Source organism: Pandoraea apista (genome assembly GCF_001465595.2).
Classification (GTDB): domain Bacteria; phylum Pseudomonadota; class Gammaproteobacteria; order Burkholderiales; family Burkholderiaceae; genus Pandoraea; species Pandoraea apista.
Genome location: NZ_CP013481.2, coordinates 2,520,543 through 2,751,228 on the forward strand (window position 1 = coordinate 2,520,543; position 230,686 = coordinate 2,751,228).

The window sequence follows — 230,686 nt, forward strand, 5'->3', positions numbered from 1 at the left end:
ATTGCTGTGTCGCAAGAGGGGAGTCCCGGCAGAGATTCGGACTCCGACCTATCTGCACGGGTTTGCCGCCGCTTAGCTTGGTATCGACGGGCATCTGGAAATGCGCCCGGGGTTCCGGGGCAGGGGCATGAAAAAAGCCGATGATCCAGGAGATCATCGGCTTTTTGTATTTTGTTGGTGCCCAGAAGAGGACTCGAACCTCCACGGTGTTACCCGCTAGTACCTGAAACTAGTGCGTCTACCAATTCCGCCATCTGGGCCCCGTCAGCTCGCTACTGCTTGCTCGCTGCGAAGAAGTGAGATTATGCGGATATCATGCGGGAGTGTCAACACTTGTGCGGAAAAAATTTTCTTTTCCTTCACACTCTCCCAACCCCGCGCTCAAATTCCGCACAGGTGGAAGTTTTCGCGAGGTTTGCCGTATGATTGTCCCTAACTGTGCGATGCCGCTATCCGCGCTACGCACACCCCCCACGGACCGTCGGGCGCATGGTGCGCCACTCGGCCGGACTCAACCGGCACAGTAACGCTACCGACCTTTGAGCAAATATCCCTATCCGATTCCGAGCCGCGAAGAAATCCTCGGTGTCCTGCGCACCGCCGATTCCGCGCTGTCCGCCAACGATATCGCCGAAGCCCTGGCCATCAAAAAGCAGGAACGCGAAGGCTTCTTCAAACGCCTCGCCGCGATGGAACGCGATGACCAGATTCGGCTCGACCGCCGCGGCTACTATCAACTGACCCACCCCTCGAACTTCATCGCCGGCCGTGTTATCGGCCACCGCGACGGCTATGGCTTCGCCGTGCGGGAGGACGATGGCGACGACCTCTTCCTCCCCAACGAGGAAATGAAGAAGGTCATGCATAACGATCGAGTCCTTTTGCGCATCGCCGGCTATGATCGCCGCGGTCGCCCGGAAGGGCACATCGTCGAAGTGGTCAGCCGTGCCAATACCCACGTTATCGGTCGCCTCCTCAATGAGAACGGCGTGATGGTCGTCGCCCCGGAAGACAAGCGCATCGGCCACGACATCCTCATCCCGCCCCGCGCCCAAGGCAAGGCCAAGGTGGGACAAGTCGTCTCCGTCGAACTCACCGATTACCCCAGTCGCTACAGCCAGCCGATCGGCCGCGTCTCGGAAGTTCTCGGCGATATCGACGACCCCGGCATGGAAATCGAAATCGCCGTGCGCAAGTATGGCGTCCCTCACCAGTTTTCCGCCGAAGCTCTCGCCGCCGCTGGCGCACTCCCCGACGAGGTTCGCGCCCCCGACCTGCGACATCGCATCGATCTGCGCGATGTCCCGCTCGTCACTATCGATGGGGAAGACGCCCGCGACTTCGACGATGCAGTCTATTGCGAGCCCGCCAAAATCGGCCGCACCAACGGCTTCCGCCTTATCGTCGCCATTGCCGATGTGTCGCATTACGTCACCCCCGGTGGCCCGCTCGACGCCGACGCACTGACACGCAGCACCTCTGTCTACTTCCCGCGACGCGTCATTCCGATGCTCCCGGAAAAGCTCTCGAACGGTCTGTGCTCGCTCAACCCCGACGTGGATCGCTGTGTACTCGTGTGCGACGCCCTCGTTGCGCCGAACGGCGAGGTGAAGGCATATCAGTTCTATCAGGCCGTCATCCATTCGGCCGCACGCCTGACGTACACGGAAGTTGCCGCAGTCCTCGGTAATACCAAGGGGGCCGAAGCGCAGCGACGCGCCGCATTGCTGCCGCACCTGCAAAACCTGTACGACCTTTACAAGGTGCTGGCCAAGGCCCGCAAGTCGCGCGGTGCCATCGAGTTCGATTCGACCGAGACCTACATCGTCTGCAACGCGCAAGGCAAGATCGAACAGATTCTGCCGCGCACGCGCAACGACGCTCACCGCCTCATCGAAGAATGCATGCTCACGGCCAACGTGTGCGCTGCCGACTTCCTCAAGCGTCACAAACAGGCCGGTCTGTACCGTATTCACGCCGGCCCGTCGGGCGAGCGCCTCCAGGTGCTGCGCACGTTTCTCAAAACCCTCGGGCTTTCGCTCGGCGGGGGAGACGAACCTGCGACGTCCGATTACTCGGAACTGATGACGCAGATCGAGTCGCGTCCCGACGCCCCCATGCTCCAGACCATGCTTCTGCGCTCCATGCAGCAGGCGGTCTACAGCCCGGACAACATCGGTCACTTCGGTCTCGCCTATCCGGCTTATACGCACTTCACCAGCCCGATTCGCCGCTACCCGGACTTACTCACCCACCGTGCCATCAGGGCGATCCTTGCCGGCAAGAAGTACGAGCCGGAGATTCCGGCGGGTGTCGAGCTGACGACCGGTCTGTCGCCTCACGCGCGCAAGCTGCAAAAAGACGACGACGCGGCCAAGGCCAGGAAATCCGCCAGTGCGAAGAAACGCGATGCCATCTGGGACGAACTTGGCCTGCATTGCTCGGCGAACGAGCGCCGCGCCGACGAAGCCTCGCGCGACGTGGAAGCGTGGCTCAAGTGCTACTTCATGCGCGACAAGCTGGGCGAAGAATATGGCGGCACGGTCAGCGCCGTGACCTCGTTCGGTATCTTCGTGCAACTCGACGATCTCTTCATCGAGGGCTTGGTGCACGTTACAGAACTGGGCAGCGATTACTTCCAGTTCGACGAAGCGCGTCACGAACTGCGCGGCGAACGGACCGGTATTCGGTATCGCCTTACCGACCGCGTTCGTGTGCAGGTGAGCCGTGTAGATCTTGACGCCCGCAAAATCGACTTCCGCCTCGTGCGCGAGCCGAACGCCCGCACGCTCGCCAAGACCTCAGGTCGTGTGGAGCGCGGTGGTGCGCCGGTGCCGGCACCGGCTGCCGGTACGCCCGGTCTGGCGGGATCGGCAAGCGCCGGCCCGACCATCCGTCAACTGCCCAAGGGCGGTGCATTGCTCAATGGGGTGCAGCCAGCCCCGATCGGTAAGCGGCCTGCCAAGCCGAAGCCTGCGAAGGCGAAAGACGCGCGTGCCGAGCGTGGCGCGGCGCCGCCGATCAAGCGCACGGGCGGCGGCGGGAAAGCGCCTGCGAAGCGTCCGGGCGGTCCGGCGAAAAAGCAGCGCCGTTGATGGGCGCCTCGCGTTGCGGCCGGTATCCTGCGATATCGATACGCGGCGCATGGGCGGCCCAATGGGCGGTTTGCAGTAAGATGGGCGCCTTGTGCCGGTAGCGACCGGCATCTGATGCCCGCGATGGATTGCGGCGGCGGTGGCCCATGCGGGCTCCGCCGCCGTCGTGCTTTGTACGGCGACAGTTGCGAGCGGCCGTACGGGCACACGCTATTTTGAGGATGTGAAATGAGTCAATTGAAAATGCTGTTCGGCTTTCACGCCGTGACTGCGCGTCTGCGCCACGACGCGGGCAGCGTCGAAGAAATCTACTACGACCCGAGCCGTCGCGACCGTCGCATGACCGACTTCCTGAAACACGTCGAGTCGGTCAAGGGCGCGCCGGGCGTTAAGATCAAGGTCATTCAGGCCGACGGCAAGCGTCTCGACGGCATGGCCGGTTCGTCGCGTCACCAGGGGGTTGTCGCTCGGGCTCAGGAAGTGTCGCTGGCGCTCAATCTTGACGAACTGCTCGACGGCATTTCGGGGCCGCCGCTGCTGTTGGTACTCGACGGTGTGACCGATCCGCATAACCTCGGTGCGTGTCTGCGCGTTGCAGACGGGGCGGGGGCGCACGCTGTGATTGCACCAAAGGACCGCGCCGTCGGCCTGAACGCGACCGCTGCCAAAGTCGCCAGCGGGGCTGCCGAAACCGTGCCGTACATCATGGTGACGAACCTCTCGCGCACCTTGCGCGAATTGCAGGAGCGCGGCATCTGGGTCGTTGGCACGTCCGACGATGCGCCTGCCGACATTTACGGCACCAAGCTCACCGGCCCGATGGCAATTGTCATGGGGGCGGAAGGCGAAGGCATGCGTCGACTCGTGCGCGAGACCTGCGACGAGTTGATGAGCATTCCGATGGCTGGCGGCTGCGAAAGCCTGAACGTCTCGGTGGCGAGCGCGGTTTGCCTGTATGAAGCGGTGCGCCAGCGTGCCGTGGCAGCCAAGGGCGCCAAATAACGTCTGAGAAAGCGCCGGGAAAGGCCAAGTGAAAGCCACTGCCCGGCGTGCGATCGCCGGGCGTCTTGCGTGACTGGTTTGCGGACCTTTGCGCGATACTCGCCGCCGGTTGCTTATCGGGCGGCTTCGATCAGCCCTTCAAGTTTGACGGCGTCGGCGGCGAAGGCGCGAATGCCTTCGGCGAGTTTTTCCGTGGCCATTGCATCGTCGTTGAGTGCGAAGCGGAACGACGGTTCATCCGTTCTCACGCGATCGATGGTTGCGGCGCGGGCATCTTTCGGGTCGAGTTTGCGCGGCACGTCGCCCTGCGTCGTGCGGAGTTGTTCGAGTAGCGCGGGGCTGATCGTCAGCAGATCGCAGCCTGCGAGTGCCAGAATTTGTCCAGTCGAGCGGAAGCTCGCGCCCATGACTTCCGTGTCGTAGCCAAAATGCTTGTAGTAGCGGTAAATGGTGGCGACCGAGCGCACGCCCGGGTCATTTACGCCGGCATTGTCCGCTTCGACCCAGTTCGTGCCTGCCGACTTCTTGTACCAGTCGTAGATCCGGCCGACGAACGGTGAAATCAGCCGCGCGCCTGCTTCGGCACAAGCAGCCGCTTGTACCAGCGAGAAGAGCAGCGTCATATTGCAGCGAATCTTGTCGCGCTCGAGAATCTCGGCGGCGCGAATCCCTTCCCACGTCGATGCAATCTTGATCAGCACGCGATCGCGCTCGATGCCTTGCGCCTCGTACATTGCGATGAGCTTGCGTGCACGGGCGACGGTGCCTGCCGTATCGAACGACAGTCGGGCGTCGACTTCCGTGGACACACGGCCCGGGACGATATCGAGAATCTCGCGGCCAAAAGCAATCAACAGGCGGTCGATGATTTCGTCGGTGGATTCGGCGCGGTGTTCGCTGACCACGCGCGTAAGAATTGGACGATAGGCGTCCTTCTGAACGGCGCCGAGGATCAGCGACGGATTGGTCGTGGCGTCTTGTGGCTTATAGGCATCCATCGCCTGAAAGTCGCCGGTGTCGGCTACGACGATGGTATGGCGTTTGAGCTGATCAAGCTGATTCATGAGAGCGCCCCTGCGAAAAATGCATTGCGTGACGTGAAGTCCGGGATGCGTCCCGGCGATGAAAAACGGCGCGGCACGCCCGACTCCGGTAAACTTCCGACTTTACCAAACTTTGCTGGAAATCCCCATGACCCAAGACGAACTCAAGCGCCTGGTCGGCCAGGCAGCCGCCGACTATGTGAACCAACACGTGCCCGAAGGCAGCGTGATCGGCGTGGGCACGGGGTCCACGGCAAACTGCTTTATCGATGCGCTCGCAGCCCACAAGGACCGCTACCGCGGCGCCGTTTCCAGTTCCGAAGCCAGCACCGAGCGTCTGCGCAAGCATGGCATTGAAGTCTTCGACCTCAATCAGATCGAAAGCCTGCCGGTCTACGTTGACGGTGCCGACGAGATCAACGCCCTTGGTCACATGATCAAGGGGGGCGGTGGGGCGCTTACGCGCGAGAAGATCGTTGCATCGGTGGCAAAGGAATTTGTCTGCGTTGTCGACGCCTCGAAAGAGGTCGCGGTGCTTGGCGTATTTCCGCTGCCGGTTGAAGTCATTCCGATGGCGCAGGCGAGTGTGGCTCGCGCGCTGGCGGCACTTGGCGGCAAGCCGCAGGCGCGCGTGCGTGCCGATGGCAGTCCGTACGTGACCGATAACGGCTGTGCGATTCTCGACGTTCATGGCTTGCAGATACTGGACCCGGTGGCCTTCGAAGCACAAGTCAACCAGATTCCCGGCGTTGTGACCGTGGGGCTTTTCGCACAACGCGGCGCGGATATCACGCTGATGGGTACGCCGGAAGGTGTGCGTACCATCGACTACAAAAACTGATTCCGGGAGGGCAGGATGGCTGGATCGCGTCGTCTTCCCGAAACCTGGTTCCGCCGAGGCTTGTGGCTGATCGCCGTGTTATTCGCGGTGTTTCTGATTGGTCTTGGCGGGCTTGTCGTTGACAAACTGCCGGGGGTTGCCCCGGCGCCCACACTCGATTCGTTCGTTGACCGTGTGCAGGCCGAGCGTGCCGACGCGTCCATCAAGCAGGCGCAGACGCAGTTGGAAGACATCGATGGGCAGATAGAGACGGCGCGTTTGCAGCTCAAGGCGCGCAGCACTGCATATCGCAATGCTCGGGAGTCGTTCAACGATTGGGTGGCGACACGAACGGCGACGGCGCAGGCCAGTCAGGATGCGGAGCTTATTTCGCGCACCCGTGCGCTGGACACGCTGAAGTCCGCAGAGCGCGATGCCCAGACGCAAGTTGACACGCTAGAGGCGAAGCAGTTGGAGGCCCAGCGTGCGGTACAGACGGCGCGCAACGCGCGTGACGCGTTGAATACAGCGGCGGGTGAGCAGTTGGCTGCGATTCAGCGTTCGCAGGACCTGAAGGTTTTCGGCATTCGATTGGCGTTAACGTTGCCGTTGTTGGCGGTAGCGGGCTGGCTCTTTGTGCGGCAACGCAAGAGTACGTGGTGGCCGTTCGTGTGGGGTTTCGTATTCTTTGCGTTGTTTGCGTTCTTCGTGGAGTTAGTGCCGTATCTGCCGGACTATGGTGGCTATGTCCGGTATCTGGTTGGCATTGTGTTAACGGTGCTGATTGGTCGTTATGCGATCGTATCGTTGCAGAAGTACTTGGCGAGGCAGAAGGCGGAAGAGCAGTTGCCGGACGAGGAGCGTCGCAAGACGTTGTCGTACGATCTGGCGCAGGCGAGGCTGGCGAAGTCGGTGTGTCCGGGGTGTGAGCGTCCGGTGAAGCTGGACGACCCTGAGCGCGACTTCTGCGTACACTGCGGCATCTGTTTGTTTGATCGATGCGGTACGTGTACGACGCGAAAGAATGCGTTTGCGCATTTCTGTCATCGCTGCGGTGCGCGTTCGATGGGAACTGGTACAGAGGGCCCTGCGATCAAAGCGACCTGAAAACAGCATCAGTAAAAAGAAAAGAAAAAAGCACACGGGGCGATCCGTGTGCTTTTTTTTGCGTCTGGCCAAAATGTGGAGACGGTTCGGCGCTCCTTTCTGCAGCGAGTTGGGGTTATGTCTGAGAGGCGGAAAGGGGCGCTGGACCGTCTGGAGGGCGGTGTCAGGCGGTGAAGAAAATCACTCGGAAGGCGGAGGCACGTAGCCTTGAGCGACATCGGCCCCGTCACCGAAGAAATACTTTTCGGTTTGTTTCACGAGATATTGACGGGCACGAGGATCGGCCATATTGAGGCGATTTTCGTTGATCAGCATCGTTTGTTGCTTGAGCCATCCGGCCCAGGCTTCTTTCGAGACGCTTTCCCAGAGGCGTTTGCCGAGTTCGCCGGGCATGGGGGGGAAATCGAGACCTTCGGCTTCTTTACCGAGCTTGATGCATTGAACCATGCGTGCCATGGGGGAACTCCTTCGTAATCGTCGTGTGGCGTGAGAGGGGGGCCGTGCGCTGGCGGACGTCTACCGGGGTAAGACGGGCGCATCGGGTGGATGCGCAGCGGCCGATGTTTGGATATGGGGGCAGGGGAGCCAGACACAAGGGAGGAAATCCTTGGGGAGGCCCACAGCCTGCCGGTCCGTGGTTAAAGTTTTTTGATGAGTACCAGCGAGCGGCGTTGCCAGTTGTAGAGGCGGCGGCGATCGGCGGGAAGGTCATCGACCCCGGCTTTGACGAAGCCGCGCTTGAGGAACCAGTGTTCGGTGCGGGTGGTGAGCACGAACAGGCGTTCCAGGCCGCGGGCGCGGGCGCGTTGCTCGATGTGTTTGAGCAGGCGTTCGCCGTCTCCCGAACCTTGGGCTTCCGGATCGACTGTCAGGCAGGCCATCTCGCCGATGCGCTCGGTGGGATAGGGGTAGAGTGCTGCACAGCCGAAGAGGCGTCCATCGTGCTCGATGACCGAGAAGTGGTCGATGTCACGTTCCAGTTGGTGGCGTCCGCGTCGTACCAGCGTGCCATCCGATTCCAGAGGTTCGATGAGTTGCAGAATACCGCCGACGTCGTCGATCGTGGCTTCGCGCAGGCTTTCCAGGTTCTCGTACGAGATCATGGTGCCCACGCCATCGTGTGAGAACAGTTCGAGCAGCATGCTGCCGTCGAGTGCGAAGGGCACGATGTGCGCGCGGCCCACGCCTGCGCGGCAGGCGCGCGTGGCGTATTTCAGGTAAAAGGCCGAGTCGCGGTCGAGCGAGCCTTGCGACTGTAGGCGCTGGGCATCTTCGAGCGTCAGTTCACGCTGCAACTCGTTGTATTCGTTGAGAACGCCGGGTGTCTCGGTGATGAAGATCAGCTTATCGGCACGCAACGCGATGGCGGCCGACGAGGCCACATCTTCCATCGTCAGGTTGAACGACTGGCCCGTGGGCGAGAAGCCCAGCGGCGAGAGCAGTACGATCTTGCCGTTCGCGAGCGACAGGCGGATCGATTCGGCGTCCACCTTGCGCACCACGCCCGTGTGCTGGAAGTCCACGCCGTCGACGATGCCGACCGGACGACCGGTGACGAAGTTGCCCGACACCACGCTGATGCGCGCGTTGCCCATTGGCGTGTTCGGCAGCCCCTGGCTGATCGACGCTTCGATGTCCAGACGCAGCTCGCCCGCCGCTTCCTTCACTGCTTCGAGTGCGGCCGCGTCGGTAATGCGCATCTGCTGGGCGAAATGCGATTCGATATGTCGCAGGCGCATCTGCTCTTCGACCTGGGGTCGTGAGCCGTGCACCAGCACAATGTGCATGCCCATGGCACACAGCAGCGCAACGTCCTGAATCAGCGAGTCGAGCCCGCCGGCGGCGACAAGCTCGCCACCGAAAGCGACCACAAAGGTCTTGTCGCGAAACGCGTGGATATAAGGGGCGACCGATCGCAGCCAGTCCACGAACTGGGCTTGGTGGGCGGTCTCTTCGTCTTGTAGGGCGGGGTCGGGTTCGGTCAGCATGAGTGTACGTGCGCAAACATGCGCAGATTATATAATGCGCGCCCATGGCAAGTGATGAACGAAATCGACAATCTCCGCCCCCGAAGCCGAAAGTGATGGCGCCGGGGCACACGCGTGCCCAATCCACGGCCACTGCGTCAACCCAGAAGGCTGCCAAAGGCGCCTCCCAACCGTCGGGCGCAGGCAATGCCCGTGGCCGGACCCCTGCGGGCGCACGTCGCCTAACGGCTGCCGAGCGCGATGCACGCGACGCCGAACGCCTGGCCGCCCGGCAGGCCACCGCCAATCGCGTTCCTGAAATCCAATTCCCTGAAGCGCTGCCCGTCTCCGGCCGGCGCGAGGAGATTGCGCGCGCCATTGCCGGCCACCAGGTCGTGATCGTGAGTGGCGAGACCGGGTCGGGCAAGACCACCCAGCTTCCCAAAATATGTCTGGCCCTCGGGCGCGGACTCGGTGCCGGCGGCACCGGCCTCATCGGCCATACCCAACCGCGCCGGATTGCGGCGTCGGCCACCGCGCGCCGCATTGCCGACGAACTGAATACGCCGCTGGGCGAGATCGTCGGCTTCAAAGTGCGGTTCAACGACACCCTGTCGAATGGCGCGTCTGTCAAATTGATGACCGACGGGATTCTGCTTGCCGAGACGCAGACCGATCCGCTGTTGCGCGCGTACGACACCATCATCATCGACGAGGCGCACGAGCGCAGTCTGAACATCGACTTCCTGCTTGGCTACCTCAAGCAACTGCTGCCGCGCCGCCCGGACCTGAAGGTCATCATCACTTCGGCCACCATCGATGCAGACCGCTTCGCCCGCCATTTCGGCACTGGCGAGGGCGACGATCTGCGCCCGGCGCCCGTTATCGAGGTGAGCGGCCGCCTGTACCCGGTGGAGGTGCGTTACCGGCCGATTCAGGACGACGCGCGCATCGCCAACGCCGAAGGGCGCGACGGCAGCCGCGCAAGCGCCCGGGATCGCGAGCGCGACCTGATGGACGGCATTGTCGACGCGGTGGACGAACTCTGCCGCGAAGGCTCGGGCGACGTGCTCGTGTTCCTGCCCGGCGAGCGCGAAATTCGCGAAGCCGCCGAGGCGTTGCGTAAGCATCACCCGCCGCACACCGAAATCCTGCCGCTCTTCGCGCGACTCTCGGCGACCGATCAGGAGCGCGTGTTCAAGCCGTCCAACGCGCGGCGTATCGTGCTGGCGACGAACGTGGCGGAAACCTCGCTCACCGTGCCGGGTATCCGCTATGTGGTCGACGCCGGCACGGCGCGCGTCAAACGGTACTCGTACCGCAACAAAGTCGAGCAACTGCAAATCGAATCGATCTCGCAAGCGGCCGCCAATCAGCGGGCAGGGCGTTGCGGCCGTGTGGCCGACGGCGTGTGTATTCGTCTGTATGACGAGACCGACTTTCAGTCGCGAGCGCGTTTCACCGACCCGGAAATCCTGCGCTCGTCGCTCGCGGCCGTCATTCTGCGCATGCAGTCGCTTCGCCTCGCGAAGGTCGAGGAATTCCCGTTTATCGAACCGCCGCCCGGGCGCGCCATTGCCGACGGCTACCAACTGCTCAACGAGCTGGGCGCCGTCGACGACACCAATCAGCTCACGCCGCTCGGGCGTGAACTGGCGCGTCTGCCGCTCGACCCTCGCGTGGGGCGCATGATTCTCGCCGCGCGCGACCACCAGTCGCTGCGGGAAGTCCTCATCATCGCAAGCGCGCTCGCCGTGCAAGACCCGCGCGACCGGCCCATCGAGGCGCAGGACGCCGCCGACAACGCGCATCGCAAGTTCGCCGACGAGAAATCCGAATTCCTCTCGTGGCTCAAGATATGGCAGTGGTTCGAAGAGGCGATTGCCCACAAGAAGTCGAACCGACTGCTGGCGCAGGCATGCCGCGAGAACTTCCTCTCGCAGTTGCGCCTGCGTGAGTGGCGCGACGTTCACAGCCAACTGCTCACCGTTGTGAGAGAGCAGGGCTGGCGTCTCAACGAATCCGAAGCGACCTACGAGCAACTGCATCTGGCGCTCCTCGCCGGCCTGCTGGGCAATATCGGCTGCAAGGCCGAGGACGATCCGCATTTCCTCGGTGCACACGGTATCAAGTTCCATATCTGGCCGGGGTCCTCGCTTGTGAAGAAAGCCGGCCGATGGGTGATGGCTGGCGAACTCGTCGAAACAAGCCGCCTCTATGCGCGGTGCATCGCACGTATCGAGCCCGAGTGGATCGAACGCGTCGGCAAGCACCTCGTGAAGACTTCGCTTTCCGACGCGCATTGGGAGAAAAAGGCCGCGCAAGTCACCGCCTACGAACGCGGCACGCTCTACGGTCTGACGATCTACGCGCGTCGGCGCATGAATTTCGGCCCGCGCGATCCGCGCCGCGCCCGTGAAATCTTCCTGCGCAGCGCGCTCGTGGAAGGCGAATGGGAAACGAAGCTGCCGTTCTTCGCGCACAACCGCAAGCTGATTGCCGATATCGAGCAACTTGAGCACAAATCGCGACGTCAGGACGTACTCGTCGACGACGAACTGATCTACGCGTTCTACGACGCCAACGTGCCCGAAGACCTCTACGACGGCACGAGCTTCGAGCATTGGTATCGAGAGACGGCCAAGGGCACGCCGAAGCTGCTCTACCTCGTGCGCGACGACCTGATGCGCCACGAAGCGGCCGGCGTCACGACGGATCTGTTCCCGAAGAAGACGACCATCGCCGGCATAGAAATGGCGCTCACGTACCACTTCGAGCCGGGTTCGCCGCGCGACGGGGTAACGCTCGCCGTGCCGCTCTACGCGCTCAATCAGGTCGATGCCCGCCGCTGCGAGTGGCTGGTGCCGGGCATGCTCAAGGAAAAAGCGCATCTGCTCATGAAGTCACTGCCACAGAAGCTGCGGCGTCACTTCGTGCCGTTGCCGGAATATGCGGCAGGCTTCCTCGACCGGGCGACATTCGGACAGGGTGCGCTGCTCGATGCCCTCATGGCCGATGCCCGGGAGTTGACCGGCGTCATGCTCAAGTCGAGCGACTTCAAGCTCGAAATGCTCCCGGCGCACTTGTCGATGAACTTCAAGGTGATCGACGAGCACGGGCGGCAACTTGGCATGGGGCGCAATCTTGCGCAACTGCGCGCCGAACTCGGCCAGCAAGCGCAGCGCACATTCCAGCAGATCGCGGCGAAGAGCGGCGCGACGCCCACCGGCGGCACCACCGTGGATTCGCAGGCGCGAGGGGACGTGGCACCGTCGTCGCAGGCGGTAGCAACCTCAGGTCGTGGTGAGGGCAAAGCCGGGGTCAAAGGCGCGGGCAAGGTGGCGCCAGCCTCGGGGGCTGCCGTCGAGCCAGGCCGTTATGACAACCTCACGACGTGGAGCTTCGGCGAACTGCCCGAAATGCTCGAAATCCGGCGCGGCGGTCAGACACTGTTCGGTTACCCGGCGCTGGTGGACCGCGGCGATCATTGCGATCTGGAGGTGTTCGACGATCCGGATGAGGCGCAACGTCAGCATCGCGCGGGCCTGCGGCGGCTCTTCGCGATCCAGTTGCGCGAGCAGGTGAAGTATCTGGAGAAGAACATTCCCGGCTTGCAGCAGATGGCGATGCAGTACATGAATCTGGGCACGCAGGAGGAACTGCGTGAGCAGATCGTGGATCTGGCGCTTGAGCGTGCGTGCCTCCAGTTACCGTGGCCTAGTGACAATGCGTCGTTCGTCGCGCGTAAGGACGAGGGGCGCGGACGTCTCACCCTGCTCGCACAGGAGATCGCGCGTCTGGCCGGGCAGATACTCACCGAGTACGCCGCGTTACAAAAAAAGCTGGCACAAGCCAAGCCGTTTGCACAAGCGTATGCCGATCTGACGGCGCAATTGCAGCGCTTGGTCGGCAAGCGATTCCTGATCGACACGCCGTATGCGCAATTGGCGCACTTCCCGCGCTATCTGAAGGCCATGACCGGGCGCATCGACAAGCTCAAGGCCGACCCGGCGCGTGACGCACGCGCCATGAGCGAACTCGGACCGCTGCTGCAGAACTGGCAGCGTGCCACGTCGCAACGCCGCGATCATGGCGACGCGCGCCTCGAAGAGTTCCGCTGGTTGCTCGAAGAACTGCGCGTCTCGCTGTTCGCGCAGGAGTTGCGCACGCCCATGCCGGTGTCGGTCAAGCGTTTGCACAAGGTCTGGGAAGCGTTGCAGCGCTGATACGACCGGAACCGGCAGCTCGCCGGGCGAGTGTCGCGTGGGAAGCCTCTGCCCGATATGACGTCCGGCGTCTGCTTCGGGCGCCACTTTTTGCAGGCAATCGCGCCGGCGGTTTGCGTTACATCAGGAAGTGTCCGAATAGCGTTTCGCCAGATCAAAAAAGGTGCGCTGCGGGCGCGCTGGCGGGGTGTTCCCGGCCTACAATAGCGAGGCTTTTTCGAGGCGTCGTGTCCGCGTGCTTCGCGACGGCTTCAGTCATCTGATTCAGTCACTTTTCTGCCCATTTTTCTCCCGAGAGACTCTGTAATGCGCAAACTTCTGATCGCTGCCGGTCTGGCGGCTTCCTTGGGGCTGGCAGCGCTCGCCGGGCCGGCCGGAGCGGCTGCGCCGGTACCCGAGAATGTCGTGGTTGTGCTTAATTCGGCCGACGCCAGCGTCAGCCTGATCGACAAGGCGACGCAGAAGGTCATTCAGACGTTCCCGGTCGGCAAGGAGCCGCACCACCTGATGGCCACGCCCGACAATCAGTCGCTCATTGTGGCGAATTCGGTCGGCAATAATCTCGTCTTCCTCGATCCGAAGTCGGGGCAGATTCAGCGCAAGATCGAGAACATCGAAGACCCGTACCAGATCGGCTTCTCGCCGGACAAGAAGTGGTTCGTGGCCAACGCGCTGCGTCTGGATCGGGTGGACGTGTACCGTTTCGACGGCAAGAACCTGAGCGTGGCGCAGCGTATTCCGCTCAAAAAAATGCCGAGCCATCTGGTGTTCACGCAGGACAGCAAACTCGTGTTCGTCTCGTTGCAGGAGTCGAACGAGATCGCCGCCATCGATCTGGCGACCCAGAAGGTGCTCTGGAAGCTGAAGGTGGGCGACAGCCCGGCCGGCGTGTGGCTTACGCCGGGCGATAAGTACCTGCTCGTGGGCATGACGGGGGCGGACTACGCCGCCGTGGTCGATTGGCGCAATCAGAAGGTCATCAAGACAATTCCGACCGGCAAGGGCGCGCACAACTTCCGCTCGCTCGCCGACGGCAAACATGTGCTGATTTCGAACCGCGTGTCGAGCACGATCAGTATCATCGATCAGGATGCCCTCACGAATGTGGGCAACATTACCGGATTGCTCCCGGGACCGGACGACATGGAGCTTTCGGCCGACCGAAAGACGCTGTGGGTGACGTTCCGTTGGGCGCGGAAGGTGGGCATCATCGACATGACGCAGCGCAAGCTGATCAATACCATTCCGGTCGGGCGTTCGCCGCACGGGATCTATTTCTACGACCGCGCACCGGTGCTGTAACATCGAACTATCGCCATCCAGGCCCTATTGACCGGGCGTCTTCCGGACGCCCGGCCCCGCTACATGTTCGATTCGCTGGTCGACGGTTTCTCTACCGCCTTTCCGGCGGTGCAGACCGAGATCTACACCCGCATCACGCAGCCGGTGTTTTTTGCCACCGGACTGATATCGTTTGCCGCCAACGGCATTCGCGACCCACTCCCGCCACAGGCGGGCCGTCTGGCCGACGATGGCGAGGGCTTCCGGGCCCGGCAATGGTTCGGCTTGCGGCGTCTGTGGGCGAGCGTGCCGGCACGCCGCCCCGGCGCTTCTGACTCCGCCTCTCGTACCGACGGCACCGGCCGTACCAAATCTGCATGAACGATATTCTTCGCGCGCTTGGCCGCGCGCTCGTGAGCCTGTTGCATCCGCGCATGCTGTGGCTTACCGCAATGCCCTTCATCGTCTCCGGCCTGATCTGGGGCGCTGTGATCTGGTTTGGCTGGGAGCCATTTACCGATTTCCTGCGCGTCTGGCTCGAACAGTGGCAGTTCACTCAGTGGATCTATCGCTTTTTCGGCTTTTTCGGCGTGGACAGCGTTCGCATGGCGCTAGCTCCCTTCATTCTGGTGGCGCTCCTTGTGCCGCTGATCGTCGTCACCGCGCTGTTGCTGATTGCGGGGTGGTCGATGCCGGCGGTGCTGCGGCACCTCTCACGCCGCCACTTCATTCATCTGGAAGCGCGGCAGGGCGGCTCGTTCTGGGGCAGTCTGGGGCAGTCGCTCGGCGCCACCGTGGTCTTTCTCGTTGCGGCACTCGTGACGCTGCCGCTGTGGCTCGTGCCGCCGTTCTTCGCCATCGTGCCGCCGTTGTTGTGGGGCTGGCTGACGTATCGCGTGATGACCTACGATGCGCTCGCGTTTCACGCGAGCCCCGAGGAACGCCGCCGGATCATACGAGAGCGTCGCTTGCCGCTGCTGGTGATCGGCGTGGCCACTGGGTTGCTCGGTTCGCTGCCCACGCTGCTGTGGGTCTCGTCCGTCATCATGATCGTGCTGTTCCCGGTGATTGCGTTGCTGGCGATCTGGCTCTATGTCGTGATCTTCGTCTTTTCGGCGTTGTGGTTCGCGCACTACTGTCTGCGCGCGTTGTCGCGCTTGCGCCTGGAAGAGGCCACACGGCATGAGCCGACGCTCGGCGCAACAGTGCTGCCCGACACGGGCACGCTGTCGCCCGAGAGCGAAGACTTGCCGCCAGCCTTGTCGCCGCCGTCACCTCCCGCGCCGCCGCCGGGGCAGGGGCCGTCAAACGGTTCGCCGTGAAAGTGGCACAATCGCTCCACAGCGCGGCTGCCGCCGGGCGGTGCTGCGCGTTCCCCCAAGGCTCTGACGACATAACAAAGGAAGCATCATGGCGGTAGGCATCATCATCATTGGCGACGAGATCCTCTCGGGACGTCGTCAGGACAAGCATCTCCCCAAGATCATCGAGTTGCTCACCGAGCGCGGCATGCAGTTGGATTGGGCCGAATATGTGGGCGACGATCCGGCGCGCATCACGGCAACGCTGCGCCGCACGTTCGCCAGCGACGATATCGTTTTCGTGACCGGCGGCATTGGTGCGACCCCCGACGATCACACGCGACAGTGCGCGGCAGCGGCGCTGAATGTGCCACTCGTGCTGACACCGGAAGCCGAGGCGCTCATCATGGAGCGTATTGCGGATACCAGTCCCGACGGCCGCGCCGACATGAGCCAGCCGGACAACCGGCATCGTCTCAAGATGGGGGAGTTTCCGGTCGGCGCACGCGTACTGCCGAATCCGTACAACAAGATTCCCGGCTTCTCTGTCGAACAGCATCACTTTATGCCCGGTTTCCCGGTCATGGCCTGGCCGATGATGGCGTGGGTGCTCGACACGGACTACGCGGCGTTGCACCACATGACGAAACACGCCGAGCGATCGGTGCTCGTCTTCGGGCTTGCCGAGTCGACGCTGACACCGCTCATGGAAGCCATCGAGGCGGAGTACCACGGCGTGAAGGTGTTCAGTCTGCCAAGCGTGGGCGACCCGCAGCGCGGGGAGGTCTATGCGCGCCGTCACATCGATCTGGGTGTGAAGGGCGACGACCCTTCGCTGGTCGGCGCAGCATTCGAGCGCCTGGTCGCCGGCGTGAACGCGCTGGGCGGCGAGATCATTCATCCGGCGGAAGCCGTTGCGCTGCCGGAGGGCGTGCGGCCGTCGGTGAAGTAGGACATGTCGGGGCGGTTGAGAGGCGCTCCGATGCAATAGAAAACGGCGCTTGCCCTGTTACCGGGCAAGCGCCGTTTTTCTTTGGCGGAATTCGGCGGCAGCGGGTGAGGCGGGGGCCTCGTGCCGGTCAGAATCCGGCGAGCACGAGCTTGCCGATGGTGCGTCCGCCTTCAAGCTGCGCGTGGGCGCGGCGCAAGTTCACCGCGTTGATCGGGCCGATGACCTCGCCGAGCGTCGTGCGCAGCGTGCCTGCGTCAACGAGCCGTGCAACTTCGGTGAGCAGCTTGTGCTGCGCAATCATGTCGGGTGTCTCGTACATGGCGCGCGTGAACATGAATTCCCAGACGAAGGTAGCGCTCTTGCTTTTGAGCAGGCCGACTTCGAGCGGTTTTGCATTCTCGACTATCGAGCAGATCTTGCCTTGCGGTGCAACTGCTTCGGCCATGGCCGGGAAGTGGGCGTCGGTGTCGTTCAGGCACAGCACGAAATCCACCTGTGGTATGCCAACTGCCTTCAGTTGCGCGGGAATGTCCTGATAGTGATCGATGACGTGTTGGGCGCCGAGCTGACGGCACCAATCCGCCGATTCCGGACGCGACGCGCTTGCCACGATGGTCAGCTTTGCAAGACGTCGTGCGAGCTGAATGGCGATGGAGCCCACACCGCCGGCACCGCCGACGATCAGGATCGATTTGCCTTCGTCGCCGCCGTCGGGCGCGATGCCGAGCCGGTCGAAGAGAGCTTCCCAGGCGGTGATGGTGGTGAGCGGCAGGGCGGCGGCACTCACGAAATCGAGCGATGCGGGCATGTGGCCGACAATGCGTTCGTCAACGAGATGGAACTCGCTGTTCGCGCCCGGACGGGTGATGCTGCCCGCGTAGTAGACCGGATCGCCGACCTTGAACAGCGTGACGTCCGGGCCGACAGCGGCGACAGTGCCTGCGGCATCCCAGCCGAGTACGCGCGGCGTGTCTTCAACTTTGTCTTTCGGCGCGCGGACTTTGGTGTCGACGGGGTTCACCGAAATCGCTTCGACCTTGACCAGCAGGTCGCGTCCGGCCGGGCTCGGCGTGGGCAGCTCGATGTCTTCGAGCGATTTCGGGTCGTCAATGGGCAGGTAACGGGTCAATCCGATGGCTTTCATCTGCTTTCTCCTGGAGTTGCGGTGCGCCGTCTGTGGCGATTCCACGACGCACACTGTGCGATGTCGAGAGACTACGCCTGGTCGATTGCTTTGATAATCCGCATAATGCGGAAAAGATTTTTTGGAAAATCCGTTAAATGGCATTGGACCTCGATACGGTGGCGTTGTTCGTACGTGTGGCGGCGCTTGAGAATGTTTCGGCGGCGGGGCGCGAGCGAGGCTTGTCACCCGCGACCGCGAGCTCGCGGCTGGTGCAGTTGGAGGCGGCGCTCGGCACGCGTCTTCTGCACCGCACGACCCGGCGTGTCGCACTAACGCAGGAGGGCGAAGTCTTCCTGGTTCAGGCGCATGCGTTGCTCGCCGCGGAGGCTCAGGCGCTGGCGAGCGTCGGACAGGGACAAGCGGCGCCGCAAGGGCGTTTGCGGGTGTCGTGCTCGTCGTCGTTCGGCCGCCAGCACATCTCGCCCGCGTTACCCGAGTTCCTTGAGCGTTATCGGGGTATTTCGCTCGATTTCCGGCTGACGGATCGCGTCGTCGACCTGATCGAGGAGGGCGTGGATCTGGCGATTCGTGTGGGGGCGTTGCGTGATTCGACACTCGTGGCCCGCAAGCTCGCAACAAATCGGCGTACGTTATGCGCGTCGCCGGCGTATCTCGCGGCGCGGGGTACTCCCAGGCATCCGGGCGATCTTGCGCAGCACGATTGCCTGATTCTCGGCGAGCAGCGTGATTGGCGGTTCGTCACGCCGGGCGGCACGTTGAATGTGCGCGTGGGCGGCCGTCTCGCGTCGGATAACGGCGAGGTGCTGCGCGACGCCGTGCTCGCAGGGCTCGGTATTGCGCTCAAGTCGACGTGGGACGTTGGCGCGCACTTGCGGCGCGGCGAACTGGTGCCGGTGTTGTCGGCGTATCCGTTGGCAGATGAGGTGGCGATCTGGGCCGTGTACCCGAGCCGGGTGTTCGTGCCGCCGAAGACCCATGCGCTGATCGAGTTTCTGCAAACGCGCTTCGGGCCGACACCGTATTGGGATGTGCCCGAGGCGATCGACGAGCCGTCGGCGCCTGCCGCGTCACCGTGAAGTGACGTGACCGCGCATTAGTGCAGGCGATGGCTGCGGGGCTGCTGGGTGCTGGGTTCCTCGTGGCCAATAGCCGGGCTGGCGTGATGCAGCACGAGCCGCCAGCCGTCGGCTTCCTTCAGGTACACGTTGGTCGCGAGCACGAAGGCGTAGCGCGCCTCGGGGTGCGCTTCGACCCGAATCTGTTCCAGCACGTTATGAACGGCGCACAGGGGATTGCGCGCGACTTGAAGATGGCTCACGGTCAACTGTACGCCGCCGTTCGCGAGTATCTGGCGCCAACTCGTGCGAACGGCCGCCGGGCCGACATGCCTCGGTCCGGAGGGGTGAATGCAGACGATCTCCTCGTCTTCCGACCAGACATCCATCAGCGCATCGGTGTCGCCGGCGCGCAGCGCTTCGTAATAAGCGTGCTCGGCGTCTTCCGGACTCAGGAAAATGGCAGCGGGCATACGGCAGCCTCCGTCGGGTGGATGCGCCGGGTAGCGGGTGTGCTACCCGGCGAACGCGCCGATTATGGAGGGTTTGCCCGGGCTTGTCGAACGTGTGGGCGCCGGGGTATCTCCGGCGAGCCGTCGCCCCGACGGCGGCAGCGACGATGCGCGATTCTTGATCTGGCGCAAGGCAATGCCGGCACGGTGCCGGTAGCTTATCGGTAACGCGGGAAAGCGTAAGCGAGAGAAGGGAGTTTGAGCGCGCAGGGGCGCGGGGACGCTCAGGCGTCCCCGGTAGCAGGGCTCAGCAGGGGGCGCCAGCGAGTTCGCGCAGCGCGATGCCGTCGACGATCTTGACGTGACGCTGCCGAATTTCGATCAGGCCATTCTGGGCGAAGCGCGAGAACAGCCGGCTGACGGTTTCGAGCTTGAGACCGAGGAAACTGCCGATTTCTTCGCGGCTCATGCGCAGCACGAACTCGTTGGCTGCATAGCCGCGTGCGGCCAGTCGCTCGGAAAGGTTGATCAGGAAGACGGCCAGACGCTCTTCGGCGCGCATTGTGCCAAGCGCGAGCAGTTGCTGGTGCTCGTTACGGATTTCCTGGCTCATCAGCCGGTGAAGCTGGCGTTGCAGCGAAGGCACCTGACGCGACAGCGTCTCGAGTTCGCCGAAGCGGGCAATGCACAACTCGCTGTCTTCGAGGGCGATGGCGGTGCTGGGGTGATGGTTGTCGGCCACGGCGTCCAGGCCGATCAACTCGCCCTGAAGGTGGAAGCCAACGACCTGTTCGCGGCCGTCGGGCGCGGTGACGCAGCTCTTGAGAGAGCCGAAACGAATGCCGTAGACGGCGTTCAGATCATCGTTGGCGTGATAAAGCACTTCGCCTTTCTTGAGGCGACGGCGCTCGCTCACGAGTGCGTCCAGTCGTTCCAGCTCGGGTTCCGGAATGCCGACGGGCAGACAGAACTGCCCCAGCGAACACGTGGAACAACGGGGCTGAGCGATGGGAATGCGACCGATCTCGGTGGTCATGTAGGCCCCTGAAGTTATTGCGAGAGTTTATCATGGGGCGTCGACCTATCGTTTTCCCTGCCGAGACGTCCGGATTTAGACGGCGCTTTACGGGCGTCGGTGTTTCAGTAATAATTGCGCACATACCGGACGTCCGTCTTGCCGTAGCATCGGCCTGGGCGTTTCCCGGCAGGTCGTTCGAAGCATCCAGGTCGCGCCGCCGTCACTACGACCGAACACAAACGGGCGCGCGCTTATGCGAAGCGGGTTACGACCGCTTCTCGTGTTCCAAGCATCCATTTATTCCTGATACCGGGTCGCCATGCCCCCGGTTTGCTTAGTCGCACATGAATACCCAAGAGGCGAAACTCGTCCTCGAGACCGCGTTGATTTGCGCGCAGGAGCCGCTCAAGGTCGGCGATCTGCGCAAGCTCTTCAATGACGCCGTGTCTGGTGACACGGTGCGCGCGCTGCTCGAGGAAATCCGCGTGCAATGGGATGGCCGAGGTGTGGAATTGGTGGCTTTGGCCACCGGCTGGCGTTTCCAGAGCCGTCCGCGCATGCGTGAATACCTTGATCGCCTCAATCCGGAGAAGCCGCCGAAGTATTCGCGCGCCGTGATGGAGACGCTGGCGATCATTGCATACCGTCAACCGGTTACACGGGGCGACATCGAAGAGATTCGCGGCGTGACGGTCAACACGCAGATCATTAAGCAGCTCGAAGATCGTGGCTGGATTGAGGTGATCGGTCATCGCGACGTGCCGGGACGCCCCGGCCTGTATGCCACGACCAAGGAATTCCTCGACGATCTGGGGTTGCGTGCGCTCGACGCGTTGCCGCCGCTGGAAGATCCGGCGGCGCAGGCGCAGATCGATCTGCTCGCACAGCAGAACATCGAATTTGGCGAGCGTGCCGAGGGTGAGTCGAGCGACGAGGTAACGTCGGGCGACGCGCCGGTGGCCGATGCCGACGCGTTAGCACGTCTTGCGCAAACCCGTGCCGACGACTTGCCGCTGGCGCAAGGATTGCCGGAAGATCAACGTCCGCTGACAGCGTCAGAGGATGGGTTGACGGAAGACGCGTTGCTCGACGCTGTGATCGCGGAAGGCGAAGGTTTGCCGGAGGTGTCACACGAGGCGGTGGCGCAGCAGGCGTCGGGCGAAAATACGTCGGACGTCGCGGAACTCGCAGACATTGCACACGTCAGTGAGCAGGGCGATGCGGCGCATGGCGGCGAAGTGCTCGATGACGCGAAGGCGGTATTCGACGCCGAATTGTTGGAAAACGACATTTCCGGTTTGTCGGGTGCGATCGCGCAGGACGAGGAATATTCTGAAGAATCAGAGTCTGCGATGTTGGTCGGTGACGATCGGCCGCAAGATGCGCAGGACGTAGCGACGCAGGCGGCAGATCCCGCCGCGTCGGGCGCGCAGGAGGTTTCCCCGCACGCTGTCGACTCGGCAGCGAACGAAGCCGCTGCCGGGCAGCCCATGCCCGGTGCGATGGATGACGACGAGAACGACGGGGACGACAAGAATCTCGTCACTGGTACCTGAAGGCACCGGCGCCTGGCGCCGGGAACGCCCGTAGGGCCGTTAGCGATAAGAACGAAGTCGCGGCAAACCTTTGTCGCGCATTCATGGTGCGAACACGGATCAGGGCAGCCATTTACGCCCGCCCACGACGATCCCGTTTTCCAATGAGGTTGTGTTGAAACAAAACGAAGAATCCCAGGACCTGCACGCACGCGATGCCGGTGCCGAAGCACGCGCGCCGGAAGGCGAGGGCGGCGATGACAAGGCGTCGCGCCGCGGTTTGCGCCGTGGCCCGCGTAGTCTGATTGCCCGCCGTCGTGCGGCTCAGCAAGCCAAGCGCGAAGGCGAGGACGGCGGCGCAGGCGAGTCCGCCTCGCCGGAAGCCGCGTATGGCGCACCGTCCGACGACGCACCGCAAGGCGCTGCATCGGGCGCCGAGGGCGCACCATCGGCCGCTCAGGGGCGCGCACGCAATGGCGCCCGCAAGCCGCGTGGCGGCAAGCGTGACGGTGCCTCGCAGGCGTCGCAGCCGACTCAGGCTGGCGGCGGTGGCGCCAACGGCGCTGCCCCGGGCGGCAGGGCGCCGCAAGGGGCCAAGGGCCGTGGTCGCAAGGGGGCGCCCGGTGCAGGCGGTGCCCGAGGCAATGCTGGCGGCAAGGGCGACGACGATCTGTTCTCGTTCGTGACGTCGGGTGGCTTCGACAGCGAAGAGTCCGATGGCGACGCCAAGGCTGCGGCCAAGCGCGGTCGCCGTCCGGCTGACCGCCGCGTGCTTTCTCCTGACGATGAAGCGCCGAAGCTGCACAAGGTGCTCGCCGAAGCCGGCATGGGTTCGCGTCGCGAGATGGAAGAACTGATTCTCGCCGGGCGCGTGTCTGTTAACGCAGAGCCTGCCCACATCGGCCAGCGCATTCTGCCGACCGATCAGGTTCGTATCAACGGCAAGCTCGTCAAGCGTCGTATCACGAGCAAGCCGCCCCGCGTGCTCCTGTATCACAAGCCGTCGGGCGAAATCGTCAGCCATGCCGATCCGGAAGGCCGCGCGTCGGTGTTCGACCGTCTGCCGCCGATGAAGACCGCCAAGTGGCTCGCCGTGGGGCGTTTGGACTTCAATACGGAAGGCCTGCTGATCCTCACGACATCGGGCGACCTGGCAAACCGGTTCATGCATCCGCGTTACGAAATCGAGCGTGAATACGCTGTGCGTACCGTGGGGCAACTGAGCGAAGCGTCTCGCCAGCAACTGCTGCACGGCATCAAGCTCGATGACGGCGAGGCCAATTTCCTGCGCCTGAAAGATGGTGGAGGCGAGGGCTCGAATCATTGGTATCACGTGGCTCTGGCCGAAGGCCGGAACCGCGAAGTGCGTCGTATGTTCGATGCTGCGGGCCTGATGGTGAGCCGTCTGATTCGTACGCGTTACGGCCCGTTGACGCTCCCGCGCGGGCTCAAGCGCGGTCGTTACGAAGAGCTGGATGACGCTCAGGTGCGTTCGCTGTTCGCGGCCGTCGGCATGAAGATGCCGGGCGCGAGTTCGGAAGACAAGCCCAGAGGAGCGCGTGGTGGCAAGGCCGGCGCACCGAAAGAGCCGCGTCGCCAGCCTGATCCGATGCAGACCGCTCTGGGCGTGTTTAGCCGTGAGCCGGGGCAGTCGCGTCGTCCCCCTCGTGCCAATCCGCTGACGGCATTTGTCGGTCCGAGCGGTGGCTATCCGGGGCAAACGCCTTCGCCGCGTGGCGAAGGGCGCCGTTTCGGTGGCGGTAACGCCGGGGGTGGCGGAGGTTTCGGTGGTCAGCCACGCGGCGGTAACGGTAATGGCAACGGAAACGGCAATCGCAGCCGGGGCGGCAACCGGGCAGGTGGCGGCGGTGGTGGCGGTAACAGCGCTGGTGGTAACCACGGCAACCGTGGCAATCGTGGCGGAAACCGTTCGCGCTAAGGTTGGGGCGGACGTCTGGAATGGGCGGCGGCGAGCGATCGCCGCTTCCCCCGTTTTGCGGTGCAGCAACGTTGCATTGATGCCCGTCAGGCGGGCTTTGAGGGCGTCAAGCGTTGCAAATCGGCCCAAAACCATATAAAATCAGGGAATAAGCTGGTTTGCGTGCCACGCGATCTGTTGCGGCGCGCACCTCATGCGCAATGAGGCTGTAAGAAATGGGCGTTTCGCCCATTTTTTTTTGCCGCGAGCGTTTTACGCGCGGCCGATGCCGCCGCGTCGGGGAGTGGGTGTGCCAACACAGGTACACCGGCCCGGACGGTCGAGGCAGGTATCGTGCGACGCTCCATGCGGGGCGCGCAGACATGTCGGGCGCTGCTAATGCGCGCGAGTTTTTCTAGGGTGAGCAAAGTTGCAATTGCCAGAACTGATCGAGACCACGGTCGAAGGCCTGGGTTACGAGCTGGTCGATCTTGAACGCGCCGGCGGTGGTTTGCTGCGCGTCTACATCGATAAGCCGGACGGCATCACGATCGATGACTGCGAGACGGTAAGCCGTCAGCTCTCGCACGTCCTGATGGTCGAGAACGTCAATTACGACCGACTCGAAATATCGTCGCCGGGGCTGGATCGTCCGCTGCGCAAGCTGCGTGACTTCGAGCGTTTTGCCGGTGCGGAAGTGAGTCTTACGTTGCGTGTGCCGCTTGAAGGCCGCAAGCAGTTCCGCGGCATCCTGCAGGCGCCGCAAGGCGAAAATTTGAGCCTGGAGTTCGAAGGCAAGGGCGGCCCGGCGCTGCTCGATTTCACCCTCGCGGATATTGACCGTGCGCGCCTTGTGCCGCAGATTGATTTTAGGAGTCGCAAACGATGAGTCGCGAAGTATTGCTGTTGGTCGATGCGCTCGCGCGCGAAAAGAACGTCGACAAGGATGTCGTGTTCGGCGCGCTGGAAGCAGCATTGGCTTCGGCCACAAAGAAGCGCTACACCGAAGACGTCGACATTCGCGTGCACATCGACCGCGAGTCGGGCGAGCACGAGAGCTTTCGCCGTTGGCTGGTAGTCCCGGACGAAGCGGGTCTGCAGGAGCCGGACAAGCAGATTTTGCTGTTCGAGGCCAAAGAGGAAAACCCGTCGATCGAAATCAACGAGTTCATCGAAGAGCCGGTGGAATCGCTGGAATTCGGTCGCATCGGCGCGCAAGCGGCCAAGCAAGTCATTCTGCAGCGCATTCGCGATGCCGAGCGCGAGCAAATCCTGTCGGACTTCCTCGAGCGCGGCGAAAAGATCATGACCGGCACGGTCAAGCGTCTCGACAAGGGCAACCTGATCGTCGAGTCGGGCCGTGTCGAAGCCCTGTTGCGTCGTGATCAACTGATCCCGAAAGAAAATCTGCGTATCGGCGATCGCGTTCGCGCTTACATCGTGAAGGTCGACCGTACGGCGCGCGGCCCGCAAATCGAACTCTCGCGCACGGCGCCGGAATTCCTGATCGAGCTGTTCGGCATGGAAGTGCCGGAAATCGAGCAGGGTCTGCTGGAGATCAAGTCGGCCGCCCGCGATCCGGGTGTGCGCGCCAAGATCGCCGTGGTGGCATATGACAAGCGCATCGATCCGATCGGCACCTGCGTGGGTATTCGCGGTACGCGCGTGCAAGCTGTGCGTAACGAACTGGGCGGTGAGAACGTCGATATCGTGCTGTGGTCGGAAGACCCCGCGCAATTCGTGATTGGCGCGCTGGCGCCGGCGGCGGTGCAGTCGATCGTCGTTGACGAAGAAAAGCACAGCATGGATGTCGTCGTCGACGAGAACGAACTGGCAGTGGCGATTGGTCGCAGCGGTCAGAATGTGCGTCTCGCGTCGGAACTGACCGGCTGGCAAATCAACATCATGACGCCGGATGAATCGGCCGAGAAGCAGAACGAAGAACGCGGTGCGCTGCGTACGTTGTTCATGCAGCGTCTCGATGTGGATGAGGAAGTGGCGGACATCCTGATCGAGGAAGGTTTCTCGAGCCTGGAAGAGATCGCCTACGTGCCCCTGAACGAAATGCTCGAGATCGAAGCATTCGACGAGGACACGGTGCATGAGCTGCGCAATCGTTCACGCGACGCACTGCTGACGCAGGCGATTGCCACCGAGGAAAAGGTCGAAGGTGTTGCACTCGATCTCAAGAGCCTCGACGGCATGACGCCCGAGTTGCTGGCCAAGCTGGCCGAGCATGAAATTCAGACGCGCGATGATCTGGCCGAGCTGGCTGTCGACGAACTGACCGAGATGACCGGCGTCGACGAAGAAGCTGCGAAGGCACTGATCATGAAAGCGCGAGAGCACTGGTTCCAATGATGACCTGCCCCGGCATGCATATGGAACAGTGAACTTTGAAGTTAACCGCAAGGCGCCTGGCCTTGCTTGAAGAGGTTTGAATGGCGAGCATCAACGTAGCCCAATTTGCTGCAGAACTGAAAATGCCGGCCGGCGTGTTGCTGGAGCAACTCAAAGCCGCCGGCGTAGACAAACTCAGCGCCGACGATTCGCTGACGGAAGCCGACAAGGCCCGTCTGTTGGAGCACCTGCGCCGGTCCCACGGCGCGGGTGACGGCGACAAAAAGAAGATCACTCTGACGCGTCGCCAGACCTCGGAAATCAAGCAAGCCGACGCGACCGGAAAGGCGCGCACGATTCAAGTCGAAGTGCGCAAGAAGCGCACCTTCGTCAAGCGCGACGACGTTGCGGAAGGCGCGGACAACGCGGCAGCCGCCGCCGCCGAAGACGAAGTGCTTCGTCAGCGTGAGGAAGACGCACGCCGCGAAGCGGAGCGTCTGGCGGCGGAAGCGGCCGAGCTCAAGCGTCGCCAGGAACAACTGGAGCGCGAAGAAGCCGAGCGTCGCGAGCGCGAAGAGAAGGAAGCTGCCGAGCGCCGTGCGCGCGAGGAAGCGGAGCGCGCAGCTGTCGCAGCCAAAGCGGCCGAAGAGCAGAAGGCGAAGGCCGAAGCCAAGGCTGGCGTGGAAGCCGAAAAGGTGTCGAGCGTTGACCCCGAAGCGGCCTCCAAGGCAGATGCCGAGAACGCTGAAAAGGCGGAAAAGGCCGAGCAAGCCGAGAAGGCGGCAGCGGCCAAGGCCGACGCCGAGCGCGAGCAGGCTCGCAAGGCCAGCGAGGAAGCGCGTGCGGCCGCCGAGAAGGCGAGCGCGGCTGCCGACAAGGCGCGTGCCGAGGAAGAAGCCATTCGCAAGCGTCGTGCCGCGGCGGAAGCCGAAGCGCGTGCGATTCGCGAAATGATGAATGCACCGCGTCGCGTGCTGAAGGCACCGGAGCCGGCACCTGCTGCCGCTGCTGCGCCCAAGGCCGAAGCGAAGGGCACGCTGCACAAGCCGGCCAAGCCGGAAGGTGCCGCGAGCGCCAAGCCGGCGGACAAGAAGCCGGCCGCAGCAGCGCCGGCATCGACCACGGCCGGTGCCGCAGACAAGAAGGACAAGAAGGGCGGCGCCTGGCAGAAAGATGCCGATAACCGCAACAAGCGTGGCGGCATGAAGACGCGCGGCGACGCCAGCGGTGGTTCGGACGGTTGGCGTGGCGGTGGCCGCGGCGGTCGTCGTGGCGACCGTCATTCGCAGGATGGCCAGGCATTCCAGGCACCGACCGAACCGGTCGTGCGCGACGTTCATGTGCCGGAAACCATCAGCGTTGCCGATCTCGCACACAAGATGTCGGTCAAGGCCGCGGAAGTCATCAAGTTGATGATGAAGATGGGCCAGATGGTGACCATCAATCAGGTGCTGGATCAGGAAACGGCAATGATCGTGGTGGAGGAACTTGGCCACCGCGCGATCGCTGCAAAGCTCGACGATCCGGAAACGCTGCTGGATCTGGGCAACGAAGCGAAGGAAGTCGAATCGCTCCCGCGTCCGCCGGTGGTGACCGTGATGGGTCACGTCGACCACGGCAAGACCTCGCTGCTGGATTACATCCGTCGTGCCAAGGTGGCGGCGGGCGAAGCTGGCGGTATTACGCAGCACATCGGCGCGTATCACGTCGATACGCCGCGTGGCACGGTGACGTTCCTCGATACGCCGGGTCACGAGGCCTTTACGGCCATGCGTGCTCGCGGTGCACAGGCAACGGACATCGTGATTCTGGTGGTCGCAGCAGACGACGGCGTGATGCCGCAGACGAAGGAAGCCATCGCTCACGCGAAGTCGGCCGGCGTGCCGATCGTGGTGGCGATCAACAAGATCGACAAGCCGGAAGCCAACCCGGACCGCGTGAAGCAGGAACTCGTGGCCGAAGGGGTGGTGCCGGAAGAATACGGTGGCGATTCGCCGTTCGTGCCGGTGTCGGCCAAGACGGGTACGGGTATCGACGATCTGCTCGAGAACGTGCTGTTGCAGGCCGAAGTGCTGGAACTGAAGGCGCCGGTTGACGCCCCGGCCAAGGGTATCGTGATTGAAGCCAAGCTGGACAAGGGTAAGGGTCCGGTGGCAACGATTCTGGTGCAGTCGGGTACGCTTAATCGCGGCGACATGGTGCTGGCCGGTCAGGCTTACGGGCGTGTGCGCGCCATGCTGGACGAAACCGGCAAGAGCGCGAAGGAAGCCGGCCCGTCGATCCCTGTGGAAATTCAGGGTCTGTCGGAAGTGCCGGGCGCCGGTGAAGAAGTGCTGGTGGTTCAGGACGAGCGCAAGGCGCGTGAAATCGCCTTGTTCCGTCAAGGCAAGTTCCGCGATGTGAAGCTGGCCAAGCAACAGGCCGCAAAGCTCGAGAACCTGTTGGAACAGATGACCGAAGGCGAAGTGAAGACGCTGCCGCTGATCATCAAGGCCGACGTGCAGGGTTCGCAGGAAGCGCTGGCGCAATCGCTCAACAAGCTCTCGACGCCGGAAGTGCGTGTGCAGATCGTGCACGCTGCGGTGGGCGGCATCAGCGAAAGCGACGTCAACCTGGCCACGGCTTCGAAGGCGGTCATTATCGGCTTCAACACGCGTGCGGATGCACTGGCGCGCAAGCTCGCCGAGTCGAACGGTATCGACATTCGTTACTACAACATCATCTATGACGCAGTGGATGAGGTGAAGGCGGCGATGTCGGGCATGCTGGCGCCGGAGAAGAAGGAAGTGATCACGGGTCTCATCGACGTGCGCCAGACGTTCAGCGTGCCGAAGATCGGGAAGGTCGCTGGCTGTATGGTCCTCGACGGCTTCGTCAAGCGTTCGTCGCACGTGCGTGTGTTGCGCGACAACGTGGTCATCTATACGGGCGAGCTGGATTCGCTCAAGCGTTTCAAGGATGACGTGAAGGAAGTCAAGTCCGGCTTCGAGTGTGGTCTGTCGGTGAAGAACTTCAACGACATCACGGAAGGCGACCAACTGGAAGCGTTCGAAATCACGGAAGTTGCGCGCTCGCTGTAACGCGATTTGCACAACGGATGTGGAATGGCCCACCGAACCGGGAAACCGGTGGCGTGGGCCATTGCATTATTAGCGAGTAAGTTATGGCAAAGAAACGTGGCGTTCCGGGTCGGAATCTTCGTATCAACGACCAGATCCAGCGCGATCTGTCGGAGTTGATTCAACGCGAAGTGAAGGACCCGCGTATTGGTCTGGTCACGCTGCAAAGCGTGGAGGTTACGCCGGACTATGCGCATGCGAAGGTGTTTTACACAACGCTGACCGGCGATCCGAAGGCAACCGGTGAGGCGCTCAACGAGGCAGCCGGTTATCTGCGCAATCTGCTGTTCAAGCGGCTGCACATCCACACGGTGCCGACGTTGCACTTCCACTTCGATCAGTCGATCGAGCGTGCTATCGAGATGTCGCGACTGATCGATACGGCCAACGCCACGCGCGCAAAGGAAGAGGCGGGTGAAGGCGACGCGCAGGACAGCGACAAGGAAGACGACGGCAAGTAAGCTGTCAATTGACGACGCAGTCTGCCGGGTTGGCCGATGGCGAGCCCGGTGGTCTTGCGATGTCTGAGCGCTCTTCACGCGCGCCAGGCTTCGACTCCCACAAGAATCTCTCAAGCAATCCCCGCATCATGACGGACCCGCGTTCGCAGGCACCCCGCCAAAAACTTCCCCGTTTCGCCCTCGATGGCGTGCTGCTGCTCGACAAACCGCTCGGCCTGTCGTCCAACGACGCGTTGATCAAGGCCAAGCGTCTGTTGCAGGCGTTGAAGGCCGGGCATACGGGCACGCTCGACCCGTTGGCAACCGGATTGCTGCCGCTATGCTTCGGCGAAGCAACGAAGTTCTCGCAGGATTTGCTGGAAGCCGACAAGACTTACGAGGCGCGCGTGCGTCTCGGTGAAACCACCACGACCGGCGACGCGGAAGGGGAAGTGTTGCGCTCGCGCCCTGTGACGGTGGACGAAGCGGCGATTCGCGCGGTGCTGCCACGCTTCACGGGGCCGATCTCGCAAGTGCCGCCGATGTACTCGGCGCTCAAGCGCGATGGCAAACCGTTGTACGAGTATGCGCGCGCGGGGCAGACGCTCGAGCGCGAGGCGCGAGACATCACGATCCATCGCCTTGAGATGATGGCTTGCTCGTTACCCGACACCGCGGAGTTCACCTTTCGGGTGACGTGCAGCAAAGGCACGTATGTGCGCACGCTGGCGGAAGACATTGGCGAAGCGCTGGGCTGCGGTGCGCATTTGCGGGCGTTGCGACGCACCGGCGTTGGTCCGCTCACGCTCGAAGGTGCGGTCACGTTGGAAGATCTGGCAGCGTTGGATCACGCGCAACGGGTGGCGACGCTGGCACCGGTCGATGCCTTGCTGAAAACGCTGCCAGCGGTCTGGCTCGACGAAACGCTCGCGAAGCGTTTTGCTCACGGGCAGCGCCTGCGTCTGGACGAAACACGCTGTCCTCAGCCGCTGCGCGCATGCGCCGCAGCGCACGATGCCATCGAGGTGAAGGTCTACGCCGAAGCCATTGGCGAGGCGCCGATTCGTTTGCTGGGCGTCGCGCGGCTCGACAGCGAAGCGCTGCTCACACCGCAGCGCCTGTTGAAGACGCAATGAGCGGTGATGCGGGCTGTCATGCGGGCGGTGACGCGTAGGTGCACGGGACGTGCCTGACTGCGGCCTTGCCGTCCCCCCTCTGCAATCCCCGGATCGACGCCGTCAGTTGGCGACGTTCTCGGGTTTGAGTTCGACGATGGCGTCCAGCGCTGCCTTGACGTCCATCGCGTATTTCGCCAACGCCTTTTGCTCTTCCGTCTTGGGTTCGAACGACGGCACGCTGACCGGGTGATTGCTTTCGTCCACGGCGACGAACACCATCAGGCAGTCGGTCGTTTGACGCAGTTCGCCCCACTTCGGATCGCCCGCGTGTACCGATACATGAATGTGCATGCTGGTGCGCCCCGTCGCCACGATTCGTGCGCGCAGTTCTACGAGATTACCCACCAGAATCGGACGGCGGAAGCGGATGTTGCCAACGCTGACCGTCACGCAATAGCGGCCCGACCACGTCGCTGCGCAAGCGTACGCCACTTCGTCGATCCACTTCATGAGTGACCCCCCGTGCACCTTGCCACCGAAATTGACGGCGGCCGGCTCGGCCAGAAAGCGGAAAGTGACTTCGGAGCGTTCGCTCTGATTCTGCGGGGTATTCATGATGTTTGTTTTTGCGGGCTGATGGTTCTTTCCCGGCCGCCACAGGGCCTTCTGGCTGCGGGTCGGGGGATGCGCAATGATACTGCGATTGGGCAATTTCCGCCGGAGCCCGCCTCGCCGCACGTCGGGCCTCCATCGTCAACACGTCAACACGTCAACACGTCAACACGTCAACACGTCAACACGTCAACGCAGGAAACGACCATTTTCGGTTGCCGCGGCCCGTGCGGGAAGACATCGAACAATACGGCTTCGACATTGGCCTTGCACAGCGTTATCTCCTCGGGTGACGTGCGAAGACTGGCGACCCCTTCCGCAATAAAAAAACCCCGCCAACATCAGCGGGGTTCAAGAAGTGCCCGGTAGTACAGAGCAGGGCCGGGCACTCGGGGGGAAGACTTGGTTTCAGTGAGCGCCGGCCGCAGCGTCGCCGCCACCGCCGCCCTTCATCGGGCGAGTAATCCACACCATCGCGATCATCAGCACGAAGAGCAGCGCCGAGATCCAGAAGATGTCATTGGCGCCGAGCATGGCCGACTGCTGCGTGACCAGACGGTCGATGTAACCGTTGGCCTGCGGCGTCGTCATGCCCAGTTGGTTGAGGGTCTGTACCGAGGCGTTGAACGTCGAATCGTACGGCGTCAGATGCTCCGTCAACTGCGCATGGTGCAGCGTGATCCGGTTGTCCCACATGGTGGTCGCGATCGATGTGCCCACCGCGCCGCACGTGATCCGCACGAAGTTCGACAGACCTGCTGCGGCCGGAATGCGATGTGCCGGCAACCCCGACAGAATGATGGCCGTGAGCGGGATGAAGAACATCGACATCGGCACGCCTTGCAGGAACGTCGGAATCATCAGTGTGCGCGTATCGACCAGTGTGTTGAAGTGCGAGCGCATCACGAACACCAGCGCGAACAGCAGGAACGAGACCGTTACGACCCAGCGGGCGTCGAGTTTTGGCAGCGTCTTGCCGATGATCGGCGAGAGAATGATGGCGAACAGCCCCACCGGCGCCATCACCAGACCCGCCTCCGTGGCCGTGTAACCGAGGTAGATCTGCAACCACTGAGGCAAGATCACCAGATTCCCGAAGAACAGGCCGTAGCCCACCGAAATGGCGACCACGCCGCCGGTGAAGTTGACCCGCTTGAACAGCGTCAGGTCGACCACCGGATGCTTCTCGGTGATCTCCCAGATGACGAAGAAGCAGAACGACACCAGGGCCACGAGCGCCAGCACGACAATGGTGGTCGAATTGAACCAGTCGAGTTCCTTGCCCTTATCGAGCATCACCTGTAGCGAGCCGACCCACAGCACGAGCAAGGCCAGCCCAATGGTATCGATCGGTTTGCGTTGTGTCGGTGTCTCGCGCTTTGCGTAGATCAGCCACGTGACGTAGGCGGCCGCAATGCCGACCGGAATGTTGATGTAGAAGATCCACGGCCAATGGTAGTTATCCGAGATCCAGCCGCCGAGAATCGGGCCCATCACCGGCGCAACGAGCGTTGTCATGCCCCATAGCGCGAGGGCCATCGAACTCTTCGCGGGTGGATAGCTCGAGAGCAGCAGCGATTGCGAGAGCGGGATCATCGGCCCGGCCACGGCGCCTTGCAACACGCGGGCGGCGAGCAGAATCTCGAGCGTCGGCGCCATGCCGCACAGCCACGAGGCCAGCACGAACAGCAGAATCGACGTGATGAACAGCCGTACCGCGCCGAAGCGCTCGGTGAGCCAGCCCGTGAGCGGCACCGAAATGGCGTTGGCGACGGCAAACGACGTAATCACCCATGTGCCCTGGCTCGACGAGACACCAAGGTCGCCGGAGATGGCGGGAATCGATACGTTGGCAATCGATGTGTCGAGCACGTTCATGAACGTGGCGAGCGACAACGCGATGGTGCCGAGTACCAACTGGCCCCCCGACAGGGGGCCAGGAGCGTTTTGAGTTGCCATGAGATGTCAAAGGGGGTGGGGGGCACCCCCCTCCGCTTTACAGGGGACGTGCGCGAGCCGGTTGGTTGCGCGTGTCGCTGGCGCCACCGTTGCCAGAGGCAGCCGCAGCACCCGCGTTTTCGGTAATGATCTTGGCGACGATGTCGTCGGCGTCGTGACCGACCTTGTCGTACACGTCGGTCGAGTACACCGGCAGCGCCGGCGCTTCACCCAGCTCCTTGCCATCCGTATTGCGTACGTTGACCTTGACTTGCATCGACAGACCGACACGCAGCGGGTGCTCTTGCAACTGCTTTGCGTCCAGCGCGATACGCACCGGCAGACGTTGCACGACCTTGATCCAGTTACCCGTGGCGTTCTGCGCCGGCAGCAACGAGAAAGCGCTGCCCGTGCCTGCGGAGAAGCCCGCGACCGTGCCCTTGTACTCGACGGACGACCCGTACACGTCGGCCGTGAGCGTCACCGGCTGGCCCACACGCATATGCGCGATCTGCACTTCCTTGAAGTTGGCGTCGACCCAGACTTCGTTGAGCGGCACCAGCGCCATGAGCGGGGCGCCCGTCGCCACACGTTGGCCGACCTGTACCGAGCGCTTGGCCACGTAACCATCGACCGGGGCCGGGATCGACGTGCGGGCGTAGTCCAGGTATGCGGCACGCACCTGGGCGGCGGCCTGCTGCACGTTCGGATGCGTGGTCACCGAGGTCTTGTCGGTGAGCGCCTTGTTCGACACCAACTGCGCACGCGCCTGTTCGAGAGCGGCCTGTGCGGACTTCACGGCGTCCTGGGCGTGGGCCAGTTCTTCACGCGATACGGCGCCCGTCGCAATCGCCATTTCGCGACGCTTCACGTCGGCCTGTGCCTTGGCCAGTTCCGATTCGCGCATGGCCACGGTGGCGGCATAGGCGTCGTTGTTCACGAAATAGGTGCGCACCTGACGCACGGTCTGCGCCAGATTCGCTTCCGACTTGAGCAACGCCACGCGGGCATCGGTCTGGTCCAGCGTGACCAGCGGCTGGCCCGCTTTCACCATCTGCGTGTCGTCGACCTTCACGCCGGTGACAGTGCCCGCCACCTGCGGTGTGATCTGCACCACGTTGCCCGCCACGTATGCGTCGTCCGTGTCTTCGTAGTAACGCGCGTAAAGCGCGTAGTAGGCGCCGTAGCCGATCGCCGCAATGGCAATCACGGCCGTCAGCGTCAGCATCATGCGGCGGCGTTTGCCATTGCCTTGGGCCGGCTGGGCAGGCGCTTGTTGTTGGTTCTCGCTCATCATTCGCTCCGTACTAATCTCTCAATATGCTTTGACGTTGTGTTGTCTGTCTTGTGTGACGTGTGGCTGCCGGTCAGTGCGTCTGTGCGGCATTGCCTTCGGCATTTGCCGGGCGTTCCTGACCCACGACGAGGCCTGCTGCCTGCGCATCGAACCCACCGCCCAGTGCCTTGATCAGACCGATCTGCTGGTCGCGTCGTGCGCTGTCGATATTCACGCGAGCCTGTTCCTGCGCGAGCAGCGACGATTCGGCGGTGAGCACGGTCAACTGCGGCGTAAGGCCAGCCTTGTAGCGGTCGACGGCCAGGTCGTACGCGCGCTGTGCGGCGTCTTGTGCCACACGCTGCGACACCATCTGCTTGTCGGCCGAGCGGATCGACGACATCCGATCGGCAATGTCGCCGAGCGCCTTGTTGAGGGTCGAGTCGTAGTTCGCCACGGCGCTTTCATACGCGGCGTATTGGCCCTTGAGGTTGGCGCGCAGTCGGCCGCCGTCGAAGATCGGCAACGAAATCACCGGGCCCGCCTGAATGGTCTGGCTGGTCGGATCGATCAGCTTGCCCAGCCCGAAGGTGGAGAAGCCGAATGCGGCGTTCAGGTTCACGTCCGGATAGAAGCGGGCCTTCGCGACATCCACGCCCTTGAGCTGCGCTTCCACGCCCCAGCGTGCCGAGACGATATCGGGGCGACGGCCGAGCAGAGCGAGCGGCAGGTTGTCGGGCAGGGCGGGAGTGGGCAACTGAGCCAGTTTCGGCGGCGCAATTTGCAGACCGCGATCCGGCCCCTTGCCGAGCAGCACGCCGAGTTGATGGCGTGTAAGCAGGATCTGCCCGTCGAGTTGCGCGATTTGCGTTTGAATGTCGGCGGTGTTGCTGTCGGCCTGCTTCTGCTCGACTTGCGTGTCGAGACCGGCGCGCACGCGGTCCGCAGTGAGCTTGCTGAGGTTCTGACGCTGTTTGCTGACGCGATCGAGCACGTCGTGCAGCGCATATTGCTGAGCGAGCTGGTTGTACGAGCGCGCAACGGCCGTGGCCAGTGCAAGCCGTACTTCCTGATCTTCCGCCTCCTCGGCGCGTTCGGCCGACGTGGCTTGAGCGCGTGCCGAGCGGTTCTTGCCCCACAGGTCGAGTTCCCAGGACAACGAGGCCGTCAGATCGCCCTGCGTGAACCACGTACCGCCGTAGCCCGGCGGGTAGATGGTGTTTTCCGTGAATTTCTCGCGGTAGATGTCGCCCGAGAAACCCACCGACGGCAGCAATGCTGCGGCAGCGCCTTCGGTCTGCGCCTGCGCTGCCTTCAACCGGGCGGCGGCCATGGCCAGATCGGGATTGCCGGCGAGGGCTTCGTCAATGAGAGAGACGAGTTGCGGATCGCCAAAACGCTGCGCCCAGTCGGTGCCAGGCCATTGGCCGCCCTCAGAGGGCAGGCTGCGCTGGGTCTGGTACTGATCGGGCGTGCTGATCTGCTTGTCGCTGTGGATGCCGGCGAAGTTCGCACAACCGGCAAAGCCCAGCGTCACAGCCGCCAGACAGAGGGCGGAAATCGCTGAGCGGGCCCGCAGATGCGGGAGGAACGGTGAGGCCGCTTTCATCGCAAAACCTTTACGAGTGAAGTCTTGTACTGACAATAATCGGGAATCGGGCACTGACGAGGGCGTGAAATAGTGGACTCGTCATGCTTTTTCTGGAGGCAAATCGGAACGGATTTCGCCGTCACCCCGATTCGCCGTTGGCGATCACTCGCCGTAACAGGCTCTTCAGAAAGCCCACTTCTTCCACGGTGAAACCACGCATCAGGTGGTCGGCGGCACGCAGAAAAATGTCGGGCATTCGGTCGGCCATTGCATATCCGGCTTCTGTCGCGCTCAGGTTCACCGTGCGGCGGTCCATCTTGCTGCGCTCACGTACGAGCAACCCATGCGCCTCGAGCCGATCGAGCAGGCGGGTAACCGCGCTCGCGTCAATGCAGTAATCACGCGCCAGATCGGCCGCAGTCTTGCTTTTGCCTGTCGCTACCTTATAGAGCATGGTTGCCTGTGTACTCGTCAGACCGTACTGCGACGTTTCCTTCGTCAACTCGGCCATGATCAGCTGACGCACCCGGGCAACGAGATACCCGAGGGAGTCGTCGATGTCGTACGCGTTGCGGGGAGGATCGCTCTGAGGGGCATCCGGCTGCGACGTGGGCGTCGTAGCGGAGAGGGTGACGGGCGGTTCGCTCATTTTCGTGTTGCTGCAATGGTTGACTAGTCACGATTATAGCGGCCGCTTAATAAATTTCAAGGTCATGCAATAGTTGACTAGGCAAATATTTCAATAAAAATTAGATCGATTGCTCTAAATTGGTGCGTGACGGTAAGAGAATGGACGAGGCGGGGCGGCGAGGATTTCGTGACGAAGAGGGGGCAGAGCGTCACGCCGTTGTTGCATTGCAGAAATGCCATGACGTGAGACACGCGCAAGTGGTAGAATCGCTGATTCTCCAAAGGCTTTTTCGAGCACCTCTTTCATGACCCGCGCTCTCCGTAATATCGCCATCATCGCGCACGTCGACCACGGCAAAACCACGCTCGTCGACCAATTGCTGCGCCAGTCGGGCACTTTCCGCGAAAACCAGCAAGTTGCTGAACGCGTGATGGACTCGAACGACATTGAAAAAGAGCGCGGCATCACGATCCTCGCCAAAAACTGCGCCGTCGAATACGAAGGCACGCACATCAACATCGTCGATACGCCGGGACACGCGGACTTCGGCGGTGAAGTGGAGCGCGTGCTTTCGATGGTTGACAGCGTGTTGTTGCTGGTCGACGCCGTCGAAGGCCCGATGCCGCAAACGCGTTTCGTGACCCGCAAGGCCCTCGGCCTGGGTCTGAAGCCGATCGTCGTGGTCAACAAGATCGACCGTCCGGGCGCACGTCCGGACTGGGTGATCAACCAGACGTTCGATCTGATGGACAAGCTCGGCGCGACCGATGAGCAGCTCGACTTCCCGATCGTCTACGCATCGGCGCTGAATGGTTTTGCCAGCCTCGATTCGGAAGTGCGCGAAGGCACGATGAAGCCGCTGTTCGACGCGATTCTCGAGCACGTTCCGGTTCGCAAAGCCGATCCGGACGCGCCGCTGCAATTGCAGATCAGCTCGCTCGATTACTCGACGTTCGTTGGCCGTATCGGTGTCGGCCGTATTACGCGTGGCCGCATCAAGCCGGGCCAGCAAGTGGTGATGCGCTTCGGTCCGGATGGCGAAGTCCTCAAGCGCAAGATCAACCAGGTGCTGACGTTCCGTGGTCTGGAGCGCGTGATGTCGCCGGAAGGTGCGGAAGCGGGCGACATCGTGCTGATCAACGGGATTGAAGATGTGGGTATCGGCGCAACGATTTGCGACGTCGACACGCCGGAAGCCCTGCCGTTGCTGACGGTGGACGAGCCGACCCTGACCATGAACTTCTGCGTGAACACGTCGCCGCTGGCAGGCCGTGAAGGCAAGTTCGTGACGAGCCGTCAGATCCGCGATCGTCTGCACAAGGAACTGAATCACAACGTGGCGCTGCGCGTGAAAGACACGGATGAAGACTCCGTCTTCGAAGTGTCGGGCCGTGGCGAACTGCACCTGACGATTCTCATCGAGAACATGCGTCGTGAGGGCTACGAACTGGCCGTTTCGCGTCCGCGCGTGGTGCTCAAGGAAATCGACGGCGTGAAGCACGAGCCGTACGAAATGCTGACCATCGACCTGGAAGACGAACACCAGGGCGCGGTCATGGAAGAGATTGGCCGCCGCAAGGGCGAAATGCTGGACATGGTGTCGGACGGCCGCGGCCGTACGCGCCTCGAATACCGCATTCCGGCTCGCGGGCTGATCGGCTTCCAGGGGGAATTCCTGTCGATGACCCGTGGCACGGGCTTGATGAGCCACATTTTCGACGCTTACGCTCCGCTCAAGGATGGTACGTTGGGCGAGCGCCGCAATGGCGTGCTGATCTCGCAAGACGACGGCGCTGCCGTGGCCTACGCACTGTGGAAGCTGCAGGATCGCGGCCGCATGTTCGTATCGCCGGGCGACGCGCTGTACGAAGGCATGATCATCGGTATCCACAGCCGTGATAACGACCTCGTGGTCAACCCGATCAAGGGCAAGCAGCTCACGAACGTGCGTGCGTCGGGTACCGACGAAGCCGTGCGTCTGGTGCCGCCGATCGCCATGAGCCTCGAATACGCGGTCGAGTTCATCGACGACGACGAACTGGTTGAAGTCACGCCGCAAACGATTCGTCTGCGCAAGCGCTACCTCGTGGAACACGAGCGCAAGCGTGCATCGCGTGAACAGAAGTAAAGCCGGCGATGGTGTCGCGGCGTAGCGGGCAACTGCTGCGTGACGCACGCTAATCTGTTGGAAAAGAGCCGGTGCCTTTCGCACCGGCTTTTTTGTTTTCGCTGTGGTGTATGACATGCGGCGCCCGCGTGCCTGCATGCTGTCGATAGCCCCCGAGAGGACCGCGTTGCGCGCGCGTCCGTTCCGTTGACATTTCTGAAGCACTCGCCAGATATGACCGAATTTGTTCGAAGCGAAATCCGCGGCCGCATCGGCTTCATTACCCTGACACGCCCAAAGGCGCTCAATGCGCTCTCGCACGACATGATTCGCGCGATGGCGTCGGCACTCGACGCCTGGCGCAGCGATCCCAAGGTGTTGGGCGTTGTATTGCAAGGCGAAGGCGAGAAGGGCTTGTGTGCGGGGGGTGACATTCGCTATTTCCATGAGGCCGTGCGCGTGGGGCGCACCGACATCATGGATTTCTTCACTGACGAGTACACGCTGAACTACACGATCGCTACGTATCCGAAGCCTTACATTGCGCTGATGGATGGCGTGGTGATGGGCGGCGGCATGGGAATCTCGCAAGGCGCCGCATTGCGCATCGTTACCGAAGCAACGCGCATGGCCATGCCGGAGACGGCAATCGGTTTGTTCCCCGACGTTGGCGGTGGATACTTCCTTGCGAATCTCGCAGGGCATCTCGGTGAGTATCTCGGCACCACAGGCATCGTGTTCGGCGCGGTCGACGCGTGCGAAATCGGTCTGGCCGACGTCGTTGTTCCGCGTGCGTCGTTGCCCGCGCTGTGTGAATTGCTGGCCAATGGCGACTGGCAGGACAGCGACGCGGTGCTTAACGCGGCGCGTGAATTTGCCAGGGAAAGTCTGCCGCCTGCCGGTCTGGCGTCAGGCAAGCTCGCCCCGCTGCGCGATGTGATCGACAGTCACTTCGGTCTGTCGGACATGCCCGCGATTCTGAAGGCGCTCCAGCGTGAAGCACGCTGCGAGTACTCGGGCTGGGCCGAAGAGACGGAGCATCTGCTGCGCAGCAAGCGCTCGCCGCTGATGGTGTGCGTCACCTTGGAGCAGGTGCGGCGTGCACGTCAACTTTCGTTGGCTGACGAACTGCGTGAAGAGTGGTTAATGATGCGCAGCGTTTTCAATCTCGATGGCCGCACGGGCGCAGAGAGTGTCGAGGGCATTCGCGCATTGGTTGTTGACAAGGATCACGCGCCGCGCTGGCAACATGCCGACATCGAATCGGTAAAACCTGCCGATGTGGCGCGCTTCTTCGACGGCGAGCGTGCGGGCGCGGACAATCCGCTGCGCGAACTGGGTCGGTAGGTTCCCGGTAGCAGCCGTTGCGAAAGGCGGCACCGGGGCGCCTGAAGATTTATACCGCTGCCAGACAGAATTGCTCGCCGACGGCCTGATCCAGTTTGCGGCAGATATCGGCAATGCTGCCGACCATTACGATGTGCGACACATCGCGATATACGCGCACGTCGTGACCCGCGCGACCTGCTTCAGGCTCCCGCATGTCGCGACGCGCAAGTTCGCGCACGTTACGCGATGCCTTGATGGCTTTCCCGGACGGACACGTGCGACGCGTTGCAGATGCGACGGCGGCCGTGAGCGCACGGGGCAGGGCTGCGGTGCGCGAGCGTGCGGGCACGGTATAGGAGCGGGCGACGACGGGAGCCGATGCAAACGGGCCGGACAGGGCTGAGAGTCCATACACGGCCGACATCAGAGCCTGTGACGACACACGCACTTGCGATTGACCGAAAGACGTACGCAGCAAACCAAAGAGTCGAGCCATGATGCGATCCTTGTTCATGTGGGTCTGAGAGGCGTGTCCTGCCGCAGGTTTCGCAAATCGCGGGCGCAGCAGGGCACGGGCGCCGGACCCAGCCCGGCGCAGTCGGAGAAACAATGCTTCAGGGAGTGGGGTGCTGCGCTACAGCGCGCAGTCCCCGCATTCGCGCTTAGAGGTCGTTGTTGCGGATCAGACCGACCGCAATTCCTTCCAGCGCAAAGTCGCCGCTACCTTCATTGACGTTGATGTTCTCAAAGTCAGGATTCTCGGCAATCAGTTCTACACCGCCCGGCACACGGTGAAACCGTTTAACGGTCACGTCGTCGCCAAGACGCGCCACGACGATCTGACCTTCGCGGGCATCGGCGGCCTTCTGTACCGCCAGCAAATCGCCGTCGAGAATGCCTGCGTCGCGCATCGACATTCCGCGTACCTTCAGCAGGTAGTCGGGTTGGCGCGCGAACATGTTCGGGTCGCACTGGAAGTTGCGTTCAATATGTTCCTGCGCAAGGATCGGGCTGCCGGCAGCCACGCGGCCGACGAGAGGCAGAGACAACTGCATCAGGCCCATGTGCGGCAGCGTGAACTGGTGCGCTCCACCGGCTTCGTCCAGACGCTTGAGACGGATGCCTCGCGACTGCCCTGCAGCCAGTTCGATCACCCCTTTGCGCGCTAGCGCCCGCAGGTGTTCCTCCGCGGCATTGGCAGAAGAGAAGCCCAGTTCGGCGGCGATTTCAGCGCGTGTCGGCGGAAAGCCGGTGCGCTCGATCGCTTGTCGGACCAGTTCGTAGACCTGCTGTTGTCGGGCGGTAAGTTTGATCATGGCATCACTGTATGGAAGCACAGGTGGCTGTATTTTTGTACAGTGTTTGCAAAAAGGCAAGGGAAAACTTCAAGTTGTGCATGAAGTTCTTGCTGCGCCCCGCATGCTTTTGGTCTCGTGCTGCGCGCGCAATAAATGCGATTCCAAAATGTTTCCCGTTACGAACGGCCGAACCGGGGTTGCACACCGGTCTTTCTCACGGTCATCGGCAAGAGAAGGGGGCTAGAGGGCGGCAATGAGCCGCAATGGCCGTCAGAGGCCGCCGGCAATGGCTCGGCGGGCGTTTGACCGGTCGGAATTCACGGTTCAGCACGATTTCTCTAATCCTTATTCCGGCATAAACAAAAGAAAAAATATTATTTTTAATTATTTAGCCGCCCTCATAGACTGGCCTCCTACACACGAGAAGCAAACAAGGAGCGCAAGTCATGAGCAAAGCAGCACGGGGATGGAAAGCTAAAAAGCTGGCGGTCGCACTGGGCGGCCTGGCGCTGGCCGCTGGCATGACGATTCAGGCGCAGGCTGCGAGCCTGTCGCTGCTCAACGTGTCGTATGACCCGACGCGTGAGCTATATGCGGACTACAACAAGGCGTTCGAAGCCCACTACAAGCAGACCAGCGGCGACACGGTGACGGTGAAGGCTTCGCACGGTGGCTCGGGCAAGCAAGCCCGCACCGTGCTCGACGGTGCGCCCGCCGACGTTGTCACGCTCGGTATCTCTGCCGACATCGACGAACTGGCGCAAGCCGGTCTCGTGAACAAGGACTGGCAGAAACGCCTGCCGGATAACGCCACCCCGTACACCTCCACGATCGTGCTGCTGGTGCGCAAGGGCAACCCGAAGGGCATCAAGGACTGGGGCGACCTCGTCAAGCCGGGTATCAGCGTGGTGACGCCGAACCCGAAGACGTCGGCCGGCGCCCGCTGGAATTACCTTGCCGCGTGGCTCTACGCCCTTAAGCAACCGGGTGGCAACGAGCAAAAGGCGCAGGATTTCGTCAAGGCACTCTATAAGAACGTGGGCGTGCTCGATTCGGGCGCGCGCGGCGCGACCACGACTTTCGTGGAGCGCGGCATCGGCGACGTGCTGATCGCCTGGGAAAACGAAGCGCTGCTCTCGGTAAAGGATCTCGGTCCGGACAAGTTCGACATTGTGGTGCCGTCGTCTTCGATTCTGACGGAGCCGCCGGTGGCCGTAGTCGACAAGAATGTCGACAAGCACGGTACCCGCAAGGCTGCCGAGGCCTATCTGCAATGGCTGTATTCGCCGCAAGGCCAGGAAATCGCCGCGAAGCACTTCTATCGTCCGCGCTCGCCGGAAATCGCGAAGAAGTACGAGTCGCAATATCCGAAGCTCAAGCTCTACACCGTTGACGCCGATCTGGGCGGCTGGACCAAGACGCAGGCCAAGCATTTCGCCGACGGCGGCATCTTCGACCAGATCTACACCAAGAAGTAACGTCACGACGAAAGGGACCATCGCATGAGTACCGCATTGTTTCCCCTCTGGCGCAAGCCGAGTGCCTTGCCGGGCTTCGGCCTGACGATGGGCTACACCGTCGCCTACCTGAGCCTCGTGGTGCTGGTGCCGTTGCTGATGGTCTTCATCAAGGCAAGCTCGCTCGACTGGGCGAGTTTCGTTGCCGCAGTGAGTTCGCCGCGCGTGTTGGCGTCGTACCGCCTCACGTTCGGCATCTCGCTCGCGGCCGCCATTCTCAATGCCGTTTTCGGTTTCATTCTGGCGTGGGTGCTGGTGCGCTACACGTTCCCGGGCAAGCGTTTCGTCGACGCGCTGATCGACTTGCCGTTCGCGTTGCCTACCTCCGTGGCGGGCATCGTGCTCGCGGCGATCTACGCACCGAATGGCTGGGTCGGACGCTGGTTCGAACCGCTTGGCATCAAGATCGCGTTCACGCCGTTGGGCATTTTCGTGGCGCTGACGTTCATCGGGTTGCCGTTCGTGGTGCGCACGCTCCAGCCGGTGCTCGAAGAGTTCGAGCGCGAACAGGAGGAGGCCGCGGCGTGCCTGGGCGCTACGCGCTGGCAGACGCTGCGTCACGTCATTCTCCCTGCCGTGCTGCCCGCGCTGCTGACCGGTTTTGCGCTGGCCTTCGCACGCGCGGTAGGCGAATACGGTTCGGTCATCTTTATCGCCGGCAACATTCCGATGGTCTCGGAGATCACGTCGTTGCTGATCGTGACCAAGCTCGAACAGTTCGACTATGCGGGCGCTGCGGCACTGGCCGTCGTCATGCTGTTGATCTCGTTCGTGTTGCTGCTGCTGATCAACACCCTGCAATGGTGGCTGCAACGCCGTCATTCGGGCCGACGCGCCAGTGGCGTGTGATTCCGGAATACGAAAGAGAACGTTTCGACCATGTCAGATTCACTCGCACTGTCGCGCACCTTGCCGCAAGCCGCCAAGGCCCGAAAGGCCGATCCGACCGATGAGCCCGCGCTCGTCAAGGCCGTGCTCATCGGTATCGCGCTGCTGTTCTTCGCATTGTTTCTGGTGCTGCCGCTCGCGTCGGTCTTCGTCACCGCGCTGGGCAAGGGCTTCGCCGCTTACTGGGATGGCCTGACGAACGACGACGCACTCTCCGCCATTCGCCTCACCGTGCTGATCGCGGTGATTGCCGTGCCGCTGAATCTGGTGTTCGGCGTGGCGGCGTCGTGGGCGATCGCGCGCTTCGACTTCAAGGGCAAGAGCGTGCTGACCACGCTCATCGATCTGCCGTTTTCGGTCTCGCCGGTGATCGCCGGTCTTACGTTCCTGCTGATCTTCGGCCGGCAGGGGCCGATCTGGGACTTTCTCGACGCGCACAACCTGAAGATCGTGTTCGCGCTGCCGGGGCTGGTGCTGGCGACCGTGTTCGTCACGTTTCCCTTCGTGGCGCGAGAACTGATTCCGCTCATGCAGGCACAGGGCAGCGAGGAAGAGGAGGCTGCACGTGTGCTGGGCGCCAGCGGCTGGCAGGTGTTCACGCGCGTGACGCTGCCAAAAATCAAATGGGGCCTGTTGTACGGCGTGATTCTGTGTAATGCGCGCGCCATGGGCGAGTTCGGTGCCGTGTCGGTGGTCTCCGGACACATTCGCGGCGAGACGAACACGCTGCCGCTGCATGTGGAAATTGAATATAACGACTACCACACGGTGGGCGCGTTCGCGGCAGCGTCGATTCTCGCGTTGCTCGCACTCGCCACACTGGCCCTGAAGCTCTGGGCCGAACGCAAGCTGGCGCAGGACAAAGCCGCGCGTCGCGAAGACGCCGTGGCAGCCTGAGCGAACATCGCATCGAGGAGCAAGACAATGAGTATTCAGGTACAGCAGGTTTCGAAGCATTTCGGCGATTTCGCGGCGCTCGACGATGTCAGTCTCGAATTCCCCACGGGCGAACTGGTCGCGCTGCTCGGGCCGTCCGGCTGCGGCAAGACTACGCTGCTGCGCATTGTTGCCGGGCTGGAGTTTGCAGACGCCGGCCGCGTCGTGCTCAATGGCGAGGACGTGGCGTCCGTTGGCACGCGTGAGCGTCAGGTGGGCTTCGTGTTCCAGCATTACGCGTTGTTCCGTCACATGACGGTGTTCGAGAACGTGGCGTTCGGCTTGCGTGTGAAGTCGCGCCGCGAACGCCTCTCGGACGCGCAAATTCGCACCAAGGTGCACGAATTGCTCGGTCTAGTGCAACTCGACTGGCTGGCAGATCACTACCCGGCGGAACTGTCGGGCGGCCAGCGTCAGCGTATTGCACTGGCACGCGCGCTGGCGGTCGAGCCGAAGGTGTTGCTGCTCGACGAACCATTCGGCGCGCTTGACGCCAAGGTGCGCAAGGAGTTGCGTAGCTGGCTGCGACGCCTGCACGACGAACTCCACATCACCACGATTTTCGTCACGCACGATCAGGAAGAAGCGCTGGAAGTGGCCGACCGTATCGTGCTGATGAATCGCGGCAAGGTTGAGCAGATCGGCGCGCCGCAGGACGTCTACGACACGCCGGAAAGCGCTTTCGTCTACGAATTTCTCGGTGCTGCGAACCGGCTCTCGGGGGAACTGCGTACGCACGACTTCATTGCAGACGCGGGGGCTTACCGCGTTACGGTGCACAAGGACGATCTGCCGGCGATACCGCAGGATGGCCGCGCAATTGCGTATGTGCGGCCGCACGATCTCGCGCTGCTGCCGGCCCACGATAGCGGCCCGGGGATCAATGTGGCCGTGCGCCGCGCGATTCCGCTGGGCGGTACCGTGCGCGTGGAACTCGCGGCACCCGGCGACGCGGTGTGGGAGGCGGAACTCACGCGGTCGGGCTGGCAAGCGCTGGGTGCCGACGCCGGGGCCACGTTGCGGGCGGTGCCGCGTCAGTTGCGGGTGTTTTCCGCACAGGCGTGAGCGCACGCCGCATCGATTGACGGCACCGGGCGAAGGCGCCGAACGACACAACAACAAGCTAACGCCATTTGGCACAGGTAATTGACGTCGCAAGACGTCGCGGACAGACAAAGCAACAGGGCGGAGTCACATCATGAATTTCCAGCAATTGCGCTACGTGCGCGAAGCCGTTCGGCAGAACCTCAACCTGACGGAAGCGGCGAGTGCGCTGTACACGTCGCAGTCGGGCGTGAGCAAGCAGATCAAGGATCTCGAAGACGAACTCGGCGTCGACGTGTTCGTGCGTCGCGGCAAGCGTCTCACGGGACTGACCGAACCCGGCAAGGCAGTGCTGCAACTGATCGAGCGCATGCTGCTCGACGCCGAGAACCTGCGCCGGGTGGCGCGCCAGTTTGCGGATCAGGATAGCGGTCATCTCGTGGTGGCCACGACCCACACGCAGGCGCGCTATGCGCTGCCGCAGGTCATCAAGCAGTTCACGAGCGTGTACCCGAAGGTGCATTTGGCGCTGCGTCAGGGCAGCCCGCGCCAGATCGCGCAGATGGTCATCGACGGCGAAGCCGACATCGGTATCACGACCGAGGCGCTTGACCGCTTTCCCGATATCGTCACGTTCCCGTGCTATTCCTGGCATCACGTTGCCGTCGTGCCGAAGGACCACCCGTTGGTCGGGCGCGAGAGTGTGACCCTTGCGGACATTGCCGAATATCCGATCATTACCTATGACGGCGATTTCACGGGGCGCTCGCATGTGGACAAGGCCTTTGCCGATCAGGGGCTGGTGCCGGATATCGTGCTGACGGCGTTGGATACGGACGTGATCAAGACGTACGTAGAGCTTGGCCTAGGCGTAGGCATCGTGGCGGCGATGGCGGTCGACCCGCGTAAGGATCAGGATCTGGCGGTGCTGGAACTCGACAATGCGTTTGAGCCGAGCACTACGCGGATCGGCTTGCGTCGCGGCGCGTTTCTGCGCTCGTATGCCTACCGTTTCATTGAAATGCTTGCCCCGGCGCTCAAGGAGCAGGAAATCTCGACGCAACTGCGCGAAGCGCTGGAGTTTGCCGCCTGACGCGCGGCCAAAGCGCGACAGCCCGAGGCTGACCGGAACAGGTTTTCGAAGCGTTGTCCGGGTGGTCCGTGTCGCTCAGTCGTGTTCCGGATCATCGATCCCGCCCACCGGGCGGGATCGATATTTTCAGCGATTGGGAAGCCGGGCAGTATTGGATACAATCGTTGACATGACTTTGACCTCATTCAACCCGATCCCTCATTACACCGTGTCCTCGGGCGATCTGCCGCGCATTGCGCTGCTCGCCACAGGCGGCACGATCGCGGGCAGCGCAGCCGATGCCACACGCACCGCCGGCTATCAGGCCGGGGCGCTCGGTGTTCAGGACCTGCTCGCGGCGGTTCCGGCGCTGGGCAGCGTCGCGCACATCCACGCGGAGCAAGTCGCGCAGATCGATAGCAAGGACATGAGCGTGGCGCTTTGGCAGAAACTCGCTGCACGCGTGAACGCCTTGCTCTCGCAGCCGGATGTGGCCGGTGCGGTGATTACGCACGGTACCGATACGCTCGAAGAGACTGCGTACTATCTGCACCTGACCGTCAATAGTCGCAAGCCGGTGGTGCTGACAGCCGCGATGCGTCCTGCAACAGCACTCTCGGCAGACGGGCCGCTCAATCTGCTCAATGCTGTGCGGGTCGCGACCGATCCGATTTCGGCGGGGCGGGGCGTGATGGTCGCCATTAACAACCAGATTCACTGCGCGCGCGACGTCATCAAGACGAGCACCTACAAGGTCGACGCCTTCCATTCGCCGGAAATCGGCGTGCTTGGCTGGGTACAGGACGAGCGCGTGGCATTCCAACGTGCGGCGCTGCAATATCACACCGTCGAGAGCGAGTTCGTCGGCCTCTCGGGCGAGTTGCCGGCAGTCGAGGTGGTGTCGAGCTATGCGGGGGTATCGCGGATTGCCGTCGATGCGCTCGTGGAAGCCGGCGTGCAGGGCATCGTGGTCGCGGGCACGGGCAACGGCTCGCTGCACTCGCTGTTGCAACAGGCGTTGGCCGAGGCGGTGCAGCGGGGTGTAACGGTCGTGCGGGCCGCCCGCGTGGGGAGCGGACATGTGATGCACAACGGCGCCGCCCCCGACGATCAGTACGGCTTTGTGAGCGCGGGCAATCTGCACCCGTACAAGGCGCGTGTTCTGCTGATGCTGGCATTGCAGGCAGGCGTGCCGCGCGAGCGCATGCAGAGCCTGTTCGTCGAGTATTGAGCCGCGATCGGCCGGCAACGTGCCTTCGGCCGGGACAAAAAAATACGGCGCCAGCCGCTCATTCGAACCACTTGCGCCGTGATGCTCGGCGAGGTGCCATGGACACTTCCGTCCTGGCGGCCAGTATCGGTAGTGCGGTCGGTACTGCCGGTACTGCCGGTACTGCCGATACCGTCAATACTGCGGCCGATTTGCTGCGATACCTCACTTCTCCCTGCTGACGGCTTTGACAGCCGTTTTCTTCGTCTTCTCGCGAACTACCCTGTAAGCCGGTCGCGTCTCAGCGTCGCAGCGCGATCCGGCCGTGTGTCCGGATGTGACGTCGGCTGGCGGGCAGCGGACTTTCCAGCCCGGCGCCCGCCAACGTTCGTCGAATCTCCCTGATTGCCTGACGCTGCCGATACGCTAGGTCAGTTACGCCACGGTATGGTTGGACAGCATTTCCAGCGCGCGCACCATGCCCGAGTGATCCCATGCGGCGCCACCGTTGGCGGCACACGCGTTGAACAGTTCCTGGCACGTGGCCGTGTTCGGCAGCGACACGCCGAGGGCCTTGGCGCTCTGGAGTGCCAGATTCAGATCCTTCTGGTGCAGCGCGATGCGGAAGCCCGGCTCGAAGTTGCGCTTGACCATGCGCTCGCCATGCACTTCGAGAATGCGCGACGAAGCGAAGCCGCCCATCAGCGCCTCACGCACCTTGGCAGGATCGGCCCCCGCCTTCGAGGCGAACAGCAGGGCTTCGCCCACCGCTTCGATCGTCAGCGCGACCACGATCTGGTTGGCGACCTTGCAGGTCTGGCCAGCACCGCTCTCACCCACGAGCGTGATGTTCTTGCCCATCAGTTCGAAGAACGGCTTCACGTCGTCGAACGCCGCTTGCGACCCGCCGACCATGATCGACAGCGAGGCAGCCTTCGCACCGACCTCGCCGCCCGAGACCGGGGCATCGAGGTATTCGGCGCCCAGCGCCTTGATCTTCTTGGCGTATTCCTTCGTTTCGATCGGCGAGATGGAGCTCATGTCGACGACGATTTTGCCGGCAGAGAGACCTTCGGCCAGACCGTCCTGACCGAACAGCACGGCGCCCACGTCCGGGGTGTCAGGCACCATCACGAAGACGATGTCGGCGCGCTTGGCGACTTCCTTGGCCGATGTGCAGACGGTGGCCTGACCGTCGATCAGGTCTTGCGGGGGCGTGCGGCGCTCGTACAGGAACAGCTTGTGACCGGCGTTTTGCAGATGCTTCGCCATCGGCGCGCCCATGATGCCCAGACCAATGAAACCGAGTTGTGCCATTTTGAGACTCCTTGTTGCCAAAGTTTGATGTGGGGTTCGCTGACGCCCGGACGAGCAGGGCGGTGGCGCGCAAGCGCATCCCCCGTGCTCCGGCCGCATGCCCCCTGCATGCGGCCGGCGGGGCCCTTCCTCGTCGAAACCCGGTCAGCCGGCGTGTTGCGTCTGTCGCTGCTGTCGCGATTTGCCGCTACGCCGTCGTATCGTCTGCACGCCGCCCGGGGGGGGCGTCGTGCGGGAAGTGGGGGCGAGTGACCGGTCAGGCCGCTTCGCGCAAGCCCGCTGCCTTGAACCAGCCGAGGCCGTCGGTCGTGGTAGTGGCGGGTTTGTACTCGCAGCCGATCCAGCCGTTGTAGCCAATGCGATCGAGGAACGCGAACAGGTAGGCGTAGTTGATCTCGCCCGTGCCCGGCTCGTTGCGGCCGGGGTTGTCGGCCAACTGCACGTGAGCAATGCGCGCCAAATTCGTCTCGATGGTTTTGGCGAGTTCGCCTTCCATGCGCTGCATGTGATAGATGTCGTATTGCAGGAACAGGTTGTCCGAGCCGACCGCGTCGAAAATCTCGAGCGCCTGCTTCGTGCGATTCACAAAGAAGCCGGGAATGTCGTACGTGTTGATCGGTTCGACCAGCAGGCGAATCCCTTCGGCTTTGAGCGCATCGGCCGCAAAGTGCAGGTTTTCCACCAGCGTTTTCTGAGCGACGTCCGTCGACAGATCGGCGCCTTGCTTGCCCACGAGGCAGTTCAGTTGTTTCACGCCCAGCGCCTTGGCGTAGGTGATGGCTTCGCCCACGCCGTCGCGGAATTCGGTCACACGATCCGGGAAGATCGCAATGCCGCGCTCGCCGGCGTCCCAATTGCCGGCGGGCAGGTTGTGCAGCACGAGATCAAGCTGATACTGGTTCAGCTTGTCGGCGATCTGGTCGCGGTGAAACGCGTAGGGGAACAGAAACTCCACGCCGCGAAAGCCCGCTGCGGCGGCCGCCTTGAAGCGGTCGAGGAACGGCACCTCGTTGAACAGCATGGTCAGGTTGGCGGCAAATTTCGGCATTGCGCTGACTCCTCTCTTTTTTTCAGGGGGTGGTTTCGACGATTTCGATGCAAGGGTGTTGCCGGGTTGCGGGGCGCGCACTTTGGCCGTTCACGGGGTCTAGCCGAAAGCGGAGGGGACGCACGCGCCCCGCAATCCTGTTGCAGTTCCGACGGGGTCTGTCTTACGCCGTCACTGCTTTGTCTTCTTCCACGATGTCGATGATTTCTTCGAACTCGTTGACGTTATTGATCTCGGTACCCATCGCGATGTTGGTCACGCGCTCGAGAATCACTTCCACGATCACCGGCACGGAGAATTCGGCCATCAGCTTGCGGGCTTGTGCAAACGCGGGCTGGATGTCGCTCGGCTGGAACACGCGGATGGCCTTCACGCCGAGGCCTTCGGCGACCTTCACGTGATCCACGCCGTAACCGTTCAATTCCGGCGAGTTCACGTTCTCGAACGCGAGCTGCACGCAGTAGTCCATGTCGAAGTTGCGCTGCGCCTGACGGATCAGACCCAGGTACGAGTTGTTCACGACCAGGTGGATGTAGGGCACCTTGAACTGTGCGGCCACGGCCAGTTCTTCGATCATGAACTGGAAGTCGTAGTCGCCCGAGATTGCCACCACGTCCGAGGAGGGCGAGGCCACTTTGGCGCCGATAGCGGCCGGCACCGTCCAGCCCAGCGGGCCGGCCTGACCGCAGTTGATCCAGTGACGCGGCTTGTTCACGTGCAGGAACTGGGCGGCCGCGATCTGCGACAGTCCGATGGTCGAGACGTAGCGCACGTCGCGGCCGAAGAACGCGTTCATTTCCTGATACACGCGCTGCGGCTTGATCGGCACCTGATCGAAGTCCGTACGGCGCAGCATGGTGCGCTTGCGTTTCTGGCAGTCGGCCACCCACTGCGAGCGATCCGGCAGACGGCCGGCAGCCTTCAGTTCCTTGGCGACTTCCACGAACAGCTTGAGCGCGGCCTTGGCGTCGGAGACGATGCCGTAGTCCGGGCCGAATACGCGACCGATTTGCGTCGGCTCGATGTCGACGTGGACGAACTTGCGCCCCTTGGTGAAGACCTCGACGCTACCGGTGTGGCGGTTGGCCCAGCGGTTGCCGATACCCATCACGAAGTCGGAGGCCAGCATCGTGGCGTTGCCGAAGCGGTGCGAGGTCTGCAGGCCGACCATGCCGGCCATGAGCGGATGGTCGTCGGCAATGGTGCCCCAGCCCATGAGCGTGGGCACGACCGGCACGTTCACCGTCTCGGCGAATTCGACGAGCAGGTCGGCAGCGTCGGCGTTGATCACACCGCCACCCGAGACGATCAGCGGGCGCTCGGAGGCGACCAGCATCTGAATCGCCTTTTCGATCTGTGCACGCGATGCCGCAGGCTTGTACACCGGCAGCGGTTCATACGTTTCCGGATCGAAGTCGATCTCGGCGACTTGCACATCGAACGGCAGGTCGATGAGCACCGGACCCGGACGGCCCGAGCGCATCAGATGGAAAGCCTGCTGGAACACGCGCGGCACGAGCGCGGGCTCGCGCACGGTCACGGCCCACTTGGTGACCGGCTTGGCGATCGACTCGATGTCGACGGCCTGGAAATCTTCCTTGTACAGACGGGCACGCGGTGCCTGACCCGTGATGCACAGAATGGGGATCGAATCGGCCCAGGCAGAGTACAGACCGGTGATCATGTCGGTGCCTGCCGGGCCCGATGTACCGATACACACACCGATGTTGCCGGCTTCGGCGCGCGTGTAGCCCTCGGCCATATGCGACGCGCCTTCAACGTGGCGAGCGAGCACATGCTCGACGCTGCCTGCCTTGCGCAGTGCCGAATAGAACGGGTTGATGGCGGCGCCGGGCACGCCGAATGCAGTGGTGATGCCTTCCTTCTCCAGCACTCGGACGGCGGCCTCTACGGCGGTCATCTTAGCCATGTGACTCCTCCAATGGGTAATGAGTAATGATCTTGGAGGTGACTTTAAGCCGGTACGATTTGTTTGATAAGATCACAAAAGATCGTTTTTTTAAGAACAAAAAGTATTGAATGGAGGCGCGATGGACCGTTACAAACAGATCGAAACCTTCGTGCAGGTCGCCGAATCGGGCAGTTTGGCGGCCGCGGCACTGAAGGAAGGGGTCTCGCCGGTAATTCTGGGGCGGCGAATCGATGCGCTCGAGAAGCGGCTCGGTATCAAGCTGATGTACCGCTCGACACGCCGGCTGGCCCTCTCGGAAGAGGGCGGCGCTTTTCTCGAGCGCTGCAAACAGTTGCTCGGCGACTGGGAGATGGCGGAGAACGAGATCAGCGCGGGGCGTCACGCGGTCTCGGGGCACTTGATCGTGTCGGCCCCGGCGGCGTTTGGCCGCAAGCACGTGGCGCCGCACGCGCCCGCGTTTCTCCGTCTGCATCCGGAGGTTCAGATTTCGTTCAATCTGACCGACCGGGTGGTCGACATTGTGCGCGAGGGGTACGACATGGGCATTCGCATCGGCGGCTCCGTCGACCCGAATTTCGTGGCCGTCAAACTCGCCCAGAACCGGCGCGTGGTGTGCGGCACGCCGGCGTATTTCGCACGACACGGCCGCCCCAAGACGCTGGAAGATCTGGCCCGGCACAATTGCCTTGCATTCAATCTGCAAGGCGGGCAGCAGCGCGGCTGGTACTTCAAGCGGCAGGGCAAGCTCGTGACGATACGGGTGGCGGGCAATCTGGACTGCAACGACGGCGAATTGCTGCATCGCTGGGCGCTGGAGGGGTTGGGACTCGGCTGGCGCTCGACCTGGGAGATTCAGCGCGAACTGCTCTCGGGAGAGCTTGAAACGGTGCTCGACGAGTACGCGCTACCCGATTACGACATTCTTGCCGTGTACCCACAGCAGCGTTTCCAGCCGGCGCGGGTGCGGCTTTTCATTGAGCAGTTGCGGCAGATTTACGCCCGTCCGAACTATTGGCTGGAAAACGGCTGAGTCAAGGGCTGGCGCTATGCCGGGGCGGGCGGTGGGGAAGGGCTGGATGGGCCGCCGCGCGGCACCGATAGGGCGGGAGTTGATGATCGACACGAATTCCGCTAGAATCGCGGGTTCTGCAACCTTGCTGCACTGGTTCTGACGCCCAGGCGGCTTTGTCCATAAGGAGCTCTATATGCGTCATTATGAAATCGTATTTATCGTTCACCCCGATCAGAGCGAGCAAGTGCCTGCGATGATCGAGCGCTACAAGGGCATGGTGACGGCCAAGGCTGGTCAGATCCATCGCGTCGAAGACTGGGGCCGCCGTCAACTGGCCTACATGATCGAGAAGCTGGCGAAGGCTCACTACGTCTGCATGAACATCGAGTGCGACCAGGAAACGCTGGACGAGCTGGAACACGCATTCAAGTTCAACGACGCCGTTCTGCGCCACCTCGTGGTTCGCATGAAGAAGGCTGAGACGGCGCCGTCGCCGATGATGAAGGAAGTGGCCCGCGAAGAAGCCAAGAAGGCTGCCGCCGTGCCCACGACCGAAGCCGCCGCTTCGTAATAGCGCACCGGAACGCATCAGGGTGCTCACGGAAACATCGAACGCGTGAATCGTCTACGGCTCGAGGCCAGCATTGTCGAAATCGGCTCGCTGCGCTATACCCCAGCCGGACTTCCTGTGATCGATGTCACGCTGGCCCATGCGGGAACTGTCGAAGAGTCGGGCGTTGCCCGGCAGATTGAGTTCTCGATGCCAGCCGTTGCGATAGGTCCCATCAGTGCCAAAGTCATGGCGTTGGGACTCGAGAAGCCGGCCCAGTGGGCGGGTTTCCTGGCCAAGAAGCATCGCAATAGCCGTACCCTGGTGTTTCACATCACAGCATTGCAAGAATTTGAAAAGGATTGTTGAACATGCCGCGTCCTAACGGTAAAAACAAGAAGTTTGATCGTCGTCGCCAACAGCAAAACCCGCTGTTCAAGCGCAAGAAGTTCTGCCGCTTCACCGTCGCTGGTGTCGAGCAGATCGATTACAAAGATGTCGAAACGCTGAAGGACTTCATCGGCGACAACGGCAAGATCACCCCGGCTCGCCTGACGGGCACCAAGGCGCACTATCAGCGCCAGCTCGACACGGCCATCAAGCGTGCGCGTTTCCTCGCGCTGATGCCGTACACCGATCTGCACGGTGCTTAATCGCCAGTCGACGAAGGAGAATAGATAATGCAAGTGATTCTGCTGGAAAAGGTCGTCAACCTGGGCAACCTGGGCGACATCGTGAAGGTCAAGGATGGTTTCGCACGTAACTTCCTGATCCCGACCAAGAAGGCCCGTCGCGCCACCAAGGACGCGATCGCCGAATTCGAAGTTCGCCGCGCCGAACTGGAAAAGGCTGCTGCCGAGAAGCTGGCTGCTGCACAAGCCGAAGGCGAAAAGCTGAGCGGTCTGACCGTGCAAATCTCGCAGAAGGCCGGCGTTGACGGCCGTCTGTTCGGTTCGGTCACCAACTTCGACATCGCTGAAGCCCTGGGCACCCAAGGCTTCAAGGTCGAGAAGATGCAAGTGCGTATGCCGAATGGCCCGCTCAAGACCGTGGGTGATTTCCCGGTCCAGGTGGCGCTGCACACGGACGTCGTTATCGACGTGAACGTGTCGGTGCTGGGCGAGCACGCCTAAGCCGTATCCGCGTCAGCTTCCCGACGCGAATAAAAGACGGAAGCCGGTCCGCCGGCTTCCGTTTTTTTATGCCTGTCTGTTCTGATTTGCTGGTTGCCGGGACCGCCCGCTGCCGGTCATGCGCTGATCTATGCCGACCGCCTTCCGGTTGCGCTCCCTTCCACGTTCGTTACGTTCGATAGCTCCACCTTATGCTGCCTCCAGGGAAACTGCTGAACAAACCGCGCTCGGAAAAATCGTCGCGCAAGCGGGATTTTGCCGGGGGAGACCGAGATCGCGGGGACGGTATAATGCCCGGCATGAACGCGCCCGATCCCCAGCTCGATTCGCTCAAAGTGCCGCCGCACTCTATCGAGGCGGAGCAATCCGTGCTCGGTGGGTTGCTGCTCGATAACAGCGCGTGGGATCGTATCGGCGATTTTTTGGCCGATTCGGATTTTTACCGCTACGACCACCGGATCATCTATCAGCATATCGGCCGCCTGATCGCGGGCGACCGTCCTGCCGACGTCATCACGGTCTTCGAATCGCTCACCTCCGCCGGCAAAGCCGAGGACGTGGGCGGGCTCGCCTATCTGAATGCCCTCGCCCAGAACACGCCAAGCGCCGCGAATATCCGCCGTTATGCGGAAATCGTGCGCGACCGGGCTGTATTGCGCAAGCTGGTGACGGTGGCCGACGAGATCGCATCGGACGCCTTCAATCCGCAAGGCAAGGAAGTGCGTCAGATGCTCGACGAGGCGGAGGCGAAGGTCTTCGCCATCGCGGAAGAGGGCTCGCGCAGCACGAGTGGCTTCCTTGAGTTGCAGCCGCTGCTTACGCAAGTGGTCGAGCGAATCGACGAGTTGTATCACCGTGAAGGTGGTAGCGACATCACCGGAATTCCGACCGGGTTCGTCGATCTGGACCGTATGACGTCGGGTTTCAACGGCGGCGATCTGATCATCGTGGCCGGCCGTCCGTCGATGGGTAAAACGACTTTCTCGATGAACATCGGCGAGCACATTGCCGTGGAAGAGGGGTTGCCTGTCGCCGTGTTCTCGATGGAAATGCCGGGCACGCAGTTGGCCATGCGTATGCTGGGCTCGGTGGGGCGCCTCGATCAGCATCGTCTGCGTACCGGTAAGCTGGTCGACGAAGACTGGCCGAAGCTCACGCATGCCATGCAGAAGATGAACGAGACGCAGCTTTTCGTCGACGAGACACCTGCGCTCAATCCGATGGAACTGCGTGCGCGTGCGCGTCGTCTGGCGCGTCAGTGCGGCAAGCTCGGCCTGATCATCATCGACTACCTTCAGTTGATGAGCGGCTCGGGCGGCGGTGAAAACCGCGCAACCGAAATTTCCGAAATTTCGCGTTCGCTCAAGGGCCTGGCCAAAGAGCTGAACGTGCCGGTGATTGCGCTCTCGCAGCTCAACCGTAGTCTCGAACAACGCCCGAACAAGCGTCCGGTCATGTCGGATTTGCGCGAATCGGGCGCTATCGAACAGGATGCCGACATCATTCTGTTCATCTATCGCGACGAAGTGTACAACCCCGATACGCCCGACAAGGGCACTGCCGAGATCATTATCGCGAAGCAGCGTAACGGTCCTATCGGCCACGTGCGTCTGGCGTTTATCGGTGCTTACACCAAGTTCGACAATCTGGCAGGTCCCCAGTACTGACGCATTGATTTCCGCCTATTCACACGGGAGTGCGGTGACGCACGCCCGCAACAAGGTAGAATGTGACGTTTTTGTGTCGACCCGTCCCCTATTAATACCCGGAGTTTTCCAATAATGTTCGGTCGCTTCATGCCCACCGAGGGCAAGTTCTTTGAGCTGTTCAACCAGCACGCGGCGTGCATGGTTGCCGGCAGTCGCGAACTGTCTGCCATGCTCAACGACCTGCCCAATGCCGAGGCACGTACCGTTGCAGTGCAGAACAACGAGAAGAAAGCGGATCGCATCACGCACGAGACCATCGATCTGATGCACAAGACGTTCATCACGCCTTTCGATCGCGATGAGATCCATAAGTTGATCAGCACGATGGACGACATCCTGGATCTGATGGAAGACGTGGCGACGGCCGTGTGGATGTACGACGTCAAGAGCGTGCCGAGCGAAGCACGTACGCTCGGCGAGATTTGCGTGAAGTGTTGCGAGCGCGTGCAAAGCACCGTGGCGTTGCTCAACGACATGGATCGCGCCCGCGAAATTCTGAAGCTGTGCGAAGAAATCGATGGCCTCGAATCGGAGGCCGATCGCCTGTTGCGCGCGTCGCTGTCGAAGTTGTTCCGCGAAGAATCCGACGTGAAGGAGCTGATCAAGCAGAAGGCCGTGTCCGAATTGCTCGAATCGGTGACCGATAAGTGCGAGGACGTTGCCAACATCATCGAAGGCATTGTGCTGGAAAACGCCTGAGCGGAGACTTTCGATGGCAACGCTGCACATCAGCCTCTGGCTGATCGGACTATTGATCGCTCTGGCGCTCTTGTTCGACTTCATGAACGGCTTTCACGACGCCGCCAACTCCATCGCTACGGTGGTTTCGACGGGCGTGCTCAAGCCGCATCAGGCGGTGGCATTCGCCGCCATGTTCAACGTCATCGCATTGTTCGTCTTTCACCTGAAAGTCGCGGCGACGGTGGGCAAGGGGACGGTTCACCCCGAGATCGTCGATCACTACGTGATCTTTGGCGCCCTCGTGGGCGCTATCGCGTGGAACATCATCACCTGGTACTACGGCATTCCGTCGAGTTCGTCGCATGCCCTGATCGGTGGTCTGGTCGGCGCTGCGGTGGCCAAGGCGGGCACGGGGTCGCTCGTCGCGAGCGGTCTGCTGCAAACCGTGGCGTTCATTTTCATCTCGCCGCTGCTGGGATTCGTGCTGGGCTCGTTCTTCATGCTGCTGGTGTCGTGGCTGTTCTTTCGCACGCCACCCGCTCGCGTGGATCGCTGGTTCCGTCGCCTGCAACTGGTCTCGGCCGGTATGTACAGCCTGGGGCACGGCGGTAACGACGCACAGAAGACCATCGGTATTATCTGGATGCTGCTGATTGCCGCCGGCATGTGGCCGCAGGAAGCGGCTGAGCCGCCGCTGTGGGTGATCGTGGGCTGCTATCTGGCGATCGGTCTGGGCACCATGTTCGGTGGCTGGCGTATCGTGCGCACGATGGGGCAAAAGATCACCAAGCTCAAGCCGGTGGGTGGCTTTTGCGCCGAAACGGGTGGGGCGTTCACCCTGTTCTTCGCCTCATGGCTCGGCGTGCCGGTCTCGACCACGCATACGATTACCGGAGCCATTGTGGGGGTCGGCGCCACGCGTAAGCTCTCGGCAGTACGCTGGGGGGTGGCCGGCAATATCGTCTGGGCATGGGTGCTGACGATCCCGGCCTCGGCGTTCATCGCGGCGATTGCCTGGTGGGTCGGCAAGCAGATCCTGTGACACGTTTTCGCCGGTATGCCGTCGTTACGACGGCATACCGGCCTGCAAACAGGGAAAAAGCGGCTTCGGCCGCTTTTTTTGTTCTCTCTCGGCCCGTAGACATTGACGCTCGGTATCGCCATCATCGGGAAAATCAATTTCAATAGTAAATTGCGATTAATTACTATTTGTTGATAGTATTTTATCGAACCCCATTGGAGGCTAATATGAGCACACTGATCCATCACTCCCTGCGTAGCCGTCCAGTCGCTGCGCTCCTGGGGGTGGCAATCAACATCGGCGGCGCCGCGACACTGCTCGCCCATTTGCGCTGACCACGACGACACCTCGCCCATGCGGAGGGCGTATGCAACGCGACACATTTGAGCGGGAACTGGCCGAGGAAGGTTTTACCGAGCTGGTGAAAGTCACGAGAGAGTCGGGTGATCTCGAGGTTCATGCGCATCCCTTCGAAGCGAAAGCGCTGATTCTCTTCGGCGAAATCGCCATTCGCGTGGGCGACGACGAGCGTGTGTACCACGAGGGCGACGTCTTCCATCTGAAGGCTAACGAAGCGCACGCCGAACGTTACGGTCCGGCTGGTGTGCAATATCTCGTCGGCCGGAAAACCTTACATTGAGCTATTGGCGAAGCGGGCGATCGGATCGTCGTCCTGCAATGGCGGCGTGACGAGGTTCGCCGTGCTCCTCGGCGGCGACACCTGTGGCGTGTCCATTGGGGAGGGCGTGGCAGCCGTGAGCGGCCGGTTCGGCGCGCTATTCATTGGTGTTGCTGCTGCCGGCGTCTGCGCGACCGTTGCGGGCGCGGTGCGATTTACGTAGGTCGTATTGCCGGCGGGCGCCTTGTTGGCCGCCACGCGCCGAACCCCATCGATCCGGCGTGCCCAATACGGGATGTAGAGGCTCTCCAGACGCACCGTGCCGCCAGAGTTAGGTGCGTGCACGAACTTCCCCTCACCGACATAGATACCCACGTGCGAGTGGGCGCGTCCCGTCGTGTTGAAGAAGATGAGGTCGCCCGACGCGAGATCGTCGCGTTCGAGCGGCGTGCCGACGCCACTCATGTCGGCGGTCGTGCGCGGCAGGTTCACGCCCGCGGCGCGCGCGACGACATAGCGCACGAGGCCGCTGCAATCGAAACCGGAGTCTGGGGTATTGCCGCCGTAGCGGTAGGGAATGCCAACGAGGCTCATCGCTTCGAGCGTGATTTCCTCCTGACCTGCGCTGCGCTCGGGGCCTACCGTACGGTTGCCATAGTTGGCAGTGCCGCCTTGCCTGACCGACGGGCCGGACGAACATGCGGCGACCAGCAACGTGAGCGCCAACGCGCCCCCGCACCGCCACAGCGCGTTCGGCAGTACCGCCGGCGGCGTCACGTAGCGAGCAAGAAAGCGAGGCGTGCAGAGAGATCGCTGAATTCGCATGCGACGAGTTTACGACGCTTGTCGAGTGAATGCATTGCAAAAGTGCCGAAATACGGGCGTTCTGTGGCATCGAAGTCACAAATGCGCGGATTCCCAGACGATTTTGTCGTCGGTGGGCCATGCTGCCGGCGTCGACGGCAAAAAAAACGGCGCCCGAAGGCGCCGTCGTGATGAGCGATGAAGGCTCTCGTTTGGCCAGAAGACGTCAGAGAATCTCCGCAGCGTAATCGGCCAGACGCGAACGTTCGCCACGCGCGAGCGTAACGTGTCCGCTATGCCCCCAACCCTTGAAACGATCCACCACGTAGGTGAGGCCCGAGCTGCCTTCCGTGAGGTAGGGGGTATCGATCTGTGCGATATTGCCCAGACAGATCAGCTTGGTCCCCGGGCCGGCACGGGTAACGAGCGTCTTCATCTGCTTCGGCGTCAGGTTCTGTGCCTCGTCGATGATGACGAACTTGTTCACGAACGTGCGTCCGCGCATGAAATTCATGCTCTTGACCTTGAGTCGCGAGCGGATCAATTCCTGCGTGGCTGCGCGGCCCCATTCACCGGCAGAATCGTCCGTCTTCTGAAGCACTTCGAGGTTGTCGTCGAATGCCCCCATCCACGGTTGCATCTTTTCTTCCTCGGTGCCCGGCAGGAAGCCGATATCTTCACCGACGGGCACGGTCGCCCGCGTGATGATGATTTCGTTGTAGCGCTTCTCGTCGAGCGTTTGGGCCAGACCTGCGGCAAGGGCGAGCAGTGTCTTGCCGGTACCGGCCTGGCCGAGCAACGTGATGAAGTCGACCTCCGGGTTCATCAGCAAATTGAGCGCGAAGTTCTGCTCGCGATTGCGCGCCGTGATGCCCCACACGTTGTTTTTGTGGTGCCCATAGTCGCGCAGCGTTTGCAGCAGCGCCGTCTTGCCGTTGATCTCACGAACCTGCGCGTAGAACGGCGCCTCACCGTTATTCGTCTCGAGATAGACGAACTGATTGATGAGGAAATTCATGCACAGCGGGCCGGTGATGCGATAGAACGTGGTGCCGGTACGATTGTCCTGCCAGCTCTCCATGCCCTTGCCGTGCTTGGTCCAGAAGTCCGGCGGCAAGGCCATCACGCCCGAGTACAACAGATCGCTGTCCTCAAGCACCTTGTCGTTGAAGTAATCTTCCGCGGGCAGACCGAGCGCATGCGCCTTGACGCGCATGTTGATGTCCTTCGACACCAGCACGACCTGGCGATCGCGGAATTTGTCCTCCAGCGCTCGCACGACACCCAGAATCTGGTTGTCGGCCTTGCCTTGCGGCAGTCCTTCGAGGGGCGGGACCTCGGGAAGGTCGGTCTGGAAGTAGAGGCGGCCAGTGGCGTCCTTGTTGCCGAGCCGCGAGAGCGGAATACCCTCGGCCATCGACTTCGTGCCGCTTTCCGCGACCAGCCCGTCGAGGGTGCGGCTCACCTGACGCGCATTGCGCGCCACTTCCGACATGCCCTTCTTGTGATTGTCGAGCTCTTCCAACGTCATCATCGGCAGATAGACGTCGTGCTCTTCGAAGCGGAACAGGCTGCTCGGGTCGTGCATGAGCACATTCGTGTCGAGCACGAAGAGCTTGGCGGGTTCCTGATCCTTGGTACGGGCACGCTTCGAACCACCGCTCGTCGCCGTCGATTTCACGGCCTTGAGAGACGGGGTTGCGCCGGTCGAATCGGCTGCCGGGGGCGATTGGGGCGAGCGTGCAGCAGGCGACGGCTGTGGAGCAGTCTGCGTCGCGGGACCTGTTTTGGGGACGACCTTCAACTCGGCCGTGCCAGCCGCACCGGACGTCTCGCCCAGGGCGTGTTGTTCAGATGAGGGGATCGGTTTCTTGGCCTCCGTGCGCGAAGGTTTGAGGCGAGTGGGGAATTGTTCCGGGGCAAGCAGCGTGCCCGGTTTGGTCGGCGCCGATGGCAATGGCATAGATTTCCCGTTCAAGAAAACACAACACTACTCGGCCAGGACAGACAGCGATACCACACGTCCCGGCAACAAAAAAGCCGCCTGCCCGGACGCACCGGAGAGGCGGCTTGGCTGAAGGCGCCGCCGTGGCGACGCCTGCAATAGTCTCGTTCAATGCGCTTGATCATTACGGCCGACTATAACGTCTCTTGCCGTACTTGTATAGCGTCGAATGACCTCACTGACAGTCGCTATCGGCCCGTTCGCAACACCCGTGCCCATGGCGCTTGCAGTGGTTCTCCGACGATGCCCGGGACTCGATTTTCTCCGGAGCATCGCCCATGCCGGCCAGTGCTCAGAGCGCCTGTACGGCAGCCAGGACTTCAGCAACGTGATCGGGCACGCGTACGCCACGCCATTCCTTGCGCAACACGCCTTTTTCGTCGATCAGGAAGGTGCTGCGCTCGATGCCCATATGCTCCTTGCCATACAGTTTTTTCAGCTTGATGACACCGAACAACTTGCAGACGGCTTCGTCGCCGTCGGAGATCAGCGGGAAAGGCAATTCGAGCTTGCGCTGGAAGTTCTCGTGCGAGCGCAGACTGTCGCGCGATACACCGATGATCTGCGCGCCGGCGGCTTGGAACTGCGCGTAACTGTCGCGAAAGTTCATGCCTTCCGTCGTGCAGCCGGGGGTGTTGTCCTTCGGGTAAAAGTAGATCACCACCTTCTGGCCGCGGTGGGCTTTGAGCGAAAAATCGCCGCCGGTGGCCGGTGCGGTGAAATCGGGCACGGGAGTGTCGATGGCTACCGTCACTATGGTCTCCTTGGGTGGCCTTGCAAGGCCGGAACGGGGAAGTCGGTCGAAATGGGCAAACTGGCAAACGAGGTCAGGCAGCCGCCTCGCCCTCAAGAATCAGATCGCCTGAACGACCCGGAATTTCGCCCCACACGACGGGATGCGCCGGCAGTGAGGCGAGATCAAGCGATGCGTAGTACTGGCCCATCGTCACCAGATCGTGCCCTTGACGGCGCCATCCGGCCAGCAATTGACGGAATAATGGGGCCAGCTTCTGGCCTTCAAGTTCTGCATGAAGCGTGAACACGTGATGTTGCGCCGGATCGCGGGTCAGGGCAAGCAGGTACTCGGCCACGCCATTGATATCGCGGCCATCGACACCGAGCAGCTCGTCCACGGTGGGCAGCGTCGTCGGCATCTGAACATGATTCAGACGCACGCCGTCGACGATCGGGTAGTGAGGCGCAGTGCCGCGCCCATCCGACGCGTACTTCATGCCCCAGGCATCGATTTGTCGGAAAGCATCGTTGTTCATCTGCCAGCCGGCTGCCCCATGCGTGAGCGGCGGTGCGCCGAATATCTGCGTGAAGCGTGCAAAGGCCTGTGACATCTGGCGCTGTGTCCAGGCGGCGTCGCGCGTGCGCACGTTGTCCTGCCAGTAGGTGTGGTCCCACGTATGGATACCGGTCTCATGACCGGCTGCTTGCACGGTGCGCATGACGTCGGCCGCCCGCCGCCCGATGTCCGGGCCGGGGAGCAGGGTGCCGTACATGAGCGTCTTGAAGCCATAGTGTTCGACCACCGACGTACGCGAGACCTTCTTCAGAAAGCCCGGACGGAAGACGCGCTTGAGCGCCCAGCCGGTGTGGTCCGGCCCGAGGCTGAACAGGAACGTCGCTTGCGCCTCATGCTCGGCCAGGGCGGCGAGCAGATTGGGCACGCCTTCGCGCGTGCCGCGCAGGGTGTCGACGTCGATCTTCAGGACAAACTTGGCCATAGCCGCCCTTGGGTAGGGGATCGCGCGGCGTTCGCGCAATACCCCGAATATCGGATGAAAAATGTCGAGTCAAAAACGCCCGATGCGCCGGGGGCGCATCGGGCGTTCAGTGCAGTGTCCGGCCCGCTATCAACAGGCAACGGAACGGCGTCCTGCATCGTGACTTGCCACTCGCTGACGCGCTTACTCGCCTTCGACCAGACGGCGAGCTTCGGCAACATGGCCGCGATACGCTTCGAAAATCTTGCGCAGTGCGTCGTCCATCGAAGTGGTCGGTGCCCAGCCGAGTTCCTGCATGGTGTTCTCGATCTTCGGCACGCGGTTCTGCACGTCCTGATAGCCGTTGCCGTAGTAGGCGCCCGACGACGTTTCGACGAGCTGAACCTTCTTGGCGGTTTCGGCGTACTCGGGATACTCGGCGGCCAGCTTGAGCATCATGTTGGCCAGTTCGCGCACCGAGAAATTGTTCTTCGGGTTGCCAATGTTGTAGATCTTGCCGCTGGCAACGTTGTTCTTGTTGTCGATGATACGCACCAGGGCGTCGATACCATCGTCAATGTCGGTAAAGGCTCGCTTCTGGTTGCCGCCATCGACCAGGCTGATGTTTTCGCCGCGGGCAATGTGGCCGAGGAACTGCGTGACCACGCGCGACGAACCTTCCTTCGGCGTGTAGATCGAGTCGAGCCCGGCGCCGATCCAGTTGAACGGGCGGAACAGCGAGAAATTCAGGCCTTCCTGCATGCCGTAGCCCCAGATCACACGATCCATGAGCTGCTTCGAGCAGGCGTAGATCCAGCGCGGCTTGTTGATCGGGCCGTAGATCAGCGGCGAGTTTTCCGGGTCGAATTCGCCGTCGGTGCACATACCGTAGACCTCGGAAGTCGACGGGAACACCAGGTGCTTGCCGTACTTCACGGCCGAGCGCACGATCGGCAGGTTCGCCTCGAAGTCGAGTTCGAACACGCGCAGCGGCGCCTTCACGTAAGTCGCCGGTGTGGCGATGGCGACCAGCGGCAGGATCACGTCACACTTGCGGATGTGGTACTCGACCCATTCCTTGTTGATCGTGATGTCGCCTTCGAAGAAGTGCATGCGCTCGTGGTTGACCAGATCGCCCAAGCGATCCGTGAGCATGTCCATGCCATAAACTTCCCAGTCGGTCGTCTCCAGGATGCGTTTCGACAGATGGTGGCCGATGAACCCGTTGACACCGAGAATCAGGACTTTTTTCATATTGCGGTCAGTGATTGAGCTGGGAAAACTGTTCCGGCGTGACAGGCTTGCCGTCCAGCATTAGTTCATGAATGACGACGGCGTTTGCGTCGCCGCAAACGCCAAGGAGCGCATTATCCACTACTTGCAGTCCGCAGGGCAAACCGGCGGGAACCGGCGAGCGCGACAGACGGGCGCGTGTGACGACCCAGCGGCGGTTCGCCGCGTCGGTAAATGCGCCGGGGTAGGGCGGCGCAACTGCGCGAATCAGGTTATAGACGTCCTTGGCAGGCTGCGACCAGTCGATCCGGCCGTCTTCCGGCTTGCGTCCGCCGAAATAGCTGCCCGAGCCCAGATCGTTGGTGTGACGCGGGGCCGTGCCTGCGATGAGGCCCGGCAGGCAGCGCCAGAGCGTTTGCTCGGCGGCGACCGTCACTTTCTCGAACACCTCGCCAGCCGTGTCGTCCGGCAGGATCGGCACGGCCGTCTGATCGATGATGGCCCCGGCGTCGGGCTTGGCGGCCATTTCGTGCAGCGTGGCGCCCGTTTCCGTTTCACCCTTTAAAACCGCCCAATTGACCGGCACGCGGCCACGATACTTCGGCAGCAGCGAGCCGTGCATGTTGAATGCACCTCGCGGCGCGATGTCGAGTACCGCCACGGGAATCATGTGGCGGTAGTAGAACGAGAAGATGAAATCCGGCGCGACGGCACGGATTTGCTCGGCAAGCGCGGGATCGGCTGGATCGTCAGGGGTGACGACCGGGATACCGTGCTCGGCGGCGACACGCGCAACGCTGCCGAACCAGATGTTTTCGTTCGGGTTGTCCTGATGCGTGACGACGAGTGCGACATCGACGCCGCGCGCCAGCAATACCTGCAGGCAGCGCACGCCAACGTTGTGATATGCGAAAACGACGGCCTTTGCGCTCATGACGCGTGCGATCCCAGTTCCGTTGCCCCGGTGGCCTGGCTGGTATTCGATGCACCGCCGGCGGCGCTCTCCGGGCGGCCGGACGGACGCTCTTCCAGCACTGCCTGCACCAGATAACGCGGGCGCTGGCGAACTTGCTGATAAATGCGGCCGATGTATTCGCCGAGCAGGCCCATGCCGAAAAGAATCACGCCCAGCAGGCAGAACGTAACGGCGAACAAGGTGAACACGCCCTGGACTTCCGAGCCGAACAGGAAGCGGCGGGCCATCAACACGACGAACAGCACGCCGGAGGCGGCGGACAGCGTGATGCCCACGCCCGAGAGCCATTGCAGCGGCACCACCGAGAAACCGGTGACGAGGTCGAAATTCAGACGAATCAGGCTGTAGAGCGAGTACTTCGATTCGCCTGCAAATCGCTCTTCGTGAGCGACATCCACTTCCGTCGGGTTTTGCGCGAACGTGTACGCCAGCGCCGGAATGAACGTGTTGATCTCACGGCATTGATTGACCGTATCGACGATGTGCCGGCTATAGCCGCGCAGCATGCAGCCCTGGTCGGTCATGCGGATGCGGGTGATACGCTCGCGCAGGCGATTCATGGCGCGCGAGGCGTGGCGACGGAACCATGTGTCCTGACGGTTCATGCGCACCGTACCCACGTAGTCGTGACCGGCGGCCAACTGCGCGACGAGCTTGCCGATTTCTTCGGGCGGATTCTGCAGATCGGCGTCGAGGGTGACGACCCATTCACCGCGCGTGTGCTCGAAGCCGGCCAGAATGGCCATGTGTTGCCCATAGTTGCCGTTGAACAGCACGACACGCGTTACCTCCGGCCGCGCCCGGTACTGCTCCGCGAGCAGTGCGGCCGACCGATCGCGGCTACCGTCGTTGACGAACACGACTTCGTAAGTCAGGCCCAATTGGTCGAGCGCCGGATATAGCCGGGCAAAGAGGGCGGCAAGTCCGGCCTCCTCGTTGTAAACCGGGATGACGACGGAGAGTTGTGGACAATTCATTTTTGATGATCAGCGCAAATGGCGTTAACGGCTTCGCAGACGCGGGCAACGTCGGCATCGCTCATCGCGGGGAAGAGCGGCAACGTCAGCAGCCTGCGGCCGAGGCGTTCCGTATGCGGGAACTGTCCCTCGTGGAAGCCGAGCGAACGATACATTGTAAACAGGTGAATGGCCGGGTAGTGCACGCCGCTGCCAATGCCCCGGGCCTTGAGCTTTTCCATGACGCCGGCGCGGTCGATCGTGAGGCGCTCCAGCGGCAACTCGACCTGGAACATGTGCCAGTTCGAATTTGTGAAGTCGGCGTGCGGCAAACCGAGGCCGAGCGCCACGGCAGGGCCGCCCGCGAACGTGTCGAAATACAGACGGGCCAGTTCGGTGCGGCGGCGGTTGAACGCTGCGAGATGCGGCATCTGGCCGAGGCCGACACGAGCGGCAACGTCGGTGAGGTTGTACTTGCCGCCCAGGACATCGACATCCATGCCGTCGAAACCGGTGCGGGTGACACCCTGCAGGCGGTACTTCTCGGCCAGACGCGCCTCGTCCTCATTGTTGAAGATGAGCGCACCGCCTTCAATGGAGGTGAGGTTCTTGTTGGCGTGAAAACTGAGCGAGACGAGATCGCCGATGGCGCCGATACGCTTGCCGCCCCAGGTCGATCCCATGGCTTGCGCGGCGTCTTCGATCACGCGCAGGTTGTGACGGCGCGCAATGTCGTACAACCGGTCCATATCGACCGGCAATCCGGCGAGATAGACGGGAATGATGGCGCGCGTCTTGGGCGTGATCGCTTTCTCGAGCAGATCGAGGTCGATATTGCGTGTGGCCGGATCGACGTCGACGAACACCGGTGTTGCACCGACTTCCAGAATCACGTTGGACGTGGCGACCCACGACAGCGGCGTGGTGATGACTTCGTCGCCGCCTTGCACGCCGGCGATGCGCAGGCCGATCTCGAGCGTAGCGGTTCCCGAGTTGAAGACGCGCACCGGACGGCCGCCGAAAAATTCGGACAGTGCCTTCTCAAAGGCCTGCACTTGCGGGCCCGAGGTGATCCAGCCGGAGCGCAGCACTTCGGTCACGCCGGCGATAGTGGCGTCGTCGATACTCGGCCGCGTGAACGGCAGGAATGGTTGATTCGATTGGGAGGTTGCCGAGTCGCTCATGATGTAAGACAAAGCCTCAGGTAAGCATTGGGGGAGTGCGTCAGCGCGTAATGCGGCGCTTGCACCGATTCCATCGGCCCGCTGCCTTAGCTGCGGGCAAGAATATAAACACCGACCAGAATGATGCCGATCGCGACAAGGCGCTGCATCGACAGCGTCTCGCCAAACAAGTACCAGGCGGCGAACGCGTTCACGACATAACCGAGCGAGAGCATCGGATAGGCGATCGAGACTTCAACACGCGAGAGCGCCAGAATCCATACAACCACGCTGATGGCATAGCAGACCAGCCCGCCCATAATCGGCAATTGCGTGGCGAGCTTGATGCCGATGGGCACTATATTGGCGCGGGTGAACTCTAGTGCGCCGATGGAGCCCGCGCCAGCTTTGAGCAACAACTGGGCGCAGGCATTGAGCAGCACGCCCGTGAGAATAAGGGAAAACGTAGCGAGATTCATGGAACGTTTGTGAACGTTTGTGAATAATTATGAACGTTGCGAATTAGCTGGCGCTTGGCTATGCCAGGCCTCCAGCCTCATATTGCTGTCGTCGCCGGCGCGAATCGCCGGAGATGCAGGGCTGACGATGGACAAGCGCGCTATTTTACGTTGTCTTCCGGCTGTGGTTTCGAGATGACGATGCGGCGGCTGTCACGCGCGATGATCCGCATTGGCAGATGTTGGGCTTCGAGCTGGCCGAATGTGCCCGGGTCGACCAGCGCGAGGGCCTTGGGGTCGGCCCGCCAGCGGGCGTAGAAATCGGTGAGCGTCGGCACCCATTTCTGGGGTTCCTGCTTCACGCCGAACTCCAGTTCGTCCGGGTGCTGCACCATGATCATCGTGTGGCCGAGGTAGTACGGCATGGTGTGGTCGAGCAGGTTCACGGAGTAGAACGGCACGTTCGGCCCGAGGCGCTGCATCTCCGCCTTGACGGCTGGCACAAGCAGCACGCCCGAGCTTTGGCGGCCGAACACTTCATGGCCCATGCCGCCGACGGTCACGAGCAGCAGCATCGCACCGGCAAAGGTGAGCAGGGCGCGGCGCGCACTGTGTCTCGCCAGCCGCCACGCCACGAGCGTTCCCGCCAGTCCGGTACCGATCGCGAAGTACAGCCAGATCTGGAAGGCTTTGTATAACTCATTCGGGTTGCGTACGCTGCCCGCACGGCCCACGAAGATGGCTACCATGACGAGCGCGGCGATCAGGAAAATCGCGTAACCCGCCATGTGCAGACGCACCGTTTCGCGGCGTAACTGTGCGAGATACAGGCCAAAGAGCAGTGCCATGGCCGGTGCGATGGGCAGCAGATAGGAAATCAGCTTCGAGTGCGACGCACTGAAGAAGGCAAAGATGAACAGCGCCCACACCCAGAGCATGAGTGCCGGAGCAAAGCCGTTGGGCTGACGTGGCATGCGCAGCGTGGCGCGCACGGTGCCCGGCAACACCGACAGCCAGGGCAGGAAACCGACAATGAACACGGGCACGAAGTACCACGGCGCGCCATCGCGATTGTGGCCTTCCATTGCAAATCGGCGGAAGTGCTCGTTGATGAAAAAGAAATCGAAGAATTCTGGGTTGTGGACTTGTACCAGCACGAACCACGGTGCCGCAATCGCGAAGAAGACGATCAGTCCGCTGCCGAGGTATAGACGCCGCCACAAGGCCCAGTCGCGTGCGACGAACGTGTAGATCACGAGCACGCCGCCCGGCAACACAATGCCGACCAGCCCCTTGCTCAGGACGGCAAGCGCCATGGCTGCCCAGCATAGCCACATCCAGCCGCGCACGTCGGGGCGCGCGAGGCCCGGCCGCTGGGCCAGCAGCAGCGCGCACAACGAGAGCCCCATGAAAAACGACAAGCCCATATCGAGCACGTTGAAGTGCCCGAGCAGCGACCACAGGGGGGCGCAGGCCAGCGCTGCGGCGGCGAACAGGCCGACGCGCGCATTGAATACCCGGCGGCCGGTGTAGCCGACCATCAGCACACCCGCGAAACCGGTAAGCGCCGTCCACAACCGGGCTTGCCATTCGCCCAGTCCGAATGCGGCAAACGTGAGCGCATTCATCCAGGTTTGCAGCGGCGGTTTTTCGAAATACTTGTACCCGTTGTAACGCGGCGTAATCCAGTCGCCCGTGACCCACATCTCGCGCGCCATTTCCGCGTACCGGCCTTCATCGCTCGCAATCAGGTGGCGGTAGTCGAGAACGCCGAACCAGACGAGCGCGAACGCCACGAGAAGCAGCCAGAAAGCGGTGGGGGACAGCGGGTAGGAAGACGGCGGCGAGTGCGATGCGGTGGGCGTGGACAACGGCGGCGGAGCAAGCGGTTCGGCGGCCATCGGGCCGGAGGCGAGCGGGCGGCGGCTCACTCAGCCGCCTCGGTCTCGATGAGCACGGCGAGCACGACACGGCGCCCTTCGCTCATCAGGATGTTGTAAGTGCGGCAGGCCGCCTGGGTATCCATGGAGTCCACGCCGATGCGGGTGCTGGTGAGCGTGCTGGTCAGCCGGGGATGGGCAAATCGCAAACGGGCGCCGCTGCCGAAGATGACGACTTCAGGGTCGAGCGCGCGCAGATTTTCGAAATGAGACGGCTCGAGTGCATCGAAGCGCGACACCGGCCAGGCCTGGATCTCGCCCTCTGGTGCAATGATCACGCTTTGCTCGTGACGAACCTTGTTCACCTCGACGTAGCCGGGGCCGTAGCCGGTGACAGTGTTCAATGCTTGCAACGGGTCTTGATGCAGTTTCACTTTCGAAAGATTCCCTACCCAGGGGGTTACCCAATGGTTATCCAGTGGTCAACGAGCGTCGGCGGGTCGCGCAACGGCCGCGCATCTTGCCTCGCATGGCGCAAACCGTCAATGATGCATTGCCGAACTCTGTCATAATTGGCTAAATTATAGCTTTTTGCCGTACGCAGCACGGCAAAACCGTTGCAGTGCGGCATTTGCCACGCCGAAACCGGGGGAACGCGGTGTCATGTGCGCTTCGCACAAGCCGCCGGACCGCCAATTCGCCGTGCGTCCCGCCTGCTGCCGGTCCGTACGGACCCTGCGCCGCCCGCCAAGACCACAACCGCCGTGAAACCGATCCTTAAATCGCAGAAATTGCAGAATGTCTGCTACGACATTCGTGGGCCCGTGCTCGAACATGCCAAGCGCATGGAAGACGAAGGTCATCGCATCATCAAGCTGAACATCGGCAATCTGGCGCCGTTCGGCTTCGAGCCGCCCGACGAGATCGTGCAGGACATGATCCGCAATCTGCCGAATTCGGCCGGTTACTCGGATTCGCGGGGCGTGTTCGCGGCGCGCAAGGCGATCATGCACTACTGCCAGCAAAAGCGCATCAAAGACGTACAGCTCGACGACATCTACCTCGGCAACGGGGCTTCGGAGCTGATCGTGATGGCCATGCAGGCATTGCTCAACGACGGCGACGAAGTGCTCGTGCCGGCCCCCGACTACCCGCTCTGGACGGCTGCCGTCAGCCTGTCGGGCGGCACGCCGGTCCATTACATCTGCGATGAACAGGCCGACTGGCAACCCGATCTGGCGGACATCCGCAAGAAGATCACGCCGAACACGCGCGCCATCGTCATCATCAACCCGAATAACCCGACCGGTGCGCTGTACTCGGACGAACTCCTCAAGGATATCGTTGCGCTCGCCCGCGAGCACAAGCTCATCATTTACGCCGACGAGATCTACGACAAGATCGTCTACGACGGCGAAGTGCACACCTCGATCGGCTCGCTCTCCGAAGACGTGCTCACCATTACGTTCAACGGCCTGTCCAAGAGCTATCGCGCGTGCGGTTACCGCGCGGGCTGGATGGTGGTGTCGGGCGATAAGCGTCCGGCGCGCGACTATATCGAAGGGCTGAATATTCTGGCCTCGATGCGTCTGTGCCCGAACGTGCCGGGCCAGTACGCCATTCAGACGGCGCTGGGCGGCTACCAGAGCATCAAGGACCTGATCGTGCCGGGCGGACGCCTGTACGAGCAGCGCGAGATCGCCCACCGCATGCTCACCGACATTCCCGGTGTGACCTGCGTGAAGCCCAAGGCGGCGCTGTATCTGTTCCCGCGTCTCGATCCGGCGGTATACCCCATTGCCAACGATCAGGAGTTCATCCTCCAGTTGCTGCTTGAAGAGAAGGTCCTGCTGGTGCAGGGCAGCGGCTTCAACTGGATGCACCCCGACCATTTCCGCGTAGTGTTCCTGCCTCACGAGGGCGACCTGGAAGACGCCATCAGTCGCATTGCCCGCTTCCTGGACGGTTATCGCCGTCGCCACGGCAAGTGATGCGCGCCAACCGATTTCGACTTTTGAGTAAAACTGCATGAAACCGATCAAATTGGGCCTGCTGGGCCTCGGCACGGTGGGCTTCGGTGCCTTCCAGGTACTGGCTCGCAATCAGGAAGAAATTCAACGTCGTGCCGGACGGGGTATCGAGATTACGAAGGTCGCGGTGCGCAATGTCGAACGCGCCCGCGGTCTCGTGGGCGACGCCGCCATCGTGACGGGCGATCCGTTCGAGGTGGTCAACGATCCCGACATCGACGTGGTGGTCGAGACCATCGGCGGCTACGACCTCACCAAGGAACTGGTGCTCAAGGCGATCGAGAACGGCAAGCATGTGGTCACGGCCAACAAGGCGTTGCTGGCCGTCTACGGCAACGAGATCTTCGCCGCCGCACGCAAGGCCAACGTGATGGTCGCGTTCGAAGCGGCTGTCGCCGGTGGTATCCCCATCATCAAGGCGCTGCGTGAAGGCCTGACGGCCAATCGTATTCAGTGGATTGCCGGCATCATCAACGGCACCACGAACTTCATTCTCTCGGAGATGCGCGACAAGGGCATCGACTTCGACGTGGCGCTTGCCGACGCGCAGCGTCTGGGCTACGCCGAAGCCGACCCGACGTTCGACATCGAAGGGGTCGACGCCGCGCACAAGCTCACGCTCATGAGTGCGATCGCGTTCGGCGTGCCGGTGCAGTTCGACCGTGCTTATATCGAAGGCATCACCAAGCTGTCGGCGCTCGACATCAAGTATGCGGAAGAGTTGGGTTACCGCATCAAGCTGCTGGGTATCACGCGTCATGTGGAAGCGGGTATCGAACTGCGTGTGCACCCGACGCTGATTCCGGCCAAGCGCCTCATCGCCAACGTGGAAGGCGCCATGAACGCCGTGCTGGTGCAGGGCGACGCTGTGGGCGCCACGTTGTATTACGGCAAGGGCGCGGGCGCCGAGCCGACCGCGTCGGCCGTGGTGGCCGATATCGTCGACGTGACGCGTCTGCAAACGGCCGATCCGGAGCATCGCGTGCCGCATCTGGCCTTCCAGCACGATGCGCTGTCGAACACGCCGGTGCTGCCGATCGACGAAGTCACCACGAGCTACTACCTGCGTCTGCGCGTGGTCGACCGTGCGGGCGTGATGGCGGCGCTTACGCGCATCCTCGCCGATCTGGATATCTCCATCGACGCCTTGCTGCAAAAGGAATCGCGCGAGGGCGAGCACCAAACCGACATCATCCTCCTGACGCACGAGACCCAGGAGAAGCACATCAATTCGGCCATCGCGAAGATCGAGGCCATGGAAACGGTGCTCTCGAAGGTCACCCGCATCCGTATGGAGGCCTTGAGCTGAGCGCTCCGGCGCTCGCTTCTGGCCACACGAACCGATACGACAGGACACGATCCTCATGAAATACATCTCCACGCGCGGCGCGGGCCTGAGTTCGGGCGAGCCGCAATCGTTCTCCAGCATTCTGCTCGGCGGTCTGGCGCCGGATGGCGGCTTGTATCTGCCCACGGAATACCCGCAGGTGACGGCCGACGAGTTGCGTGCCTGGCGTCAGTTGTCGTATGCCGATCTGGCTGCCAGCGTGCTGGCCAAGTTCGCGGGCGACATTCCTGCCGAAATTCTGGCCGACCTGACCAAGCGCACGTACACCGCCGAGGTGTATCGCAACGTGCGCCCGGGTGAGGACGCCGCCGAGATTACGCCGCTGTTGCCGCTGGGTGTCGAGAAGGACACGCAGCTCTCGCTGCTGGCGCTCTCGAACGGCCCGACGCTCGCGTTCAAGGACATGGCCATGCAGTTGCTGGGCAACCTGTTCGAGTACGCACTGGCGCAGCACGGCGACGCGCTCAACATTCTCGGCGCGACGTCCGGCGACACGGGCAGCGCGGCGGAGTACGCCATGCGGGGCAAGGAAGGCATTCGTGTGTTCATGCTCTCGCCTGCGGGCAAGATGAGCGCGTTCCAGACAGCCCAGATGTACAGCCTGCAAGACCCGAACATCTTCAACCTCGCGGTCGAAGGTGTGTTCGACGACGCGCAGGACATCGTCAAGGCGGTCTCGAACGATCACGCCTATAAGGCCCGTTACAAGATCGGCACGGTGAACTCGATCAACTGGGCGCGTGTCGTGGCGCAGGTCGTGTACTACTTCAAGGGCTACTTCGCGGCCACGGGCGGCAAGTCCGGGCAGGACGGCGAAGTGTCGTTCACGGTGCCGTCGGGCAATTTCGGCAACGTTTGCGCGGGCCATATCGCCCGCATGATGGGCTTGCCGATTCGCAAGCTGGTTGTGGCGACGAACGAAAACGATGTGCTCGACGAGTTCTTCCGCACCGGCCGTTACCGTGTGCGCAAGTCCGCCGAAACGTTCCATACGAGCAGCCCGAGCATGGACATCTCGAAGGCATCGAATTTCGAGCGATTCCTGTTCGATTTGCTCGGCCGCGACGCGAAGGCGACGGCCGATCTGCTCTCGAAGGTCGAGCGCGAAGGCGGCTTCGATCTGTCGGGTACCGAGGCTTTCGCCCGCGTACGGCAGTTCGGCTTCGTTTCGGGCCGCAGCACGCACGCCGATCGTGTGACGACGATTCAAGACGTGGCCAAACGCTACGACGTGGTCATCGACACGCACACGGCCGACGGCGTGAAGGTGGCTCGTGAAGCCCTCGAATCCGGTGTGCCGATGGTGGTGCTCGAGACCGCGCAGCCGGCGAAGTTCGCCGAGACGATCCGCGAGGCATTGCATCGCGAGCCGCCGCGCCCGGCCGGATTCGAGCAGCTTGAATCGCTACCGCAACGCTTCGAGACCGTGCCTAACGACGTGGCACGGGTGAAGGCCTATATTGCAGAGCACACCGGCCTTTAAGCCGGCGATTGCGCTGATCCCTGACTCTCGGGCCATCGTCATGCTGAGTACACAAGAAGCCCTCGACGCCGTGCTGGCGGCTGCCCGCCCGCTCGGTCGGCGGGAGACGGTCGACACGCTTGCGGCCAACGGCCGCGTGCTGGCGGCCGACGTGATCGCCACGCTCGACGTGCCGCCCATGGACACCAGTGCCATGGACGGGTACGCCGTGCGAGTCGCCGACCTGCGGGGCGCCGAGACGGTGTTGCCGGTCTCGCAACGCATTCCGGCGGGGCACGCGCCCGAACCGCTCGCCAGCGGCACTGCGGCGCGCATTTTCACGGGCGCGCCGGTGCCGCAAGGGGCCGACGCCGTCGTCATGCAAGAGCAGTGCGAGGTTCGCGACGACGGCTCGGTCGTGATTCGTCACGCGCCGGCCGAAGGCGAATTCGTCAATCGGCAGGGCGCGGATATTCGCCGCGATAGCGTGGTGCTCGCCGCAGGCACGAGGCTGGGCGCGCCTGCGCTGGGGTTGGCGGCGTCTGTCGGGATTGCAAAGCTGGAAGTCTCGCGCCGCCTGCGGGTGGCCGTGTTCTTTACCGGTGACGAGCTGACGATGCCCGGCGAGACGCTGCGTGCGGGCAGTATCTACAACTCGAACCGCTTCGTGCTGCGCAGCCTGTTGGAGAACCTGGGCTGCGAGATGACCGATTACGGTATCGTGCCGGACAATCTGGCCGCCACGCGTGCGATTCTGCGCGACGCCGCGCGTGCCAACGACCTGATCATCACGTCCGGCGGTGTGTCGGTGGGCGAGGAAGATCACGTCAAACCTGCGGTGGAGGCCGAGGGTCGCCTCAATCTGTGGCAGATCGCGCTCAAGCCGGGCAAGCCACTGGCTTATGGCGAAGTCAATCGTGCAGGCGGCGAGACTGCGCATTTCCTCGGCTTGCCGGGTAATCCGGTGTCGAGCTTCGTGACTTTCCTGCTGTTCGTGCGCCCGTTCATCCTGCGCTTGCAAGGGGTGGCGGACGTGACGCCGCGCCGCATCGCCATGCGTGCCGATTTCACGCAGACGAAGGCCGATCGTCGTAATGAATTCGTGCGGGCGCGGATCAATGCGCACGGCGGCCTTGACGCCTTTCCCAACCAGAGTTCGGCGGTACTCACGTCGACCGTCTGGGGCGACGGCCTCATCGACAACCCGCCGGGCCATCGCATCGAAGCCGGGCAGACGGTGGCGTTCCTGCCGTTCTCCGACCTCCTATATTGAGAGAGACCCGTCGCGCATGCGACGGGGCAGCCAGACTATGCAAATCGATCTTCGCTTTTTCGCCAGCGTCCGTGAGGCGCTCAATGTCGCTGAGGAGCGCGTCGAGGTTCCGGCCGGGATTGCTACGGTGGGAGACGTGCGGCAGTGGTTGTGCGGCCGTGGCCCGGTGTGGGCGGAGACGCTTGGCGAGCAGCGCTCGCTGCGCATGGCGCTGAATCACACGATGGTGCCGGCTGCCACGCGCCTGACCGAGGGCTGCGAAGTCGCGTTCTTCCCGCCCGTGACCGGCGGCTGAGTCGCGTCGCCTCGCCAACCCATAGCGAAACCCAGTACAGGAGAGCTCGCCCCATGCCGATTCGCGTACAGACGGAGGATTTCGACCTGTCGGAGGAAATTCGGCAACTACGTGCAGGCGATCTGCGTGTGGGGGCGGTGGCGACCTTCGTTGGCACGGTGCGCGATCTGAACGACGGCAACGATGTCTCGCGCATGACGCTGGAGCACTATCCGGGCATGACGGAAAAGGCGCTGGAGGCGATCGTCGTGCAAGCCCGCGAGCGGTGGCGCCTGTTCGACGCGTTGGTGATTCATCGTTACGGCGAGCTGGGGCCGGGCGATCAGATCGTGTTGGTGGCCGTTACGTCGGCGCATCGGGGCGACGCCTTCGCTGCCTGCGAGTTCATCATGGATTATCTGAAGACCGAGGCGCCTTTCTGGAAGAAGGAATCCACCTCGCAGGGCGAACGCTGGGTCGACGCACGCGAGACCGATACCGCGGCGCGGGAACGCTGGACGACCGGGCGTCAGTCTGGCTCATCAGAAAATCGCTGATTTTTCGTTATTTCAGATTAACGTCGGCAATTGTCTTAAATATTCGCTCATCGTGACGGCTCGCTCATTCGTGGGGGCGCGCCGGTCGTGCCCGCTTCACACTGTCGAGTAGTGCCTTCTGCGCCGGCGGCAGCGTGTACTCCCATCCGAACAGGTTCAACTGAAGGCTTTCCGCGATACGGATCGCCGGCTCCGCAAACGCGAAGGCGGCTCGCGGGTCGAACAGCTTGTCCAGCGTATCGAAGAAGAGGGCGAGCCAGCGGCTGAAGTGCTCGCCGCTCAGATGGCCGAAGGGTTGATGTGCCTGCGTCACATTGCCGCGGTAACGTTTCGCGCCGAGCACAATACTGCACCAGAACCCCACCATTTTTTCCAGATGCAGGTCCCAGCGGCCTTCGAGTGCTTGCCGGAATACCGGCCCGAGCATGTCGTCGTCGCGAATCCGTCCGTAGAAGGTGTGAACGAGCAGGCGCACGGCGTCTTCGTCAATCTCGGCGAGACGCGGTTCGGGCCATTCGCCCGGTGTTTGGCAGGAGGCTTCAGGGGACATTGCGACGGACAGACGAGGATCGCGCGTGGGTCATTTGCCGGTTCCCGGCGCCAGGATGACGCATGGTGCGGCGCGCTGAAAGTGGCTATTATGAGCTTCAAACCCGGGCGTGTCCTGCGGTTGTTTCACGCCGCCGAACGCTCCCCCCGCAAGCTCTGATGCCGGCCACCTCCGGTATCGCGCGAAATGTCAAATGTCGCGCTGTAATGCCCCTTGAAACCACAGGGGATTGTCCGCACATCCGATCCAGAATGATTTCTTACCGGAGCACTAGATGCGACAAGACAAATTCACCACGCAATTCCTGGAAGCGCTGGCTGATGCCCAAAGCATGGCGGTCGGTCGCGATCAGCAATACATTGAGCCGCTGCACCTTCTCGCCGCGCTGATCGCACAACCCGAGGGCGCTGCGCGCTCGTTGCTGCAACGCGCTGGCGTACAGGTTCAGCCGCTGGCGCACGACATCGAGACGGCTATCGCCAAGCTGCCGCAGGTTCAGGGCACCGACGGCAACGTGCAGGTCAGCCGCGAACTCGCGGGCTTGCTCAATCAGGCCGACAAGGAAGCGCAGAAGCATGGCGACAGCTATATCGCCAGCGAAATGTTCCTGCTGGCGCTCGCCGACGACAAGGGCGACACGGGCAAGCTCGCCCGCGCCCGTGGCCTGACGCGCAAGTCGCTGGAAGCCGCCATCGAAGGCGTGCGCGGCGGCCAATCCGTCGATAGCCAGGATGCCGAAGGCCAACGCGAAGCCCTCAAGAAATACACGCTCGATCTGACCGAACGCGCTGCCCAGGGCAAGCTCGATCCGGTGATCGGCCGCGACGACGAAATTCGTCGCACGATCCAGATCCTGCAACGCCGTACGAAGAATAATCCCGTGCTTATCGGCGAGCCGGGCGTGGGCAAGACCGCCATTGTGGAGGGTCTGGCTCAGCGGATCGTTAATGGCGAAGTGCCGGAGTCGCTCAAGAACAAGCGTGTGCTCGCGCTCGACATGGCGGGGCTGCTCGCCGGTGCGAAATTCCGCGGCGAGTTCGAAGAGCGCCTGAAGAGCGTACTCAACGATATCGCCAAGGACGAAGGCCGCACGATCCTGTTCATCGACGAGATTCACACGATGGTTGGTGCAGGCAAGGCCGAAGGCGCAATGGACGCCGGCAACATGCTCAAGCCCGCGCTCGCGCGTGGCGAACTGCATTGCATTGGCGCCACCACGCTCGACGAATACCGCAAGTACATCGAGAAGGATGCCGCACTGGAGCGCCGTTTCCAGAAGGTGCTCGTCGAAGAGCCGAGCGTCGAGGCGACCATCGCGATTCTGCGTGGCTTGCAGGAAAAGTACGAACTGCACCACGGCGTGGAGATCACCGACCCGGCGATCGTGGCTGCGGCTGAACTCAGCCAGCGCTACATCACCGATCGTTTCCTGCCGGACAAGGCCATCGACCTGATCGATGAGGCGGCGTCGAAGATCAAGATGGAAATCGACTCGAAGCCGGAAGTGATGGACAAGCTCGATCGACGCCTGATCCAGTTGAAGATCGAGCGCGAGGCCGTCAAGAAGGAAACCGATGAAGCGTCGCAGAAGCGTCTGGCGTTGATCGAGGAAGAGATTTCGCGTCTGGAGCGCGAGTACGCCGACCTCGAAGAAGTCTGGACGGCCGAGAAGGCCGCCGTGCAGGGAAGCGCGCAGGTCAAGGAAGAAATCGACCGGGTGCGCGCCGAGATCACGAAGCTGCAACGCGAGGGCAAGCTCGACAAGGTGGCCGAGCTGCAATACGGCAAGCTGCCGCAACTCGAAGCGCAGTTGAAAGATGCCGATGCGGCGGAAGCGGCGGGCCAGCAGGCGCATCCGCGTTTGTTGCGCACACAGGTGGGTACGGAAGAAATTGCCGAAGTCATTTCGCGAGCCACGGGTATCCCGGTCTCGAAGATGATGCAGGGCGAGCGCGAAAAGCTGCTCAACATGGAAGCCAAGCTGCACGAGCGCGTGGTGGGGCAGGACGAGGCGATCACCGCTGTGGCCGACGCCATTCGCCGTTCGCGTGCGGGCCTTTCGGACCCGAACCGTCCGTATGGGTCGTTCCTGTTCCTCGGGCCGACCGGTGTGGGCAAGACGGAGCTTTGCAAGGCGCTGGCGATGTTCCTGTTCGATTCGGAGGATCACCTCATCCGTATCGACATGAGCGAGTTCATGGAGAAGCACAGCGTGGCGCGTCTGATCGGTGCGCCTCCGGGCTACGTCGGCTACGAAGAAGGTGGCTACCTGACGGAAGCCGTCCGTCGCAAGCCGTATAGCGTGATCTTGCTCGACGAGGTCGAGAAGGCGCATCCGGACGTATTCAACGTGCTGTTGCAAGTGCTTGACGATGGGCGGATGACCGACGGCCAGGGCCGTACCGTGGACTTCAAGAACACGGTGATCGTGATGACGTCGAACCTCGGGTCGTCGATGATTCAGTCGATGGTCGGTGAGCCGCAAGACCGGATCAAGGACGCCGTGTGGACGGAGATCAAGGATCACTTCCGTCCGGAGTTCCTGAACCGGATCGACGAAGTCGTGGTGTTCCACGGGCTCGACCAGAAGCACATCGAGTCGATTGCCTCGATCCAGATCGAGATTCTGCGTCAACGTTTGGCGAAGCTCGACATGGCGCTCGAAGTCAGCAAGGCGGCGCTCATGCACGTGGCGCGCGAGGGCTTCGACCCGGTGTTCGGGGCACGGCCGCTCAAGCGTGCGATCCAGCAGGAGATCGAGAACCCGGTCGCCAAGCTGGTGCTGGCAGGCAAGTTCGGGCCGAAGGATACGATCCCGGTCGACTGGCGCAACGGGCGCTTTACCTTTGAGGGCGAGAGCGCTCAGCAGGTGAGCAGCGAGACTGAAGCGGCCGCCGGCTAAGCCAGAGCGCAATTCGTGAGATCGACCCCGCGTTCCGAGAGGAGCGCGGGGTTTTTTGTTAATTTTCTGCGGGTGACATACCGCATCGTCGTGTCACAATCGTCGGCGAAAATGCGCGGCCGCAGCGCGTCGCCTTGCGGTGCCCGCCGTGGTGCGGGGGGTGTGTGTCACTTGCCATTTGACGCTCACCGCTCACCGCTCGCGCCGGTGGACTGCCGTTGGCGGCCTACCGGCGCCATTCGTCGCAAGACCGCTGCGCGCATTGCGAGAGGTTCTTATCGTAGCGCCATGATTCAGCGTGAACGAGGAAGTCATGGCGACGATTGTGGAAATGCATTTGGCTGCGGCAGTCGCGGCCGTGCTGTTGGGGGCCGCTATTCTGTTCATGCGGCGCGGCACCCCACGGCACCGGTGGACCGGCCGTTTGTGGGTCGTGGCGATGGCCGTGGCGGCGGCAACGAGCTTCGGTATCCGTGAGCTTGGCGCGGGCCGTTTGTCATGGCTGCATGCGCTTTCGGCGTATGTGCTGGTGGGGCTCGTGCTGGCGGTGGTGGCGATCCGTCGGGGTGACGTGAGTACCCATCGGCGGCAAATGCTGGGCCTCTACGCCGGACTGGTCATTGCAGGGGTGGCTGCAATATTGGTGCCGGGGCGGGCGCTCAATGGCGTGTTGGCGCGCTTGTGGCACCATGGGGCAACGGTGGTGTCCGACGCTCAGGCCGCCCCGGTTGGCATGACCGCCATGACTGGCGCGAAAGGCGACGATCTGCCGGGCGCGCAAAACGGCAGGAGCGATAGAAACGGTGTGAGTGGCAGCGACAGAAGCCATCGCGATAAGCAAGCAGGGGCACTAAAACAAACGCAACGGGCGCCGACAGCCGAGCCGGGCTCGCTCGCCGTGACAGGCAGGGCAGGCGCATGAAACGCACGTCGACAATGAGACAACCGCAATCCGTGGAGACTGTACACGCGGGCCCCGTCAAAGTGACGCGCGGCCTGTGGAAGGTGTTTTTCCGCGAACTCGTGGGCATCGTGCTTTTCAACACCGTCATCGCCCTGATTCTCTTTTTTATCGGATTCGGCGGCACGTTCTTCCAGAACTTCGTTTTCAGCCAGTGCATCGGTATCTCCATCACGGTGTTTATCGACGGCGGGCGGCGTGCGATCTGGCGTGACGGCGCACCGTCGATGGTGCCGTTCCTGCTGCTCGTGGCGTTTGGCTGCGCAGCCGGACTCGCGTTGGGAATTGCCCTCGGTACGGCGCTGCTGGGACTCCCGATTTCGATGTGGCAACCGTTGAACGGACACTCGTTGCCCATCGCGCTGCTCATCGCCTTGCTTGCCACATGCGTCGGCACGTATCACGGCTGGTCTCGCGCACGGTTGTCGCAACTGCGCGAAGCCACTGCACAGCAGGCGTTGCGCGAGGCGGCGGCGGAAAAGGCCCTTGTCCATGCGCAATTGCAAACGCTGCAAGCCCAACTCGAGCCGCACTTCCTATTCAACGTACTCGCCAATCTGGACTCGCTTATTGCGAGCGATCCGGTGCGCGCGCGCACATTGCTCGGGCATCTCAACCGGTTCTTGCGCGCATCGCTCGCGGCCACGCGCGCAGACGTGACCACGGTGGCCGACGAATTTGCGCTGCTCGAAGCCTTGATGTCGATCCAGCAAGTGCGCTTTGGCGAGCGGCTGCGTTACACATTCGATCTGCCCGAAGATTGCCGCGCCTTGCAGGTGCCACCGATGCTCGTGCAACCGCTCGTCGAGAATGCCGTGAAGCATGGTGTCGAGCCGCTCGCCGGTGGCGCTTCGGTGGATGTCAGCGCGCGGCGCGAGCGCACGGCGGATGGTGCGTGGCAACTCGTGCTGCGCGTGGCAGACGATGGGGCCGGCTTTCGTGACGTGGCGCGAGGCAACCCGCACGAGCATCTCGGTGGTGTTGGCCTGACGAATATTCGAGAGCGCCTGCGGGTGCTCTATGGCGACACCGCGCGCCTCACGCTCAGCGAAGGCGTGCCGCGAGGTGTCGTTGCAACATTGCGCTTGCCTGTGGCGTTGTCCGGGCCGCAAATGTCGCCAACGGCATAGGTTTCTAGTCCCAGAGAGTGGAGTGCATGACATCCCCCGTCGCCCTGATTGCCGAAGACGAACCGTTGCTTGCCGATGCGCTGCGCACCATGCTTGCGCAAACGTGGCCCGCGTTGCACATACTGCCCGTGGCGCCAGACGGCACGTCGGCGATTGCCGCCATCGCGCAGGCACAGCCGGATGTCGTATTTCTCGACATTTCCATGCCCGGTGCGACCGGGCTAGAGGTCGCGCGGGCGTGCGCAAGGCTGGTCCGGCCACCGCAGATCGTGTTCGTGACGGCATTCGACCGCTTCGCGCTCGATGCCTTCGATGCGGCTGCCGTCGACTATCTGCTCAAACCGGTGGAACCCGATCGTCTGGCCCGAACGGTGGCGCGCGTGCGTGAACGCCTGGCGGCGCCCGACGACGGCGCGCTATCGCAACTGGTCGAGACCTTGCGCACACATCTGGAGGCAGCAGGAGCAGCGCCGGATCGGCAAGGGGCGGCATTGGCGCCGGGTACCTCGCCGGCCACTGAGTCCCGGGAGTATCTACGCTTCGTTCGGGCGTCGGTGCGCGACGAGATTCGTATCGTTCCCGTCGAGGATGTGTGCTTTTTCGAGGCCGCCGACAAGTACGTCGTGGTAGCAACGACGGACGGCGATCTGCTGATCCGCACCAGTCTGCGCGAATTGATGCCGCAACTCGATCCGTCGCGCTTTTGGCAGGTGCACCGCAGTACGGTGGTCAACGTGGCCGAAGTCGTAAGTGCGCAGCACACGCCGTTGGGCCGTCTCACGCTCAAGCTCAGGCGTCGCAAGGATCGCGTGGCGGTCAGCCGGCAGTACGCCCATCTGTTCCGGCAGATGTAGTGTCGGGGGCGGTGGCAAAGAACTCGCTGGGCGTGCGTCCGAAAGTGCGCTTGAACATTGCGGAGAACGCACTCTGGCTTCGGTAGCCCAATTCGCGGGCAATGCGGGCGAGGGGGTATCCCTTCGACGCGAGCGGAATCGCCTGCGCCAGTACTACCTGCTGACGCCACTGCACGAAACTCATGTTGAGTTCCTGCCGGAACAATCGCCCGATGGTGCGCGGGCTGGCGCCTGCGTAACGGGCCCACTGATCGAGTGTCCAGGCACGCGCAGGGTCGGCCAGCATCGCGTTGCATAGCGTCAGCAGCCGCTTGTCTCGCGGCAGTGGTACCTCAAGCGGGAGCGGGGACGCGCGCCGCAATTCGTCGAGAATCAGACCGCCCAGCAATTGCTCCCGAGGGGCGTCGAGTGTGTCTTCCGGCACGTCGATGGCCGCGATTAACTCGCGCAGCAACGCCGACACCTCCACGACTCGACAGTGATCCAGACCGGCAGGAATCACCTCCGGGTGGACGTAAAGCGTGCGCAGGTATGAGGGCTCGTTGACTTGCAGGCTGTGCATGACATTCGGTGGAATCCAGATCGCCCGCGATGGCGGTACGATCCATGCGGCATCGGCGACCGCAATCTGGATCACCCCCCGAGGGGTGTACGCGACCTGAGCCCAGGCGTGCAAATGATCCGGTACGCGAATACCGTCGCCTAACGGCCGCGCGCGTAGCCGCACGGGGCGCTCCCGCGTCGGCATGTAGCCCGGTGGCAGGAAATAGGGCTCGGGCTCGACCGGCGACCCGGCATCGGTCTCGGGTTTCAGTGGCAAGGTGCCCAATGAACCAGATGGCACGGGCAGGGAACTGGGCATGGCGTGATCGCGACAATTCGAGATTCATAAGTGTAAATCAGCCGCGCCGGGGCCGCAGTATCGGCAGATGGCTGAATACGGAACGAACCGCACCGGGTCACAGCTTTCCGGCTGGCAATGGCGCTATGATCACTGACAGTACGCGAAGGCCGTAGCTGTGCAGACGGCCGGCGCATTTCTCCTCCATTCTCAGGCGTTGGCTTGGCCCCAACGTTCGCCATTTCCGATCTGGATGTTTGTGATGACAACCGCAACGCGCGATCCGCACGACACCGATAACACCCACAGCGTCGGCGAAGCCCATGACACGCCTGACGAGGCGATCCACGTCTTTGTCTACGGCACCCTGCGTGCGGGAGAGATCAACGACATGATGCGTGCTGCGGCACGTCACGGCATTGCGTCGCCGAGTTATATCGGCACAACCTCGCTCGGCGGGCACCTCTACGATTTCGGGCACTATCCGGGCATGGTGATCGACGCGGCAGGTCATGGCGTGACCGGCGACATCTACCGGATTCCGGCAGCACTGATTCCTGTGCTGGACGAGATCGAAGCGGTTTATCCCGGTGAGGCCGGGTTGTTCGTGCGAGAGATGCACGACATTGCGTGCAACGGCTCGACATACGCGTGCATCGTTTATCCGGTGAGTGAGTCGGCGGTCGGTCAGCTTCCGCAGATTCCCGGTGGCGACTGGGTCGCTTATCGTCGCGAGCGCGACGCCGCTGCGGTGTGAGGCGGATCGTGAAGTGACGCCACAGCCTACCGATGCAAACCGTTTTGGCTATCGACCGAACTCACGGGTGTCGTGCGTACAAGATCGTAGGTCCGCAGGCAGCGCGATAACTCACCCGCCACATGGGCTTCAAGGGCGTCGGTTGATTCGAAGCACGGGTCGCGCAACGTGAAGAAGTAGCGATGCGCGTCCGACATCTCCAACATATAGGGAAGTCACACGGAATCACGAGTTTCACGGCGGCGATCTGCTGCCGATGGTGGATGTCGAGCCACGCGACTTCGTAGTGATTCCAGAGGTCATAACCGCAAGGTGCTGCAAGGTGCCGCGATGTCCGATTATGACCAGCGTATCCGGCGCCGATGTGGGACGATTCGCGTACTCCTACGCTTTCAACGGCCACCTGCGCCGTCTCACTGACCATGCGCTCGTCCGACATTGCCCGTTTGCTGACGCTCTCCGCCATTTGGGGGGCGAGCTTTCTTTTTATGCGCATTATCGTGCCGGCGCTCGGCCCGCTTCCCACCGCTTTTCTGCGGGTCACCCTCGGTGCTGTCGGTCTGGCGGTCATCCTTCTGGTGTTGCGTGTGCGCTGGGAGTTCAAGGGGTTGCTGGGGGCGTCGATGGTGCTCGGCGTAATCAACTCCGGCATTCCGTTCGTGATGTACTGTCTGGCCGCCCGCGTATTGCCTGCCGGCTACTCCGCGATTCTCAATGCTACGACGCCTCTCATGGGCGTCGTCATCGGTGCATTGTTTTTCCACGACCGCCTGACGGGCGCCAAGGCGTTGGGCGTGTTACTCGGTCTGGCGGGGGTCGCCGTGCTGACGCAGACGGGACCTGTCACGATGTCGGGCCCGGTACTCATGGGGGCACTGGCGTGTCTCGTCGCCACGTCTTGCTACGGACTGGCGGGTTACCTCACGCGTCGCTGGATTACCGAGCGCGGTGGTCTCGACGCCAAGCTCGTCGCCTTCGGCAGTCAATTGGGCGCTGCGCTCGTGCTACTGCCGTTCTTCGGTTATGTATCGATGACGTCCGGTATTCCCGGGCCGGCCACCGGTGGTGTATGGGCCGCGATGGCGGCGCTCGGTTTCCTGTGCAGCGCTGTGGCCTATATGTTGTTCTTCCGCCTGATTGCGGATCTCGGCCCGCTGCGCTCGCTGACTGTGACCTTCCTTATTCCGCCGTTTGGCGTGCTGTGGGGCGCCCTGTTCCTGAATGAAGCGGTCACGATGGCTCACTTCTTCGGCGGTTGTTTCATCGCGCTTGCCGTATGGCTCGTGTGCAAGCCCCCCAAAGCCTTGCCGGCGGCGAGCCGCGCAACGTGACGATCGCATTGGGCTGAGTGCGTCGCCTGCAACGCTCTTCAATGAAAGCCGGTAACTGTTGTTACCGGCTTTTTTCATGATGTGGAATGTCTTTGCGGTGCGTAAAAATTTGCGCTGCTTGGCACAACACGTTGATTTCAGGAAGGGAAATATCGTTTCGTATTAAGAAATTGTTTTGTTATCTATTTGATTTTTATTGATAAAAAATATGCGACAAGGCGACAATTGGTTCTGTTGCATCGCATGAGAAATCCCTAAACTCTTATACAAGACCTGCCGATTTGGCGACGCCGACAGCGCTCAACCGCAGTCCCGGCGATGACAAGGCAGCAAAGAGTCACCCCTCTTTATTTGTATCGAGAAACCAGGAGAGATCATCATGACGACACGTCAAGAGCAAGTGAAGCAACTCGAGCAGGACTGGGCGAACAATCCGCGCTGGAAGGGTATCAAGCGTGGCTACTCGGCCGAAGACGTGGTGCGTCTGCGCGGTTCGATCCAGCCGGAACAAACGCTCGCCCGTCGCGGTGCCGAGCGCCTGTGGAGCATGATCAATGATGAGCCGTTCGTGAACGCGCTCGGCGCACTGACCGGCAACCAGGCGATGCAACAGGTCAAGGCCGGCCTCAAGGCCATTTATCTGTCGGGCTGGCAGGTCGCGGGCGACGCGAACCTCGCGGGTGAAATGTACCCCGACCAGTCGCTGTATCCGGCCAACTCGGTGCCGCAGGTCGTGCGCCGCATTAACAATACCTTCACGCGCGCCGATCAGATTCAATGGTCGGAAGGCAAGAACCCGGGCGATGAAGGCTATATCGATTACTTCGCCCCGATCGTGGCCGATGCCGAAGCCGGCTTCGGCGGCGTGCTCAACGCATTCGAACTGATGAAGGCCATGATCGAAGCGGGCGCAGGCGGTGTGCACTTCGAAGACCAGCTCGCCTCGGTCAAGAAGTGCGGCCACATGGGCGGCAAGGTGCTTGTGCCGACACGCGAAGCCGTGGCCAAGCTGGTTGCCGCGCGTCTGGCTGCCGACGTGCTCGGCGTGCCGACTGTGCTGATCGCGCGTACCGATGCCGAAGCGGCGGATCTGATTACCGCCGACGTCGATCCGATCGATCAGCCGTTCTGCACGGGCGAGCGCACTGTCGAGGGCTTCTACCGCACGCGCAATGGCCTGGATCAGGCGATCGCGCGCGGTCTGGCCTACGCACCGTACGCCGATCTGGTGTGGTGCGAGACCGGCAAGCCGGATCTCGAATTCGCCAAGCAGTTTGCCGAAGGCATTCACAAGCACTTCCCGGGCAAGATGCTTTCGTACAACTGCTCGCCGTCGTTCAACTGGAAGAAGAACCTCGACGACGCCACCATCGCCAAGTTCCAGAAGGAGCTCGGTGCCATGGGCTACAAGTTCCAGTTCATCACGCTGGCTGGCTTCCACAGCCTGAACTACTCGATGTTCAACCTGGCGCACGGTTACGCCCGCCGTCAGATGAGCGCCTTCGTGGAGTTGCAGGAAGCCGAATTCGCCGCTGCCGACAAGGGTTTCACGGCAGTCAAGCACCAGCGCGAGGTGGGCACGGGCTACTTCGATGCCGTTACGCAGACGATCGAGCGCGACGCATCGACCACGGCCCTGAAGGGTTCGACGGAGGACGAACAGTTCTTCGACGAAAAGAAGGCGCAGGTCAAGGTCGCCTGACAGGGCGAAGGGAGGGCGCGGTGCGCCCGCCCGCGGCGATGCGCGTGGGGGCACATCGTCGAGGGTGGCGTGTCGCTGCGTCATGACTGCGCGTCCGGCCTATCCGGCCGGGGGCTGCCCTGATTACGGTCCCGTCGTGGCCAGGGTGGCAATGCACGCCTGAACGAGAAAAGGCCCGTGAGCGTATCCCGCTCGCGGGCCTTTTTTCATGCAACGCCGGGTGGCGTGGTCGCGTCAGCGATAAACGAGAACCGGGATTTTCGAGTGGACGAGCACGCGTTGCGTCTCACTGCCGAGCAATAGGCTGGTGAGACCGCGTCGTCCGTGCGAAGCCATCAGGATGACATCGCATCCGTGGCGCTCCGCAGCATCGATGATACCCAGATAGGGCGCGGGAAAAGTGGAACTGTCGCGGTCGAACGGGACACCGGCGGCGGCAGCGGCTTCGGCTAGCTTGTCGAGGTGGGCGCAGGCCTCTTCGGCAATACGCTCGCTGAAGGTGGCGGGCGCTTCCAGCACATATTCGCTGAAGGGAGAGTAGGGATACTCGGCGAGGCAACAATAGCCTGTCACTCTCGCTCCCAACGCACGCGCCAATTCGAGTCCGCCGGTGACGGCTTTTTGCGATAGCTCCGAGCCGTCGGTCGGAATGAGGATGTGGGTAAACAACATATGACCTCCCGCAGTTGGCGTTGCTGAACACGCGTTCACAGGCTCGCGCAGGTAGTACACGGTCTTGCACCCAGTCTGCTGTCCCGAGGTGTCGACATCTTGTCGTGTGTCGACACCGGCATCGTCAGCAGCCCTTCGTTTCGATTCTATGGCTTTGGCGCGACGCAACAACGGGGGCAAACCCGGTAGTGCGCCGTCGCACGACGCGGCTCATCACTTCAGTAAAGCCCAATCGTGGTGCCACGGCATGCCGCGTGCACGGTACGCGTGCGAATACGGCAATTTCGGTACCCCAATCATGCGGCAAAGGGCTGTCGTGTCGGCTTCATGCCCCTCTCAGACGGTGTGTACGCAATAAACGTTCCGTGCATCACCGGCCGTCTCCGGCGTCTGGTTCAGTGGGTGACTTGCACCGTACATGCGGCTCACGCGTTTTGCGGCAGATCGATGTGCTCCGATGCGTGCCTTGGCGAGGCGTCGTCCTGCCAATAGCCCGAACTGCTGTAGTGATGTTTGAGATGGTCGATGAACAGGCGCACGCGCAGTGGCAGATGACGGCGTTGCGGAAAGACGGCGTGAATGCCGATAGGCGGCGCGGCAAAGTCGTCGAGTACGGTCACGAGTCTGCCGGCGCGAATATCGTCTCCCACCTCCCACCACGAGCGCCATGCTAGGCCGTATCCGTCCAGGCACCAGTCGTGCAGCACCGCGCCATCGGTGCACTCCATGTTGCCGTTCACGCGGATGGTGACAACCTTGCCGTTTTGCGCGAAGGTCCACCCGCGTTGTTGGTTGGCGGTCGACCCGAAGGCGAGGCAGTTGTGGCTGGCGAGGGCTTCGAGAGTGTCTGGGCGTCCGTGTTTCGCAAGATATCCGGGCGACGCAACGCAGACACGGCGGTTCTCGCCCAGCCGTAGCGACACTAGACTTGAATCGGGCAACTCGCCCAGACGGATGGCGCAGTCAAAGCCTTCGTTGACCAGGTCGACGAGTCGATCCGAGAGATCGAGCGTCACAGTGACGTCCGGGTGCGATTCGATGAATACCGGCAGGAGCGGGGCGACATGTCGGCGTCCGAACCCGGCCGGGCCCGACAGCCGCAAATGGCCGCTTGCCTTTACGCCACCCGCCGACACGGTGGCTTCGGCGTTGTGCATCTCGTTGAGAATGCGCTGGCAGTCTTCGAGAAATGCCGAGCCCTCGAACGTGAGCGTGACGCGCCGGGTCGTGCGCACGAGCAGCTTCACGCCCAGACGGGATTCGAGGGCGTCGATACGGCGTCCGATCACGGCCGGCGCCACGCCTTCGAGCGTCGCGGCGGCCGACAGGCTGCCCTTGGCGGCGACGGCAACGAAAGTTTCGATTTGTTTGAAGCGATCCACGCGGCAGATTATGTACTAAAAAGTAAAAGATAAAGTGATTTTTGCGCACTTTTATGGCGCTGGCTATCAATAATACAATCGACCGGCAATGACAAGTGACCCCGGGTGATACTCAAGTTATGACTTCCCACATCCAGGCAGTGATCTTCGACGCTTACGGCACGCTGTTCGACGTGTACTCCGTCGCGGCGGCTGCCGAGCAGCAATTTCCGGGGCGCGGGGCAGCGCTCGCGGAGCTGTGGCGCGTGAAGCAGATCGAGTACACGCAGTTGCGCACGCTCTCGGGACCGAATGGCGAGCGCTATCGCCCGTTCTGGGACATCACCGTCGACGCGTTGCGCTATGCCGCAGCTCGACTGAACCTGACGCTGACGCCGGTTGCCGAGAAGCGTCTCATGGATGAGTACACCTGCCTGTCCGTCTTCCCCGAGAACCCGCCGGTGCTTCGCGCGTTGCGCGCCATGGGGCTCCGGCTGGGCGTGCTTTCGAACGGCGATCCGCGAATGCTGGATGTCGGTCTGAAGAGCGCGGGCATCAAGGACTTGTTCGACCATGTGCTGTCGGTCGACGTCGTGCGCAAATACAAAACAGCCCCCGAGGCTTATCAACTTGGACCTGATGCGTTCGGCCTGCCTGCCAACGCCATCGTTTTCGTCTCCAGCAACGGCTGGGACGCGGCCGGCGCCACCTGGTTCGGTTACCCGACGTTTTGGGTCAACCGGGCCGGGCTGCCGGTCGAGCAACTCGGCGTAACGCCGCAGGGGATGGGGCGCGACATGCGCGACTTGCAGCGATTTGTCGAGGCAGTGACGGGAGTGCGCGCCTGACACCCGCAGAGGTGTGAGGCCCTGTGCAAAGCCCCTGAAGTTCTTCCTTGCGGCGCACTCCCTTATATAAATCAAGATTGTTGGAGATCCCTGATGTCCCTGACGTTGCCCCCCGGCATGCAGTTGCATGTCGATACCGCCGCTATTCGTCCTGAGTATGAAGCGATCCTGACCCCCGAGGCGCTCGCTTTCATCGCTAAACTGCATCGTGCCTTCGAGCCGCGCCGTCAGGCGCTGCTTGCTGAGCGTGTGGCGCGCGCTGCGCGACTCGACGCCGGCGAAGTGCCGGATTTCCTGCCGGAAACCCAGGCGATTCGCAACGCCGACTGGCGTATCGCGCCGCTGCCGGCGGCGCTGCAATGCCGCCGCGTGGAGATCACCGGTCCGGTCGAGCGCAAGATGATTATCAATGCGCTGAACTCGGGGGCGGACAGCTACATGACCGACTTCGAGGACTCGAACGCACCGAACTGGCACAACCAGTTGCAAGGTCACATCAATGTGCGCGACGCCGTGCGCGGCAATATCAGTCTCGAACAGAACGGTAAGCAGTACAAACTGAATGACAAGGTTGCCACGCTGATCGTGCGTCCGCGCGGCTGGCATCTGGATGAGAAGCATGTGAGCGTGGACGGCGTGCGCATGTCGGGCAGCCTGTTCGACTTCGGCCTGCACTTCTTCCATAACGCCAAGGCGTCGCTGGAGCGCGGCTTCGGGCCTTACTACTACCTGCCGAAGCTCGAAAGTCATCTCGAAGCGCGCTTGTGGAACGATGTGTTCGTGCTTGCGCAGAACGAACTGGGCATAGCGCAGGGCACGATCAAGGCGACGGTACTCGTCGAGACCATTCTGGCTGCGTTTGAAATGGACGAGATCCTGTACGAGTTGCGCGAGCATAGCTCGGGTCTGAACGCCGGCCGCTGGGACTACATCTTCTCTTGCATCAAGAAGTTCAAGGTCGATGCCGACTTCTGTCTGGCCGATCGTAGTCGTATCAACATGACGGTTCCGTTCATGCGTGCGTATGCGCTCTTGCTGCTCAAGACGTGCCATCGCCGCCATGCACCCGCCATTGGCGGCATGAGTGCGCTGATTCCGATCAAGAACGATCCGGAAGCGAACGAAAAGGCGATGGCCGGCATTCGTGGCGACAAGGCGCGCGATGCCACCGACGGTTACGACGGCGGTTGGGTGGCGCACCCGGGGCTGGTGCCGGTGGCCATGGAAGAGTTCGTGAAGGTACTGGGCGATCGTCCCAATCAGATCGACAAGCAACGTGATGACGTGAGCGTCAAGGGGCGCGACTTGCTGGAGTTCAAGCCGGAAGCGCCGATCACGGAGGCGGGGCTGCGTAACAACATCAATGTCGGCATTCACTATCTGGGCGCCTGGCTCGCGGGCAACGGCTGCGTGCCGATTCACAACCTGATGGAGGACGCTGCAACGGCCGAGATCTCGCGCTCGCAGGTGTGGCAGTGGATTCGCTCGCCGAAGGGCAAGCTCGAAGACGGCCGCAAAGTGACTGCCGACCTGGTGCGTGAGCTGATCCCGCAGGAGCTGGCCAACGTCAAGGAACTGGTCGGGCAGGTGGCGCCGACGTACGATCGCGCTGCCGTCATCTTCGAACAGATGAGCACTAGCGAGGACTTCGTCGACTTCCTCACGTTGCCGCTGTACGAAGAGGTCTGATGGGGGGGAAAGACTCGCCGTGAATCGCTGTGAATCACGGTAACGCGCCATAGCGAGCAATGAGGCATTGTGCGGCTCGCAGCGTGGGTCGAGCCGCACGAAGGGGACGATGGAAACATCGTCCCCTTTCCTTTGGTGCTGGTGCTTTGTCTTGTTTGGGGCACCGCGCTACACTGAACTTCGATGGCGTTGTCCCGTCCTGCTCGTTCGTGTTTTCCCGTCGGCGTTGTGGTGGCCGATGCCATGGACGGCGCCATGACCCTTGTTCCTGTGAGGATGCCGATGTCTGCCGACTTTCCCGATGATGCCGCCCGCGGCGTGCGTAGCGAGCCGCCTTTACAGACACCCGGCTCGCCGCGAGAGCCGGGCAAGGTCATAGAGTCTCGCCCCGACTCGTTGCGCGGGTTGTATCCGCCAGTCGAGCCGTTCGAGAGTGGCATGCTCGATGTCGGCAACGGGCATCGCATTTATTGGGAGCGGTGCGGCAATCCGCTCGGCAAGCCTGCTGTGTTTTTGCACGGCGGCCCCGGTGGGGGGTGTTCGCCGGAGCACCGGCGGTTGTTTGATCCGGCGAAGTATTGCGTGACGCTGTTCGATCAGCGTGGCTGCGGACGGTCGATTCCGCACGCGAGCCTCGATCACAACACAACGTGGGATCTGGTCGAGGATATCGAGCGGTTGCGCGCCAAATTCGGATATGAGAAGTGGCAGGTGTTCGGTGGCTCGTGGGGCAGTACGCTGGCGTTGGCCTACGCGCAGGCGCATGTTGACCGTGTGAGCGAAATCGTCGTGAGGGGGATTTTCACGGTGCGCCGGGAAGAGTTGCAGTGGTACTACCAGACGGGCGCCTCGTGGATGTTCCCCGACCGCTGGGAGAAGTTTCTGGCGCCGATCCCGCTTGAGGAGCGCGCCGATCTGATGCGTGCCTACCGCAAGCGGCTGACGCACCCCGACGAGGCGGTGAGAATTGAGGCGGCTCGGGCGTGGAGCATGTGGGAGGGCAGCACCATCACGTTATTGCCCGACGATCACCTTGCGGAAGCGTTCGGCGATCCGCACTACGCGATTGCGTTCGCCCGCATCGAGAATCACTACTTCGTGCACGATGGATTTCTCGCGCCGAATCAGTTGATTGATAACGCCAGCCGTTTGCGCGATGTTCCGGGGGTGATCGTGCAGGGGCGCTACGACATGGCGACGCCCGCGCATACGGCGTGGGCGCTGCACAAGGCGTGGCCGGAGGCGGATTTCTACTGGGCGCCGGACGCCGGACATGCCTTCAGCGAGCCGACCATCCTGCATTGGCTGATCGAGGCGACGGACCGGTTCGCATCTTCGTGATTGACGTAATGACGCGATGGCGTCGGTGACGGTACCCGGCGTCTGCGCGCCTTGCGATATGGGTATCCGGACGCACAAAAGAGAAAACCCCGGCGCCGACAACGAGTCGACACTGGGGTTTTCAGTGATTCGGGCAAGACAGGTCAATGACCCATCCCGCCGGTATCAGGCGATTCAGCCGCTGCGACGCTTGTTGAAGCCGCCGCCGTTGCGATTGCCGAAGCCACGGTCCTGACGCGGTGCATCAAAGCTGCGGGCGCCACGGTCCTGACGGTTGCCGTCAGCCGGACGCGGCGAGCGGCGCTCGAAGCGGTCGGTCGCGCTGCCGGTCGAGAAGCCGTTACCGCTGTGCCCCCCGTTACCGCCTTCGCTCTGCTGGTAGCCACCTTGGTAGCCGCTGCTTTCGCGACGCTCGTACGGCGCGCCGGCCGGCTTGGCGCCGCCGAAGCGTTGGCCGCCTTGATAGCCGCCGCTGCCAGCGTTGCCGCTGTTGTTGCCGTAACGCGGGGCGCTGTTGCTATTGCTCCAGCGGCCGCCGCCACTGCCTTGACCATGACGCGGACCGCCACGGCCTTGGCCCGGACGCTTGCCGCCACCGCCGGCACCACCCTTGGGCGGCGAGCGACGCGGTTCGAAACCGGCCACCACGTTCACCGGCAGCGGCTCACGCGTGTAGCGTTCGATGCGGCGCACGGCACCGATTTCACCGTGTGCGGCGAGGCTCACAGCCACGCCACGACGACCGGCACGGCCGGTACGGCCGATACGGTGGACGTAATCTTCCGCGAACTTCGGCAGATCGTAGTTGAACACGTGCGTGATGCCCGGCACGTCGATGCCGCGTGCGGCCACATCGGTGGCCACCAGCACACGGACACGACGCTCGCGCAGTGCGCGCAGCGTACGGTTACGCACGCCTTGCGGCATGTCGCCGTGCAGTGCTGCGCTGTCGAAGCCGGCTTGTTCGAGCTGGTCGGCGATCAGGTCGGCATCGCGCTTGGTCGACGTGAACACGATCGCCTGATCGAGGGCGTCGTTGCCGAGCAGGTGCGTGAGCAGGCGATCCTTGTGGGCGCGGTCGTCCACATAGTGGAGCGTTTGCTCAATATTGGCGTTGGTGCGTTGTTCGCTGCTGCGCGTGATCTCGATGGTTTCCGGATCGCGCAACAGACGACGCGTGATTTCACCCATGCGGCCGTCGATCGTTGCCGAGAACAGCAGCGTCTGGCGCGACTCGGGCGTTGCGTCAACGATGGCCTGGATATCGTCGATGAAGCCCATGTCGAGCATGCGATCGGCTTCGTCGAGCACCAGCATCATCAGTTGCGACAGATCGATCTTGCCGCTCGAGATATGGTCGAGCAAACGGCCCGGCGTTGCCACGATGATCTCGGGCTGCTTGGCCAGCATTTCGAGCTGACGCGGGTAGGGCATGCCGCCCAGAATGCTGATGGTACGCAGGCGGCGCAGTTGCTTGCCGTACGTATCGGCAGCGGTCGAGACTTGCTGTGCCAGTTCACGCGTCGGCGTGAGCACGAGCAGCAGCGGCTGAGCGGCCACACGACGCACACGCTGGCCCTTGCGGGGCTTTTCGCCCGGGGCGGCCGGCTGGTTGCGCGGATGGGCTGCCGGGGCGCGGCTGCCCAACTCGCCGCTCGCCTGCATTTCTGCGAAGCGGTGGATGGCGGGCAGCATGAAAGCGGCCGTCTTGCCCGAACCCGTCGGGCTCGACACGAGCAGATCGCGGCCGGCAAGCGCTGCGGGAATCGCGCGCTGCTGGACCGGCGTAGGGCTGGTGTAGCCAGCGGTGTTGAGTGCCGTCAGAATGGCCGGGTTCAGACCGAGTTCGGCGAACGTGGGCTGACCATCGGTGCTGACTGCTGCGGCAACTGCCGGCGCGGCGTCAACAACAATAGCGTCAATGTTTTCTTCGGACGTGGGGAAATACGTCTGCGCGAGCGCAGACATTTTGGAATGCTGTTCCATGAATCCTCTTGCGGATTAATAAGGTTATGTCGGGGCGTTGGCGCCAATCGGCAAACCCAATTCGTCGCAAGCAGGAAGCAAATCGCGGATGGGGCAGAAAGCGGATCGAAATCCGTATCGTAAGCCAAGGGACGGCGGCGGGTCGTTCCATCAGGAACGCCAGTACCGGCAAGAACTACAGCGGCTTATCACAGGATTGGGGCAAAACGCGGTTTTTCGTCACTTGACGGGGTATTTCATAGGACCCCGCGAAGCGAAGCGCGGATTATACCTGTATTTTTAGAAAAGTGCACGTTCGGATTTGCACGGAGTCGTGAGCGCCTGCCGGCGGGCAATGTCAGCGCGTCACCCGGTGGTGTGACATCAGTCTCGGCGCGGGTTACCGTCGATCCCACTAGGTTGCTCGTCGCGCGCCCGATTACAATAGCGCCATGTCTTCGATTACGCTTCTTGCCCTCGATACCTCGACCGAGTTCTGTTCGGTCGCCCTGTATCGTCATGATCCCGCCAGTGGGGCGCCGGCCCTCGTGTTCGAGCGCCATCTCGATACCGGCCCTGTTTCCAGCACCCATATTCTTCCGGCCGCGCGCGACGTGCTGCGCGAGGCCGGTGTGGCGCTCGCCGAATGCGACGCGATCGCGTTTGGCGCGGGGCCCGGCTCGTTTACCGGGCTGCGCACCGCATGTGGCGTGGCCCAGGGGCTGGCCTTCGGGGCCCAATTGCCCGTGGTGCCGGTGGGTACGTTGCTGGCCTGTGCCGAAGCGGCGCGCGCGCTGCGCGTCGATACGCAACGGGTACTTGTCGCGCTCGATGCGCGCATGAACGAGGCTTACTGGGCCGATTACGCCTGGGACGCCGCAGCGGGCGAATGGCGAGAAGTGCAACCACCGTCCCTCAACGCCGCGGAACAGGTGCAGGTCCCCGACGCCGCGTTTGTTGTCGCCGGCAATGCCGTACTCGCGTTTGGCGACCGGTTGCAGGGCACCGCGCAGGCGCAGGCCGTGCTGGCCGATGCCATGCCGCGTGCCCGTTACGTTGCCGCACTGGCGGCCCGCGCGTTCGCCCGGGGCGAGGCGATTCCTGCCGATCAGGCCATGCCGGTCTACATCCGCAACAAGGTAGCGCAGACGACCGCCGAGCGCGAGGCCATCAAACAGGCCGCTGTGCAGCCTGGCGGCAAGGAGGCGCCCTGATGCGTCAGACCGGGCCGAACCATTTTTCGCCGATGACGCTGGCCGACCTTGATGAGGTCGTTGCCGTTGAGGTGCGCGCGTACCCATTTCCGTGGACGCGACAGAATTTCGCCGATTCGCTGGACGCCGGCCATCACGGTGTCTGCCTGCGTGCGGTCGATGGCTCGTTACTGGGCTATTTCCTGTTGATGCCGGTTGTCGACGAAGCCCATCTGCTCAACGTGTGCGTGGTACCGGAAATGCAGGGCAACGGCCTCGGTGTGCAGCTGCTCGACGAAGTGGTGCGCGTGTCGCGCGCGCAGGGCATGGGCGGCGTGTTGCTGGAAGTGCGTCCGTCGAATATGCGGGCGCTGCGCATTTACGAGCGTTTCGGTTTCGAGCAGATCGGCCGGCGCAAGGGATATTATCCGGCGAGCGGGCGTCGTGAAGACGCCATTGTGATGCGCCTGTCGTGGGAGACTGATCGTGCCGTGGCCTAAAGCAATACTGGAAGAGTTCGGGCTGTGGCCGGTGTGGATGTCGCACGATGCCGTGGCCAGGGCGACAGCGGTGAGCGCCGAGGAGGCGGGGGTGGCAACGCTCGCCGAGCCGGGGGGCGTGCACGCCGCCTTTCCGGCCGACGATTTGCCGCCGTGGGACGTCACACCGTCCGCCGCGGCGGTCGAGCGTCCTGCCGCACGCGTTGCGGCTGTGAACGACGCGTCTGTCCCCCCTGGCATGCCCAGCGCCCCTGTGGCGCCGGCTCGTCGTGAAGCCGCGCCGGACGGTGGCGGCAATCGTCGCATGGCGGATCTGCCGCCCGACGACATCCCGATGTGGCTCGACAGCGATGGCAATGGCGATGGCGACGCCGCAGCCGACGCCGCATTGTGGTCGATCGTGCGAGACGCAGGCGAGGCGGATGCACCGGCACGCCCGGCATTGCCGGGCGTCGAAACGCTGGACTGGGAGGCGCTGGCCGAGCGCGTTGCCGATTGCCGGTTGTGCGGCCTGTGCGAGAAACGCACGCAGACGGTTTTCGGGGTGGGCGATCGCGAGGCTGACTGGCTGCTCGTAGGTGAAGCGCCGGGCCAGCAGGAGGACTTGCAGGGAGAACCGTTCGTCGGTCAGGCCGGCAAATTACTCGACAATATGCTGCGTGCTTCGGCGCTAAAGCGCGGCGAGAATGTCTATATCGCGAACGTGCTGAAGTGTCGCCCGCCGAATAACCGCGATCCCGAGCCGGAGGAAGTCGCGAGTTGCGAGCCGTATCTGAAGCGTCAGGTTGCGCTGCTTAAGCCGCGGGTGATCGTGGTGATGGGGCGCTTCGCGGCGCAGAGTATCCTGCGCACGCAGGCGAGCATTGCCAGCCTGCGCGGGCGTGTGCATGAGTATGAAGGGGTGCCGGTGATCGTGACGTACCATCCGGCCTATCTCTTACGCAGTCTGCCCGACAAGGCCAAAGCCTGGACGGATTGGTGCCTGGCGCGGGCTACCTACGAGGCAGTGTGCGAATCGACTCCGGCCAACAAGCCTACGGCGAACTGATCGAAACGCTACGCGAGGCGCCGGTGCGCGACCTCGCGTGGCTATTGCTGTCCGCCGATCTCCTCAGTGCTGCCCGCTTTCCGGCGGCACTTGCCCATTTCGATAGCGTGCAGGCGGCGGCCGATGCGGCCCCCGACCGTGCCACTCCGATGCCCGGGGTCTTGCCCCAGGCGCTTTCCAGCGCCTCAGGCATCTCGGAACCGGTCTTCCATTCCCGGCTGCTACACGATTGGTTGCTCGCTTGCGATGCCGATCCCGAGCCATTGCGCGAATTCCTCGCGCGTGGCGAAACCAATCGTCTGGGCCGTTACGCGGAGCAGTTGCTGCATTTCGCGTTGCTGCACAGTCCTCGGTTCGATCTGCTCGCGGCGGGTCTGCAAGTGCGCGATCCGCGCCGGGGCAACATGACGCTCGGCGAGTGCGACTTTCTGCTCAAGCGTCGTGCCGATCAGCAGTGGTTGCATTGGGAACTGGCGGTGAAGCTGTACCTGTTCGTGCCGCCGGCAATGTCGGCGCCGGCACTGGACGAACGTGCTGTCCAGTTCCATTGGCTTGGGCCGAATCTGGCGGATAGTCTGGCCGACAAAGTGGCGCGGCTGCTTGGACACCAACTGCGTCTGACGACACTCGACGCGGCGAGAAGTGCGTTGCCCGCCGCCGGGCCATGGTTGCCGCAGGTGTATCTCAAGGGCTGGTTGTTCCATCCGCTGACGCAGCGCGGGCAATTGCCGCAGGTGGCGTCTGAATCGCATGGCCGGGGCTGGTGGGCGACGCTCGACGAGTGGTGGGCGCATGCGCAACCGACATCCCGCGAATCTGCGACATCGGGCGAACGGCGCTGGGCCATGTTGCCGAGGGCACGCTGGCTCGCACCTGCCCGCGTGGACGATGCGCTAGCGCTACCGCTTGCAGCGATGCATGTGCACATCGAGACCCACTGGCGCGAGCGTGGTATCGCCGAGCCTTTGCTGGTCGTCTCGGTGACGCGCCGTGCCGGCAAGGAGGATTGGTTCGAGTGCGAGCGCGGATTTATCGTGCCGGACTTCTGGGCACCGCGTGCTCGTCATCGTATCGAGGAGTTGAGTGAGCGGGCGGATGCAGCGGCGCGCCGTGCACTCGCGCGCAGTGCCGACGACGGCGCGCCGTCGATCTGATGCTTCGATTCGGCGCCGTCAGTGCGTCATCCGGCCGCTCAGTCCTTGGGCCAGACCGCGTGGAAGTGGTGCACCGGCCCGATGCCGTGACCGATGTGGAGTTCGTCGCTGGCGGCGAGTGCGCCGTTGAGGTAGGCCTTGGCATCGCGCACGGTGTCCGACCAGTTGTCGCGACGGGGACGCAGTGCGGCCAGTGCGGCCGATAGCGTGCATCCCGTACCGTGCGTGTTATGGGCGGCAATGCGCGGTGCGTTGAAGCGCTCGACACCGGCGTCGCTCACAAGCCAGTCCGGACTCAGATCCCCGGCGAGGTGACCTCCCTTGACCAGCACATTGCGAGCACCCAGCGCGCGCAGCGCTTGGGCTTGCCGTTCCATCTCGCCTTCGTTGGCGGCGGGCGCCATGCCGAGCAGTGCGGCGGCTTCCGGCAGGTTCGGGGTAATCAGATCCGCCAGCGGCAGCAGTTCGTCACGCAGAGCGGCAACGGCGTCCGGCTGCAACAACGCGTGGCCGCTCTTCGAGATCATCACGGTATCGAGTACGACGAAGCGCGGCTTGTATCGCCGCAACCCGGCGGCCACGGCATGTACGACTTCGGCGTTGGCCAGCATGCCGAGCTTGACGGCGTCGACTTCCAGATCCTGGAACACGGCGTCCATTTGCGCGGTGACGAAGCTCGCGGGCGGTGTGTGAATGCCGGTCACGCCCTGCGTATTCTGGGCAGTGAGCGCGGTAATCACGCTGGCGCCATAGGCGCCGAGCGCGGAAAACGCTTTGAGGTCGGCCTGGATACCCGCGCCGCCGCTGGAATCGGAGCCGGCGATAGTGAGTGCGATGGGGACAGACGTCTGACGCAAATTCATATCAATGCTTGACTTCGCCGATGAGCGCGACCGAATCGAATTCGCGCTGATTGGCCTGGTGACGCTTCATGACGAGCCACATCGTGCCCGAAACGAACACACCGAACAGAATAATAACGAACCCGACCGGCACATTGAACCAGATCAGCAGTGCATAGAGGCACAGCATGATGAGCACGGACAGGTTTTCGTTGAAGTTCTGCACGGCGATGGAGTGGCCGGCAGAGAGCAGGACATGGCCGCGATGCTGAAGCAGGGCGTTCATCGGCACCACGAAGAAGCCTGCGAGTGCGCCGACGATGATAAGGAAAATGTACGCGATGATCAGATACAGCGGCACTTTCCATTGCGTTCCGTACGGCAGCAGATCCTTCGAGAAGAACGCCATCGCCATCACGGCGATGCCCATGGCGATGCCGACCGGCAGCACTGACAGCGAGCGCTTGAGCGGAATGCGCGAGGCCGCCACGATGGCGCCGATTGCGACACCCACGGCGGAGACGGCTTGCAGAATGGCGCCTTCGGACAGCGTCATGCCGAGCGCTTTTTCTGCCCAGCGCAGCACGATGAACTGCAAGGTTGCGCCTGCCCCCCAAAACAGTGTGGTGACGGCCAGCGAGATCTGGCCCAGCTTGTCGCGCCACAGCGTGACAAAGCAGTCGGCGAAATCGGAAACGAGTTTGATGGGGTTGCGTTCCTGACGGGCATAGCGTGCGCCGGTATCGGGAATGCGCAGATTGAACAGCGCGGCAATCACATAAATGCCCATGATGACGACCATCGCGGCCATCGCCGGCGAACTGATCACCTCGGGGGTGCGTTGCAGTACCCATTCCGATATATGCGGACTGATGAGCGCGCCGCCCAACACTGTCCCGAGAATGATCGAACTGACCGTCAGGCCTTCGATCCAGCCATTGGCCGCAACCAATTTCTCGGCGGGGAGCAATTCCGTGAGAATGCCGTACTTCGCGGGCGAGTAGGCCGCCGCGCCGAAGCCCACTACGCCATACGCTATCAGAGGGTGCGAGCCGAACAACATCATCAGGCAGCCTGCGACCTTGATCGAGTTGCTGATGAACATGACCTTGCCCTTGGGCATGGAGTCGGCGAAAGCGCCCACGTAAGCGGCAAGAATGACGTAGGAGAGGACGAAGAAAAGCTTGAGCAGCGGCGTCATCCACTGCGGGGAATGCAAATCTTTGAGAAGGGCGATTGCGGCGATGAGCAATGCGTTGTCGGCCAGCGACGAAAAAAACTGCGCGGCCATGATGGTATAAAAGCCTTTCTTCATCGGTACTTGAGTCGATCCCGTGCGGCGTAAAACTTGCGTGTCTCGGTTGTCGGAATCCGCGGTGCCCGAAGTGGGCTCCCATACGGGAAGAAACCGTGCTTAAACACAGGGGTATCTGCGCGCATCAATCACTCAAATGTCGCTAATCGACCGTATACTCGGTTTTGATGCCCCCGTGTCGGGCGCCCGTTCGCCCTCGGTCTGAGACCGATTTTGTTATCGGGAAAAAGATTTCGGCAAAACAAGTTGTGCGCACGGCTTTATAACACGAAAATATGCCGATGCGTTATGCCGCCAGCCTGTCCCGGCGAGCTTCTCCTCCGATTCTGTATCTGCCCATGCCTCGTCCAATCAAAGTCTCGATTCATACCGCAGCCCTTGCCCACAATCTCGATGTCGCTCGCCGCCACGCGCCTAATGCCAAGGTGTGGGCGGTGGTCAAGGCCAATGCCTACGGGCATGGCATCGATAACGCGTTTCCCGGCCTTCGCGACACCGACGGCTTCGGCCTGCTCGATCTCGACGAAGCCGTGCGTCTGCGCGAACTCGGCTGGGCCGGCCCGATTCTGCTGCTCGAAGGATTCTTCAAGCCCGAAGATCTGGCGATCGTCGATGAGTACGGCTTGACGACCACGGTGCACAGCGACGAACAGTTGCGCATGCTGGAAACGACGCGTCTGAAAAAGCCGCTCAACATCCAGCTCAAGATGAACTCCGGCATGAACCGCCTTGGCTTCTCCCCCGAGCGTTACCGCGCTGCGTGGGAGCGTGCCCGTGCGATTCCCGGGGTGAGCCAGATCGTGTTGATGACCCACTTCTCCGATGCCGACGGCCCGCGCGGGATTCAGCATCAGATGGAAGCGTTCGAGCGCGGCGCCTGCGATGTGCCGGGTGAGCGCAGTCTTGCGAACTCCGCAGCCACGCTGTGCTTTCCGGAGACGCATGGCGCGTGGGTGCGTCCGGGCATCATGCTCTACGGCTCGTCGCCGAAGGGGCTCGATGTCCCGGCGTCGAAATTCGATCTGCAACCGACGATGACGCTTGAATCCGAATTGATCGGTATTCAGGACGTGCCGGCCGGTGGCACGGTCGGCTATGGCAGTCTCTTTACCGCTGAGACGGCGATGCGTGTGGGCACGGTCGCGTGCGGCTATGCCGACGGCTATCCGCGCGTTGCGCCCACCGGCACCCCTGTGCTTGTCGACGGCATGCGCACCCGCACAATCGGCCGAGTGTCGATGGACATGCTGGCGGTCGATCTCACGCCGGTGCCGCAGGCGCGCGTGGGCTCGTCCGTCACCCTGTGGGGCCGGGGCCTGAGCATCGACGAGGTGGCCGCCTCGGCGGGCACGCTCGGTTACGAGTTGATGTGCGCCGTGGCGCGCCGTGTGCCTGTGCACGCGAACTAAGCGCCACCACAGGATCTCCACGCATGGCAAAAGCCAAGACTGTCTATATCTGCACTGAATGCGGCGGGCAAACTCCAAAGTGGGCGGGGCAGTGCCCCAACTGCAACGGTTGGAACACGCTCGTCGAGTCGGTGGCGGAGACGACGACCGGCCATCGCTACCAATCGCTCGCCAAGAGCACGCCGGTACTCAAGCTGGCGCACATCGAAGCGGCCGATGTCCCACGTTTCTCCAGTGGCGTGAGCGAATTCGATCGCGTGCTGGGAGGCGGTCTTGTGGCGGGCGGTGTGGTGCTGATCGGCGGCGATCCCGGTATCGGCAAGTCGACCTTGCTGCTTCAGTCGCTCGCGTATCTGGCGCGTGAGCGTCGTGCGCTGTATGTCAGTGGCGAGGAATCGGGGGCGCAGATCGCCTTGCGGGCGCAACGGCTCGGTCTTGGCGCAGCGGGCGAGGGCGGTGGCGAACTGGACTTGCTCGCCGAAATCCAGCTTGAGAAGATTCTGGGCGCCATCGAAACGGAAAAGCCGGACGTCGTGGTGATCGATTCGATCCAGACGGTCTATTCCGAAGCGCTAAGCTCCGCACCCGGTTCGGTGGCGCAGGTGCGCGAATGTGCAGCACAACTCACCCGAAGTGCGAAGCAGAGCGGCGTGACCGTCATCATGGTCGGCCATGTCACGAAGGAAGGCAGTCTTGCCGGGCCGCGTGTGCTTGAGCACATTGTCGACACGGTGCTGTATTTCGAAGGCGATACGCACTCCTCATACCGGTTGGTGCGGGCGTTCAAGAATCGCTTCGGGGCGGTCAACGAGTTGGGCGTGTTCGCGATGACCGAGAAGGGGCTGCGCGGCGTGGCGAATCCGTCGGCACTGTTCCTCTCGCAGCATGAACAAAGCGTGCCCGGGTCCTGCGTGCTGGTGACGCAAGAGGGAACGCGGCCGCTGCTCGTCGAGGTGCAAGCGCTGGTCGATACGGCACAGGTGCCTAATCCGCGGCGTCTGGCGGTGGGGCTGGAGCAGAACCGGCTGGCGATGTTGCTGGCGGTGATGCATCGCCATGCCGGCATTGCATGCTTCGATCAGGACGTATTCCTGAACGCCGTCGGTGGCGTGAAGATCACGGAGCCGGCGGCGGATCTGGCGGTATTGCTGGCGATTCATTCGTCGCTGCGCAACAAGGCGTTGCCTCGCGGCATCGTTGCCTTCGGTGAAGTGGGGCTGGCCGGGGAAATTCGCCCTAGCCCTCGCGGGCAGGATCGTCTCAAAGAAGCGGCCAAACTCGGTTTTTCCATCGCGATCATTCCGAAGGCGAACGCACCGAAGCAGCCCATTGATGGGCTCGAAGTCCACGCCGTCGACCGGTTGGAGCATGCGATTTCGGTGGTCGCGGGGTTGTAACTGCGTGCCTTTCGCCTGAGTCGATGAGCACAAAAAAGCCCGGTCCAATCGACCGGGCTTTTCCTTTTGCAGCGCCTCGCGATATGGAGCGTTCCGTGTGGCCGCCCCCGCTGCCGGATCAAGCGATCTGCTCGAGCGCCTCCTGGGCTTCGAGCCATTCCGCTTCGATATCCGAGAGCTTCGCCGTAACATCGGCCTGTTGCTTGAGGCTATCGGTCAGCAGTGCCTTCTTGGCGTCTTCATAGGTGCTGCTGTCCGCCAGGATAGCGTCGAGCCGCGCTTTTTCGTCCGAAAGCCTCGCCATCGACTGCTCCAGCTTCTCGATCTTTCTTTGCAGCGGTTTGCGCAGTTGCGACAACCGCTGACGCTCCTGCGCCTCTGCGCGCTTCTGATCCTTGCGATTGACGCCATCGCCGCCGTCGGTGCCTTCGCCGTTGCCGCTGCTGGCGTCCCGTGCAGCCGCGCGTTGGTCGGCCGCGTGTTGCAGCAGCCAGTCCCGGTAATCGTCGAGATCCCCGTCGAACGGTTGCACTTCACCGCCGGCCACCAGCAGAAACTGATCCGTGGTCGCGCGCAGCAAATGCCGATCGTGTGAGACGAGGATCAGCGTGCCGTCGAACTGAGCGAGCGCCATCGTGAGGGCATGACGTGTCTCAAGGTCCAGGTGGTTCGTCGGCTCGTCGAGCAGCAACAGGTTCGGTTTGCGCCAGATGATGAGCGCCAGCGCCAGACGTGCCTTCTCGCCACCGGAGAACGGCGCAATCGATGACGTTGCCATGTCGCCACGGAAATTGAACCCACCGAGAAAGTCGCGCAGTTCCTGTTCGCGTGTGTCGGGGGCAAGGCGTTGCAGATGCTGCAACGGCGAGTCGTCATGGCGCAGGGTTTCGACCTGATGCTGGGCGAAGTAGCCGATTTGAAGTCCCTTGCCGGTCTTTACCTCACCCGCCAGCGGCGCGAGTGTGCCCGCGAGCGTTTTGATCAGCGTCGATTTGCCCTGTCCGTTGGCACCCAGCAAACCAATGCGTTGCTCGTTCTGCACCGACATCGTGACGTGGGGGAGGATGACCTTCTCGGTGCCGTCGTCGAGCGGATAACCGCAACGCACGGCGTCGAGAACGAGCATCGGGTTCGGTGCGCTGTCGGCCGGGCGAAACTCGAACGTGAACGGCGACGCGATATGCGCGGGCGCAATGCGCTCCATCTTCTCAAGGGCCTTCATCCGGCTCTGGGCCTGACGCGCCTTCGTTGCCTTGGCCTTGAAACGCGTAATGAACGATTCCAGATGCGCAATCGTCTTCTGCTGCTTGTCGAACGCGCTTTGTTGCAGCACCAGTTGCTGACCGCGCAGGATCTCGAACTGGCTGTAATTGCCGCCGTAACGCTTGATCTGCTGATTCTCGATATGCAGCGTGACGTTGCAGACCTCGTCGAGAAATTCCCGATCGTGCGAAATCACGATCAACGTACCGGGATAGCGCTTGAGCCAGTCTTCGAGCCAGACAATCGCGTCGAGATCCAGGTGGTTGGTCGGTTCGTCGAGCAGCAGCAGATCGGACGGGCACATGAGCGCCTGTGCCAGATTCAGACGCATGCGCCAACCGCCCGAGAAGCTGGCGACGGGCAATTGTGTCTGCGCGAGCGTGAAGCCCAGACCGAGCAGCAAGGCTTCGCCACGGGCCGGCGCGGTATAGCCGTCGGCGTCGGCGAAGGCCGCATGCGCTTCGGCTTGCGCGTGTCCGTCATGCGCGGCCTCGGCGGCGGCGATCGTCGCCTCGATCTCGCGAAGCCGCGTGTCGCCGTCGAGCACATAGTCCAGCGCGGTACGCTCGACCGCAGGCGTTTCCTGCATGACGTGCGCAACGCGCCAACTGCTGGGCACGAAGACGTCGCCGCCGTCGGCATGCAACTGGCCGCGCAGCAGGGCGAAGAGGGTGGATTTACCCGCGCCGTTGGCCCCGACGAGGCCGACGCGTTCGCCCGGATTGAGCGTTACGGAGGTGTCCTCGAAGAGCGGCTTGGTGCCGCGTGCGAGGGTGAGGTGTTCGAATCGGATCACGAAAAAGGCCGAGGGGAAAGCGGGTCAGTTCGTCCCGGGGCTGCGCGGCGTGCCGGTATCGCTGATCCCGGTGGGAACGAACGAGCCGTGCATCGAAAACAGGGCGCAGGGGACGGCAAAACCGGCATTTTACCGGTCTGAAGACACGAAAGCGATGTGTGCCTTGTCGCGTCTACAGAATTGGGGCGAAAAGCCGCGCCAAACGCATTGCAATCTGGCGCCATCTCGGAATCTTCCGGAAATCGTCCTTGTTCAGCGGCACGGCCTGCTCGAAGTCGTGCGTGAGCATGAACGCGACGTCGTCGGCAAAGGCCGGGTCAACGGTGAGCAGCATGATTTCGAAATTCAGCCGGAACGACCGGTTGTCGAGATTGGCGCTGCCCACGGCGGCTGCGCTGTCGTCGATCAGCACGACCTTCTGATGAATGAAGCCGTGTTGATAGCGATAGACGTTGATGCCGCTGCGTGCGGCTTCGAACGCATACGAGGTCGTCGCTTCGAACACCACGTAGTGATCGGGGCGATCAGGGATCAGAATGCGCACGTCCACGCCGCGTAGCACCGCCAGGCGCAACGCGGAGAATACGGCCTCGTCGGGCACGAAATACGGCGTGGTGAGCCACACCCGTTTCTGTGCCGCATTGATAGCGGTGACGAAGAAGAGGGATGACGTTTCCAGCCGGTCGGCCGGGCCGCTGGGTACCACCTGACAGTGCATGTCTTCGCCCGACGCAGCCGGCAGACGGTTAAGTTCCGGAACTGCGCCTGTGCTCCAGTGCCAGTCCTCGGCAAATGCGCGCTGGATACCGACTACCGCCGGGCCGCGCACGGAGATATGCGTGTCGCGCCAGGGCGCCAGTGGCGGCTTTTCGCCGAGATACTCGACGCCGACGTTGTGTCCGCCGATGAATGCTTCGTTGCCGTCGATCACCACGATCTTGCGGTGATTGCGGAAGTTGAGCTGAAAGCGGTTGACGAAAATGCCCCGCTTGGCGGCCGCGAACTCGTGAACCATCACGCCGCCCTGCCTCAGCTTTTCGCAATAACTGCGCGGCAGATCGTGGCTGCCGATACGGTCGTACAGGAAGTAGACCTTGACGCCGGTGGCGGCACGCGCGAGCAGACGGGCGGACAAGGCGCGACCGAGGGCGTCGTCCTTGACGATGAAGAACTGGACGATGACGTAGTCTCGCGCGCGGTCGATGGCGGCAAAGATGGCGTCGAACGTGGCCCGGCCGTTCACCAGAAGGCGCACCCGATTGCCCGCCACGAACGACATGCCCGTCATGGCGGTGAGCGCCGCGTATTCCGGGTGCGCTTCCATGGCCACGGGCGGCTCGCCGCTCCATTGCGTATCGCCCATGCGCGATTGCAGCGCTTCGTTGCGCGCGCGGCGCGCCTCGACATAGCCGATGAATTTCGACCGCCCAAGAAACAGATAGGGAATCAGGGTGAGGTAGGGCATTGTCACGAGCGACACTGCCCATGCCACCGCGCCTTGCGATGTCCGTACCGTCAGAACGGCATGGATCGCGGCGATGACTCCCATTGCGTGAAGACAGGCGACGGCAAAGCCGACATCAAGCCAGTTGAACGCCATGACGGACCACTTTCCTCCATGCCGTGAGTCGCGCGGACTCGGGAACACGAGTGTAACCGCGGTGCGTGAACTTAGGCGAGGGCTCGCAACAATGTGCGAGCCCAGAGGGCGTATGACCCTGCCGCGTTACCGAAGATCGGGCAGATCGGCGGCCTGCACCAGAAAGACCATGTCGTCGCCCGCGCTCGTGGCCAGCCACGTTATCGGCAGATCGGGAAACGCCGCTTCAACGAAGTGACGTTCGTTGCCGATCTCGACAATCAGAACACCGTTGTCGGTCAAATGCTCGCGGGCGCCGGCAATGATGCGGCGAACCACGTCCATGCCGTCATCGCCACCCGCCAGCGCCAGGCGCGGCTCATGACGATACTCGGCCGGGAGCACCTGCATCGAGCCTTCGTTCACGTACGGCGGATTGGTGAGAATGACTTCGTAACGCTTGCCTTGTGGGAGCGGCGCATACAGATCGCCCAGATGCAGCGCAACGCGGTCTTCGAGGCCATAGTCGGCCACGTTGATCTTCGCCACGGCCAGAGCGTCCGGGGAAATGTCGACGGCATCGATTTGCGCGACCGGGAAGGTCTCGGCGGCGAGGATCGCGAGGCACCCGGAGCCGGTGCACAACTCAAGCACGTCGGTCACGTTCTCGGGGTGATCGACCCACGGCTGCAAGGCGTCTTCCAGCAATTCGCCCACGAACGAGCGCGGCACGATGACGCGTTCGTCTACGTAGAACCGATGACCGTGCATCCAGGCTTCATTCGTGATGTACGACGCCGGCACGCGTTCGCCCGCACGACGGTTGATGACCGACAGCGCCCGCTCGATTTCCTCGGGCAGCAAGCGGGCATCGAGAAACGGGTCCAGCGTATCGATGGGCAGGTGCAGCGTATGAAGCAGCAGATACGCAGCCTCGTCGTAGGCCGTGGCCGTGCCGTGCCCAAAGGCCAGTTCGGCCTCGGTAAAACGCGAAACGGCGTAGCGCAGCAGATCGCGCAATGTCCGGAAAGGGTGGGTCGCCTGAGTTGTCATGGGGATACCTCGCGCTTTACGCTACCAGACGCTTCAGCACGCCACGGTAGATGTTCTTGAGCGGCTCGATATCGGCCACGGCAATGTGTTCGTCGATCTTGTGAATGCTGGCATTGCAAGGACCGAATTCGATGACCTGCGGGCAGATCCGCGCAATGAAGCGGCCATCCGACGTGCCGCCTGTCGTCGAGAGTTCGGTCTGAAGCCCCGTTTCTTCATGGATCGCGCTCGACAGCGCCTCCGACAGATCGCCGCGCGGTGTCAGGAACGGCTGGCCGCTGATCGACCAATCCAGCGTATAGGTCAGGCCGTGACGGTCGAGCAGTTCATGCACGCGCTGTTGCAGACCCTCGGACGTGCTGGCCGTCGAGAAGCGGAAGTTGAACATCACGGTCAACTCGCCCGGGATGACGTTGGTCGCGCCGGTGCCCGCGTGAATGTTCGAGATCTGCCACGTGGTGGGCGGGAAATAGTCGTTGCCATTGTCCCAGACCGTTTGTGTCAGCTCGGCAAGCGCCGGGGCGAACAAATGCGTGGGGTTCTTGGCGAGATGGGGGTACGCGATGTGGCCCTGAACACCCTTGACCACGAGCTTGCCGGACATCGATCCGCGGCGGCCGTTCTTGACCATGTCGCCCAACTGCTGGCTCGACGTCGGCTCACCGACCACGCAGTAGTCCAGGCGCTCGCCGCGCGCCTTCAGCGCCTCGACGACCTTGACCGTGCCGTCAGTGGCGGGGCCTTCTTCGTCGCTCGTCAGCAAAAAGCCGATGGCGCCGGTGTGATCCGGGTGTTGGGCGACGAATTCCTCCGAAGCGACCACAAAAGCCGCGAGCGATGTCTTCATGTCGGCGGCGCCGCGGCCGTAGAGCATGCCGTCACGATGCGTTGGCGCAAACGGATCGGAATGCCATTGGTCGAGCGGGCCGGTCGGCACGACGTCTGTGTGGCCGGCGAAGACGAGCAGTTTGCCGTCGGTGCCGCGCGTGCCGCGCTTGACTGCCCACAGGTTGGTCACGCCGTTCGACGCGATGGTCTCGCACGCGAAGCCGATCGCTTCGAGGCGGCGCGCCAGAATTGTCTGGCAATCGCGGTCTTCGGGGGTCACCGAATGACGGGCGATCAGTTGTTCGGTAAGCGCCAGCGTGGCGCCTTGGGAGGAAGTCATGAAGTCAGAATCGTGAGGCGTAACTGTCAGGCGTGAAGCCCACGGAAACCTTGCCGTTCGCCACCAGCACGGGGCGCTTGATGAGCGACGGGTTTTCAATCATCAGGGTGCGTGCTACCGACTCGTCGGCAGCCGCAGCCTGTTGCTCCGGTGAGAGCTTGCGCCACGTTGTGCCCTTGCGGTTGAGCAACGTGGCGAGCGGCACCTGAGCGAGCCAGGTGCCCAGCAGTGCGTCGTTCACGCCCGCCTTCTTGAAGTCGTGGAAGTCGTACGCCACGCCGTGCTCGTCGAGCCACGTGCGCGCCTTCTTCACGGTATCGCAGTTGGGAATGCCGTACAGCACTGCCGTCATCGCCGGAACTCCTGATGTCGCAAATACAAAAACAAAAACGAGGCGCCAACATCGCGGCCATGACCGCGACCCGCGCCTCGCCGGTGCCGCGTGGACTTATTCGCCGCGCAGCAGGTCGTTGATCGCCGTCTTGGCGCGCGTTTGCGCGTCGACCTTCTTCACAATCACGGCGCAGTACAGGCTGTACTTGCCATCCTTGGACGGCAGGTTGCCCGGCACGACGACCGAGCCGGCCGGCACGCGACCGTAATGCACTTCACCCGTTTCGCGGTCGTAGATCTTGGTCGACTGACCCAGATACACGCCCATCGAGATCACCGAGTTTTCTTCGACGATCACGCCTTCCACGACTTCCGAGCGAGCGCCGATGAAGCAGTTGTCTTCGATGATGACCGGGTTGGCTTGCAGCGGCTCGAGCACGCCACCGATGCCGACACCGCCCGAGAGGTGAACATTCTTGCCGATTTGCGCGCAGGAACCGACCGTGGCCCACGTGTCGACCATGGTGCCTTCGTCAACGTAGGCGCCGATGTTGGTGTACGAGGGCATCAGCACGACATTCTTGCCGATGAACGAGCCGCGGCGTGCCACTGCCGGCGGCACCACGCGGAAGCCGCCGCGTGCGAAGTCTTCGGCGGTGTAGTTGGCGAACTTGCTCGGCACCTTGTCGTAAAACTGGCTGAAGCCGCCAGCCGGCATGACGGCGTTGTCTTCGAGGCGGAACGACAGCAGCACGGCCTTCTTGACCCACTGGTTCACGATCCACTGGCCGTCTTGCTTCTGGGCCACGCGCAGGGCGCCCTTGTCGAGTTCGGCGATGACGTGGGCGACAGCCTCACGCACATCGGCAGGTGCCGACTTGGCCGAGATCTCGGCACGGTTTTCCCAGGCTTGGTCGATGATGGTTTGCAGTTGTTGCGACATGGCGAGAATCAGTTGCAGAAAGGATTAAAGGGATTGGCAGAACTGCACGATGCGCTGGGCGCCTTCGGTGCATTCGTCCACATCGGCCACGAGGGCGATGCGCACATAGTTCTCGCCCGGGTTGGTGCCGTGCGCCGCGCGGCCCAGATACGACCCGGGCAGTACGGCCACATTGTATTGCGCCAGCAATTGGCGCGTGAATTCCGTGTCGGACAGACCGGTTTTCGTGTCGACCTTGGCCCACAGGTAAAACCCGGCGTCAGGCAGACGCACGTCGAGCACTTCGGCGAGCATTGGCGTAACGGTCTGGAACTTCTTCAGGTACTTGCTGCGGTTCAGGCGCACGTGGGCTTCGTCGTTCCACGCCGCAACGCTCGCCGCTTGCACGGCCGGGCTCATCGCGCAGCCATGGTAGGTGCGATACAGCAGGAATTTCTTCAGGATCGCGGCGTCTCCCGCCACGAAGCCCGAGCGCATGCCGGGCACGTTCGAGCGCTTCGACAGGCTGGAGAAGACCACCAGACGCTCAAAGCCACGACCCAGTTGGTGGGCCGCCGCAAGGCCGCCCAGCGGGGCGCGCTCTTCGTCGAAATAGATCTCGGAGTAGCACTCGTCGGAGGCGATCACGAAACCGTATTCGTCGGAGAGTTCGAACAGACGCTTCCAGTCCGCCAGTCCCAGCACCGCACCGGTCGGATTGCCGGGCGAGCAGAGATAGACAAGCTGGACGTCGCGCCAGACCTCCACCGGTACGCCGTCATAGTTCGGAGCGAAATTGCGCGCCGGATCGCTGTCGACGTAATAAGGCGTTGCACCGGCGAGCAGCGTTGCGCCTTCATAGATCTGATAGAACGGGTTCGGGCACATGACGCGTGCGCCGGGCTTGCTGCCGTCGACGACCGCCTGTGCGAACGAGAAAAGCGCCTCGCGGGAGCCCGTGACCGGCAGCACTTCGGTCGCCGGATTCACGTTGGGCAGCGCGTAGCGGCGTTCCAGCCACGCGGCGATGGCCGCGCGCAGCGGCTCGCCGCCCGCCGTGGCGGGGTAGTTCGAGAGGCCGCCCAGCCCTTCGATCAAGGCTTCCTTGATGAACTGCGGCGTCGGGTGCTTGGGCTCACCGATGCCGAAGCTGATGGCCTTGAAGGCGCTCGCGGGCGTAACATCCGCCACCAGCGACTTCAGGCGTTCGAAGGGGTAGGGCTGGAGCTTGTCGAGTAATGGGTTCACGAGAATTCAAACAGACTCAGGGCTAGGGTTCGCGACACCACGCAGGGCATCGTTCGAGACAATTCGGGCCGCGCGAGGCGGCTGGGCCCGACCAGATCCTCCGGGCACCGGCGCGCCAGGAAGCATTTTCCGGTGCCAGGCTTGCGGATGGCAGGCCACGTATGGGGTCGCACTTATCCGGTACATCACGCGAAGGGGTTCCCGGACGCGCTCAAGAATGGCAAGATCGGCAAAGCGAAAATTATACCGTTACGGCGCCTACAAAGCGCGACTGCCGCGTAATTCAGCACATTCCGAGGCGCCAATGGGGCAAGTCTGCGGAGTATCTCAGGTTTTTCAGGAGTCAACAGTATGACCGTAGCCGGCAACGGCGCGCACGGCCCGGAATCGACCGCCGGCGCATCGCTGCGCACCCGGGCGGCGCCCGCCTTGGCCATTCTTATCGGCTCTTCCGTGTGGGGGCTGGCCTGGTTCCCTTACCGCGTGCTTGCCCAGTGGGGCGTGGCGGCAGTGCCTGCGCAGATTTGCACCGGCAGCATTGCGTTGCTGCTGCTCACGCTGGTCTATCGGCGCTCGCTCGGTACGCTGCGCTGGTCGTGGCTGCTGGTCGGCGTGGCATTCGCCGGGGGCACGACCAATGTGGCGTTCGTCTGGGGGACGACGCACGGCCATGTCATGCGCGTGTTACTGCTTTTTTATCTGACCCCCGTATGGACGGCGCTTTTCGCCCACTGGCTGCTCGGCGAGCGCGTGGGCATGCGGGGCGCGAGCCTGATCGCGCTGGCGCTGGGCGGGGCAGGACTGATGCTGTGGTCGCCCGAGTTGGGCTGGCCGGTGCCTAACAATCCCGGCGAATGGGCGGGTGCCATTGCCGGCGCGGCTTTTGCGCTGAATAACGTATTACTGCGGCGTGTCAGTCAGGCGCTGCCGGACGTGCGCGCTGAAATGCGCAGTTGGACACTCTATCTTGGCTGTGTGGTTGGCGGATTGCTGGTGCTGCCGTTCGATGGCGGTGCCGAAGCCGGCCGTGCCACCGTGTCGGTACTCACCTCGAGCATGTCGGCGGCTGCGGTTGCACTGGCCCTGGGTTGCACCATTGCGGTAACCAACGTCATCGTGCAGTTCGGTCTGGCGCGGGTGCCGGCCAATCAGGCCGCGCTGATCATGCTTTTCGAGATCGTGGTGGCGGCGGTCTCGTCCTGGTGGCTTGCCAGCGAGGGGTTGGGCGTGCGCGAAATCGCCGGTGGGCTATGCATCGTCGCGGCGGGTGTCTTGTCCGGACTTCTGCCGGATTCAGGTCGTTGTAAATCCGCGACGGCAGGGGATGCGATGGTATGATGCGTACCGATGTTATATCGATGTAAGCGGCCTGCGCACGCCAGCGTGCGCGAGGCCCGACAGGACCAGCTAGCGCGTCTGCGTCTTTCCCATCATTCAATGACCGATAAAGCGAACCTGCCGTGCGTCTGACCTCCATCAAACTCGCTGGCTTCAAGTCTTTCGTCGATCCGACGAACTTCGCGGTACCTGGCCAACTGGTCGGGATCGTCGGCCCGAACGGGTGCGGCAAATCCAACATCATCGACGCCGTGCGCTGGGTGCTCGGCGAATCGCGCGCTTCCGAGCTGCGCGGCGAATCGATGCAGGACGTGATTTTCAACGGGTCGACCGCACGCAAACAGGCAAGTCGCGCCAGCGTCGAACTCGTGTTCGACAACAGCGCCGGGCGTGCCGCCGGGCAGTGGAGCCAGTACGCCGAAATCGCCGTCAAGCGCGTGCTCACGCGCGATGGCACCTCCAGCTACTACATCAACAACCTGCCGGCTCGCCGCCGCGACATTCAGGACATCTTCCTCGGTACCGGCCTTGGGCCGCGCGCCTACGCCATCATCGGGCAGGGGATGATCTCGCGCATCATCGAGGCCAAGCCCGAAGAGTTGCGTGTGTTCCTCGAAGAAGCCGCAGGCGTCTCCAAATACAAGGAGCGCCGTCGCGAGACCGAGAATCGCTTGCAGGACACGCGTGAAAACCTCACGCGCGTTGAAGATATTCTGCGCGAACTCGGCACCAATCTCGAGAAGCTCGAATCGCAGGCCGTTGTCGCCAACCGCTTCAAGGATTTGCAGCGGGACGGTGAGGAAAAGCAGCAACTGCTGTGGCTGCTGCGCAAGAACGAAGCCCAGAACGAGCAAGAGCGTCAGCAACGCGCAATCGAATCGGCACAGGTCGATCTCGAAGCGCAGATGGCGCGTTTGCGCGGTTCGGAGTCCGATCTCGAAACGCTGCGCGCCGCGCACTACACGGCCACAGACGCCGTGCAGGCCGCGCAAAGCGCCATGTACGAGGCGAATTCGGAAGTCAGCCGTCTGGAAGCCGAGATTCGCTACGTTGTCGAGTCGCGCAATCGCGTGCAAGCCCAACTGGCGGCACTGACCTCGCAGCGCGAGCAGTGGCTGGCCCGTTCGGCGCAATCGGAAGAGGAACTCGCGCTCGCTGAAGAAGAACTCATCATCGCCGAGGAGCGTGCGGCGACCGCGCAAGATCAGGCGGCCGAGCAGAACGACGCACTGCCTGCCCTCGAAGCCAGTTGGCGCGATGCGCAGAACTTGCTCAACGAGCAACGTGGCGAGATCGCACAGGTCGAACAGAGTCTGAAGCTCGAGGCAGCGCACCAGCGCAATGCCGATCAGGCCCTGCAGCAATTGCAGCAGCGTCAGGAACGTTTGCAGGGCGAGGCGCGAGGGCTGGACAAGCCCGACGAAGTCGAACTGGAAACGCAGCGTGCCGAACTTGCCGAGCATCAGGCGATGCTCGAAGACGCGCAAGCCGAACTCGCCGAAGCGCAGGAGCGCCTGCCGCGACTGGAAGCCGAACGTGCCGAGGCGCAGGCCCGGGTGCAGTCTGAAGCCGCGACCATTGCCCAGCTTGAAGCGCGGCTCACGGCACTCAAACAACTGCAGGAAAGCGTTCAGACGGAAGGCAAGGTGCAGCCTTGGCTCGACAAACACGAGCTGGCGCAACTGCCGCGTCTCTGGAAGAAGCTGCATATCGAGCCGGGCTGGGAAAACGCGCTCGAATCGGTGCTGCGCGAGCGTCTCGCGGCACTGGAAATCAGCAATCTCGACTGGGTGAAAGCCTTTGCGAGCGATGCGCCGCCGGCCAAGCTGGCGTTCTATTCGCCGCCGCCGGCTGCGCGTCCGATCGAAGCGCCGGCCGCACTGCGCCCGCTGCTCTCGTTGCTACGAATCGACGATCCGGGCCTGCGTGCGGTGTTGCAGGAATGGCTGGGCCAGGTCTTCGTCGCCGACGATCTGACGCAAGCGATGGTTGCCCGGGCGCAACTGCCGGAAGGGGCGTCGATCGTCGTCAAGGCGGGGCATCAGGTCACGCGGGTGGGGGTGCAGCTTTACGCAGCCGACTCCGAGCAGGCCGGTTTGCTCGCGCGCCAGCAGGAAATCGAGAATCTGGGCAAGCAGCTGCGTGCGCAGGTATTGCTTTCGGATGAAGCCAAGGCAACCGCAGTGCGTGCCGAGGCTGCGTACAGTCAGGCGGCGCAGTCGCTGAGCGACGTGCGCGGACGTGCCGAGCGTGCTACGCAACGTGTGCATGCGTTGCAGATGGATGTGCTCAAGCTGACGCAAGCGTATGAGCGCTACAACGCCCGCAGCACGCAGATCGACGAAGAACTGAACGAGATCGCCGCGCAGATCGAAGAACAAATGGCGCTGCGCGCCGAATCGGAAGCGAATTTCGAGCAAAACGACGTGCGTCTGGCCGAATTGCAGGCAACGTTCGAAGACGGTCAGCTTGAGTTCGAATCGCTCGACAGCCGGCTCTCGGATGCCCGCAACCGTGCGCGCGAACTGGAGCGCCTGGCTCAGGAAGCGTCTTACGGCCAGAAGGGGATCGCAAGCAAGATCGACGAGCATCGCCGCAATATTCAGACGGCGCTCGAGCAGGCCGAGCGCCTGGTGGTGTCGATCGAGCAGGCGCAGGCCGAACTTGCGCAGATCACTGAGCAGACGGTCGAGAACGGTTTGCAGGACGCGCTTGAGTTGCGCGCCGAGAAAGAAGAGATTCTTGGTGCTGCCCGCATCGAACTCGATGCCCTGACGCAAAAGTTGCGCCAGAGCGACGAGGAACGTCTGGCCGCCGAGCGAGGCTTGCAGCCGCTGCGTGATCGCATCACGGAATTGCAATTGAAGGAACAGGCGGCACGCCTGAACCGCGAGCAGTTCGTCGAGCAACTGGCGACGGCGGAAGTCGATGAGGAGGCCCTCTCGGCCAAACTAACGCCGGATCTCAAGCCGTCGTATCTGCAAGGCGAAGTCACCCGCATCAACAACGCGATCAACGCGCTGGGCCCGGTCAACATGGCCGCGCTCGAAGAGCTGGAAACGGCACGCGAGCGCAAGGTTTTCCTCGACGCACAGTCTGCCGACCTGAACGACGCCATCGAAACGCTCGAAGGCGCCATTCGCAAGATCGACGAAGAAACGCGTGTGTTGCTGCAAGGCACGTTCGACGAAGTGAACAAGCATTTCGGCGAACTGTTCCCGATGCTGTTCGGCGGCGGACAAGCCAAGCTGATCATGACGGGCGACGAAATTCTCGACGCGGGCGTGCAAGTGATGGCGCAGCCGCCGGGCAAAAAGAACTCCACGATTCATTTGCTGTCTGGTGGTGAGAAGGCGCTCACGGCGATTGCGCTGGTTTTCGGCATGTTCCAGCTCAATCCCGCGCCGTTCTGCTTGCTCGATGAGGTGGACGCACCGCTTGACGATGCCAACACCGAGCGCTACGCCAGGATGGTGGCGCGCATGTCGGACCGTACCCAATTCGTATTTATTTCGCATAACAAAATCGCGATGGAAATGGCCAATCAGCTCATCGGCGTCACCATGCAGGAACAAGGGGTGTCGCGGATCGTGGCGGTGGACATGGAGTCTGCGATCAATCTGGCCGAGATCGCCTGACCCCGCGCCTACGATGGAGAAGAGAGAGGAACGCCGCGCATGAATGAACTGCAGCTGAGTTTGATTGCCGCAGGGGTAGTGGTACTGCTGGGGGTCGTGGGTTATAACGCCTGGCAAGGCAGCAAGGCGCGCGCACGCATTCCGCGTCGCATGCCGGTCGACGGTGCCGGTATCGACGCCACTGCCGGCACGCCCGACGCCGACGACGACCGTCCGTTCATCGAACCGACGCTTTCGCCACCGCGCGTGCCCGTGCAATCGGGCGAGCGTCGTGAACCGACACTGGGTGGCTCCGCCGCGCCGGGTGTTTCCGTGCAGGACGCCTTCGCGATCAACGAAGACGCCTGGGATGCACCGCCTGCCTCGCGCAAGCGCGCCGCACAAGAGGCGGCCGCGCTGGCGGCGCAAGGTGGTGACACCCTTGCGGCTTCGACCGGGACCGCATCGACGGCAGACGCTGCCCAACACGCGCATTCGGACCCGCAGTCGGACGAGCAGGCACGCGATGCGGAGCAAGCCGCTGCCGCAAGCACGGTGGCTCGCCTCGACGCCGAACTGGCGGCCGACGACACCGTGGACGCCTCCGCCGCAGGTGCGGCTGCTGCGGCCGCCGCCGCTCCCGATGCCGAAACGCTCGCGCACGCACAAGGTGCCGGTGCCCCTGTGGCAGAAGCCGAGGCGGTCGCTACCGAGGCGCCGACGACGCCCGTTGTAACCACGCGTGCGGCCGTGCCGAGCGGGCCGCCGCCTGTCATTGACGAGCGCATCGACTGCATTGTCGAGTTGCCGCTGGCGAACATGGTGGCTGCGGAGCGCCTGATGCCCTTGACCGTGCGCATGCGACGCGCGGGCGGCAAGCCGGTCAACGTCGAGGGGCGTGCCGACGAACACTCGCCGTGGGAACTGATTCGCACGGGCGGGCGCTACCACCAGTTGCGCATGGCTGTGCAGTTGGCCAACCGTGCGGGGGCGTTGAACGAAGTCGAGTTTTCGGAATTCTCCAACCTCGTTCAAACGCTTGCGGACGCGGTCGATGCGTTGCCGGAATTGCCCGACATGATGGAGACGGTGGCCCGTGGCCGGGAACTCGATAGTTTCGCCGCGCAATGCGACGCGCAACTGTCGGTCAATGTGCTCTCGGACGGCGCTCCCTGGTCGGCGAACTACGTGCAGGCCGTAGCGACGCAGGACGGTCTGCTGCTCTCGCGCGACGGCATGCGTTTCGTCAAGCTCGACGCCCGCCAGAATCCGGTGTTCATGCTGCAGTTCGGCGACACCAACTTCTTGCGCGACGATCTGACGTACAAGGGCGGCGATCTGATTACGATGTTGCTCGACGTGCCGGTGGCCGATGAAGACCTGCTGCCGTTCCGTCTGATGTGCGATTACGCCCGTTCGATCGGGCAACGTATTGGCGGGCGTGTCGTGGACGACCAACGCCGGCCGCTTTCGGATGCTGCGCTGCAAAACGTCGACAAACAATTGCTCAAGCTTTACGAACGCCTCGAGGCGCGGGGTTTGCCGGCCGGTTCGCCGGTGACACGCCGCCTGTTCAGCCAGTAACAACGAGGCCGTGCGCGGCGAGACGACGATCAGCCAGATCTGTCAGACGCCGCGTTCGATGCACGCCGTTCACCGTCGGGTGAGCGGCGTTTTTGTTCCGATTGATTGCTGCTATCGGCGACGCGCAGGTGCGTACGTCGAAGGCATAATATTCTGACTTCTCGTACCCCGAGTTTCCAAGCATGTCCCAAACTTCCGTTCCGGGTCAGGGCGCGAACGCGCCGACAGAGGCCGATGCAACGGCCGCTGCGCAACGTGCTGCCGAATTGCGCATCGAACTGGCGCGTCACAACCGCGCCTATTACGAAGACGATGCGCCGCTGATTCCCGATGCCGAGTACGACCGCCTGTTCGGCGAACTGGTCGCACTCGAGACCGATTTCCCAGAATTGCAACGTCCCGATTCGCCCACGCAACGTGTAGGCGGCAAGCCGGTGGATGGATTCGCGCCGGTCGTGCACCGGGTACCGATGCTCTCGCTCAATAACGGCTTTGCGGATGAGGACGTCGAGGCGTTCGACCGCCGGGTGTCCGATGGGCTTCGCGATGGCAATGCGCCGTCGGGCGATCTGTTCGGCGCGCCGGTCGAATATGCGGCCGAGTTGAAGTTCGACGGCCTGGCAATTGCCCTGCGTTACGAGCACGGTGTGCTGGTGCAGGCGGCAACGCGCGGCGATGGCACGACCGGTGAGGATGTTACCGCGAATATCCGCACAATCAAGAAGATCCCGTTGAGCCTCGACACAGACAACCCGCCGGAAGTGCTTGAGGTACGGGGCGAGGTGCTGATGTTCCGTGCCGACTTCGACAAACTCAATCGCGCTCAGGAAGCGGCAGGCGAGAAGGTCTTCGTCAATCCGCGCAATGCGGCGGCAGGCAGCCTGCGACAACTCGATTCGAAGATTACGGCCAGACGTCCGTTGTCGTTTTTTGCGTACGGGGTAGGCGAATTGGTGGGTGTCCCCATGCCGGAGACACACTCGGCCTTGCTCGATTGGTACGTTACGCTGGGCATTCCGGTGAACGAGCGCCGCGAGGTCGTGCACGGCGCCGCCGGGTTGCTGGCGTTCTACCGGGCGGTGGGCGAGGCGCGTGAATCGCTGCCGTACGATATCGATGGGGTGGTCTACAAGGTCAATCGCCGCGACGAGCAGGACCGTCTTGGGTTTGTCTCGCGCGCGCCGCGCTTCGCACTGGCACATAAGTTCCCGGCTCAGGAAGCGCTGACGACATTGCTGGACATTGAAGTGCAGGTGGGGCGAACCGGCGCGATTACGCCGGTGGCACGGCTCGCGCCGGTGTTCGTCGGCGGGGCGACGGTGACCAATGCGACGTTGCACAACGAGGACGAGATCCGCCGCAAGGACGTCATGATCGGCGATACGGTGATTGTGCGCCGAGCGGGCGATGTAATTCCCGAAGTTGTCGGATCGGTGCTCGAACGCCGACCGGCCGACGCACGGGCGTTTGTCATGCCGACGGCGTGCCCCGTGTGCGGTTCGGCCATCGAGAAGTTGCCGGACGAGGTCATCGCGCGCTGCACCGGCGGGCTGATCTGCGCGGCGCAGCGCAAGCAGGCGTTACTGCACTTTGCTCAACGCCGGGCGCTCGACATCGAAGGGCTTGGCGACAAGCTCGTCGAGCAACTGGTCGACCAGCAGATCATTCGGACGCCGGCGGACCTTTTCAAGCTCGGTGTTGCGAAGCTCGCGGCGCTTGATCGCATGGCGGACAAGTCGGCGTCGAATCTGGTGGCGGCGCTGGAGACGGCGCGTCACACCACGCTGGCGCGGTTCATCTTCGCGCTGGGTATCCGTCATGTGGGCGAGGCGACGGCGAAGGATCTGGCACGTCATTTCGGCAAGCTCGATAACGTGATGGCGGCAAGTACAGAGGAACTGCTGGCGGTGCCGGACGTCGGACCTATTGTGGCGCAGTCCATCGCCAATTTCTTTGGCGAGCCCCATAATGTCGAGGTCATCGAACAACTGCGGGCGGCCGGTGTGACCTGGCCGGAATCCGAGCCTGCGGCCGTGGCGCCGCTGCCGTTGGCCGGCAAGACGTTCGTGCTGACGGGCACGCTGCCGACGCTCTCTCGCGACGAGGCGAAAGCCATGCTCGAGGAGCGGGGGGCGAAGGTGGCGGGTTCGGTGTCGGCGAAGACCGACTACGTGGTGGCGGGCGCTGAGGCGGGCAGTAAATTGGCGAAAGCAGAGGCACTGGGGGTGCCTGTGCTGGACGAAGAGGCTATGCGGGCGATGTTGGCCGCGCTTTGATGTGAGGACCCAACCGATGATTCGCGACATTCTGAAGATGGGCGATCCGCGCCTGCTGCGTATCGCTAAACCCGTGGAGCAGTTCAATACGCCGGAGCTCGACGAACTCGTCAGAGACATGTTCGACACCATGAAACATGCAAACGGCGCCGGTCTCGCCGCGCCGCAAATCGGTGTCGATTTGCAAGTGGTGATCTTCGGTTTCGAGCACAACGAGCGTTATCCCGATGCGCCCGAGGTTCCCGAAACCGTGCTTATCAACCCTGTCATCACGCCGCTCACGCAGGACATGGAAGAGGGCTGGGAAGGCTGTCTGTCGGTGCCCGGGTTGCGCGGCATGGTCAATCGTTACTCGATGCTGCGTTACGAGGGGCTGGACGAGAAAGGCAACCCGATCGATCGTGTGGCCGAGGGTTTTCACGCCCGCGTGGTGCAGCACGAATGTGACCACCTGATCGGCAAGCTCTATCCGATGCGGATTACCGACTTCAGCAAGTTTGGCTTCACCGAGATTCTCTTCCCGGGGCTCGATCCAACTAGCGACGACTGATGCGGGATGCCGTTGGCGAGCGTGTTTCGTTGGTCCTTCGGCATTCGCAGGAATAAAAAAAGCCCGCCTTTATGGCGGGCTTTTTCATGCGCGAAACCGCTGACTCAGAATCCTTCGCCGGCGCGCAGATAACGCCATTCCCCAACGGGCAGGTTACCCAGCGTGATGCGTCCCATGCGTACGCGCTTGAGGCCGGTCACGTGCAAGCCGACGAGTTCGCACATCCGGCGAATCTGACGCTTCTTGCCTTCCTTGAGCACGAAACGCAATTGCTCCGGATTTTGCCATTCGACTTGCGCAGGCTTGAGCGGCTGATCGTCGAGTTCGAGGCCGTGGCGTAGCAAGGCCAGACGCTCGGCCGGGAAGTGCGCCTCGACGTTTTGCTCGTGTTCGTTGTACGACACGCGCACGAGGTATTCCTTCTCGATATCCGAGTCTTCGCCAATCAGTTGCTTGGCGATTCGACCGTCCTGCGTCAGCACGAGCAGGCCGGTGGAGTCGATGTCGAGGCGGCCGGCCGGGGCAAGGCTGCGCAAATGCGACGGCGAGAAACGCACACCGGCATCGTCCTCGGACCAATGGTTTTCACGCGTCACCAGGACGACGGCGGGTTCGTAGCCGTCTTCTGCTTGCCCGGAGACGTAGCCAACCGGTTTGTGGATCAGGATCGTGACGCGATTGGCCTGTTCCTTTCGTGCGGCTTGCACGACGGTGATTTCCTGCGTCGGCAGAATCTTCGTGCCGAGTTCCGTCATGACCTTGCCGTCAACACGAACCCACCCTTTGGCGATCCACTCATCGGCTTCGCGGCGCGAGCACAGGCCAAGTTCCGACATGCGCTTCGACAGACGCAACGACCCGGCAGCGTCGTGATGGACCTTGATGTCATCGTCGTCGTCGCGGGGTGTTCGCGGTGCGCGACCGGGGCGTGTCGAGCGGGAAGTATGGCTGTCGCGATCGTCAGTCCCGCGCTTGACGGGGCGCGCGTAATCGCTACGTGCGCCACCTTCGGTAGCGCGGCGTGGACGGTCTTCATCGAAGCGACGCGGCGCACGATCATCCGTGCCGCGCTTGGCTGGGCGCGCGTAATCGCTGCGGGCACCGCCTTCGGTAGCACGGCGTGGACGGTCTTCGTCGAAGCGACGCGGCGCACGATCATCCGTGCTGCGTTTAGCCGGGCGGGCGTAATCGCTACGTGCTCCGCCTTCGGTAGCACGGCGTGGACGGTCTTCGTCGAAGCGACGCGGCGCACGATCATCTGTGCCGCGTTTGACCGGGCGTGCGTAATCGCCACGTGCACCGCCTTCGGCGGCACGGCGCGGACGGTCTTCGTCGAAGCGACGCGGCGCACGATCATCCGTGCCGCGTTTGACCGGGCGTGCGTAATCGCCACGTGCACCGCCTTCGGTAGTACGGCGTGGACGGTCTTCGTCGAAGCGACGCGGCGCACGATCATCCGTGCCGCGTTTAGCCGGGCGGGCGTAATCGCCACGTGCACCGCCTTCGGCGGCACGGCGCGGACGGTCTTCGTCGAAGCGACGCGGACGCGACTCGTCGTCAAAGCGTACGGGACGTGCGCCTGCAACGCGTTCACGCTGACCACGCGCTGGCGGACGCTCACCCATCGGTCGCTTCTCGTAAGGCTTGGCCGCACTCGTGGCAGGTTTGCGCGGCGCAGCGCCACTGTCGGCTGCGCGGCGTGGGCCGGCCGGCGTCGCGGCATCGTCTGCCGGACGCGGACGCGCCGGTTTTGCCGCCGGCTTCTTCTTTGCACCATTGGCGTCGAGCATCGACGCAGGCACAGCTTTGGTCGCACGGCGCAGTGCGCCGGATGACCTCACCGGAGCGCGAGTCTTGTCGAGAGTGCGGGGGTGTTTGGCGCCGAGTTTGGCGCGCGGGGTATCGCTCATGGTTCCAATGCTTCTAGTAATTCGGTCTCCACGGCAATTTGCAGGCGATTGTCCTGCAAACGGCTGCCATCGAGCAGGAACGTATCTTCGACACGTTCGCCGAGGGTATTGATGCGGGCGGTACGCACGCTCACGCCATGACGCGCGAGTACGCGAGCGACCGCATAGAGCAAGCCGGTGCGGTCGTTAGCCGACACCGACAGCAGGTAGTACTGGCCGCGCTCGTCAGGTCGCAAATCGACGCGCGGTGTGACCGGAAAGCTGCGCGAACGTCGTGGCAACCGTCCTTTGCTGGGTTCCGCCAGCGGTTCAACGCGCGTGAGCAGCGACACCAATTCGCTCTCCACCAGATTGATGATGTCCCGGTAACTGGTGTCGAGGCCCGGGTCCGTCAGCAGGAAGCTGTCCAGTGCGAAGCCGTGGCTGGTCGTGTGCACCTTGGCATCGAGAATCGACAGGCCCTTGCGCTCGAAGTAGCCGCAAATGCGGGCGAACAGATCCACCTGATCGCGCACATAAACCATGACCTGCAACCCCTCGCCAATCGGCGACGGACGTGCCTTGACGATCGGCACAGAACTGTCGACATGCCGCCACAAATGACGCGTCTGCCATGCGACGTCCGCTGGATCGTTGCGCAGGAAGTACGCAACGTCGAGCGTGCTCCAGAGCGCTTCCTGCGCGCGCTCCGGCACCGTGTACAGTCGCAGCAGCCCGAGCGCTTCTTCCTTGCGCGTTTTCAATTGAGAATGCGGATCCGGGTTCGCACCGCCCAATACTTGCAAGGTCAGCCGGTAGAGGTCTTCAAGCAGCTTGCCCTTCCAGGCGTTCCACACTTTCGGACTGGTGCCGCGAATATCCGCGACCGTCAGCAGGTACAGCGCCGTCAGGCGCCGTTCATTGCCTACCTTCTCCGCAAAGCGGCGGATCACGTCGGGGTCGGTGGTGTCCTGCTTCTGTGCGACGGTGCTCATCGTCAGGTGCTCGCCAACCAGCCAGACGATCAGTTCCGTATCTTCCTTGTCGATGCCGTGGCGTGTGCAGAAGCGTCGTGCATCGACCATGCCGAGCGTGGAGTGGTCGCCGCCGCGCCCCTTCGCAATGTCGTGGAAAAGGGCGGCGATCGTCAGCACCCACGGTCTGTCGAAGTTGGCGATCAACTGGCTGCAAAACGGATACTCGTGAGTGTGCTCCGCCACGGCAAACCGGCGGATGTTCCGCACGACCATCAGGATGTGCTGATCGACCGTGTACACGTGATACAGATCGTGCTGCATCTGTCCGACCACGCGACGGAAATTGATCAGGTACCGGCCGAGCACGCTCGTCTGATTCATCAGGCGCAAGGCATGAGTGATGCCCTGCGGTTGCTGAAGAATCGCGAGAAACGTGCGACGGTTCTCGGGGTCGGCGCGCCACTGTGCATTCATCAGTTCGCGCGCATTGTACAGCGCGCGTAATGTGCGCGCCGATAGACCTTTCACGCCCACGACCTGCTCGTACAGCAGGAAGGTCTCAAGGATTGCGTTGGGATGGCGCTGGTACAACTCGTCATCCACGATCTCGATCATGCCTTGCTTTTCGACAAAACGCTCGTTGATCACACGCGTGACGCCGCTGGTCTGTGGGAACAGGCGAGCCTCGACGTTGAGCAGCAGGACCGTATTGAGCTGCGAGACAGCCTTTGCTGCCCAGTAGTAGCGGCGCATGAGTTGCTCGCTGGCCCGCTTTGTCGTGGTGGCGTTGAAACCAAGACTCTGCGCGAGCGCTGTCTGCATGTCGAACACCAACACGTCCTGGCGCCGTCGCGCGAGCAGGTGAAGCCGTGCCCGCAGGCCTTTCAGGAACTGTTCGTTGCGACGCAATTCCTTGAGTTCGCGATCGGTCAGCAAGTCCCGCGCGAACAGTTCCGACCAACTATTGCCCAAGCCCGCGGCTTTGGTCATCCACAGAATGACTTGCAGATCGCGCAACCCGCCGGGGCTTTCCTTGCAGTTCGGTTCGAGGCTGTATGGCGTGTCTTGATATTTCGCGTGCCGCTGGCGAATTTCCAATTGTTTGCTGCGGAAAAACGCACGCGGATCCAGGTCCGCCGAAAAGCGTTGTTCGAATTCGTCGAAGAGGGCGCGATTGCCTGTCAAAAGTCGCGCTTCGAGCAGGCTTGTTTGTACCGTGATATCGGCCCGGGCTTCGGTGATGCACTCATCGACCGTGCGCACCGATGAACCGATTTCGAGCCCGATGTCCCAAAGAAAGCCGATGAACGGCTCCACATGCGAGGTAAGCGCTGCACTTTCGGCATGCCGGTGCAGCAACAGAATGTCGACGTCGGAATGAGGGTACAACTCGCCACGTCCGTAGCCACCGACCGCGACGAGCGCGAGATCGCCGGGCATCTGGCACTCGGTCCAGGCATCGCGCATGGCCAGATCAACGGCCTGACTCAAGCCGTGCAACAGGGTATCGATTTTGCCGTGTGTGGAGAAGCGTTCGACAAGCTCGGCCTTGCGTTCCTTGAGGGCCTGACGTAGCGGAGAAGGGGCGTGCGCGCGCGCGTGCATGACGGCTTCCTGGGGTAGATGAGTAACGAGTCAGGCCGGGCGGCCGCCGAATGGTCGGGCGGCCGGACGATAAGTGCTCAGGCGGCTGCCGCGAACGATGTCACATACGACGAACCGGGCGGCGGCGGCGGGGTGAGGGCCGAGTGCGTGAGCACTTCGTGCCCCGTTTCCGTCACCAGAACCGTGTGTTCCCATTGTGCCGACAGGCTGCGATCGCGCGTCTTGACCGTCCACTGGTCGGGCATTGTCCGAATCTCGCGCTTGCCGGCATTGATCATCGGCTCGATGGTGAAAATCATGCCGGCTTGCAGGACAAGCCCGGTGCCTTGCCGACCGTAATGCAGAATTTGCGGATCCTCGTGGAACACCTGGCCGATCCCGTGGCCGCAGTATTCGCGCACCACGCTGTAGCCCTGGGCTTCGGCGTGCGTCTGAATCGCATGGCCGATATCGCCAAGATGGGCGCCCGGACGCACCTGATTGATACCGAGCCACATGCACTCGTAGGTGACTTGCGCGAGACGCTTTGCGAGAATCGTGCCGTCGCCGACAATGAACATTCGGCTGGTGTCGCCAAAGTAGCCATCCTTGATGACGGTGATGTCGATGTTGAGCGCGTCGCCATTCTTGAGCACCTTGTCGCCGGGAATGCCGTGGCAGATCACGTCGTTGACCGAGATGCAGGTCGCTTTTGGGTAGGGCGGGTAGCCCGGCGGCTGATAGTTCAGCGGCGCCGGCACGGTGCCCTGTTCCTTGACCATGTACTCATGGCACAGGCGGTCGAGTTCCCCGGTCGTGACGCCGGCGCGCACGTGCGGCGTAATGAAATCGAGCACTTCGCTGGCCAGTCGGCAGGCGACGCGCATCATTTCAATGTCGTGGGCATTCTTGAGGGTGATGGCCATTGCTGAGTCGGACAATTGCGTAAACAGTGTCGCATTATCGCACCAATGGGCGGTTTTCGCCCCGTCTGGCGCGGATTTCAGAGCGTTCCGAGAGTGAATTTCCGATGTTCCGGGCGGGATGTGGGGCGGCGGACCGAATTGGGTGGAATGCCGCGCAAACCGGGCATTTCCCGCTTGTCATCACAAGTGCACGCGTCGCTTGAGTGCGGGCGTGGTGCAATGCTATAATCTCGGGCTAAGTCGAGGACGAGTTGTTAATGAAGCCAAGGGTTTTCCCTTGGATTTCAAGGGTCTTCGCCGGGTTTTGAGGGTGTTTTTGCCCCAATGTGGTGCCGAACGGCGCTGCGCTCGGTGAGGTGCCAGGTGGCAAACATCGTCATCGGCTTGGAAATTTTGAAATCGCGGGCCGGCGCACCCAGGGTGCCCGATCTTCGCAGACGGGTCATGCAAAGCTGTATGGCAGTTTGACGAAACGGGTACGGCAGCCGGTCTAAGACCTAACCCTCACGGAGAATCACATGTCTGTCACGATGCGTCAGATGCTGGAAGCGGGCGTCCACTTTGGTCACCAAACCCGTTTCTGGAACCCCAAGATGGCCCCCTATATCTTCGGCCATCGCAACAAGATTCACATCATCAACCTCGAAAAGACGTTGCCGATGTACCAGGACGCGCTGAAGTACGTGCGTCAACTGGCAGCAAACCGCGGCACGATCCTGTTCGTTGGTACGAAGCGTCAAGCGCGTGAAATCGTGGCGGAAGCCGCAGGCCGCGCCGGTATGCCTTTCGTCAACAACCGTTGGCTGGGTGGCATGCTGACGAACTTCAAGACCCTGAAGTCGTCGATCAAGAAGCTCAAGGACATGGAGCAGGCGCTGGAAGCCGGCGAGCAAGAGCGCATGAGCAAGAAGGAAGCGCTGCTGTTCGATCGCGAAATGGCCAAGCTGCAGAAGTCGATCGGTGGCGTGAAGGATATGGGTGGCATGCCCGACGCAATCTTCATCGTCGACGTCGGCTACCACAAGATCGCCATCACCGAAGCCAACAAGCTTGGTATTCCGGTGATCGCCGTGGTCGATACGAACCACTCGCCGGAAGGTGTGGATTACATCATCCCGGGTAACGACGACTCGAGCAAGGCTGTTGAGCTGTACGTGCAAGGCGTTGCCGACGCAATCCTCGAAGGCCGTGCAAACGCCGTCAAGGAAGTCGTGGAAGCCGTGCGCGGCGACGGCGACGAGTTCGTCGAAGTGAAAGAAGAGGCGTAAGCGGCCACCGCTGCGTAACAAAAGGGGCTGCTTGTGGCGCCCCTTTTTTTTAATCCGATTTCCCCGCGTCGGGTGCGCGGGGCGCCGAGAGCTGGCAGTGCGGCCGTTCGGGCGCCATCCTCTCCCGACTGATTCGATATACAGGAGTAACGATATGCCGGCAATTACTGCAGCAATGGTGGGCGAACTGCGCGCCAAGACCGATGCGCCGATGATGGAATGCAAGAAGGCGCTGACCGAGGCCGACGGCGACATGGTCCGTGCTGAAGAAATCCTGCGTGTCAAGCTGGGTAGCAAGGCCAGCAAGGCCGCCAGCCGTATCACGGCCGAAGGCGTGATCGCCGCTTACATCGACGGCGGCAAGGGTGCCGTGGTCGAAATCAACTGCGAAACCGACTTCGTCTCGAAGAACGACGACTTCCTCAAGTTCGCTAACGACGTGGCCAAGCTGGTCGCCGAGAACAACCCGGCCGACGTGGCTGCCCTGTCGGCACTGCCGCTCGATGGCAAGACCGTCGACCAGGTCCGTGCCGACCTGATTGGCAAGATCGGCGAGAACATGACGATCCGCCGCTTCCAGCGCTACGAGACGTCGGCCAAGCTGGCGGCCTACCTGCACGGCACGCGCATCGGCGTCGTTGTCGAGTACGAAGGTGCCGACGCTGAAGTTGGCAAGAACGTCGCCATGCACATTGCCGCCATGAAGCCGGTGGCCGTGTCGGGTGATCAGGTCTCGCCGGAACTGATCGAGAAGGAGCGCAAGGTCGCCGCCGAGAAGGCTGCCGAATCGGGCAAGCCGGCGGAGATCGTCGCGAAGATGGTGGAAGGCAGCGTGCAGAAGTTCCTGAAGGAAGTCTCGCTGTTCAACCAGGCTTATGTGAAGGACGACAAGTCGACCGTCGAGCAGATGCTCAAGGCCAACAACACGTCGGTCAAGGGCTTCACCATGTTCGTGGTCGGCGAAGGCATCGAGAAGAAGCAAGACGACTTCGCTGCAGAAGTGGCCGCACAAGTGGCCGCTGCCAAGCAGTCGTAATTCGCGCAGTAATGCAGTAACCGGGGGCGGCGGTGCCGTCCCCGTTGTTTCATCCAGAATACCCCAACAGTGCCCGACCAGACTTCTTAAGGACCGCCATGTCTACTCCTTACAAACGCGTACTTCTCAAGCTCTCTGGTGAAGCCCTCATGGGTGACGATGCATTCGGCATCAATCGTGCGACGATCGAGCGCATGGTTGGCGATATTGCCGAAGTCGTTCGCCTGGGCACGCAATTGGCCGTCGTGATCGGCGGTGGCAATATTTTCCGGGGGGTGGCAGGCGGTGCCGCCGGTATGGATCGTGCTACGGCCGACTATATGGGCATGCTGGCCACGATGATGAATGCCTTGGCGCTGCAGGATGCCATGCGCCACGCAGGTATCGAGGCGCGTGTGCAGTCCGCGCTGCGCATGGACCAGGTCGTTGAGCCGTACATCCGCCCGCGTGCGATCCGTCAGCTCGAAGAGGGCAAAGTCGTGATTTTCGCCGCCGGTACGGGTAACCCGTTCTTCACGACCGACACGGCCGCTGCGCTGCGTGGCTCGGAAGTCGGCGCCGAAGTGGTGCTCAAGGCGACCAAGGTCGACGGCGTGTATTCGGCTGACCCCAAGAAGGACCCCGACGCAGTAAAGTATTCGACCATCAGCTTCGACGAGGCCATTTCGAAGAACCTGCAGGTCATGGACGCAACCGCTTTCGCGCTGTGCCGCGATCAGAAGATGCCCGTGCGCGTTTTCTCGATTGTGAAGCCGGGCGCGCTCAAGCACGTTATCCTCGGCGAAGACGAGGGAACGCTCGTCCACGTTTGAGCTCAAATTGCGGCGTCGGCGTGCATTGGCGCGCCGACGCCGTATCATTTACGTTTTGCGTAACAATTCAAGGTTTGGAGGTTGTCATGAGCGTTGCTGACATCAAGAAGAATGTCGAGCAAAAGATGAAAAGCTCGATTGAGTCGTTCAAGAACAACCTGGCGAAGATTCGTACCGGTCGCGCGCACGCCGGCCTGCTCGATCACGTGCAGGTGGATTACTACGGCTCGATGGTGCCCATCTCCCAGGTCGCTAACGTGAACCTCGTGGACAGTCGTACGATCGGCGTGCAGCCGTGGGAAAAGAAGATGGTTCCCGTGGTCGAGAAGGCCATTCGCGAGTCGGATCTGGGTCTGAACCCGGCCACGCAAGGCGATCTGATTCGTGTGCCGATGCCTATGCTGACCGAAGAACGTCGTCGCGAACTGACCAAGCTGGTCAAGTCCGAGGGTGAGGCCGCCAAGGTTGCCGTGCGTAATCTGCGTCGCGATGCCAACGAGCAACTCAAGAAGCTGGTCAAGGACAAGGAAGCCTCGGAAGACGACGAGCGCCGTGGCAGCGACGAAGTCCAGAAGCTCACGGACAAGTTTGTCGCCGAGATCGATGAGTTAGTGAAACAGAAGGACGCAGAGATCATGACGGTCTGAGTGCCCCGGCACTCACCGTAGGATCTCCGCCGACTTTTGCGCTCGACTCCCGCGCCGTATCTCAATGGGTTTTCTCAGCTCTTCGCTCTCCGTTCCGGAAACAGCGAGCATTCCGCGCCACGTCGCCATCGTTATGGATGGCAACGGGCGTTGGGCTACCAGTCGTAAATTGCCTCGCGTAGCGGGGCATAAGCGCGGTGTCGACGCCGTGCGTGAAGCGGTCACGGCCTGCGCCGAACTCGGCGTCGAGTATCTGACCCTGTTCGCGTTCAGTTCCGAGAACTGGCGTCGTCCACAGGATGAGGTCTCGACGCTGATGCAGCTTTTTATCCTCGCGCTCGAACGAGAGGTCGGAAAGCTGCACAGTAACGGAATCCGGTTGCGTGTCATCGGTGCGCTCGAAGCGTTCGAGCCGCGCATTCAGGAATTGGTCAAACGTGCGGAAGAACGTACGCGAGACAATAAGGGCCTCACGTTGACCATTGCGGCCAACTACGGCGGTCGATGGGACATTCTGCAAGCGGCGCAGAAGCTCGCTGCCGCGCGTGTCGCGCAGGGCGGGGCGGCCGCGCTTGAGACGTCGTTCAGTGAGGACGATCTCTCGCCTTATCTGAGCATGGCGTACGCGCCGGAGCCGGATCTTTTCATCCGCACTGGCGGTGACCAGCGGGTCAGTAATTTTCTGCTCTGGCAACTGGCGTACACTGAACTGTATTTCACCGAAGAATTCTGGCCGGACTTCAACGCCAATACGCTCAAGCGGGCCGTCGCCGAGTTTCAACAGCGCGAACGCCGTTTCGGCCGTACCAGCGCGCAAGTTCAGAACCCCTCGGGACCATCCGCCTGATGCTCAAGACACGCGTTATTACCGCTGTCGTACTTCTTGCCATTCTCTTGCCTGTGATCTTCGTCGGTACGCCGGCGCAGTTCGCATTGCTTGCCGCCGTGATCGTGGCCGCTGCCGGCTGGGAGTGGGGGCGCCTCGTCGGCCTGAACGGTACGGGCGCCATTTTCTATGGCGCACTCGCGCTGCTGGGCGTGGGCTTTACGTGGGCGGGCGGCTGGACGCTCTCGTCGATCTGGCTCAAGCCCGCGGCCGTGTTCTGGCTGTTGGCGGGTCCGTACACGCTGGCGCGTAAGCCCGCAACCAAGGGGGCGTGGCGCGGCTTGCTGCTCGTTGCCGGCCCGGTGTTGCTGATTGCCGCCTGGCAAGCGCTGTGCCTCGCGCGCGAGCGTGGTGTGGCATTCCTTCTCTCGGTACTCGTGATCGTCTGGCTCGCCGACACCGGCGCCTATTTCGCCGGTCGCGCATTCGGCCGTCGCAAGCTCGCTCCCTCGATCAGTCCCGGAAAGTCTTGGGAAGGCGCTATTGGCGGATGGCTGCTGGTGCTGGCGGCCGCTGCGGCGGTTCTCGCGAGCGGCTTGCACGCGCCGACCATCGTTTCTCATCTCGCAGACACGCTCGGCCTGACACTCGGCGCACTGGCGCTGACGGTGCTGGTGGCCTTCTCGGTCGTGGGCGATCTGTTCGAATCTCAACTCAAGCGGCAGGCCGGCGTGAAAGATTCCAGCGCGCTGCTTCCCGGCCATGGGGGCGTGCTCGACAGAATCGACGCGTTGCTCCCTGTGCTCCCGCTGGCTCTGCTCTTCGTCTGATCATGTCGCAACATCTCTCTATTCTTGGCTCCACCGGCTCCATCGGCGTTAGCACGCTCGATGTAGTGGGGCGTCATCCCGACCGCTTTTCCGTCTACGCACTGTCGGCACACCGCAATCTGGATCGCCTTTTTGAGCAATGCGTTGCGCATCGCCCGAAGGTGGCCGTGGTGGCCGATGCGGACGGCGCCCGCTCGCTTGCGGCGCGTCTGGCCGACGCCGGACTGAAGATCGAAGTGACGTACGGTCCGCAGGCGCTGATCGAGATCGCGCAAGCGTCTGAAGTCACCATGGTCGTGGCTGCCATCGTGGGTGCCGCAGGGCTCCAGTCGACGCTCGCCGCCGCCCGCGCAGGGAAGCGTATTCTGCTCGCGAACAAAGAGTCGCTCGTGCTTTCCGGCGCGCTGTTCATGGCGACGGCCGAGCGCGCAGGCGCAACGCTGCTGCCGCTCGACAGCGAGCACAACGCGATATTCCAGTGCTTGCCTCAAGTGGCTGGGGAGAACCGTATTTCGACGCGTGGCGTGGAAAAACTGGTGTTGACTGCCTCGGGCGGCCCGTTCCGCGAGCGCGAATTGGCCTCGCTCGAGAACGTGACCCCTGACGAAGCCTGTGCACATCCGAACTGGGTGATGGGCCGCAAGATTTCGGTGGATTCCGCGAGCATGATGAACAAGGGGCTCGAGGTCATCGAAGCCCGCTGGCTATTCAACATGCCTCCCGAGAAGATCGAGGTGCTGATTCACCCGCAAAGCGTTATTCATTCGATGGTGACGTATGCCGACGGGTCGACGCTCGCACAGCTCGGTAACCCCGATATGCGCACGCCGATTGCTCACGCGCTGGCGTTCCCGGACCGTGTGACCTCGGGGGTGGCGGGGCTGAATCTTGCCGATATCGGCAAACTGACTTTCGAAGCGCCGGATTTGCGCCGTTTCCCGTGTCTGCGCCTGGCATTCGACACCTTGCGTAGCGGCGGCACGGCTGGCGCGTTGCTCAATGCCGCTAACGAGGTCGCCGTCGAGGCATTCCTGGGTGGACGCATTCGCTTTACCGCCATCGCGCAAGTCGTCGAGCAGGTGCTCGATACGGTCGCGGTCGGTGAAGCGACTTCGCTCGACGTCGTGCTCGAAGCCGATCGTCGTGCTCGCGAATTGGCGGCCGGCATCGTCGTCAAGCTGCCGGCGCCCGCGTCATCCTGACGCGCGGATCCATGTCGTAACGTCCCCGGGGCTCGAATTCGCTCATGACTCTGCTGACCACGTTGCTCGCGTTTGCCGTCGCCATTGGCGTGTTGGTGGTATTCCATGAGCTGGGCCATTACACCGTTGCACGACTGTGCGGTGTGAAGGTTTTGCGATTCTCGGTCGGATTCGGCTTGCCGCTGATCAAGTGGACGATGGGCCGTGATCGGACCGAGTGGACCGTGTGCGCCTTACCGCTGGGCGGCTACGTCAAAATGCTCGACGAGCGTGACGAAACGCAGATCGTTGCGCCCGAAGATCGTGCGCGGGCTTTCAATCGTCAGTCGGTCTACAAACGTTTTGCCATCGTCGCGGCCGGTCCGGTCGCGAACTTCCTCCTCGCCATTGCCCTTTACGCCGGACTAAATCTGGTGGGCGTGACCGAGCCCGTTGCGCGAATTGCACCCCCGGCAGCCGGAACGCTGGCGGCGCGCGCGGGCATGTCCGGCGGGGAACTGATTACCGGTGTCCGCGAGAACGGCGGCAGTCCCGACGAGGCCGTTGGCGACGAAGTGCCCGTGCGTTCCTGGGAAGATCTGCGTTGGCGTCTGGTCGATCCGGTGATCGATGGGCAGCGTGTCACGCTGGTAGCGCGTACTCGCGATGGCCGTGCGGAATACATGCTCGACGCGGCCGGTCAGCATTTCGACGCCGATAGCGAGCAGGACTTCATGCAGCGCCTCGGCCTGGTGCCGTCGGCGCGAGTGACGGTGGGGCAATTGATGGCGGGCGGGGCCGCGGGTGCGGCCGGGCTGCGCGTCGGAGACGAAATCACTGCCGTCGATGGCAGCCCCGTCGGATCGGCGAAGGCGCTTGTCGACGCAGTGCGTGCCCATCCCGGTAAGCCAATGACGCTTACGGTGCGGCGCGACGGCACACTGCGCAACGTCACATTGACACCGAGTGCCGAGGTAGACACGGCCGAGGCGGGCGGGGCGCGCGTTGGCAAGATCGGCGCGGCGCTGGCCAGTCAGGTGGATACGGTAACGGTGCGCTACGGGTTGCTCGAGGCCATTGGACGCGGCGCGCAGCGTACGTGGGATGTCACGGCGTTCAGCGTGCGAATGTTCGGGAAGATGATCACCGGGCAGGCATCGCTGAAAAATCTGAGCGGGCCGGTGACGATTGCGGACTACGCGGGGCGATCGGCCAGACTCGGGCTGGATTATTTCGTTGCCTTTCTCGCGCTTGTCAGCATTAGCCTTGGCGTATTGAATCTGTTACCAATTCCAGTTTTGGACGGTGGCTATCTGTTATATTATGCGGTCGAAGCGATTACCGGTCGGGCAGTTTCCGAGCGGTGGCAGGGCGTGCTGCAACGAGTGGGCATCGTTTGCATCCTTGCGCTCTCTGCCGTAGCACTTTTCAATGACCTGTCGAAGTTGCTGCACTAGACAGCGTCACGAGCCTGCCGTCGCAGGCAAATCCGAGTTTTTACGATTCAATTGTTTCTTGGGGAAGCAAGTTGTCGAATAAATACCACCTTGTTCCGAAGACCCTGGTGATTGCGGTTCTGGCGGCACACAGTTTCCTGGCACGCGCCGTCGAGCCGTTCGTGGTCAAGGATATCCGAGTGGAGGGCTTGCAGCGCATCGAACCGGGTACCGTCTTCTCGTACTTGCCCGTCAAACCGGGTGACAAGTTCAACGACGATAAGGGCACCGAAGCAATTCGTGCCCTTTATGCAACGGGCCTGTTCTCGGACGTCAGCGTTGAAGCGCAAGGTAGCGTGCTGGTGGTGCACGTCAACGAGCGTCCCGCGATTGCTTCCATCGACTTCCTTGGTATCAAGGAATTCGACAAAGACGGTCTGAAGAAGGCACTGCGCTCGGTCGGCCTGACCGAAGGCCGCACCTTCGACCGTAACCTGCTCGACAAGTCGGAACAGGAACTCAAGCGTCAATACCTCACGCGCGGTTACTACGCTGCCGAGGTGAAGACGACGGTCACGCCGCTCGAGCGTAACCGCGTGGGTATCCAGTTCGCCGTGACCGAAGGTCCGAAGGCAACGATCCAGCAGATCAACTTCGTGGGCAACAAGGCATTTTCGTCGTCGGATCTGATGTCGGAGATGGAGCTCGGCACGCCGAACTGGCTGTCCTGGTACTCCAAGAACGATCTGTACTCCAAGGATAAGCTCACGGGCGATCTGGAAAAGCTGCGTTCGTTCTATCTGAACCGCGGTTATCTGGAATTCAACATCGACTCCACCGACGTTTCGATCACGCCGGACAAGGACGAGATGTTCCTGACGATCAACCTGCACGAAGGTGAGCCGTACAAGGTGTCGGACGTCAAGCTGGCAGGCGAAATGCTGGGCAAGCAGGACGACATCCAGAAACTGATTCAGTTGAAAGCGGGCGACACGTTCTCGGCCGCGAAGCTGCAAGCCAGTACGAAAGCCATTTCCGATCTGCTCGGCAACTACGGTTTCGCGTTCGCCAATGTGAATGCCCAGCCGACGATTGACCGCAACAACCACACGGTGGCGCTGGCGTTGACGATCGACCCGGGCCGTCGCGTGTACGTCCGCAAGATCAACATCGTGGGCAATTCGCGCACGCGTGACGAAGTGATCCGTCGCGAGATGCGCCAGCTCGAAAGCTCGTGGTATGACGCCGACCGCCTCAAGTTGTCGCAGGATCGTATCAACCGTCTCGGCTACTTCACCGACGTCAACGTGACGACCGAGCCGGTTGCCGGTTCGAACGATCAGGTCGACCTGCAGGTCAAGGTGGAAGAAAAACCGACCGGCACGATCAACGTGGGTGCGGGCTTCTCGTCGACCGACAAGGTGGTGCTGCAAGCGGGTATCAGCCAGGACAACGTGTTCGGTTCGGGTACGTCGCTGTCGGTGAACGTCAATACCGGTAAGACCTACCGTACGTTGGCAGTTACGCAAGTCGATCCGTACTTCACGGTCGACGGTGTGAGCCGCATTACCGATGTGTACTACCGCACGTATCAGCCGCTGCTGCTTACGAGCGATTCGGATTTCCGTATCAACACGCTGGGCGGTAACCTGAAGTTCGGCGTGCCGTTCTCGGAAGTCGACACGGTGTTCTTCGGTATCGGCTTCGAACAAACGCGTCTGCACCTGACGAGCGATGGCACGACGCCGCAACGCTATGTCGATTACGCCAACCAGTTCGGTTACGTCAGCAACAACTACCCGCTGACCGTGGGTTGGTCGCGCGATTCGCGTGACAGCGCACTGATTCCGAACCGTGGTCACTATCAACAGGCCAACATCGAAATCGGTACGCCTATCGGAACGACCAAGTACTTCCGTGCTTACTATCAGCACCAGTACTACTACCCGGTGAGCCGTGGCTTCACGCTGGCACTTAACGGTGAAGTTGGCTACGGTCACGGCATGGGCGGTCAACCGTTCCCGATCTTTAAGAACTACTTCGCGGGGGGTATCGGTTCGGTGCGCGGCTATGAGCCGAGTTCGCTGGGGCCGAAGGACACCAACGGCGAGCCGCTGGGTGGCGCGTCGAAGCTGATCGGTAATATTGAATTGACGTTCCCGCTGCCAGGTACGGGCTATGACCGTACACTGCGTATCTTCACGTTCATGGACGGCGGTAACGTGTTCGATAACGGCCAGGCGATTACCTTCAATAACCTGCGCTATTCTTACGGTTTCGGCCTGTCGTGGATTTCACCGATTGGCCCGCTCAAGCTCTCGATGGGCTTCCCGCTCGTCAAGAAGACGGGCGACCAGTATCAGAAATTCCAGTTCCAGGTCGGTACGTCGTTCTAACGACGCCGTATCGATCGGTTCCGAACGTTTCATCGTTGTAAGGGGTAATACATTGAACGGTATCCGTAAGCATTGCCTTCGCGGCGTCGCCGCGGCGTTGCTGGCTGGTGCGGCCTTTTCCGCCATGGCCCAGGATGCGCGCATCGCCGCTGTCAATTCGGATCGCATTCTGCGCGATTCTGCACCGGCCAAGGCCGCACAAGCCAAGCTCGAAGCCGAGTTCTCCAAGCGGGACGCGGATTTGCAGTCGATGGCACAACGTCTCAAGGCGATGTCGGACAAGCTCGACAAGGACAATCCGACGTTGTCCGACGCCGAGCGCGCCAAGCGTCAACGTGATCTGGCTGCCGCCGACACTGAGTTCCAACGCAAGCAGCGCGAGTTTCGTGAAGATCTGAATCAGCGTCGCAACGAAGAACTCGCTGCCGTGCTCGATCGCGCCAATCGCGTTATCAAGCAGATTGCCGAGACGGAAAAGTACGATCTGATCGTGCAGGAAGCGGTCTACGTGAGTCCGCGTATCGACATTACCGACAAGGTGCTCAAGACTCTGAACGCAAGTTCGGGTGGCGGCGCCAGCGGCAAGTGACGGGCGCGTCGTCGATGCCGGCATCGCTGTCGATTTCGCTGGCCCAACTGGTCGCGCGCTTTGGCGGCGATCTGGTGGGTGACGGCGAAGTCACGGTCGAAGGCCTGGCGCCGCTCGACCGTGCGAGCGCCAGGCAACTCGCGTTCCTCTCCAATCCGTTGTATCTCGCCGAAGTGCCCAATTCGGGCGCGGCGGCTGTGATTCTCTCCAAAGCCGACTTCGACAAGCTGCCGTCGCATGAGGGGCGCGCATGGATCATTGCGCCGAATCCCTATGCGTACTTCGCGCGCGTGGCTCAGGTGTTCGCGCAAGCGGCGACACCCGTGACACCTGCGGGCATTCATCCGAGCGCAATCGTCGATGCGACCGCTGTTGTGCCGGCGTCGTGTGTCATCGGTCCGAATGTCGTGATCGAGGCGGGAGTGCGTCTGGGTGAGCGTGTGCGTCTGGTGGCAAACGTGTTCGTCGGCCGTGGTACCACGCTGGGCGACGATGTACTCGTCTATCCGAATGTCACGCTGTATCACACGAGTGTGATCGGTGCGCGTTGCGTGATTCACTCGGGGGCGGTGATCGGTTCCGACGGTTTCGGATTCGCGCCGGACTTTTCCGCTGCCGGCGGCGAATGGATCAAGATTCCGCAGGTCGGACGCGCGGTGATCGAGGACGACGTCGAGATCGGCGCATCGACCTCCATCGATCGCGGTGCGATGGCCGATACGGTGATCGAGCGTGGTTGCAAGATCGACAATCAGGTGCAGATCGCGCACAACGTGCGCGTCGGTGCTTACACGGTGATTGCCGCATGCACGGGCATTGCCGGCAGCAGTACTATCGGGAAATTCTGCATGCTGGGTGGCGCCGTGGGCGTGGCCGGGCATGTGACGATTGGCGACCGGGTCATCGTGACAGCCAAATCGGGGGTATCGAAATCGATTCCTGGCCCGGGCACCTATACCAGCGCGTTTCCGGCTATCCCGAACGCCGAATGGAACAAAAACGCGGCCATCATGCGCAATCTGGACAAGATGCGTGACCGCGTGCGTCAACTTGAAGCGAAGGTCAAAGACCTGCAAGGTAAATGAGCGAGACCACTATTACTATCGACATCCACAAGATCATGAAGCTGCTGCCGCATCGGTACCCGATGCTGATGGTGGACCGCGTGATCAGCCTGGAGCCGCACAAGAACATCAAGGTCATCAAGAACGTCACGATCAATGAGCCGTACTTCACGGGCCATTATCCGCAACGTCCGGTGATGCCGGGCGTGCTGATCGTTGAGGCTTTGGCGCAAGCCGCTGCGTTGCTCACGTTCTCGGAAGAGGCGGTGCACGATGAGAACACGCTCTATTACTTCGTCGGTATCGATAGCGTTCGCTTCAAGCGTCCGGTCGAACCGGGTGACCAACTCGTGCTCGACGTCGATTTTCTGAGCGAGCGCCGTGGCTTCTACAAGTTCAAGGGCAAGGTGTTGGTAGACGGCAAACTTGCCGCAGAAGCCGAGTTCATGTGCATGGTCAAGAAGAACGGCGAATAACCGGAATTGAGACGCTCATGACCAACATTCATCCCACCGCAGTTGTCGATTCGAAAGCGCAGCTCGCTGACGATGTCGCTGTCGGTCCCTACGCGATCGTTGGACCGAACGTGACGATTGGCGCCGGTACGCAGATTCTGGCGCATACCATTGTCGACGGCCATACGTCGCTGGGCGAAGGCAACAAGATTGGCCCGTTCGCGTCGATTGGCGGTAGTCCTCAGGATATGAAGTACGCCGGCGAGCCGACGAAGCTTGTCATTGGCGATCGCAACACGATCCGTGAATTCACGACCATCCACACCGGAACGGTGCAGGACGGTGGCCTGACCGGTGTTGGCAACGACAACTGGATCATGGCGTACGTGCATATTGCGCACGATTGCCACGTGGGCAACCACACGGTCTTCTCGAGCAATGCCCAACTGGCCGGCCACGTTCATGTCGATGACTGGGCGATTATTGGTGGCATGACCGGTGTGCATCAATTCGTGCGTATCGGTGCGCATTCGATGGTCGGCGGGGCTTCCGTGCTCGTGCAGGACGTGCCGCCGTTCGTGATCGCGTCGGGCGACCGTGCCGTGCCTTATGGCATCAATGTTGAAGGTCTGCGTCGCCGTAACTTTACGGCAGATGCCATCACTGCATTGCGCCACGCTTACAAGCTGCTCTACAAGAGTGGTTTGACATTGGATGAAGCAAAGGTGCAGATCGAGGCTTTCGGCAACGCGGGTGCGCCGGATGTATTCGACGCTGTGCGTTCGCTGCTCGACTTCCTCAATAGCAGCACGCGCGGTATCGTGCGCTGACCTATGCAGCCGACCCTTCCCGGCGCCGGCCAGCGTACCCTGGCGATGGTGGCCGGGGAGCTTTCCGGCGATCTCATTGCCGGCAATGTCCTTGCCGGCCTCAAGCAGAGTCTTCCTGCCGACATCGCGTACGCGGGTGTTGGTGGTCCGCATATGGCGGAAGAGGGGTTCGATGCCTATTGGCCGATCGACAAGCTCTCCGTCATGGGCTATGTGGAAGTCATCAAGCATCTGCGCGAGATTCTCTCGATTCGCAAGCAACTTCGTGAGCGTTGGCTGGCAGACAAGCCGCTGGCGTTCGTAGGGTTCGATGCGCCTGATTTCAACTTCGATCTCGAAATCAAGCTGCGTGAAGCGGGTATTCCCACGATTCATTTCGTTAGTCCGTCGATCTGGGCGTGGCGCGGCGGGCGTATCAAGAAGATCAAGCGCGCGGTCGATCACATGCTGTGCCTGTTCCCGTTCGAGCCGGAGATTTACCACCGGGCGGGTATCGATGCCACGTTCGTCGGCCATCCGATGGCAGACAAGATTCCGATGGTGCCTGATGTCGCCGGTGCGCGAGCCAAGCTGGCACTCCAGGGGCGCGGCCCGGTTGTCGCTATTCTGCCGGGGAGCCGCACCTCGGAGGTGCAGCGTCTCACGCCGGTGTTTTTCGCGGCGATGCGCTTGCTGGCCAAGCGCGATCCTTCGATTCGCTTCGTGCTTCCGGCCGCTACGCCGCGGCTGCGCGCGTTGATGCAACCGATTTTCGACGCGCACAGCGATCTCAACCTGACCGTGACCGACGGTCGCGCGCCCCTTGCGCTGGAAGCCGCTGACAGTGTGCTGCTTGCCAGCGGTACGGCTACACTGGAAGCGGCGCTGTACAAGAAGCCGATGGTCATCTCATACAAGGTGCCCTGGTTGACGGCGCAGATCATGAAGCGTCAGGGGTATCTGCCGTACGTTGGTTTGCCGAATATCCTGTCGGGCGAATTCGTTGTACCGGAATTGCTGCAACATTTCGCCACGCCGGAAGCGCTCGCCGATGCCGTCTGGAAGCAATTGACCGATCCGGCGCTGCGCGAATCCCTGCAGGCTCGGTTCACGCAGATTCACGAGCAATTGCGCCAGAACACGGCCGCGCGCTCGGCCGAAGTGATCGAGCGCGTATTGCGCGAGAAGGGGCGCATATGAGCGAGGATGTCAAAGTGCGTCGTGTCGCCCGAAAAGTCGCTTCGGGCGATGGGGTGGCGCCCGGTGCGGCCAAAGCACGGGCTCGCGCCGCCAAGGCAACGTTGCCGCAAATGGCGCTCGACCTGTTTGCCGACGTAGCTGCCGATTTGACTTGCGGGGTTGACGAGGTCGGGCGTGGCCCTCTCGCCGGACCTGTCGTGACGGCGGCTGTCATTCTCGATCCGTCGCGCCCGATCAAGGGGTTGGCCGATTCGAAGAAGCTCACGGCGCGACGTCGTGAGGCGCTCTACGAAGAAATCATCGAACGCTCGCTCGCGTATTGCATCGCCGAGGCGAGCGTGGCGGAGATCGATTCCCTGAATATCCTCCACGCCACGATGCTCGCGATGCAGCGTGCCGTGAGCGGCCTGTCACGTGTGCCGACGCTGGCGCTCATCGACGGCAATCGTTGCCCGGCGTTGCCAATGCGTGCCGAAGCCGTCATCAAGGGCGACGATAAGGTGCCTGCGATTTCGGCGGCATCGATTCTTGCGAAAGTCACGCGCGATCGTCAATTGATGGCGCTGCACGAAGCGTTCCCGCAGTATGGTTTCGACGAGCATGTCGGTTACGGCACGCCGCGCCATCTTGAGGCGTTGCGTCTGCATGGCCCCAGCCCGCATCATCGTCAGTCGTTTGCGCCGGTGCGAGAAGCGTTCGAGGTTTTCGGCGTGCTCACCGTTCCCCGCGTGGCCCGTCCGTCATGAAGCTCATCAGTTCGAAAGACAATCCCTTCTACAAGCGTCTGAAGCAACTGGCGCAATCGAATCAGCAGCGACGCAAGCTCGGTCAGACACTGCTCGAAGGCGTGCATCTGGCCGACGCTTATCTTGGCGTGCTAGGGCAACCGCTGGTTTGCGTGGCGTCGGAGTCCGCGCTTGAGAACGACGAAGTCGCGCAGATCTGGGCGAGGGTAGAGGCCGAGCGTCGCGTGTGTCTGCCGCAAGTGCTGTTCGAGCCGCTGTCCACGCTGGTCAATGGCGTGCCGCTGTTGTTCGTTGTGGAGATGCCGTCGGGACATCTGCCCGCATCGCAAACGACGGACTGCGTCATTCTCGATGCTGTACAGGACGCCGGTAACGTCGGTTCGATTCTGCGCAGTGCGGCGGCGGCTGGCGTGCGCGATGTGTATTGCATGTCGGGTACGGCGCTCGCCTGGTCGAGCAAGGTGCTGCGTGCCGGTATGGGCGCGCACTTCTCGCTGAATATCGTGGAGCATTGCACGCCGGATTCGCTAGCACCTCGTCTGTCGGTGCCGTTGTTGGCGACGAGTTTGCAGGCGCGTACCACGCTGTATGCGCAGGATTTGCGCGCGCCGGTCGCATGGGTCTTCGGCAATGAGGGCGCGGGAGTGTCGCCGGATTGGCTCGAACGTGTGCAGACGCCAATTCGTATTCCGCAGCCGGGTGGCATGGAGTCGCTCAACGTGGCCGCGTGCGCTGCGATCTGCCTGTTCGAGGCGGTGCGTCAACGATTGACCTGAGCGCGTTCGCAACAGTGGACGATGCAAGCAGAAGGGACGCCGCTGGCGTCCCTTCTGTTTTCGGCGTGAAGCCCGCCAAATAAATGTGCGGCTGAGCGACGTTAGTAGACGTCTCGCTCGAGTTTGATTTCCTGCAAGATGGTCGTGGCGATTTCTTCGATCGACTTGTGCGTCGACGACAGCCACTTGATACCCTCGCGGCGCATCATCGCCTCGGCTTCGTTGACTTCGTAGCGGCAATTTTCCAGCGACGCATACTTGCTGCCGGGGCGCCGCTCGTTGCGAATCTCCGAGAGTCGTTGCGGGTCGATGGACAGCCCGAAGATCTTTTCCTTGTACTGATCGAGCGTGGAGGGCAACCGTTCGCGCTCGAAATCTTCCGGAATCAATGGGTAGTTCGCAGCCTTCACGCCATATTGCATGGCGAGATAAAGCGTGGTCGGGGTCTTGCCGCTGCGCGACACGCCCACGAGGATTACGTCGGCACTCTGCAGATTCTTGTTGGATTGCCCGTCGTCGTGTGCGAGCGAGAAATTCACCGCTTCGATCCGGTTCTTGTACGCCTCGCTGTCGGCGTTCTGGTGAACGCGTCCGATCGCATGCATCGACTTGAGACCGAGTTCCACTTCCAGTGGTTCGATGAACGTCTGGAACATGTCGAGAATTACGCCCTGGCAATTACGCAGGATCTCGTTGGCCCGTGCGTCGACCAGCGTGCTGAAAATGATCGGCCGGACATTCTCGGTCCGATACATTTCATTGATCCGTTGCGCTGTTTCATAGGCTTTATCGACGGAATCCACGAACGGTACGCGAATCTGACGGAAACGCATCTCGAATTGCGCGAGGATCGAATGCGCGAACGTTTCGGCGGTAATTCCGGTGCCGTCCGACACAATGAATACCGGGCGTGCAGCGACCGGTTTGGCCGCTTCGGCGGGGGGCGTGGGGGAATTTCCGGTAGTCGTGGAGTCGCTCATGCGCAGAATCGCAAAATGGTGCATTGCACGGTAGAATAGCGGCAACTTGTTGGATAAGCAATTGCACAACCCTCGCGTGTCGCCCTGTCTGAGGCCCGTCTGGCGGGGCGCGGCGGGAAATTCCGATGGTTGGATGCAGGTCGTCGGGTGCTAGCCCCTGGTTCTCGACGCCGCCAAGGCGCGATTTCTTATCCAACAGGTCGATCGGTCCATGTCAGTCCCAACCGATCTGCCGAGAATTTTTTTTCTTACCTTAGGGGCTTTTATGACTAACGCAGCACACGACGGCGCCTACGTGGTGCCGTTTGAGCATCTGCGCATGACCGACGTTGAGTCGGTCGGCGGCAAGAATGCATCGCTTGGCGAAATGATCAGCCAACTGGCCAGCGCCGGCGTGCGCGTGCCGGGTGGTTTCGCCACGACGGCTTTCGCATTTCGCGAGTTCCTCCAGCACAACAATCTGACCGAGCGCGTTGCCAAGCGTCTCGAGGGTCTGGACGTGGATAACGTCAAGGCGCTCGCGCAGGCCGGTGCCGAAATCCGTCAATGGATCGTCGACGCACCGCTCCAGCCGCAACTTGAGAAGGACATCCGCGAGCAGTTCGCGCGCATCACGGCCGACCAGCCGGATGCCTCGTTTGCCGTGCGCTCGTCGGCAACTGCCGAAGATCTGCCGGACGCCTCGTTTGCCGGTCAGCAGGAAAGCTATCTGAACGTTGTCGGCATCGAAGACGTGCTGGATCGTATGAAACACGTGTTCGCGTCGCTGTACAACGACCGTGCCATCTCGTACCGCGTTCACAAGGGCTTCACCCACGCTGAAGTGGCACTGTCGGCCGGCGTGCAACGCATGGTCCGCTCGGACTGCGGTGCGTCGGGCGTGATGTTCACGATCGACACGGAGTCGGGTTTTCAGGACGTCGTCTTCATCACGGCCAGCTACGGCCTGGGCGAGACGGTCGTGCAAGGCGCGGTGAATCCGGACGAGTTCTACGTCTTCAAGCCCACGCTCAAGGCTGGCAAGTACCCGGTCATTCGCCGCACGCTCGGCTCGAAGCTCCTCAAGATGGAGTTCACGCAACCGGGCGAACCGGGTCGCGTGAAGACCATCGACGTGCCGATGGAACTGCGTAACCGGTACTCGATCACCGACGACGATTGCGTGGAACTGGCCAAGTTCGCGCTGATCATCGAAAAACACTACGGTCGTCCGATGGACATCGAGTGGGGTAAGGACGGCAAGGACGGCAAGATTTACATCCTGCAGGCCCGTCCGGAAACGGTGAAGAGCCAGGCGGCGGGCAAGGTCGAGCAACGTTTCAAGCTCAAGGGCGACGCCCCTGTGCTGGCGACGGGCCGTGCTATCGGTCAGAAGATCGGTGCAGGTCCGGTGCGCGTGATCATGGACCCGAGCGAGATGGAGCGTGTGCAGCCGGGCGACGTGCTGGTGGCAGACATGACCGATCCGAACTGGGAGCCGGTCATGAAGCGTGCTTCGGCTATCGTGACCAACCGTGGCGGCCGCACGTGCCACGCGGCGATCATCGCGCGTGAGCTGGGGGTGCCGGCGGTGGTGGGGTGTGGCGACGCGACCGATGTGCTCAAGGATGGCGCGCTCGTGACGGTGTCCTGCGCCGAGGGCGACGAAGGCAAGATTTATGACGGTCTGCTCGAGACCGAAATCACCGAGATTCAGCGCGGCGAAATGCCGAAGATCCCGGTGAAGATCATGATGAACGTGGGCAACCCGCAACTCGCCTTCGACTTCGCGCAACTGCCGAACGAAGGTGTGGGGCTGGCACGCCTGGAATTCATCATCAATAACAACATCGGCGTGCACCCGCGCGCGATTCTCGAGTACCCGAACATCGACGCCGACCTGAAGAAGGCAGTCGAGTCGGTGGCGCGCGGTCATGCATCGCCGCGTGCGTTCTACGTCGACAAGCTGGCCGAGGGCATCGCCACGATCGCTGCCGCCTTCTATCCGAAGAGCGTGATCGTGCGTCTGTCGGACTTCAAGTCCAACGAGTACAAGAAGCTCATCGGCGGTTCGCGTTACGAGCCGGACGAGGAAAACCCGATGCTGGGTTTCCGCGGTGCTTCGCGCTACATCTCGGAAGACTTCGCCGAGGCGTTCGAAATGGAATGCCGCGCACTCAAGCGCGTGCGTGACGAAATGGGTTTGACCAACGTCGAGATCATGGTGCCGTTCGTGCGTACGCTGGGGCAGGCTGAGCGTGTGGTCAACATGCTGGCCGGCTACGGTCTGAAGCGTGGCGAGAACGGTCTCAAGCTGGTGATGATGTGCGAAGTGCCGTCCAACGCCATTCTGGCCGACGAGTTCCTTGAGTACTTCGATGGCTTCTCGATTGGCTCGAACGACCTGACGCAGCTTACGCTGGGTCTGGATCGCGACTCCGGCATGGAATTGCTGGCCAAGGACTTCGACGAACGCGACCCGGCGGTGAAGTTCATGCTCAGCCGTGCGATCAAGGCGTGCCTGTCCAAGGGCAAGTACGTCGGCATCTGCGGTCAGGGCCCGTCGGACCATCCGGATCTGGCCGAGTGGCTGGCGAAGGAAGGCATTGCGTCGATGTCGCTCAACCCGGATACGGTCATCGAAACGTGGCAGCAACTCGCCAAGTTGGCGAAGTAAACGTCACGCCTACGACCTGAAATGGGACGCGTCCGAGCGGCATCTCGGACGCCACTGAAAGGCAGGCGAATCCCTTGGGACGCGTGCGCTGATCGGTGGGTTTCGTGCTATAAACCCCGGTAATACACCGGGGTTTTTTTGTATCTGGGAGTGGCGATGGAACAGGCTTGGCTTTGGTTCGGCGTTGCCGGATTGACTGTGGTGCTGGAGCTGGCAAGCGGAACGTTCTATCTCTTGATGGTGGCGCTCGGCATGACGGCTGGCGGCATCGCGGCGGTATTGCGCGTCGATTGGCCGCTGCAGTTGGTGATCGCAGCCGTGGTGGCGGGCGTGGCCGTCTGGTTGCTGCGCCGCAGCCGGTTTGGCCGTCGACGCATCAAGGTCGATGCGGCAGCGGATCCCAGCACGAATCTGGACATCGGGCAGCAATTGCATATTGATGCTTGGCAGCCGGATGGCCGAGCGAGGGCGATGTACCGTGGTGCCGAATGGGACGTCGAGCTCATGCCCGGCGAGTCTGCCAGCGCTGGCTGGTTCGTGATCCGGGAAGTGCGCGGCAGCCGATTGTTCGTTGCGCACGTGGTGGTGTGACGTCGCGGCGTCTTTGGGGCGCGAGCGCATCTGCGAGTAGGAATCACCTCATTACCCGATAGGGGATAGCCCGTTCTTGGGCTTTCGTGCCGGATCGGGGCAGGACTCCGTTACGATGTATTGCCCGCCATTGCGGGCGACGGGGAACCAGCCCGCCGTGACGGCGGGCGCTTCAGGGGGAAACATGTTCGATCTATCCAACGTCGCCTTTATTATTTTCATCATCGCCGTGATCATTGCGGCGCGCTCGATCAAGATCGTGCCGCAGCAGCATGCGTGGGTCATCGAGCGTCTCGGCAAATATCATGCGACGCTCACGCCGGGAATGTCGATCGTGGTGCCATTCGTTGATCGTGTGGCCTACAAGCATCTGCTCAAGGAAGTGCCGCTCGACGTGCCGAGCCAGGTGTGTATCACCAAAGACAACACGCAATTGCAGGTCGACGGGATTCTGTATTTCCAGGTGACCGATGCGATGAAGGCGTCGTACGGCTCAAGCAACTACATCGTGGCCATCACGCAACTTGCGCAAACTACGCTGCGTAGCGTGATCGGCAGGCTCGAACTCGACAAGACGTTCGAGGAGCGCGCGTTCATCAATCACAGCGTAGTGAATGCGCTTGACGAAGCGGCGTCGAACTGGGGGGTGAAGGTGCTGCGTTACGAGATCAAAGATCTCACTCCGCCGAAAGAGATTCTGCACGCCATGCAGGCACAGATCACGGCAGAGCGCGAGAAGCGTGCACTGATCGCAGCATCGGAAGGCAAGCGGCAGGAACAGATTAACTTGGCAACCGGGGCACGCGAAGCGGCTATCCAGAAGTCCGAAGGTGAGCGTCAGGCGGCGATCAACCGGGCGCAAGGTGAGGCGTCTGCCATTCTTGCGGTGGCGGAGGCGAACGCCGAGGCCATCCAAAAGATTGCGACCGCGATTCAGACGCAGGGCGGCATGGAGGCGGTGAACCTCAAGGTGGCAGAACAATACGTCGATGCATTCGGCAACCTGGCCAAAACTAACAACACGCTGATTGTGCCGGGGAATCTCACAGATTTGAGCGGCATGATTGCTTCGGCGCTGAAGATTGTGCGCGGCACCGAAGGGGGATCGATCCCCGGCGGTGACGGCGGCGGTGTCGGTGGCTTCGGCAATTCCAATCCCCGGCGCTAAGTTGGCGGAACAATAAAAAAACGGCCCCTTTGGGCCGTTTTTTTATTTGGGCGGACGGACGAGTTGGTTGTCGCGCGTGCGTCATTCCGTTTTGAGTGACTCAGGTGGGCGTGCGCATCAAACGTGCCTTTTCGCGATCCCAGTCGCGCTTCTTTTCCGTTTCGCGCTTGTCGTGAAGCTTTTTGCCTTTCGCCAGCCCAATCTCGCATTTCACCAGACCTTTGCTGTAGTGCAGGTTGAGCGGGACCAGTGTATAGCCGCGCTGCTCCACTTTGCCGATGAGCTTCTTGATTTCATCGGCTTTCAGCAGGAGTTTGCGGGTGCGCACGGGGTCAGGCTTGATGTGCGTCGATGCGGTCGGCAACGGGCTGATGTGCGTGCCGATCAGAAAGATCTCGCCGTTTTTGATGACGACGTAGCCTTCCTTGATCTGCGCCCGCCCGGCGCGGATTGCCTTGACTTCCCACCCCTCGAGCGCGATCCCGGCTTCGTATCGCTCCTCGATGAAGTAATCGAAGAAGGCTTTCTTGTTGTCAATGATGCTCATGGATCCTTGGCGGGTAACTTGGTCGGACCCGGTGAGTCGGGCTCGGGTAAAATAGCGATTTTAACAAAGAGTCTCGGCAAGAGGCGGCTTGCGACGCGCGCAGATCGATGCAGCACCGATTGCGGACGTGACAGGCAAGCACCTCGCCCGACAGACGATGGCCGAAGTCAGTAAAACCGTTCTCGTGCATTTCTCCGATGCGCAGATGTACGATCTGGTGACCAATGTCGCCGATTACCCCAAATTCCTGCCGTGGTGCGGTGGTGTCGAGATTCGGCATCAGGACGAGCACAGCATGGAGGCGTCGCTGATCATCGACTTCAAGGGCCTGAAGCATTCGTTCGCGACGCGCAATATTCAGGAGCGTCCGCATTCCATTCAGATGACGTTCGTCGAAGGGCCTTTCAAGCGTTTTCACGGTACGTGGAAGTTCACGGCGCTGCGCGAAAATGCCTGCAAGATCGAGTTCGGCCTTCACTACGAATTTGCGAACTTCCTGCTCGAGAAAGTCATCGGCCCTGTGTTCAGTCACATTGCTAATACCTTCGTCGATGCCTTCGTCAAGCGTGCAGAGGCCGTGTATGTCAAATGAGCTGAATGTCGAAGTTTGCTATGCGCTGCCTGGCGAGCAAACGATTATCCCATTGACGTTGCCCGCAGGCGCCACGATGCGCGACGCGATCGAACGTAGCGGCATGTTGCAACGCTATCCCGAGCTCGATCTTGCGCGTATGAAAGCCGGTGTTTTTGGCAAAGTGAGAGCGCTTGACGCGGCGGTGGAGGCGGGAGACCGCATTGAGATTTATCGCGTGCTCAAGGCAGATCCCAAGCTGGCGCGCCAGCGGCGTGTCGAGAAAGTGCGCAACGAAGGAAGCCGGGAAGGGCAGAAGTGGCTGGGAAGCCGTCGCGGGAGCTAAGCCGATAACGGCAGGATTTGCCGCGAAGGGCGCATCACCATCATGACTCGGTGGGAGTGATATGGCCGACGAGGCACGCTCCCCGGTTTTCTGCCCCTGATCACCGGGTCCCCGGGCAGGTCAGTGCGTCGATCCGCGCGAATGCAGCCGTACCGAGGCGCTGACACCGGCGAGGAGCAAGACAATGGCGGCGAGTTCGAGCAGGCGCGGCACGCGTTGTTCGTATATGAAGCCGTAGACCAGCGCGAACAGCGTTTCAAATACGATCATCTGGCCCGACAGCGTTAGTGGCAAACGCCGGCTCGCAGCGTTCCAGAACGCATTGCCGGTCGTCGATGCACCGATTGCCACGGCGATATTCACAATCAGGAACATCTGCCAGTCGCGAGGCTCGCTGGCTGCTACCGGGTGCGGCAGCAATACGGCTGGCACCGCCAGCGCGAGAGCCAGAACGCCAGTAGCGACACCCGTCAGCAGCGACCATTCCTGACTCGTGAAATGCCCGAATCGCGCCAGATAGCGGGCATTGGCCACCGCATACCATGTCCAGCTCACAAGGGCGCCGACGGCGCAGGCGATACCCGCGAGCGTCAGCCGCCAGTCGCCGCCGCTTGCCGAGGCGTGGGCGAAGACGTCGACGTTGATACAGACGATGCCTGCGGCGACCAACGCCAGCGGGCCCGCCAGCCGCGACAGCGGCATGGCGCCGTGATCGCGGCTACCGACGAGCGTGACCGTCACGGGCAGCACGCCCACGATCAGCGACGCCGGGGCGATGCCAGCCATCTGCACCGCGCCGGCGAGAAACAGGTAATAAATCAGGTTGCCAACCAGACTGAGGCGGAACAATGCCCGCCAGTCGTGCCCTGTGACGGTATGCCGCAGGCGTGCCCAGAGCGGCGCGAGCAACACGGCGGACACCAGTCCGTAAAGCACGTAACGGGCGGCCGACAATTCCAGCGGTGAAAAGCCGGGCAGCAGACGAGGGGCCAGAAAGACCAGTCCCCACAAGGCGCCCGCCGCCAATCCGAAAGAAATGCCTTGCCCCATGAAATTCGTATCCGTCGTTCGTAATATCGAGATGCCGGTGATGCGCTTCGCCATTTGCCCCGATCTTGCCGTCGGTTGGCCGATTCTTCGGGGGCGGGGCGGTGCAGGAAGGGCGCAAGAATAGCACGGGGCCGACGCCGCTCTATTGTGAATTCCGGCATTCGGTGTCCCGGGACGCCGACCAAAATCGGGCCGTTACGAACCGGAATCGTCTCTCGGGGAAAAAGCCCCTTGACATGTGGGGCAGACGTTCCATGCAACTCGCGATTTCTGTATAATTCGATTTTGCGCCTATAGGATTTGCCATGCGTCTGATCCAAAAAGCACTCACTTTCGATGACGTGCTCCTCGTCCCGGCGTACTCCGCCGTTCTCCCGCGCGACACCAAGCTGAAAACCAAGCTCACGCGCAACATCACCCTGAATATGCCTTTGCTGTCGGCCGCCATGGATACGGTGACCGAAGCGCGTCTGGCCATTGCCATGGCGCAACAGGGCGGCATCGGCATTATTCATAAGAATTTGAAGCCGGCCGAGCAGGCGCGGGAAGTCTCGAAGGTCAAGCGATTTGAGTCGGGCGTTCTGCGTGACCCGATCACGATCCCGCCGCACATGAAGGTTCGCGACGTGATCGCCCTGTCGCGTCAGCATGGCATTTCCGGTTTCCCGGTCGTCGAAGGCGCACAGCTCATCGGTATCGTGACCAACCGCGACCTGCGTTTCGAAAGCCGCCTGGACGAGCCGGTGCGCGCGATCATGACGCCGAAGGACAAGCTCATCACCGTGCGCGAAGGCGCGTCGCCGGCCGACGCCGAGCAACTGATGCACAGCCACCGCCTTGAGCGCGTGCTGGTCGTCAACGACGCCTTCGAACTGCGTGGCCTGATGACGGTCAAGGACATTATGAAGGCGACCGAGCACCCGCTCGCGAGCAAGGACGAACATGGCAAGCTGCGCGTTGGTGCGGCTGTCGGTGTCGGTGCGGACAATGAAGAACGCGTCGAACTTCTGGTCGCGGCCGGCGTCGACGTGATCGTGGTGGACACGGCTCATGGCCACAGCCAGGGCGTGCTTGATCGCGTGCAGTGGGTCAAGAAGCACTTCCCGCAGATCGAGGTGGTGGGGGGCAATATCGCCACGGCGGGTGCTGCGCGGGCGCTGATGGAACATGGTGCAGATGCGGTCAAGGTCGGTATCGGCCCGGGCTCGATCTGCACGACGCGTATCGTGGCCGGTGTCGGCGTGCCGCAGATCACGGCAATTGCCAATGTGGCCGAGGCGCTTGAAGGCACGGGCGTTCCGCTGATTGCGGACGGTGGCATTCGCTACTCGGGCGACATCGCCAAGGCGCTGGCCGCTGGCGCGCATACCGTGATGATGGGCAGCATGTTCTCGGGCACGGAAGAGGCGCCAGGTGAAGTGTTCCTGTATCAGGGCCGTTCGTACAAGAGCTACCGCGGCATGGGTTCGGTCGGCGCAATGAAGGACGGCGCTGCCGATCGTTACTTCCAGGACCCCGCGAACAACGCGGATAAGCTGGTGCCGGAAGGGATTGAAGGCCGCGTGGCCTACAAGGGCAGCGTGAACGCGATCCTCCATCAACTGACCGGTGGTATCCGCTCGTCGATGGGCTATCTGGGTTGCCAGACGATCGAAGAACTGCACAAGAATGCCGAGTTCGTTCAAATTACGGCGGCGGGCATGCGCGAATCGCACGTGCACGACGTCCAGATCATGAAGGAAGCCCCCAACTACCACGTGGAGTAATTGCCCATGAAGGCCATGTTGCGTACGGTACTGTTCCTCGATGCGGCGCTGAATCTGGCACTTGGCGTGCTGCTGATTGCGTCGTTCTGGTCATCGCTGTATGCGGCCATTGAAGTGCCGGCGCCATCGCCTGTGCTTTATGCACAAGCGCTCGGTGTGGCCTTCATCGGCGTGGCCTGGTTGCAATGGCACGCCACCGTGAATGGCCAGTTGACGGCGACTGTTGCGAAAGTGACGGGGCATGTCAACTGGGTGACCGGTGCGTTTGTGCTGGGCTGGCTGATCTCCGGCCAACTGGCGGTGAAAGGCGGCGGCAAGTTGTTGATGCCGGCGCTGGGTGCTGTCCTGTTGGTGGTGGGCGCCATTCTCGTCAAGCTGGCGTCGAGCGTGCGCACGAAAGAGCGCGTGCAGGCAGCCCAGCAGACGGGCGGACGAGTGCGTGGGGGTGTCGTAAGCGACACCCGCCGCGACGCACCGTACGATTACCCCGATGCCCGGGCCGTCGACGAGGCTCGTGGCACGCGCGCTGAGCCGCGCATGGAGACGCCCGGTGGCGGCTCCGCTTCCGTCAACACTCCGCCGGTCGCGCCTGTGGGCGCCACCGGCATTGTCACGCCCGTGCCTTCCTCCACGGCGCCGACGTCCAACGAATCCACTTCCTCCGTACCTCACGATGCACGACAAAATCCTCATTCTTGACTTCGGCTCGCAAGTCACCCAGCTCATCGGACGCCGCGTTCGCGAAGCGCACGTCTACTGCGAGATTCACCCGAACGACGTTTCGGACGAGTTCATTCGCGAATTCAATCCGAAGGCCGTCATTCTCTCGGGCAGCCATGCGAGCACGTACGAGGATCAGGATCTGCGCGCGCCGCAGGCGGTGTGGGATCTGGGCGTGCCGGTGCTGGGCATTTGCTATGGCATGTTCGCGATGACGGTCCAACTGGGCGGTCAGGTCGAGGCGAGCAACCATCGTGAATTCGGTTACGCCGAGGTACGCGCGCATGCTCATACGCCGCTGCTCGAGGGCCTTGAGGACTTCCGCACGGCAGACGGCCACGGCATGCTCAAGGTGTGGATGAGCCATGGCGACAAGGTCACGCAATTGCCGCCGGGCTTTGTGCTGATGGCGTCGACGCCGAGCTGCCCGATTGCCGGTATGGCCGACGTGGCGCGTAACTATTACGCGGTGCAGTTCCACCCGGAAGTTACGCATACGGTGAAGGGGCGTGAATTGCTCGAGCGTTTCGTGCTGGAGATCGCCGGTGCGAAACCGGACTGGATCATGCGCGATCACATCGAGGAAGCCGTCAAGGCGATCCGCGAGCAAGTGGGCGACGAGGAAGTGATTCTGGGTCTGTCGGGCGGTGTGGATTCGAGCGTCGCGGCGGCGCTGATTCATCGTGCGATTGGCGATCAACTGACGTGTGTGTTCGTCGATCACGGTTTGCTGCGTCTGAATGAAGGTCAGATGGTGATGGAGATGTTCCAGGGGCGTCTGCACGCGAAGGTCGTGCATGTGGACGCCGCTGAGCAGTTCATGGGTCATCTGAAGGGCGTGACCGATCCGGAGCAGAAGCGCAAGATCATTGGCCGCGAATTCGTCGAAGTGTTCCAGGCCGAGGCGAAGAAGCTGAAGAACGCGAAGTGGCTGGCGCAGGGCACGATCTATCCGGACGTGATCGAGTCGGGCGGCGCGAAGACGAAGAAGGCGACGACGATCAAGAGCCACCACAATGTGGGTGGCTTGCCGGAGACGCTGGGTCTGAAGCTGCTCGAACCCCTGCGCGATCTGTTCAAGGACGAAGTGCGCGAGTTGGGCGTGGCGCTGGGTCTTCCGCACGACATGGTTTATCGTCACCCATTCCCGGGGCCCGGTCTGGGCGTGCGGATTCTGGGGGAAGTGAAGCGCGATTACGCCGACCTGTTGCGTCGCGCCGATGCCATCTTTATCGAAGAGCTGCGCAACACGGTCGAGCCGAACAGCGGCAAGACTTGGTACGAACTGACGAGTCAGGCGTTTGCGGTGTTCCTGCCGGTCAAGAGCGTGGGTGTAATGGGCGATGGCCGCACGTATGAGTGGGTCGTGGCATTGCGCGCTGTGCAGACGCAAGACTTCATGACCGCGCATTGGGCGCACCTGCCGCACGATTTGCTCGGCAAGGTCTCGAACCGCATTATTAACGAGGTTCGTGGTCTTAACCGGGTCGTCTATGACATCTCGGGCAAGCCGCCGGCGACAATCGAGTGGGAGTAATCCTGTTTTCCCAAGTGCTTGATTTAGCTTAGAGGTATTCAATGCCATTGATGATGAATCCCACATCGTCAATGGCATTTTTCATGGCGTGGTCGAGGCGAAGCGCATGTCGCGAACAAATGCCGTGGCCGGGTGGCCGGGTGACAGGGTGCTCATGGCATCAAGCCGCCCTACGGCAGGCCGAGCAGAGTATGAGCCACCTGAAGCGTGAGGATCTGTTCAAGATTGCTTCGTTTTGTCAGCGTCCGGCAACGATTAACGAATCAACGGATCGGCTAAAATTCAGCCTGTCACCGTGTCCGGTGTAGCAAACGTCCAGGCGCGTGCTGAATTTTCCACCGTTTCATACAAACAACCGGAGCTCGACGACGTGAACAAGTAATGCGCTGATGCCCTGCATTTATCTGACTATCGCTGCCAACACGCGATCTGCCAGCCGCATACTTACGTTCGTATTCAACGTCGCTTATACGCGCCTGCGCAGTCAGGCAGCGCTAGCTCGTTCACCATGACTGCGGTCGCAGTATCACGGGCAGTTTTCCCTGAACGCCAAGGAAAACCCTATGCCTCATACCCCCGTTAATCATATTGATGTGTTCAACCACAATCGCGCTTCCTGGGATCGCCAGGCCGCGCAGCATTGCGAATGGTCCCGCCCCGTCAGTGCAGAAGAAATCGCCGCCGCCCGCAATGGCAAATGGCAGGTCCGGCTCACGCCGAACGCCTTGCCCGCGGGCTGGCTCGATGACGCTCACAGTCTGCGTATATTGTGCTTAGCCTCTGGCGGCGGCCAACAGGCACCCGTGCTGGCGGCGGCTGGCGCGGACGTGACCGTATTTGACGCCTCTGATTCGCAACTGGATCAGGAACGCATGGTTGCGCAGCGCGATGGGCTAGCGCTGAACGTGGTGCAGGGAGATATGCGCGATTTGTCTATGTTTGCGGACTCGTCGTTTGATCTGGTGTTTCATCCGATTTCCAACCTCTACGTGCCGGATATCCGCCCAATCTGGCACGAGTGCTTCCGCGTGCTGCGCAACGGCGGTAAGTTGCTGAGCAGCTTCTACAATCCGGTCGTATTTATCGGGGATCGTGATCCGGCATATTCGGCACAGGAACTGATACGCCCGCGCTTTTCAATACCGTACTCGGACATCAAGCACCTTGACGCACAGGCACTGGCCGATAAGCAGCAGCGTGGGGAAGCGCTGGTATTCGGCCATAGTCTGGAGGAGCAAATTGGCGGCCAACTGGAAGCGGGCTTTGTTCTGACAGGCTTTTACGAAGACAATCAGCCGCGCCCTCGCTTTGTGATCGACCGGTATCTACCGACATTCCTCGCCACCCGCTCGATGAAGCCTTGATGACTGTTAGCGTGCAGCCGCATGCGATATCAGGGTTGGCCTTAAATGGTTTCTGACGGGATGCGACGTACGTGACGGTATCGCTCGCAAATGGCGCTACCTTCCCCTATAACCACCAACTCCCTGGGCGCCGTGAGATGACGATCGGCCGCTGCGGGGCGGGGGGTGTGTCGCTGGCCACGGTGCGCAAATCTGTTCTCCACGGCATGTCGTCCGACACGGAAACGCCATGACAAATGCCATGCCCATGCCATCAAGACCTTTGACGCAGCCGTGGAGACGTATCTTGTCCGTGTGAAGCGGACTGGCAACACGCGCACCGCGCAAGCCGACCGTCGACCGTGCCACTTTCCCGTTTGCCACGGATGAAGGGGCCGTTCTTGCGCTTTCTCGCGCTATGCGTACTGAGCTAATCCATGGCCCAAGGACCAGTTCTCCCGTGCGACCTCGACAATGTTCACGAACACATCCTCGGGGCGTAGGCCGGGGCTTTGGCCGAGCCGCTGCGCGATGCACTGGTACAACGCCTTCTTCTGTTCCACGCTGCGCGAGGCGTTTGCCGTGATTTGAATGAACACCAGATTGTCGCTGCGTGCCACGCCCAGGTATGACGCCCCATATCGAAAGTCAGAAGACTCGTGTTCGGAGACGGTCATGAACTGGTCGTCCTCGGGCACGCTGAACGTATCTCGCATCGCCTGATAAATACCGTCGCAAATGGCCTGCCGATAAGCGGCAGGCTTTCCGGTGCGCAGGGAAATATGAACCAATGGCATGACGAATCCTTTCATGTGAGTGTCAATGCACAGCAGGTTATGGTCTATCATTCATTTCAACAAGACATGGGAAAAGATAATAGAGATGAGTTTTTGAAATGAATGATGATCCTCTCGACATTGATGCTGTCCGGGCCTTCGTACGTATCGCCGAATTGGGCAGCTTCACGCATGCGGCCGATAGCATGCGCACCACGCAGTCCGCAGTCAGCCTGAAACTCAAGCGTCTGGAGAAACGAATAGGCGTACGGCTCGTCGAGCGCACCCCTCGGCACGTCCAACTCTCGGCACATGGCGTCACGTTTCTGGAGCATGCGCGAGGTTTGTTGGAAGTGCATGACCGTGCATTGAATTTATGTGCTGGGGAGCGGCAGCGCTTGGCGCTGGGTATCAGCGACCATGTGGCGGGACCGGAGCTGCCTTCGCTTATCGCCCGAATGAGCGCGCAAGCGCCTCAGTTGTTGATCGAGATTCGCATCGCTTCATCGGCCGATTTGCTGCAACGCTTTGATCGGCGCGAGTTGGATGCCGCCATTGTGCGTCTGGATACCGGTCGGAACGACGGTGAGTTGCTGACAGACGAACCCTTCGGTTGGTTCGCCGCCCCCGGCTGGCAGCACCGCACGGGCGAGCCACTGCCGTTGGCTACGATGGCCGAGCCTTGTGGCGTGCGCGCAATGGCTGAACAGACGTTGGACCTGGCAGGCGTACCCTGGAGGGAAGTCTTTGTGGGTGGTGGGGTTGCGGCTGTCGCCGCTGCGGTCATGGCCGGCCTGGGGGTGGCCGCGCTGGCGCCGCGTATGCTGCCGTTCGGTGCGGAAGATGTGGGGCGCAGGCTCAGGCTTCCTGAGCTACCTCGTTTGCCGGTGCTGTTGCATACCAGAACGCGTACCGGCCGGTCGCGCGATGCGCTGGATGCTCTGGCGGCTGCGTTCAGGAGTGTGGTGCGCGGATAGCGGCGAAAGGCATCAGGCGGCGGGCTGAACGCCGGCGCGCCGCCCGTAGGATCTGTGCCGGTGCGAATCGGTGACCTGCGATCAGGGTGTGATTGCTCCAGGTGTTTTGGCAAGCCGCCCCTTCGCGCTGTGCCGCCGGCTTTCCATTCACATCATCCGGAAATCAAATCGGAAAGCGCTCGATGATGCTGCGCACTTGTACCAAAACCGAGCGCAGGTCTTCCAACGGTACGGAGCTTAAACCCAATCGCAATGCGTGTGGCGCATGCCGAGTGGTCGAATAGGCAGTGGCTTTGGAAACTGCGATGTTGTGCTCGGCGAGCGCAGTGGCGATCCGGTCCATTCTCAATTCGGACGGGAGCCGCAGCCATAAAAATAGAGAAGACGGATGAGCGATGATGTCCATCCCGCAAAGCGCCTGGCGCGCAATAGCCTGCCGCTTCGAGGCTTCCTGACGCATTCGCCTTTCTTGGCGAGCAACGGTGCCGTCCGCAATCCAGCGAGTCCCTATGGCCGTTATGAGACTCGGCAGGCTCCAGTAGCTGGCGCGAATTGTCGCCTTGATAGGGAGCCTGTACCTCTCGGGTGCGACGATGAATCCGAAACGCAATCCGCTGGCCAGACTTTTGGATAGGCTCGCAATATAAATCGTTCGTTCGGGCGCGAGTGTAACGAGTGCGGGGGGAGAGGATTTGGCTAGGTAGGCATACGAAGCATCCTCGATGATCAGGCAATCGTAGTGCCGGGCAATCTCTGCCAAGTGTCGGCGTTGGCCGGTCGTGAGTACCCAACCGAGCGGGTTGTGCATGGTGGGCATAACGTAGATTGCACGCACCGGCTTGCGTTGGCACAGGGCGTCGAGTGCGTCCAGATCTGGCCCATCGGGCAAGCTACGCACCGGTTGTAGCGCCAGATGTTGCGTCTGCGCCACCATCTTGAATCCAGGATACGTCAACGCATCGACGGCTACGGTATCCCCCGGGCTGAGTAACGCGCGTGTGGTGATATCCAGTCCCTGTTGAGCCCCGTTGACCAAAAACAGACCGTCGGCTTCGGTCTGAATGCCGCGAGATTGAGCAAGGAAGTCTGCAACGATCCGTCTTTCATGCGCTCGCCCACCTGGCGGCTGCTGGTGTAGCAGCGCGGCAAGATCGCCGGATAGCGACAGTTCTCGCAACATCTTACGCAACATGTCTCCCTGAGCAGGCCATGTTGGGTGATTGAAAGAGAGATCCGCTGCATGGGTGTTTTGGCGAGCTTCGTCTCCGGCGTCCCATTCGCGTTGTTGCGGGCGGTCGCGCACGAAGGTGCCGCGCCCCGTCTCGCCGACGACAAGTCCTATCGCTTTGAGGTGTGTGTATACCTTGCTCGCCGAGGCAATGGCTATGCCGTTTTTTCTGGCGAGTTGGCGATGCGTCGGCAACGGACTGCCAGGCGGCAGTTTGCCGCTGCGGATGTCAGCCGTCAGGTCGTCAATCAGACGGGAGATGGACGAAGCTGCCATGAACTGTAATTAGGACAATTTTTTGATTGTCTTATTTTACGTATTTAGACTTGGGAGCGACATTAACGACAGGAATGCTCATGGCAACGCTGGGGCAACACTTACCCGTATTGGAATACCTGCAACGCCAGGTGAACGGTTCGCTGGCGGATGGCGATAGCACGCATATGCGCTATCCGACAGCGATCTCCACATTGTTGAAATTTCGAATCGTCTCGGTCGCGGAAGCCGATGCTGTGATTGAACTCGATGCGGATGCCGCCATCCACGGAAATCAACAGGGAACCGTTCATGGAGGAATGCTATGCGAGTTGGCAGACGCCGCCATCGGCACGGCACATTCCACCTTGGTACATGAAGGGGAGAGCTTTACCAGCATTGATCTCAAGGCGTCATTCTTGCGTCCCGTTTGGCAGTCCCGGCTGCGCGCCCATGCCTGGGCAACGCATCGCGGCAGGACGATCAGCCATTACAGGTGTGAGATTCGTCGCGAAGACGATAAGGTTGTTGCCAGTATTGAGAGTGCCGTGATGACGTTGCGAAATGAGCGAGCCTTTGGGCGGTGAAGGAATGCAACTGAGATAGCCGCCCACCGGGGCTCTGGAACGATAGAGACGAACCGTCAGCCACATGCTGTTCGATAGCGTTGATGACTGCCAAGTATGGCTGGCGTTCAGGTCAGTGCATATCGCTTCAGTGCCTGCTCTGCTCGACGCATGGGCAATTTACCCGCTTCGCAGAGCGCCTTGATTGCAGTGAACACAATCCAGTACACGCTAGGAAAGCCGCTCGCTCCGTGATGAGAGTCAGGCCCCAAGGCAACAAAACGAGCGGAGACAACGCCACCGATCTGATGGGCTATGTGTTGTCCATATCCCGTGACGGCCAGAACAGGGGACTGCTCCGACCCAAGGCAACGCTGGATATAAGACGTTTTCTTCGTCGATAGCGGATGGAGCATGTTCCAGCGTTCAACTTCATAGCCTTCTCGGGCCAGACGGGTATAGCTCGGGCAACTCCAGACCTCGCAGGCAACGTCCCAATCTTCTTGCAGAAGATCCGCCGCCCGGATCACTTTTCCCAATGCCTTGCCGGCGCCCAGCAATCGGATGGCCGGGGCCTTTGACCGGAATGCAGCACTGAGCCGATACATACCCTTGTACGCATCCCGCACATCGTCCCGCGATGGGGCGGGAACGTTGTCTTCGTCATCGTGCAGGGTCAAATAGAAGAAACCCGGCGCATGATCCGCGTACAGGGCCTGCATGGCAGCGCGCAGAATGGCGAGAGCCTCTTGCCCCGAGGCGGGGTCGTAGGGAATACCGTTCACGCTGCTGGCAAGCCACACGGGAACGGCGGGCTGCACGCTTTTTGGCCACCGTGACGACGTGATCTCGGCGTCGTTGCACAAGATGCCGCGATTAGCCGTTTCGAATATCGCTGTCTGTAGTCCGGCGACGGATTCGGATCGCAACAAATAGAGCAAAGGGATCTCGAAACGGTCTGGCCCATCTTGAAACCACAGAGGCCAGGCGCTGATGTTGCTTGGCGCTACGTCAGTGCCATCGGCCGTATGCGCTTGCACCGTCTGTTTCCCTGGGGAAGCCCTCACCAGACAGACTTTGTCGTGGGTTGCATCGTCTTGAGTCAGGTGCTGGGCGATGGCTTGGATCGCAGCGTAAGGGGAGGTGGCGCTGCACACTCGCGCGATCTCTTCCGTTGCAAGTTTTTCGAGACATGCCTGCGCTGCCAGCCGAGTTTGCAGTGTGGCTGCGGGCGGACGGAGGCGCTCCCAATTCATCATTGACCTCTGCGGGTGGGCTTCTTGCACGAGTTGGCTTTGTGTTTTACGATTGCATTTGCAATAATTGTAATTGCAATTAAATGAATCGACAAGGGCAACCATGACACAGGCCAGCGAACTCGCGTTTTTTACGGCGGACACGCCGAATGGACAGAAAGTCAGCATCTTTCTCAAGGAGGCTGGACTGGCTTATGAGCAGTTCGACCTCGATCTTGACAAGGGCGACCAGCATCAACCGGATTTCCTGAAGATCAACCCGAATGGCAAAATCCCAGCCATTGTCGACCGGGAGTGTGGCCTGACCGTTTTCGAGTCCGGTGCCATCCTTTCCTATCTTTCGTCGAAGACAGGGTGCTTGTTGCCCGTGACGGAAGCCGAGAATATCGCCGTGCAACAGTGGCTGCATTTTCAAATCGGCGGCATCGGCCCCATGCTTGGGCAGCTATGGTGGTTTTTGCACGCATCGAAGACGGGTAATGCCGAGGCAATTGAGCGGTATCGGAAACAATCGCTTCGTCTCTACCAAGTGGTGGATACGCGTTTAAGCGAATCTGCCTTCATTGCCTCGAATCACTACAGCATTGCTGATATTGCTGCGTTCACCTGGCTGAGAACGTGGGGCGAGTTGAGTCTGGACATCACGCCCTACTCGCATGTGCAGCGCTGGCTTGATGTGATCGCTGCGCGCCCCGCGGTACAGGCCGGTTTACTTGCGAATAAGCCAGCCCTCAGAGCCATCGCCGGACGGTTAGTTTCTGCGCAGGACTGAGGCAGTGGCGTGGGCTTATTTGTTTCTCGCCGCCGCCCTGGAAATCGTGATGGGCCTCTCCCTCAAATTGAATGCAGGGTGGACCCGGTTGGGGCCGAGCCTCGTCGCAGTGATCGCTGGGCTGGGCAGCATTTATTTGCTGGCATTGGCCCTGCGGTCATTGCCAGTCGGCATGGCTTACGCCATCTGGACCGGCATCGGTACGATCGGGCTGGTGCTCGCGGGCGTGTTGGTATTTCAGGAGCAAATGAACTGGCTCCGGGCGCTCTTCCTCGGTTTGACGTTCATCGGAATCCTCGGGTTGCGCTTTTCCGAAGCGACGACATAACACCGCAGGCAGACATGCGAGGGCGCTTCGGCCGCCGCGCAGAGATGACGCGAGTGCCGAAGCGCTTTATCTTGCTCAAACCGAGCGCGTCAGCCCACCGTCCACGCGAATGTTCTGGCCGGTGATGTACCCGCCGCCTTCGGACGCCAGAAATGCCACGGTCGCGGCGATTTCTTCAGCCTTCCCATAGCGCTGCATTGGCACGCTCTCGCGTCGCGCCTCTTGCTGCGGCAGGCTGTCGATCCATCCCGGCAGAACGTTGTTCATGCGCACGTTGTCCTTCGCATATTTGTCTGCAAACAGCTTTGTGAACGATGCCAGCCCTGCGCGAAACACGGCAGATGTCGGAAACATTTCGCTCGGCTCGAACGCCCACGCCGTCGAAATGTTGATGATCGCGCCAGACCCTTGTTTCTGCATGATCGGCGTTACCAGCCGGGTAGGGCGGATCACGTTCATCAGATAGGTATCCATGCCGCGGTGCCAGTCATCGTCGCTGATGTCGAGAATCGGCGCGCGCGGGCCGTGGCCTGCACTGTTCACGAGCACGTCGATACGCCCCCAGCGCTCAACGGCCAACTCGACCAGCTTCGTTAGCGCGTCGTTCGACTGGTTCGACCCGGTCACGCCAACACCCCCCAACTCGGTGGCCAAGGCCTCGCCTTTGCCCGACGACGACAAGATGCCAACCTTAAAGCCGTCCGCCGCGAGACGTCGCGCAGCCGCCGCTCCCATACCGCTGCCGCCAGCCGTGATCAACGCCACTTTTTCTACTGTCATGCCGATATCCTCCGAATACGCTGACGTACACCCCAGCGGTGGTCAGCCGTCATGATTCACGAGCGACAGCGTAACATTGCCGCGAACGCCCGACGAACCAGATTTCGGCACATCGTCCGGCAGAAAAGTTGCGACCGGCGTTGCGGCGTCTGACCATCAGTGTGACGCCGACCCTGGCCTGAAAATGGTTGATTCCGCGATCTCCGGCGTTTCTCGAGACTCATCCGGAGATCGATCTGCGGATTCTCGCCGCTCGCCATCGATGCGGCCGTCTCGGGGCAGGGGGCTCGCACTCGTGCACACGGACTTCATTGTGGCTGACGTTGCGACGTGCGCGAATGGCTGCTGCGGGAAGCAATGAACACGAGGTAGCATTGCGTTTTATGCAATCCACCGGATGCCGTCATGTCACCCCCCGATCTGAATCTGCTTCACGCGCTTGACGTTCTGTTGGAGGAAGGCAGTGTTGTCGGCGCTGCGCGACGGATGCATCTGAGTCCGCCCGCGATGAGCCGTACACTCAGCCGTATACGCGAGGCGCTTGGCGATCCGGTGTTCGTGCAGGCGGGGCGCAAGCTGGTACCAACGCCCCGCGCGCTTGCCATGCGCGAGCAGGTGCGGCTCGTGGTCGAGCAAGCCACGCAAGTGCTGACGCCGGGCGACGGGGTCGATCTCAAGACACTGGAGCGACGCTTTAACGTGCGTGCCAACGATATCTTCGTCGGGCTGCATTCGGGACGCCTGCTTGAGGCGATGGCCGCCGAGATGCCACGCGGCATGCTTCGCTTCGCCCCCGAAGAGGACGATATCGACGACGAAGCGCTACGCAGCGGGCGCATCGATCTCTTCATCAGTGCGTCGCGGCAGCTAGGTCCGGAAATCCGCGTGCAGTCGCTCTTCACCACGCGCTTTGTCGGTATCGCGCGTCGCGATCACCCGCTTTTCGACGAGGATGTGACGCCCGGGAGGATCACGCAGTGGGGGCACATCGGCATCTCCCGGCGAGGGAAGTTTGCCGGGCCGATCGACAGTGCGCTGGAGGCCCTGGGACTGCGACGCCACGTGGCGCTCGTCGTCCCCACGCCGTTCACGGCACTCTTCGCGTTGCAGAATAGCGATTTGCTGCTGGCGTTGCCGTCGCATCTTGCCCGGAGTGCGCTGGATGCCGGGATGCCGTTGCGCCAATTCGACTTGCCGGTCCCGCTGGAGACCGTTGTCCTGACGCAAGCCTGGCATCCCAGATTCCAGGCCGATCCGGCACACCAATGGTTGCGACGGACAATCCGGGCGATTTGCGAGACGCGCTGACGACACCGGCGGCCTGAGAAGATTAGTGCGCCAGACGCAATCGTTAATTCAAAACAAGTCACTTTTCGCAATGAATCGGCCGACCCTACAGTGATGAGCATCGTCACCGCATTCAAGGGTCATTGTGTCATCGACGCCTTCCACGGCAAGCTCGTCAGGCGCGCGGCGCGCTTCGCCGCTCCTATGGCGGCTCGCCGGTCTGTCGCGGCTGGATTTCACGTCGCCGCGCGCCACCTACGTATTGCGCTCCATTGCTGCGGCGTGGCTAGCGTTATGTGTTGCGTATGTCTTGCAACTGGAGATGCCTTATTCGGCGGCGTCGACGGTGCTGCTTGTCATCAATCCGATTCAGGGCGCCGTGATCGGCAAGGGCGCGTGGCGCGTGCTCGGCACGCTCGCGGGAATGATCGCCTCCGTGCTGCTGATGTCGGCATTCGGTCAGATGCCGTGGCTGTTTCTACTCGGGTTTGCCGTTTGGCTGGGGCTGTGCGTCGCCGGAATGACAATGTTGCGGCACTTCCGTGCGTCGGGTGTTGTAGTCGCGGGATACACCGTCGGACTCGCCACCTTCGGCGCGCTTCAACATCCGCAACTCACGTTTGAGCACGTCGTCGGCCGAGGCTCGACTGTCATGGTCGGGGTGTTGTGCCTGTCGCTCGTGTCCGCGCTTTTCAGCGCCCGCAGTGTGCGAGGCAAGCTGGAGGGGCTGCTCACGCGGTTGGCCTCTCGCACGGCGCAGATGCAGGCAGCCGCGTACGAATCGGCAGGCGCGAAGGCCCATGAAGCCGCTGCCGCACAACGCGAACTGATCTCCGAGATTTACGGCGTCGATGATCTGCTCGCCGTGGGCAAGGCGGAATCGGTCGATCTTGCCCATCGTGCGCACGCGGTGCGGCACGCCATGGCGTCGCTCTTCGCAGTGGTGGCGGGCGGCGTGCCATTGGCGGTAGCGGGCCAGCGGGACACCCGCGACTCCTTCCTGACGAGACTGCAACCGATGCTCGCGCAAGCCTGGCGCGACACCACGAACGCTCTCGTTCAAGGCGCGCAGGGGCTGACAAATGCCGCCCGCATCATGCGCGAAGCGCGTGAGCAACTCGTCGCAGCGCTCGACACCCGCCCGGCCTTGCCGCCGGCAACGCTCATCGCAATCGACCGGCTGATCGAACAGGTGGACGATTACCTGGCGGCACTGGACGGTCTCACATCGTTGCATCGTCCGAGACCCGCGAACGCCCCGGCGACCGTCCGCTTTCACCGCGATCCGCGCGCAGCATGGCAGAACGGCCTGCGGGCTGCGCTGACGTTGTTTGCCGCCGGGGCAGTGTGGATCATCACCGGGTGGCCGCACGGCGACATGATGCTGCTGATCGTCTCGCCGTATTGCGCATTGCTTGCAACGGCACCGAACCCCGCCGCCGGTGCGTGGCAGTTCGTCAAGGGAACGCTGTTGGCGGTGCCGATGGCGTTCGTGTGCGCCTTCGGCGTTCTGCCGCACATCGAGGGATTGCCGCTGTTGCTCGTCGTGCTGGCGCTATTCTGGCTGCCGGGCATTGTTGCCACGACGATGCCTCAGCACGGACTCGCGGCATTGGCGTATCTCGTCGGCTTCAATACGCTAACGGCCGCAGACAACCCGATGCACTACCACCTCGGCTTGTTCCTCAACTGGTCGCTCGCGTGGGTAGTCGGCGCAGCGTTCGCGTGGATGGGCTTCCGACTGTTCCTGCCGCGTCAGTTGCCGCGAGACATTGCCCGTCTGCGACGGCATATCCGGGAGGCGTCGTTGCGTGTGCTGCATGCGCCGGCGCAGAGGGCGCCCCTCGATCGGCTGATGGCCACCGCACGTGGCTGGCAATGGCGTCAGCAGCACCGCATTGCGCATCTTGGTGCGCTGCGCAAGACGCAACCCGACGCGATGCGTGCCGATATCGCCGACGCGCTCGCCAGTCTGCATCTCGGCCGCGACGTGTGGCGGTTGCGGGTATGGATGTGTCGAGAGGACGTTTGTCCTTCGCTGGCAGGCGCCTGCACGATCGTGACGACGGCGCTCGATCGCATGGCCCGTCGCCTGCACACGAGGTATCCCGCGCCCGCATTGGCGGCCCGGCATGCGCGGCGTGCAGCGCGGCATTTAACGCGTTTGCAGACGACGGGCGACTGCCCTCATGCGGACGAAGCTCAGCATCTGCCGCGTCTCGTGGCGGTGCTCACCGACATTGCCGATCTGCTAGACGGCTACGCCGTCTACTTCGCTCAACCTTTGCCCAATCGTTCCCATGCTCAGTGAAGTTGCCGTGGCGGGCATCTATCTGCCGCCTTTCTTCGTCTACGCCTGCGTCGCCGTGCCGGTGTTTCTTGGTCTGCGTTTCGCGCTGGCGCGCACGGGCGTGCTACGTCGTGTTTGGCATCCGGCGCTATTCGAATTTGCCATCTCCCTTTGTCTGGTTTCCGTGTTGATGCTTTATGTCTAATCGAACCATGTGGTTGGGCCCGGTCGCGAGAGCGGCGGGCACGTTGTTGGCCGTTGTGCTTGCGGTGGTGTTGGTTGTTGCCCTCTGGCGGGCCTACGTGCTCGCGCCCTGGACGCGCGACGCTCGCGTGAGTGCCGAGGTCGTGCGTATTGCGCCCGAGGTCTCCGGTACGGTGCTCGACGTGGCCGTCTCCGACAATCAGTTGGTCAGGCGCGGCGACCTGCTGTATCGCATTGATCCCGAGCGCTTTCGCTTTGCCGTAGCGCAGGCCGAAGCGCAACTGAGTGCGGCGAGTGCCGTGTTGCAGCAGAAGGTGCAGGACGCGAAGCGGCGGCGCGGGATGGACGACCTCGTGCCCGGCGAGGATATTCAGCGGGCCAATCAGGCGGTGGCGATTGCGCAGGCGGAGCAACGCCGGGCGCAGGTTGCGCTGGACGTGGCGCGTCTGGATCTGGCGCGTACCGAGTTGAGGGCGCCGGCCGATGGCTACATCACGCATTTGCGCTTGCGTCCCGGCGATTATGCCGTGGCGGGGCGAGGCAACATTGCGTTGGTCGATGCTCACAGCTTCTGGGTGACGGGCTACTTCGAAGAGACCAAGCTGCATGGCATCCGCGCGGGCGCGCCGGCGCGCATCCGCCTCATGGGGTTCGACGCGCTGATCGACGGCCATGTGGCGAGCCTCGGTCGAGGCATTACGGATGTTAACGAACATGCCGATGCTCAGGGGTTGCCGAGCGTTGAGCCCAGCTTCAGCTGGGTGCGATTGGCGCAGCGCATTCCGGTGCGCATCGCCATTGATCGCGTGCCACCGGATGTCGTGCTTGCGGCGGGGATGACGTGCAGTGTTGACGTTGGCAGCGCCACGACGGGCGACGTGCCGAAGGGGCGTCTTGCCAGCCTGCTGATGCGATGGATGTGACGCCATGGCCTTCGCATCGATGTCTTCGCAGAAGGGCGCCTGTCAGGGACGCGCGGCCGCCGTACGGTTCGGCGCGATCGGCGTGATCGGCCGGTTCGGTGCGGCGTGCGTGATGTTCGTGGCCTCGGCCTGCACCACGCTTGGCCCTGACTACCATGCGTCGCCGCCCAATGTTCCCGCACAGTGGCATGACGCGCATCGTGCGTTCGACACCCGTGCCGGGGGGGACGTGGCGCAGCTGCGCCATTGGTGGCATTCGTTCGGCGATCCCATGCTTGACCGGCTTGTCGCTACGGCACTGGCGAATAACCACGATCTGGCCATCGCACAAGCCCGGCTCGTGCAAGCGCGAGCTGAGCGTGCACGCGTGGCGGCCGATCTCGGCCCGACAATTTCGGCGGGCGGTACCGCGCAGGCATTGCGTTCGAGCAAGCGACTCGACTGGCCGCCGGGCATCGGGCAGTCGCGAACGTGGCAGTTGGGCTTCGATGCCAGTTGGGAGTTGGACGTCTTCGGTGGCACGCGCCGTGCCGTGGAATCGGCCGACGCCGGTGTCGAAGCGATCGCGTTTGATCGGGAAGCGGTGCGTGTGAGTCTGCTGGCCGAGTTGGCCGCCGATTACGCGTCGTTGCGCACGGCACAGGCGCGGCAAGTCATTGCGCAGGAGAACATCCGCACGCTGTATGAGGGCGAGCGGTTGGCAGAGCGGGCGTTTGCGCAGGGGCTGGGGACTTCTGCCGAAGTCGCACAGGCGCGCGCCGAACGCGAGTTGGCGCAAGCGCAGCCCCCCCGATTGCAAGCCGAGGTCGAGCGTCTCAGTCATGCCATCGGCGTGCTGACCGGCGAATTTCCGTCGGCTTGGCGTGACGTGCTTGCTGCGCCGTCGCCCGCGTTGCCCGTGACGCCGACGCTGCCGCTATCGTTGCCGTCCGAGGTGATACGTCAACGCCCCGACGTGCGGGCGGCCGAGCGGCGGCTGGCATCAGCGACGGCAGGTATTGGCGTTGCAGAGGCCGCGCGTTTTCCTCACTTCAGCATTCCTGTCAGTCTCGGCACCACCGCCAGCCTGATTCACGACTTGTTCTCCGGCGCGAGTCTGGCGTGGTCGGTCGCGTTGATCGGCGACCAGACCTTGTACGACGGGGGCCGTGCGGGCGCGGGGGTCACGGCGGCACAGGCGGACGCGGAGGCTGCGCGCCTTGCTTATGAGCGCGATGTCCGGCTGGCGTTGCGCGACGTGGAAGATGCGTTGACCGGGCTGCACAGTGAGCGCGAACAGCAGGCGGCATTGCGCGCGGCCGTTGACGACAGCCAGCAGGCGGTCGAGCGGACGACGCGTTTGTATCAACGCGGCCTGAGCGGCTATCTGCCGGTGCTGATAGCGCAGCGTGCCGCCAATCGCGCGCGCGATGCGCTGGCGCTCAGTCGGGGCGCCGAGGTGTTGAGTGCGATTGCGTTGTACAAGGCGCTCGGCGCTGGCTGGTCGGACGGATCGCAGACAGATTCGTCGCATTCTGCGGAGGTAGGCGGCCGAGATGGTTGACCTGTCATGCGCCGTCCTCTTTTTTATTTCCTTTCCTTCAGACATTTCAAGGAGCTAACACCATGCCACTCGATCCCAACCGGTTCTCGATTCACGATGTCCGCGAGCTGCCATTCGTTGTATTCAATCAGGAGGCTGCCGATCCCGGTTATGCCCGCGATTGGGAAGCGGAGATGACGGCGCTCGTGAATCACGGGCAGCCGTTCGTGGTGGTCTACGACCAGCTCACGCGCGACGAAACGCACGAAGACCGCAAGCAGCGAGCGATCTGGCTCAAGCAGAACAAGACGGCGCTCGCGGCGGTCTGCAAAGCGTTGGTGAGCATCGAGCCGAGCGAGGCCCGCCGCGCGGAAGTGCGCGCGATGGGCGTGGCGGCGGTGAAGGCATTCGGCATTCCGCACGAAGCCGTGGCCACCCGCGAAGAGGCGATACGCCTCGCGCATCGGCTGACGCAAGCGGGCTGAGCAGGGGCCGTGCGGAAGGGGCTCCGGCGACGGGCGATGCCGTTTGCCTACGAGCGCGAGCGCTGAACGAAACCGTGCCGTCTGGCGGCATACGCGACACCCAGTGCGGCCAGTGCAAGGATCACCAGCACATGCGGCAGCGCCGCAGCCCCCCATGCGGACAACACTGCGCCACCGAGCATGCCGCTGCCCGCGAACGATAGATTGAATACTGTCACGAGCATGGATTGCGCCACGCTCTCATGTTTGCCGGCCGCGTTGCCCAGCGCGGTTTGCAGGATCGTTGGGGCGCCGCTGAAACTCAAGCCCCAAAGCACCGAGCTCGCAACGAGTACCGGCCAGGATGTCGGCCATGCGCCGAAGGCGACGATCACGATGGTGAATCCGGCGAGGGCCAGCAGAACGAGTCCGCGCAGCCAGCGATCGATCCACATGCCCACACCCCAAAGTCCCACGAGTGTGCAGATGCCGAACGTCGACAGCACGGTAGCGAGCCGGTCGCCCATGCCCGCCGAGGCGAGAAATGGCGCGATGTAGGTATAGAGCGTGTAATGCGCGACGACCCACAGCATGACAACGGCGAGCACCGGACGCACGCCCGGCAGGCGGAGCACCTCGATCACCGGGGCGCGAGCGTCGGCGGCTTGGTCGGTGTTGCTTGCGTCGGACACATCGGACACATCGGGCACGATCAGCAGCACCCAGCCGGCGAGAATCAACGCGAAGGCCGCCAGCGCGCCGAACACCCAACGCCAGCCGATGAGATGCCCAAGCGCGGTGGCGGCGGGCACACCGACGGCCAGCGCGAGCGGGATGCCGAGCATGGCGAAGGCCAACGCGCGCCCTTGCCGCGATGGACTGACGAGGCGGCGCGCATACGTCGCGATCTCGCTCCACGTCAGTCCCGTTGCAAGACCCACGACGAATCGCGCAGCCAACGTCAACGTGAAATCCGCTGAGACAGCGGTGACCGCATTGCACACAGCGAAGCCGAGCAGTGCGACGACCAACACCGTGCGACGTGACCATCGATGCAACATTACCGCCAACGGTACCGCCCCGAGGCCGGCGCCGAGCGCGCATAGCGTCACCATCTGACCAGCCCACGATGCCGAGATGTGAAAGCCGTCTGCCAGCTGCGGCAGCAGACCGGCGGGCACCGTTTCGTTTGCGGCGGCCACGAAAGTGGCAAGCATTAACGCCACCAACGATGCCCAGGGCGTGGCGTCTGACAATGAGTATGGCGTTGCCGCGTGGCCGTACGAAGGGCCGCCTTGTGTACGAGATGGCGGCGTGGAGGAACTGGCAGAGCGGGTTGGCGAGGCTGGCATGGGTGTCATCCGGACAGGGGGCGTCCCGACTGGGACGATGTGTCGTAGTCTGCCAATGCGCGCTATATTTGATAATTCGTTGGAAATTTGAATGACTTTCAAATGTGGATGAAAGATGGCGACGGACAGACTAGGTGATATGCGTCTTTTTACGAGCGCGGCAACGTTTGGCAGCCTGTCGGCCGCCGGGCGCAAGCTGGGGCTGTCGCCGGCGGCGGCGAGTGCCAGGCTGGCCAAGCTCGAAGCGGCGTTGCAGACGCGGCTGTTCGTGCGCACTACGCGGCAGCTGCGCCTCACGGACGAGGGGCGCGTCTATCTCTCGCATTGTCTCGTTGCCTTGCAGGCCATCGACGATGGTGAGGCGGCGCTACAGGCAGGCTGCGCCGCCATCCGGGGCAAGATCCGGCTGTCGGCGTCCACCGATTTCGGGTTGCATAAGTTGTCGCCGTGGCTCGACGAATTTACGACACGTTATCCGGAGGTGCGGCTCGCGCTGACGTTGACCGACTCTCTTTCCAATCTCGTGCAGGACGATGTCGATCTGGCGATTCGTTTCAGCGAGCCCGAAGACGGCGCTCTCGTGGCGCGACGGCTGGCGCCGATGTGTCGCGTGCTGTGTGCATCGCCGGACTATCTCGCACGCTATGGGGAACCGTCGGATCCGGAAGCGCTATCGGCACATCAGTTCATCGTGCTGGTGACGGCGTCGGGGCCGCTCAACGAGTTTCACTTTCGCAAGGACGAGGCGGCGTGGCAATTCACGGTGCCGATGGCGCAGGCGTGGGAGACGAACGACGGGACGCTGGCGCGCCGCTGGGCACTGGACGGTCGGGGGATCGTTCGCAAAACGTTGTGGGATGCGGCCGACGATGTGCGGGCAGGGCGGCTGAAAATCCTGCTCCCGGACTACATCGCCAAAGCGCCGGGGGTGTATGCAGTACGGCATCGCACGCGTTACATGGTGCCGCGCGTGCGGGCGCTGCTGGATTTTCTGATCGACCGGTTCGCGCAGGAGTCGGCCGCGTTGCCGGACATTGGTACTTGTCGCGAGTGACTTCGTGTCATCATACGGCATGGCCCAGATCCCGCTCTTCCCGCTCGGCAATGCCCTGTTTCCCGCCGGGGTGTTGCATCTGCGCATCTTCGAGGTGCGCTATCTCGACCTGATCAAGCGATGCCTCGCCGACGGCACCGAATTCGGTGTGGTCATCTTGCGACAGGGCAGCGAAGTGCGTCTGCCCGACAGTGTCGAAGAGCCCGCGATGATCGGTACGATGGCGCGCATCGACGACTGGCGCGCGACCATGCCGTCGTTGCTCGAGATCGTCTGTCGCGGCACAACCAAGTTCCGTCTCTCGTCTGCCGCGCTGGGCAAGTACGGCTTGTGGATGGGCGAAGCGGAAATGCTGCCGGACGATGCCAATGTCGCCATTCCCGACACGCTCCAGATCAGCGCCGATACGTTGGGCAAGTTGATCGCCGGGCTGCAACGCGATCCGGCGCGCGCGGCGAAGTTGCCCCTGGCGCCGCCGTACCGGCTCGACGAGTGCGGCTGGGTCGCCGATCGCTGGGCCGAGTTGCTGCCGCTGCCGGCGCACGAAAAAGAGACCTTGCTGGGCATGGCGGACCCGGTGGCGCGTCTGGCGCGCATTCAGGCGTTTCTGACCGATCACGGCGTGTTGTCCTGAGCGTACGGGGGCAGGGCACGGGGTGTTTCGTCAGCGCCGCTCAGACAGGCGATAATGCGGCCTGCATCGTTTTTCCTTGCCGACGTACCGCGTTGTGCCGCAGTCAGCGGCACGGGGTGCGGGGGCATCGTTACAGAAATCCATGACAGTCCAGATCAACGAAGAACTCAAGGCGTACATCGATCCGTTGACGCCTGATGAATATGCGGCGCTCGAACAGAGCCTGCTTGCGGAGGGTTGCCGCGACGCGCTTGTCCTATGGGGCGACGTGCTGGTCGACGGCCACAATCGTTACGAGATCTGCCGAAAACACAGCATCGAATTCCGCACCGTCCAGAATCCGTCGTTCAAGTCGATGGACGATGTGCGTCTGTGGATGATCGACAACCATCTCGGCCGGCGCAGCGTGTCCGATTACCAGCGCGGTGTGCTGGCGTTGCGCAAGAAGACGATTCTCGAAGCGCGAAGCGGCGCACAGGCGCCCGCTCAGGCGCCGGCGCAGCAAGCCGCGACAGCGGACGGTGCCGAACAGGACGCCGGCAAGACTTCGATTCCGGCGCACACGATGGCGCTCACACGCGCCGCGCTGGCACGGGCTGCCCGCCTGTCGAGCAATACGCTGGGGCAGATCGAGCAGATCCACAATGCGGCGGCGCCGGAATTGGTGGACGCGGTCAAGCGTGGCGACGTCTCGATCAATGCGGCAGCGGCGGTGTCGACTTTGCCGGCAGCAGCGCAGGTGGCGGCGGTGGTTGCTGGCAAGCAGGAGTTGCGCGAATTGGCGCGTCAGGTACGCGAGGCGCGTCCGGTCAAACCGCGCAAGAAGAAAGACGAAGAGATCGTTGAAGACGACGATGACGGTACCCCGCCGTGGGACACCAGCGCCGATCCGTCCGACGAACTGGCGCGTCTTTCGAGAGAGCTCAAGGCCATGACCGCCGAGCGCGACGCGCTCAAGAAGAAGGTGGCCCATCTCACGATCGCGCTGGCGGAGGCGCGAGCAGGCAAGTAAGCACGAGACGCTTTCGAACCGGTCACGGCGCGCGATCCTGCTGCGCGCCGTGAATTCCGTCTGCGGCCCGTCTGAGGCCATTCATGCGGCGACGGCCCGCGTTATGCTGCGCGTCCCCCCAGATACAACTCCCGCACCTGCTCATCTTCCAGCAGCGCGTTCGCGGCTCCCGTCAGCGCAACTGTGCCCATCGAAAGCACATAAGCGCGGTCCGAGATGCGCAGCGCTTCCATTGCGTTTTGCTCCACCATCAGAATCGTCACCTTCTCCTGGTCGCGCACGCGCACGATAGCGTCGAAAACTTCGTGCAACACCTTCGGCGACAGGCCCGCAGACGGTTCGTCGAGCAGGAGCAGGCGCGGACGAGGCATCAAGGCTCGCGCGAGCGCCAAAATTTGCCGCTCCCCGCCAGACATCGACGCCGCCGGGGCATCGCGCTTGCGATCGAGCACCGGATAAAGCGCACACAGTTCGTCGATACGCTGAGCACATTCGTGCTTGCCGAGATAGTGCCCCCCGACCTGCAGGTTTTCGCGAATCGTAAGCGTGCCGAAGACGTTGTCTGTCTGAGGCACGAACCCGACACCACACTGACGGATCTTCCGATGCACGGGAACCTGCGACACATCCGCGCCCGCCAGCACAACCTGTCCTTCGCGCGGCAGCAGAAACCCTGCAATCGTCTTGAGCAGTGTCGATTTGCCACAACCGTTCGGGCCAAGCAGGGTGACGATTTCGCACGACTCGGCGTGCAGCGTCATTCCTTTGAGAATGTCGACTTCGGCGGTGTATCCCGCCACGACGTTGTCGATGTGAATCATGCAGACTCCGTTTCCCTGATGCGTGCGTTCGGTGTTGCCGTACTGGCGCCACCGCCGAGATAGGCCTGTAGCACCCTTTCGTTGGACGAAAGGTCGTCCGGGTGACAACTCGCGACAATGTGTCCCCGGTCGAGTACGATGCAGCGCGTGCACAACTCCCGGATGAAGTGCATGTCGTGCTCGACTACCACAAGCGTCATTCCCTTGGCGTTCAGGCGCTTGAGCGCCATCACGATGTCGCGTCGCAGATTAGGATGTACGCCTGCGGTCGGCTCATCGAGCATCACCATGCGGGGTGCGCCCATCAGCGCACAAACGATACCCAGCAACTTCTTCTGCCCGCCCGATAGCGCGCTTGCTGGCAGATCGCGCACGGGCGTGAGCAATAGTTCGTCGAGCAGCATGCCCGCCTTGGCGCGGGCTGCGGCCTCGGCTTCTCGCGCCGCGCGCGTGCCGAGTAGCGTGGCGAACACGCCGTGATGCGCCGTGGCGGCAGCCATTGCCACTTCCAGCACCGACATTCGGGCGGGCATTGACGGGAGCTGGAACGTGCGCGCGACGCCTTGCGCCACGATGCGGTCCGCTCGCAAGGTGTCGATACGATGGGCGTCGAGCGCGATGGTCCCCGCATCGAGACTTTCGAAGCCGGTGATCGTGTTCAGCAGCGTGCTTTTGCCCGAGCCGTTCGGCCCGAGCAGGCCGACAATCTCACCGGGCATCACGTCGAAAGTTACGTCCTGAAGCACCTTGTTGCCACCGAACGCCTTGGCGACAGAGCGAACTTCGAGCAAGGGTTTGTTGGGGATGGTCATGACAGCTTCCTCAGTTTTTCAGGAACAAGGCCCTCGCTGCGCCACATCAGGCAGGCAAGCAGAATGAGGCCGATCACGCCCAGACGCAGCGCACCGGCGCTGTCCGAACTGAAATGCAGATAGTCCTTGGCGAACGGCACCAGGGTGTAGGCGCCTTGCACGACGGCCGTGCCGACGAGTACCCCCCAAACGTTGCCGATGCCGCCGATCATGAGGATCGTCCACAGTGCGAACGTCTCTGAGGACAGGAGGTAATCGGGCCCAGTGAAACTCATGTAATGCGCGTACAGGGAACCGGCCACTGCGGTGACGGCGGCGCTTGTCATGACGGCCCGCGATTTAAGTGAGCGCAGGTCATAGCCAAAGCATGCAGCGAGCTTCGGCTCTTCACGCATGACCCGCAAGGCGCGGCCGAAACGTCCGTCTGCCAGCCGCCGGGTCAGCAGCGTGAAGGCCAGCATGACGCCGAGAACGAGCGCGAGAAACGCCAGCGAATCGTAGGGACGGGGGAGGGTATCGAAGAGCATCGGGATCGGACTGATGCCGTTCGCGCCACCGGTGAGCCATCCCTCGTTCGTGGCGATCGTGCGCAGGATCTCTGCGATAGCCAGCGTGGCAATGCCCCAGTAATCGGCACCGAGTTGGCGCCCGAGACGGGCGATGCCGGCGCCGAGAGCAACGGCGAGCAGTACACCGATGGCCATGCCGGTGAGCGGCGAGCCACCCGCTTGCATAGTGATGGCCGTGGCGTACGCGCCCAGCCCGGCAAACGCAATGTGCCCGAAATTGAGCAGCCCGGCATACCCCGCCTGGAGGTTCAGGCCAAGAGCCATGATGCCGTAGATGCCCGCGACCGTGAGGGTGGCGACAATGAATTCAAACACGGCGCACCTCGCGATCGAACAACCCGTACGGCTTGAAGAGAAGCGCCAGCAACAGGATCAGGAATGCCCCGGCGTTGATGTAGCCGACCGGCAAGAACGCAACGGCTTGCCCAAGCAACGGCCCGAAATTCAGGTTCGTGACCAGCGTTTCCGTGAGCGCGATCAGTACCGCGCCGGCCACAGCGCCGAGCGGATTACCCAGCCCGCCGAGAATCGCGGCCGCGAACACCGGCAGCAGCATGTCGTTGCCGAGTTGCACATGCGCCCCCGCGGACAACGCGAGCAGTCCGCCGCCCAGTCCGGCGACGGCCCCCGACGCGAACGTGACGCCGCGAGTGATCCACTCGGCGTTCAGGCCCGAGGCGGCCGCCAGTGCCGGGTTGGTGGCGAGCGCACGCATGGCCCGCCCGGCGCGGGTGTAGAAGAGCACCAGCGCGAACACCACGAGCAGGGCAATCGTCGTCGAGACCGAATAGAGCTGCACGTGCGTGATGCGCGCGTCGCCGAGTACTGTCGGCGGTGTCAGCGGCAGGTTGAACATCTTCGGAAACGAACCGGCAAAACCCTGGCAGCAGGCAATGATCAGCATCGATACGGCGAGCGATCCGATCATGGCGATGGCCGGTCCGCCGCGCAGGAGCTGACGGAATACCAGCCGGTGCATGATCAGCGTGAAGGCGCCCGTTGCCAGCGCGGCGATGGCCAGCGCTGCGACAAGCGGCACGTTCAGCGCGAACATGGCGTAGGTAACGTAGGCGCCGGCCATGGCGTATTGCACATGGGCGATGTTGGGAAACTTGACGAGTCCGTAGACCATGGACAGCCCGAGGGCGACCAAAGCCAGGTCGGACGCGCGTAAAAGCGTATCAACGAATAGTTGGAGCATGAAGGTCATCCGGGGTGGAGCGCGGGCACAGCGAGGGGCCCGCGGAGGTACGGCAGCCGTTCGGCGCATCGGCAACACCGGGCAGAGGTGGTGCCGATGCGCGCCAAAGCACGGCGACGCTTAGCGCGGCACCACCTTGCCGTCGTACTTGAGCTTCGCGTAAGGCGGGTCGATGCGCTGACGGTCCGCGTCAAACGTGATCGGGCCCGTTACCCCGGCGAAATTCCTGCCCACCTCCTTGAGTGCGGTCTGCACGGCGGCCGGCTGCGTCGACTTCGCCTTGTTGATGGCGGCGGCGGTTAGCAACACGGCGTCATAGGCATAACCGGTGTACGACGTCTTCGGTGCCTGACCGTACTTGGCCTGGAAGGCGTCGACATAGGCCTTGCCGTTCGCCCCCTGTACCGATCCGACTTCCATGCCGAGTTGACCGTTGGCAATGTTCGCCGGGGTGTCGGAAAGGCTCATCGAGAGCAAGATCGCGTACCAGGGCTTTTGACGGAGCCCGAGTTCGAAGGCCTCGCGATTGAGCACGGCCGATTCCTGACCGTAGGCGGTATAGATGTACGCGTCGGGATTGCTGCGCGACGCTTGTTGAAGCTCGCGGCGATACGTGGACTGGCCTGCGGTGTAAAGCAATTCCGTGGCGACCTTGCCCCCGAGTTTCTCGAATTCCTCGCGGAAACCGTGTGCGACTCCCTGACCGTAAGCGTTGTTCGGCGCGATCAGGGCGACATTGCGGTAGCCAAGTGCCCAGGCGTCGGCGGCAGAGAACTTGTTGCCGAGGTTCTCCAGGCCGATGAGATTGAACGACGTGGCGCCCAGATCCTTCACTTTCACGCTCGTGCTGGCAATGTTGATATGCGTGACGCCTTCCTTCACGAGGTACTGCGCCATCGGCAGCGTGATGCCCGAGGAGTATTCACCGATCACGACCGGCACCTTGTCGACGGTGGCCAGCTTGCGTGCCGCGTTAAGCGCGGTCGTTGCATTGCCGCCGGAGTCTTCGACAATGACGTCGAACTTCTTCCCCATTACGCCGCCTTGCGCGTTCACCTTCTCGACAGCGAGCGCGACGGCGCGGCGTACATCTTCTCCCACGGTGGCGTTCGCACCCGTCAGCGAAAGGACTGCCCCCATATGCACAGTGTCGTCGGCCGCATATGCCAACGCACTCGCCGTAAGGGCCATGGCGGCCGGTACGATCCACTTGCGAAGTTTGAATGACATTGATTTCCCCCGAAAAAAGTCAGTTGAGCCTGCAAAAAAAGCGCTTGACCAATGACCATGCGTCCACAGTGCTGGCGGCGCTCAGATGAGTGCCGCGCATCGGCCGTCGCCGGTGCGCACGCGGTCTCCCCTGATGAAACGAATCCGGATATACGTGAAATAGACGTATTTGGATCCAAAATAATATATTGGATCCAATGCTAGATGATTGGATCCAGAATCGCAATATGGGTAAAAAATATGCTCTAATCGCGCCATGCGAACCCCCGGACCCCAAGCTCTACATCAGGCCATCCGCGACACGCTTCGAGACGAGATCTTGAGTGGCGTGCTTCCGGGTGGATATCAATTGCGCCAGGAAGCCCTGGCCGATCGGTTCAAGGCGAGCCGAGTGCCAGTGCGCGAGGCGCTGCGGCAGCTAGAGGCGGAGGGACTGGTCACGCACCATCTGAACCGCGGTGCGACTGTGGCGAGCATGAATCTCGAGCAGTTGTGCGAGTTGCTCGACATTCGTGTCGCGCTGGAATGCCACGCTGCCAAGTTGGCGGTGCCGAACATGGCGGAACGCGACTTTCAGGTCATGGAGCAGATTCTGGCCGAGTACTCGGCGTCGGAAATCGTCTCGGAATGGGCCGAATACAACCGGCGATTCCACCTGGCACTCTCTGCGCCGGCCAACAACCGGCGTTTGCGAATGCTCATCGAAGAGTATTGCCTGAATACCGATCGATATTCGCATTTGGCCATGTCACAGGCTACCGGCAAAGAGAAGCCACAGCACGACCATTACGAGATTCTTGCGGCATGCCGTCGCCGCGACGTGACGACGGTGGTGTCGCTGCTCGAGGGGCATATTCTGACGACACGCAACGAAATCAAGGCCATGGCGCGCGAGGATGTCAGCTTCCTTTCGCGCGCCGCTCTCTGAGCCTCGTCTCCATTGCGGAGCGCAACACCATGAGTCGCATGTATTTGTGAATTGACGGCACGAATCTTGTGCGTCTGTGGGACTTTTTGGGCGGGTGTGAATCCGACACACTGTGGTGTTTAGTCGAGCCGTTCAACCAAGGTTGATTTTTATGGCGCGACGTTTTCGACAGGAGTTGTATTCATGAGTCTTCCCGCTTTCGGCCTCGGTACGTTCCGCCTCAAGGGCCAAACCGTATTCGATACCGTTACTAATGCGCTGGAACTGGGTTACCGCGCTATCGACACTGCGCAGATTTACGAGAACGAGGCCGACATTGGCCGTGCGCTCGCGGCATCGAACGTCAAGCGTGACGATCTGTACCTGACGACCAAGATCTGGGTCGACAACTTCTCCCGCGACAAGCTGATTCCGAGTCTGAAGGACAGCTTGTCGAAGCTGGGGACCGACCGCGTCGATCTCACGTTGATTCACTGGCCGTCGCCGGCCAATGCCGTGTCGATGGAGGAGTATCTCGGGGCATTGCGCGAGGCACGTGAGCAGGGGCTGACGCGTGCCATCGGCGTCTCCAACTTCACTATTGCGCTGCTTCAACGGGCCATCGGCATTGTTGGGCCGGGCGAACTGGCGACCAACCAGATCGAGCTGAGTCCGTATCTGCAAAACCGCAAGCTGGCGGAATTTGCCCGCTCGCAGGGCGTGCCCGTCACGTCGTACATGACGCTGGCGTACGGTAAGGTGCTGAACGATCCGGTGCTGGAAAAAATTGCCGCCCGGCATGGCGCGACCACGGCGCAAGTCGCGCTGGCATGGGCGATGCAACAGGGCTATGCGGTGATCCCGTCGTCGACCCGGCGCGAGAATCTGGCCAGCAACATGAAGGCGCGCGATTTACGTTTGAGCGACGAAGACATGGCGCAGATTGCTGCGCTCGACCGTAACGAGCGTCAGGCCAACCCGGCGTCGCTTGCGCCGGCCTGGGACTGAAATATGCCGTAACAGGCGGGGGGCGGGGGTGTTCCCGCCCCGGGGCAAAATCATGGTGTGCGCGCGTCGAATCAAGTGCTATCTTGACCGACATCATGTCCGGTGAGGTGAACATCATGGCTACCAGCCCCGTCAACCCTGCGTCGGTTTCGCGAGCCTCTCCGTCGAAAGTTGCCACTGTGATTCGCGTCACGAGCGGCAACTTCATGGAGATGTTCGACTTCTTCCTGTTTGGCTTTTACGCCACCTATATTTCCGCGACGTTCTTCCCGTCGGGCGACGAATTTGCGTCGCTGATGCTCACCTTCATGACCTTCGGTGCGGGCTTCCTGATGCGGCCATTGGGCGCCATCATTCTGGGCGCGTACGTTGACCGGATCGGACGGCGTCGCGGGTTGATCGTCACCTTGTCCATCATGGCGATGGGCACCATTCTCATTGCGTTCGTTCCGGGGTTTGCGACCATCGGGTATCTGGCGCCGCTGCTCGTGCTTATTGGCCGATTGTTGCAAGGGTTCTCGGCGGGTGTCGAACTGGGCGGGGTGTCCGTCTATCTGTCGGAGATGGCGACGCCGGGTCACAAGGGCTTCTATGTGAGCTGGCAGTCGGCGAGCCAGCAGGTGGCCATTATCGTGGCGGCGCTGCTGGGATACCTGCTTAACAAATGGCTGACCCCGGGGCAAGTGGCCGATTGGGGTTGGCGCGTGCCGTTCTTCATCGGTTGCATGATCGTGCCGGTGCTGTTCGTCATCCGGCGTTCGTTGCAGGAAACCGAGGTGTTTCTGGCGCGCAAGCATCGACCGAGCACGGGAGAGATTTTCCGTTCGATCGTACAGAACTGGGGGCTGGTTGTGGCCGGCACCATGCTGGTGGCAATGACCACCGTGTCGTTCTACCTCATCACCGTCTATACGCCGACGTTCGGCAAGTCGGTACTCAAGCTGTCGACGACCGATGCACTGGTCGTCACCTTTTGTGTCGGCGTGTCCAACTTTCTCTGGCTGCCGGTGATGGGGGCTTTGTCCGATCGCATTGGACGGCGTCCCTTGTTGATCGTTTTTACCGTGCTGACCATTCTGACCGCCTATCCCACGCTGGCATGGCTCGTGGTCGAGCCGACATTTGGCAAGATGCTGATCGTCGAGCTGTGGTTGTCTTTCCTCTACGCGAGCTACAACGGCGCCATGGTGGTGGCGTTGACCGAGATCATGCCGGTGGAGGTGCGCACGGCGGGCTTCTCGCTCGCATACAGTCTGGCGACGGCGCTTTTCGGCGGGTTTACGCCGGCGGTGGCGACAGCGCTGATCGGCATGACGGGCAACAAGGCGGCGCCGGGCTGGTGGATGACCTTCGCGGCGGTGTGCGGCTTGATTGCGACGCTTGTGCTGTATCGCAAGCGCAGCGCACCCAACGCAGCGATGGCGTGACGACGTGAGATGGATGGGCCTGGCGATCGGCCGAGAAGACCGACAGCCGGGTGTGGCGAGGGGCATGGCGGCAGCGGGGGGCTGTGCGAGAATAGCGCATTGCCGATAGCGGCCAATTGCGCTGTGTGGGGCGAGTCCGGAACGGGCACGCAACGCGCGGCGGCTTTTCGTCAACGTTTCATGAATCGAGATTTACCCGCGACCGACGAGACCTACATGGGCCTGGCGCTCCAGCAGGCTCGCGCCGCGATGGCGCAGGGAGAGGTGCCGGTCGGTGCCGTGGTCGTTTGCGACGGACAGGTGGTTGCCGTCGGGCACAACTGCCCGGTGGGCGGCCACGATCCGTCTGCGCATGCCGAAATGCAGGCGCTGCGCGCTGCGGCGCAGGCATTGGGCAACTATCGTCTGCCCGAGTGCGAGCTGTATGTCACGCTCGAGCCGTGTGTCATGTGTGCGGGGGCCATCATGCATGCCCGAATCCGGCGGGTGGTGTATGGCGCGATGGACCCCAAGACCGGGGCTTGCGGCAGCGTGGTCGACTTGTTTGCGGAACCGCGCCTCAACCATCATGCCGAAGTCATCGGCGGTGTCATGCGCGACGAGTGCGTTGGCATTCTCCAGACCTTCTTCAGTGAACGGCGTGCCGCAGCGAAGGCACGGCGCTTGTCGGCGGCGGCCGAGGCGACTGAAGAACCTCCCACCCAAACACCGGGATCTACCAATTGACGCCGACCAAGCATCTCGAACTGATTGCCCCGTCGGGCTATGCGCCCGACGCCGACGTTGCCGCGCGTGGTATCGAATCGTTGGAGCAGCTTGGCTACCGTGTTGGCAATCGTGAAGCGCTGGAGCGCCGTTACTTGCGCTTCGCGGGCACCGATGCCGAGCGTGTGGCCGAGATCAATCGACTGGCGCAGCGAGATCATCGCGTGCCCGATGTCGTGCTCGCCGTACGCGGCGGCTATGGCGCCGTTCATCTGCTCGAGCACCTCGACTACGAGGGGCTGCATCGCCGGTTATCCGGCGCGCCGGTGGCCATGATCGGTCACAGCGACTTCACGGCGGTGCAACTGGCGCTGTTGGCGCAGGCGCATCTCACAACGTTTGCCGGGCCGATGCTGCTGGCCGACTTCGGTGCGGAGACATTGAGCGAGTTCACCGTCACGCAATTCCAGTCCGTGTTGCACTCGCCCAGTCACGTTGCACAGTGGCAGGGTGATGGCGCGAGTGGCGACATCGATGTCTCGGGCACCCTTTGGGGCGGGAATCTGGCGATGGTATGCAGCCTGATCGGCACGCGGTACTTGCCGCAGATCGAGGGGGGCGTGCTGTTCGTCGAGGACGTGAACGAGCCGCCTTACCGGGTTGAGCGAATGCTGTATCAACTGCATCAGTCCGGCATTCTGGCCCGGCAGCGGGCGTTGGTGCTGGGTGACTTCTCGCAGTACCGGGTGACGGACTACGACAACGGGTACGACATGCCGGCAATGATCGAGAGCGTGCGCAAGGTCATCGGGATTCCGATCGTGACCGACATGCCGTTCGGCCATTGCCCCGACAAGTTGACGGTTCCTGTCGGGGGTCAGGCCAGATTGCAGACGTCTGGCGCAGAGGTCACGCTGACGCTTACGGGATATCCCTATATGGCCGCCTGACTTCGGACAGGTGGGGGCGGGAAAGGAAAAAGGGCGCTCAACAAAAGCACGCCGGGTCGATTCGACGGCCCGGCGTGCTTTTTTCTTGGTTTGCCGGTTCAGTGTCGATTGCGCGAGGTTTTGCCTATTTGGCGGGAATTTCGGCGAAATTGACGTTCAGAGATGCGGGGGTTTTAGGGCTTGGGTGGGCATGTTGGGGCGGGGGCGCAGGGGATGACGGTGTGACGGTGGCGGGGTGACTATACGTCTAGGCACAGCCTGAATATCTGAGTATGGCTATGTTTCCGCGGAGTGGATTTGGCTACACTTCTTCGATCGTTTCGCCATCAGAAGGATGCCAAGACATCATGGCCAGCAACATCGCAAGCTCCCAGGATTACCCCCGCGACCTGATCGGTTACGGCCGTCACGTACCGTTTGCCGACTGGCCGGGGCGAGCGCGGATCGCTGTCCAGTTCGTTCTGAACTATGAAGAGGGTGGCGAGAACTGTGTTTTGCATGGCGATCGGGCGTCAGAGCAGTTTCTGTCCGAGATCATTGGCGCAGCGGCTTACGAAGCGCGTCACATGAGCATGGAGTCCATCTACGAATACGGGTCGCGTTCGGGCGTGTGGCGCATCTTGCGTGAATTCGAGCGTCGCGGGTTGCCGCTGACTGTCTTTGGCGTGGCCATGGCCATGCAGCGTCATCCGGAAATCACGGCGGCGTTTCAGGAGCTGGGGCACGAGATTGCGTGCCATGGCTGGCGTTGGATTCACTACCAGAACATCGATGAGGCGACCGAGCGTGAGCACATGCGCATCGCCATCGATATCTTCAAGGAAATGACGGGGAGCGCGCCGCTTGGCTGGTATACGGGGCGAGATAGTCCTAATACGCGGCGTCTGGTGGTTGAGCAGGGCGGCTTTGTGTACGACTCCGACAACTATGGCGACGACCTGCCGTTCTGGACGCAAGTGCAGACCAGCGGCGGGGAGGTCAAGCCGCATCTCGTGGTGCCGTACACGCTGGATTCCAACGACATGCGCTTTGCCGCGCCGCAGGGATTCAACACGGCGGACCACTTCTTCCACTACCTGCGCGACGCATTCGACGTGCTTTACGCTGAGGGTGACGAGGCGCCGAAGATGTTATCGATCGGTATGCATTGCCGGTTGCTGGGCCGTCCGGGGCGCTTTGCCGCGTTGCAGCGATTCCTCGATCACATTGAAAAGCACGATCGCGTGTGGGTCTGCCGTCGCATTGACGTGGCGCGTCATTGGCAAGAGCGTCATCCGTTCGTGGCGGCGTGAGTCACAGATGGTGAGTAAGGCGGCTGGGCCCGAAGGGGCGCAGTCTGCCGGTATCGAAATTGAGTCCGACAGGCGTCATCGGGCTGTGCGACCAGCGCGGCGGGACGCCACCATTGTTCTTCAGGAGAGCGGTAAATGAACGCCCCGTTGCCTATGACCCAACGTACTGTTGCCGAGCTGTCGGCGTTGCCGCGTGCCGAGTTCGTTGCCGCGCTCGACGGCATTTTCGAGCATTCCCCGTGGGTGGCTGAAGCGGCTTGGGAAGACCGGCCGTTTGCCACCGTCAATGCGTTGCACGACGCCATGTGCCAAGCGGTGATCGATGCTGGCGAAGGAGCGCAGCTCGATCTCATTCGTGCTCACCCGGAGTTGGCGGGTAAGGCGGCTGTGCGTGGCGAGTTGACGGCCGAGTCCACCCGCGAGCAGGCGGGGGCGGGGCTAGACCAGTGCAGTGCGGAAGAATTTGCGCGTCTGACCGAACTCAATGACGCGTACAAGGCCAAGTTTGGCTTCCCGTACATTTTGGCCGTGCGAGGCCATACACGCAGCAGCATCATCGAGAACTTCGCCGGGCGCCTTGAGAACAGCCGTGCGGACGAGATCGAAGCGTGCCTGCGACAGATCTTCCGTATCGCGGGATTCCGTCTGGAAGATCTGGTGCGCGACTAAAGCGCGGAGATGGATAAGGCGGGTGGATAGACATTCGCCAAAGCGTTTTCCCCAGTTTTCGTATTCACTCGTTTCCGCTTTTACCGAATCATCAGGAGTTGGCATGGCCCTCGCCCCGCAAGATCCGAATGCACCGGAATTCGTGCGCCGTTACGTCAATCTGGCCGATCCGCGCCTGGGTGCGCAGGCACTCGAGGCCAGCGACGAATTCTTCGCGGCCAAAGAGCGCATGCTCAATCCCGAGCCGGCCGTCTTCATTCCCGGCAAATACGACGAGAACGGCAAGTGGATGGATGGCTGGGAAACGCGTCGCAAGCGCGTGAACGGCTACGACTGGTGCGTGGTCAAGCTCGCGCGGGCGGGCGTGTTGTTCGGTGTCGATCTGGACACCAGCCACTTCACCGGCAACTTCCCGCCGGCGGCGTCGCTCGAGGGGTGCTACAGCCCGGACGGTGCACCGGGCCAGAGCGCCGAGTGGTTCGAACTGCTCGCCTCGACCACGCTGCAAGGCAACTCGCATCACTACCATGCCATCGCTATCCAGCGTCCGGTCACGCACGTGCGCGTGAACCTGTACCCCGACGGCGGTCTGGCGCGCTTGCGTCTGTATGGCTTGCCGCAGAGCGATTGGGCGGGGCGTTCGCGCGACGAGCTGATCGACCTGATCGCGATGGAGAATGGTGGCTACATCGTAGCGGCGAACAACCAGCATTTCGGGTTGGCGTCGAACCTGTTGATGCCGGGCCGTGGCGTGAACATGGGCGATGGGTGGGAGACGCGGCGGCGTCGAGAGCCCGGCAACGACTGGGCGATCATTGCGTTGGCACAGCCGGGCGAGATTGCCAAAATCGAAGTCGACACGGCGCACTTCAAGGGCAACTTCCCCGATCGTTGCTCCATCCAGGCGGCATACGTGACGGGGGGCACCGAGCAGTCATTGATTACGCAGTCCATGTTCTGGCCGGTGTTGTTGCCCGAGCAGAAACTGGCGATGGACAAACAGTTCTTCTTTGAAGAGCCGGTGCAGAAGCTGGGGGCCATCACGCACATCCGCTTCAACATCATTCCGGACGGCGGCGTATCGCGCCTGCGTCTGTGGGGCCGTCTGAGCGAGAAGAAGGCGTAAGCGACGTCAGCAAAAAGAAGACCTCTCGCCTCCGGACGAAAGCAAAGGGTGCGAGAGGCTGCAACGAGCAGGGACAAAAAGGAGCGTGACATGGCGGGTCTGGCGTTGAAGATAGAGCGATTGACGCGGGAGGCGTTTGCGCCGTTTGGCGACGTGATCGAGTTGTCGGGGGCGAAGCATTTCGCGATCAATGGCGGGACGACCGAGCGCTTTCACGATCTGGCGACGGTGGATCTGGGTCCGGAGGGTGGACGAACGTTAGTGAACGTATTCCGTGGGCAGCCGAGGCAGTTGCCGTATGAGGTGAAGATGTTGGAGCGTCACCCGTTGGGCAGTCAGGCGTTCATTCCGTTGAAGACGACGCCGTATCTGGTGGTGGTGGCGCCGGCGGGCGAGTTGGATGTGAGTCAGATGAGGGCGTTCGTCTCGGAGGGTTGGCAGGGCGTGAACTACGCGCGAGGCGTATGGCATCACCCATTACTGGCGTTGCATGAGGTGAGTGACTTCGTGGTGGTGGATCGGGGGGGCGAGGGTCACAACTGTGACGAGCAGGATTTGCCGGGGGTGTATGTGTTGACGCAGGCGGCGTTGGAGGCAGCGCGGGCGGCGCAGAAAGCGGCATAAGAAGAGAGTGAAAAAGAAGCAGGACAGCGAAAACGCCGGGGAAACCCGGCGTTTTGCGTTTGGGGGGGAGGAAAAGAGCCGAAGCGAGCGGTGTAAAGGCGAGAAGTGGGCAAGAAGGGGGAGAAGGAAGGGGAAAGAGACGGACCGGGGCCCCTTTCTGCAGCGAGTTGGGTTTATGTCTGAGAGGCGGAAAGGGGCCCCGGTCCGTCTGGAGGGCGGTGTGGAGGACGGTATAGGAGGGACGGCGCCAAAAACAGACCAAACATAAAAAAACCTGACCCAGCGCTAACTCCTATACTGAAAATCACCGGCGTGGTGCGGGCGGAGGAGGTGCGCACTGAAAACGTGCGGAAAGGGTGAAAAAAAGCTCGGGCATGGATATTGCTCGATCTCGACACAGCAATCTGCGGAGAAGCGTATGGTCGAGAGCTATAACGAGATGGCGAGCATCACGGGTGCGGTACGGTCGCATTACCGTCGGTTTGACGATTGGTTGCGGTGTCAGCCGGAAGATGTTCTGCACCATAAGCGGGCCGAGGCGGATCTGGTGTTCCGACGGGTCGGGATTACGTTTGCTGTGTATGGCAATGAGGCGGGCACCGAGCGTCTGATTCCCTTCGATCTGATTCCAAGAATCATCCCGGCGCACGAGTGGCAGACCTTGCAGACAGGTTTGCGTCAGCGGGTCGAGGCGTTGAACCGGTTCATCCATGACGTTTATCACGAGCAGGACATCTTGCGTGCGGGTGTCATCCCGGCGGATCAGGTGTTGAAGAATGCGCAGTATCGGCCGGAGATGCAGGGGGTGGATGTACCGGGCGACATTTACGCGCATATTGCCGGTGTGGACGTAGTGCGAGCGGGGACCGGCGATGACGGCGTGTTCTACGTGCTGGAGGACAACCTGAGAGTGCCCTCCGGCGTGTCGTACATGCTCGAGAACCGCAAGATGATGATGCGATTGTTCCCCGAGTTGTTTGCGAGAAATCGAATCGCGCCGGTCGAGCACTATCCCGACTTGTTGCTGGACAGCTTGCGTGCTGTAGCGCCAATGGGGATAGATGATCCCACCGTCGTTGTCATGACGCCGGGCATCTACAACTCCGCGTACTTCGAGCACGCCTTCCTCGCGCAGCAGATGGGGATTGAACTGGTCGAAGGACAGGATCTGTTCGTTGAAGACAACCTCGTCTACATGCGAACCACCAACGGTCCCAAGCGAGTCGACGTCATCTACCGAAGAATCGACGACGACTTCCTTGATCCGCTGGCATTCCGCGCCGACTCCACGTTGGGCGTGCCGGGATTGCTGAGCGTCTACCGGGCCGGTCGCGTTACGTTGGCCAATGCCATCGGCACGGGCGTTGCCGACGACAAGTCCATCTATCCGTTCGTGCCCGACATGATCGAGTTCTACCTCGGTGAGAAGCCCATCCTGAACAACGTGCCGACCTACCAGTGCCGTCGACCGGACGACCTTGCCTACACCCTCGATAACCTTGGCGAACTCGTCGTTAAAGAAGTTCACGGGGCGGGGGGGTACGGCATGCTCGTTGGCCCGGCATCCACCAAAGCCGAGATCGAAGCCTTCCGCCAACGGCTCATTGCCAAGCCCGACGGTTACATCGCGCAACCCACGCTCGCCTTGTCTGCGTGTCCAACCTTCGTCGAGGCGGGCGTTGCGCCAAGACACATCGACCTGAGGCCGTTCGTGCTGTCCTCCGGCAAAGGCGTGACCATGGTGCCGGGCGGGCTCACACGCGTGGCGCTGACCGAAGGGTCGCTGGTCGTCAACTCCTCGCAGGGTGGGGGGACGAAAGACACCTGGGTACTCGAAAAATAGCCCAAGTCAGCCGGATACGACAAACCTCATAGCGAGAAGAGATCATGCTTAGCCGTACCGCCGATCACCTGTTCTGGATGGCTCGCTACATGGAGCGGGCCGAAAACACCGCCCGCCTGCTCGACGTCAACTTGCAGAACCTGCTGCTGCCCCAAGGGGCCATCGATGACGAAGAAGATGCCGACGCCGCCCGCGCGCATATGGGGGGCTTCGACGACGAGGGGGGCTGGCGCGCCACCTTGCGCATCTCCGAACTCGAACCCGCGTTCAATCGCAAACATGCGCGGGCCACGCGCGCCAACGTGCTCGACTTCGTTGTGCGTGACCGCGACAACCCTTCCAGCATCGCCTGCTGCCTCGCGGCCGCCCGAGAAAACGCGCGCGCCGTGCGCGGCACCCTCACCACCGAACTCTGGGAAACCGTCAACAGCACCTGGCTTGAATTTCCGCGCATGATCGACCTGCTCGAACGCGATCCGGCACACCTGTTCGAATGGGTCAAAGTGCGCTCCCACCTCTCGCGCGGTGTGAGCTTCGGCACCTTGTTTCAGGACGACGCCTTCTACTTCACGCGTCTCGGCCTCTTCCTCGAACGGGCAGACAACACCGCCCGTATCCTCGACGTGCGCTTCCACGAAGCCGTGCGCACCGAGCGGGCCGACGCCTCGCATCCCACCGACTTTTACTACTGGTCCGCCGTACTGAGAAGCGTGTCCGGCTTCGAGATCTACCGCAAGGTCTATCGCGACGTCATCACCCCCGAGCGCGTCGTCGAACTGCTCATGCTCAATGCTCACATGCCACGCTCACTGCTCGCCTCGCTCACAGGCGTATGCGAAAATCTCGCTACACTGTCCAACGCCCAGTCCGGCGATGTCGAACGGTACGCGGGCAAACTTCAGTCCGAACTCAAATACACCGACATCCAGCAGATACAACAGCAAGGGCTACACCCCGTCCTGACCGAGTTCCTCGAGCGAGTGTCCGTGCTCGGCAACAAAATCAGCCAGACATTCCTGATTCCGCTTGCCGCCTGATGCCATGCGCCTGATCATTCGCCACGAGACGACCTACCGCTACGACACGCCGGTGCGCTACACCATTCAGCAGCTTCGGCTTACGCCCGTGGGGTCCGAAGTACAGCGCATCGTGCATTGGCGGCTCAGTGCGCCCGGCAAACTTACCGCCGCGCGCGACGCCTTCGGCAACGACATGCACACGCTCGTGCTGCACCAGCCGCACAGTGAAATCCATCTGCTTGCCGAAGGAGAAGTCGAAACCACCCCCCTCGTCGACGGCAAGCTCGGGGAGACGAGCCATGCCGTACCAGTGTTATCCTTCGCCAGCCCGACACCGCTTACCGCGCGCAACGATGCCATCGATGCCCTCGCCGGCGATGCCGGGGTGACGACGCCGGGCGAACTGCTGGCGCTTGCGGCGACCATCTGCGAGCAAGTCGACTACGAATCCGGCATCACCGCCGTAACCAGCACCGCCGCGCAGGCACTGGCGCTGGGGCGTGGCGTGTGTCAGGATCATGCACACCTGATGCTCGCCGTTTGCCGGGCCCGAGGCGTGCCGGCGAGATACGTCAGCGGGTACATCGATCCTGGCGACGTACCGCATGCAGCCAGTCACGCATGGGTCGACGTATGGGTCGACGGGGCAGGGTGGGTCAGCATCGACGTGACCCATGCCTGCTTTGCCAGCGGTAACTACTGCCGGCTGGCCGTAGGCCGCGACTATGAGTCGGCGGCGCCGGTCAGAGGCATGCGCAGCGGTGGGGCGACCGAAGCGCTGCACGTATCGGTCAGTGTCGATACCGTGCCGCTCGATCAACAACAGTAGCTTTTCACGTGACGGGGTGGAGTACCCCGCACGGCAAGACAGGAATGACATGACGTACTGCGTGGCCATGAAGCTCGATGCCGGGCTCGTATTTCTCTCCGATACCCGGACCAATGCGGGTGTCGATCACGTCAGCACCTTTCGCAAGATGCTCGTGTTCGAGCGTCCGGGCGAGCGCGTGCTCGTGCTGCTCTCGGCCGGCAACCTCGCCCTCACGCAGGCGGTACGACAGCATCTCGTAGAAGCACGCGAGGCCGACGCCGACACCCTGTGGACCGCCAAATCCATGAGCGACGTTGCACGTGTTGTCGGACAGGCGATTCGTGACGTCTACGCACGCGACGCCAAAGCACTCGAAGCCTTCGGCGTCGACTTCAATTGCAGCTTCCTGCTCGGTGGTCAGATTGCCGGCGCGCCGAGCCGTCTGTTTCAACTGTATTCGGCAGGTAACTTCATCGAAGCGTCGTCCGTCAACCCGTATTTCCAGATCGGCGAATCCAAATACGGCAAGCCCATCATCGACCGGCTCGTTACGCCCGCTACATCGCTGGACGACGGCGCCAAGTGCGCCCTGATCTCCATGGATTCCACGCTGCGCTCCAACGTCTCGGTAGGGCTGCCGCTCGACCTGCTCGTGTATGAAGAAGACAGCCTGCGCGTAACGCGCTTTGCGTCGCTCGACGACGAGAACGTCTACTACAAAATGATTCACGACACCTGGGGCTCGCGTTTGCGTCAGGTGTTCGACGAACTGCCCGAGCCGCAATGGGCTGCCGTCGACGTTAGCGTGTCTGCACTGCCGCCACCGCGTGCAACACCGCCCGAGGGCGCACCGGGTGCCGATGAGGCATCAAGCGTTCAATCGCTGGCGCAAACCTTCTCGCTGAAGATGCCCGGCTGAGCCTTCAGGGTGCGGCCATAAAAAAACGGCGTGACCTTCAGGTCACGCCGTTTTGCGTAGTGCATCTCCCTCAGCAAGTCGTTGCCCGTGCCAGCAACGTGCCACTGCGGTGACTGCGCCAGTACAGCCAGGCACTGATGGCCAGCGTCAGCAATTCGGTAATCAGCAGCGTGTACCAGATCGCCGTGCCACCCAGCCACACGTTGAGCAACCAGAGAACGCCCAGCAGCAGCACCCAGCTTCGCAGCGTAGCGATAGCGGCCGACGGACCCGGTGCTTCCACCGCCGTCAGAAAACCCGCCACGATCAGATTGCCGGCCGCCGGCAGAAAGGCCAGCGCATACCAAAGTACCGCGTGCTCGAGAATCGACCAGGCATGAGCGCCCGCGGGCAGGAACAGGAATGTGAGCGGGCGGGCGAGCGTTGCCATCACGACAGCCACCAGCACCGAGAATCCCGTCACGGCGATCACGCCCAGGCGGAACGATTCACGCAGTGCGCTCAGATTGCGAGCGCCGCGATAGAAGCTGATCATCGGCTGCATGCTCTGCACGAGGGCCACCATCGTGACCGTCGCACCCAGCGTCATGTATTCCAGAATGGCGTACGCCGCCAGTCCGGTCTCGCCGAAGTTCGACAGAATCACGCGGTTGAAGGCGAATACCGTCACCGCCGGCGCGATCGCGCCAAGAAACTCCGAAGCACCGTTATACATGGCACGCCAGACATGGAGTTCGCCGCGTCCGAATGCCCGCCACGTCGGCACCACCTGCTTCGCGAGCAAGAAGTGATAGCCGAGCATTACGCTGCTGGTGACCAGCATCGACAAACCCGTAGCAAGCGACGCCCCGTACATGCCCATGCCGTTGACGGCGATGAACCAATAGTCCAGCGCCCCGTTGGCGAGCGCGCCCATGAACATCGCGAACAGACCAAAACGCGCCGCCGGTGCGCCTTCCACACGAAGGAACAATTCCAGCGCGTACAGACCGTTGGCGAACAGCACGAACCAGCCCCAGCCCGACAGATAGGCCACCACGTTTTGCGCAATGACGCCCTCGGCGCCGAGGGCGGTCGCGATTTCGTGACGGAAAATCAGCACCGCCGCGCTCATCGCGATACTGAAGACGAGTGTCACCCAAAGCACCTGCGAGAATGCGCGACGCGCTTCAGCTTGCCGTCCCTCGCCCAGCAAACGGGCAATGAGCGTAGCACCGCCGACGCCCGTCATCACACTGAATGCGTAAGGCACATACAGCAGCGGCACAACGAGGTTAAGTGCGGCGAGTGCCTGTTCGCCGACGTAACGTCCGATGAAAATCCCGTCGATCAACGTGTAGATCGTGTACACCCAGCCGGAAAGAATGGTCGGGATCGCGAGTGAAGTGAATTGCTTGAGCAGCGACGCCCCGGCGCCCTGCGTGGATTGGCAGAAATTGGAATGAGACATGGTCCCCCCGATGACACATCGCCGCGTCGTGTCGGGACGCAGCTCACCGTGGCTTGCACATCGAAACTTCGAGATGGGAGATCAACCGGGCGCGCGCAAGCGATGGCCCACCCGTCCCGCCCGACACATCACGCGCAGCATGGGCGCGCGAAAGACGTTGTCAGGCAGACAGATCGGACGGCGGAAACATGGCCTGGTGCAAATGCAGCCAGACGACGCCTTGCCGGGAAGCGGAGAAAAGCAGGAAATTCATGACTTTTTTGCGTGACGCGCCTGCCTTGAAAGGTATCGCGCCAGTGTTGAACGTCATGGGAAGGTTGAGCGATGCCGCCTTCGCAACAACGTTACATCCGGACTGCCGGGTGCGTAGTACAGACCTGCCCATCAGTGCCGAAGTTCCCAAGCGATTGTTTTTATTGTGAATATGCGGCGCCATCCCACGATAGGAACGGACGCTGGCGAAGGCCTGATGCCACGAAAAGCCGTGCCATGAAAAAAGGGGCGCCTAAGCGCCCCAACATGGGTCCAGCAAGAAAGTCGGTCGTCGCCGTTATTGTTGTGCGCCGCCGTTGAACCACGCGGCGATCTTCTGGCGTTCGTCGTCGGTCATCTGGGTCACATTGCCCAGCGGCATCGACTTGAGTGCTACGGCTTGTTGATAAATTCGTTGCGCGTTCTGCGAGATCTCGGCCGGCGTATCGAGCATCACGCCCGCCGGCGCGCTGCCCATCATCGTCGGTTTGGCCGAGTGGCAGGTGGCGCAGCGTTGCGTCACGATCGGTTGAATCTCCGAGAGTTTCACGGCCGGGGCCGCCGCTTCACCGTGGGCGCCTGCGGCGGGTGCCGGCGCGGGGCGCGGCGCGGCGAACACGGCAACGCCTGCAAGCAGTGCAGCGCCGGCTACGGGCAGTGCGTACAGATTCTTGCCCGAATGACGCAGCACGAAGAACTGACGGATCATTGCACCTGCCGCCATGATGACCGTGAGGATCACCCAGTTGTACGGATTGCTGTACGTGAACGCGTAGTGGTTGCTGATCATGATGAACACGACCGGCAGCGTGAAATACGTGTTGTGCACGGAACGCTGCTTGCCCAGCTTGCCCCAGATCGGGTTCGGCACTTCGCCCTTCGCCAGCGCATCGACGCTTTTGCGCTGTCCCGGAATGATCCAGAAGAACACGTTGGCCGACATTGACGTGGCCATCATGGCGCCCACGATCAGGTACGCTGCACGACCGGCGAAGATGTGCGTGGTGGCATACGTTGCGGCCACCACGAACAGCGCCACGGCGATACCCAGCACGCGCTCGTTCTTGCCCAGCATACGGCACAGGAAGTCATAGACGAACCAGCCGCCGATCAGGAACGCCACCGCAAGGCCCACGGCCTGGCCCGGTTGCAGATCCATCACGTTCTTGTCGATCAGATACGTTTGCGGTTGGAGCAGATACAACACGCAGAACAGGGCAAAGCCCGAGAGCCACGTCGTGTACGACTTCCACTTCGACCAGTGCAGGTCTTCCGGCATTTGCGGCGGCGAGTTCAGATACTTCTGGGCGTGGTAGAAACCGCCACCGTGAACTGACCACATCTCACCGAACACGCCTTTTTGCTTGTCCTCGGCAGCCTTGGGCGGCTTCAGACCGTTATCCAGCATCACGAAATAGAACGACTCGCCAATCCACGCAATGGCTGCGACCACATGCAGCCAGCGCAGCAACAGATTGACCCAGTCGGTAATAAACGCTTCCATCTTATGTTCTCCTCAACTGCCTGACGTTCACGCTCGCGTTTCAGCTGCCGCGATACGTGGAAAAGCTCCACGGCGATACCAGAAGGGGCACGTGGTAATGCTGGGAAGGCTCGGCGATGCCGAAGCGCAGCACAACGCGATCGACGAAGCGCGGCGAAGGAACGTCCACGCCTTGCGCGGCGAAATAGTCGCCTGCGTGGAACACCAGCTCGTATTCGCCCGCGACGAATTCTTCGCCTTCGAGCAGCGGCTTGTCGCAGCGGCCGTCGTCATTGGTCTGCACGTCGCGCAGCGAACGGCGCTCGCCGTCAACGCGCCACAACTCGACACGGATGCCTGCGCCAGGCTTGCCGTGCGATGTATCAAGTACGTGGGTAGTCAGTCGTCCCATGGTGTCTCCTGTGATGGATGGATGCATTGTAGGGAGATGGCGGCCCGGCAACGGGCGCAATACCAAAGATAAAAACGTGCACATACCATGTCACGCCAGACAAAATCATGACGGCCATCAATAGCGCGTGCCAGAGTGTCGAGCGTACGCCGCATGCGTCGGTTTTGGGTTTTTAGGGACCACTATTTGATTTCTTTATCCGGGCTATAACAAGTGGCGTATGAGGCGTTGCCGCGACGGAAGGCGCATCGCCCGGAAAGCCCAATGGCTACGTGCATTCTCGGGGAAAACCCGAGACGCATGATAAGCATTCATGCATACGTTCCATGAAAAAAACACTATAGCCCCCGGTGGTCTTGCCGCAAAAGGCGTCGACCTGCACCATTGAGCCACCCCAAAAATATCAATCAAACAGCCCCCCTGGGACGGAGACGCAATGAGTGTGACAACGAAAGCCGTGGATCCGGTCGACGAACGACTGCCGATCGGGAAATTGTTCATGCTGGGCCTGCAACACGTGCTGGTGATGTATGCGGGTGCGGTAGCAGTGCCGCTGATCATCGGCGGCGCGCTTGGCTTGCCCAAGGATCAGATTGCCTTTCTTATTTCCGCCGACCTGATGTGCTGCGGTATTGCCACCTTGCTGCAAAGCGTGGGTGTAGGCCGGTTCGGCATTCGCATGCCGGTCATCATGGCCGTGACCTTTGCGGCCGTGGGGCCGATGCTCGCGATCGGTACCAACCCGTCGCTGGGTCTTCCCGGTATTTTCGGAGCGACGATTGCCTCGGGCATCATCGGCACGCTCATTGCACCGGTCATCGGTAAGCTGTTGCGCTTCTTCCCGCCGATCGTCACGGGCATCGTGATCACGTCCATCGGTCTGACGATCATTGGTGTGGGCATCAACTGGGCGGCCGGCGGTGTGGGCAACCCCGATTACGGCGACCCCGTCTATCTGGGCGTGTCGTTCGCAGTGCTTATCTTCATTCTGCTGATTACGCGTTTCGTGAAGGGCTTCTTCTCGAACATCGCCGTGCTGCTGGGCATTCTGTTCGGCTTCGTGATCGCGCTGATGCTGCACAAGGTGAATTTCGACGGTCTGGATCAGGTCAAGTGGTTCGACGTGGTGCTGCCGTTCCACTTCGGCATGCCGGTGTTCGATCCTTGGGCGATCGTCACGCTGACCATCGTGATTCTGATCACGTTCATCGAATCGACGGGCATGTTCCTGGCACTGGGCGAGATCGTCGGGAAACCAGTGGACGAGAAGGCGCTGGTGGCGGGTTTGCGTGTCGATGGTGTGGCGACGGTGATCGGCGGCCTGTTCAATACGTTCCCGCACACATCGTTCTCGCAGAATATCGGTCTTGTCGGTGTGACCGGTGTGAAGAGCCGGTGGGTCTGCGCCGCGGCCGGCGTCATTTTGCTGGTTTTCGGACTGATTCCCAAGATGTCGGTCATTGTCGCCTCGATCCCGCAGTTCGTGCTGGGAGGGGCCGGTGTGGTCATGTTCGGCATGGTGCTTGCCACCGGCATCAAGATCCTGTCGAAGGTCGACTACGCGGTTAACCGTTACAACCTGTACATTGTGGCCATCAGCATCGGCATGGCGATGATTCCGGTCGCGTCGAACAAGTTCTTCGCGAAGATGCCCGAGCAACTCGCGCCGCTGCTGCACAGTGGAATTCTGCTCGCCACGCTCTCGGCCGTGATTCTGAACGCCTACTTCAACGGCTTCAAAGCCCCGGCGGCCAACGGTCACGGCAAGAAGAACGGCACAGGCATGGGGCTGGAGGCGCACTGATGAAAACGTTGCTCGTCAAGAATGCCGAGGTTCTGGTCACGATGGACGCCGGCCGCCGCGAAATTGCCCGCGGCGGGCTGTACGTCGAGGACAACCGGATTGTGGCCGTTGGCACCAGCGACACGTTGCCGGATACAGCCGACGAGGTGCTCGATCTGACGGGGCATGTCGTGATTCCCGGTCTCGTCAACACGCATCACCACATGTATCAGAGCCTCACGCGCGCCATTCCGGCCGCGCAGGACGGTGAGCTGTTCAACTGGCTGACGAACCTGTACCCGGTGTGGGCGAATCTCACGCCGGAGATGATTCGCATCTCGACGCAGACCGCGATGGCTGAACTGCTGCTCTCTGGCTGCACGACGTCGAGCGATCATCTCTATATCTACCCGAACGGCTGCAAGCTCGACCATAGCATCGAAGCCGCCGCCGAGATCGGCATGCGCTTTCATGCAAGCCGCGGCAGCATGAGTGTGGGGCAGAGCCAGGGCGGTTTGCCGCCCGATCGCGTTGTCGAGCGCGAAGCGGACATTCTCAAAGACACCCAGCGCCTCATCGAGACGTATCACGACGAAGGCCGCTACGCCATGCTTCGGGTGGTCGTGGCGCCGTGCTCACCGTTTTCGGTGAGCCGCGACCTGATGCGCGAATCGGCGGCGATGGCGCGCCACTACGGTGTGTCGCTGCACACGCATCTGGCCGAAAACGTCAACGATATTGCCTACAGCCGCGAGAAGTTCGGCATGACGCCGGCGGAGTATGCGCAGGACCTGGGTTGGGTCGGGCACGATGTCTGGCACGCCCACTGCGTGCAACTCGACGACGCGGGCATCGCTCTCTTTGCGAAGACCGGCACCGGCGTGGCGCATTGCCCATGTTCGAATATGCGGCTCGCGTCGGGCATTGCCCCGATTCGCCGCATGCGCGATGCGGGCGTGCCCGTGGGTCTGGGCGTGGACGGCTCGGCCTCGAACGATGCGGCCAGCATGATTAATGAAGCGCGTCAGGCGTTGCTCTTGCAACGGGTGGGCTTCGGCCCCAGCGCAATGACCGCCCGCGAGGCGTTGGAAATCGCCACGGTGGGCGGCGCGCGCGTGCTGGGCCGCGATGACATTGGGGTGCTGGCGGCGGGTATGGCGGCCGATTTCGTGGCCTTCGATACGCGTGGCGTGGGCATGGCCGGTGGGCTGCACGACCCGGTCGCAGCGTTGGTCTTCTGTAATCCTGGACAAGCTGCGTACAGCGTGGTGAACGGACGGGTGGTGGTGCGTGAGGGGCGTCTGGCGACGCTCGACTTACCGTCGCTCGTTACGCGTCACAACGCGCTGGCGCGGCAACTGGCCGAGGCTTCCCGATAGCGCGTTGCCACACCGGCCACATATTCATGGTGTGTGGCCGAGCGTGGCAATGGGCGAACGGGAAATCGGGGGTAACGCTCCTGTGCATGAGGCGCGTTGCCATTCGGTTCGGCGGAGCGGTGGGGGCCGCTCCGCCGGTAAAAACGGTCCCGGCCCCGGCGTAGCTCGACGATCAGGACTGTGCGCGCGAGTCGAGCAGTGTGCGTGTGGCGTCGGAGATGACACTGCGCAGCCAGCGCACTTCGTCCGAATAGTGGGTGCGCTCGTGCCACAACTGGTAGTACTGCATCGGCGGGAAATCGATGGGTGCCTCGACCACGGTGAGCGGTAGAAACTCCGCGTAATGGTCGGCAAACAGGCGCGTCGTGGTAAAGATCAGGTCGGACTTCAACAGCACGTAAGGCGCCAGATTGAAATACGGAATCGTGACGACCACATTGCGCTTGAGCCGCTCGCGCGCCAGGTGCATGTCGATGGCGCCGCGTTGCGCCACGGAGTAGGGCGTGGGCGCGAGGTGCGGGCTGGCGAGGTATTGCTCCAGGGTGAGGCCGCGCTTGGCATACGGGTGCGTGTTGCGCACCAGACAGACGATCTGGTCGACAAACAGGTTCGAGAGGTGAAGCTGCTCGGGCGGTTCGGGCCAATTGCCGATGACGATGTCGACCTTGCCGTCTTCCAGTGCGTGTTCGTAGTCGAAGGCCGGGCCAAGCGAATGCAATTCCAACTGCGCGTTCGGGGCTTGCTGGCGGAAGCGCTCGACGACCGTGGGCACGAACAGCGTATTCAGATAGTCGGGCGAGCCGATGCGGAACGTGCGCACCGTTGTCGCCGGATCGAAATTCGATTGCTGGACGGTGATTCGCTCGATCTCACGCAGGGCGTTCTGCGTGGGTTCCAGCAACGATTGACCGTACTCCGTGGGCACCATGCCCGATTTGCCGCGCACCAGCAGCGGATCGCCGGTGATATCGCGCAAGCGCCGCAGCGCCGCGCTGATGGCGGGCTGAGACTGGTTCAGCTTGACGGCCGCCCGCGTCACGCTACGCTCGATCAACAAAGTGTGAAGGACGCGGAGCAAATAAGTATCGATCGGTTCGCGGTTTTGGCTCATGAGAAATATAACAATCCGAATATGTCGGACCTTGAATTGCATAAGGAAATCATTATGAAGCACAAGCGCCCGGCGTCTCTATAGCGGAAAGCCCCTATCACCAAAATAGGTGCTTGTCGTTCGTTATAGGCCACGGCATGCCATGTTATTGACACATGCTCGACATTTCGCCGCGAATTGGGTATTTTCGTCCCGCCCAAGCCCAGGACCGATACTTCAGTGACATCTCCTATGCAACCCACGCCACGTCTGGCGCTGACCGGCATTACCAAGCGCTATCCGAGCGTGGTGGCCAACGACGATATCGCGTTGAGCGTGTTACCCGGCGAGATCCACGCCGTACTGGGCGAGAACGGTGCGGGCAAGAGCACGCTGATGAAGATCATCTACGGTGCCGTGCGCCCTGACGCGGGCGAAATCCGCTGGGAGGGGCAGCCGACGCGTATCGATAGCCCGGCTGCGGCCCGCAAGCTCGGCATCGGCATGGTATTTCAGCATTTTTCGCTGTTTGAGACGCTCACGGTTGCCGAGAATATTTCTCTCGCACTCGACGCCGCGGGACATGATTTGAAGGGGCTCGCCGGCCGTATCCGCGACGTGTCGGCCCAGTACGGGCTCGAAGTCGATCCGGCGCGTCATGTGCACAGTCTGTCGGTCGGCGAACGTCAGCGCGTGGAGATCGTGCGCTGCCTGTTGCAGAACCCGCGTCTGCTCATCATGGACGAGCCCACGTCGGTGCTCACCCCGCAAGCCGTCCAGAAACTCTTCACTACGCTGCGCCGTCTGGCGTCGGAAGGTTGCAGCATCGTCTACATCAGTCACAAACTCGACGAAATCCGCGACCTGTGCGATCGCGCGACGGTATTGCGCGCCGGCCGTGTGTCGGGACACGCGGTACCGCGCGAGGAGACGGCGGAGACGCTGGCGCAAATGATGATCGGACGTGCGCTGCCGCAGATCGAGCGCCGCGAGCACCAGCCGGGCGACGTGCTGCTTTCCTTGCGTCAGTTGTCGATGCCCAGCGAAGACCCCTTCGGCACCTCGCTGCACGACATCAACCTCGACGTGCATGCTGGCGAGATCGTCGGTGTTGCGGGGGTTTCCGGTAACGGACAAGCCGAATTGCTGGCGGCCTTGTCGGGGGAGGCGCGTGCGCCCCAGGCCGACGCCGTGCATCTGAACGGGCGTGCCGTCGGTCGCATGGGGGCCGCGACCCGGCGGCGTCTTGGCCTGGCCTTTGTCCCTGAAGAGCGTCTGGGGCGTGGTGCCGTGCCGAGCATGTCACTAACCGACAACGCACTGCTTGGGGCATCCGGCACGGCACACCTCGGGTTGCTGCGCGGCGGCTGGATTCGTCGCGGCACGCTCCGGCGGTTCGCGTCGCTGTGTATCGAGCGCTTCAATGTGAAGGCTGGCGGCCCGGATGCCGCCGCACAGAGCCTCTCGGGCGGTAATTTGCAGAAGTTCATCGTCGGGCGCGAGATTCTCCAGGAACCGAAAGTTCTGGTGGTGGCGCAGCCCACGTGGGGCGTGGACGTGGGCGCGGCGAGCTTCATCCGTCAGCAGTTGCTGGACCTCTCGGCGCGCGGCGTCGCGGTGTTGGTGCTATCCGAGGAACTCGACGAACTTTTCGAAATTTGCGACCGGATCACGGTGCTGGCGCAGGGGCGTCTGTCGCCCGTGCGCAAGCCCGAGCAGACCGACGCCCGCGAGATCGGCCTCTGGATGGCGGGGATGTTCCCCGGTGGTCCGGGTGTGCCGGGAGCGCGCGCAGCCTGAGGTCGCGGCACAACTGGCATGACCTGCATCGCCGGGTTTTCATTCGTCGCGTCGCAGGCACCGTAACGTTTTTCATCGATTTCCAGACACCATGTTCGATTTCACGCTTGAGCCACGGCCAAGTCCTTCCCGCACCATGCGGCTTGCCATGCCGCTGGTGGCCACGCTCATCACGCTGGCCGGCGGTGTGCTCATCTTCAGTTTTCTCGGCAAGAACCCGGCGCAGGCGATGGGGGCGTTCTTCCTTGCGCCGATCAGCAGCCTGAACGGCTGGTCCGAGTTACTGCTCAAGGCGTCGCCTCTGTGCCTGATCGCGCTGGGACTGGCGATCGGCTATCGCGCCAACGTGTGGAACATCGGTGCGGAGGGGCAATTGCTGCTCGGCGGGATTTTCGCGTCGGGCGTGGCGATTCATTTCGATGGCCACGGCGGCCCCTGGCTGTTGCCGTTGATGATGGCGGCGGGCGCACTGGGCGGCATGCTGTGGGCCGCCATTCCCGCGCTGTTGCGCGTGCGTTTCAACGCCAACGAGATTCTCGTGAGCCTGATGCTCACGTACGTCGCCACGCAGCTCCTGATCTATCTGGTAAGCGGGCCGTGGCAGGACCCGCACGGCATGAATTTCCCGCAGTCGATCAATTTCAGCCGCGACGCCCTGTTCCCGCGCTTCTTCGGTGACTGGCATTGGGCACCGTGGCGCGGCACGCGCCTGAACGCATCGGTGTTCATGGCGGTGGTGGCCGTGCCGGCGGCGTGGTTCTTCATGCGCAAGAGCTTCGCGGGCTACCGGATGGAAGTGGGGGGGCTGGCACCGATGGCTGCACGTTACGCCGGCTATTCCGAGCCGCGCGCTGTCTGGCTTGCGCTGCTGATCGGGGGGGCCGCCGCCGGGTTGGCAGGCACCGGCGAAGTGGCGGGGCCGGTCGGACAATTGCAGGCGACGTGGGCGCCGGGATACGGATTCACGGCGATCATCGTGGCGTTCGTGGGGCGCCTGCATCCGGTCGGCATCGTGCTGGCCAGCCTGCTCATGGCGCTGCTGTATCTCGGCGGCGAAGCGGTGCAGACCTCGCTGCAACTGCCCAAGGCGATCAGCGGCGTGTTTCAGGGGCTGCTGCTGTTCAGCCTGCTGGGTTGCGACGTTTTCGTGAATTACCGTCTGCGCCGTCGTGCCCGTGTGCACGCGAGCGAGGCCTGAGGAGCGCCGCATGGACTGGATCAATCTACTGACGCCGCTCGCGGCAAGTGCCGTGATCGCGGCCATTCCGTTGATGCTCGCGGCGTTGGGCGAACTGGTGACGGAAAAGTCGGGCGTGCTCAATCTCGGCGTGGAAGGCACGATGCTCATGGGCGCTATCGGCGCCTTCGCTGTGACCGTGCAGACCGGAAGCCTCTGGCTCGGTGTGCTTGCCGGGATTGCCGCAGGCGTGGCGATGTCGGCCATCTTCGCGTGGCTCACGCTCTCGCTCATGGCGAATCAGGTGGCAACCGGTCTCGCGCTGACGATCTTCGGCATTGGGCTGTCGGCTTACGTCGGCCGTCCGTACACCGACGCCACCATCCCGATGCTGCGCGATCTGCCGATTCCCGGTCTGTCGTCGCTTCCTGTGCTGGGGCCGTCGATCTTCTCGCTCAATCCGCTGGGCTATCTCTCGGTGGTATTGCTGGTGGCGATTGCCTGGTTCCTGTACCGCACGCGCGCCGGGCTGGTGCTGCGCTCGATTGGCGAGGCGCCTGCCGTTGCACATGCCATCGGTTATCCGGTGGTTCGCATTCGCTATCTCGCAACGCTCTTCGGCGGGGCGATGTCGGGGCTTGCGGGCGCGTATTACTCGGTGGGCTATCTGCGTCTCTGGCAAGAGAATCTGACGGCCGGGCGTGGCTGGATTGCGTTGGCGCTGGTGGTGTTTGCGACGTGGCGTCCGGGGCGCACGGTACTTGGCGCATTGCTCTTCGGCGTGGTCATGGCGCTGCAATTCCAGGCGCAGGCGATGGGCATTCGCATTCCGTCACAGGCGCTGGCCAGCTTGCCGTATCTCGCGACTATTGCGGTGCTGGTGATCATCTCGCGCAATCGCCAGACGATCCGGCTGAATGCGCCGGCGTCGCTGGGCAAGCCGTTCTTCGCGGGGTCTTGAAGCGCTGCTTTCAGGCATAGGCAGTGCAAACGTTCGGTATGCGACCAAAGAATCAACCTGAAACAATCGATGACGAGGAGAAAATCGATGCGACGTAAAGTCCTGATCACAATGGCAAGCCTGGCGGCCGCCATGCTGGTTTCCGCCTGCGGCAAGCAGGAGAACAATACCGCGAATGCACCGGCGGCAGCCTCCGACGCGCAGGCATCGGCCGCTCCGGCAGGCAAGGGGCCGATGGGCGTGGCGTTCGTCTACATCGGCAACCCGGGCGACGCAGGCTGGACCTTTGCGCACGAGCAGGGCGCAAAGGCGGTCGAAGCGAAGTATGGCGACAAGGTAAGCGTGACTCGCGTGGAAAACGTGCCCGAGGGCGCAGACTCGGAGCGAGTCTTCCGCGATTTGGCGAGCAAGGGCAATAAGCTGATTTTCGGCACGTCGTTCGGCTACATGGACTCGATGGTCAAGACGGCCGCCGATTTTCCCGACGTGACCTTCGAGCACGCCACCGGCTTCAAGACGGCGCCGAATCTCGGCACGTATGACGTGCGTACGTACGAAGGTGCGCATCTGGCCGGCGTGGTCGGCGGGCATGTGACGAAGTCCAACGTGATCGGCTATGTGGCATCGGTGCCGATTCCCGAGGTGATCCGCAATATCGACGCGTTCACCATCGCGGCGCGCGAAGTCAATCCGAAGGTCAGGGTGAAGGTTGTCTGGATCAATAGCTGGTTCGATCCGGGCAAGGAGCGTCAGGCGGCGGAATCGCTGGTCGGACAAGGCGCCGACGTGCTGATGCAGAACGTTGACTCGGCCGTGGTGATGCAGGTGGCCGAAGAGAAGAAGATCCATGCCTTCGGCTGGGACTCGGATATGAGCAAGTTCGGCCCGAATGCCCATCTGGCCTCGGCCGCCATCGACTGGAGCAAGTACTACGTGCGCACGGTCGACGAAGTCATGCAGGGCTCGTGGAAGAACACGCCGGTCTGGGGCGGCATCAAGGAAGACGAGATCAACCTCGTGGCCATCAACGACAAGGCTGTGCCGGAAGCCGCCCGCAAGGCGGTGAGCGCACGTCATGACGCGATTCGCGACGGCAAGTACGATCCGTTCACCGGTCCGATCAAGGGGCAGGACGGCAAGGAAATCGTGCCGGCCGGCAAGACGCTCAACGACGACGAGAAGCACCAGATCAACTGGTTCGTCGAAGGTGTCGAGGGTTCGCTGCCGAAGCAGTAATAACGACGGTGCCGCCCTTGGGCGGCATGACGCGCTCAGGGAAAACGCCGGCGTCTGCCGGCGTTTTTTTATGTCTTCAGACGTTACGCCCGCGTCAGCCGGGCAGGCTGTCACGGTTTCATCCTGCGCGAGTCCGTCCGCCCCTGGCCGAGGCGATGCGGATTCGCATGACGCGCTGCGGGTCGGAGCCATGGGCCCACGTTGGGGTAACGGAGGGCGCGCGACACGCTTCGGTGTTAAAATATCGGGTTTCGTGGCGCAATTCTGTGCCGCCGCACTTCATTTCCCCGGATACCGCCTGTGCTGTCTACTGCCAATATCACGATGCAATTCGGCGCCAAGCCGCTCTTCGAGAACATCTCCGTCAAGTTCGGCGGGGGCAACCGTTATGGCCTGATCGGTGCGAACGGCTGTGGCAAGTCGACGTTCATGAAGATTCTCGGCGGCGATCTGGAGCCGAGCGCCGGCAACGTCATGCTTGAACCTAACGTGCGTCTGGGCAAGCTCAAACAGGATCAGTTTGCGTACGAAGACATGCGCGTGCTCGACGTCGTGATGATGGGCCACACCGAAATGTGGGCCGCCATGAGCGAGCGCGACGCTATTTACGCCAACCCGGAGGCGACGGACGACGACTACATGCACGCCGCCGAACTCGAAGCGAAGTTTGCCGAGTACGACGGCTACACGGCCGAAGCGCGCGCGGGCGAGCTGTTGCTGGGCGTGGGCATTCCTATTGACCAGCATCAGGGGCCGATGAGCAACGTTGCGCCGGGCTGGAAACTGCGCGTGCTGCTCGCGCAGGCGCTGTTCTCGAACCCGGACGTGCTCCTGCTCGACGAACCGACCAATAACCTGGACATCAACACGATCCGCTGGCTGGAAGACGTGCTCAACGAGCGCAACTCCACCATGATCATCATTTCCCACGATCGCCACTTCCTGAACGCGGTGTGCACGCACATGGCCGACATGGACTACGGCACGCTGAAGATCTATCCGGGTAACTACGACGACTACATGCTCGCATCGGCACAGGCCCGCGAGCGTCAGATGGCGGCGAACACCAAGGCCAAGGAGCGCATCACCGATCTGCAGGACTTCGTGCGCCGCTTCTCGGCGAACAAGTCGAAGGCGCGTCAGGCGACGAGCCGTCTCAAGCAGATCGACAAGATCAAGGTCGAGGACATCAAGCCTTCGTCGCGTCAGAACCCGTTCATCCGTTTCGAATTCGAGAAGAAGCTGCATAACCTCGCGTTCGAATTCGAGGGCATTGCGAAGTCGTTCGACCGCCAGATTTTCAAGAACTACTCCGGCGCCGTGCGCGCTGGAGAGCGTGTGGCGATCATTGGTGAGAACGGTGCGGGCAAAACCACGCTGCTGCGCAGTCTGATGGCGGAACTGCCGGTGGACGCGGGCTACGTGAAGTGGGCCGAGAACGCGAATATCGGCTATATGCCGCAAGATACGTCGGAAGCCTTCCCGGAAGATGTGTCGCTCACTGACTGGATGACGCAATGGGGCCAGGAGGGCGATGACGATCAGGTGATCCGTGGCTCGCTGGGTCGTTTGTTGTTCGGTGGCGACGACGTGCGTAAGTCCGTGCGTGTGCTCTCCGGTGGTGAGAAGGGTCGCATGATCTGGGGCAAGCTCATGCTGGGCCGTCACAACGTGCTGATGATGGACGAGCCGACCAACCACATGGATATGGAATCGATCGAGTCGCTTCAGATCGCGCTCGACAAATATCCGGGTACGCTGATCTTCGTCTCGCACGACCGCGAATTCGTGTCGGGTCTGGCCACACGCATCATCGAAGTGAAGAACGACGGCACGCTGATCGATTACGCCGGCACGTACGACGAGTACCTGGCCAGCCAGGGCGTGGAAGTCTGACAGCAGGCTTCGAGCCGTCCACGCGACGCGCGTAATTCACGGACAGGGCGCTTGCATGGCAGGCGCCCTGTTTGCGTTTACGGTGCCGTGTTTGCTGCCGGCCCCGGCCCCGGCGCCAAGGCTTATGCCGATGATCACACGCAGAGGCGCCATGGGTGTTGTCCGACAGTGCCATGAGAGGACCGGAAGGCGCGGCTCGGCGCAGCCCGATTTCAACATGAGACCGAGAAGCGCCGGGAAGGGCGGACTACAATAACCGTTCGACGTTCATCTGGCAGCGGGAGACATTACATGATTACGTACGACAAATTTTTCATCGACGGTCAGTGGGTCGCGCCGGTCGGGCGCGGCATGCTGGACGTCTTCCACTCGGCCGATGGGAAGTTGATGGGCCGTATTCCCGAGGGGGATGCGCAAGACACGGAAGCGGCGATTGCTGCTGCGCTGAAGGCACGCAACGCCTGGGCAGCGACATTGCCTGCCGAGCGCGCGACCTATCTGCGGAAGATCGCGGCGGGCCTGAAGGCACGCACGGACGATCTGGCGAACGTCATCACGGGCGAAACGGGGATGCCGATCAAGCTCGTACGTGCGATTCAGGTGGGTGGTCCTGTTTACCACTGGAACAAGTATGCCGAGCTGGCCGAATCGTTCGAGTTCGAAGCACGCGTGGGCAACTCGCTGGTGGTGCGCGAGCCGGTGGGCGTGGTCGGGGCAATCACCCCATGGAATTACCCGCTCAATCAGATCACTCTGAAGGTGGCGCCGGCGCTGGCCGCAGGGTGCACGGTGGTGCTAAAACCGTCGGAGGTTGCGCCGTTCAACGCGTTCATTCTGGCGGAGGTGATCGCCGAGGCTGGTTTGCCGGCGGGCGTGTTCAATCTGGTTACGGGGTTGGGGCCGGTTGTCGGTGAAGTGCTGGCAAGGCACCCCGATGTGGATATGGTGTCGTTCACGGGGTCGACCCGGGCGGGCAAGCGTGTATCCGAAGTGGCGTCGCAAACGGTCAAGCGCGTGGCGTTAGAGCTGGGGGGGAAATCGGCTTCGGTAATACTCGACGATGCCGATCTCGCGGCAGCGGTCAAAGGCACGCTCAACGCCTGTTATCTAAACTCTGGCCAGACGTGTTCCGCGCATACGCGCATGCTCGTTCCTGCATCGCGCTATGAGGAAGTCAAAGCGCTGGTCAAAGAGGCCGTAGCACGCTTTACACTGGGCGATCCGCGTGAGGAAACGACACGTCTTGGGCCGTTGGCCTCTGCCGCCCAGCGTGAGCGTGTGCAAGCCTATATTCGCAAGGGCCTCGCCGAGGGGGCGGAACTGATCGCCGGCGGAGACGCCGTGCCGGAGGGCTTCGAGTCGGGGTTCTTTGTCCAGCCGACGGTGCTGGGGCGTGTGACACCCGATGCCACCGTTGCGCAGGAGGAGATTTTCGGCCCGGTACTCTCGATCATCACCTATCAGGATGAGGCGGATGCCGTGCGCATTGCCAACGACTCCATCTATGGTTTGGGCGGTGGCGTGTGGTCTGGCGACGAGGCGCGGGCAGTGCGCGTGGCGCGGCAGATCCGCACGGGGCAGGTCGATATCAATGGCGGGGAATTCAACGTGCAGGCACCGTTCGGCGGCTTCAAGCAGTCGGGGCACGGGCGGGAAAACGGGGTGTACGGCTTCGAGGAATTTCTCGAGTACAAATCGCTGCAATTCAAGTCTGCGAAGTCGTAGACCCATTGTCGCAATAGCGCATCGCCGTGCCTTCGCGGTTGATGCGCTCCCAGACGACGGCCTTTTCTTCGTCGGTGAAGAACACCCAGTTCGATACTTCGTAAGCCGTGCGGCCGCAACCCTTGCAGACGTCGTCGAAGAGCGTCGAGCAAACGCCAATGCAGGGGCTGTCGGGGCGGTCGTGCAGTTCGGACATGGGAGAGGCGAATGGGGCCGGAGGGCGGTTCGGTGTCACAGGGAAGCGCCATTATCTCACCGATGGCCGGGGCGGCCGCCATTTCCCTACGGCAGGGTGCCGGCGGTGGACTTTTCAGCGAGTTTCGGGTTGGCAGGGTTCAACTCTTTCTAATGATGGTGGTGTTTCATGCTGCGTAGCTGGCAATTGTTTGCGCTGGGTTCGGCGTTCTTTGCTGCATTGACGGCGGTGTTCGGCAAGCTCGGGGTGGCGAATGTCAACTCGAACATGGCCACGCTGATTCGCACGATCATTATCTTTGCCGTGACTTTGGCGATCGTAGGCATGCGTGGCGAGTGGCAACGGCCAACGAGTTTAAGCGCGAATACCTGGCTGTTTCTGGTGCTTTCCGGGGTAGCAACTGGTTTGTCTTGGCTTTGCTATTTCCGCGCATTGCAGTTGGGCCCCGTGTCGGGCGTGGCGCCGCTGGACAAGCTCAGCGTTGCGATGGCGATGCTGATCGGATGGGTGGCGCTCGGCGAGCCGTTCTCGCTGAAGGAGGCCCTTGGCGGAGCGTTGATTGTCGCCGGAGCGTTGGTGCTGGTGCTTTGAGGTCGCGAGGCGGCGCACAGTGCGCTGTGCGCCATGCGAACAGACAACGTTACCAGCGGAATACGCTATACCCGATACGCAACTCTGACCTTGAATGACGGTTGTAGTCGAGCAGGTCTTCACCGTAGCCGGTGAAGTATCCGAGCCAGATATATCCGCCGGTGCCCGGAATCAGCTTGCCAAGCGGGTAGGTTACCTGCACGTCCGCACTGCCATAGTTGCGCTTCATTCCCTTGCGCAGCGTCGCGCCGATCTGCCAACCATTCGGCTTGCCCCAAAGCACGAGCAGATCCATATAGCCGCGGTAGTCCTGAATATCGCGATTGTCGCTCTTCTCCACGTAGGCGTAGAGCTTCGGCGCCACCGTCCAGTGGTATTCGGATGGGTTGCCAAACTTCAGGATCGGTTTGACGAAGACGGTATTGATGCTGCGCGAGTCGTCGCCTGCTTTGCCGTTCGACTCGTGCTCGATACCTGCTGCAACGCCCAGCGAACTGAACCAGCTTGCCCGCACGCCGGTATCCGGGATGTAGTAGAACAAGCTCGGACGGTAATTCGAGTCGCGGAACGGGGCCGACTCCGCCTGCAGATCCCAGATCGATAGCTGTGTGTAGCCAAAATACAGGTTGTCGAGAAAGGACTTAGACGCCGGATTATCCGGCTTGAGAATGTGGAACTTAAAGCTGAGCTGGAACCGCGCATTCGCGTCGCCGTTCTTGCCGAAGGCAATGTACATCGGCTCGTTAGACGAAATTCGGGCGAATTCGGTGTCGGTCGTGGGGGCGATCGCGTCGGGGGCCGCGCTGACCATTGCACCCGACGCCGGGACGCTTTCCTTTGAAGCTTGCGTCGTGCTTGCGTCGGGTGCGACCGGAACAGCGGCCACCATTGGTTCGGCCGGTGCGGCGCGATCTAGCACGAGGGTGATTGTCGAAGCATCCCAGTCAACTGGCTCGAGGCGCACCGCGCCGCGTAATTCCTTCGGGAGCGTGGCGGAATACGAGATGCGGCGGAATTGACCGTCAGAGAGTGTGACTTCTGCGGGGGCCACGGCTTCGCGCTTCAGGTGGAGCAGGGTGGGCTTGAAATCGTCGTTAGAGATACGTACGACGATTTCGTCCGGCAACTTGATCGTCTTGCGGCCCGGTGTGTCCTGAGTGGCCAGCAGCGTCAATTGCAGCGGTGCGCCGCCCGAGAGGGCGCGCGGGGGCTGCAAGAGAGAAAGTTCGGCATATGAGGCACTGCTAAGGGCCAGGCAGAGGGCCGCTGTGCCGATTTGGATAGCGCGCAACGGCGACGGGGCGAATGTGGTGAGATTCGTCTGTGGCATCGGTCCGGTCTGGGTTGGCGACCCCGGGCCGGTGAGCCCGAAGTCCGTTACGACCCGCCTCGGGTGAGTGCCCGGAGGTCGGATTCGCGGGCGCAGCGATCGCGCCCGCGGGATTTGGCAAGGTACAGCGCAGCGTCGGCACGTTGCAGCCAGGCGTTATCGTCGTCACCTGCATGCCACTGGGCTACGCCGGCACTGATGGTGAACTTAAGCGGTTGTCCGTCGACATCGATATGGGCCGCGTGTACGGCTTCACGCAAACGCTCGGCCGCCTCAAGGGCTCGTGCCTCGGTAGCGCCACTCAGGATAATAGCGAATTCTTCGCCCCCCAAACGACCGCAGATGTCATCTTCGCGTAACGATTCGTGACAAAGCCGGACGAAGGTGGCGAGTACGCTATCGCCGAGCGCATGACCCCAGGTGTCGTTGATCTGCTTGAAATGGTCCAGATCGACCAGGATGACGCACGCCGGCACTTCGGTCGATACGGCTTGCGCAACCTCGGCGCGCAGCCGTTTGAGAAAGTGTCCACGCGATAGCGCACCGGTGAGCGCATCGTATTTGACCTCGTGCTCAAGCGCGGCATTCTTGGCCAACGTGTCTGTTAACTGGAGCTTTTCGCGCTTCAGATAGCGAACGAGCAGCCAGAGTGCACCTGCCGAACTGAGCAGCAGTGCGAACACCAAGGTCGCATAACGACGTCGCTCGATGGACAGGCTGCCCAGTGTCGGCGCTTCGTTCATGGTGTAGATGATCAGTTCGCTGTCTGTCGACGGTTCGGCCTCCAGAAGATATGGCTGGTTGTCGGGCTGCACGCGAACCAGACGCGCACGGTGCTCGCCATTTTCGTCGTCGGGGTCGCTCTGCATGAGCCCCGGTGTGCCGGGCGACAGATCATAGTCTTTGATGGGAACGACCGTGAAGTCTTCCTGCTGGTAGAGATGGCGCCGTTCCTGACGTGTCAGTTTGAAGACCTCGGCGCCTGGGACTGCCTGACCGGTGAATGTCGGATCGTTGGCAAGTACGATAACGCCATTGGTGTCGGTCACGAACGATGCACCGGAATCGACCCAGTGAGACAGCCGGCGCACGCCGAGTTTCACCACCATTACACCGACGAGCAGGCCGTCCCGATAAACGGGGGCGGTGAAGTAGATGCCGGGCAGACCGGTCTTGCGGCCAATGACATATTGTTGGCCCGCGCCGCCGAGCACGGCGGTGTTGAAGTAGCCTCGATCGCCATAGTTGTCGCCAACCAGCGGGTCGGTCGTATAAGCGTCGCTTGAGGCGATCGTCACGCCATCCGGTGTGCCCAGCCAGACGAGATCGGCGCCGAAATAGAGCTGTGCGGCGCGTAGCAGCTCATTGACGGGTTTGAGCACGGGGTTGGCGAGCAAGGTCCGACGGGCCGTTTCGGGTGGCACGCCCTTGAGCGGATGCTCGGCGATGCTGGCTGCGGCGTCCTGAATTTGTGCGATCTGAGCCAGCACCTGGGGGATGCCGCGAATGAGCATCAGGTCCTGATTGACCGTGTGGACGGTGCCGTGGGCGAGGCGGCTTGCAACGCTGCGCTCCTCAAAGAGCAGGCGTGCCGAGCGGTTCGCCACCAACTGATCGGCGGCGAAGCGAGCCAGTCCCCAGGCGACGAGGACGCCAATGAGAATGGTCAGGCCGCTGACGAGGACAGAAGCGGTTCGGTGACGGTTGAACAGAGCGTTGGCCAACGGCAAAGGCGGATGCAGACGCGTTTACAGGCGCCCGTGCCAGTCGCGAATGAAGGTCTCGATATGCCCGGGCGGCAAGGGGCGCGTGCAATGATACCCTTGCCAGGCGTGACAGCCCAGCGACGCCAGTGCGTCGCGTTGCGCACTGGTCTCGACTCCTTCGGCAACGGTCTCGATCTCGAGCTTGCGCGCGATGGCGATGATGGCGCGAATCAGCTCCGTATCGTAGCCGCCAAGCAGCACGCCGGCTACGAACTGGTAATCGATCTTGACGGTGCCGAACGGCCAGCGCTTGAGGCGCACGAAACTGGAATAGCCGGTGCCGAAGTCGTCGAGCGACAGGCGAACGCCCATGGCCACGAGTTCGTTCATCAGCGTGGCCGCTTCGTCGAGGTGCGAGATCAGCGACGACTCGGTAATCTCGATCTCCAGCTTGTCGGGCGGCACGCGGTGGTGTTTGAGGGCGTAACGGACCGTCTCAAGCGTTTGCACGCGCATTTGCTGCGCCGACAGGTTCACAGCCACTCGCGGATATTCTTCGCCGTCCGTATGCCATTTATCGAGCTGACGGCATGCTTCGTGCAGTGTCCATTCACCGATCGGACCAATGACGTCGCAGCGCTCAGCGGCCGGAATGAACTCGCCTGGCATGATCAGTTCGTCGTCGCGCTGCCAGCGGATCAGCGCTTCGAGCCCGGTCAGCCGGTGCGTGCGCATATCGATCTGCGGCTGGTAGTGCAGGCGGAATTCCGACCCAGACAGGGCGCGTCCAATGGCGTTGCGCCAATAGTGCTCGTTGCCCGCTTCATCCGGCGGGGTAATGCTCTCGGTCGGGGCGGACGGGGCTTCGGTTACGAGAAAGCGCGACGCACTTTCGCGGATCGCCTGATCGGCGACATCCGAGGTGTGTTCGAGTAACGTGGCGGGCCAGACCGGCACCTGCGGCAGGTGGGTGACCCCTGCCGAGAGAATCGGATAGAGCAGACCGTTCCCGCACGGGACGGGCGATTCGCCGGCACGGATAAACCGGCGCGTGATCTGCGAGGCGGCTTCGCGGCTGCCGAGGTCCCGCAACAAGATGGCGATCTGCTGGTCGGAGACACGCCCGATCAGATCGCGCCGGCGAATGCGCGAGCCGATGCGAAACGCAATGGTGGCCAGCAAGTCGGCGTCTGAAATGGCGGCCTGACTGCTTGCCTTGCGCTGGCCACGTCCCACATGCAGTACCACGAGCGCGCTGTGGCTGCCGGGCGGGCTAGGGGGGTGCGCAACTCCAGACTGAGGGCACGCAACAACCGCTGGCGATCCAGCAGCAGGTCGGCGAGCACGACTTGGCGTCGAAGCGCGTTGGTATCGTTCATCTCGGAAGACGGGCAGTCGTTACCCGTACGGTTGAACGTTTGTCATTGCCGCGTGCAATGCCTGCGGCCAGAGGAAGCCCACGCGTCGAACCGGTCGTGCCGCCAGAAAACCCTTGAATCATGTTCAGCATAAGACGCGTAAATGTGTCGGCCATCACGCGAGGGACAAGGTGGGATACACCGGCCACAGCACCGCATTCCTCGCGATCAGGCAGACCGCGCGCAAGGCGTGGCCCGACTAGAAGCTCGTGCCCGGTCACGAAACCGGGTCCTTTGACCTTTAACGGCACCCGTTATTGAAAATTGAGTCCGGGTTTCACCTATGATCGGCACGGCTGGGTTGCGCCAGCCATTCTCGTCCGCGGAGCATGAAATCCCAATACACCTTGGGCAGCACGTATTTTTTCAATACCCATGCAAAACGGTTGGGATGGGTGCCGTCGATGGGGAACGTTGGCAGCAATTTGCCACCGTAGCCGAACTCGGCCAGCACGATCTTGCCGTGCTCCACCGTAAGCGGGCAAGCGCCATAGCCGTCATAACGCAGCGCGAGCGGCCCGCCGTCCATGGCGGCCAGCAGGTTTTCCGCGACGACTACCGCTTGTTTGCGCGCGGCGGCAGCGGTCTTGGCGTTCGGGGCAGAGATCGCGTCGCCCAGGCCGAAAATATTCGCGTAACGCGTGTGACGCAAGGTCGCCGGATCGACTTCGCACCAGCCGGCGGCGTCTGCCAGCGGACTGGCACGGAGGACGTCCGGGGCGCTTTGCGGCGGTACTACGTGCAGCAAGTCGAACGGCTTGTCGACAAACTGCGACTGCCCGTCGGCGTCGAAAATCTCGAAACGGGCAACACGATGCTCGCCGTCGACCGCGCGCAAATGCGAGAGGTGATTAAGCGAGATGCGATAGCGCTTCACGTACTCCATGAGCGCCGGGATGTAATCCTTCACGCCGAACAGTGCGGGTGCCACGAGATGAAACTCGATCTTCGTCTTGTCGAGCACGCCGCGCTGGCGCCAGGTGTCGGCCGACAGATACATCGCCTTTTGCGGGGCGCCCGCGCACTTGATCGGCATGGGCGGCTGTGTGAACAGGGCATTTCCGCCCTTGAATTCACGCACCAGCGACCACGTGTACGGCGCGAGATCGAAGCGATAGTTGGAGGTGACCCCGTTGCGGCCGAGTGTGTCGGTCAAGCCGTCGATGGCTTCCCAGTTCAGTTGAAGGCCGGGGGCAACGATGAGGTAGCGGTAACCAAGACGGCGACCGTCCGAGAGCAGGATCTGCTGATGATCCGGGGCGAATGCCGTGACCGCCGCCTGGATCCAGTTCACCCCTTCGGGGATGACGCTTGCCATCGGACGCGCCGTTCGCTGAGCATCGAATTCCCCCGCGCCAACGAGCGTCCAGGCCGGCTGATAGTAGTGCGTATCGGCCGGGTCCACGATAGTGATGGAGAGCGATGGACGGCGGCGGCGCAAACTGGCCGCCACGGAGATTCCTGCGGCGCCGGCACCCATGATCACAATGTCGGCGCTGCTTTCCGTCGCGGGGGCTGGCGTAGCGGATACATCGCTGGACATAAGGTCTCCGACAAATAAACAAAAATTGGAACGGAGTGCAACATGTCGATGCGCACTTCCTGAACGGCGTGCCATGGCTGTTCCTGCCGATGCATGGCTGCTGGCACGCCGCGTGCGGGACATTGTATAGAAACTATGCCGGTTTGCCCCTGTTTTCGCAGGGATTGCGGGCATTCATCACAATCATTGCGGCGTTCAACGCCATGCCGTTGAAAGTGTTTGAAAGGTGCGCGCGGGTTGAGTGCCGGCGATGGGGGTTCTGTCGAGGGCGTGTTTGCGGAAGCCCGTCGAGCGACGAGAGCGTCGCCGCTGTGGCGACGCTCTGTTGATAGGTCTACGCGTGAAGATGATCGTGATCGCAGGCGACTTCGATCGGGTCGGTATCGGTATGGCAAGCGCAGGCTTCGCCATGTGCGCCTTGCATGAGCGCACGCAGAATGCCGCAGTCGCTCGTTTCGTGGCGGCTATGACATTGCGCCTGAAGATGCAGCAGTTGTTGTTCGAGCGCCTGCAACTCGTGAATGCGGGTGTGCACGCGCGCAAGATGCGCTTCAATGAGTTGGTTCGCGTCCTCGCATGTCACGCTCGTGTCGTGCGCGAGTTCGCCGAGACGCTTTGCGTCGGCGAGCGGCATATCGAGCGAGCGGCAATGGCGGATGAAGCGAAGGGCTTCCAGATGGTCCTCGCCATAGGTGCGATAGCCAGCGTCGGTCCTCGGCGGGGCCGATAGCAAGCCTGCGCGCTCGTAATAGCGGATGGTTTCGACATCGGTACCCGCCGCGCGGGCCAGTTCTCCGATTTTCATGCTTGACTCCGTAGTGACTACAGGGTTTTGAATAAAGGGTAACACGAATCAGGAAACCAGGAGTTCACATGTCCAACCCCTCGGATTCGGCGCGTCTGGCGGGCTCGACGACGGCCGATCGCAAGGCGCATGACCACGGGGAAGTGCCGGGGCACACGCATCGTCATGATCGGGGGCATCGGCACGACCACTCGCACGACCACGACCACAGCCATGGGCGTGGCCATGTGCACGCGCACGATCACGGTCATTCACACGGTCATGCTGGATCGCGGGCCTCGAGTGCGGCACACGTGCACGAAGCAGTATCCTGCTGCGCAGGTGACGCAGTAATAGCCCCCGTCGAGCCAGTGCCATCGACAGGCGCCCCGCAAGCCCGATTCCGCATCGATCAGATGGATTGTCCGACGGAAGAACGGCTGATTCGCGATCAGCTCGAGCGCCGGCCCGGTGTCGACGCGCTGTATTTCAATCTGCTTAAGCGCGAGTTGACGGTCGTTTTCGACGTAGATGCGTCGGCCTCCGATGCCGCACAGCATGGTGAGGCGGTCGCGGACACGCTACGCAAGCTGGGCATGACGCCGGTGCCGCTCGCGGGCGATAACGCGAACGCGGCACCGCCGCCCGCGGGCCACAAGAGCGATGTCTTGCGTCTGGTAGTGGGAGGCGTGATGGCTGCGGCAAGCGAAGTCGCCGTGTGGTCGGGCGTGCCCGAGCACAGCCCTTGGGTCGGGGCCATGGTCGTCGTCGCAATTCTGGCGTGCGGTCTGCCTACGCTGAAAAAGGGGTGGATCGCGCTGCGACACTTCACGTTGAACATCCACTTCCTGATGTCGCTGGCCGTGATCGGCGCGGTGTTCATCGGACAGTGGCCGGAAGCGGCGATGGTGATCGTTCTCTTCGCGCTTTCCGAAAAGCTGGAGGCCGCTTCGCTGACGCGGGCTCGTCGCGCCGTGGAAGCGCTGATGCGTCTGGCTCCCGATCGGGCATCGGTCGAGCAAGCCGACGGTACGTGGGCGGATGTGCCCGCGGCGTCGCTGCCCATCGGGGCGCGCGTGCGGGCGCGACCGGGCGAGCGCATCGCCATCGATGGCGTGATCGAGCAGGGGAGTTCCGCACTGAATCAGGCGTCGATAACCGGTGAGAGTGTGCCCGTCGACAAGACGGTGGGCGACGAGGTCTACGCCGGCAGCATCAACGAGAGCGGTCTCATCGTCTATCGCACGAAGGTTGCGCCGGGCGATACAACGCTCGCTCGGATCGTGCGCATTGTCGAGACTGCCCAGCAGCAACGCTCGCCGACGCAGCGCTTCGTCGATAAGTTCTCACGTATCTATACACCGGCCGTCGTGCTTTGCGCGTTGCTCGTCGCGATCGTGCCGCCGCTGGCTTTCGGTCTGGCTTGGTCGCCGTGGATCTACAAGGCGCTCGTAATGCTGGTGATCGCTTGCCCTTGTGCTCTCGTGATTTCGACACCGGTAACGGTCGTGAGCGGTCTGACGGCCGCCGCGCGCGCGGGCATCCTGATCAAGGGAGGCGCATTTCTGGAGAGTGGCCGTCTGATCCGGGCTGTGGCCGTTGACAAGACGGGCACGCTTACCCGCGGCGAGCCACGCCTCACCGATGTGGTGCCGTTAAGCGAAACGCCGCATGACGAAGTATTGACGCTCGCTGCCGCACTCGACGCGCAGACGACCCACCCGATCGCGCGCGCGGTGGTCGACGGGTACACGCAAGCCGGTCTGGGTGCATTGCCGCCGGTGACGGATTTCGAGGCGCTGGTCGGCATGGGTGTGAAGGGTCGCGTCGGTCAAACGCTGTACTACCTCGGCAATCACCGTCTGATCGAGTCGCTTGGTGTGTGTAACGCCAACGTGGAAGCCGAATTGGCGCGTCTCGAAGCACAGGCCCGAACGGCAATTGTGCTGGCTAGCGAAACGCAGGCGCTGGCGGTGTTGGCCGTCGCGGATACATTGCGAGAAGAAAGCCGCGAAGCGATCGCGCAACTGACGCAAATGGGCGTTCGCACGGTCATGCTGACGGGCGATAACCGTGCGACGGCGCAGGTCATCGGTCAGCAGGCGGGCGTGACGGATGTGCGTGCGGAAATGCTGCCGGAAGACAAATGGCAGGCGATATCGGCGCTGCGTGAGGAGTTCGGGCAAGTCGGCATGGTCGGCGACGGCATCAACGATGCGCCTGCGCTTGCGGCGGCAGATGTGGGTTTCGCGATGGGCGTGACCGGAACCGATAGCGCGCTCGAGACGGCTGACGTCACGTTGATGGACGACGATCTTCGCAAACTGCCGGCCTTCCTTGCATTGTCGAAGCGCTCGGCGACCGTACTCAAGCAGAACATCGCCGTGGCGCTTGCGATCAAGGCCGTGTTCTTCGCGCTGGCCATCGTGGGGCTGGCGTCGCTGTGGATGGCCGTATTTGCCGACGTGGGCGCGAGCCTGCTGGTGATCGCTAACGGTATGCGCTTGCTGCGCTCCAAGGTGGCACGAGAGGGAATTGCCTGACACCTGATGCCCGACGTTCAGTCTTTGCGCATGCCGCGCTCAAGGGTGTGTGCGTCGGGTAGATGACAAAGGACATGGGCCGCGCGGCTGGTCGCGTTCACGATGATCGTGTCGAGACGTCCGTTCAGAGTGTCTCGCTGTGTCGCCGGAATCTCCATGTCTTCGAGGGCTCGCTGGGCGACGACTGCATCGTTGAGCTGGCCCAGCAGGGTTTGGGCCGTGTGCAGCGTGTCCTGATAGGGGGTGCGGATCGCTTTGCGAAGCCAAGGCGTCAAGGCTTCGGCGCTGTAACGGGCCCTCTTGACCTTCACGCGCAACGCGTGCAATTGCTCGGTGTCGAGCATTGCCAACTGCCGGCAATCCGGAAACAACGCAATGTAACGGGCGCGAAGCACGTTGCGCGCATGTTTTGCCAGCGCGCGCGGCCGCTTGCCGGGCGTGCGCGAGGGCCGTCGCAATGCCTTGGCGGCTTGCCGGTCGGCGTGGCCGTCGGCGCCGATTCCGAACGCCTCCAACAACAACGCATGCAATGCCTGCTGGCGTTCGCTGGCGAGCGCTTCGGCAGCGAGCGCTCGGGCGTCGCTACGTAGTTTCGCCACATGAGCATCAATCGCCGGCCAGTCGATATCGGGGTGTTCGGTGCGCAGGGCGGGCAGTGTCGTTGTCGCCAGCACGTCGGCGTCGCGGGCGGGGCCCATCGTGTGTCCGAGCCAGCATAACTCTGCTTTGATCCGACGGTACCAACGGGGCTTCAGCCATGGCGAGAAGACGTCGATCAGTGCCCGCAGCCGACGCGTTGCAATGCGCAATTGGTGAATGGCTTCGGGGTCGAAAGCCCCGGCACGAGCATCGCTCTCAGGATGAAGAGGCACCGATGGCCACTGTCTCAGAGGAAGTGCGGCAAGCGTGACAAGCAGATGCGCCGCCGACATGCGACGCATGTTGGCGGCGTCGGGCAGTGCAATAGCCTCTGCGTCGGCCGGAGCGGCCGCGGGTGATATCTCACCGGAGGCGGCGATGGCCGCTGTCGTCGCGCGTGTCATGTCACGCAACATAGCATAGATGCTTCGGGAAATAAGCTGGGGAAAAATTGGGCGCGACAAGATGACGCGTCGAGCGCTGCGCCGCGATTTGCAAGCGCAAATCGGTCGTGCGAGTTGAATCAACAGAGAGAGGCCAGATCGATGTCGAGGGGTGCCGGCACGCAGTGTCGGCTCGACAGCCGGGCAGGATGTTGCTGTCGCGGGCGCCTGGTCTCCGAAGGTTCGGTGCGCAGAACACCCGCGAGGCGCGCAGCATCACATCAGTCGTGGACCTCGCGAGAGGATGATGTGACACGTATCCCATGCTGCACGCCGTAAGACGGCGGTGCGAGCAAAAAGATAGGCCGGCACGGAGGCCGGCCTGCGCGCAACTGGTGTTACCGCTTGTTAACGGCGTCCTTGAACGCCTTGCCAGCCGTGAACTTCACGGTCTTGGCAGCTGCGATCTTGATCGCTTCGCCCGTCTTCGGGTTACGGCCGGTACGCTCAGCGCGCTTACCCGAACCGAACGAGCCGAAGCCGATCAACTGAACCGTGTCACCCTTGGCGACGGCCTTCTTGACCGCCTCAAGCACGGCGTCGAGAGTTTCGCCGGTTTGAGCCTTGCTTGCACCCGTGTGGCCGGCGACGGCGTCGATCAGTTCCTGTTTGTTCATGTGTGTTTCCCTTGAGAGGTGGTGAATACCGGCGACAACTCTAACACTTCCGCCATTTGGCGAGTGTCGGTGTTGTATCCGCGCCATAAGGCACGCGGCGCACGCCAGAATATCGCCTTCACGGCACGTAATGCAAACGCGATCCGGAGATCTGTTCCGTCACGTAACGAAAAGGCGCCGGCACTGGCCGGGCAGCCGCATTATAGAGCCTTCGGCGGGCTGTGGGCCAGTCCTGACAATGGTTTGCGGCGATTTTGTTGTGCTATGCCGCGTACTTTCTTGTTCTTGATGATAAAACCCCGGTAACTGCGGGCATCTCCGGTCACCGTCGCGCGCAATCCCTTGCTGGGCGGGCTTTGGAGGTTTCCCTAACACTTCAGGGGTTGCGTACCGGGCCGACTTTTGGTTGTCAGGGCCGTTACCTTGTCCGGATTGGCCGGTATTCATTGTCATGTCATCAGGCGTGTCTAGCGTGGCGCCGCACGATAGATCACACACTGCTGCGTGCGTCCTACACTCGAATGGCGGCGGGACATGTCGCCGAACGCTTTTCAGGAATTGCCTTCATGTTGCTTTGTCAGATTACCGATCTTCACGTGACGCGGCCCGGTTTGCTTGCCTGCGGACGTGTGGATACCGCGCAGGCTCTGCGCCGAGCGATTGCCACCATCAACCGATGGACGCCGCGGCCCGATGTGGTCATCGCGACCGGCGACCTCATCGATACGCCGCATTTGTCGGAATACGAAGTACTTCGGGAGTGTTTGGCGGCGCTTACGATCCCGTTGTATCTGGTCGTGGGAAATCATGATCACCGCGAGGGGCTGCGCGCAGCGTTTCCTGAGCATACCTATCTGCATTCGGCGAGTGAATTTGTGCAGTATCGCGTCGATCTTGGGCCGCTGACCGTACTCACGCTCGACACTCAGGACCCGCCGAATGCCGGAGGGCATTTGTGTGAGACTCGTCTCGCATGGCTCGACGAGCAACTGCACGCGTGCGAGGGGCGCCCGACGATCATCGCCATGCACCACCCGCCGTTCGACACGGGTATCGATTACATGGACGGATACGGCCTGACGGCGCAAGGCCGCGCAGGTTTCGCGCGCGTGACGTCACGTCATCGTCATATTGAGCGAGTGATTTGCGGTCACCTGCACCGCAGCATTCAGGCGTGCGTGGAGGGGGCGCCCGGCGTCATGGCGAGCACATGCGTGTCAACGGCGCATCAGATCACGCTCGGGCTCGCGCCCGGAGCGCCCGGCTCGATCACGCTCGAGCCACCGGGCTTCGCGTTGCATCTGTGGCAACCCGGGGCCGGCGTGCGCACGCATCTGGCGTATGTCGATGCCTACGAAGGGCCGTATTCATTCGACGGTGAATCGGTATCCTGACGGATTGGCGCGGGTTTTGCGCGCGAAAAAATGGGGACGAAAGTAGGACCGGGCGTGTGTAAAGTTCATTCCCATCAAACATAAGAGATCAGTTCGGATCAGCAGTCAGAAGCCGTCCCGACGGAGAAGTATCGCGGGACGGGAGCGGCGGATCTTGCCAAGAAAACTGTCGATCCGTCGCCCAAGGCCCCGGCCGAAGACGCCGGGCAGGGCACATTCCGATATCGGGGAATCATGCGAACCGCCATCGCGCAGCGCTTGCGCGAACGCCCACGTTTCGCGCTGGGCATTTCGATGGCATGCGACGAAGCGATGTCGTGGAAATGGCGCGTGTGCACCCGGTTGATCTCAATTTCCGCGAACACCACGTGACTGCCGCTACGCCCAACGACGCCGAACCGGCACGCAATGCCCAGTCGCCGGCACGCGTGCGCAGCTCGCAGCCGCTCGGTAATCTCGGGCGGTGGGGGAGATGGATTGCCCCCGCTATCGCACGTCCCTTTGCCATGCTTGAAGTGCTGGGCGGCACCGCACTCTTGGTGCTCGTCGCCTGGCGGTTCCGGCCGGACGATCCGCTGCTTCTTTCCGCACAATTTCCGTGGTTATGGCTGGCGGCCCTCATTGCCGCATTGCGCTACGGCTCACTGGCGGGCACGGCAAGCGGTCTGGTGCTCGTGGCCGCCTGGTATGCCCTATGCGCACCGATGGGCGGGCCGTTCCCCATGACGCACTTCGCCGGCGGAATGACAGCGGTTCTCATTGCCGGGCATTTCTGCGATATCTGGTCTCACCGCGCGAATCGGGCGCAGGGCATCAACGCCTACTTCAGCGACCGGCTCGTCGCAATCACGCACAACCACTACCTGCTGCGGGTCTCTCACGAACGGCTCGAACGCGATTTGTTGGCGCGGCCCGTGACATTGCGCGACGCTTTGACGCGCCTTCGCGATCTCACTGTACGGCGGGCAGGAGACGTTCATGGGCACGCGGGCGGGTTGCCGAATGCGCAACCGATGCTCGAGTTCGCTTCGCTGACGTGCCAGATCGAAGTTGCGTCGTTATTCCCGGTGCGCGCGGGCCGGCTCGTCACCACGCCCATCGCGCGGGTCGGTGAGGGCTTCGAGCCCGACGTCGACGACGCGCTGGTCCGGCATTGTCTGCAGGAGGGCACGCTTGCCCACGTGCGTGCCGAGGATCCGGCCAGCGATACGAGCCCCTATCTCGCCTGCGCACCGTTGCTCGACAACGACGGCACGCTGGTCAGCGTGTTGATTGTGCGTCGCATGCCGTTTCTCGCACTCAATCACGACAATCTGCAACTGCTGCTGGTATTGCTTGCCTACTACGCCGATGGGGTGGCCCATCAGCCTCTGGTGGCCAGTGTGCGCGAATCGGTGCCGCAAGCGCCATACGACTTTGCGCTCGAGCTGGGGCGTCTGGCGCGGCTCAAGCGGGCGAGCGGCATCGAGTCTTCACTCGTCGCGCTGGCGTTCCCGCGCGGCGCGCGAGGCGACTCGCTGTTCGAGCAGACGGTGCGCCAGCGCCGGGCACTCGACGCGCTTTGGACCATCGGCACCCCACGTCGCCAGATCGCTATTGCCTTGATGCCGATCACGGACGAGCACGGGATCGACGGCTATCTGCTGCGCGTCGAGACCCTTTTGCGTCAACAGTACGATGTCGATTTCCAGAGCGGTCACATCGCGGTACATACCGCGCATGTGGACGCCGATGCGCCCGGCGACGGCCTGCGCAAACTGATGGAGCGGTGTGTCGATCATGCCTGAGCGCACATCGCAAGGCGAGCGTGTGACAACTGGCCGGCGGCGGCGCCAGCGCAGTGTCGCGAGCGGCCTGCGTCTGCTGCAATGGGCATTCACGCTGAGTTTGGCCGTCATGGCCGTGGTCATGCAGGCACAGGCGCTGCGCCTTGTGATCCAGAGCGAGGTCTGGCAGGCGCCCCCGGGGGACATCGATGCGCCATTGGCGCCGATGTTGGGGCCGATGTCGGCGGCGCTGGTCTGGCAGGCCGCGGCAGCGCTGCTGGCGGGCGGTTTCATGGTTCGCGTGTTGCCACCCAGCTACGGTGCCCGTCACAGCGCGTTCTGGCACATCGCGCTCATTACCTTCTTCCTGCCTGGCGCGGGCTTGACCGTTGTGCTGGGCGTGCTTCTGATCGGGTACCTGTTTCCGCCGCCGCGCGAGGCAATGGCGTCCGGACGCGTCACGCCCCCCGGCTTCATCTCGCACCTTGTGGCGCGGGTTCGGCACGGTGCCGGCATGCGGCTACGGGCGCGGCTGCGCAATCTGCGCGGCGAGCGCGACGACCGCGTGGCGGCTTTGATCTCGGTGCAAGCACTGCCGTCGAGGGTCACGAGTGAAATCGCGCGCGACCTGCTGGCCGATCCCGTGGAGGAAGTGCGTCTGCTGGCGTACGGCATTCTCGACGGCATGGAGAAGCGCATCATGCAGCAGATCTACGCAATGCGCGACCGTCACGCGGCAGCGCAGGACGAAGACGAGCGTGCCCACGCGAGCCGTTGTCTTGCGCAACTGTACTGGGAACTGATTTATCAGAATCTGGTGCGTGGCGAAGTGCTGCGTTTCACGCTGGAGCGGGTAGAGCAGTTCGCACGCGATACGCTCGAGCAGCACGAGGACGATGCCTCGATGTGGTATCTCCTTGGCCGTTGTGCGCTGCTGCGCGAGACGCCCGACGTGGCGGAGATGTATCTGCGTCACGCCCAGTTCCACAGTTTTCCGACGGAGCGCCTGTTGCCCTGGCTGGCAGAGGCCGCGTTCCAGAAGCGCCGTTACGATCGTGTGTCGCAACTGCTCGGCGGGATGGGCGCAAACGCGACGGGCGCCAAAGGGCCGATGGCTTCGCCAGCGGTGCAGCCCGTCGTACGATTCTGGACCCGGTAGCGCCCATGGCCACGCGCCCGCACGACGACCTTACGAATTCGCCACCGTCGGCCGAGATCGGGGAGGCCGCGTCGCCTGTCGACATGGCCGACGTCGCGCTCCTTCTTGAGGGCACCTTCCCCTACGTGCTGGGCGGTGTGTCGTCATGGGTCGATCTTCTGATTCGCGCCTTTCCCGACCTGACCTTCGCGGTGGTGTTCATCGGCAGCCGCCGCAGCGACTATGGCGCGCCGGTCTATCCAATGCCCGCGAACGTTGTTCACTTCGAGGCGCATTTCCTGTACGAGATGGCCGACGCGCCCACCAACGCAGCCGACAGCCCGGCGCGAACGCGGCAGGGCTCGGGCGACCCGGAGGCCTTCGCGCAGATTGCCCGTATGCACGACTTGTTCCGTCAGCGGCATGAGGCACGCGAGCGGGCGGGCGACGACATGAGCGTCGACGATCTCCACGCCATGCTGTCGAAGATTCTGCCGATGCTGCGCGACGGCCATGCGCTGGCGCAGCCGGAATTTCTTCATAGCGAGCGTGCCTGGGATTTCATCACGCAGCGTTATGAGCGCTTTTGCCACGACCCGTCGTTTACCGATTATTTCTGGACCATACGTGCGATGCACAAGCCGATCTGGCAACTGGCGAGCATCGCCAGCGCCTTGCCGCCGGCCCGCATGTATCACACCGTGTCGACAGGGTACGCAGGGCTGCTGGGGGCGATGCTGCGCATGAGTACGGGGCGGCCGCTGCTCGTGACCGAGCATGGCAGCTACACGAAGGAGCGCAAGCTCGATCTGCTGCAAAGCGAATGGCTGCGTGACAATCGCGGTCCGTTCGAGCGCGATATCTCGCGCGTCGGCTATTTTCAGAACCTGTGGATGCGCTTTTTCGAAGCTATCGGCAGGATCTGTTACGACACCGCAAACGAAATCGTCTCGCTGTATGAGGGCAACCGCCAGCGTCAGGTGAGCGACGGCGCGCCGGCCCATAAGACGCGCAGCATTGCCAATGGCGTGGACATCGAGCGCTTTGCCGCGTTGCGTGTCGCCCGGCGCGAGACCGACGCACAGACTGAGCGTCCCGACATTGCGCCGGTCGTGGCGCTGGTGGGGCGGGTGGTCCCCGTCAAGGACATCAAGACATTTCTGCGCGCCGTGTTCATCGCCTACCGCGCGCGGCCTGACTTGCAAGGCTGGATCGTCGGGCCCGATACCGAGGACACGGCGTATGCACAGGAGTGCCGCGACCTCGCCGCGAGTCTCGGTATGGAGTATCAGGTGCAGTTCACAGGCTATCGCGCGATCGAGTCGGTGCTGCCGCAAATCGGCGTGCTGGCGTTGTCGTCTGTATCCGAAGCCCTGCCGCTGGTCATGCTGGAAGCGGCGGCGGCCGGCGTGCCGGTCGTGGCCACGGACGTCGGTGCCTGCCGTCAGTTGATCGTCGGCAAAGACGACGAGGATCGGGCACTGGGCTGTTCGGGGCGCGTTGTGCCGATGGCCGACCCCGAGGCGCTGGCGGCAGCCATCGTCGACGTGCTCGAACCCGGCGCCTGGCATGCCGCGAGCCGCGCCGGTATTGCTCGTGTGGAGCGTTACTACCGGCTCGACACCATGCGCGATGCGTATCGCACGCTATACCGGCGATGGATCGACGGAGGGAATGACTGATGGCCGGTATCGGCTTCGAATTACGGCGTTTGCTGCGCAGCGATACCCTTTCAGGCACTTTGGCGGCATACAGCTATGCGGGAATTATCAGTGCCGGCCCGCTGGTGCTGTCGATGGTCGGCGTGGTGCTGGTCGGGTTAATGAGTCTGGCGAACGTGCAACCCCACGACGTGCTGACGCAATTTCAGGTTTCGGTGACATATCTGATTGCCTCAAGCGTCATCGCCACGGGCCTCATCCAGTTGGCGTTCACCCGCTATCTGAGCGACCGGCTATTTGCCGGCGAGCCGCACACCGTGATGCCGTCGTTCAATGCAGTGACGCTGGTCACGACCGTCGTGCTCGGGGCAATAGGGCTCGCGCTGTCGGAGACGCTTTTCTCGACCCTGCCGCTCACGTATCGCTGGCTGATGTGGATCGGTTTCGTGTTGCTCGGCAATCTATGGATCGTGGTGTTGTTTCTGACGAGCGTGAAGCAGTACCGCGCGATTCTCGGTGTGTTCTGCGCCGGTTACAGCCTGAGTGTGGTCAGTGCCGTGCTGTTGGGGCGCTTCGGACTCGCGGGGCTGCTGGGTGGGTTCGTCATCGGCCATACCTGCCTGTTGCTGGGGCTCACGGCCATTGTCGTGCGTAATTATCGTACGACTACCTGGCTGTCGTGGTCGGTGTTCGTGCCGCGCAATCTGCGGCTTTCGCTGGTCGGCGTCGGAGTGTGCTTCGGGTTGGGCGTGTGGATCGACAAGCTGATCTTCTGGGCGTCGCCCGTGACTGGCATGGCGATTATCGGGCCGCTGCGCGCCGCGCCCATCTACGATCTGCCGGTGTTCCTGTCGTACCTTTGCGTCATTCCGGGCATGGCGGTGTTTTTGCTGCGCATCGAGACGGATTTCGCCGAGGCCTACGCCGGTTTTTTCGACGCCGTACGGCACGGCGGTACGCTGCGGCAGATTTCGGCGTCGCGGGTGTTGATGGTGCGTGCGGTGCGCACGGGGCTTTACGAAATCCTCAAGGTGCAGGCCATCGTGACGCTTCTCGTGTTCGCGTTCGGCGACGACATGCTGCGGCTCGTCGGTATGCCCGAGGCGTGGCAGGCGTTGCTGCGTATCGACGTCGTCTCCGCTGGCCTGCAAGTGCTGCTGCTCGGGGTGCTCAACGTGCTGTTCTATCTTGACCGGCGCCGCGACGTGCTGATGCTCACCTCGTTGCTGGTGGTGCTCAACGCCGCCTTCACCTGGGGCAGTCTGCAATACGGGCCCGCACTGTATGGCTATGGGTTCGCGCTCGCGTTGCTGTGTGTGCTGCTGCTCGGCGCTCACCGGCTGGCCCGCCGGCTGTCGGCGCTCGAATACGATACCTATATGGGGCAGCGGGCATAAGCCGGGCGACAGCCGGGAAGATGCGCCAGGCGAGTCGTTCTGCACGCCATTGGCACGTGGGCGGCGGCTGGAGTAATATCGCGGGTCTCGCCCGAGGCCGTGTTGCGGCTCGACCGGTGCGATATCGAGGGCGCCACACGGGCGTCGCTAAGGCATTTTCATGAACACTCTGGGCACTATTCTCGTCACCGGCGGGGCCGGCTATATCGGCTCACATACGTGTGTCGAGCTGCTGGCGAGCGGGTATGACGTCGTTATCGTCGATAACCTCTGCAACAGTCATCCCGAGGCGGTGGCACGCATTGAACGTATTGCCGGCCGTGCGCCCGTATTCGTCGAAGGCGATGTCTGTTCTCCGGCGGTCATAGACGACGTATTCAGCCGCTATCGGATCGACGGCGTGATCCACTTTGCCGCGTTGAAGTCCATCGGCGAATCGCTCGAAAAACCGTCGCGCTATTACCGAAACAATCTCGATAGTCTGCTGACGCTGATTGAAGCGATGGATCGTCACGATGTGCGGCATCTGGTGTTCAGTTCGTCCGCTGCCGTGTACGGATATCAGACATCGGTGCCGATCGACGAGACGGCGTCGCTTTCGACGGCCAATCCGTATGGTCATACGAAGTTGATGGCCGAGCAGATCCTCGCCGATACCGCCAAGTCCGACACGCGCTGGCGTATCGGGGTGTTGCGATACTTCAATCCGGTGGGCGCGCATGAATCCGGGCTGATCGGCGAAGACCCGGGCGGGGTGCCGAATAACCTGATGCCGTTCGTTGCACAGGTCGCCGTGGGCAAGCTGCCCCAGCTCATGGTCTACGGCGGCGACTGGCCGACGCCCGATGGCACGGGGGTGCGCGATTACATCCATGTGGTGGATCTGGCACGTGGTCATTTGGCGGCGCTGGCGGGCCTGCATAAGCTGAACGCAGGCTTCACCGTCAATCTGGGGACTGGGCGAGGGCACAGCGTTCTTGAAGTCGTGCAGGCATTCGAAGCCGCCAGCGGCCGCAAAGTGCCGTACGCGATCGTCGATCGCCGCGCGGGCGACGTAGGGGCCTCGTATGCCAATGCGTCGCGCGCGCACGCCTTGCTGGGCTGGCGCGCCGAATTCGATCTGGCCCGTATGTGCGCCGATCACTGGCGTTGGCAGCATCAAAACCCTGATGGATATCAAATGTCGCCCGGAAACCCCGGCGGCCCTTCAGCGGACAAATGAAAGCAATTCCCAATTGGGGTAAAATGATCGGGTTTTCCCGCCCAAAACTGAAAGTGCGTATACCTGATGCGCCTGGAGTCCGGGCATCGGGCCATTAAGGATGGCTCGCGCAAGCCTTCAGGCGTCCGGGCCATGCGCCCTGCCGAGGTGTCGCGCCGCCCCTTCGTCTAACGTCAAGCCACTATGAGTACTCAGAATCAACAGACCGTGCTGGAAGTCCATCACTGGACTGATACGTTGTTCAGCTTCAAGACCACTCGCGACGCGTCGTTCCGTTACGTCAATGGCCAG

General features: G+C 62.2%; 200 protein-coding genes, 1 tRNA gene and 2 pseudogenes (1 of these 203 running past the window's edge). 133 read left to right on the top strand and 70 right to left on the bottom strand.

All coding sequences use genetic code 11. The features are described 5' to 3' along the window. Positions 1-175: 175 nt before the first annotated feature. Positions 176-260, bottom strand: a tRNA-Leu gene (locus AT395_RS11775). Between the two features lie 279 nt (positions 261-539). Here AT395_RS11775 and rnr point away from each other — a divergent pair. Both rnr and rlmB read left to right on the top strand, forming a co-directional pair. Then, the gene (gene rnr / locus AT395_RS11780) at positions 540-3,095 is read left to right on the top strand and encodes a ribonuclease R (protein ID WP_042115689.1); all 2,556 of its coding nucleotides are present in this window, start codon (positions 540-542) and stop codon (positions 3,093-3,095) included. 228 nt (positions 3,096-3,323) lie between these two features. After that, positions 3,324-4,097: a 23S rRNA (guanosine(2251)-2'-O)-methyltransferase RlmB gene (gene rlmB / locus AT395_RS11785; protein ID WP_042115690.1), complete on the top strand. Its 774-nt coding sequence runs from the start codon at positions 3,324-3,326 to the stop codon at positions 4,095-4,097. Positions 4,098-4,210: 113 nt separating this feature from the next. On the opposite strand, the gene tal is transcribed toward rlmB, so the two are convergent. Beyond that, a complete protein-coding gene (tal, locus tag AT395_RS11790) occupies positions 4,211-5,161 on the bottom strand; it encodes a transaldolase (protein WP_048629295.1) in 951 nt (316 codons plus the stop codon). Positions 5,162-5,288: 127 nt separating this feature from the next. Between tal and rpiA the strand changes: the two genes are divergently transcribed. Beyond that, positions 5,289-5,981, top strand: a complete 693-nt coding sequence (gene rpiA, locus AT395_RS11795) for a ribose-5-phosphate isomerase RpiA (protein ID WP_042115692.1) — start codon at positions 5,289-5,291, stop codon at positions 5,979-5,981. A 15-nt stretch (positions 5,982-5,996) separates the two neighbouring features. Then, the gene (locus AT395_RS11800) at positions 5,997-7,067 is read left to right on the top strand and encodes a zinc ribbon domain-containing protein (protein WP_048629296.1); all 1,071 of its coding nucleotides are present in this window, start codon (positions 5,997-5,999) and stop codon (positions 7,065-7,067) included. 180 nt (positions 7,068-7,247) lie between these two features. Here AT395_RS11800 and AT395_RS11805 read toward each other — a convergent pair whose 3' ends face one another. Beyond that, on the bottom strand, positions 7,248-7,523 hold the full coding sequence (locus AT395_RS11805) for an oxidative damage protection protein (protein ID WP_010804639.1): 276 nt from the start codon (positions 7,521-7,523) through the stop codon (positions 7,248-7,250). 182 nt (positions 7,524-7,705) lie between these two features. Then, entirely contained in the window at positions 7,706-9,055 is a 1,350-nt protein-coding gene (argA, locus tag AT395_RS11810; protein ID WP_042115694.1) for an amino-acid N-acetyltransferase, read from the bottom strand. Positions 9,056-9,150: 95 nt separating this feature from the next. On the opposite strand from argA, the gene hrpA reads away from it, so the two are divergent. The 5 genes from hrpA to AT395_RS11835 all read left to right on the top strand — a co-directional run bounded on the left by hrpA (position 9,151) and on the right by AT395_RS11835 (position 16,794). Next, positions 9,151-13,260, top strand: coding sequence for an ATP-dependent RNA helicase HrpA (hrpA, locus tag AT395_RS11815; protein WP_048629297.1), 4,110 nt, complete (start codon positions 9,151-9,153; stop codon positions 13,258-13,260). Between the two features lie 306 nt (positions 13,261-13,566). Further along, positions 13,567-14,562, top strand: a complete 996-nt coding sequence (locus tag AT395_RS11820) for a YVTN family beta-propeller repeat protein (protein WP_042115696.1) — start codon at positions 13,567-13,569, stop codon at positions 14,560-14,562. A 63-nt stretch (positions 14,563-14,625) separates the two neighbouring features. Beyond that, positions 14,626-14,922 (top strand): hypothetical protein, encoded by a 297-nt coding sequence (locus AT395_RS11825; protein WP_058375191.1) that lies wholly within the window; start codon positions 14,626-14,628, stop codon positions 14,920-14,922. Continuing rightward, positions 14,919-15,863 (top strand): EI24 domain-containing protein, encoded by a 945-nt coding sequence (locus AT395_RS11830; RefSeq protein ID WP_042115698.1) that lies wholly within the window; start codon positions 14,919-14,921, stop codon positions 15,861-15,863. The genes AT395_RS11825 and AT395_RS11830 overlap by 4 nt, the downstream gene beginning before the upstream one ends. 88 nt (positions 15,864-15,951) lie before the next feature. Continuing rightward, the gene (locus AT395_RS11835; RefSeq protein ID WP_048629318.1) at positions 15,952-16,794 is read left to right on the top strand and encodes a competence/damage-inducible protein A; all 843 of its coding nucleotides are present in this window, start codon (positions 15,952-15,954) and stop codon (positions 16,792-16,794) included. 127 nt (positions 16,795-16,921) lie between these two features. On the opposite strand, the gene AT395_RS11840 is transcribed toward AT395_RS11835, so the two are convergent. After that, positions 16,922-17,938 (bottom strand): zinc-binding alcohol dehydrogenase family protein, encoded by a 1,017-nt coding sequence (locus AT395_RS11840; RefSeq protein WP_042115700.1) that lies wholly within the window; start codon positions 17,936-17,938, stop codon positions 16,922-16,924. Between the two features lie 137 nt (positions 17,939-18,075). Between AT395_RS11840 and AT395_RS11845 the strand changes: the two genes are divergently transcribed. Continuing rightward, entirely contained in the window at positions 18,076-19,017 is a 942-nt protein-coding gene (locus AT395_RS11845) for a LysR family transcriptional regulator (protein WP_042115701.1), read from the top strand. 17 nt (positions 19,018-19,034) lie between these two features. On the opposite strand, the gene AT395_RS11850 is transcribed toward AT395_RS11845, so the two are convergent. After that, positions 19,035-19,469: a YybH family protein gene (locus AT395_RS11850; protein WP_082117867.1), complete on the bottom strand. Its 435-nt coding sequence runs from the start codon at positions 19,467-19,469 to the stop codon at positions 19,035-19,037. A 286-nt stretch (positions 19,470-19,755) separates the two neighbouring features. Continuing rightward, the gene (gene fnr / locus AT395_RS11855; RefSeq protein WP_042115702.1) at positions 19,756-20,484 is read right to left on the bottom strand and encodes a fumarate/nitrate reduction transcriptional regulator Fnr; all 729 of its coding nucleotides are present in this window, start codon (positions 20,482-20,484) and stop codon (positions 19,756-19,758) included. Between the two features lie 326 nt (positions 20,485-20,810). On the opposite strand from fnr, the gene scpB reads away from it, so the two are divergent. The 7 genes from scpB to truB all read left to right on the top strand — a co-directional run bounded on the left by scpB (position 20,811) and on the right by truB (position 30,954). Further along, entirely contained in the window at positions 20,811-22,022 is a 1,212-nt protein-coding gene (gene scpB, locus AT395_RS11860) for an SMC-Scp complex subunit ScpB (protein ID WP_048629319.1), read from the top strand. A gap of 181 nt (positions 22,023-22,203) precedes the next feature. Then, the gene (locus tag AT395_RS11865) at positions 22,204-23,940 is read left to right on the top strand and encodes a pseudouridine synthase (RefSeq protein ID WP_048629364.1); all 1,737 of its coding nucleotides are present in this window, start codon (positions 22,204-22,206) and stop codon (positions 23,938-23,940) included. Between the two features lie 409 nt (positions 23,941-24,349). Further along, positions 24,350-24,808, top strand: a complete 459-nt coding sequence (gene rimP, locus AT395_RS11870) for a ribosome maturation factor RimP (protein ID WP_042115704.1) — start codon at positions 24,350-24,352, stop codon at positions 24,806-24,808. After that, complete coding sequence (gene nusA / locus AT395_RS11875; protein ID WP_042115705.1) at positions 24,805-26,280, top strand: transcription termination factor NusA; 1,476 nt, start codon at positions 24,805-24,807, stop codon at positions 26,278-26,280. The genes rimP and nusA overlap by 4 nt, the downstream gene beginning before the upstream one ends. Positions 26,281-26,360: 80 nt before the next feature. Beyond that, complete coding sequence (infB, locus tag AT395_RS11880) at positions 26,361-29,339, top strand: translation initiation factor IF-2 (RefSeq protein WP_042115706.1); 2,979 nt, start codon at positions 26,361-26,363, stop codon at positions 29,337-29,339. An 83-nt stretch (positions 29,340-29,422) separates the two neighbouring features. Then, entirely contained in the window at positions 29,423-29,839 is a 417-nt protein-coding gene (rbfA, locus tag AT395_RS11885; protein WP_042115707.1) for a 30S ribosome-binding factor RbfA, read from the top strand. Between the two features lie 128 nt (positions 29,840-29,967). Next, the gene (truB, locus tag AT395_RS11890) at positions 29,968-30,954 is read left to right on the top strand and encodes a tRNA pseudouridine(55) synthase TruB (protein ID WP_048629365.1); all 987 of its coding nucleotides are present in this window, start codon (positions 29,968-29,970) and stop codon (positions 30,952-30,954) included. 102 nt (positions 30,955-31,056) lie between these two features. Here the strand turns inward: truB and AT395_RS11895 are convergent, their stop codons facing one another. The 5 genes from AT395_RS11895 to AT395_RS11915 form a co-directional block, all read right to left on the bottom strand. Then, entirely contained in the window at positions 31,057-31,551 is a 495-nt protein-coding gene (locus AT395_RS11895) for an acyl-CoA thioesterase (protein ID WP_039371959.1), read from the bottom strand. A gap of 405 nt (positions 31,552-31,956) precedes the next feature. Next, on the bottom strand, positions 31,957-33,507 hold the full coding sequence (locus AT395_RS11900; RefSeq protein WP_042115709.1) for a DHA2 family efflux MFS transporter permease subunit: 1,551 nt from the start codon (positions 33,505-33,507) through the stop codon (positions 31,957-31,959). Between the two features lie 37 nt (positions 33,508-33,544). Beyond that, positions 33,545-34,780, bottom strand: a complete 1,236-nt coding sequence (locus AT395_RS11905; protein WP_042115710.1) for an HlyD/EmrA/EmrK family protein — start codon at positions 34,778-34,780, stop codon at positions 33,545-33,547. 73 nt (positions 34,781-34,853) lie between these two features. Next, positions 34,854-36,371, bottom strand: coding sequence for an efflux transporter outer membrane subunit (locus tag AT395_RS11910; RefSeq protein WP_042115711.1), 1,518 nt, complete (start codon positions 36,369-36,371; stop codon positions 34,854-34,856). Positions 36,372-36,492: 121 nt separating this feature from the next. Continuing rightward, positions 36,493-37,002 carry a MarR family winged helix-turn-helix transcriptional regulator gene (locus AT395_RS11915; protein WP_052765590.1) on the bottom strand — a complete coding sequence of 170 codons (510 nt, stop codon included), beginning with the start codon at positions 37,000-37,002 and terminating at the stop codon, positions 36,493-36,495. A gap of 286 nt (positions 37,003-37,288) precedes the next feature. Between AT395_RS11915 and typA the strand changes: the two genes are divergently transcribed. Next, positions 37,289-39,112: a translational GTPase TypA gene (gene typA / locus AT395_RS11920; protein ID WP_042115712.1), complete on the top strand. Its 1,824-nt coding sequence runs from the start codon at positions 37,289-37,291 to the stop codon at positions 39,110-39,112. Positions 39,113-39,325: 213 nt separating this feature from the next. Then, positions 39,326-40,438, top strand: coding sequence for an enoyl-CoA hydratase/isomerase family protein (locus tag AT395_RS11925; RefSeq protein ID WP_048629320.1), 1,113 nt, complete (start codon positions 39,326-39,328; stop codon positions 40,436-40,438). Positions 40,439-40,487: 49 nt separating this feature from the next. Here the strand turns inward: AT395_RS11925 and AT395_RS11930 are convergent, their stop codons facing one another. Next, entirely contained in the window at positions 40,488-40,916 is a 429-nt protein-coding gene (locus AT395_RS11930) for a hypothetical protein (RefSeq protein WP_124988711.1), read from the bottom strand. A 166-nt stretch (positions 40,917-41,082) separates the two neighbouring features. Beyond that, positions 41,083-41,736, bottom strand: coding sequence for a transcriptional repressor LexA (lexA, locus tag AT395_RS11935; protein WP_042115715.1), 654 nt, complete (start codon positions 41,734-41,736; stop codon positions 41,083-41,085). Positions 41,737-42,164: 428 nt separating this feature from the next. Here lexA and AT395_RS11940 point away from each other — a divergent pair, with 428 nt between their 5' ends. The 8 genes and pseudogenes from AT395_RS11940 (at position 42,165) to AT395_RS26225 (ending at position 48,627) form a co-directional block, all read left to right on the top strand. Continuing rightward, entirely contained in the window at positions 42,165-43,196 is a 1,032-nt protein-coding gene (locus tag AT395_RS11940) for a sulfate ABC transporter substrate-binding protein (RefSeq protein ID WP_048629322.1), read from the top strand. Positions 43,197-43,220: 24 nt separating this feature from the next. Then, complete coding sequence (gene cysT, locus AT395_RS11945) at positions 43,221-44,084, top strand: sulfate ABC transporter permease subunit CysT (RefSeq protein ID WP_042115717.1); 864 nt, start codon at positions 43,221-43,223, stop codon at positions 44,082-44,084. A gap of 30 nt (positions 44,085-44,114) precedes the next feature. Further along, on the top strand, positions 44,115-45,020 hold the full coding sequence (cysW, locus tag AT395_RS11950; RefSeq protein ID WP_042115718.1) for a sulfate ABC transporter permease subunit CysW: 906 nt from the start codon (positions 44,115-44,117) through the stop codon (positions 45,018-45,020). Positions 45,021-45,047: 27 nt separating this feature from the next. Next, a pseudogene (locus AT395_RS11955) lies at positions 45,048-45,783 on the top strand (sulfate/molybdate ABC transporter ATP-binding protein); the annotation flags it as partial. Between the two features lie 203 nt (positions 45,784-45,986). After that, positions 45,987-46,124 carry a hypothetical protein gene (locus AT395_RS26365; RefSeq protein ID WP_418303960.1) on the top strand — a complete coding sequence of 46 codons (138 nt, stop codon included), beginning with the start codon at positions 45,987-45,989 and terminating at the stop codon, positions 46,122-46,124. A 133-nt stretch (positions 46,125-46,257) separates the two neighbouring features. Next, positions 46,258-47,196: a CysB family HTH-type transcriptional regulator gene (locus AT395_RS11960; protein WP_042115720.1), complete on the top strand. Its 939-nt coding sequence runs from the start codon at positions 46,258-46,260 to the stop codon at positions 47,194-47,196. A 169-nt stretch (positions 47,197-47,365) separates the two neighbouring features. Further along, complete coding sequence (locus AT395_RS11965; protein ID WP_042115721.1) at positions 47,366-48,406, top strand: asparaginase; 1,041 nt, start codon at positions 47,366-47,368, stop codon at positions 48,404-48,406. Between the two features lie 98 nt (positions 48,407-48,504). Beyond that, positions 48,505-48,627 (top strand): hypothetical protein, encoded by a 123-nt coding sequence (locus tag AT395_RS26225; RefSeq protein WP_257787206.1) that lies wholly within the window; start codon positions 48,505-48,507, stop codon positions 48,625-48,627. A 193-nt stretch (positions 48,628-48,820) separates the two neighbouring features. Here AT395_RS26225 and glxR read toward each other — a convergent pair whose 3' ends face one another. From glxR to gcl, 3 genes are all read right to left on the bottom strand, one after another. Next, a complete protein-coding gene (glxR, locus tag AT395_RS11970; RefSeq protein WP_042115722.1) occupies positions 48,821-49,702 on the bottom strand; it encodes a 2-hydroxy-3-oxopropionate reductase in 882 nt (293 codons plus the stop codon). A 256-nt stretch (positions 49,703-49,958) separates the two neighbouring features. Further along, positions 49,959-50,750, bottom strand: a complete 792-nt coding sequence (gene hyi, locus AT395_RS11975) for a hydroxypyruvate isomerase (RefSeq protein ID WP_048629324.1) — start codon at positions 50,748-50,750, stop codon at positions 49,959-49,961. Positions 50,751-50,913: 163 nt separating this feature from the next. Continuing rightward, positions 50,914-52,680, bottom strand: coding sequence for a glyoxylate carboligase (gene gcl, locus AT395_RS11980; RefSeq protein ID WP_042115724.1), 1,767 nt, complete (start codon positions 52,678-52,680; stop codon positions 50,914-50,916). 121 nt (positions 52,681-52,801) lie between these two features. Here gcl and AT395_RS11985 point away from each other — a divergent pair, with 121 nt between their 5' ends. From AT395_RS11985 to AT395_RS12025, 9 genes are all read left to right on the top strand, one after another. Further along, a complete protein-coding gene (locus tag AT395_RS11985; RefSeq protein WP_042115725.1) occupies positions 52,802-53,713 on the top strand; it encodes a LysR family transcriptional regulator in 912 nt (303 codons plus the stop codon). Between the two features lie 175 nt (positions 53,714-53,888). Then, the gene (rpsF, locus tag AT395_RS11990; RefSeq protein WP_039372000.1) at positions 53,889-54,266 is read left to right on the top strand and encodes a 30S ribosomal protein S6; all 378 of its coding nucleotides are present in this window, start codon (positions 53,889-53,891) and stop codon (positions 54,264-54,266) included. Between the two features lie 45 nt (positions 54,267-54,311). Further along, positions 54,312-54,614: a primosomal replication protein N gene (gene priB, locus AT395_RS11995; RefSeq protein WP_042115726.1), complete on the top strand. Its 303-nt coding sequence runs from the start codon at positions 54,312-54,314 to the stop codon at positions 54,612-54,614. A gap of 2 nt (positions 54,615-54,616) precedes the next feature. Beyond that, a complete protein-coding gene (rpsR, locus tag AT395_RS12000; protein WP_039372005.1) occupies positions 54,617-54,898 on the top strand; it encodes a 30S ribosomal protein S18 in 282 nt (93 codons plus the stop codon). A gap of 27 nt (positions 54,899-54,925) precedes the next feature. Beyond that, the gene (gene rplI, locus AT395_RS12005) at positions 54,926-55,378 is read left to right on the top strand and encodes a 50S ribosomal protein L9 (RefSeq protein ID WP_039372009.1); all 453 of its coding nucleotides are present in this window, start codon (positions 54,926-54,928) and stop codon (positions 55,376-55,378) included. Positions 55,379-55,677: 299 nt separating this feature from the next. Continuing rightward, a complete protein-coding gene (locus AT395_RS12010) occupies positions 55,678-57,045 on the top strand; it encodes a replicative DNA helicase (protein ID WP_039372107.1) in 1,368 nt (455 codons plus the stop codon). Between the two features lie 114 nt (positions 57,046-57,159). Then, positions 57,160-57,786, top strand: coding sequence for a DUF47 domain-containing protein (locus AT395_RS12015; protein ID WP_010803803.1), 627 nt, complete (start codon positions 57,160-57,162; stop codon positions 57,784-57,786). A 13-nt stretch (positions 57,787-57,799) separates the two neighbouring features. After that, positions 57,800-58,810 (top strand): inorganic phosphate transporter, encoded by a 1,011-nt coding sequence (locus AT395_RS12020; protein ID WP_039372017.1) that lies wholly within the window; start codon positions 57,800-57,802, stop codon positions 58,808-58,810. A 346-nt stretch (positions 58,811-59,156) separates the two neighbouring features. Next, positions 59,157-59,429, top strand: a complete 273-nt coding sequence (locus AT395_RS12025; RefSeq protein ID WP_042115727.1) for a cupin domain-containing protein — start codon at positions 59,157-59,159, stop codon at positions 59,427-59,429. On the opposite strand, the gene AT395_RS12030 is transcribed toward AT395_RS12025, so the two are convergent. The 11 genes from AT395_RS12030 to AT395_RS12080 all read right to left on the bottom strand — a co-directional run bounded on the left by AT395_RS12030 (position 59,421) and on the right by AT395_RS12080 (position 71,029). Beyond that, a complete protein-coding gene (locus AT395_RS12030; protein WP_082117868.1) occupies positions 59,421-60,233 on the bottom strand; it encodes a C40 family peptidase in 813 nt (270 codons plus the stop codon). The two genes, AT395_RS12025 and AT395_RS12030, sit on opposite strands and share 9 nt — an antisense overlap. A gap of 205 nt (positions 60,234-60,438) precedes the next feature. After that, on the bottom strand, positions 60,439-62,175 hold the full coding sequence (locus AT395_RS12035; protein ID WP_042115729.1) for a PhoH family protein: 1,737 nt from the start codon (positions 62,173-62,175) through the stop codon (positions 60,439-60,441). A gap of 334 nt (positions 62,176-62,509) precedes the next feature. Continuing rightward, positions 62,510-62,971 carry a peroxiredoxin gene (locus AT395_RS12040; protein ID WP_042115730.1) on the bottom strand — a complete coding sequence of 154 codons (462 nt, stop codon included), beginning with the start codon at positions 62,969-62,971 and terminating at the stop codon, positions 62,510-62,512. Positions 62,972-63,044: 73 nt separating this feature from the next. Then, positions 63,045-63,950: a polysaccharide deacetylase family protein gene (locus tag AT395_RS12045; RefSeq protein WP_048629325.1), complete on the bottom strand. Its 906-nt coding sequence runs from the start codon at positions 63,948-63,950 to the stop codon at positions 63,045-63,047. Between the two features lie 183 nt (positions 63,951-64,133). Next, a complete protein-coding gene (locus AT395_RS12050; protein WP_052765591.1) occupies positions 64,134-65,183 on the bottom strand; it encodes a bifunctional UDP-4-keto-pentose/UDP-xylose synthase in 1,050 nt (349 codons plus the stop codon). Positions 65,184-65,190: 7 nt separating this feature from the next. Next, positions 65,191-66,096 (bottom strand): formyltransferase, encoded by a 906-nt coding sequence (locus AT395_RS12055; RefSeq protein ID WP_042115732.1) that lies wholly within the window; start codon positions 66,094-66,096, stop codon positions 65,191-65,193. Beyond that, positions 66,093-67,115 carry a glycosyltransferase gene (locus AT395_RS12060; RefSeq protein WP_042115733.1) on the bottom strand — a complete coding sequence of 341 codons (1,023 nt, stop codon included), beginning with the start codon at positions 67,113-67,115 and terminating at the stop codon, positions 66,093-66,095. Before AT395_RS12060 ends, AT395_RS12055 begins: the two co-directional genes overlap by 4 nt. Then, positions 67,112-68,278 carry a DegT/DnrJ/EryC1/StrS family aminotransferase gene (locus AT395_RS12065; protein ID WP_042115734.1) on the bottom strand — a complete coding sequence of 389 codons (1,167 nt, stop codon included), beginning with the start codon at positions 68,276-68,278 and terminating at the stop codon, positions 67,112-67,114. Before AT395_RS12065 ends, AT395_RS12060 begins: the two co-directional genes overlap by 4 nt. Before the next feature lie 86 nt (positions 68,279-68,364). Continuing rightward, the gene (locus tag AT395_RS12070; protein WP_039372038.1) at positions 68,365-68,736 is read right to left on the bottom strand and encodes an SMR family transporter; all 372 of its coding nucleotides are present in this window, start codon (positions 68,734-68,736) and stop codon (positions 68,365-68,367) included. A 140-nt stretch (positions 68,737-68,876) separates the two neighbouring features. Next, positions 68,877-70,616: a glycosyltransferase family 39 protein gene (locus AT395_RS12075; protein WP_048629366.1), complete on the bottom strand. Its 1,740-nt coding sequence runs from the start codon at positions 70,614-70,616 to the stop codon at positions 68,877-68,879. Positions 70,617-70,642: 26 nt separating this feature from the next. Further along, entirely contained in the window at positions 70,643-71,029 is a 387-nt protein-coding gene (locus AT395_RS12080) for an Mth938-like domain-containing protein (protein WP_042115736.1), read from the bottom strand. Between the two features lie 330 nt (positions 71,030-71,359). Between AT395_RS12080 and AT395_RS12085 the strand changes: the two genes are divergently transcribed. From AT395_RS12085 to moaE, 6 genes are read left to right on the top strand one after another with little or no spacing between them, the layout of a single operon-like run. Next, positions 71,360-72,586, top strand: coding sequence for a pyridoxal phosphate-dependent aminotransferase (locus tag AT395_RS12085; RefSeq protein WP_042118329.1), 1,227 nt, complete (start codon positions 71,360-71,362; stop codon positions 72,584-72,586). A 37-nt stretch (positions 72,587-72,623) separates the two neighbouring features. Then, on the top strand, positions 72,624-73,934 hold the full coding sequence (locus AT395_RS12090) for a homoserine dehydrogenase (protein ID WP_042115737.1): 1,311 nt from the start codon (positions 72,624-72,626) through the stop codon (positions 73,932-73,934). A 55-nt stretch (positions 73,935-73,989) separates the two neighbouring features. Continuing rightward, positions 73,990-75,456, top strand: coding sequence for a threonine synthase (thrC, locus tag AT395_RS12095; protein ID WP_048629326.1), 1,467 nt, complete (start codon positions 73,990-73,992; stop codon positions 75,454-75,456). 40 nt (positions 75,457-75,496) lie between these two features. Next, positions 75,497-76,708, top strand: a complete 1,212-nt coding sequence (locus AT395_RS12100) for a molybdopterin molybdotransferase MoeA (protein WP_048629327.1) — start codon at positions 75,497-75,499, stop codon at positions 76,706-76,708. A 37-nt stretch (positions 76,709-76,745) separates the two neighbouring features. Next, positions 76,746-77,003, top strand: coding sequence for a molybdopterin converting factor subunit 1 (gene moaD, locus AT395_RS12105; RefSeq protein WP_042115740.1), 258 nt, complete (start codon positions 76,746-76,748; stop codon positions 77,001-77,003). 53 nt (positions 77,004-77,056) lie between these two features. Next, entirely contained in the window at positions 77,057-77,539 is a 483-nt protein-coding gene (gene moaE, locus AT395_RS12110; protein WP_048629328.1) for a molybdopterin synthase catalytic subunit MoaE, read from the top strand. A gap of 64 nt (positions 77,540-77,603) precedes the next feature. Here the strand turns inward: moaE and AT395_RS12115 are convergent, their stop codons facing one another. After that, positions 77,604-78,089, bottom strand: a complete 486-nt coding sequence (locus tag AT395_RS12115) for a group III truncated hemoglobin (protein ID WP_042115742.1) — start codon at positions 78,087-78,089, stop codon at positions 77,604-77,606. 274 nt (positions 78,090-78,363) lie between these two features. On the opposite strand from AT395_RS12115, the gene clpB reads away from it, so the two are divergent. The 4 genes from clpB to AT395_RS12135 all read left to right on the top strand — a co-directional run bounded on the left by clpB (position 78,364) and on the right by AT395_RS12135 (position 83,936). Continuing rightward, complete coding sequence (gene clpB, locus AT395_RS12120) at positions 78,364-80,991, top strand: ATP-dependent chaperone ClpB (protein WP_042115743.1); 2,628 nt, start codon at positions 78,364-78,366, stop codon at positions 80,989-80,991. A 313-nt stretch (positions 80,992-81,304) separates the two neighbouring features. Beyond that, positions 81,305-81,913: a DUF2306 domain-containing protein gene (locus AT395_RS12125; protein WP_048629329.1), complete on the top strand. Its 609-nt coding sequence runs from the start codon at positions 81,305-81,307 to the stop codon at positions 81,911-81,913. A 32-nt stretch (positions 81,914-81,945) separates the two neighbouring features. Continuing rightward, positions 81,946-83,082: a sensor histidine kinase gene (locus AT395_RS12130; RefSeq protein WP_167370729.1), complete on the top strand. Its 1,137-nt coding sequence runs from the start codon at positions 81,946-81,948 to the stop codon at positions 83,080-83,082. A 26-nt stretch (positions 83,083-83,108) separates the two neighbouring features. Next, complete coding sequence (locus AT395_RS12135; protein WP_048629331.1) at positions 83,109-83,936, top strand: LytR/AlgR family response regulator transcription factor; 828 nt, start codon at positions 83,109-83,111, stop codon at positions 83,934-83,936. Here AT395_RS12135 and AT395_RS12140 read toward each other — a convergent pair. Then, positions 83,899-84,798 (bottom strand): AraC family transcriptional regulator, encoded by a 900-nt coding sequence (locus AT395_RS12140; RefSeq protein WP_082117870.1) that lies wholly within the window; start codon positions 84,796-84,798, stop codon positions 83,899-83,901. The genes AT395_RS12135 and AT395_RS12140 overlap by 38 nt on opposite strands. A gap of 370 nt (positions 84,799-85,168) precedes the next feature. Here AT395_RS12140 and AT395_RS12145 point away from each other — a divergent pair, with 370 nt between their 5' ends. The 3 genes from AT395_RS12145 to aceA all read left to right on the top strand — a co-directional run bounded on the left by AT395_RS12145 (position 85,169) and on the right by aceA (position 88,567). Then, positions 85,169-85,534, top strand: coding sequence for a gamma-glutamylcyclotransferase family protein (locus tag AT395_RS12145; RefSeq protein ID WP_042118337.1), 366 nt, complete (start codon positions 85,169-85,171; stop codon positions 85,532-85,534). A gap of 422 nt (positions 85,535-85,956) precedes the next feature. Further along, the gene (locus tag AT395_RS12155; RefSeq protein ID WP_048629332.1) at positions 85,957-86,865 is read left to right on the top strand and encodes a DMT family transporter; all 909 of its coding nucleotides are present in this window, start codon (positions 85,957-85,959) and stop codon (positions 86,863-86,865) included. Positions 86,866-87,244: 379 nt separating this feature from the next. Continuing rightward, positions 87,245-88,567: an isocitrate lyase gene (aceA, locus tag AT395_RS12160; protein WP_042115747.1), complete on the top strand. Its 1,323-nt coding sequence runs from the start codon at positions 87,245-87,247 to the stop codon at positions 88,565-88,567. A 234-nt stretch (positions 88,568-88,801) separates the two neighbouring features. Here the strand turns inward: aceA and AT395_RS12165 are convergent, their stop codons facing one another. Together AT395_RS12165 and AT395_RS12170 are read right to left on the bottom strand one after the other, a co-directional pair. Continuing rightward, a complete protein-coding gene (locus tag AT395_RS12165) occupies positions 88,802-89,236 on the bottom strand; it encodes a universal stress protein (protein WP_042118339.1) in 435 nt (144 codons plus the stop codon). A 428-nt stretch (positions 89,237-89,664) separates the two neighbouring features. Beyond that, the gene (locus AT395_RS12170; protein WP_042115748.1) at positions 89,665-90,621 is read right to left on the bottom strand and encodes a LysR family transcriptional regulator; all 957 of its coding nucleotides are present in this window, start codon (positions 90,619-90,621) and stop codon (positions 89,665-89,667) included. A 119-nt stretch (positions 90,622-90,740) separates the two neighbouring features. Between AT395_RS12170 and AT395_RS12175 the strand changes: the two genes are divergently transcribed. From AT395_RS12175 to pip, 3 genes are all read left to right on the top strand, one after another. Further along, positions 90,741-91,448, top strand: coding sequence for a haloacid dehalogenase type II (locus AT395_RS12175; RefSeq protein WP_048629333.1), 708 nt, complete (start codon positions 90,741-90,743; stop codon positions 91,446-91,448). 93 nt (positions 91,449-91,541) lie between these two features. Continuing rightward, positions 91,542-93,137 (top strand): malate synthase A, encoded by a 1,596-nt coding sequence (gene aceB, locus AT395_RS12180; RefSeq protein WP_048629334.1) that lies wholly within the window; start codon positions 91,542-91,544, stop codon positions 93,135-93,137. Between the two features lie 405 nt (positions 93,138-93,542). Then, positions 93,543-94,478 carry a prolyl aminopeptidase gene (pip, locus tag AT395_RS12185; RefSeq protein WP_048629368.1) on the top strand — a complete coding sequence of 312 codons (936 nt, stop codon included), beginning with the start codon at positions 93,543-93,545 and terminating at the stop codon, positions 94,476-94,478. A gap of 174 nt (positions 94,479-94,652) precedes the next feature. Here the strand turns inward: pip and AT395_RS12190 are convergent, their stop codons facing one another. Beyond that, positions 94,653-96,446, bottom strand: coding sequence for a DEAD/DEAH box helicase (locus AT395_RS12190; protein ID WP_082164822.1), 1,794 nt, complete (start codon positions 96,444-96,446; stop codon positions 94,653-94,655). A 449-nt stretch (positions 96,447-96,895) separates the two neighbouring features. Here AT395_RS12190 and tsaB point away from each other — a divergent pair, with 449 nt between their 5' ends. Genes tsaB through AT395_RS12210 form a run of 4 tightly spaced genes read left to right on the top strand, consistent with a single transcriptional unit; the run spans position 96,896 to position 100,338 of the window. Further along, positions 96,896-97,657 carry a tRNA (adenosine(37)-N6)-threonylcarbamoyltransferase complex dimerization subunit type 1 TsaB gene (tsaB, locus tag AT395_RS12195; RefSeq protein ID WP_048629335.1) on the top strand — a complete coding sequence of 254 codons (762 nt, stop codon included), beginning with the start codon at positions 96,896-96,898 and terminating at the stop codon, positions 97,655-97,657. After that, a complete protein-coding gene (gene rimI / locus AT395_RS12200; protein WP_042115752.1) occupies positions 97,657-98,136 on the top strand; it encodes a ribosomal protein S18-alanine N-acetyltransferase in 480 nt (159 codons plus the stop codon). The genes tsaB and rimI overlap by 1 nt, the downstream gene beginning before the upstream one ends. Further along, positions 98,123-99,184 carry a uracil-DNA glycosylase gene (locus tag AT395_RS12205; protein ID WP_072632824.1) on the top strand — a complete coding sequence of 354 codons (1,062 nt, stop codon included), beginning with the start codon at positions 98,123-98,125 and terminating at the stop codon, positions 99,182-99,184. Before rimI ends, AT395_RS12205 begins: the two co-directional genes overlap by 14 nt. Next, positions 99,145-100,338 (top strand): DUF1853 family protein, encoded by a 1,194-nt coding sequence (locus AT395_RS12210; RefSeq protein ID WP_048629336.1) that lies wholly within the window; start codon positions 99,145-99,147, stop codon positions 100,336-100,338. The genes AT395_RS12205 and AT395_RS12210 overlap by 40 nt, the downstream gene beginning before the upstream one ends. A 38-nt stretch (positions 100,339-100,376) precedes the next feature. On the opposite strand, the gene thiD is transcribed toward AT395_RS12210, so the two are convergent. Next, entirely contained in the window at positions 100,377-101,201 is an 825-nt protein-coding gene (gene thiD, locus AT395_RS12215; protein ID WP_042115753.1) for a bifunctional hydroxymethylpyrimidine kinase/phosphomethylpyrimidine kinase, read from the bottom strand. Position 101,202: 1 nt separating this feature from the next. Further along, complete coding sequence (gene lplT / locus AT395_RS12220) at positions 101,203-102,495, bottom strand: lysophospholipid transporter LplT (protein ID WP_042115754.1); 1,293 nt, start codon at positions 102,493-102,495, stop codon at positions 101,203-101,205. Positions 102,496-102,833: 338 nt separating this feature from the next. On the opposite strand from lplT, the gene alr reads away from it, so the two are divergent. Together alr and radA are read left to right on the top strand one after the other, a co-directional pair. Beyond that, on the top strand, positions 102,834-103,904 hold the full coding sequence (gene alr, locus AT395_RS12225; protein ID WP_048629370.1) for an alanine racemase: 1,071 nt from the start codon (positions 102,834-102,836) through the stop codon (positions 103,902-103,904). Between the two features lie 23 nt (positions 103,905-103,927). Beyond that, the gene (radA, locus tag AT395_RS12230) at positions 103,928-105,301 is read left to right on the top strand and encodes a DNA repair protein RadA (protein ID WP_042115755.1); all 1,374 of its coding nucleotides are present in this window, start codon (positions 103,928-103,930) and stop codon (positions 105,299-105,301) included. A 118-nt stretch (positions 105,302-105,419) separates the two neighbouring features. Here the strand turns inward: radA and AT395_RS12235 are convergent, their stop codons facing one another. From AT395_RS12235 to dapC, 7 genes are all read right to left on the bottom strand, one after another. Continuing rightward, positions 105,420-107,360, bottom strand: coding sequence for an ATP-binding cassette domain-containing protein (locus AT395_RS12235; protein WP_048629337.1), 1,941 nt, complete (start codon positions 107,358-107,360; stop codon positions 105,420-105,422). A gap of 172 nt (positions 107,361-107,532) precedes the next feature. Next, complete coding sequence (gene cls, locus AT395_RS12240; protein ID WP_048629338.1) at positions 107,533-108,960, bottom strand: cardiolipin synthase; 1,428 nt, start codon at positions 108,958-108,960, stop codon at positions 107,533-107,535. A gap of 126 nt (positions 108,961-109,086) precedes the next feature. After that, positions 109,087-109,992, bottom strand: coding sequence for a 50S ribosomal protein L3 N(5)-glutamine methyltransferase (prmB, locus tag AT395_RS12245; RefSeq protein ID WP_048629339.1), 906 nt, complete (start codon positions 109,990-109,992; stop codon positions 109,087-109,089). A 16-nt stretch (positions 109,993-110,008) separates the two neighbouring features. After that, complete coding sequence (gene dapE, locus AT395_RS12250; RefSeq protein WP_042115759.1) at positions 110,009-111,160, bottom strand: succinyl-diaminopimelate desuccinylase; 1,152 nt, start codon at positions 111,158-111,160, stop codon at positions 110,009-110,011. 4 nt (positions 111,161-111,164) lie between these two features. Further along, positions 111,165-111,512: an ArsC family reductase gene (locus AT395_RS12255; RefSeq protein WP_042115760.1), complete on the bottom strand. Its 348-nt coding sequence runs from the start codon at positions 111,510-111,512 to the stop codon at positions 111,165-111,167. Positions 111,513-111,608: 96 nt separating this feature from the next. Beyond that, positions 111,609-112,436, bottom strand: a complete 828-nt coding sequence (gene dapD / locus AT395_RS12260) for a 2,3,4,5-tetrahydropyridine-2,6-dicarboxylate N-succinyltransferase (protein ID WP_042115761.1) — start codon at positions 112,434-112,436, stop codon at positions 111,609-111,611. Between the two features lie 24 nt (positions 112,437-112,460). Beyond that, positions 112,461-113,663, bottom strand: a complete 1,203-nt coding sequence (gene dapC, locus AT395_RS12265) for a succinyldiaminopimelate transaminase (RefSeq protein ID WP_058375194.1) — start codon at positions 113,661-113,663, stop codon at positions 112,461-112,463. Positions 113,664-114,014: 351 nt separating this feature from the next. On the opposite strand from dapC, the gene AT395_RS12270 reads away from it, so the two are divergent. The 5 genes from AT395_RS12270 (at position 114,015) to def (ending at position 123,028) form a co-directional block, all read left to right on the top strand. Next, the gene (locus AT395_RS12270; protein WP_048629341.1) at positions 114,015-115,001 is read left to right on the top strand and encodes a DMT family transporter; all 987 of its coding nucleotides are present in this window, start codon (positions 114,015-114,017) and stop codon (positions 114,999-115,001) included. A 122-nt stretch (positions 115,002-115,123) separates the two neighbouring features. Then, entirely contained in the window at positions 115,124-118,639 is a 3,516-nt protein-coding gene (gene smc / locus AT395_RS12275) for a chromosome segregation protein SMC (protein ID WP_048629342.1), read from the top strand. Between the two features lie 39 nt (positions 118,640-118,678). Beyond that, the gene (locus AT395_RS12280; protein WP_048629343.1) at positions 118,679-120,202 is read left to right on the top strand and encodes a cell division protein ZipA C-terminal FtsZ-binding domain-containing protein; all 1,524 of its coding nucleotides are present in this window, start codon (positions 118,679-118,681) and stop codon (positions 120,200-120,202) included. A gap of 182 nt (positions 120,203-120,384) precedes the next feature. Further along, positions 120,385-122,478 (top strand): NAD-dependent DNA ligase LigA, encoded by a 2,094-nt coding sequence (gene ligA, locus AT395_RS12285; protein WP_072632825.1) that lies wholly within the window; start codon positions 120,385-120,387, stop codon positions 122,476-122,478. 16 nt (positions 122,479-122,494) lie between these two features. Then, on the top strand, positions 122,495-123,028 hold the full coding sequence (gene def / locus AT395_RS12290; protein ID WP_042115767.1) for a peptide deformylase: 534 nt from the start codon (positions 122,495-122,497) through the stop codon (positions 123,026-123,028). 104 nt (positions 123,029-123,132) lie between these two features. On the opposite strand, the gene AT395_RS12295 is transcribed toward def, so the two are convergent. From AT395_RS12295 to map, 3 genes are all read right to left on the bottom strand, one after another. Continuing rightward, complete coding sequence (locus AT395_RS12295) at positions 123,133-124,938, bottom strand: pseudouridine synthase (protein ID WP_053086386.1); 1,806 nt, start codon at positions 124,936-124,938, stop codon at positions 123,133-123,135. Then, positions 124,935-127,499, bottom strand: coding sequence for a [protein-PII] uridylyltransferase (locus AT395_RS12300; RefSeq protein WP_048629346.1), 2,565 nt, complete (start codon positions 127,497-127,499; stop codon positions 124,935-124,937). The genes AT395_RS12295 and AT395_RS12300 overlap by 4 nt, the downstream gene beginning before the upstream one ends. Positions 127,500-127,576: 77 nt before the next feature. Next, positions 127,577-128,404, bottom strand: coding sequence for a type I methionyl aminopeptidase (gene map, locus AT395_RS12305; RefSeq protein ID WP_048629347.1), 828 nt, complete (start codon positions 128,402-128,404; stop codon positions 127,577-127,579). A 518-nt stretch (positions 128,405-128,922) separates the two neighbouring features. On the opposite strand from map, the gene rpsB reads away from it, so the two are divergent. The 16 genes from rpsB to AT395_RS12385 all read left to right on the top strand — a co-directional run bounded on the left by rpsB (position 128,923) and on the right by AT395_RS12385 (position 144,475). Continuing rightward, the gene (gene rpsB / locus AT395_RS12310) at positions 128,923-129,672 is read left to right on the top strand and encodes a 30S ribosomal protein S2 (protein WP_042115771.1); all 750 of its coding nucleotides are present in this window, start codon (positions 128,923-128,925) and stop codon (positions 129,670-129,672) included. A 154-nt stretch (positions 129,673-129,826) separates the two neighbouring features. Further along, positions 129,827-130,708 (top strand): translation elongation factor Ts, encoded by an 882-nt coding sequence (tsf, locus tag AT395_RS12315; protein WP_042115772.1) that lies wholly within the window; start codon positions 129,827-129,829, stop codon positions 130,706-130,708. 98 nt (positions 130,709-130,806) lie between these two features. Beyond that, a complete protein-coding gene (pyrH, locus tag AT395_RS12320; RefSeq protein ID WP_039374323.1) occupies positions 130,807-131,520 on the top strand; it encodes a UMP kinase in 714 nt (237 codons plus the stop codon). Between the two features lie 86 nt (positions 131,521-131,606). Further along, a complete protein-coding gene (gene frr / locus AT395_RS12325; protein ID WP_039374325.1) occupies positions 131,607-132,167 on the top strand; it encodes a ribosome recycling factor in 561 nt (186 codons plus the stop codon). Between the two features lie 64 nt (positions 132,168-132,231). Beyond that, the gene (gene uppS / locus AT395_RS12330) at positions 132,232-133,014 is read left to right on the top strand and encodes a polyprenyl diphosphate synthase (RefSeq protein WP_042115773.1); all 783 of its coding nucleotides are present in this window, start codon (positions 132,232-132,234) and stop codon (positions 133,012-133,014) included. Further along, the gene (locus AT395_RS12335; RefSeq protein ID WP_042115774.1) at positions 133,014-133,823 is read left to right on the top strand and encodes a phosphatidate cytidylyltransferase; all 810 of its coding nucleotides are present in this window, start codon (positions 133,014-133,016) and stop codon (positions 133,821-133,823) included. Before uppS ends, AT395_RS12335 begins: the two co-directional genes overlap by 1 nt. 2 nt (positions 133,824-133,825) lie before the next feature. Further along, complete coding sequence (gene ispC, locus AT395_RS12340; RefSeq protein WP_042115775.1) at positions 133,826-135,025, top strand: 1-deoxy-D-xylulose-5-phosphate reductoisomerase; 1,200 nt, start codon at positions 133,826-133,828, stop codon at positions 135,023-135,025. 44 nt (positions 135,026-135,069) lie between these two features. Further along, on the top strand, positions 135,070-136,461 hold the full coding sequence (gene rseP, locus AT395_RS12345; protein WP_048629348.1) for an RIP metalloprotease RseP: 1,392 nt from the start codon (positions 135,070-135,072) through the stop codon (positions 136,459-136,461). A 71-nt stretch (positions 136,462-136,532) separates the two neighbouring features. Continuing rightward, entirely contained in the window at positions 136,533-138,836 is a 2,304-nt protein-coding gene (gene bamA / locus AT395_RS12350; protein ID WP_172417068.1) for an outer membrane protein assembly factor BamA, read from the top strand. A gap of 124 nt (positions 138,837-138,960) precedes the next feature. After that, entirely contained in the window at positions 138,961-139,425 is a 465-nt protein-coding gene (locus tag AT395_RS12355) for an OmpH/Skp family outer membrane protein (RefSeq protein WP_224787571.1), read from the top strand. Between the two features lie 26 nt (positions 139,426-139,451). Beyond that, positions 139,452-140,510, top strand: coding sequence for a UDP-3-O-(3-hydroxymyristoyl)glucosamine N-acyltransferase (lpxD, locus tag AT395_RS12360; protein ID WP_048629373.1), 1,059 nt, complete (start codon positions 139,452-139,454; stop codon positions 140,508-140,510). Then, on the top strand, positions 140,507-140,965 hold the full coding sequence (gene fabZ, locus AT395_RS12365) for a 3-hydroxyacyl-ACP dehydratase FabZ (RefSeq protein ID WP_042115778.1): 459 nt from the start codon (positions 140,507-140,509) through the stop codon (positions 140,963-140,965). The genes lpxD and fabZ overlap by 4 nt, the downstream gene beginning before the upstream one ends. Positions 140,966-140,982: 17 nt before the next feature. Beyond that, positions 140,983-141,774: an acyl-ACP--UDP-N-acetylglucosamine O-acyltransferase gene (gene lpxA / locus AT395_RS12370; protein WP_042115779.1), complete on the top strand. Its 792-nt coding sequence runs from the start codon at positions 140,983-140,985 to the stop codon at positions 141,772-141,774. Positions 141,775-141,777: 3 nt separating this feature from the next. Then, positions 141,778-142,953 carry a lipid-A-disaccharide synthase gene (gene lpxB, locus AT395_RS12375; protein ID WP_042115780.1) on the top strand — a complete coding sequence of 392 codons (1,176 nt, stop codon included), beginning with the start codon at positions 141,778-141,780 and terminating at the stop codon, positions 142,951-142,953. Between the two features lie 110 nt (positions 142,954-143,063). Further along, the gene (gene rnhB, locus AT395_RS12380) at positions 143,064-143,699 is read left to right on the top strand and encodes a ribonuclease HII (protein ID WP_042118356.1); all 636 of its coding nucleotides are present in this window, start codon (positions 143,064-143,066) and stop codon (positions 143,697-143,699) included. Beyond that, a complete protein-coding gene (locus AT395_RS12385; protein WP_042115781.1) occupies positions 143,696-144,475 on the top strand; it encodes a TrmH family RNA methyltransferase in 780 nt (259 codons plus the stop codon). Before rnhB ends, AT395_RS12385 begins: the two co-directional genes overlap by 4 nt. 101 nt (positions 144,476-144,576) lie before the next feature. Here the strand turns inward: AT395_RS12385 and ppsR are convergent, their stop codons facing one another. Continuing rightward, positions 144,577-145,455 (bottom strand): posphoenolpyruvate synthetase regulatory kinase/phosphorylase PpsR, encoded by an 879-nt coding sequence (gene ppsR, locus AT395_RS12390; protein ID WP_042118358.1) that lies wholly within the window; start codon positions 145,453-145,455, stop codon positions 144,577-144,579. A 265-nt stretch (positions 145,456-145,720) separates the two neighbouring features. On the opposite strand from ppsR, the gene ppsA reads away from it, so the two are divergent. The 3 genes from ppsA to AT395_RS12405 all read left to right on the top strand — a co-directional run bounded on the left by ppsA (position 145,721) and on the right by AT395_RS12405 (position 149,870). After that, positions 145,721-148,111 (top strand): phosphoenolpyruvate synthase, encoded by a 2,391-nt coding sequence (gene ppsA, locus AT395_RS12395; RefSeq protein WP_042115782.1) that lies wholly within the window; start codon positions 145,721-145,723, stop codon positions 148,109-148,111. 156 nt (positions 148,112-148,267) lie between these two features. Further along, on the top strand, positions 148,268-148,702 hold the full coding sequence (locus AT395_RS12400) for an NfeD family protein (RefSeq protein ID WP_042115783.1): 435 nt from the start codon (positions 148,268-148,270) through the stop codon (positions 148,700-148,702). A 184-nt stretch (positions 148,703-148,886) separates the two neighbouring features. Next, positions 148,887-149,870 carry an SPFH domain-containing protein gene (locus tag AT395_RS12405; RefSeq protein ID WP_042115784.1) on the top strand — a complete coding sequence of 328 codons (984 nt, stop codon included), beginning with the start codon at positions 148,887-148,889 and terminating at the stop codon, positions 149,868-149,870. A 100-nt stretch (positions 149,871-149,970) separates the two neighbouring features. On the opposite strand, the gene smpB is transcribed toward AT395_RS12405, so the two are convergent. Continuing rightward, positions 149,971-150,417: an SsrA-binding protein SmpB gene (smpB, locus tag AT395_RS12410; RefSeq protein ID WP_042115785.1), complete on the bottom strand. Its 447-nt coding sequence runs from the start codon at positions 150,415-150,417 to the stop codon at positions 149,971-149,973. Positions 150,418-150,574: 157 nt separating this feature from the next. Here smpB and AT395_RS12415 point away from each other — a divergent pair, with 157 nt between their 5' ends. Continuing rightward, positions 150,575-151,009, top strand: coding sequence for a type II toxin-antitoxin system RatA family toxin (locus AT395_RS12415; RefSeq protein ID WP_042118359.1), 435 nt, complete (start codon positions 150,575-150,577; stop codon positions 151,007-151,009). Then, positions 150,999-151,334, top strand: coding sequence for an RnfH family protein (locus AT395_RS12420; protein WP_048629350.1), 336 nt, complete (start codon positions 150,999-151,001; stop codon positions 151,332-151,334). The genes AT395_RS12415 and AT395_RS12420 overlap by 11 nt, the downstream gene beginning before the upstream one ends. Before the next feature lie 120 nt (positions 151,335-151,454). On the opposite strand, the gene AT395_RS12425 is transcribed toward AT395_RS12420, so the two are convergent. Further along, complete coding sequence (locus tag AT395_RS12425) at positions 151,455-152,384, bottom strand: DMT family transporter (RefSeq protein WP_058375320.1); 930 nt, start codon at positions 152,382-152,384, stop codon at positions 151,455-151,457. Between the two features lie 305 nt (positions 152,385-152,689). On the opposite strand from AT395_RS12425, the gene guaB reads away from it, so the two are divergent. From guaB to AT395_RS12445, 4 genes are all read left to right on the top strand, one after another. Further along, positions 152,690-154,150: an IMP dehydrogenase gene (guaB, locus tag AT395_RS12430; protein WP_042115788.1), complete on the top strand. Its 1,461-nt coding sequence runs from the start codon at positions 152,690-152,692 to the stop codon at positions 154,148-154,150. Between the two features lie 6 nt (positions 154,151-154,156). Beyond that, on the top strand, positions 154,157-154,849 hold the full coding sequence (locus tag AT395_RS12435) for a hypothetical protein (RefSeq protein ID WP_052765596.1): 693 nt from the start codon (positions 154,157-154,159) through the stop codon (positions 154,847-154,849). Beyond that, a complete protein-coding gene (gene guaA, locus AT395_RS12440) occupies positions 154,824-156,407 on the top strand; it encodes a glutamine-hydrolyzing GMP synthase (protein WP_042115789.1) in 1,584 nt (527 codons plus the stop codon). The genes AT395_RS12435 and guaA overlap by 26 nt, the downstream gene beginning before the upstream one ends. 563 nt (positions 156,408-156,970) lie before the next feature. Beyond that, positions 156,971-157,771: a class I SAM-dependent methyltransferase gene (locus AT395_RS12445; RefSeq protein ID WP_048629351.1), complete on the top strand. Its 801-nt coding sequence runs from the start codon at positions 156,971-156,973 to the stop codon at positions 157,769-157,771. Between the two features lie 395 nt (positions 157,772-158,166). On the opposite strand, the gene AT395_RS12450 is transcribed toward AT395_RS12445, so the two are convergent. Continuing rightward, positions 158,167-158,547 carry a tautomerase family protein gene (locus tag AT395_RS12450; RefSeq protein ID WP_048629375.1) on the bottom strand — a complete coding sequence of 127 codons (381 nt, stop codon included), beginning with the start codon at positions 158,545-158,547 and terminating at the stop codon, positions 158,167-158,169. A gap of 98 nt (positions 158,548-158,645) precedes the next feature. Here AT395_RS12450 and AT395_RS12455 point away from each other — a divergent pair, with 98 nt between their 5' ends. Next, complete coding sequence (locus AT395_RS12455; RefSeq protein WP_042115791.1) at positions 158,646-159,503, top strand: LysR substrate-binding domain-containing protein; 858 nt, start codon at positions 158,646-158,648, stop codon at positions 159,501-159,503. A 163-nt stretch (positions 159,504-159,666) separates the two neighbouring features. Here AT395_RS12455 and AT395_RS12460 read toward each other — a convergent pair whose 3' ends face one another. Next, positions 159,667-161,007 (bottom strand): aminotransferase-like domain-containing protein, encoded by a 1,341-nt coding sequence (locus tag AT395_RS12460; protein WP_048629352.1) that lies wholly within the window; start codon positions 161,005-161,007, stop codon positions 159,667-159,669. An 80-nt stretch (positions 161,008-161,087) separates the two neighbouring features. On the opposite strand from AT395_RS12460, the gene AT395_RS12465 reads away from it, so the two are divergent. Then, positions 161,088-161,573, top strand: a complete 486-nt coding sequence (locus AT395_RS12465; RefSeq protein WP_042115793.1) for a PaaI family thioesterase — start codon at positions 161,088-161,090, stop codon at positions 161,571-161,573. A gap of 107 nt (positions 161,574-161,680) precedes the next feature. Here AT395_RS12465 and AT395_RS12470 read toward each other — a convergent pair whose 3' ends face one another. Continuing rightward, a complete protein-coding gene (locus AT395_RS12470) occupies positions 161,681-162,913 on the bottom strand; it encodes a transketolase-like TK C-terminal-containing protein (protein WP_125347650.1) in 1,233 nt (410 codons plus the stop codon). On the opposite strand from AT395_RS12470, the gene AT395_RS12475 reads away from it, so the two are divergent. Further along, positions 162,912-163,580 carry a glutathione S-transferase family protein gene (locus AT395_RS12475; protein ID WP_048629354.1) on the top strand — a complete coding sequence of 223 codons (669 nt, stop codon included), beginning with the start codon at positions 162,912-162,914 and terminating at the stop codon, positions 163,578-163,580. The two genes, AT395_RS12470 and AT395_RS12475, sit on opposite strands and share 2 nt — an antisense overlap. A 4-nt stretch (positions 163,581-163,584) precedes the next feature. Then, positions 163,585-163,908 carry a DMT family transporter gene (locus tag AT395_RS12480; RefSeq protein ID WP_048629355.1) on the top strand — a complete coding sequence of 108 codons (324 nt, stop codon included), beginning with the start codon at positions 163,585-163,587 and terminating at the stop codon, positions 163,906-163,908. A gap of 75 nt (positions 163,909-163,983) precedes the next feature. Here AT395_RS12480 and AT395_RS12485 read toward each other — a convergent pair whose 3' ends face one another. Further along, entirely contained in the window at positions 163,984-164,688 is a 705-nt protein-coding gene (locus AT395_RS12485) for an SDR family oxidoreductase (protein WP_042115796.1), read from the bottom strand. A gap of 405 nt (positions 164,689-165,093) precedes the next feature. Between AT395_RS12485 and AT395_RS12490 the strand changes: the two genes are divergently transcribed. The 6 genes from AT395_RS12490 (at position 165,094) to AT395_RS12515 (ending at position 171,399) form a co-directional block, all read left to right on the top strand. Next, on the top strand, positions 165,094-165,996 hold the full coding sequence (locus AT395_RS12490) for a LysR family transcriptional regulator (protein ID WP_048629356.1): 903 nt from the start codon (positions 165,094-165,096) through the stop codon (positions 165,994-165,996). Between the two features lie 124 nt (positions 165,997-166,120). Continuing rightward, positions 166,121-168,286 carry an FUSC family protein gene (locus AT395_RS12495; RefSeq protein WP_072632826.1) on the top strand — a complete coding sequence of 722 codons (2,166 nt, stop codon included), beginning with the start codon at positions 166,121-166,123 and terminating at the stop codon, positions 168,284-168,286. After that, on the top strand, positions 168,276-168,470 hold the full coding sequence (locus AT395_RS12500; RefSeq protein WP_048629357.1) for a DUF1656 domain-containing protein: 195 nt from the start codon (positions 168,276-168,278) through the stop codon (positions 168,468-168,470). The genes AT395_RS12495 and AT395_RS12500 overlap by 11 nt, the downstream gene beginning before the upstream one ends. Further along, complete coding sequence (locus AT395_RS12505; protein ID WP_231606138.1) at positions 168,463-169,392, top strand: HlyD family secretion protein; 930 nt, start codon at positions 168,463-168,465, stop codon at positions 169,390-169,392. The genes AT395_RS12500 and AT395_RS12505 overlap by 8 nt, the downstream gene beginning before the upstream one ends. A 4-nt stretch (positions 169,393-169,396) precedes the next feature. Then, positions 169,397-170,935, top strand: a complete 1,539-nt coding sequence (locus tag AT395_RS12510) for an efflux transporter outer membrane subunit (protein WP_231606139.1) — start codon at positions 169,397-169,399, stop codon at positions 170,933-170,935. Between the two features lie 62 nt (positions 170,936-170,997). Further along, positions 170,998-171,399, top strand: a complete 402-nt coding sequence (locus AT395_RS12515) for a hypothetical protein (RefSeq protein ID WP_042115800.1) — start codon at positions 170,998-171,000, stop codon at positions 171,397-171,399. Positions 171,400-171,446: 47 nt separating this feature from the next. On the opposite strand, the gene AT395_RS12520 is transcribed toward AT395_RS12515, so the two are convergent. Continuing rightward, complete coding sequence (locus tag AT395_RS12520) at positions 171,447-172,595, bottom strand: MFS transporter (protein ID WP_231586101.1); 1,149 nt, start codon at positions 172,593-172,595, stop codon at positions 171,447-171,449. Between the two features lie 250 nt (positions 172,596-172,845). On the opposite strand from AT395_RS12520, the gene AT395_RS12525 reads away from it, so the two are divergent. The 3 genes from AT395_RS12525 (at position 172,846) to AT395_RS12535 (ending at position 175,430) form a co-directional block, all read left to right on the top strand. Further along, a complete protein-coding gene (locus tag AT395_RS12525) occupies positions 172,846-173,784 on the top strand; it encodes a LysR family transcriptional regulator (RefSeq protein ID WP_042115802.1) in 939 nt (312 codons plus the stop codon). A gap of 19 nt (positions 173,785-173,803) precedes the next feature. Continuing rightward, positions 173,804-174,418 carry an LON peptidase substrate-binding domain-containing protein gene (locus tag AT395_RS12530; RefSeq protein ID WP_042115803.1) on the top strand — a complete coding sequence of 205 codons (615 nt, stop codon included), beginning with the start codon at positions 173,804-173,806 and terminating at the stop codon, positions 174,416-174,418. Between the two features lie 142 nt (positions 174,419-174,560). After that, a complete protein-coding gene (locus tag AT395_RS12535) occupies positions 174,561-175,430 on the top strand; it encodes a ParB N-terminal domain-containing protein (RefSeq protein ID WP_042115804.1) in 870 nt (289 codons plus the stop codon). Positions 175,431-175,531: 101 nt separating this feature from the next. Here AT395_RS12535 and AT395_RS12540 read toward each other — a convergent pair whose 3' ends face one another. From AT395_RS12540 to AT395_RS12560, 5 genes are all read right to left on the bottom strand, one after another. Next, positions 175,532-176,251 (bottom strand): ABC transporter ATP-binding protein, encoded by a 720-nt coding sequence (locus AT395_RS12540; RefSeq protein WP_048629360.1) that lies wholly within the window; start codon positions 176,249-176,251, stop codon positions 175,532-175,534. Then, positions 176,248-177,063 (bottom strand): ABC transporter ATP-binding protein, encoded by an 816-nt coding sequence (locus tag AT395_RS12545; RefSeq protein WP_048629361.1) that lies wholly within the window; start codon positions 177,061-177,063, stop codon positions 176,248-176,250. The genes AT395_RS12540 and AT395_RS12545 overlap by 4 nt, the downstream gene beginning before the upstream one ends. Continuing rightward, on the bottom strand, positions 177,060-177,947 hold the full coding sequence (locus AT395_RS12550) for a branched-chain amino acid ABC transporter permease (RefSeq protein ID WP_042115807.1): 888 nt from the start codon (positions 177,945-177,947) through the stop codon (positions 177,060-177,062). The genes AT395_RS12545 and AT395_RS12550 overlap by 4 nt, the downstream gene beginning before the upstream one ends. Then, positions 177,940-178,833 (bottom strand): branched-chain amino acid ABC transporter permease, encoded by an 894-nt coding sequence (locus AT395_RS12555; RefSeq protein WP_042118369.1) that lies wholly within the window; start codon positions 178,831-178,833, stop codon positions 177,940-177,942. The genes AT395_RS12550 and AT395_RS12555 overlap by 8 nt, the downstream gene beginning before the upstream one ends. A 120-nt stretch (positions 178,834-178,953) precedes the next feature. Beyond that, a complete protein-coding gene (locus AT395_RS12560) occupies positions 178,954-180,063 on the bottom strand; it encodes an ABC transporter substrate-binding protein (RefSeq protein ID WP_048629362.1) in 1,110 nt (369 codons plus the stop codon). A 328-nt stretch (positions 180,064-180,391) separates the two neighbouring features. Between AT395_RS12560 and AT395_RS12565 the strand changes: the two genes are divergently transcribed. The 13 genes from AT395_RS12565 to AT395_RS12625 all read left to right on the top strand — a co-directional run bounded on the left by AT395_RS12565 (position 180,392) and on the right by AT395_RS12625 (position 193,363). After that, on the top strand, positions 180,392-180,991 hold the full coding sequence (locus tag AT395_RS12565) for a GntR family transcriptional regulator (RefSeq protein ID WP_231586227.1): 600 nt from the start codon (positions 180,392-180,394) through the stop codon (positions 180,989-180,991). Positions 180,992-181,174: 183 nt separating this feature from the next. Then, a complete protein-coding gene (gene dkgB / locus AT395_RS12570) occupies positions 181,175-181,978 on the top strand; it encodes a 2,5-didehydrogluconate reductase DkgB (protein WP_048629363.1) in 804 nt (267 codons plus the stop codon). A 116-nt stretch (positions 181,979-182,094) separates the two neighbouring features. Beyond that, a complete protein-coding gene (gene tcuC / locus AT395_RS12575) occupies positions 182,095-183,405 on the top strand; it encodes an MFS transporter (RefSeq protein ID WP_042118371.1) in 1,311 nt (436 codons plus the stop codon). Between the two features lie 180 nt (positions 183,406-183,585). After that, entirely contained in the window at positions 183,586-184,131 is a 546-nt protein-coding gene (gene tadA, locus AT395_RS12580; RefSeq protein ID WP_072632963.1) for a tRNA adenosine(34) deaminase TadA, read from the top strand. Next, positions 184,128-185,060: a muramoyltetrapeptide carboxypeptidase gene (gene ldcA / locus AT395_RS12585; protein ID WP_042115812.1), complete on the top strand. Its 933-nt coding sequence runs from the start codon at positions 184,128-184,130 to the stop codon at positions 185,058-185,060. Before tadA ends, ldcA begins: the two co-directional genes overlap by 4 nt. Before the next feature lie 347 nt (positions 185,061-185,407). Next, the gene (puuE, locus tag AT395_RS12590) at positions 185,408-186,352 is read left to right on the top strand and encodes an allantoinase PuuE (protein WP_048630001.1); all 945 of its coding nucleotides are present in this window, start codon (positions 185,408-185,410) and stop codon (positions 186,350-186,352) included. Between the two features lie 135 nt (positions 186,353-186,487). After that, the gene (gene uraD, locus AT395_RS12595; protein WP_224787569.1) at positions 186,488-187,021 is read left to right on the top strand and encodes a 2-oxo-4-hydroxy-4-carboxy-5-ureidoimidazoline decarboxylase; all 534 of its coding nucleotides are present in this window, start codon (positions 186,488-186,490) and stop codon (positions 187,019-187,021) included. A 103-nt stretch (positions 187,022-187,124) separates the two neighbouring features. Next, positions 187,125-188,147 carry an allantoicase gene (alc, locus tag AT395_RS12600; RefSeq protein WP_058375196.1) on the top strand — a complete coding sequence of 341 codons (1,023 nt, stop codon included), beginning with the start codon at positions 187,125-187,127 and terminating at the stop codon, positions 188,145-188,147. A 90-nt stretch (positions 188,148-188,237) separates the two neighbouring features. Then, positions 188,238-188,771, top strand: a complete 534-nt coding sequence (locus AT395_RS12605; RefSeq protein ID WP_042112120.1) for an ureidoglycolate lyase — start codon at positions 188,238-188,240, stop codon at positions 188,769-188,771. Positions 188,772-189,189: 418 nt separating this feature from the next. Then, positions 189,190-190,614: a circularly permuted type 2 ATP-grasp protein gene (locus AT395_RS12610; protein WP_042115814.1), complete on the top strand. Its 1,425-nt coding sequence runs from the start codon at positions 189,190-189,192 to the stop codon at positions 190,612-190,614. A gap of 44 nt (positions 190,615-190,658) precedes the next feature. Then, the gene (locus AT395_RS12615) at positions 190,659-191,651 is read left to right on the top strand and encodes an alpha-E domain-containing protein (RefSeq protein ID WP_042115815.1); all 993 of its coding nucleotides are present in this window, start codon (positions 190,659-190,661) and stop codon (positions 191,649-191,651) included. 4 nt (positions 191,652-191,655) lie between these two features. Next, positions 191,656-192,462 (top strand): transglutaminase family protein, encoded by an 807-nt coding sequence (locus tag AT395_RS12620; protein ID WP_042118376.1) that lies wholly within the window; start codon positions 191,656-191,658, stop codon positions 192,460-192,462. A gap of 49 nt (positions 192,463-192,511) precedes the next feature. Then, on the top strand, positions 192,512-193,363 hold the full coding sequence (locus tag AT395_RS12625; RefSeq protein WP_042115816.1) for a proteasome-type protease: 852 nt from the start codon (positions 192,512-192,514) through the stop codon (positions 193,361-193,363). 70 nt (positions 193,364-193,433) lie between these two features. On the opposite strand, the gene AT395_RS12630 is transcribed toward AT395_RS12625, so the two are convergent. Further along, complete coding sequence (locus tag AT395_RS12630) at positions 193,434-194,813, bottom strand: MATE family efflux transporter (protein ID WP_042115817.1); 1,380 nt, start codon at positions 194,811-194,813, stop codon at positions 193,434-193,436. 251 nt (positions 194,814-195,064) lie between these two features. Between AT395_RS12630 and AT395_RS25570 the strand changes: the two genes are divergently transcribed. Continuing rightward, positions 195,065-195,235: a hypothetical protein gene (locus AT395_RS25570; protein WP_156219744.1), complete on the top strand. Its 171-nt coding sequence runs from the start codon at positions 195,065-195,067 to the stop codon at positions 195,233-195,235. 128 nt (positions 195,236-195,363) lie between these two features. Here the strand turns inward: AT395_RS25570 and AT395_RS12635 are convergent, their stop codons facing one another. Further along, entirely contained in the window at positions 195,364-196,569 is a 1,206-nt protein-coding gene (locus AT395_RS12635) for a urate hydroxylase PuuD (protein ID WP_042115818.1), read from the bottom strand. Positions 196,570-196,609: 40 nt separating this feature from the next. Beyond that, positions 196,610-196,960, bottom strand: a complete 351-nt coding sequence (uraH, locus tag AT395_RS12640; protein WP_042115819.1) for a hydroxyisourate hydrolase — start codon at positions 196,958-196,960, stop codon at positions 196,610-196,612. A 436-nt stretch (positions 196,961-197,396) separates the two neighbouring features. On the opposite strand from uraH, the gene AT395_RS12645 reads away from it, so the two are divergent. Together AT395_RS12645 and AT395_RS12650 are read left to right on the top strand one after the other, a co-directional pair. Next, the gene (locus AT395_RS12645) at positions 197,397-198,764 is read left to right on the top strand and encodes a nucleobase:cation symporter-2 family protein (protein WP_042115820.1); all 1,368 of its coding nucleotides are present in this window, start codon (positions 197,397-197,399) and stop codon (positions 198,762-198,764) included. Further along, positions 198,764-200,122, top strand: a complete 1,359-nt coding sequence (locus AT395_RS12650) for an 8-oxoguanine deaminase (protein WP_048629380.1) — start codon at positions 198,764-198,766, stop codon at positions 200,120-200,122. Before AT395_RS12645 ends, AT395_RS12650 begins: the two co-directional genes overlap by 1 nt. Positions 200,123-200,294: 172 nt before the next feature. Here the strand turns inward: AT395_RS12650 and AT395_RS12655 are convergent, their stop codons facing one another. Beyond that, complete coding sequence (locus tag AT395_RS12655) at positions 200,295-201,233, bottom strand: LysR substrate-binding domain-containing protein (RefSeq protein WP_042118379.1); 939 nt, start codon at positions 201,231-201,233, stop codon at positions 200,295-200,297. Positions 201,234-201,464: 231 nt separating this feature from the next. On the opposite strand from AT395_RS12655, the gene AT395_RS12660 reads away from it, so the two are divergent. From AT395_RS12660 to AT395_RS12685, 6 genes are all read left to right on the top strand, one after another. Further along, positions 201,465-203,012 (top strand): ABC transporter ATP-binding protein, encoded by a 1,548-nt coding sequence (locus AT395_RS12660; RefSeq protein ID WP_082164826.1) that lies wholly within the window; start codon positions 201,465-201,467, stop codon positions 203,010-203,012. 91 nt (positions 203,013-203,103) lie between these two features. Continuing rightward, on the top strand, positions 203,104-204,210 hold the full coding sequence (locus AT395_RS12665) for an ABC transporter permease (RefSeq protein WP_042115822.1): 1,107 nt from the start codon (positions 203,104-203,106) through the stop codon (positions 204,208-204,210). Between the two features lie 10 nt (positions 204,211-204,220). Beyond that, complete coding sequence (locus AT395_RS12670; RefSeq protein WP_042115823.1) at positions 204,221-205,150, top strand: ABC transporter permease; 930 nt, start codon at positions 204,221-204,223, stop codon at positions 205,148-205,150. An 87-nt stretch (positions 205,151-205,237) separates the two neighbouring features. Further along, a complete protein-coding gene (locus tag AT395_RS12675) occupies positions 205,238-206,386 on the top strand; it encodes a BMP family ABC transporter substrate-binding protein (protein WP_048629381.1) in 1,149 nt (382 codons plus the stop codon). 300 nt (positions 206,387-206,686) lie between these two features. Next, positions 206,687-208,282, top strand: coding sequence for an ABC-F family ATPase (locus AT395_RS12680; RefSeq protein ID WP_042115825.1), 1,596 nt, complete (start codon positions 206,687-206,689; stop codon positions 208,280-208,282). Positions 208,283-208,573: 291 nt separating this feature from the next. Then, complete coding sequence (locus tag AT395_RS12685; RefSeq protein WP_042115826.1) at positions 208,574-210,007, top strand: aldehyde dehydrogenase family protein; 1,434 nt, start codon at positions 208,574-208,576, stop codon at positions 210,005-210,007. On the opposite strand, the gene AT395_RS12690 is transcribed toward AT395_RS12685, so the two are convergent. Further along, positions 209,988-210,203, bottom strand: a complete 216-nt coding sequence (locus AT395_RS12690; protein ID WP_042115827.1) for a DUF1289 domain-containing protein — start codon at positions 210,201-210,203, stop codon at positions 209,988-209,990. The genes AT395_RS12685 and AT395_RS12690 overlap by 20 nt on opposite strands. Positions 210,204-210,371: 168 nt before the next feature. On the opposite strand from AT395_RS12690, the gene AT395_RS12695 reads away from it, so the two are divergent. Next, positions 210,372-210,794, top strand: coding sequence for an EamA family transporter (locus AT395_RS12695; RefSeq protein ID WP_042115828.1), 423 nt, complete (start codon positions 210,372-210,374; stop codon positions 210,792-210,794). Between the two features lie 49 nt (positions 210,795-210,843). Here the strand turns inward: AT395_RS12695 and AT395_RS12700 are convergent, their stop codons facing one another. The 5 genes and pseudogenes from AT395_RS12700 to AT395_RS12720 form a co-directional block, all read right to left on the bottom strand. Continuing rightward, the gene (locus AT395_RS12700; protein WP_224787532.1) at positions 210,844-212,010 is read right to left on the bottom strand and encodes a phospholipase A; all 1,167 of its coding nucleotides are present in this window, start codon (positions 212,008-212,010) and stop codon (positions 210,844-210,846) included. Between the two features lie 161 nt (positions 212,011-212,171). Then, positions 212,172-213,848 carry a sensor domain-containing diguanylate cyclase gene (locus AT395_RS12705; RefSeq protein ID WP_124988608.1) on the bottom strand — a complete coding sequence of 559 codons (1,677 nt, stop codon included), beginning with the start codon at positions 213,846-213,848 and terminating at the stop codon, positions 212,172-212,174. Between the two features lie 24 nt (positions 213,849-213,872). After that, positions 213,873-215,078 carry a putative bifunctional diguanylate cyclase/phosphodiesterase gene (locus AT395_RS12710; protein ID WP_048629382.1) on the bottom strand — a complete coding sequence of 402 codons (1,206 nt, stop codon included), beginning with the start codon at positions 215,076-215,078 and terminating at the stop codon, positions 213,873-213,875. Between the two features lie 447 nt (positions 215,079-215,525). Beyond that, positions 215,526-216,764: pseudogene (locus AT395_RS12715) on the bottom strand (NAD(P)/FAD-dependent oxidoreductase); the annotation flags it as partial. Between the two features lie 361 nt (positions 216,765-217,125). Continuing rightward, on the bottom strand, positions 217,126-217,596 hold the full coding sequence (locus tag AT395_RS12720) for a Cd(II)/Pb(II)-responsive transcriptional regulator (protein ID WP_042115832.1): 471 nt from the start codon (positions 217,594-217,596) through the stop codon (positions 217,126-217,128). 129 nt (positions 217,597-217,725) lie between these two features. Between AT395_RS12720 and AT395_RS26250 the strand changes: the two genes are divergently transcribed. Both AT395_RS26250 and AT395_RS12725 read left to right on the top strand, forming a co-directional pair. Then, positions 217,726-217,929: a hypothetical protein gene (locus AT395_RS26250; RefSeq protein ID WP_048629384.1), complete on the top strand. Its 204-nt coding sequence runs from the start codon at positions 217,726-217,728 to the stop codon at positions 217,927-217,929. Between the two features lie 62 nt (positions 217,930-217,991). Beyond that, entirely contained in the window at positions 217,992-220,118 is a 2,127-nt protein-coding gene (locus AT395_RS12725) for a heavy metal translocating P-type ATPase (protein WP_048629385.1), read from the top strand. A gap of 17 nt (positions 220,119-220,135) precedes the next feature. Here AT395_RS12725 and AT395_RS12730 read toward each other — a convergent pair whose 3' ends face one another. Together AT395_RS12730 and AT395_RS12735 are read right to left on the bottom strand one after the other, a co-directional pair. Then, positions 220,136-221,161 (bottom strand): CHAD domain-containing protein, encoded by a 1,026-nt coding sequence (locus AT395_RS12730; protein ID WP_167370730.1) that lies wholly within the window; start codon positions 221,159-221,161, stop codon positions 220,136-220,138. Between the two features lie 377 nt (positions 221,162-221,538). Continuing rightward, positions 221,539-221,817 carry an HU family DNA-binding protein gene (locus AT395_RS12735; protein ID WP_042115834.1) on the bottom strand — a complete coding sequence of 93 codons (279 nt, stop codon included), beginning with the start codon at positions 221,815-221,817 and terminating at the stop codon, positions 221,539-221,541. Positions 221,818-222,383: 566 nt separating this feature from the next. On the opposite strand from AT395_RS12735, the gene AT395_RS12740 reads away from it, so the two are divergent. From AT395_RS12740 to AT395_RS12770, 7 genes are all read left to right on the top strand, one after another. Next, positions 222,384-223,211 carry a phosphodiesterase gene (locus tag AT395_RS12740; RefSeq protein WP_042118387.1) on the top strand — a complete coding sequence of 276 codons (828 nt, stop codon included), beginning with the start codon at positions 222,384-222,386 and terminating at the stop codon, positions 223,209-223,211. 299 nt (positions 223,212-223,510) lie between these two features. Beyond that, positions 223,511-224,998, top strand: coding sequence for a PelD GGDEF domain-containing protein (locus AT395_RS12745; RefSeq protein ID WP_231606142.1), 1,488 nt, complete (start codon positions 223,511-223,513; stop codon positions 224,996-224,998). Beyond that, a complete protein-coding gene (locus AT395_RS12750) occupies positions 224,991-226,136 on the top strand; it encodes a hypothetical protein (RefSeq protein ID WP_048629386.1) in 1,146 nt (381 codons plus the stop codon). Before AT395_RS12745 ends, AT395_RS12750 begins: the two co-directional genes overlap by 8 nt. A gap of 83 nt (positions 226,137-226,219) precedes the next feature. Next, positions 226,220-227,797 carry a GT4 family glycosyltransferase PelF gene (gene pelF / locus AT395_RS12755; RefSeq protein WP_042118395.1) on the top strand — a complete coding sequence of 526 codons (1,578 nt, stop codon included), beginning with the start codon at positions 226,220-226,222 and terminating at the stop codon, positions 227,795-227,797. Further along, positions 227,797-229,173, top strand: coding sequence for an exopolysaccharide Pel transporter PelG (gene pelG / locus AT395_RS12760; protein ID WP_042115835.1), 1,377 nt, complete (start codon positions 227,797-227,799; stop codon positions 229,171-229,173). The genes pelF and pelG overlap by 1 nt, the downstream gene beginning before the upstream one ends. Positions 229,174-229,333: 160 nt before the next feature. Further along, positions 229,334-230,395 carry a UDP-glucose 4-epimerase GalE gene (gene galE, locus AT395_RS12765; protein ID WP_042115836.1) on the top strand — a complete coding sequence of 354 codons (1,062 nt, stop codon included), beginning with the start codon at positions 229,334-229,336 and terminating at the stop codon, positions 230,393-230,395. A 183-nt stretch (positions 230,396-230,578) separates the two neighbouring features. Next, a protein-coding gene (locus tag AT395_RS12770) for a ferredoxin--NADP reductase (protein WP_039374413.1) crosses the window boundary here: on the top strand, positions 230,579-230,686 show its 5' portion. The gene runs 663 nt beyond the window's last position; only the first 108 of its 771 coding nucleotides appear in the window; its start codon is at positions 230,579-230,581; the stop codon falls past the right edge of the window.

Bases quoted from the DNA above. Each gene is read 5' to 3' on its own strand.
- AT395_RS12435 (WP_052765596.1), top strand. From the start codon at position 154,157: ATGAAGGCCATGTTGCGTACGGTACTGTTCCTCGATGCGGCGCTGAAT.
- AT395_RS12125 (WP_048629329.1), top strand. From the start codon at position 81,305: ATGGCGACGATTGTGGAAATGCATTTGGCTGCGGCAGTCGCGGCCGTG.
- map (WP_048629347.1), bottom strand. From the start codon at position 128,404: ATGGCCATCACCCTCAAGAATGCCCACGACATTGAAATGATGCGCGTC.
- puuE (WP_048630001.1), top strand. From the start codon at position 185,408: ATGGCCAGCAACATCGCAAGCTCCCAGGATTACCCCCGCGACCTGATC.
- typA (WP_042115712.1), top strand. From the start codon at position 37,289: ATGACCCGCGCTCTCCGTAATATCGCCATCATCGCGCACGTCGACCAC.
- lpxA (WP_042115779.1), top strand. From the start codon at position 140,983: ATGACCAACATTCATCCCACCGCAGTTGTCGATTCGAAAGCGCAGCTC.
- rbfA (WP_042115707.1), top strand. From the start codon at position 29,423: ATGGCAAAGAAACGTGGCGTTCCGGGTCGGAATCTTCGTATCAACGAC.
- AT395_RS12295 (WP_053086386.1), bottom strand. From the start codon at position 124,938: ATGAGCGATACCCCGCGCGCCAAACTCGGCGCCAAACACCCCCGCACT.
- frr (WP_039374325.1), top strand. From the start codon at position 131,607: ATGAGCGTTGCTGACATCAAGAAGAATGTCGAGCAAAAGATGAAAAGC.
- AT395_RS12065 (WP_042115734.1), bottom strand. From the start codon at position 68,278: ATGAGCGACTCGGCAACCTCCCAATCGAATCAACCATTCCTGCCGTTC.
- gcl (WP_042115724.1), bottom strand. From the start codon at position 52,680: ATGGCTAAGATGACCGCCGTAGAGGCCGCCGTCCGAGTGCTGGAGAAG.
- moaE (WP_048629328.1), top strand. From the start codon at position 77,057: ATGCCGATTCGCGTACAGACGGAGGATTTCGACCTGTCGGAGGAAATT.
- AT395_RS12505 (WP_231606138.1), top strand. From the start codon at position 168,463: ATGTCTAATCGAACCATGTGGTTGGGCCCGGTCGCGAGAGCGGCGGGC.
- AT395_RS12335 (WP_042115774.1), top strand. From the start codon at position 133,014: ATGCTCAAGACACGCGTTATTACCGCTGTCGTACTTCTTGCCATTCTC.
- AT395_RS12695 (WP_042115828.1), top strand. From the start codon at position 210,372: ATGCTGCGTAGCTGGCAATTGTTTGCGCTGGGTTCGGCGTTCTTTGCT.
- AT395_RS12645 (WP_042115820.1), top strand. From the start codon at position 197,397: ATGAGTGTGACAACGAAAGCCGTGGATCCGGTCGACGAACGACTGCCG.
- AT395_RS12560 (WP_048629362.1), bottom strand. From the start codon at position 180,063: ATGTCATTCAAACTTCGCAAGTGGATCGTACCGGCCGCCATGGCCCTT.
- AT395_RS12460 (WP_048629352.1), bottom strand. From the start codon at position 161,007: ATGGCAGCTTCGTCCATCTCCCGTCTGATTGACGACCTGACGGCTGAC.
- AT395_RS25570 (WP_156219744.1), top strand. From the start codon at position 195,065: ATGACTTTTTTGCGTGACGCGCCTGCCTTGAAAGGTATCGCGCCAGTG.
- pelF (WP_042118395.1), top strand. From the start codon at position 226,220: ATGGCCGACGTCGCGCTCCTTCTTGAGGGCACCTTCCCCTACGTGCTG.
- glxR (WP_042115722.1), bottom strand. From the start codon at position 49,702: ATGGCACAACTCGGTTTCATTGGTCTGGGCATCATGGGCGCGCCGATG.
- AT395_RS12535 (WP_042115804.1), top strand. From the start codon at position 174,561: ATGACAGTCCAGATCAACGAAGAACTCAAGGCGTACATCGATCCGTTG.
- cysW (WP_042115718.1), top strand. From the start codon at position 44,115: ATGTCAGATTCACTCGCACTGTCGCGCACCTTGCCGCAAGCCGCCAAG.
- AT395_RS11820 (WP_042115696.1), top strand. From the start codon at position 13,567: ATGCGCAAACTTCTGATCGCTGCCGGTCTGGCGGCTTCCTTGGGGCTG.
- alr (WP_048629370.1), top strand. From the start codon at position 102,834: ATGCCTCGTCCAATCAAAGTCTCGATTCATACCGCAGCCCTTGCCCAC.
- aceB (WP_048629334.1), top strand. From the start codon at position 91,542: ATGTCCCTGACGTTGCCCCCCGGCATGCAGTTGCATGTCGATACCGCC.
- cysT (WP_042115717.1), top strand. From the start codon at position 43,221: ATGAGTACCGCATTGTTTCCCCTCTGGCGCAAGCCGAGTGCCTTGCCG.
- AT395_RS11940 (WP_048629322.1), top strand. From the start codon at position 42,165: ATGAGCAAAGCAGCACGGGGATGGAAAGCTAAAAAGCTGGCGGTCGCA.
- thrC (WP_048629326.1), top strand. From the start codon at position 73,990: ATGAAATACATCTCCACGCGCGGCGCGGGCCTGAGTTCGGGCGAGCCG.
- AT395_RS12735 (WP_042115834.1), bottom strand. From the start codon at position 221,817: ATGAACAAACAGGAACTGATCGACGCCGTCGCCGGCCACACGGGTGCA.
- AT395_RS11930 (WP_124988711.1), bottom strand. From the start codon at position 40,916: ATGGCTCGACTCTTTGGTTTGCTGCGTACGTCTTTCGGTCAATCGCAA.
- AT395_RS12035 (WP_042115729.1), bottom strand. From the start codon at position 62,175: ATGCCATTGCCATCGGCGCCGACCAAACCGGGCACGCTGCTTGCCCCG.
- AT395_RS12500 (WP_048629357.1), top strand. From the start codon at position 168,276: ATGCTCAGTGAAGTTGCCGTGGCGGGCATCTATCTGCCGCCTTTCTTC.
- AT395_RS11905 (WP_042115710.1), bottom strand. From the start codon at position 34,780: ATGAGCGAGAACCAACAACAAGCGCCTGCCCAGCCGGCCCAAGGCAAT.
- guaB (WP_042115788.1), top strand. From the start codon at position 152,690: ATGCGTCTGATCCAAAAAGCACTCACTTTCGATGACGTGCTCCTCGTC.
- AT395_RS12420 (WP_048629350.1), top strand. From the start codon at position 150,999: ATGTCAAATGAGCTGAATGTCGAAGTTTGCTATGCGCTGCCTGGCGAG.
- AT395_RS12750 (WP_048629386.1), top strand. From the start codon at position 224,991: ATGCCTGAGCGCACATCGCAAGGCGAGCGTGTGACAACTGGCCGGCGG.
- AT395_RS11850 (WP_082117867.1), bottom strand. From the start codon at position 19,469: ATGCCCGCTGCCATTTTCCTGAGTCCGGAAGACGCCGAGCACGCTTAT.
- AT395_RS12660 (WP_082164826.1), top strand. From the start codon at position 201,465: ATGCAACCCACGCCACGTCTGGCGCTGACCGGCATTACCAAGCGCTAT.
- rpsB (WP_042115771.1), top strand. From the start codon at position 128,923: ATGTCTGTCACGATGCGTCAGATGCTGGAAGCGGGCGTCCACTTTGGT.
- AT395_RS12665 (WP_042115822.1), top strand. From the start codon at position 203,104: ATGTTCGATTTCACGCTTGAGCCACGGCCAAGTCCTTCCCGCACCATG.
- AT395_RS12455 (WP_042115791.1), top strand. From the start codon at position 158,646: ATGAATGATGATCCTCTCGACATTGATGCTGTCCGGGCCTTCGTACGT.
- thiD (WP_042115753.1), bottom strand. From the start codon at position 101,201: ATGAATTTGCGTCAGACGTCTGTCCCCATCGCACTCACTATCGCCGGC.
- AT395_RS12175 (WP_048629333.1), top strand. From the start codon at position 90,741: ATGACTTCCCACATCCAGGCAGTGATCTTCGACGCTTACGGCACGCTG.
- AT395_RS12415 (WP_042118359.1), top strand. From the start codon at position 150,575: ATGGCCGAAGTCAGTAAAACCGTTCTCGTGCATTTCTCCGATGCGCAG.
- AT395_RS12425 (WP_058375320.1), bottom strand. From the start codon at position 152,384: ATGGGGCAAGGCATTTCTTTCGGATTGGCGGCGGGCGCCTTGTGGGGA.
- uraH (WP_042115819.1), bottom strand. From the start codon at position 196,960: ATGGGACGACTGACTACCCACGTACTTGATACATCGCACGGCAAGCCT.
- pelG (WP_042115835.1), top strand. From the start codon at position 227,797: ATGGCCGGTATCGGCTTCGAATTACGGCGTTTGCTGCGCAGCGATACC.
- ligA (WP_072632825.1), top strand. From the start codon at position 120,385: ATGTCCCAAACTTCCGTTCCGGGTCAGGGCGCGAACGCGCCGACAGAG.
- pyrH (WP_039374323.1), top strand. From the start codon at position 130,807: ATGTCTACTCCTTACAAACGCGTACTTCTCAAGCTCTCTGGTGAAGCC.
- radA (WP_042115755.1), top strand. From the start codon at position 103,928: ATGGCAAAAGCCAAGACTGTCTATATCTGCACTGAATGCGGCGGGCAA.
- dapD (WP_042115761.1), bottom strand. From the start codon at position 112,436: ATGTCGCAACAACTGCAAACCATCATCGACCAAGCCTGGGAAAACCGT.
- dapE (WP_042115759.1), bottom strand. From the start codon at position 111,160: ATGACTTCCTCCCAAGGCGCCACGCTGGCGCTTACCGAACAACTGATC.
- AT395_RS11960 (WP_042115720.1), top strand. From the start codon at position 46,258: ATGAATTTCCAGCAATTGCGCTACGTGCGCGAAGCCGTTCGGCAGAAC.
- AT395_RS12145 (WP_042118337.1), top strand. From the start codon at position 85,169: ATGATGCGTGCTGCGGCACGTCACGGCATTGCGTCGCCGAGTTATATC.
- tsf (WP_042115772.1), top strand. From the start codon at position 129,827: ATGCCGGCAATTACTGCAGCAATGGTGGGCGAACTGCGCGCCAAGACC.
- hyi (WP_048629324.1), bottom strand. From the start codon at position 50,750: ATGCCGAAATTTGCCGCCAACCTGACCATGCTGTTCAACGAGGTGCCG.
- AT395_RS12465 (WP_042115793.1), top strand. From the start codon at position 161,088: ATGGCAACGCTGGGGCAACACTTACCCGTATTGGAATACCTGCAACGC.
- nusA (WP_042115705.1), top strand. From the start codon at position 24,805: ATGAGTCGCGAAGTATTGCTGTTGGTCGATGCGCTCGCGCGCGAAAAG.
- AT395_RS11840 (WP_042115700.1), bottom strand. From the start codon at position 17,938: ATGAAAGCCATCGGATTGACCCGTTACCTGCCCATTGACGACCCGAAA.
- AT395_RS12650 (WP_048629380.1), top strand. From the start codon at position 198,764: ATGAAAACGTTGCTCGTCAAGAATGCCGAGGTTCTGGTCACGATGGAC.
- AT395_RS12470 (WP_125347650.1), bottom strand. From the start codon at position 162,913: ATGGTTGCCCTTGTCGATTCATTTAATTGCAATTACAATTATTGCAAA.
- AT395_RS12485 (WP_042115796.1), bottom strand. From the start codon at position 164,688: ATGACAGTAGAAAAAGTGGCGTTGATCACGGCTGGCGGCAGCGGTATG.
- AT395_RS12630 (WP_042115817.1), bottom strand. From the start codon at position 194,813: ATGTCTCATTCCAATTTCTGCCAATCCACGCAGGGCGCCGGGGCGTCG.
- AT395_RS12400 (WP_042115783.1), top strand. From the start codon at position 148,268: ATGGAACAGGCTTGGCTTTGGTTCGGCGTTGCCGGATTGACTGTGGTG.
- AT395_RS12655 (WP_042118379.1), bottom strand. From the start codon at position 201,233: ATGAGCCAAAACCGCGAACCGATCGATACTTATTTGCTCCGCGTCCTT.
- AT395_RS12115 (WP_042115742.1), bottom strand. From the start codon at position 78,089: ATGTCCCCTGAAGCCTCCTGCCAAACACCGGGCGAATGGCCCGAACCG.
- AT395_RS12280 (WP_048629343.1), top strand. From the start codon at position 118,679: ATGAATGAACTGCAGCTGAGTTTGATTGCCGCAGGGGTAGTGGTACTG.
- hrpA (WP_048629297.1), top strand. From the start codon at position 9,151: ATGGCGCCGGGGCACACGCGTGCCCAATCCACGGCCACTGCGTCAACC.
- AT395_RS12045 (WP_048629325.1), bottom strand. From the start codon at position 63,950: ATGGCCAAGTTTGTCCTGAAGATCGACGTCGACACCCTGCGCGGCACG.
- AT395_RS11910 (WP_042115711.1), bottom strand. From the start codon at position 36,371: ATGAAAGCGGCCTCACCGTTCCTCCCGCATCTGCGGGCCCGCTCAGCG.
- AT395_RS11830 (WP_042115698.1), top strand. From the start codon at position 14,919: ATGAACGATATTCTTCGCGCGCTTGGCCGCGCGCTCGTGAGCCTGTTG.
- scpB (WP_048629319.1), top strand. From the start codon at position 20,811: ATGAATACCCAAGAGGCGAAACTCGTCCTCGAGACCGCGTTGATTTGC.
- rpsR (WP_039372005.1), top strand. From the start codon at position 54,617: ATGCCGCGTCCTAACGGTAAAAACAAGAAGTTTGATCGTCGTCGCCAA.
- AT395_RS12740 (WP_042118387.1), top strand. From the start codon at position 222,384: ATGTTGCTTTGTCAGATTACCGATCTTCACGTGACGCGGCCCGGTTTG.
- ispC (WP_042115775.1), top strand. From the start codon at position 133,826: ATGTCGCAACATCTCTCTATTCTTGGCTCCACCGGCTCCATCGGCGTT.
- smpB (WP_042115785.1), bottom strand. From the start codon at position 150,417: ATGAGCATCATTGACAACAAGAAAGCCTTCTTCGATTACTTCATCGAG.
- AT395_RS12025 (WP_042115727.1), top strand. From the start codon at position 59,157: ATGCAACGCGACACATTTGAGCGGGAACTGGCCGAGGAAGGTTTTACC.
- AT395_RS12615 (WP_042115815.1), top strand. From the start codon at position 190,659: ATGCTTAGCCGTACCGCCGATCACCTGTTCTGGATGGCTCGCTACATG.
- AT395_RS12555 (WP_042118369.1), bottom strand. From the start codon at position 178,833: ATGCTCCAACTATTCGTTGATACGCTTTTACGCGCGTCCGACCTGGCT.
- tsaB (WP_048629335.1), top strand. From the start codon at position 96,896: ATGTCTTCGATTACGCTTCTTGCCCTCGATACCTCGACCGAGTTCTGT.
- AT395_RS12060 (WP_042115733.1), bottom strand. From the start codon at position 67,115: ATGAATTGTCCACAACTCTCCGTCGTCATCCCGGTTTACAACGAGGAG.
- rpiA (WP_042115692.1), top strand. From the start codon at position 5,289: ATGACCCAAGACGAACTCAAGCGCCTGGTCGGCCAGGCAGCCGCCGAC.
- argA (WP_042115694.1), bottom strand. From the start codon at position 9,055: ATGCTGACCGAACCCGACCCCGCCCTACAAGACGAAGAGACCGCCCAC.
- lexA (WP_042115715.1), bottom strand. From the start codon at position 41,736: ATGATCAAACTTACCGCCCGACAACAGCAGGTCTACGAACTGGTCCGA.
- AT395_RS12635 (WP_042115818.1), bottom strand. From the start codon at position 196,569: ATGGAAGCGTTTATTACCGACTGGGTCAATCTGTTGCTGCGCTGGCTG.
- AT395_RS12605 (WP_042112120.1), top strand. From the start codon at position 188,238: ATGGCGGGTCTGGCGTTGAAGATAGAGCGATTGACGCGGGAGGCGTTT.
- AT395_RS12620 (WP_042118376.1), top strand. From the start codon at position 191,656: ATGCGCCTGATCATTCGCCACGAGACGACCTACCGCTACGACACGCCG.
- fabZ (WP_042115778.1), top strand. From the start codon at position 140,507: ATGAGCGAGACCACTATTACTATCGACATCCACAAGATCATGAAGCTG.
- AT395_RS11835 (WP_048629318.1), top strand. From the start codon at position 15,952: ATGGCGGTAGGCATCATCATCATTGGCGACGAGATCCTCTCGGGACGT.
- AT395_RS12405 (WP_042115784.1), top strand. From the start codon at position 148,887: ATGTTCGATCTATCCAACGTCGCCTTTATTATTTTCATCATCGCCGTG.
- AT395_RS12530 (WP_042115803.1), top strand. From the start codon at position 173,804: ATGGCCCAGATCCCGCTCTTCCCGCTCGGCAATGCCCTGTTTCCCGCC.
- AT395_RS12675 (WP_048629381.1), top strand. From the start codon at position 205,238: ATGCGACGTAAAGTCCTGATCACAATGGCAAGCCTGGCGGCCGCCATG.
- lplT (WP_042115754.1), bottom strand. From the start codon at position 102,495: ATGAAGAAAGGCTTTTATACCATCATGGCCGCGCAGTTTTTTTCGTCG.
- rnhB (WP_042118356.1), top strand. From the start codon at position 143,064: ATGGCGCTCGACCTGTTTGCCGACGTAGCTGCCGATTTGACTTGCGGG.
- AT395_RS12725 (WP_048629385.1), top strand. From the start codon at position 217,992: ATGGATTGTCCGACGGAAGAACGGCTGATTCGCGATCAGCTCGAGCGC.
- AT395_RS11915 (WP_052765590.1), bottom strand. From the start codon at position 37,002: ATGAGCGAACCGCCCGTCACCCTCTCCGCTACGACGCCCACGTCGCAG.
- lpxB (WP_042115780.1), top strand. From the start codon at position 141,778: ATGCAGCCGACCCTTCCCGGCGCCGGCCAGCGTACCCTGGCGATGGTG.
- AT395_RS11985 (WP_042115725.1), top strand. From the start codon at position 52,802: ATGGACCGTTACAAACAGATCGAAACCTTCGTGCAGGTCGCCGAATCG.
- AT395_RS12030 (WP_082117868.1), bottom strand. From the start codon at position 60,233: ATGCGAATTCAGCGATCTCTCTGCACGCCTCGCTTTCTTGCTCGCTAC.
- AT395_RS11805 (WP_010804639.1), bottom strand. From the start codon at position 7,523: ATGGCACGCATGGTTCAATGCATCAAGCTCGGTAAAGAAGCCGAAGGT.
- truB (WP_048629365.1), top strand. From the start codon at position 29,968: ATGACGGACCCGCGTTCGCAGGCACCCCGCCAAAAACTTCCCCGTTTC.
- clpB (WP_042115743.1), top strand. From the start codon at position 78,364: ATGCGACAAGACAAATTCACCACGCAATTCCTGGAAGCGCTGGCTGAT.
- AT395_RS12190 (WP_082164822.1), bottom strand. From the start codon at position 96,446: ATGTCTGCGCTCGCGCAGACGTATTTCCCCACGTCCGAAGAAAACATT.
- AT395_RS12515 (WP_042115800.1), top strand. From the start codon at position 170,998: ATGCCACTCGATCCCAACCGGTTCTCGATTCACGATGTCCGCGAGCTG.
- AT395_RS12050 (WP_052765591.1), bottom strand. From the start codon at position 65,183: ATGAAAAAAGTCCTGATTCTCGGTGTCAACGGGTTCATCGGCCACCAT.
- AT395_RS11900 (WP_042115709.1), bottom strand. From the start codon at position 33,507: ATGGCAACTCAAAACGCTCCTGGCCCCCTGTCGGGGGGCCAGTTGGTA.
- AT395_RS12090 (WP_042115737.1), top strand. From the start codon at position 72,624: ATGAAACCGATCAAATTGGGCCTGCTGGGCCTCGGCACGGTGGGCTTC.
- AT395_RS12015 (WP_010803803.1), top strand. From the start codon at position 57,160: ATGTTCGGTCGCTTCATGCCCACCGAGGGCAAGTTCTTTGAGCTGTTC.
- AT395_RS11965 (WP_042115721.1), top strand. From the start codon at position 47,366: ATGACTTTGACCTCATTCAACCCGATCCCTCATTACACCGTGTCCTCG.
- moaD (WP_042115740.1), top strand. From the start codon at position 76,746: ATGCAAATCGATCTTCGCTTTTTCGCCAGCGTCCGTGAGGCGCTCAAT.
- AT395_RS12270 (WP_048629341.1), top strand. From the start codon at position 114,015: ATGACCGTAGCCGGCAACGGCGCGCACGGCCCGGAATCGACCGCCGGC.
- AT395_RS12140 (WP_082117870.1), bottom strand. From the start codon at position 84,798: ATGCCCAGTTCCCTGCCCGTGCCATCTGGTTCATTGGGCACCTTGCCA.
- AT395_RS12720 (WP_042115832.1), bottom strand. From the start codon at position 217,596: ATGAAAATCGGAGAACTGGCCCGCGCGGCGGGTACCGATGTCGAAACC.
- AT395_RS12510 (WP_231606139.1), top strand. From the start codon at position 169,397: ATGGCCTTCGCATCGATGTCTTCGCAGAAGGGCGCCTGTCAGGGACGC.
- AT395_RS11825 (WP_058375191.1), top strand. From the start codon at position 14,626: ATGTTCGATTCGCTGGTCGACGGTTTCTCTACCGCCTTTCCGGCGGTG.
- tcuC (WP_042118371.1), top strand. From the start codon at position 182,095: ATGGCTACCAGCCCCGTCAACCCTGCGTCGGTTTCGCGAGCCTCTCCG.
- AT395_RS12155 (WP_048629332.1), top strand. From the start codon at position 85,957: ATGCGCTCGTCCGACATTGCCCGTTTGCTGACGCTCTCCGCCATTTGG.
- AT395_RS12255 (WP_042115760.1), bottom strand. From the start codon at position 111,512: ATGACGGCAGTGCTGTACGGCATTCCCAACTGCGATACCGTGAAGAAG.
- def (WP_042115767.1), top strand. From the start codon at position 122,495: ATGATTCGCGACATTCTGAAGATGGGCGATCCGCGCCTGCTGCGTATC.
- uraD (WP_224787569.1), top strand. From the start codon at position 186,488: ATGAACGCCCCGTTGCCTATGACCCAACGTACTGTTGCCGAGCTGTCG.
- tadA (WP_072632963.1), top strand. From the start codon at position 183,586: ATGAATCGAGATTTACCCGCGACCGACGAGACCTACATGGGCCTGGCG.
- AT395_RS12475 (WP_048629354.1), top strand. From the start codon at position 162,912: ATGACACAGGCCAGCGAACTCGCGTTTTTTACGGCGGACACGCCGAAT.
- infB (WP_042115706.1), top strand. From the start codon at position 26,361: ATGGCGAGCATCAACGTAGCCCAATTTGCTGCAGAACTGAAAATGCCG.
- rplI (WP_039372009.1), top strand. From the start codon at position 54,926: ATGCAAGTGATTCTGCTGGAAAAGGTCGTCAACCTGGGCAACCTGGGC.
- alc (WP_058375196.1), top strand. From the start codon at position 187,125: ATGGCCCTCGCCCCGCAAGATCCGAATGCACCGGAATTCGTGCGCCGT.
- rseP (WP_048629348.1), top strand. From the start codon at position 135,070: ATGACTCTGCTGACCACGTTGCTCGCGTTTGCCGTCGCCATTGGCGTG.
- AT395_RS11845 (WP_042115701.1), top strand. From the start codon at position 18,076: ATGGCATTGGACCTCGATACGGTGGCGTTGTTCGTACGTGTGGCGGCG.
- aceA (WP_042115747.1), top strand. From the start codon at position 87,245: ATGACGACACGTCAAGAGCAAGTGAAGCAACTCGAGCAGGACTGGGCG.
- AT395_RS11800 (WP_048629296.1), top strand. From the start codon at position 5,997: ATGGCTGGATCGCGTCGTCTTCCCGAAACCTGGTTCCGCCGAGGCTTG.
- uppS (WP_042115773.1), top strand. From the start codon at position 132,232: ATGGGTTTTCTCAGCTCTTCGCTCTCCGTTCCGGAAACAGCGAGCATT.
- tal (WP_048629295.1), bottom strand. From the start codon at position 5,161: ATGAATCAGCTTGATCAGCTCAAACGCCATACCATCGTCGTAGCCGAC.
- AT395_RS12730 (WP_167370730.1), bottom strand. From the start codon at position 221,161: ATGACACGCGCGACGACAGCGGCCATCGCCGCCTCCGGTGAGATATCA.
- AT395_RS12685 (WP_042115826.1), top strand. From the start codon at position 208,574: ATGATTACGTACGACAAATTTTTCATCGACGGTCAGTGGGTCGCGCCG.
- rlmB (WP_042115690.1), top strand. From the start codon at position 3,324: ATGAGTCAATTGAAAATGCTGTTCGGCTTTCACGCCGTGACTGCGCGT.
- AT395_RS11895 (WP_039371959.1), bottom strand. From the start codon at position 31,551: ATGAATACCCCGCAGAATCAGAGCGAACGCTCCGAAGTCACTTTCCGC.
- ppsR (WP_042118358.1), bottom strand. From the start codon at position 145,455: ATGAGCGACTCCACGACTACCGGAAATTCCCCCACGCCCCCCGCCGAA.
- AT395_RS12300 (WP_048629346.1), bottom strand. From the start codon at position 127,499: ATGCACGCGCGCGCGCACGCCCCTTCTCCGCTACGTCAGGCCCTCAAG.
- ppsA (WP_042115782.1), top strand. From the start codon at position 145,721: ATGACTAACGCAGCACACGACGGCGCCTACGTGGTGCCGTTTGAGCAT.
- AT395_RS12690 (WP_042115827.1), bottom strand. From the start codon at position 210,203: ATGTCCGAACTGCACGACCGCCCCGACAGCCCCTGCATTGGCGTTTGC.
- AT395_RS12385 (WP_042115781.1), top strand. From the start codon at position 143,696: ATGAAGCTCATCAGTTCGAAAGACAATCCCTTCTACAAGCGTCTGAAG.
- AT395_RS12540 (WP_048629360.1), bottom strand. From the start codon at position 176,251: ATGATTCACATCGACAACGTCGTGGCGGGATACACCGCCGAAGTCGAC.
- rimI (WP_042115752.1), top strand. From the start codon at position 97,657: ATGCGTCAGACCGGGCCGAACCATTTTTCGCCGATGACGCTGGCCGAC.
- AT395_RS12610 (WP_042115814.1), top strand. From the start codon at position 189,190: ATGGTCGAGAGCTATAACGAGATGGCGAGCATCACGGGTGCGGTACGG.
- dkgB (WP_048629363.1), top strand. From the start codon at position 181,175: ATGAGTCTTCCCGCTTTCGGCCTCGGTACGTTCCGCCTCAAGGGCCAA.
- guaA (WP_042115789.1), top strand. From the start codon at position 154,824: ATGCACGACAAAATCCTCATTCTTGACTTCGGCTCGCAAGTCACCCAG.
- AT395_RS12075 (WP_048629366.1), bottom strand. From the start codon at position 70,616: ATGGCCGCCGAACCGCTTGCTCCGCCGCCGTTGTCCACGCCCACCGCA.
- AT395_RS11925 (WP_048629320.1), top strand. From the start codon at position 39,326: ATGACCGAATTTGTTCGAAGCGAAATCCGCGGCCGCATCGGCTTCATT.
- cls (WP_048629338.1), bottom strand. From the start codon at position 108,960: ATGGCGTTCAACTGGCTTGATGTCGGCTTTGCCGTCGCCTGTCTTCAC.
- AT395_RS12445 (WP_048629351.1), top strand. From the start codon at position 156,971: ATGCCTCATACCCCCGTTAATCATATTGATGTGTTCAACCACAATCGC.
- AT395_RS12135 (WP_048629331.1), top strand. From the start codon at position 83,109: ATGACATCCCCCGTCGCCCTGATTGCCGAAGACGAACCGTTGCTTGCC.
- AT395_RS12670 (WP_042115823.1), top strand. From the start codon at position 204,221: ATGGACTGGATCAATCTACTGACGCCGCTCGCGGCAAGTGCCGTGATC.
- AT395_RS12355 (WP_224787571.1), top strand. From the start codon at position 138,961: ATGGCCCAGGATGCGCGCATCGCCGCTGTCAATTCGGATCGCATTCTG.
- AT395_RS12020 (WP_039372017.1), top strand. From the start codon at position 57,800: ATGGCAACGCTGCACATCAGCCTCTGGCTGATCGGACTATTGATCGCT.
- AT395_RS12070 (WP_039372038.1), bottom strand. From the start codon at position 68,736: ATGAATCTCGCTACGTTTTCCCTTATTCTCACGGGCGTGCTGCTCAAT.
- prmB (WP_048629339.1), bottom strand. From the start codon at position 109,992: ATGACAACTCAGGCGACCCACCCTTTCCGGACATTGCGCGATCTGCTG.
- AT395_RS12545 (WP_048629361.1), bottom strand. From the start codon at position 177,063: ATGACCATCCCCAACAAACCCTTGCTCGAAGTTCGCTCTGTCGCCAAG.
- galE (WP_042115836.1), top strand. From the start codon at position 229,334: ATGAACACTCTGGGCACTATTCTCGTCACCGGCGGGGCCGGCTATATC.
- AT395_RS12490 (WP_048629356.1), top strand. From the start codon at position 165,094: ATGTCACCCCCCGATCTGAATCTGCTTCACGCGCTTGACGTTCTGTTG.
- AT395_RS12450 (WP_048629375.1), bottom strand. From the start codon at position 158,547: ATGCCATTGGTTCATATTTCCCTGCGCACCGGAAAGCCTGCCGCTTAT.
- fnr (WP_042115702.1), bottom strand. From the start codon at position 20,484: ATGACCACCGAGATCGGTCGCATTCCCATCGCTCAGCCCCGTTGTTCC.
- AT395_RS26250 (WP_048629384.1), top strand. From the start codon at position 217,726: ATGACCACGGGGAAGTGCCGGGGCACACGCATCGTCATGATCGGGGGC.
- AT395_RS12055 (WP_042115732.1), bottom strand. From the start codon at position 66,096: ATGAGCGCAAAGGCCGTCGTTTTCGCATATCACAACGTTGGCGTGCGC.
- AT395_RS12625 (WP_042115816.1), top strand. From the start codon at position 192,512: ATGACGTACTGCGTGGCCATGAAGCTCGATGCCGGGCTCGTATTTCTC.
- AT395_RS12010 (WP_039372107.1), top strand. From the start codon at position 55,678: ATGAACGCGCCCGATCCCCAGCTCGATTCGCTCAAAGTGCCGCCGCAC.
- AT395_RS12100 (WP_048629327.1), top strand. From the start codon at position 75,497: ATGCTGAGTACACAAGAAGCCCTCGACGCCGTGCTGGCGGCTGCCCGC.
- AT395_RS12745 (WP_231606142.1), top strand. From the start codon at position 223,511: ATGCGACGAAGCGATGTCGTGGAAATGGCGCGTGTGCACCCGGTTGAT.
- AT395_RS12525 (WP_042115802.1), top strand. From the start codon at position 172,846: ATGGCGACGGACAGACTAGGTGATATGCGTCTTTTTACGAGCGCGGCA.
- AT395_RS26225 (WP_257787206.1), top strand. From the start codon at position 48,505: ATGGACACTTCCGTCCTGGCGGCCAGTATCGGTAGTGCGGTCGGTACT.
- rpsF (WP_039372000.1), top strand. From the start codon at position 53,889: ATGCGTCATTATGAAATCGTATTTATCGTTCACCCCGATCAGAGCGAG.
- AT395_RS12520 (WP_231586101.1), bottom strand. From the start codon at position 172,595: ATGCTTGCCACTTTCGTGGCCGCCGCAAACGAAACGGTGCCCGCCGGT.